Origin of the sequence: Blautia sp. OF03-13 (genome assembly GCF_003460685.1) — a bacterium.
Taxonomy (GTDB): Bacteria; Bacillota; Clostridia; order Lachnospirales; family Lachnospiraceae; genus Fusicatenibacter; species Fusicatenibacter saccharivorans.
Map to the genome: position 1 here is coordinate 57,672 of NZ_QTVR01000002.1, position 215,566 is coordinate 273,237.

General features: G+C 47.4%; 191 protein-coding genes, 1 tRNA gene, 1 other RNA gene, 12 pseudogenes, 1 riboswitch and 2 other annotated features (1 of these 208 running past the window's edge). Of the genes and pseudogenes, 184 read left to right on the plus strand and 21 right to left on the minus strand.

From position 1 onward, the window contains the following. A protein-coding gene (locus DXA55_RS01600) for a ribose-phosphate pyrophosphokinase (RefSeq protein WP_022461516.1) crosses the window boundary here: on the minus strand, window positions 1-885 show its 5' portion. Its footprint begins 279 nt before the window's first position; 885 of the gene's 1,164 nt are visible here — the first part of the coding sequence; it begins with the start codon at window positions 883-885; its stop codon lies beyond the left edge, outside the window. A 211-nt stretch (window positions 886-1,096) separates the two neighbouring features. Between DXA55_RS01600 and DXA55_RS01605 the strand changes: the two are divergent. The 8 genes and pseudogenes from DXA55_RS01605 to DXA55_RS01640 all read left to right on the plus strand — a co-directional run bounded on the left by DXA55_RS01605 (window position 1,097) and on the right by DXA55_RS01640 (window position 9,674). Continuing rightward, a pseudogene (locus tag DXA55_RS01605) lies at window positions 1,097-2,490 on the plus strand (DUF512 domain-containing protein). Beyond that, complete coding sequence (gene der, locus DXA55_RS01610; RefSeq protein WP_117812871.1) at window positions 2,444-3,772, plus strand: ribosome biogenesis GTPase Der; 1,329 nt, start codon at window positions 2,444-2,446, stop codon at window positions 3,770-3,772. Before DXA55_RS01605 ends, der begins: the two are co-directional and overlap by 47 nt. A gap of 6 nt (window positions 3,773-3,778) precedes the next feature. Further along, window positions 3,779-4,425 (plus strand): annotated as a pseudogene (gene plsY, locus DXA55_RS01615) (glycerol-3-phosphate 1-O-acyltransferase PlsY). Between the two features lie 3 nt (window positions 4,426-4,428). After that, window positions 4,429-5,442, plus strand: coding sequence for an NAD(P)H-dependent glycerol-3-phosphate dehydrogenase (locus tag DXA55_RS01620; protein ID WP_117812872.1), 1,014 nt, complete (start codon window positions 4,429-4,431; stop codon window positions 5,440-5,442). 187 nt (window positions 5,443-5,629) lie between these two features. Continuing rightward, a complete protein-coding gene (locus tag DXA55_RS01625; RefSeq protein ID WP_117812873.1) occupies window positions 5,630-7,153 on the plus strand; it encodes a 4Fe-4S dicluster domain-containing protein in 1,524 nt (507 codons plus the stop codon). Window positions 7,154-7,178: 25 nt separating this feature from the next. Beyond that, window positions 7,179-8,261: an ABC transporter substrate-binding protein gene (locus DXA55_RS01630; RefSeq protein WP_242998333.1), complete on the plus strand. Its 1,083-nt coding sequence runs from the start codon at window positions 7,179-7,181 to the stop codon at window positions 8,259-8,261. Continuing rightward, the gene (locus DXA55_RS01635) at window positions 8,239-9,021 is read left to right on the plus strand and encodes an ABC transporter permease (protein WP_117812874.1); all 783 of its coding nucleotides are present in this window, start codon (window positions 8,239-8,241) and stop codon (window positions 9,019-9,021) included. Before DXA55_RS01630 ends, DXA55_RS01635 begins: the two co-directional genes overlap by 23 nt. Beyond that, window positions 9,018-9,674: an ATP-binding cassette domain-containing protein gene (locus DXA55_RS01640; RefSeq protein ID WP_070100780.1), complete on the plus strand. Its 657-nt coding sequence runs from the start codon at window positions 9,018-9,020 to the stop codon at window positions 9,672-9,674. Before DXA55_RS01635 ends, DXA55_RS01640 begins: the two co-directional genes overlap by 4 nt. Before the next feature lie 48 nt (window positions 9,675-9,722). Here DXA55_RS01640 and DXA55_RS01645 read toward each other — a convergent pair whose 3' ends face one another. Continuing rightward, complete coding sequence (locus DXA55_RS01645) at window positions 9,723-10,544, minus strand: aldo/keto reductase (RefSeq protein ID WP_117509050.1); 822 nt, start codon at window positions 10,542-10,544, stop codon at window positions 9,723-9,725. Between the two features lie 363 nt (window positions 10,545-10,907). Here DXA55_RS01645 and DXA55_RS01650 point away from each other — a divergent pair, with 363 nt between their 5' ends. The 31 genes and pseudogenes from DXA55_RS01650 (at window position 10,908) to ilvC (ending at window position 46,433) form a co-directional block, all read left to right on the plus strand. Next, the gene (locus DXA55_RS01650) at window positions 10,908-11,258 is read left to right on the plus strand and encodes a hypothetical protein (RefSeq protein ID WP_055218122.1); all 351 of its coding nucleotides are present in this window, start codon (window positions 10,908-10,910) and stop codon (window positions 11,256-11,258) included. A gap of 14 nt (window positions 11,259-11,272) precedes the next feature. After that, complete coding sequence (locus tag DXA55_RS01655) at window positions 11,273-11,455, plus strand: CooT family nickel-binding protein (protein ID WP_022462432.1); 183 nt, start codon at window positions 11,273-11,275, stop codon at window positions 11,453-11,455. A gap of 135 nt (window positions 11,456-11,590) precedes the next feature. Continuing rightward, entirely contained in the window at window positions 11,591-12,523 is a 933-nt protein-coding gene (locus DXA55_RS01660) for a methylenetetrahydrofolate reductase (RefSeq protein WP_022462431.1), read from the plus strand. 38 nt (window positions 12,524-12,561) lie between these two features. Beyond that, window positions 12,562-13,332 carry an ATP-binding protein gene (locus tag DXA55_RS01665; RefSeq protein ID WP_022462430.1) on the plus strand — a complete coding sequence of 257 codons (771 nt, stop codon included), beginning with the start codon at window positions 12,562-12,564 and terminating at the stop codon, window positions 13,330-13,332. Window positions 13,333-13,458: 126 nt separating this feature from the next. After that, window positions 13,459-15,350: pseudogene (gene cooS, locus DXA55_RS01670) on the plus strand (anaerobic carbon-monoxide dehydrogenase catalytic subunit). A 62-nt stretch (window positions 15,351-15,412) separates the two neighbouring features. Then, window positions 15,413-16,201 carry an ATP-binding protein gene (locus tag DXA55_RS01675; RefSeq protein ID WP_117509047.1) on the plus strand — a complete coding sequence of 263 codons (789 nt, stop codon included), beginning with the start codon at window positions 15,413-15,415 and terminating at the stop codon, window positions 16,199-16,201. Window positions 16,202-16,216: 15 nt separating this feature from the next. Next, window positions 16,217-18,345 (plus strand): annotated as a pseudogene (gene acsB / locus DXA55_RS01680) (acetyl-CoA decarbonylase/synthase complex subunit alpha/beta). Window positions 18,346-18,643: 298 nt separating this feature from the next. Then, window positions 18,644-18,838, plus strand: coding sequence for a hypothetical protein (locus DXA55_RS18320; RefSeq protein WP_330415057.1), 195 nt, complete (start codon window positions 18,644-18,646; stop codon window positions 18,836-18,838). Next, on the plus strand, window positions 18,814-19,584 hold the full coding sequence (locus DXA55_RS01685; RefSeq protein WP_330415058.1) for an acetyl-CoA decarbonylase/synthase complex subunit delta: 771 nt from the start codon (window positions 18,814-18,816) through the stop codon (window positions 19,582-19,584). Before DXA55_RS18320 ends, DXA55_RS01685 begins: the two co-directional genes overlap by 25 nt. A gap of 37 nt (window positions 19,585-19,621) precedes the next feature. Continuing rightward, the gene (gene acsC, locus DXA55_RS01690; protein ID WP_330415059.1) at window positions 19,622-20,857 is read left to right on the plus strand and encodes an acetyl-CoA decarbonylase/synthase complex subunit gamma; all 1,236 of its coding nucleotides are present in this window, start codon (window positions 19,622-19,624) and stop codon (window positions 20,855-20,857) included. Window positions 20,858-21,069: 212 nt separating this feature from the next. Continuing rightward, window positions 21,070-21,855 carry a carbon monoxide dehydrogenase/acetyl-CoA synthase methytransferase subunit gene (gene acsE, locus DXA55_RS01695; RefSeq protein WP_022462424.1) on the plus strand — a complete coding sequence of 262 codons (786 nt, stop codon included), beginning with the start codon at window positions 21,070-21,072 and terminating at the stop codon, window positions 21,853-21,855. A gap of 134 nt (window positions 21,856-21,989) precedes the next feature. Then, entirely contained in the window at window positions 21,990-23,915 is a 1,926-nt protein-coding gene (gene acsV, locus DXA55_RS01700; protein WP_117812875.1) for a corrinoid activation/regeneration protein AcsV, read from the plus strand. Window positions 23,916-23,957: 42 nt separating this feature from the next. Continuing rightward, window positions 23,958-24,629 (plus strand): DUF3786 domain-containing protein, encoded by a 672-nt coding sequence (locus DXA55_RS01705; RefSeq protein ID WP_117760358.1) that lies wholly within the window; start codon window positions 23,958-23,960, stop codon window positions 24,627-24,629. A gap of 61 nt (window positions 24,630-24,690) precedes the next feature. Next, window positions 24,691-25,323, plus strand: a complete 633-nt coding sequence (locus DXA55_RS01710) for a cyclodeaminase/cyclohydrolase family protein (RefSeq protein ID WP_117812876.1) — start codon at window positions 24,691-24,693, stop codon at window positions 25,321-25,323. A gap of 87 nt (window positions 25,324-25,410) precedes the next feature. Next, the gene (locus tag DXA55_RS01715; RefSeq protein ID WP_022461835.1) at window positions 25,411-26,262 is read left to right on the plus strand and encodes a bifunctional 5,10-methylenetetrahydrofolate dehydrogenase/5,10-methenyltetrahydrofolate cyclohydrolase; all 852 of its coding nucleotides are present in this window, start codon (window positions 25,411-25,413) and stop codon (window positions 26,260-26,262) included. Window positions 26,263-26,433: 171 nt separating this feature from the next. Continuing rightward, window positions 26,434-27,902: pseudogene (gene spoIVA, locus DXA55_RS19115) on the plus strand (stage IV sporulation protein A). A gap of 104 nt (window positions 27,903-28,006) precedes the next feature. Next, window positions 28,007-28,201, plus strand: a non-coding RNA gene (gene ssrS, locus DXA55_RS01725) — 6S RNA. A 70-nt stretch (window positions 28,202-28,271) separates the two neighbouring features. Continuing rightward, window positions 28,272-29,315, plus strand: coding sequence for an aldose epimerase family protein (locus DXA55_RS01730; protein ID WP_055226541.1), 1,044 nt, complete (start codon window positions 28,272-28,274; stop codon window positions 29,313-29,315). Window positions 29,316-29,890: 575 nt separating this feature from the next. Then, window positions 29,891-30,091: riboswitch (cobalamin riboswitch) on the minus strand. Window positions 30,092-30,192: 101 nt separating this feature from the next. Continuing rightward, window positions 30,193-31,632: a SpoIID/LytB domain-containing protein gene (locus DXA55_RS01735; RefSeq protein ID WP_117812877.1), complete on the plus strand. Its 1,440-nt coding sequence runs from the start codon at window positions 30,193-30,195 to the stop codon at window positions 31,630-31,632. A gap of 77 nt (window positions 31,633-31,709) precedes the next feature. Then, window positions 31,710-32,687, plus strand: coding sequence for a LacI family DNA-binding transcriptional regulator (locus tag DXA55_RS01740; RefSeq protein ID WP_022461831.1), 978 nt, complete (start codon window positions 31,710-31,712; stop codon window positions 32,685-32,687). Next, window positions 32,684-32,899, plus strand: a complete 216-nt coding sequence (locus DXA55_RS16950; protein ID WP_117800947.1) for a hypothetical protein — start codon at window positions 32,684-32,686, stop codon at window positions 32,897-32,899. Before DXA55_RS01740 ends, DXA55_RS16950 begins: the two co-directional genes overlap by 4 nt. Window positions 32,900-32,939: 40 nt before the next feature. Next, window positions 32,940-34,784, plus strand: coding sequence for an alpha-amylase family protein (locus DXA55_RS01745; protein ID WP_117812878.1), 1,845 nt, complete (start codon window positions 32,940-32,942; stop codon window positions 34,782-34,784). Between the two features lie 114 nt (window positions 34,785-34,898). Further along, window positions 34,899-35,768 (plus strand): YihY/virulence factor BrkB family protein, encoded by an 870-nt coding sequence (locus DXA55_RS01750; RefSeq protein ID WP_117812879.1) that lies wholly within the window; start codon window positions 34,899-34,901, stop codon window positions 35,766-35,768. Between the two features lie 72 nt (window positions 35,769-35,840). Beyond that, window positions 35,841-36,093, plus strand: a binding site (T-box leader). Window positions 36,094-36,257: 164 nt separating this feature from the next. Beyond that, the gene (gene pheS, locus DXA55_RS01755) at window positions 36,258-37,304 is read left to right on the plus strand and encodes a phenylalanine--tRNA ligase subunit alpha (protein ID WP_022461828.1); all 1,047 of its coding nucleotides are present in this window, start codon (window positions 36,258-36,260) and stop codon (window positions 37,302-37,304) included. Window positions 37,305-37,335: 31 nt separating this feature from the next. Beyond that, a complete protein-coding gene (gene pheT, locus DXA55_RS01760) occupies window positions 37,336-39,780 on the plus strand; it encodes a phenylalanine--tRNA ligase subunit beta (RefSeq protein ID WP_117812880.1) in 2,445 nt (814 codons plus the stop codon). A 5-nt stretch (window positions 39,781-39,785) separates the two neighbouring features. Beyond that, the gene (locus DXA55_RS01765; protein ID WP_117509036.1) at window positions 39,786-40,433 is read left to right on the plus strand and encodes a histidine phosphatase family protein; all 648 of its coding nucleotides are present in this window, start codon (window positions 39,786-39,788) and stop codon (window positions 40,431-40,433) included. A 318-nt stretch (window positions 40,434-40,751) separates the two neighbouring features. After that, window positions 40,752-41,776 (plus strand): annotated as a pseudogene (locus DXA55_RS01770) (aldo/keto reductase). Further along, window positions 41,773-42,717, plus strand: coding sequence for an AEC family transporter (locus DXA55_RS01775; protein WP_117812881.1), 945 nt, complete (start codon window positions 41,773-41,775; stop codon window positions 42,715-42,717). The pseudogene DXA55_RS01770 and the gene DXA55_RS01775 overlap by 4 nt, the downstream one beginning before the upstream one ends. A 107-nt stretch (window positions 42,718-42,824) precedes the next feature. Next, window positions 42,825-44,627 carry a glycoside hydrolase family 2 protein gene (locus tag DXA55_RS01780; RefSeq protein ID WP_117812882.1) on the plus strand — a complete coding sequence of 601 codons (1,803 nt, stop codon included), beginning with the start codon at window positions 42,825-42,827 and terminating at the stop codon, window positions 44,625-44,627. Between the two features lie 121 nt (window positions 44,628-44,748). Further along, window positions 44,749-45,255, plus strand: a complete 507-nt coding sequence (ilvN, locus tag DXA55_RS01785) for an acetolactate synthase small subunit (RefSeq protein ID WP_022462281.1) — start codon at window positions 44,749-44,751, stop codon at window positions 45,253-45,255. Between the two features lie 158 nt (window positions 45,256-45,413). Continuing rightward, a complete protein-coding gene (gene ilvC, locus DXA55_RS01790; protein ID WP_022462282.1) occupies window positions 45,414-46,433 on the plus strand; it encodes a ketol-acid reductoisomerase in 1,020 nt (339 codons plus the stop codon). A gap of 157 nt (window positions 46,434-46,590) precedes the next feature. Here ilvC and DXA55_RS01795 read toward each other — a convergent pair whose 3' ends face one another. Further along, complete coding sequence (locus DXA55_RS01795) at window positions 46,591-46,947, minus strand: sporulation initiation factor Spo0A C-terminal domain-containing protein (protein WP_022462283.1); 357 nt, start codon at window positions 46,945-46,947, stop codon at window positions 46,591-46,593. Between the two features lie 265 nt (window positions 46,948-47,212). Here DXA55_RS01795 and DXA55_RS01800 point away from each other — a divergent pair. The 47 genes and pseudogenes from DXA55_RS01800 (at window position 47,213) to DXA55_RS02005 (ending at window position 92,456) form a co-directional block, all read left to right on the plus strand. Continuing rightward, window positions 47,213-47,286 (plus strand) — tRNA-Pro (locus DXA55_RS01800). A gap of 157 nt (window positions 47,287-47,443) precedes the next feature. Then, complete coding sequence (locus DXA55_RS01805) at window positions 47,444-48,409, plus strand: substrate-binding domain-containing protein (protein WP_117812883.1); 966 nt, start codon at window positions 47,444-47,446, stop codon at window positions 48,407-48,409. Window positions 48,410-48,709: 300 nt separating this feature from the next. Then, a complete protein-coding gene (locus DXA55_RS01810; RefSeq protein ID WP_158565007.1) occupies window positions 48,710-49,171 on the plus strand; it encodes an extracellular solute-binding protein in 462 nt (153 codons plus the stop codon). 125 nt (window positions 49,172-49,296) lie between these two features. Next, window positions 49,297-49,560, plus strand: a binding site (T-box leader). A gap of 100 nt (window positions 49,561-49,660) precedes the next feature. After that, window positions 49,661-51,321, plus strand: a pseudogene (locus DXA55_RS01815) (2-isopropylmalate synthase). 15 nt (window positions 51,322-51,336) lie between these two features. Next, window positions 51,337-51,939, plus strand: coding sequence for a hypothetical protein (locus DXA55_RS01820; RefSeq protein ID WP_117509030.1), 603 nt, complete (start codon window positions 51,337-51,339; stop codon window positions 51,937-51,939). A gap of 209 nt (window positions 51,940-52,148) precedes the next feature. Next, window positions 52,149-53,633 (plus strand): threonine synthase, encoded by a 1,485-nt coding sequence (gene thrC / locus DXA55_RS01825; RefSeq protein ID WP_117812885.1) that lies wholly within the window; start codon window positions 52,149-52,151, stop codon window positions 53,631-53,633. A gap of 81 nt (window positions 53,634-53,714) precedes the next feature. Continuing rightward, window positions 53,715-55,946 carry a cell wall hydrolase gene (locus DXA55_RS01830; RefSeq protein ID WP_117812886.1) on the plus strand — a complete coding sequence of 744 codons (2,232 nt, stop codon included), beginning with the start codon at window positions 53,715-53,717 and terminating at the stop codon, window positions 55,944-55,946. Window positions 55,947-55,981: 35 nt separating this feature from the next. After that, window positions 55,982-57,030: pseudogene (gene cobT / locus DXA55_RS01835) on the plus strand (nicotinate-nucleotide--dimethylbenzimidazole phosphoribosyltransferase). Window positions 57,031-57,047: 17 nt separating this feature from the next. Then, on the plus strand, window positions 57,048-57,569 hold the full coding sequence (locus DXA55_RS01840) for a bifunctional adenosylcobinamide kinase/adenosylcobinamide-phosphate guanylyltransferase (RefSeq protein ID WP_022462291.1): 522 nt from the start codon (window positions 57,048-57,050) through the stop codon (window positions 57,567-57,569). Window position 57,570: 1 nt separating this feature from the next. Continuing rightward, a complete protein-coding gene (locus tag DXA55_RS01845) occupies window positions 57,571-58,347 on the plus strand; it encodes an adenosylcobinamide-GDP ribazoletransferase (protein WP_117812887.1) in 777 nt (258 codons plus the stop codon). A 151-nt stretch (window positions 58,348-58,498) separates the two neighbouring features. Beyond that, the gene (locus DXA55_RS17460; protein ID WP_242998335.1) at window positions 58,499-58,750 is read left to right on the plus strand and encodes a bifunctional adenosylcobinamide kinase/adenosylcobinamide-phosphate guanylyltransferase; all 252 of its coding nucleotides are present in this window, start codon (window positions 58,499-58,501) and stop codon (window positions 58,748-58,750) included. Beyond that, window positions 58,743-58,898, plus strand: coding sequence for a hypothetical protein (locus DXA55_RS17465; RefSeq protein ID WP_242998336.1), 156 nt, complete (start codon window positions 58,743-58,745; stop codon window positions 58,896-58,898). The genes DXA55_RS17460 and DXA55_RS17465 overlap by 8 nt, the downstream gene beginning before the upstream one ends. Then, the gene (locus DXA55_RS01855; protein ID WP_242998337.1) at window positions 58,862-59,338 is read left to right on the plus strand and encodes a histidine phosphatase family protein; all 477 of its coding nucleotides are present in this window, start codon (window positions 58,862-58,864) and stop codon (window positions 59,336-59,338) included. Before DXA55_RS17465 ends, DXA55_RS01855 begins: the two co-directional genes overlap by 37 nt. Window positions 59,339-59,344: 6 nt before the next feature. Beyond that, the gene (locus DXA55_RS01860; protein WP_022462295.1) at window positions 59,345-60,214 is read left to right on the plus strand and encodes an amidohydrolase family protein; all 870 of its coding nucleotides are present in this window, start codon (window positions 59,345-59,347) and stop codon (window positions 60,212-60,214) included. A 116-nt stretch (window positions 60,215-60,330) separates the two neighbouring features. Next, window positions 60,331-60,615: a hypothetical protein gene (locus tag DXA55_RS16995; RefSeq protein ID WP_158565008.1), complete on the plus strand. Its 285-nt coding sequence runs from the start codon at window positions 60,331-60,333 to the stop codon at window positions 60,613-60,615. Continuing rightward, window positions 60,576-60,899 (plus strand): signal peptidase I, encoded by a 324-nt coding sequence (locus tag DXA55_RS01865; RefSeq protein WP_158565009.1) that lies wholly within the window; start codon window positions 60,576-60,578, stop codon window positions 60,897-60,899. Before DXA55_RS16995 ends, DXA55_RS01865 begins: the two co-directional genes overlap by 40 nt. A gap of 44 nt (window positions 60,900-60,943) precedes the next feature. Further along, the gene (locus tag DXA55_RS01870) at window positions 60,944-61,648 is read left to right on the plus strand and encodes a SipW-dependent-type signal peptide-containing protein (protein ID WP_055266634.1); all 705 of its coding nucleotides are present in this window, start codon (window positions 60,944-60,946) and stop codon (window positions 61,646-61,648) included. A gap of 22 nt (window positions 61,649-61,670) precedes the next feature. After that, a complete protein-coding gene (locus DXA55_RS01875) occupies window positions 61,671-62,204 on the plus strand; it encodes a hypothetical protein (RefSeq protein ID WP_022462298.1) in 534 nt (177 codons plus the stop codon). After that, window positions 62,201-62,707, plus strand: a complete 507-nt coding sequence (locus DXA55_RS01880) for a SipW-dependent-type signal peptide-containing protein (protein ID WP_117812889.1) — start codon at window positions 62,201-62,203, stop codon at window positions 62,705-62,707. Before DXA55_RS01875 ends, DXA55_RS01880 begins: the two co-directional genes overlap by 4 nt. Next, entirely contained in the window at window positions 62,659-63,372 is a 714-nt protein-coding gene (locus DXA55_RS01885) for a hypothetical protein (protein WP_117812890.1), read from the plus strand. Before DXA55_RS01880 ends, DXA55_RS01885 begins: the two co-directional genes overlap by 49 nt. Continuing rightward, the gene (locus DXA55_RS01890) at window positions 63,369-66,011 is read left to right on the plus strand and encodes a SpaA isopeptide-forming pilin-related protein (protein WP_117812891.1); all 2,643 of its coding nucleotides are present in this window, start codon (window positions 63,369-63,371) and stop codon (window positions 66,009-66,011) included. The genes DXA55_RS01885 and DXA55_RS01890 overlap by 4 nt, the downstream gene beginning before the upstream one ends. A 52-nt stretch (window positions 66,012-66,063) precedes the next feature. After that, complete coding sequence (locus DXA55_RS01895; RefSeq protein WP_158565010.1) at window positions 66,064-66,897, plus strand: class B sortase; 834 nt, start codon at window positions 66,064-66,066, stop codon at window positions 66,895-66,897. A gap of 53 nt (window positions 66,898-66,950) precedes the next feature. Then, window positions 66,951-68,651 (plus strand): MutS-related protein, encoded by a 1,701-nt coding sequence (locus tag DXA55_RS01900; protein WP_117812893.1) that lies wholly within the window; start codon window positions 66,951-66,953, stop codon window positions 68,649-68,651. 134 nt (window positions 68,652-68,785) lie between these two features. Beyond that, window positions 68,786-69,958 carry a cobalt-precorrin-5B (C(1))-methyltransferase CbiD gene (cbiD, locus tag DXA55_RS01905; RefSeq protein WP_055226415.1) on the plus strand — a complete coding sequence of 391 codons (1,173 nt, stop codon included), beginning with the start codon at window positions 68,786-68,788 and terminating at the stop codon, window positions 69,956-69,958. A gap of 7 nt (window positions 69,959-69,965) precedes the next feature. Beyond that, a complete protein-coding gene (gene cobI / locus DXA55_RS01910; RefSeq protein WP_117812894.1) occupies window positions 69,966-70,658 on the plus strand; it encodes a precorrin-2 C(20)-methyltransferase in 693 nt (230 codons plus the stop codon). Continuing rightward, window positions 70,659-71,417: a precorrin-4 C(11)-methyltransferase gene (gene cobM / locus DXA55_RS01915; RefSeq protein ID WP_117800996.1), complete on the plus strand. Its 759-nt coding sequence runs from the start codon at window positions 70,659-70,661 to the stop codon at window positions 71,415-71,417. A 1-nt stretch (window position 71,418) separates the two neighbouring features. After that, window positions 71,419-72,072 (plus strand): cobalamin biosynthesis central domain-containing protein, encoded by a 654-nt coding sequence (locus tag DXA55_RS17470; RefSeq protein WP_242998338.1) that lies wholly within the window; start codon window positions 71,419-71,421, stop codon window positions 72,070-72,072. Continuing rightward, window positions 72,069-72,449 carry a cobalamin biosynthesis protein gene (locus DXA55_RS17475; protein WP_119188470.1) on the plus strand — a complete coding sequence of 127 codons (381 nt, stop codon included), beginning with the start codon at window positions 72,069-72,071 and terminating at the stop codon, window positions 72,447-72,449. Before DXA55_RS17470 ends, DXA55_RS17475 begins: the two co-directional genes overlap by 4 nt. Next, on the plus strand, window positions 72,446-73,177 hold the full coding sequence (gene cobJ, locus DXA55_RS01925) for a precorrin-3B C(17)-methyltransferase (protein ID WP_022462307.1): 732 nt from the start codon (window positions 72,446-72,448) through the stop codon (window positions 73,175-73,177). The genes DXA55_RS17475 and cobJ overlap by 4 nt, the downstream gene beginning before the upstream one ends. Next, window positions 73,170-74,479, plus strand: a pseudogene (gene cobK / locus DXA55_RS01930) (precorrin-6A reductase); the annotation flags it as partial. The gene cobJ and the pseudogene cobK, both read left to right, overlap by 8 nt. A gap of 138 nt (window positions 74,480-74,617) precedes the next feature. Beyond that, complete coding sequence (cbiT, locus tag DXA55_RS17480) at window positions 74,618-75,148, plus strand: precorrin-6Y C5,15-methyltransferase (decarboxylating) subunit CbiT (protein WP_242998342.1); 531 nt, start codon at window positions 74,618-74,620, stop codon at window positions 75,146-75,148. After that, a complete protein-coding gene (locus DXA55_RS01935) occupies window positions 75,145-76,554 on the plus strand; it encodes a cobyrinate a,c-diamide synthase (protein WP_117509017.1) in 1,410 nt (469 codons plus the stop codon). The genes cbiT and DXA55_RS01935 overlap by 4 nt, the downstream gene beginning before the upstream one ends. Next, window positions 76,551-77,516: an adenosylcobinamide-phosphate synthase CbiB gene (gene cbiB / locus DXA55_RS01940; RefSeq protein WP_117801005.1), complete on the plus strand. Its 966-nt coding sequence runs from the start codon at window positions 76,551-76,553 to the stop codon at window positions 77,514-77,516. The genes DXA55_RS01935 and cbiB overlap by 4 nt, the downstream gene beginning before the upstream one ends. Before the next feature lie 48 nt (window positions 77,517-77,564). Continuing rightward, window positions 77,565-78,611 (plus strand): threonine-phosphate decarboxylase CobD, encoded by a 1,047-nt coding sequence (gene cobD, locus DXA55_RS01945; RefSeq protein WP_117812895.1) that lies wholly within the window; start codon window positions 77,565-77,567, stop codon window positions 78,609-78,611. An 11-nt stretch (window positions 78,612-78,622) separates the two neighbouring features. Continuing rightward, entirely contained in the window at window positions 78,623-80,134 is a 1,512-nt protein-coding gene (locus tag DXA55_RS01950; RefSeq protein WP_117760332.1) for a cobyric acid synthase, read from the plus strand. Between the two features lie 2 nt (window positions 80,135-80,136). Next, window positions 80,137-80,781 (plus strand): precorrin-8X methylmutase, encoded by a 645-nt coding sequence (locus DXA55_RS01955; RefSeq protein WP_055218068.1) that lies wholly within the window; start codon window positions 80,137-80,139, stop codon window positions 80,779-80,781. A gap of 453 nt (window positions 80,782-81,234) precedes the next feature. Next, the gene (tyrS, locus tag DXA55_RS01960; protein ID WP_022462314.1) at window positions 81,235-82,458 is read left to right on the plus strand and encodes a tyrosine--tRNA ligase; all 1,224 of its coding nucleotides are present in this window, start codon (window positions 81,235-81,237) and stop codon (window positions 82,456-82,458) included. Between the two features lie 78 nt (window positions 82,459-82,536). After that, window positions 82,537-85,176, plus strand: coding sequence for an alanine--tRNA ligase (gene alaS / locus DXA55_RS01965; RefSeq protein ID WP_117801012.1), 2,640 nt, complete (start codon window positions 82,537-82,539; stop codon window positions 85,174-85,176). Window positions 85,177-85,381: 205 nt separating this feature from the next. Next, window positions 85,382-85,558, plus strand: a complete 177-nt coding sequence (gene rpsU / locus DXA55_RS01970; protein ID WP_004222305.1) for a 30S ribosomal protein S21 — start codon at window positions 85,382-85,384, stop codon at window positions 85,556-85,558. Between the two features lie 94 nt (window positions 85,559-85,652). After that, complete coding sequence (gene cls / locus DXA55_RS01975) at window positions 85,653-87,233, plus strand: cardiolipin synthase (RefSeq protein WP_117812896.1); 1,581 nt, start codon at window positions 85,653-85,655, stop codon at window positions 87,231-87,233. 74 nt (window positions 87,234-87,307) lie between these two features. Continuing rightward, complete coding sequence (locus DXA55_RS18340; RefSeq protein ID WP_330415070.1) at window positions 87,308-87,952, plus strand: D-alanyl-D-alanine carboxypeptidase family protein; 645 nt, start codon at window positions 87,308-87,310, stop codon at window positions 87,950-87,952. Next, window positions 87,937-88,575: a D-alanyl-D-alanine carboxypeptidase family protein gene (locus DXA55_RS18345; RefSeq protein WP_330415081.1), complete on the plus strand. Its 639-nt coding sequence runs from the start codon at window positions 87,937-87,939 to the stop codon at window positions 88,573-88,575. Before DXA55_RS18340 ends, DXA55_RS18345 begins: the two co-directional genes overlap by 16 nt. A gap of 33 nt (window positions 88,576-88,608) precedes the next feature. Further along, complete coding sequence (locus DXA55_RS01985) at window positions 88,609-89,343, plus strand: ribonuclease H1 domain-containing protein (RefSeq protein WP_117812897.1); 735 nt, start codon at window positions 88,609-88,611, stop codon at window positions 89,341-89,343. A gap of 53 nt (window positions 89,344-89,396) precedes the next feature. Beyond that, window positions 89,397-90,089: a metallophosphoesterase gene (locus tag DXA55_RS01990; RefSeq protein ID WP_158565011.1), complete on the plus strand. Its 693-nt coding sequence runs from the start codon at window positions 89,397-89,399 to the stop codon at window positions 90,087-90,089. 122 nt (window positions 90,090-90,211) lie between these two features. Further along, window positions 90,212-91,033 (plus strand): segregation and condensation protein A, encoded by an 822-nt coding sequence (locus DXA55_RS01995; RefSeq protein ID WP_117812899.1) that lies wholly within the window; start codon window positions 90,212-90,214, stop codon window positions 91,031-91,033. Next, window positions 91,011-91,634 (plus strand): SMC-Scp complex subunit ScpB, encoded by a 624-nt coding sequence (scpB, locus tag DXA55_RS02000; protein ID WP_022462321.1) that lies wholly within the window; start codon window positions 91,011-91,013, stop codon window positions 91,632-91,634. The genes DXA55_RS01995 and scpB overlap by 23 nt, the downstream gene beginning before the upstream one ends. 33 nt (window positions 91,635-91,667) lie before the next feature. Next, window positions 91,668-92,456 (plus strand): zinc dependent phospholipase C family protein, encoded by a 789-nt coding sequence (locus DXA55_RS02005; protein ID WP_117812900.1) that lies wholly within the window; start codon window positions 91,668-91,670, stop codon window positions 92,454-92,456. Window positions 92,457-92,554: 98 nt separating this feature from the next. On the opposite strand, the gene DXA55_RS02010 is transcribed toward DXA55_RS02005, so the two are convergent. The 4 genes from DXA55_RS02010 to DXA55_RS02025 all read right to left on the minus strand — a co-directional run bounded on the left by DXA55_RS02010 (window position 92,555) and on the right by DXA55_RS02025 (window position 96,951). After that, window positions 92,555-94,429, minus strand: coding sequence for an extracellular solute-binding protein (locus tag DXA55_RS02010; protein ID WP_191901174.1), 1,875 nt, complete (start codon window positions 94,427-94,429; stop codon window positions 92,555-92,557). 23 nt (window positions 94,430-94,452) lie between these two features. Beyond that, window positions 94,453-95,295: an ABC transporter permease gene (locus tag DXA55_RS02015; protein WP_117812902.1), complete on the minus strand. Its 843-nt coding sequence runs from the start codon at window positions 95,293-95,295 to the stop codon at window positions 94,453-94,455. Next, complete coding sequence (locus DXA55_RS02020; RefSeq protein ID WP_117812903.1) at window positions 95,267-96,340, minus strand: ABC transporter ATP-binding protein; 1,074 nt, start codon at window positions 96,338-96,340, stop codon at window positions 95,267-95,269. The genes DXA55_RS02015 and DXA55_RS02020 overlap by 29 nt, the downstream gene beginning before the upstream one ends. A gap of 71 nt (window positions 96,341-96,411) precedes the next feature. Further along, on the minus strand, window positions 96,412-96,951 hold the full coding sequence (locus DXA55_RS02025; protein ID WP_117812904.1) for a helix-turn-helix domain-containing protein: 540 nt from the start codon (window positions 96,949-96,951) through the stop codon (window positions 96,412-96,414). 288 nt (window positions 96,952-97,239) lie between these two features. On the opposite strand from DXA55_RS02025, the gene DXA55_RS02030 reads away from it, so the two are divergent. Continuing rightward, complete coding sequence (locus DXA55_RS02030; RefSeq protein ID WP_227093425.1) at window positions 97,240-98,475, plus strand: D-alanyl-D-alanine carboxypeptidase family protein; 1,236 nt, start codon at window positions 97,240-97,242, stop codon at window positions 98,473-98,475. On the opposite strand, the gene DXA55_RS02035 is transcribed toward DXA55_RS02030, so the two are convergent. Further along, window positions 98,460-99,842 (minus strand): MATE family efflux transporter, encoded by a 1,383-nt coding sequence (locus tag DXA55_RS02035; RefSeq protein WP_117812905.1) that lies wholly within the window; start codon window positions 99,840-99,842, stop codon window positions 98,460-98,462. The genes DXA55_RS02030 and DXA55_RS02035 overlap by 16 nt on opposite strands. 264 nt (window positions 99,843-100,106) lie before the next feature. Here DXA55_RS02035 and DXA55_RS02045 point away from each other — a divergent pair, with 264 nt between their 5' ends. The 11 genes from DXA55_RS02045 to DXA55_RS02095 all read left to right on the plus strand — a co-directional run bounded on the left by DXA55_RS02045 (window position 100,107) and on the right by DXA55_RS02095 (window position 113,176). Continuing rightward, window positions 100,107-101,330: a 6-phosphofructokinase gene (locus DXA55_RS02045; RefSeq protein ID WP_117812907.1), complete on the plus strand. Its 1,224-nt coding sequence runs from the start codon at window positions 100,107-100,109 to the stop codon at window positions 101,328-101,330. A 270-nt stretch (window positions 101,331-101,600) separates the two neighbouring features. Then, complete coding sequence (locus DXA55_RS02050) at window positions 101,601-103,034, plus strand: acyl-CoA carboxylase subunit beta (protein ID WP_022462330.1); 1,434 nt, start codon at window positions 101,601-101,603, stop codon at window positions 103,032-103,034. 15 nt (window positions 103,035-103,049) lie between these two features. Further along, a complete protein-coding gene (locus DXA55_RS02055; protein ID WP_117812908.1) occupies window positions 103,050-103,823 on the plus strand; it encodes an OadG family protein in 774 nt (257 codons plus the stop codon). Window positions 103,824-103,837: 14 nt separating this feature from the next. After that, the gene (locus DXA55_RS02060) at window positions 103,838-104,215 is read left to right on the plus strand and encodes a biotin/lipoyl-containing protein (RefSeq protein WP_117812909.1); all 378 of its coding nucleotides are present in this window, start codon (window positions 103,838-103,840) and stop codon (window positions 104,213-104,215) included. Window positions 104,216-104,248: 33 nt separating this feature from the next. After that, window positions 104,249-105,400: a sodium ion-translocating decarboxylase subunit beta gene (locus tag DXA55_RS02065; protein ID WP_022462333.1), complete on the plus strand. Its 1,152-nt coding sequence runs from the start codon at window positions 104,249-104,251 to the stop codon at window positions 105,398-105,400. A gap of 49 nt (window positions 105,401-105,449) precedes the next feature. After that, entirely contained in the window at window positions 105,450-106,859 is a 1,410-nt protein-coding gene (locus DXA55_RS02070) for an oxaloacetate decarboxylase subunit alpha (protein WP_022462334.1), read from the plus strand. Between the two features lie 230 nt (window positions 106,860-107,089). Further along, window positions 107,090-108,064, plus strand: a complete 975-nt coding sequence (locus tag DXA55_RS02075; protein WP_022462335.1) for a MurR/RpiR family transcriptional regulator — start codon at window positions 107,090-107,092, stop codon at window positions 108,062-108,064. Beyond that, entirely contained in the window at window positions 108,061-109,308 is a 1,248-nt protein-coding gene (locus tag DXA55_RS02080) for an NAD(P)/FAD-dependent oxidoreductase (protein WP_117804071.1), read from the plus strand. Before DXA55_RS02075 ends, DXA55_RS02080 begins: the two co-directional genes overlap by 4 nt. 44 nt (window positions 109,309-109,352) lie before the next feature. Then, the gene (gene cmk, locus DXA55_RS02085; RefSeq protein WP_022462337.1) at window positions 109,353-110,018 is read left to right on the plus strand and encodes a (d)CMP kinase; all 666 of its coding nucleotides are present in this window, start codon (window positions 109,353-109,355) and stop codon (window positions 110,016-110,018) included. Between the two features lie 32 nt (window positions 110,019-110,050). Next, window positions 110,051-111,952 carry a bifunctional 4-hydroxy-3-methylbut-2-enyl diphosphate reductase/30S ribosomal protein S1 gene (locus DXA55_RS02090; RefSeq protein ID WP_117509002.1) on the plus strand — a complete coding sequence of 634 codons (1,902 nt, stop codon included), beginning with the start codon at window positions 110,051-110,053 and terminating at the stop codon, window positions 111,950-111,952. 147 nt (window positions 111,953-112,099) lie between these two features. Next, entirely contained in the window at window positions 112,100-113,176 is a 1,077-nt protein-coding gene (locus DXA55_RS02095) for a putative ABC transporter permease (protein ID WP_055226378.1), read from the plus strand. Window positions 113,177-113,240: 64 nt separating this feature from the next. Here the strand turns inward: DXA55_RS02095 and DXA55_RS02100 are convergent, their stop codons facing one another. Continuing rightward, window positions 113,241-114,329 (minus strand): ribonuclease H-like domain-containing protein, encoded by a 1,089-nt coding sequence (locus tag DXA55_RS02100; RefSeq protein ID WP_117812910.1) that lies wholly within the window; start codon window positions 114,327-114,329, stop codon window positions 113,241-113,243. A gap of 172 nt (window positions 114,330-114,501) precedes the next feature. Between DXA55_RS02100 and ruvA the strand changes: the two genes are divergently transcribed. The 11 genes from ruvA to DXA55_RS17220 all read left to right on the plus strand — a co-directional run bounded on the left by ruvA (window position 114,502) and on the right by DXA55_RS17220 (window position 124,600). Beyond that, the gene (ruvA, locus tag DXA55_RS02105) at window positions 114,502-115,116 is read left to right on the plus strand and encodes a Holliday junction branch migration protein RuvA (protein WP_022461906.1); all 615 of its coding nucleotides are present in this window, start codon (window positions 114,502-114,504) and stop codon (window positions 115,114-115,116) included. 40 nt (window positions 115,117-115,156) lie between these two features. Then, window positions 115,157-116,167, plus strand: a complete 1,011-nt coding sequence (gene ruvB, locus DXA55_RS02110; RefSeq protein WP_022461905.1) for a Holliday junction branch migration DNA helicase RuvB — start codon at window positions 115,157-115,159, stop codon at window positions 116,165-116,167. A 130-nt stretch (window positions 116,168-116,297) separates the two neighbouring features. Further along, window positions 116,298-116,729 carry a cell division protein ZapA gene (locus tag DXA55_RS02115; RefSeq protein ID WP_022461904.1) on the plus strand — a complete coding sequence of 144 codons (432 nt, stop codon included), beginning with the start codon at window positions 116,298-116,300 and terminating at the stop codon, window positions 116,727-116,729. 57 nt (window positions 116,730-116,786) lie between these two features. Next, entirely contained in the window at window positions 116,787-119,000 is a 2,214-nt protein-coding gene (locus DXA55_RS02120) for a U32 family peptidase (protein ID WP_055265209.1), read from the plus strand. A 27-nt stretch (window positions 119,001-119,027) separates the two neighbouring features. Then, on the plus strand, window positions 119,028-120,542 hold the full coding sequence (locus tag DXA55_RS02125) for an FtsW/RodA/SpoVE family cell cycle protein (RefSeq protein WP_070103672.1): 1,515 nt from the start codon (window positions 119,028-119,030) through the stop codon (window positions 120,540-120,542). Continuing rightward, window positions 120,490-121,956 (plus strand): peptidoglycan D,D-transpeptidase FtsI family protein, encoded by a 1,467-nt coding sequence (locus DXA55_RS02130; protein WP_070103671.1) that lies wholly within the window; start codon window positions 120,490-120,492, stop codon window positions 121,954-121,956. Before DXA55_RS02125 ends, DXA55_RS02130 begins: the two co-directional genes overlap by 53 nt. A gap of 203 nt (window positions 121,957-122,159) precedes the next feature. Further along, entirely contained in the window at window positions 122,160-122,636 is a 477-nt protein-coding gene (locus tag DXA55_RS02135; RefSeq protein ID WP_055265207.1) for an NUDIX hydrolase, read from the plus strand. Beyond that, window positions 122,620-122,904: a hypothetical protein gene (locus DXA55_RS02140; protein ID WP_117812911.1), complete on the plus strand. Its 285-nt coding sequence runs from the start codon at window positions 122,620-122,622 to the stop codon at window positions 122,902-122,904. Before DXA55_RS02135 ends, DXA55_RS02140 begins: the two co-directional genes overlap by 17 nt. Before the next feature lie 40 nt (window positions 122,905-122,944). After that, window positions 122,945-124,039 carry a DUF2953 domain-containing protein gene (locus tag DXA55_RS02145; RefSeq protein ID WP_082426137.1) on the plus strand — a complete coding sequence of 365 codons (1,095 nt, stop codon included), beginning with the start codon at window positions 122,945-122,947 and terminating at the stop codon, window positions 124,037-124,039. Window positions 124,040-124,042: 3 nt separating this feature from the next. Further along, complete coding sequence (locus DXA55_RS02150) at window positions 124,043-124,447, plus strand: GerW family sporulation protein (protein ID WP_022461897.1); 405 nt, start codon at window positions 124,043-124,045, stop codon at window positions 124,445-124,447. A 6-nt stretch (window positions 124,448-124,453) separates the two neighbouring features. Beyond that, a complete protein-coding gene (locus tag DXA55_RS17220) occupies window positions 124,454-124,600 on the plus strand; it encodes a hypothetical protein (protein WP_167622772.1) in 147 nt (48 codons plus the stop codon). A 392-nt stretch (window positions 124,601-124,992) separates the two neighbouring features. On the opposite strand, the gene rpmB is transcribed toward DXA55_RS17220, so the two are convergent. Continuing rightward, window positions 124,993-125,178, minus strand: coding sequence for a 50S ribosomal protein L28 (rpmB, locus tag DXA55_RS02155; RefSeq protein WP_022461896.1), 186 nt, complete (start codon window positions 125,176-125,178; stop codon window positions 124,993-124,995). A gap of 244 nt (window positions 125,179-125,422) precedes the next feature. Between rpmB and DXA55_RS02160 the strand changes: the two genes are divergently transcribed. The 4 genes and pseudogenes from DXA55_RS02160 to DXA55_RS17000 all read left to right on the plus strand — a co-directional run bounded on the left by DXA55_RS02160 (window position 125,423) and on the right by DXA55_RS17000 (window position 130,337). Then, window positions 125,423-125,779 (plus strand): Asp23/Gls24 family envelope stress response protein, encoded by a 357-nt coding sequence (locus DXA55_RS02160; protein ID WP_022461895.1) that lies wholly within the window; start codon window positions 125,423-125,425, stop codon window positions 125,777-125,779. 24 nt (window positions 125,780-125,803) lie between these two features. Continuing rightward, a pseudogene (locus DXA55_RS02165) lies at window positions 125,804-127,482 on the plus strand (DAK2 domain-containing protein). 18 nt (window positions 127,483-127,500) lie between these two features. Further along, window positions 127,501-129,555, plus strand: a complete 2,055-nt coding sequence (recG, locus tag DXA55_RS02170) for an ATP-dependent DNA helicase RecG (protein ID WP_117812912.1) — start codon at window positions 127,501-127,503, stop codon at window positions 129,553-129,555. A gap of 263 nt (window positions 129,556-129,818) precedes the next feature. Then, window positions 129,819-130,337, plus strand: a complete 519-nt coding sequence (locus DXA55_RS17000; RefSeq protein ID WP_022461892.1) for a DUF6465 family protein — start codon at window positions 129,819-129,821, stop codon at window positions 130,335-130,337. A 111-nt stretch (window positions 130,338-130,448) separates the two neighbouring features. Here the strand turns inward: DXA55_RS17000 and DXA55_RS02185 are convergent, their stop codons facing one another. After that, on the minus strand, window positions 130,449-130,670 hold the full coding sequence (locus DXA55_RS02185; RefSeq protein WP_022461891.1) for an alpha/beta-type small acid-soluble spore protein: 222 nt from the start codon (window positions 130,668-130,670) through the stop codon (window positions 130,449-130,451). A 170-nt stretch (window positions 130,671-130,840) separates the two neighbouring features. Between DXA55_RS02185 and DXA55_RS18035 the strand changes: the two genes are divergently transcribed. Genes DXA55_RS18035 through DXA55_RS02210 form a run of 5 tightly spaced genes read left to right on the plus strand, consistent with a single transcriptional unit; the run spans window position 130,841 to window position 133,130 of the window. Further along, window positions 130,841-130,966, plus strand: coding sequence for a hypothetical protein (locus DXA55_RS18035; RefSeq protein ID WP_273693202.1), 126 nt, complete (start codon window positions 130,841-130,843; stop codon window positions 130,964-130,966). Further along, window positions 130,966-131,367: a methylglyoxal synthase gene (locus DXA55_RS02195; protein WP_022461890.1), complete on the plus strand. Its 402-nt coding sequence runs from the start codon at window positions 130,966-130,968 to the stop codon at window positions 131,365-131,367. The genes DXA55_RS18035 and DXA55_RS02195 overlap by 1 nt, the downstream gene beginning before the upstream one ends. 40 nt (window positions 131,368-131,407) lie before the next feature. Continuing rightward, window positions 131,408-131,986, plus strand: a complete 579-nt coding sequence (gene rsmD, locus DXA55_RS02200) for a 16S rRNA (guanine(966)-N(2))-methyltransferase RsmD (protein WP_117812914.1) — start codon at window positions 131,408-131,410, stop codon at window positions 131,984-131,986. Further along, window positions 131,983-132,495 carry a pantetheine-phosphate adenylyltransferase gene (gene coaD, locus DXA55_RS02205; RefSeq protein WP_055265195.1) on the plus strand — a complete coding sequence of 171 codons (513 nt, stop codon included), beginning with the start codon at window positions 131,983-131,985 and terminating at the stop codon, window positions 132,493-132,495. Before rsmD ends, coaD begins: the two co-directional genes overlap by 4 nt. 11 nt (window positions 132,496-132,506) lie before the next feature. Beyond that, complete coding sequence (locus DXA55_RS02210) at window positions 132,507-133,130, plus strand: hypothetical protein (RefSeq protein ID WP_055265193.1); 624 nt, start codon at window positions 132,507-132,509, stop codon at window positions 133,128-133,130. Here DXA55_RS02210 and DXA55_RS02215 read toward each other — a convergent pair. Beyond that, a complete protein-coding gene (locus tag DXA55_RS02215; protein WP_117801039.1) occupies window positions 133,104-134,054 on the minus strand; it encodes a nucleoside recognition domain-containing protein in 951 nt (316 codons plus the stop codon). The genes DXA55_RS02210 and DXA55_RS02215 overlap by 27 nt on opposite strands. A 76-nt stretch (window positions 134,055-134,130) precedes the next feature. Between DXA55_RS02215 and pepD the strand changes: the two genes are divergently transcribed. The 14 genes and pseudogenes from pepD to hisI form a co-directional block, all read left to right on the plus strand. After that, window positions 134,131-135,486: a beta-Ala-His dipeptidase gene (pepD, locus tag DXA55_RS02220; RefSeq protein ID WP_330415074.1), complete on the plus strand. Its 1,356-nt coding sequence runs from the start codon at window positions 134,131-134,133 to the stop codon at window positions 135,484-135,486. Between the two features lie 262 nt (window positions 135,487-135,748). Then, a complete protein-coding gene (locus tag DXA55_RS02225; protein ID WP_055226364.1) occupies window positions 135,749-136,561 on the plus strand; it encodes a GTP pyrophosphokinase in 813 nt (270 codons plus the stop codon). 24 nt (window positions 136,562-136,585) lie between these two features. Next, window positions 136,586-137,959, plus strand: coding sequence for an RsmB/NOP family class I SAM-dependent RNA methyltransferase (locus DXA55_RS02230; protein ID WP_117812958.1), 1,374 nt, complete (start codon window positions 136,586-136,588; stop codon window positions 137,957-137,959). After that, window positions 137,956-138,714 carry a pseudouridine synthase gene (locus DXA55_RS02235; RefSeq protein WP_117801045.1) on the plus strand — a complete coding sequence of 253 codons (759 nt, stop codon included), beginning with the start codon at window positions 137,956-137,958 and terminating at the stop codon, window positions 138,712-138,714. The genes DXA55_RS02230 and DXA55_RS02235 overlap by 4 nt, the downstream gene beginning before the upstream one ends. 3 nt (window positions 138,715-138,717) lie before the next feature. Beyond that, complete coding sequence (locus DXA55_RS02240; RefSeq protein WP_055226360.1) at window positions 138,718-140,661, plus strand: YgiQ family radical SAM protein; 1,944 nt, start codon at window positions 138,718-138,720, stop codon at window positions 140,659-140,661. A 51-nt stretch (window positions 140,662-140,712) separates the two neighbouring features. Continuing rightward, entirely contained in the window at window positions 140,713-141,330 is a 618-nt protein-coding gene (locus DXA55_RS02245; protein WP_022461880.1) for a DUF4191 family protein, read from the plus strand. 12 nt (window positions 141,331-141,342) lie between these two features. Further along, window positions 141,343-142,329: an RluA family pseudouridine synthase gene (locus DXA55_RS02250; RefSeq protein ID WP_055265189.1), complete on the plus strand. Its 987-nt coding sequence runs from the start codon at window positions 141,343-141,345 to the stop codon at window positions 142,327-142,329. Beyond that, a complete protein-coding gene (gene lepB / locus DXA55_RS02255; protein ID WP_117812915.1) occupies window positions 142,326-142,904 on the plus strand; it encodes a signal peptidase I in 579 nt (192 codons plus the stop codon). The genes DXA55_RS02250 and lepB overlap by 4 nt, the downstream gene beginning before the upstream one ends. Window positions 142,905-142,929: 25 nt before the next feature. Further along, window positions 142,930-143,478, plus strand: coding sequence for a Holliday junction resolvase RecU (locus DXA55_RS02260; RefSeq protein WP_117509155.1), 549 nt, complete (start codon window positions 142,930-142,932; stop codon window positions 143,476-143,478). A 107-nt stretch (window positions 143,479-143,585) separates the two neighbouring features. Beyond that, window positions 143,586-144,827 (plus strand): ATP phosphoribosyltransferase regulatory subunit, encoded by a 1,242-nt coding sequence (gene hisZ / locus DXA55_RS02265; RefSeq protein WP_117812916.1) that lies wholly within the window; start codon window positions 143,586-143,588, stop codon window positions 144,825-144,827. A 21-nt stretch (window positions 144,828-144,848) separates the two neighbouring features. After that, window positions 144,849-145,487, plus strand: a complete 639-nt coding sequence (gene hisG, locus DXA55_RS02270) for an ATP phosphoribosyltransferase (protein ID WP_022461875.1) — start codon at window positions 144,849-144,851, stop codon at window positions 145,485-145,487. Beyond that, window positions 145,484-146,782 (plus strand): histidinol dehydrogenase, encoded by a 1,299-nt coding sequence (gene hisD / locus DXA55_RS02275; RefSeq protein WP_117812917.1) that lies wholly within the window; start codon window positions 145,484-145,486, stop codon window positions 146,780-146,782. The genes hisG and hisD overlap by 4 nt, the downstream gene beginning before the upstream one ends. Before the next feature lie 54 nt (window positions 146,783-146,836). Then, window positions 146,837-147,373 carry an imidazoleglycerol-phosphate dehydratase HisB gene (gene hisB / locus DXA55_RS02280; RefSeq protein WP_055218350.1) on the plus strand — a complete coding sequence of 179 codons (537 nt, stop codon included), beginning with the start codon at window positions 146,837-146,839 and terminating at the stop codon, window positions 147,371-147,373. 55 nt (window positions 147,374-147,428) lie between these two features. Continuing rightward, window positions 147,429-147,740, plus strand: a pseudogene (hisI, locus tag DXA55_RS02285) (phosphoribosyl-AMP cyclohydrolase); the annotation flags it as partial. A gap of 101 nt (window positions 147,741-147,841) precedes the next feature. Here the strand turns inward: hisI and DXA55_RS02290 are convergent. Beyond that, window positions 147,842-149,257, minus strand: a complete 1,416-nt coding sequence (locus DXA55_RS02290; RefSeq protein ID WP_117509154.1) for an NCS2 family permease — start codon at window positions 149,255-149,257, stop codon at window positions 147,842-147,844. Window positions 149,258-149,569: 312 nt separating this feature from the next. Between DXA55_RS02290 and DXA55_RS02295 the strand changes: the two genes are divergently transcribed. After that, complete coding sequence (locus DXA55_RS02295; protein ID WP_117508987.1) at window positions 149,570-151,231, plus strand: Na/Pi cotransporter family protein; 1,662 nt, start codon at window positions 149,570-149,572, stop codon at window positions 151,229-151,231. Window positions 151,232-151,349: 118 nt separating this feature from the next. Here DXA55_RS02295 and DXA55_RS02300 read toward each other — a convergent pair whose 3' ends face one another. Then, complete coding sequence (locus DXA55_RS02300) at window positions 151,350-152,828, minus strand: S1C family serine protease (protein WP_117812918.1); 1,479 nt, start codon at window positions 152,826-152,828, stop codon at window positions 151,350-151,352. Between the two features lie 229 nt (window positions 152,829-153,057). Between DXA55_RS02300 and DXA55_RS02305 the strand changes: the two genes are divergently transcribed. Both DXA55_RS02305 and feoB read left to right on the plus strand, forming a co-directional pair. Beyond that, window positions 153,058-154,587, plus strand: a complete 1,530-nt coding sequence (locus DXA55_RS02305) for an ASKHA domain-containing protein (RefSeq protein ID WP_117812919.1) — start codon at window positions 153,058-153,060, stop codon at window positions 154,585-154,587. A gap of 76 nt (window positions 154,588-154,663) precedes the next feature. Beyond that, window positions 154,664-157,009, plus strand: a complete 2,346-nt coding sequence (feoB, locus tag DXA55_RS02310) for a ferrous iron transport protein B (RefSeq protein ID WP_117812920.1) — start codon at window positions 154,664-154,666, stop codon at window positions 157,007-157,009. A 96-nt stretch (window positions 157,010-157,105) separates the two neighbouring features. Here feoB and DXA55_RS02315 read toward each other — a convergent pair whose 3' ends face one another. Continuing rightward, window positions 157,106-157,897, minus strand: coding sequence for a hypothetical protein (locus DXA55_RS02315; RefSeq protein WP_117812921.1), 792 nt, complete (start codon window positions 157,895-157,897; stop codon window positions 157,106-157,108). A gap of 350 nt (window positions 157,898-158,247) precedes the next feature. On the opposite strand from DXA55_RS02315, the gene pfkB reads away from it, so the two are divergent. The 5 genes and pseudogenes from pfkB to DXA55_RS02340 all read left to right on the plus strand — a co-directional run bounded on the left by pfkB (window position 158,248) and on the right by DXA55_RS02340 (window position 164,072). After that, on the plus strand, window positions 158,248-159,156 hold the full coding sequence (gene pfkB / locus DXA55_RS02320; protein ID WP_055226351.1) for a 1-phosphofructokinase: 909 nt from the start codon (window positions 158,248-158,250) through the stop codon (window positions 159,154-159,156). A 15-nt stretch (window positions 159,157-159,171) separates the two neighbouring features. Then, window positions 159,172-161,084 (plus strand): annotated as a pseudogene (locus DXA55_RS02325) (PTS fructose transporter subunit IIABC). 68 nt (window positions 161,085-161,152) lie between these two features. Beyond that, a complete protein-coding gene (locus DXA55_RS02330; RefSeq protein ID WP_022463097.1) occupies window positions 161,153-161,410 on the plus strand; it encodes an HPr family phosphocarrier protein in 258 nt (85 codons plus the stop codon). 263 nt (window positions 161,411-161,673) lie between these two features. Further along, the gene (gene ptsP / locus DXA55_RS02335) at window positions 161,674-163,323 is read left to right on the plus strand and encodes a phosphoenolpyruvate--protein phosphotransferase (protein WP_117812922.1); all 1,650 of its coding nucleotides are present in this window, start codon (window positions 161,674-161,676) and stop codon (window positions 163,321-163,323) included. After that, complete coding sequence (locus DXA55_RS02340; RefSeq protein WP_117812923.1) at window positions 163,317-164,072, plus strand: DeoR/GlpR family DNA-binding transcription regulator; 756 nt, start codon at window positions 163,317-163,319, stop codon at window positions 164,070-164,072. The genes ptsP and DXA55_RS02340 overlap by 7 nt, the downstream gene beginning before the upstream one ends. 88 nt (window positions 164,073-164,160) lie before the next feature. On the opposite strand, the gene DXA55_RS02345 is transcribed toward DXA55_RS02340, so the two are convergent. Together DXA55_RS02345 and DXA55_RS18040 are read right to left on the minus strand one after the other, a co-directional pair. Then, complete coding sequence (locus tag DXA55_RS02345) at window positions 164,161-164,607, minus strand: hypothetical protein (protein ID WP_117760316.1); 447 nt, start codon at window positions 164,605-164,607, stop codon at window positions 164,161-164,163. 59 nt (window positions 164,608-164,666) lie between these two features. Next, window positions 164,667-164,792, minus strand: a complete 126-nt coding sequence (locus DXA55_RS18040; protein ID WP_256359687.1) for a hypothetical protein — start codon at window positions 164,790-164,792, stop codon at window positions 164,667-164,669. A gap of 203 nt (window positions 164,793-164,995) precedes the next feature. On the opposite strand from DXA55_RS18040, the gene DXA55_RS02350 reads away from it, so the two are divergent. From DXA55_RS02350 to DXA55_RS02555, 41 genes are all read left to right on the plus strand, one after another. Next, window positions 164,996-166,285, plus strand: coding sequence for a transposase (locus DXA55_RS02350; protein WP_242998339.1), 1,290 nt, complete (start codon window positions 164,996-164,998; stop codon window positions 166,283-166,285). A gap of 430 nt (window positions 166,286-166,715) precedes the next feature. Beyond that, the gene (locus DXA55_RS02355) at window positions 166,716-167,018 is read left to right on the plus strand and encodes a DUF6017 domain-containing protein (protein WP_330378103.1); all 303 of its coding nucleotides are present in this window, start codon (window positions 166,716-166,718) and stop codon (window positions 167,016-167,018) included. A 113-nt stretch (window positions 167,019-167,131) separates the two neighbouring features. Further along, complete coding sequence (locus DXA55_RS02360) at window positions 167,132-168,385, plus strand: leucine-rich repeat protein (protein ID WP_158565012.1); 1,254 nt, start codon at window positions 167,132-167,134, stop codon at window positions 168,383-168,385. Between the two features lie 114 nt (window positions 168,386-168,499). Then, window positions 168,500-168,829 carry a hypothetical protein gene (locus DXA55_RS02365; protein WP_117812925.1) on the plus strand — a complete coding sequence of 110 codons (330 nt, stop codon included), beginning with the start codon at window positions 168,500-168,502 and terminating at the stop codon, window positions 168,827-168,829. 99 nt (window positions 168,830-168,928) lie between these two features. Further along, complete coding sequence (locus DXA55_RS02370; protein ID WP_158565013.1) at window positions 168,929-171,070, plus strand: Ig-like domain-containing protein; 2,142 nt, start codon at window positions 168,929-168,931, stop codon at window positions 171,068-171,070. Between the two features lie 790 nt (window positions 171,071-171,860). Next, window positions 171,861-172,367: a signal peptidase I gene (locus DXA55_RS02375; protein ID WP_117812927.1), complete on the plus strand. Its 507-nt coding sequence runs from the start codon at window positions 171,861-171,863 to the stop codon at window positions 172,365-172,367. Next, window positions 172,364-173,164, plus strand: coding sequence for a TasA family protein (locus tag DXA55_RS02380; protein WP_022461031.1), 801 nt, complete (start codon window positions 172,364-172,366; stop codon window positions 173,162-173,164). The genes DXA55_RS02375 and DXA55_RS02380 overlap by 4 nt, the downstream gene beginning before the upstream one ends. A gap of 63 nt (window positions 173,165-173,227) precedes the next feature. Beyond that, on the plus strand, window positions 173,228-173,758 hold the full coding sequence (locus tag DXA55_RS02385) for a hypothetical protein (protein ID WP_022461030.1): 531 nt from the start codon (window positions 173,228-173,230) through the stop codon (window positions 173,756-173,758). After that, entirely contained in the window at window positions 173,758-175,158 is a 1,401-nt protein-coding gene (locus DXA55_RS02390; protein WP_117812928.1) for a hypothetical protein, read from the plus strand. Before DXA55_RS02385 ends, DXA55_RS02390 begins: the two co-directional genes overlap by 1 nt. Beyond that, the gene (locus DXA55_RS02395) at window positions 175,155-177,824 is read left to right on the plus strand and encodes a SpaA isopeptide-forming pilin-related protein (protein ID WP_117812929.1); all 2,670 of its coding nucleotides are present in this window, start codon (window positions 175,155-175,157) and stop codon (window positions 177,822-177,824) included. Before DXA55_RS02390 ends, DXA55_RS02395 begins: the two co-directional genes overlap by 4 nt. 73 nt (window positions 177,825-177,897) lie before the next feature. After that, window positions 177,898-178,695 carry a class B sortase gene (gene srtB / locus DXA55_RS02400; RefSeq protein WP_117805203.1) on the plus strand — a complete coding sequence of 266 codons (798 nt, stop codon included), beginning with the start codon at window positions 177,898-177,900 and terminating at the stop codon, window positions 178,693-178,695. A 25-nt stretch (window positions 178,696-178,720) separates the two neighbouring features. Then, a complete protein-coding gene (locus DXA55_RS02405; protein ID WP_147341981.1) occupies window positions 178,721-179,176 on the plus strand; it encodes a hypothetical protein in 456 nt (151 codons plus the stop codon). 39 nt (window positions 179,177-179,215) lie between these two features. Beyond that, window positions 179,216-180,361 carry a hypothetical protein gene (locus DXA55_RS02410; RefSeq protein ID WP_117812931.1) on the plus strand — a complete coding sequence of 382 codons (1,146 nt, stop codon included), beginning with the start codon at window positions 179,216-179,218 and terminating at the stop codon, window positions 180,359-180,361. 12 nt (window positions 180,362-180,373) lie between these two features. Further along, the gene (locus DXA55_RS02415) at window positions 180,374-181,006 is read left to right on the plus strand and encodes a hypothetical protein (RefSeq protein WP_117812932.1); all 633 of its coding nucleotides are present in this window, start codon (window positions 180,374-180,376) and stop codon (window positions 181,004-181,006) included. Between the two features lie 11 nt (window positions 181,007-181,017). Continuing rightward, complete coding sequence (locus DXA55_RS02420) at window positions 181,018-181,407, plus strand: single-stranded DNA-binding protein (protein WP_117805200.1); 390 nt, start codon at window positions 181,018-181,020, stop codon at window positions 181,405-181,407. Window positions 181,408-181,609: 202 nt separating this feature from the next. Next, window positions 181,610-181,945, plus strand: a complete 336-nt coding sequence (locus tag DXA55_RS02425; RefSeq protein WP_117805199.1) for a hypothetical protein — start codon at window positions 181,610-181,612, stop codon at window positions 181,943-181,945. A gap of 42 nt (window positions 181,946-181,987) precedes the next feature. After that, window positions 181,988-182,848, plus strand: a complete 861-nt coding sequence (locus tag DXA55_RS02430; RefSeq protein WP_117805198.1) for a hypothetical protein — start codon at window positions 181,988-181,990, stop codon at window positions 182,846-182,848. Window positions 182,849-182,868: 20 nt separating this feature from the next. After that, window positions 182,869-183,207: a PrgI family mobile element protein gene (locus DXA55_RS02435; RefSeq protein WP_117805197.1), complete on the plus strand. Its 339-nt coding sequence runs from the start codon at window positions 182,869-182,871 to the stop codon at window positions 183,205-183,207. Between the two features lie 51 nt (window positions 183,208-183,258). Then, window positions 183,259-186,006 carry a VirB4-like conjugal transfer ATPase, CD1110 family gene (locus DXA55_RS02440; protein ID WP_117812933.1) on the plus strand — a complete coding sequence of 916 codons (2,748 nt, stop codon included), beginning with the start codon at window positions 183,259-183,261 and terminating at the stop codon, window positions 186,004-186,006. Window positions 186,007-186,020: 14 nt separating this feature from the next. Next, window positions 186,021-188,894 carry a C40 family peptidase gene (locus tag DXA55_RS02445; protein WP_117812934.1) on the plus strand — a complete coding sequence of 958 codons (2,874 nt, stop codon included), beginning with the start codon at window positions 186,021-186,023 and terminating at the stop codon, window positions 188,892-188,894. Window positions 188,895-188,909: 15 nt separating this feature from the next. Continuing rightward, window positions 188,910-189,422 carry a hypothetical protein gene (locus DXA55_RS02450; RefSeq protein ID WP_117812935.1) on the plus strand — a complete coding sequence of 171 codons (513 nt, stop codon included), beginning with the start codon at window positions 188,910-188,912 and terminating at the stop codon, window positions 189,420-189,422. A gap of 381 nt (window positions 189,423-189,803) precedes the next feature. Continuing rightward, the gene (locus tag DXA55_RS02455) at window positions 189,804-190,166 is read left to right on the plus strand and encodes a TnpV protein (protein WP_117805194.1); all 363 of its coding nucleotides are present in this window, start codon (window positions 189,804-189,806) and stop codon (window positions 190,164-190,166) included. Then, the gene (locus DXA55_RS02460; protein WP_147341982.1) at window positions 190,082-192,499 is read left to right on the plus strand and encodes a DUF3849 domain-containing protein; all 2,418 of its coding nucleotides are present in this window, start codon (window positions 190,082-190,084) and stop codon (window positions 192,497-192,499) included. The genes DXA55_RS02455 and DXA55_RS02460 overlap by 85 nt, the downstream gene beginning before the upstream one ends. Window positions 192,500-192,518: 19 nt before the next feature. Then, window positions 192,519-192,782 carry a hypothetical protein gene (locus DXA55_RS02465; RefSeq protein ID WP_117805192.1) on the plus strand — a complete coding sequence of 88 codons (264 nt, stop codon included), beginning with the start codon at window positions 192,519-192,521 and terminating at the stop codon, window positions 192,780-192,782. A gap of 78 nt (window positions 192,783-192,860) precedes the next feature. After that, window positions 192,861-193,844, plus strand: coding sequence for a hypothetical protein (locus DXA55_RS02470; protein WP_117805191.1), 984 nt, complete (start codon window positions 192,861-192,863; stop codon window positions 193,842-193,844). Window positions 193,845-194,220: 376 nt separating this feature from the next. Further along, window positions 194,221-195,174, plus strand: a complete 954-nt coding sequence (locus tag DXA55_RS02480; protein WP_147341983.1) for an LPD25 domain-containing protein — start codon at window positions 194,221-194,223, stop codon at window positions 195,172-195,174. Between the two features lie 91 nt (window positions 195,175-195,265). Then, on the plus strand, window positions 195,266-195,760 hold the full coding sequence (locus DXA55_RS02485) for a hypothetical protein (protein WP_117805188.1): 495 nt from the start codon (window positions 195,266-195,268) through the stop codon (window positions 195,758-195,760). A 113-nt stretch (window positions 195,761-195,873) separates the two neighbouring features. After that, window positions 195,874-196,350: a hypothetical protein gene (locus tag DXA55_RS02490; protein ID WP_117805187.1), complete on the plus strand. Its 477-nt coding sequence runs from the start codon at window positions 195,874-195,876 to the stop codon at window positions 196,348-196,350. 22 nt (window positions 196,351-196,372) lie between these two features. Further along, window positions 196,373-196,618: a hypothetical protein gene (locus DXA55_RS02495; RefSeq protein ID WP_117805186.1), complete on the plus strand. Its 246-nt coding sequence runs from the start codon at window positions 196,373-196,375 to the stop codon at window positions 196,616-196,618. A gap of 18 nt (window positions 196,619-196,636) precedes the next feature. Continuing rightward, window positions 196,637-198,202, plus strand: coding sequence for a DUF6674 family protein (locus DXA55_RS02500; protein WP_117812938.1), 1,566 nt, complete (start codon window positions 196,637-196,639; stop codon window positions 198,200-198,202). Between the two features lie 14 nt (window positions 198,203-198,216). Then, complete coding sequence (locus tag DXA55_RS02505) at window positions 198,217-199,905, plus strand: hypothetical protein (protein WP_117812939.1); 1,689 nt, start codon at window positions 198,217-198,219, stop codon at window positions 199,903-199,905. Between the two features lie 14 nt (window positions 199,906-199,919). Beyond that, window positions 199,920-200,711 carry a type IV secretory system conjugative DNA transfer family protein gene (locus DXA55_RS02510; protein WP_117812940.1) on the plus strand — a complete coding sequence of 264 codons (792 nt, stop codon included), beginning with the start codon at window positions 199,920-199,922 and terminating at the stop codon, window positions 200,709-200,711. Next, the gene (locus tag DXA55_RS02515; protein WP_147341984.1) at window positions 200,657-202,234 is read left to right on the plus strand and encodes a type IV secretory system conjugative DNA transfer family protein; all 1,578 of its coding nucleotides are present in this window, start codon (window positions 200,657-200,659) and stop codon (window positions 202,232-202,234) included. The genes DXA55_RS02510 and DXA55_RS02515 overlap by 55 nt, the downstream gene beginning before the upstream one ends. Window positions 202,235-202,260: 26 nt before the next feature. After that, window positions 202,261-203,316, plus strand: a complete 1,056-nt coding sequence (locus DXA55_RS02520; RefSeq protein WP_117812942.1) for an ArdC family protein — start codon at window positions 202,261-202,263, stop codon at window positions 203,314-203,316. 12 nt (window positions 203,317-203,328) lie between these two features. Beyond that, window positions 203,329-203,904, plus strand: coding sequence for a hypothetical protein (locus tag DXA55_RS02525; RefSeq protein ID WP_117805181.1), 576 nt, complete (start codon window positions 203,329-203,331; stop codon window positions 203,902-203,904). A gap of 94 nt (window positions 203,905-203,998) precedes the next feature. Beyond that, window positions 203,999-204,394: a hypothetical protein gene (locus DXA55_RS02530; RefSeq protein WP_117812943.1), complete on the plus strand. Its 396-nt coding sequence runs from the start codon at window positions 203,999-204,001 to the stop codon at window positions 204,392-204,394. A 64-nt stretch (window positions 204,395-204,458) separates the two neighbouring features. Then, a complete protein-coding gene (locus DXA55_RS02535) occupies window positions 204,459-204,743 on the plus strand; it encodes a hypothetical protein (protein ID WP_117805179.1) in 285 nt (94 codons plus the stop codon). 350 nt (window positions 204,744-205,093) lie between these two features. Next, window positions 205,094-205,489, plus strand: a complete 396-nt coding sequence (locus DXA55_RS02540) for a hypothetical protein (RefSeq protein WP_117805178.1) — start codon at window positions 205,094-205,096, stop codon at window positions 205,487-205,489. Further along, window positions 205,471-206,853, plus strand: coding sequence for a relaxase/mobilization nuclease domain-containing protein (locus tag DXA55_RS02545; protein ID WP_117812944.1), 1,383 nt, complete (start codon window positions 205,471-205,473; stop codon window positions 206,851-206,853). Before DXA55_RS02540 ends, DXA55_RS02545 begins: the two co-directional genes overlap by 19 nt. Window positions 206,854-206,868: 15 nt before the next feature. Next, a complete protein-coding gene (locus DXA55_RS02550; protein WP_117812945.1) occupies window positions 206,869-207,894 on the plus strand; it encodes a hypothetical protein in 1,026 nt (341 codons plus the stop codon). 93 nt (window positions 207,895-207,987) lie between these two features. Further along, complete coding sequence (locus tag DXA55_RS02555; RefSeq protein WP_117812946.1) at window positions 207,988-209,169, plus strand: HipA protein; 1,182 nt, start codon at window positions 207,988-207,990, stop codon at window positions 209,167-209,169. 66 nt (window positions 209,170-209,235) lie between these two features. Here DXA55_RS02555 and DXA55_RS02560 read toward each other — a convergent pair whose 3' ends face one another. From DXA55_RS02560 to DXA55_RS02575, 4 genes are all read right to left on the minus strand, one after another. Then, window positions 209,236-210,855, minus strand: coding sequence for an AAA family ATPase (locus DXA55_RS02560; protein ID WP_055265153.1), 1,620 nt, complete (start codon window positions 210,853-210,855; stop codon window positions 209,236-209,238). Between the two features lie 19 nt (window positions 210,856-210,874). Further along, window positions 210,875-211,447 (minus strand): recombinase family protein, encoded by a 573-nt coding sequence (locus tag DXA55_RS02565; protein ID WP_055265151.1) that lies wholly within the window; start codon window positions 211,445-211,447, stop codon window positions 210,875-210,877. 132 nt (window positions 211,448-211,579) lie between these two features. Further along, on the minus strand, window positions 211,580-211,744 hold the full coding sequence (locus DXA55_RS02570) for a helix-turn-helix domain-containing protein (RefSeq protein WP_117812947.1): 165 nt from the start codon (window positions 211,742-211,744) through the stop codon (window positions 211,580-211,582). Window positions 211,745-211,885: 141 nt separating this feature from the next. Then, the gene (locus DXA55_RS02575; RefSeq protein ID WP_117812948.1) at window positions 211,886-212,200 is read right to left on the minus strand and encodes a hypothetical protein; all 315 of its coding nucleotides are present in this window, start codon (window positions 212,198-212,200) and stop codon (window positions 211,886-211,888) included. Between the two features lie 210 nt (window positions 212,201-212,410). On the opposite strand from DXA55_RS02575, the gene tnpA reads away from it, so the two are divergent. From tnpA to ltrA, 3 genes are all read left to right on the plus strand, one after another. Beyond that, on the plus strand, window positions 212,411-212,848 hold the full coding sequence (tnpA, locus tag DXA55_RS02580; RefSeq protein WP_117812949.1) for an IS200/IS605 family transposase: 438 nt from the start codon (window positions 212,411-212,413) through the stop codon (window positions 212,846-212,848). Next, complete coding sequence (locus tag DXA55_RS02585; protein WP_117812950.1) at window positions 212,829-213,932, plus strand: RNA-guided endonuclease TnpB family protein; 1,104 nt, start codon at window positions 212,829-212,831, stop codon at window positions 213,930-213,932. The genes tnpA and DXA55_RS02585 overlap by 20 nt, the downstream gene beginning before the upstream one ends. Before the next feature lie 627 nt (window positions 213,933-214,559). Beyond that, a complete protein-coding gene (gene ltrA, locus DXA55_RS02590; protein WP_117812951.1) occupies window positions 214,560-215,504 on the plus strand; it encodes a group II intron reverse transcriptase/maturase in 945 nt (314 codons plus the stop codon). Window positions 215,505-215,566: the final 62 nt, after the last annotated feature.

Below are 215,566 nucleotides of genomic sequence, written 5' to 3' on the forward strand. Positions count from 1 at the left end.
CTCTTTGACCTGTTTTGCAACGTCAAGCATACTCTCACCGGAGGAGATCATATCGTCGATGATGACAACATCTTTTCCTGCTACGGAATCGCCGAGGAACTCATGTGCCACGATCGGGTTTTTTCCGTTTACGATGGTGGAGTAATCTCTTCTCTTATAGAACATACCCATATCGACGCCGAGCACGTTGGAGAAGTATACGGCACGCGCCATCGCTCCCTCGTCCGGGCTGATGATCATCAGATGATCGTTGTCGATCGTCAGATCCGGAACGGAACGAAGAAGGGCTTTTAAAAACTGGTAGGTTGGCATGAAGTTGTCAAAGCCGCCGAGCGGAATTGCGTTCATGACACGAGGATCGTGTGCGTCGAAGGTGATAAAGTTGGAAACACCCATGTTCATCAGCTCCTGCAGAGCAAGTGCGCAGTCGAGAGACTCACGTTTGGTGCGCTTATGCTGTCTTCCTTCATAAATGAAAGGCATGATTACGTTGATCCGGTGTGCTTTTCCCGTTGCAGCAGCGATGATACGTTTCAGATCCTGATAATGGTCATCCGGTGACATGTGGTTCTCGTAGCCGCAGACCTTGTAGGTGATGCTGTAGTTGCAGACATCAACCAGGATGTAAAGATCGGCACCGCGGACGGATTCGTTGATCTTTCCTTTTGCTTCGCCGGAACCGAAACGCGGGCACTCGCAGTCAATCAGAAAAGAATCCTCGGAATATCCGGAAAAGGAAACCCCGTTGCGGCGCTCGGCGAGCTCTTTACGGAACTGAACCAGATACGAATCGACTTTTTTTGCCATTTCCATACTGCCCGGCAGAGCTGCGAGCTTTAACGGGGCGACCGGAATGGAATTTTCAAGTAAATCTAAATTAGCCATACAAACCTCCAGTAATCGACATATTTTACAAAGCTTTTTCTTCCTATTTATATCATCGAAACAAAGGGCGCGTCAAGCAAAAAACGAAAGAATCCTTGCTTTTTGTGCAGGTTGTTGTTATTATAATGAATGAATGTCCGCTGGCTATGCAGAGTTCTGCTGCCTTTCGGACAGAAAATGAAGGAAAAGGAAAGGCCATAACGTAATATCTGTGAAAAACAAAACGAAACACATCATAAAGAAAATAGAACCGGGCAGTATTGCCGAAGAGCTTGAACTGGAACCGGGAGACGAACTGCTTCGTGTCAACGGGGAAGAAATCGAGGACGTTTTTGATTACCATTCCAGACCAACGACTCCTATCTGGAACTCACGATCCGGAAGAAAAACGGGGAAGAATGGGATCTGGAGATTGAAAAAGAGTACGACGAGGAAATCGGCATCACATTCGAGAACGAGTTCATGGATCAGTACCGTTCCTGCAGCAACAACTGCATTTTCTGCTTCATCGATCAGATGCCGCCGGGAATGCGTCCCACCTTGTATTTTAAGGATGACGATTCGCGTCTGTCCTTCCTGCAGGGAAACTATATTACACTGACCAACATGAGCGACCACGATATCGACCGGATTATCCGCTACCATCTGGCACCGATCAATATTTCGTTCCAGACAACGAACCCGGAGCTCCGCTGCAAAATGCTGCACAACCGTTTTGCGGGCAATATCTTTCCGAAGGTCCAGCGCCTTTACGAGGCGGGAATCGAGATGAATGGACAGATTGTGCTCTGCAAGGGATACAACGACGGCGCAGAGCTGGAGCGCAGTATTTCAGATCTGTCAAAATATCTGCCGCATCTGAAAAGTGTTTCGGTTGTCCCGGTCGGACTTTCGAAGTACCGCGACGGACTGGCGCCTCTGGAACCGTTTACCAGGGAGGATGCAAAAGAAGTTCTTGCCACGATTCACAAATGGCAGAAAAAGCTGTATGAACAGTGGGGACTTCACTTTATCCATGCTGGTGATGAATGGTATCTGCTGGCGGGAGAGCCGATCCCGGAGGAGGAAAATTACGATGGCTATATCCAGCTGGAAAACGGAGTGGGAATGCTCCGGCTTCTGGAAGACGAGGTTGCGGAAGAACTTTCGAAACGAGAAGGGGACGACCGTCACCGCCATGTAACGATTGCGACCGGAAAAGCTGCGGCGCCGTCGTTGGAAAAACACATGCAGAAAATTCGTGAAAAATATCCGAATGTACAGGCGGAGGTTGTCACGATTATCAACTATTTCTTTGGAGAATCCATTACCGTATCCGGTCTGATTACCGGAAAGGATCTGATGGAGCAGTTAGAGGGAAGAGATCTTGGCGACTGCCTGCTGCTTCCGTGCAACATGCTCCGTTCGGGAAAAAACGTCTTTCTCGACGATGTGACGGTGGAAGAGGTGGAAGAGCGCCTGAAAACACCGGTACAGATTATCGATGAGCCGGGCAGCGACCTGGTGAAAGCCGTTGTGGAGGAAAACCAGGAGACGATACACAGAAGGAGAACAATGTATGAGCAAGCCGATTGTAGCAATTGTGGGCCGGCCGAACGTGGGTAAATCCACCCTGTTTAATGTATTAGCCGGAGACAATATTTCGATTGTAAAAGACACACCGGGTGTAACCCGTGACCGTATTTATGCCGACGTGGAGTGGCTGAACCACAAATTTACGCTGGTAGACACCGGCGGTATTGAGCCGGAATCCAAAGATATCATTCTCTCCCAGATGAGAGACCAGGCGCAGATCGCCATTGATACCGCAAATGTCATCATCTTCATCACTGACGTCCGTCAGGGCCTTGTAGATGCCGATGCAAAAGTAGCTGATATGCTCAGAAGAAGCCGCAAGCCGGTTGTGCTGGTGGTCAACAAAGTCGACAACTTCGACCGTCAGATGATGGATGTTTATGAATTCTATAACCTCGGCATCGGAGAGCCGCACGCCATTTCCGCATCCGGAAAGCTCGGCATCGGCGATATGCTCGATGAGGTGACAGGATACTTTGAACCGGAGATGGAAAACGAGGAGGAGAGCGAGATTCCGCGCATCGCCATTGTTGGAAAACCGAACGTCGGAAAATCCTCCCTGGTCAACAAACTGCTGGGCTCGAACCGTGTCATCGTATCCGACATCGCCGGAACGACGCGCGATGCGATCGATACCACGATCATGCACAATGGAAATGAATATATTTTCATCGATACCGCAGGTCTTCGAAAGAAAAACAAGATCAAAGAGGAGCTGGAGCGGTACAGCATCATCCGTACAGTATCTGCCGTAGAGCGCGCAGATGTCGTCGTTCTTCTGATCGATGCAACCGAGGGTGTCACCGAGCAGGATGCCAAAATTGCCGGTATCGCCCATGAGCGTGGAAAAGGTATGATCATTGCGGTAAATAAATGGGATGCCTTGGAAAAAGATGACAAGACGATCTACCGCTTTACCGAAAAAGTAAGAAATACACTGGCTTACATGCCGTACGCAGAGCTTCTTTTCATCTCTGCGAAGACAGGACAGCGTCTTCCGAAGCTGTTCGAGACGATCGACATGGTTCTGCAGTACCAGAACCTGCGCGTACAGACCGGTGTCCTGAACGAGATTCTGACCGAGGCAATGGCAATGCAGCAGCCGCCGTCAGACCGTGGAAAACGACTGAAAATCTACTACATGACACAGGTTTCGGTCAAACCGCCGACATTTGTTATTTTCGTCAACGACAAAGAACTGATGCATTTCTCCTATGTTCGATATCTGGAGAATAAAATCAGAGAGTCGTTCGGCTTCCGCGGCACACCGCTGAAATTCATCATCAGAGAACGAAAAGAGAAGGAGCAGTAAAGAGTTATGGTACGGATCATATGCCTTTTGATCGGATACGCATTTGGCCTTTTTCAGACCTCATATATTTATGGAAGGACGAAGGGAATTGATATCCGGGAACACGGCAGCGGAAACGCAGGAACGACCAACGCGCTCCGGACTTTAGGGAAAAAGCAGGCGCCATCACGCTTGCCGGCGACTGCATCAAATGCATTCTGGCGGTCCTGACGGTACGCCTGATCTTCGGTGCATCGCACCCGGAACTGCTGAAACTGCTGACGGTGTATGCTGCGGCCGGAACGATTCTCGGCCACAACTTCCCGTTTTACTTAGGCTTCCGCGGCGGAAAAGGAATCGCTGCGACCGCGGGTCTGATTATCTCGTTTGACTGGAGAATCACGCTGGTCTGTGCAGCGCTGTTTTTCCTGAATCTTGCAGTAACACACTATGTTTCCCTCGGTTCCATGATGGTTTACGTTGTCTTTTTTGCAATGGCCGTTATCATGGGACAGGCGGGCTGCTTTGCGCTGGAACCGCCGTATCTCTATGAGATGTACGTGGTGATCGCACTTCTTGCCGTGCTTGCCTTTTGGGAGCACCGTGCAAACATCAAGCGTCTCATCGCGGGAACAGAGCGGAAAACGTATTTATCCAAAAAGTCGGAGAAATAAAATATGGCAAAGATTAGCATCATCGGAGCAGGAAGCTGGGGAACCGCCCTCGGCCTCCTGCTCTGCAACAACGGGCATGACGTGACGATCTGCTCGGAAAATGAAAAGGAAATTAAGAGCTTAAAGGAACACAGAGAGCATCTGACGAAGCTTCCGGGCGTAAAACTGCCGGATGAAATGAAATTCACCTGCGATGTGCGCGGCTCCCTTTCCGGACAGGACATCCTTGTAATGGCAAAAGCATCCCCGTACGTGCGAACCACATGTAAAAAGTATGCGGCGGATATTCCGGACGGCCAGCTCATCGTCAATGTGGCAAAAGGCGTGGAAGCCGATACCCTGATGACGATGTCTCAGATCATCGAGGAGGAAGTGCCGGGAGCGAATGTCGTTGTTCTCTCCGGACCAAGCCACGCAGAGGAAGTCGGCCGCGGCCTGCCGACCACGATCGTTGTCGGCGCGCATGACCGCGAGAGCGCACTGTATGTGCAGAATGTGTTCATGAGTCCGGTCTTCCGCGTTTACACAAGCCCGGACATCACGGGAATTGAACTTGGCGGAGCTCTGAAAAATGTCATCGCACTGGCAGCCGGAACGGCGGATGGTCTTGGCTACGGCGACAATACGAAAGCGGCTCTGATTACCCGCGGGATCGCGGAAATTGCACGGCTCGGCACGGCGATGGGTGCCCATGCGGAAACCTTCTACGGTCTTTCCGGTATCGGCGACCTGATTGTAACGTGTGCTTCCGTTCACAGCCGGAACCGGAAAGCCGGATACCTGATCGGCCAGGGCAGAACGATGCAGCAGGCGATGGATGAGGTTCAGATGATCGTCGAGGGCGTCTATTCCGCAAAAGCGGGTCTTACCCTGTCGAAAAAATTCGGAATCGAAACGCCGATCATTCAGGCCGTCAATCAGGTTCTGTTTGAAAACAAAAACCCGAAACAGGCTGTGGATGAACTGATGCAGCGTATGAAAAAAGACGAACTCGCCCCGGATCTCTGGGAGCGGTAAAAATAAGAAACCTGTCACTTCTGTGAAATGATACAGAGACGGCAGGTTCTTTTTTGTGCAGACCGAAATTTTTCAGCAAAAATACGGGAAAAAGATGACAATACTTTCGAAATCAAGTATAGTAATAGAAAGCGGAATAATTTTAACTGAAAAGATGCGGAGGAAAATACAGCAGGAGGAAGAAAGAATGAGAGGAGTAGAAACAAGAATTCAGGAAATCCGCCATGCCATTTTTACGGAAGTTGCAAAAATGGCGTATGACGTGGACTCTCCGGTGGAAAAGACGATCGAGGAAATTCCTTACCGTGTAATTCCCGGTGAGGTCGGAAATTTTAGAAATGATGTGTTTCTGGAGCGGGCGATTGTAGGAGAGCGGCTTCGCCTTGCAATGGGACTTCCGTGCAGAAGCGCGGCAGAGCACGCCCCGATCTCGGACAATATCAAACTGGCGGACCAGGCGGAGACGTATTATACACCGCCGCTCATTAATGTCATCAAATTTGCATGCAACGCCTGTCATGAAAAACGGGTTCTGATCACGGAGGGATGTCAGGGGTGTCTTGCACATCCGTGCGTGGAAGTCTGTCCGAAAAAGGCCATTACGCTGGACCGCACCAATGGACGATCCTATATTGATCAGGATAAATGCGTCAAATGTGGTCAGTGTGCCAAGGTATGCGGATACCAGGCTATTATTATTCAGGAGCGTCCGTGTGCGAGAGCCTGCGGAATGGATGCCATCGGTTCAGACGAGAACGGAAAAGCGGATATCGATTACGAGAAATGTGTATCCTGCGGCCAGTGTCTCGTCAACTGCCCGTTCGGCGCTATTTCGGACAAATCCCAGATCTTCCAGGTAATCCGTGCGATCCAGTCGGGAGAGCGCGTCTATGCAGCGCTGGCACCGGCGTTTGTCGGCCAGTTCGGACCGAAAGTAACGCCTGGAAAACTGCGTGCGGCGATGAAAAAGCTCGGTTTTGCGGATGTCTTTGAAGTTGCGATCGGAGCGGATCTCTGTGCGGCACAGGAGGCAGAGGATTTTGTGAACGAAGTTCCGGAGAAACTGCCGTTTATGGCGACATCCTGCTGTCCGGCCTGGTCTGTAATGGCGAAGAAACTGTTCCCGGATTACGCAAGCTGTATCTCGATGGCACTGACCCCGATGACGCTGACGGCGCGTCTGATCAAGAAACACAATCCGAATGCGAAGGTTGTCTTTGTCGGACCGTGTGCGGCGAAAAAACTGGAGGCCATGCGCCAGTCTGTCCGCAGTGAGGTGGACTTCGTTCTGACGTTTGAAGAGATGTCGGGCATTTTCGATGCGCGCCAGGTAGATGTGAGTGCACTTGAGGAAGATCCGGACGGCGTCAGCGATGCATCGGTGGACGGAAGAAACTTTGCTGTCTCCGGCGGCGTTGCAAAATCTGTGGAAAATGTAATCCGTGAAAAATACCCGGACCGCGAAATCAAGATGGCAAATGCAGAAGGTCTGAAGGAATGCCGGAAACTGCTGACAATGGCGAAGGCCGGAAAGTACAACGGTTATCTTCTCGAAGGCATGGCCTGTCCGGGCGGATGCGTGGCAGGAGCCGGCACGATGCAGTCGATCAAAAAGTCACAGGCGGCAGTCAACAAATATGCGGCGCAGGCAAAACACAAGATTTCCAGCCAGACAGAATATGTAAAAGAACTGGACAAGCTGGTAGACTAAAAAGAACAGCAAGGTGGAGAAAAAAGTGAAAAAGAAAAGAAAGATGGGCTTTGCGGCAGCGATTCTTGCAATGGTACTTTTGTTTGCAGGATGCGGCCAGACAGAGACAAAGACGGAGAGCAGCGGGACAAAAAGCACAGGATCAGAAAGTACAGTATCAGAAAGTACGCAGACAGAGAGCAGCACAGCGGCATCGGAAACAGAAGATGAGACACTGGTCCATGTGCTTGCATTAAAAGGACCGACCAGCATGGGAATGGTAAAAATGATGAGCGATAACGACAGCAAAGAGTCACCTGCGGACACGTTTGAACTTGCCGCTGCCCCGGATGAGGTCAGCGCAAAACTGGTACAGGGAGAGGTGGATATCGCCGCGGTTCCTGCGAACCTTGCAAGCGTACTCTACAACAAGACAAACGGCGGCGTGCAGGTGCTCGCAGTCAATACGCTCGGTGTCCTTTATATCGTCGAGGACGGCGATACCGTACATTCCATTGCGGATCTGAAAGGCAGAACCATTTATGCGGGCGGCAAAGGTGCAACTCCGGAGTATGCTTTGAATTATATCCTCGAAAAGAACGGCCTCGTACCGGGTGAGGACGTAACGATCGAGTGGAAGAGCGAACACGCCGAGTGCGTGGCAGCACTTGCAGAAGATGCCGATGGAATCGCCATGCTGCCGCAGCCGTTTGTAACGACGGCACAGACGAAAAAAGAAACGCTGCGCACCGCACTTGACCTGACCGAAGAATGGAACAAAATCCAGGAGTCCGAAGGAACGGCGAGCACACTGGTGACAGGTGTTACCGTTGTGCGCACTGCCTTTGCCAAGGAGCATCCGGAAGCAGTTGCAGACTTCATGGAAGCTTACCAGGCATCCGTATCCTACGTAACCGAAAACACTGATGAGGCGGCAAAACTGATCGGGGATTATGACATTGTTCCGGAGGCAGTCGCAAAGAAAGCGCTTCCGGCATGCAACATTGTCTGCATCACCGGTGATGAGATGAAAGAGAAGCTTTCCGGTTATCTCGGTGTACTCAAAGACCAGAACCCGGAGGCAGTCGGAGGAGAACTTCCAGGAGATGACTTCTATTATTCCGAATAAAAACAAAAAAGAGAAACAGAGAAAAACGAAGCTCTGGCCGATCGTGTTCTGGCTTATGATCTGGCAGGCGGTAAGCGTTTTTGTCGGGCAGGAGATCCTTCTGGCATCTCCTGCTGCTGTTTTGAAACGCCTTTTTACGCTTGTAACAGAACAGGTCTTCTGGCAGTCCCTGCTGTTTTCCGGAGCACGCATCGGAGCCGGATTCCTTCTTGGTGCGGCGGCGGGAATTGCAGGAGCTGCACTTGCCGGTCGGTTTTCCATTGCAGAAGAACTCCTGACGCCGCTGGTTGCAGCAGTGAAAGCAGTGCCGGTCGCTTCTTTTGTGATTCTGATCCTGATCTGGGTTTCTTCGAAGAATCTTTCGGTTGTGATTTCGTTTCTGATGGTATTTCCGATCCTGTATACAAACACGCGGAACGGCCTACGGGAACTGGACACAGCGCTTTTGGAGATGACAGACGTTTTTCAGGTTCCGCGGCCGGTGCGGCTGCGCTGGGTGATCCTGCCGCAGCTGTACCCATATATCCGGACGGGATGTTCACTTTCCCTCGGCCTTTGCTGGAAGGCCGGAACGGCAGCAGAAGTAATCGGCATTCCGAACCGATCCATCGGAGAGCATCTGTATCAGGCAAAAATATATCTCGACACACCGGGACTCTTTGCCTGGACGGCAGCGATCGTGTACGTCAGCTTCTGTCTCGAAAAAGCTGTTTTAAAAGGAATGGATCTTGCAGAAAAAAGGATGCTGGTGATGAAATGAGAGAAGATACGATTGAAATCTGCCATCTGAAAAAAGCGTATGGAGAACACGTTATTTTTTCGAATCTTACGATGGAACTGAAAAAAGGAGCAGTGACCTGTCTGATGGCTCCTTCCGGGGCTGGAAAGACAACCCTGCTGCGGATTCTGGCAGGCCTGGAGCAGGCGGACGGCGGAAAAATCGGGGGACTGGAAGCCTTAAGAAAAAGTATGGTTTTTCAGGAACCGCGGCTGGCAGAAGAACTGACAGCTGCAGCCAATATCCAGCTCGCGGTAAGGCGCCGCATGTTTGGAAAAGAAAAAAGAAGCTCCCGTCATCTTGTGGAGGAGATGGAGGAACTCGGCCTTTCGGGCTGTGAAAACCAGGCTGTATCGGAACTGTCGGGCGGCATGCGCCAGCGGGTGGCGGTTCTGCGGGCCATGCGCATGGACGCAGATTTCCTCCTTTTGGATGAGCCGTTCCGGGGACTGGATGCGGGGACGAAAAAGAAAACGATGAACTATATCCGCAGAAAAGGAAAAGAAAAAACGATGCTTCTGGTCACGCATGATTTAGAAGAAGCCGAAGCAATGGGGGACTGGATCTGCACCTGCAGCAGACTGGATGGTATCCTCGAAATAAAGAGAAACAGAAAAAGCAGCACAGAAATCTGAAACGGAAAGAAACAGATTTTCTGTGCTGCTTTTGCTGTGAATCCGCAGTTACAGCAGGTCATCCGGTATGGAAGCAGAGCGGAGCTGTTCGTCCATCGTGTCGATGAGCGCCATGTCGGCTTCAGAAAGTTCGAAGTCGAAGACATCCGCGTTGGCAAAAATGCGGTCCGGCTGTGTCGATTTCGGGATGACACTGATGCCCTGCTGGACGAGGTAGCGGAGGCCGATCTGTGCTTCAGTGCGTACATACTTTTCTGCCAGCTGCTGCATAATCTCACGGTTCAGATAAAGACCTCTTGCGAGCGGCGCATACGCTTGAACGGCGATTCCATGTGAACGGCAGAAAGCGATGAGCGGTTTCCGGTTCCAGAGCGGATGGCATTCGATCTGGTTGACGGCCGGGATGACGCCGGAAAATTCAAAGAGGGCGGTAAGGTGCGGCTCCTCGAAGTTGCTGACGCCGATCGATTTTGCACGCCCGGATTCGCGGATTTTTTCGAGTGCGCGCCACGTCTCCGGGTAGCAGCCCGGCACCGGCCAGTGAATCAGGTAAAGATCAACGTAGTCGAGACGGAGACGGTCGAGGCTGCGGTTGAAGGCACCTTCGATATCACCGACCCGCTGCGCGGTATTCCATACCTTTGTGGTAATAAAAAAATTTTCCCGCGGAATTCCGCTTGCGCGGATCCCGCGGCCGATGCTGTCCTCGTTTTTATAGGAGGAGGCGGTATCGATCAGACGGTAGCCGTATTTTGCCGCGGTGACAATTGCTTTTTCTGCCTCTTTTTCTGTCGATTTGTAAGTGCCAAGCCCCAGAAGCGGCATCGCTCTGCCGTCGTTCAATGTAATGGTTGGAATAGAAAGTGCCATAAAAACCCTCCGTATCTTGAATCAAAAAAAGATTCTGCCGTATTTCTCTCATAATTATGTTTAGTATAACATGAAAATTTAAAGAAATCAGACCAAATATATTAAAAAAGTTTAACACAATCGGGAAATGAAAAAAAATAACAAGCCATGCAAGAAAAAAGAAGGATGCCAGGACGGCCTGTATGGCGAATTGTACAGAAATTTTGTGGAGGCCGTATTGATTTTGTGCATGAAATAGAGTATAATAAATTTGAATTGATATTTATTTATCATTCCCTGTACAATCTGCAGGACGTTTCAGGAAAACAAAAGCGGACGAAACGGACGGCAGAGCAGAAAAACGGGGACAGAGGAGGCCATATTATGCATTTATTATATGACGAGAATGGAAATCCCATTCCGCACGGAGCTCACGACGAGCACCATCATCACCATGACCATCATCACGAGGGAGAAGACTGCGGACATGCCTGCAATGCATGCGGTTCCGAAGAAAAATGCAAGGACGAGAATCTTGCCCTTTTAACCTATATGCTGCAGCACAATGAACATCACGCAGCAGAACTCGACGAGATGGCCGACAAACTGGAAAAAGCCGGAATGGCGGACGCCGCAAAACAGATCAGGGAGGGAGTATCCGATTTCCAGAAAGGCAATATGCGCCTGTCCCTTGCACTGACACTTGTAAAAGAGCATTTGAAAGAAGTTAAGTAGAGGAGGCGTAAGCTATGTGCCTTGCAACGGTATACAAAAATCCGGAAAACACAGTTGTCTGTAAAAATGTGAGCCGCATCGATGTCGATGGAGAATACGTTCTGATCCGTGACATCATGGGTGAGGAGATCAGACTGCAGGGTAAGATCAAAATGGTAGATCTTGCAAACAGCATTGTAGAGCTGGACTGTGAATGATAATTGGTTGACGGAACCAGTTATTCTATAAAAGCGGTTTTAGGCCCCCGGGTTCTGCAAATCGGAACAAACAGAACAAGCGAACCGGGACTTAGAATAGGAATATATCATATTAAAGCGGAGGTAAATTGAATTATGAAACTTTCAGAAGAGATGAAAAACAAGACCCTTCTGTCTTTTGAGCTGTTCCCGCCAAAGACAGAGAAGGGACTGCAGAATCTGCCGGGTACCATCGACCACCTGATGAAATATAACCCGTCTTACATTTCCTGTACATACGGAGCAGGCGGCGGAAACGTCGGAGCAAACCGTGAAGTATGTCAGATGATCAAAAATGCCGGAACCACACCGGTTACTCATTTCACCGTTATCAAAAACACAAAAGAAGGAATTAAAGAACAGCTGGATCAGTATCTGGCTGATGGCGTAGACCATATGCTGGCACTGCGCGGAGATATTCCGCTTGGTGAGACTACAACCTGTGGTGACTTTGACTATGCTACCGATCTTGTAAAATTCGTACGTGATACCTACGGCGATAAATTTGAAATCGCTGTTGCAGGTTCACCGGAAGGCCACATCTCCTGCAGAAGTCTGGAGTCTGATATCGCAGTTCTGAAACAGAAACAGGACAACGGAGCAGACTACATCATGACACAGCTCTGCTGGGATATGGAGCAGTTCAAATACTGGCTCGATGCAATCCGTAAAGCAGGAATCACCATGCCGGTAGACGTTGGAGTTATGCCGATCCTGGATCAGGCAGCTACCATCAACATGGCACTTTCCAGAAACGGCTGTGTTATGGACAGAGAGCTTTCCAGAATGATCTCCAGACACTGGCTGTTCCCGAACCCATTTGCAGCAAAAGATGCAGAGGGCAAACCGTTCGACGTATTCTACGACAAGAAAGTTGCAGAGTTCAAAGAAGAGGGTATCGAATATACCGTAAAACAGATTGATGCATACCGTGCACTTGGTGTCAATGGAATTCATCTGTATGCACTGAATAAATGGAAAGACGTATCTGAAATCATCGACAGATCCGGCCTTTGCACACTGGTTTAATGAATTAATTACTTGAATTTGGGAGGCATCCGATTTTTATGGCACACGTAATAGCTGTCGCCGGAAAAGGCGGCGTTGGAAAAACAACATTATGCGGCTTGCTGATCCAGTATCTCTGCGAGTCAGGAAAAGGTCCTGTTCTTGCAGTTGATGCGGACGCAAACTCAAACCTGAATGAGGTACTCGGTGTAGAAGTAGAAGCTACCCTTGGAGATATCCGGGAGGAGATTGCCCGTGCAGAGATGGCATCCAAAAACCCGATTCCGGCAGGTATGAGCAAGGCAGATTATGCGGAATTTAAATTTGCAGGCGCTCTGACTGAGGAAGATGATTTTGACCTGCTTGTGATGGGAAGAACACAGGGAAAAGGCTGCTACTGCTTCGTCAATGGACTTCTGCAGAATCAGCTTGCAAAGCTGTATCCGAATTACCCCTTCATGGTTGTGGATAACGAGGCAGGCATGGAGCATATCAGCCGTGGTATACTTCCGGGAATGGATACAGCTATTTTGGTCAGTGACTGCTCAAGAAGAGGAGTACAGGCCGCTGCGAGAATCGCGGAGCTGATCAAAGAATGCGATATGAAGCCGAAGCAGGTAGGACTGATCGTAAACCGTGCGCCGAATGGCGTGTTAAATGAGGGAACCCGTGAGGAAATTGAAAAACAGGGATTAACTCTCCTTGGCGTTGTTCCGCACGATGATCAGGTTTATGAATATGACTGTGACGGAAAACCAACCGTACGTCTGCCGGAAGACTCTCCGGTACGCGCGGCATTAAAGAAAATCGTAGAAAACCTTGATTTATAAAAACAGAGAATCTGCCCTCCGCTTTGTACACGCTGCAGACGGAGGGATATTTCAAAAGTAAAATATCCCCCATGGGAGGATGTTTTTACCATAAAAATATTAAAATACAATCTTGAGGAGGACAAGATGAGCGAATTCAAATTAACAAGCGTAGAAGAATTCGAACAGGCCACGAATGAGCTCCTGGAAAATGGTGCAAAGGTTGGCGCTGACGCATGGCAGTTTCGTGTAAAAAACCAGACCCCGCACTGTAAATTCGGTGAGCAGGGAACCTGCTGTCGTATCTGTACGATGGGACCTTGCCGTATTACACCAAAGGCACCGAGAGGAATCTGCGGATGCGATGTACACGGTATTGTAGGACGTAACTTCCTGCGCTTTACAGCAGGCGGTTCCGCAACACATTCCGATCATGGCCGTGAGATCTGCCACACACTGCATGAGGCTGATCCAAACGGAAACTACAAAGTAAAAGATCCGGAGAAACTGATCCGTATCGCAAAAGAGTGGGGCGTAGAGACAGAAGGAAAAGATATTTACGATCTGGCACATGAGATGTCCGAGCTGGCTCTTTTAGAGTATGGTAAACCGTTTGGAACACAGAGATTCCTGAAACGTGCTCCGCAGCACACACAGGAAATCTGGGAGAGAGAAGAAATCGCACCGCGTGCGATTGACCGTGAGGTTGCATGTTCTCTTCATATGACTCATATGGGATGTTCTTCCCTTCCGGAAGCACTCGTTCGCCAGTCCCTTCGTTCCGGACTTTCCGATGGATGGGGCGGCTCCATGATGGGTACCGAGTTCTCTGACGTACTGTTCGGAACTCCAAAGCCGATCGAAACCGAGGCAAACCTTGGTGTTATGAAAGAAGATGAAGTAAATATCATCGTTCATGGCCATGATCCGTCACTTTCCGAGATGATCTGCGAATACGCAGACGATCCGGAGATGATCGCATATGCAAAAGAAATGGGAGCAAAGGGAATCAACGTGGCAGGTGTCTGCTGTACTTCCAATGAAGTAGCAATGCGCCGCGGCGTGCCGATGGCAGGTAACTTCCTGCAGCAGGAAAACGTGGTACTGACCGGTGCCTGCGAGGCCATCGTTGTTGACGTACAGTGTATTTTCCCGGCCCTTGGACCTTTAAGCAAATGTTTCCATACTAAATTCGTTACCACCAGCCCGATTGCGCAGATGCCGGATGCAGAATACATTCGTTTCAACGCAAAAACAGCAGGTGAGAATGCAAAAGCCATCGTAAAAATGGCAATTGAAAACTTTAAAAACCGGAAACCGGAGCTGGTACATATCCCGCATATGAAGCAGAAAGCAACCGTTGGATACTCTTTTGAGTCCATCATCAAGACTCTGGATAAAGTAACCAATTCCCAGGTTGACCAGACCGGAACTCTGATGCCGCTGTGGCAGTGTGTGGCATCCGGCGTTATCCGCGGTGCAGTTGCCATGGTAGGATGCAACAACCCGAAAGTCCGTCCGGACACCGCTCACATCGAGCTGATGAAGAAGCTGATCGCGCACGACGTTATCATCGTTGCTTCCGGATGCTCTGCACAGGCAGCAGCAAGAGCAGGTCTGATGGACAAACGTGCTAAAGATCTCTGCGGTGCAGGTCTGAAACGTGTCTGCGAGCTGGCTGATATCCCGCCGGTACTCCACATGGGATCCTGCGTTGATATCTCCCGTATGATGGTTCTTGTAGCAGAACTTGCTAAAATCGGTAATGTCAATATTTCCCAGCTTCCGGTTGTCGGATGTGCTCCGGAGTGGATGTCTGAGAAAGCAGTTTCCATCGGAAACTATGTTGTAGCAACCGGTATCGATACTTACCTTGGCGTAGAGCGTATGTATCCGGATCCACTGAGGTAACAGGACTTCTGACCAACGGTGTCCGCGACTGGGTTGAGGCAGCTTACACAGTAGAAAAAGACATCGACAAGCTGGGCGATGCAATGCTCGCACGAATCGAAGAGAAACGTGCCGCACTCGGCGTATAAAAAGGACAGGGCGGTCCCTGACGTAAAAAGAGACCGCCCTTTTTGAAGTGAAAAGGTGTAAAATGAAAATAGCAGTAACTGGAAAGGGTGGCGTAGGAAAAACAACCATCGCAGCGACCCTTGCAAGACTTTATGCAGAAGAAGGCCATCCGGTTCTGGCTGCAGATGTCGATCCGGATGCCAATCTGGGCCTTGCGCTTGGATTTCCGGAAGAAATCCTCGATTCGATCATTCCGATTACCAAAATGAGAAAACTGATCGAAGAACGCACCGAGGCAAGTGCAGACAACCGGTTTTACAAGATAAATCCGAGAGTAAGTGATATCCCCGATAAATACAGCAAAGAGTACAATGGAGTCAAACTCCTGACGCTTGGCACCGTGGAGACGGCCGGAAGCGGCTGTGTCTGCCCGGAGCATGTGATGCTGCGGAGAATCATCAACAGCCTGGTCCTTCACAGAGGGGATGTTGTCATCCTCGACATGGAAGCAGGCCTTGAGCATCTGGGAAGAGGAACGACGGAGGGCATGGATATGTTCATCGTAGTCATCGAGCCGGGTGCAAGAAGTATTCAGACCTATAAGAATGTCAAACGTCTGGCCGAAGAGCTTGGCGTTCATCAGGTTCATGTCGTGGCAAACAAAGTACGCGACGAAAAAGATGAGGCATTCATACAGGACCGTATCCCCCCGGAGGATCTTCTGGGCATGGTCCACTACAACCCGGAAATTATGGAAGCGGACAGGGAAGGTTCGTCTCCATATGATTACAGCGCGGCTGCAGTAGAAGAGATACGGAAAATAAAAACAAAAATCGATAAGTCAAACATGCCTGGCATGGAAAAAGTGTGATAGGAGGAAAAACACATGACATTATTCGAGAGAGTATTTGGCGGAAATGATGCAGTATACGGTCTTACCGAAGCTGCCGTTGATGCCGCAATCGCAGCAAACGGAGAGGAAAAAGCAGTCAGCTTCCCGGACACTGCTTACGCACTTCCGTGTTACTATGCTGTAACAGGAGTAAAGGTTACCAACTTAAAAGAGATGAAAGAGGCTCTTGGCGTGGTAAAATCTCTGATGACAAGAGAAAATCAGCTGAATGATGTATTTATGTCCGGTGTTGCAACTGCACTCTGCGCAGAGTTCATCGAGGCAATTAAATACATCGACGGTGCAAAACCATATGATGAGCCGTGCTACGGCCATTTAAGCGATGCCATCATCCGTGAGCTTGGTGTGCCGCTTGTAACAGGCGATATCCCGGGCGTAGCTGTTATCCTTGGAAGCGCTCCGACCGCACAGGAAGGCGTGGATCTGGTTAAGAGCTATCAGGCACAGGGTATTCTTGTAACACTGGTTGGCGGAATCATTGATCAGTGTCAGGAACTGGGATACAAGACCGGCGCAAACGTACGTGTCATCCCGCTTGGAAAAGACGTAACATCTGTTATTCATGCTGTATCCGTAGCAATCCGTGCAGCCCTGATCTTCGGTAACGTAACTGCAGGCGATGCAGACGCACTGATGACCTACACCAAAGACCGTGTACCGGCATTCGTAAATGCTTTTGCTCCTCTGGATGATGTGATCGTTGCATGCGGCGCTGGTGCAATTGCACTTGGCTTTCCGGTTATCACAAACGATGACAAAGACGTTCCGGCTATTCCGAAGAGCCTTATTATCCAGAAGGACGTTTCCAAATTCAACGCAACTTCTCTGGAAGCACGCGACATCAAGATTAAAATTACAAACATCGATATCCCGGTTGCATTCGCATCTGCATTCGAGGGTGAAATCATCCGCCGTGGTGATATGCAGGTTGAGTTTGACGGTTCCCGCGTAGACTGCTGCGAGCTGGTTCAGACAAAAGATGCTTCCGAAGTAGAAGATCACAAGATCGAGCTGATCGGACCGGACATCGACGAGTTCGAGGTAGGTTCCAAGCACAGCATTGCATACGTTGTTGAGGTTGCCGGAAAGAGCATGCAGCCGGATTTCGAGCCTGTATTTGAGCGTAAATTCCACAGCTACCTGAACTGCATCGAAGGTGTGATGCATACCGGACAGCGTGATATGATCCGTATCCGTGTCAGCAAAGAAGCTTTCAACGCAGGATTCCGTGCAAAACACTTCGGAGAAGTTCTGTACGCACAGGTGAAGAACGAGTTCGAGGCTGTTGTTGACAAATGCCAGGTTAAGATCTACACCAATCCGGAAGACTGTACAAAGATCCGTCACGAAATTGCAATCCCGGTATTCGACAAACGTGATGAGCGTCTGTCTACCATGACAGATGAATCCGTACCGGTATACTACAGCTGTATCATGTGCCAGGCATTCTCCCCGAGCCATGTATGTGTTGTTACACCAGAGCGTCTCGGACTTTGCGGTGCTGTTTCATGGCTGGATGCAAAAGCTACCAACGAGCTGGATCCGAACGGACCTTGCCAGGTTATCACAAAAGAAAAAGTAATCGATGAGAGAATCGGTGAGTACGAGGATGTTAACGAGGCTGTTCGTAAACTTTCCCAAGGCGCTCTTGATGATGTATCTCTGTACTCCATCATGGAAAACCAATGACATCCTGCGGATGCTTCGAGTGTATCTGTGGTATCGAGCCGTTCTCCAACGGTGTCTGCATCGCAAACCGTGAGTACGCAGGCATGACTCCTCTGGGAATGACCTTCTCCGAGCTGGCTTCCATGACAGGCGGCGGTGTTCAGACTCCTGGATTCATGGGACACGGCAAACACTTTATCGCTTCCAAGAAGTTTATGAAAGCAGAAGGCGGTGTTGCCCGTATCGTATGGATGCCGAAAGAGCTGAAAGAGCAGGTTGCAGAGAAACTGAATGAAACAGCAAAAGAGCTGTACGGTATCGACAACTTTACCGATATGATCGGTGATGAGACCATCGCAGAAGATCCGGAGACACTGGTTGCATTCCTGACCGAGAAAGGTCATCCGGCACTTGGCATGGATCCAATGATGTAATTCGTATTTTACAGGCTTATCCTGTGAAAGAATAAGCAGACCGGCATGGCTTGGGAGGGGATTCCAAAGCGGAGGAGGAAGCCCTTTCCGGCACATGCCGGCAGCTGTAAAGTGATTTTCTGGGAAAAAACGGCTGACGAAAAGAAAACGGATACTTTTTGTCAGAAAATCTTGGAAAATATCCTGGTAAATCTTGCATTCTCCGGGAAAAAACGTTAAAATAATAACAGGTGTGTCCATGAAGCGGAATCATGGAGATATGCCTGTATGGAATTTTATTTTTAAGGAGGCTTTTTTTATGCCGTTTAATCGCAAACCACAAAAGTTTAATGCAGCAATTAAATCCGTTGTAATCGGCAGCGGAGACAAAACCGTAACTCTTGGCGGAGAAAACGTATTACCATTTTATGCTTTCGACGGTGAAATCAAAAACGGACCGAGGTCGGCGTTGAAATCACAGACCTTGGTATGGAAGGAGAACCGGAAAGCGTAAAAGCATACTATGAAGGTGCAGCTACCATGGGCGAGATTGCAAAAAAAGCAGCAGCTATGGAAGGTGCAGATTTCCTCTGCCTTCGTCTGGCAGGCGGAGACCCGAACGGTCTGAACAAATCGGTAGAAGAACTCATTGAGACAGTCAAAGAGGTTGCTGATGCCGTTGACGTGCCGCTTGTTGTAGAAGGATGTAAAAACGTTGAGAAGGATTCCGAACTGCTCACAAAAGTAGCAGAGGTCCTTCAGGGAAGAAACGTTCTTGTTATGTCCGCAAGAGAAGAAGATTACAAGGCAGTTGGTGCAGCCGCAGGTCTGGCATACAGCCAGAAAGTCGGCGCTGAGTCCGCTGTAGATATCAACCTTGCAAAACAGCTGAATGTTGTTATGACCCAGCTTGGTGTCAGCGCAGACAGCATTGTTATGAACGTAGGTTCTGCAGCAGTCGGATACGGATATGAGTACGTAGTATCTACACTGGACCGTATCAAAGCAGCAGCATTATCCCAGGACGATAAAATGCTGCAGATGCCAATTATTACTCCAATCGCTTCTGAGACATGGAATGTAAAAGAGGCAATGGCAACAGAAGAGGAATCTCCGGAATGGGGAAATCAGGAAGTACGAGGAGTCTCTATGGAGATTCAGACAGCAGCCGCATCTCTGGCTTCTGGTTCTGATGCAGTTATCCTCAAACATCCACAGTCTGTTGCAACCATTTCCAAAATGATTCAGGAACTGATGTAATCAGTACGTAAGGAAGAGATTAGGAGGATAAAGAATTATGGCATTATCAGGTATTCAGATTTTTAAAATGACCCCAAAGAAAAACTGTAAGGAGTGCGGATGTCCGACCTGTATGGCATTCTCCATGAAGGTTGCACAGGGCGCTATGGATATTTCAGCGTGCCCATATATGTCTGACGACGCTATGGCACAGCTTTCCGAAGCTACCGCACCGCCAATGAAGACGATCAAAGTCGGAACCGGCGACAGTGAGTATACTCTTGGCGGAGAGACGGTCCTCTATCGTCATGAGAAAACATTTGTAAGCAAAACCCGTTATGCGGTATCTCTCTGCAGCTGCATGTCTGACGAAGAGATCGATGCAAAACTGGAAGAAGACAAAAAAGTTGATTACGACCGTATCGGTGAGCGTATGTGCGCAGAGATGCTGTATGTAAACTATGCCGGAAATGGCGTAGACAAATACGTATCTCTTGTAACGAAAGCAGCAGCAACCGGAAAAGTTCTGGTACTTGGCTGTGAGGACGCAGACGCTGCAAAAGCTGCTCTGGAAGTATGCAAAGCAGGCAAACCGATCCTGAATGGTGCAAATGCATCCAACTATGAAGAGATGAGCAAACTTGCCACAGAGGCAGGCGTTGTTCTCGGCGTTAGCGGCGCAAACATTGATGAGCTTCACGACACCGTAGAAGCAATCGAGAAACTCGGCAACAAGAACCTTGTTCTTGATACCACAGAAGCGACCATCAAAGAGACCTTCGCTACTACCGTACAGGTAAGACGTGCATCCTTAAAGGATACAGACCGTACCTTCGGTTATCCGTCTATTGTAAATCTGGCAAAAATCGCACAGGGCGACAGATATATGCAGCAGGCACTGCTTTCCCTGTTCACCATGAAATACGGTTCCATCATCGTTCTTGAGGAGATGGGATACGCAGAGGCACTTCCGGTATTCGGACTTCGCCAGAACGTATTTACTGATCCGCAGAAACCGATGAAAGTAGAGCCGGGCATCTACCCGCTGAACGGCGCAGATGAAAATTCGATCTGCCTGACCACAGTAGACTTTGCTCTGACCTATTTCCTGGTATCCGGAGAGCTCGAGAGATCCGGAGTTCCGGTTAACCTTGTAATCAACGATGCCGGCGGACTTTCCGTACTGACTTCCTGGGCAGCAGGTAAATTCTCCGGTAACTCTATCTCCAAATTCTTCAAAGAGAATGTAGAAGATAAAGTAAAATCAGAAAAGTTATCATTCCTGGTAAAGTAGCCGTATTAAAGGGCGACATTGAGTCCAAACTTCCTGGATGGGAAGTAATCGTTGCTCCGCTTGAGGCAGTTCAGCTTGTGAAATTCATGAAAGATCTGCAGGCAAACGGAGAACTGTAATACATAAAAAATCCGGGAGGAACTCCGGTATCCGGAAGTTTCTCCCGTGAAAAAATAATTATGGGGGATTCCCAAAAGAAAAGGAGAAGAGATATGGCAAAATTTGTAACCATCGGCGAAAGACTTTCCGTTACAGCTCCTACTGTAAACAAAGCATTCGCAGCAAGAGATGAAGAGCCAATTTTAAAGAGAGCAAAACAGCAGCTGGATGCTGGTGCCGTTTACCTTGATGTAAACATCGGACCGGCTGAGAATGATGGAGAAGACATCATGAAATGGGCTGTTGAGCTGCTGCAGAGCAATTTTGACAATGTTCCGCTGGCTCTGGATACATCCAACAAAAAAGCAATTGAGGCTGGTATCTCTGTATACAACCGTTCCAAAGGAAAACCGATCGTAAACTCTGCAGATGCTGCAGGAAGAATCGAGTACGTTGACCTTGCGGCTGCAAACGATGCAATCGTTATTGCACTTTGCAACGGTGAAGGAATTGCAAAAGATAACGACGAGCGTATGATGTACTGCCAGACCCTTCTGGAAAGAGGTATGGAGCATGGCATGGAGCCGACAGATCTGTGGTTTGACCCGCTGTTCCTGGTTGTAAAAGGAATGCAGGACAAACAGATGGAAGTTCTTGAGTGCATCAAGATGTTCAGTGATATGGGACTGAATTCTACCGGCGGACTTTCCAACAACTCCAACGGTATGCCGAAAAACATCCGTCCGATCATGGATTCCGCACTTGTAGCTATGGCTATGATGCAGGGTCTGACCAGTGCCATCGTTAACCCGAATGACCTGAGACTGATGGAGACCATTAAATCCTGTGACGTATTCAAAGGCAACACTCTGTATGCAGATTCTTATCTGGAGCTTTAATCTTTAAATCTCGCAGGTTTTCCCCTGATGGTGCCGCAGCGTTTGCGAAAACCTGAGGCACCATCAGGGGTTTTTCTATCTAAAAGCGGAAAAAAAACAGCGGAGAATATATACGACTGGGGGATTTACAGATTATGGCAAAAGTAACCTTTCGATTTGAAGAAGGAGAACCGGTAGTCACCTACGCAACCGAGGGCGAGCGCCTTCTTGAAGTAGCGCAGAAGAGCAATGTGCCGATCGATGCACCGTGTTCCGGAAACGCATCGTGCGGTAAATGCCGCGTTCGTCTTGTGAGCGGTGAGCTGGATTCCAAAATAACCCGCCATATTTCTGAGGAAGAATATCAGAATGGCTGGAGACTGGCGTGCGTCAGCACCATCAGGGGCGATGTTGAAGTGGAAGTGCCGGACATTGCATCCGCTTACCGGAGCCGCATGAAAGTGGCAGACCTTAGTTCACCGAGTGAAATTGCAATTTTTGAAGATACGAAAAAGAAAATTACAGACGCCGGCCTGGAATTGAAAAACAGCATGCAGGTGATTACAATCTCAATGGAAGAGCCTACTCTGGATGATACGATGCCGGATAACGAGAGAGTAACCTGGGCTGTACAGGCAGCGACGGGGCTTGACCGGGTACGGATTCCGTACTCTGTACTGAAAAAAATGCCGGATGTCCTTCGGGAATCCCATTTTCAGGCACAGTGTGTCGTCCGGGTTACGCCAAATGACGTCTTTTTATACGATATGCTTCCAATGGAAGCAAAAGCAGTTGTCGGCGGTCTCGTTGTCGACATTGGAACAACGACAGTTTCTGCACTGATCGTGGATATGCTGAGCGGAGAAATCCTGGCAAAAGCCTCTTCCGGAAACGGACAGATCCGGTATGGTGCGGATGTTATCAACCGTATCATTGAATCCCAGAAACCGGGAGGCCATGAAAGACTGCAGAATGCAATCATCAAAGAAACCTTAAACCCGATGATCTCCAACATGTGCCGTGCAGCGAAAATCAGCAGTCAGCAGATTTACCGTGCGGCGATTGCCGGAAACACTACCATGGAGCATCTGATGATGGGCATCAATGCAGATCCGCTTCGGATGGAGCCGTATATTCCGGCCTTCTTTAAGACAAACTCACTGTTTGCATCGGATGTCAATCTTGCGATTCATCCGGACGCCCATATCATTCTGGCACCGAACATCGGAAGCTATGTGGGCGGAGATATTACTGCCGGCGCGTTGGTCAGCATGATCTGGAACCGGCCGGAGATGAGTCTCTTTATTGACCTTGGTACCAATGGCGAGCTTGCATTTGGAAACTCTGACTTTATGGTAAGCTGTGCCTGCTCGGCCGGACCGGCCTTTGAGGGCGGCGATATCAGCTGTGGCATGCGTGCGACCGACGGTGCGATTGAAAAATGTACGATCGATCCGGAGACGATGGAACCTTCGTACCATGTTATCGGAGATGAGGGTACGAAACCGATCGGCCTTTGCGGTTCCGGTATCATCGATGTGATTGCGGCGCTGTTCCGCGCGAAGATGGTCAATCCGAAGGGTAAATTTATCCGTGAGGGAAAACGGATCCGCCACGATAAATATGGCATGGGAAGCTATGTCATTGCGTTCGAGGAGGAGGCTGGAAGTGTCCGCGATGTTGAGATTACCGAGGTCGATATCGACAACTTTATCCGCGCCAAGGGCGCGATTTTCTCAGCGATCCGTACGATGCTGAACTATCTGGATATGGATGTTTCCATGATCGAGGAGGTTTACGTAGCGGGCGGTATCGGAAGCGGCATCAACATGAAAAATGCCGTTACCATCGGTATGTTCCCGGACATCCCGCTGGAAAAATTCCATTACATCGGCAACTCTTCCCTGACTGGCGCGTATTCGATGCTCTTATCGACAGCGGCAGAGAAGAAGACGTACGAGGTTGCCCGGAACATGACGTATCTGGAGCTCTCGACCGTACCGACGTATATGGATGAATTTGTAGCGGCCTGCTTCCTGCCGCACACGGACACAGCGATGTTCCCGTCTGTAGAAGTATAAAAACGGAAGTGAGAACCTTTTTTTGAGAGGAATTGGATTCACATGGCAGTAGACTTGAATTACGAAAAAGACAGCAAAGAACGGATTCCCTATGAACATTACCTGGAAGTATACCAGAACGCGGATCCGGCGGAGATTTCCAGCCGGTGTAATGTACCATATGACGCCGAAAAACACGAGTTTACGGTATCCCTGATGGGTGTTTCCTACCGGATTTCCTGGCCGGAGTACCGCGTGCAGCATCTTGGAGATGACGGCACAGACGGTCCGGTGATCGGCTGGTATCCGCTCGAGGAGAAGCCGAATGCAAAAATTCTGGTGCTGCGCTATCTGACCGAGGGCGGAGCTGCCCCATCCACCGGAAAATTTCTGACATACCGGGAGATTCCGTGGGGAGAAGTTTATTTTAAACAGTTCCAGGGAAGATGCCTGTTCCGTCTTGCGTTTGGCTTTGGCGGAAAGCTGGATGCATTCCGTGAGATCATGGAACGTGTCGGCGCTCAGGCGATTTCATCCGGTGATGTCGGATATGAGCTGGAGTTTATGAAAGGGCTTTTTGTACGACTGATTTTATGGGCAGGAGATGATGAGTTTCCGCCGTCCGCGCAGATCCTCTTTTCGGACAATTTCCCGGCTGCATTTACGCAGGGAGAGGATATGGCGGTTGTGGGAGATGTCACAATTGATATGCTGAAGGCTCTGGCTGCAAAATAGTTATGGTTTGAGGCCATCAGGATGGCTTCTGGATCGAAAAAAATAAGCGGAGGAAAATAACATGGGATTTTCAACAGTACCTTGCAATGAGTTTGTAGAAGTGCTCGGTTCCAAAGCACCGGTTCCGGGCGGTGGCGGAGCTTCTGCACTGGTTGGCGCTGTCGGCACAGCGCTTGGCAACATGGTTGGTGCGCTGACAGTAGGTAAAAAGAAATATGCGGATGTCGAAGAGGAAATGAAAGAGCTGATGGCAAAAGCAACCACGCTTCAGGACGAACTGCTTCACCTGATCGAGCGCGATGCAGAAGTGTTCGAACCGCTCTCCAAAGCATACGGCATGCCGCGCGAGACAGAGGAGGAGAAGGCAGAAAAAGCAAGAGTCATGGAGATTGTGCTGAAGGATGCCTGCTCTGTTCCAATGGAAATTATGGAAAAATGCTGCGAAGCAATCGACCTGATCGTAGAATTTGCAGCAAAAGGTTCTGCACTTGCGATCAGTGACGCAGGTGTTGGCGCAACATTCTGCAAAGCAGCCTTAGAGGGTGCTTCCCTGAATGTATATATCAACACGAAATCTATGAAAAACCGGGAATATGCAGAAGAACTGAATCGAAAATGCGATGAAATGCTTGCGGTCTATACCGTAAAAGCAGACGAGATTTTCCGGAACGTACTGGGAAGACTGAAAGCCTGAAAACAAACGGCCAGAGAAGCTTCCCGGCAGCAAGCGGGTTGAAAAAGGAGTTCTCTTTGACCGAAAAGAAAAGCGGAGGATAAAAAAATGGCAAAACAGTTATTAGGAAAAGAAGTAACAGCAGCATTAAATGAGAAGATCAAAGCAAATGTAGCAGAGCTGGAAGCAAAAGGAGTAAAACCAACCCTCGGAATCATCCGTGTCGGAGAGAGAGAGGATGATCTTTCCTACGAAAGAGGAGCAACCAAACGCTGCGAGACCTTAGGCGTTGCATACGAGAAATTCCTTCTTCCGGCAGACGTTACCCAGGAAGAGCTGATGGCGACCATCGACAAAGTAAACAAAGATGATTCTATCCATGGCGTTCTGATTTTCCGTCCACTCCCGAAACATCTCGATGAGGCAGCTGTTATTAAAGCACTCTCCCCGGAGAAAGATGTAGACGGTATCACAGACGGTTCCATGGTAGGTGTATTCGCCGGAACAAAACAGGGCTTCCCGCCATGTACTCCGCAGGCCTGCATGGAGATCCTCGACCACTACGGTATCGACTGCACCGGCAAAAAAGCTGTTGTCGTAGGCCGCAGCCTCGTTGTAGGAAAACCGGCAGCCATGATGCTGTTAAAGAAAAACGCAACCGTAACCATCTGCCATACCAGAACGAAAGACATGCCGTCTGTAGTCAAAGAGGCAGATATCGTGATCGTAGCAGCAGGCCGTGCAGGTGTTGTGGATGATACCTACCTGCGTGCAGGCCAGACCGTTATTGATGTCGGAATCAACGTAAACGAAGAAGGAAAACTCTGCGGAGACGTTGCATACGCAAAAGCTGAGCCGATCGTTGAGGCAATCACACCGGTTCCAGGCGGTGTAGGATCTGTTACCACATCTGTTCTGGTCGGCCATGTGGTAGAGGCTGCCATGAGAAAAAACAGCTGATCATAGGCTGAAGATAAGAATGTGACAGAAAAAAGGCACTGTGCGTCCGAAAAAAGGGCGGCGGTGCCTTTTTTGCGTGTGCGGCAGTGCAGTTTTGGTGATAGGAGAGGGGACCGGCTCATAGAATATAACAGTACATAGCAACAAAGATCAAAAGGGGGACAACAGCGCATGAATGCATATTCAGTATACCGCGATATTCAGAAACGAACGAAGGGCCAGTTCCTGATCGGAGTGGTGGGGCCTGTACGGACGGGAAAGTCCACCCTGATCCGCCGTTTCCTGGAGGTGCTGGCACTGCCGTATCTTTCGGAAAAGGAACAGGCGGAGGTACGGGATGCCCTGCCTTTAAGCGGGGAGGGAAAGACGATCACAACGGTGGAGCCGAAATTTGTGCCGAAAGACGCCGTGGAGCTGCAGCTTGGGGAGGGCGATCCGATCCGGCTGCGACTGATCGACTGCGTCGGTTTTCTGGTGCCGGACGCGGCGGGAAATCTGGAAAATGAGAAGGAGCGGATGGTGAAAACACCGTGGTCCGAGCAGGCGATTCCGTTCCGGGAGGCGGCGGAGATCGGTACGAAGAAGGTGATCGCAGAACATTCCACGATCGGTCTTATGGTGACGTGCGACGGATCGTTCGGCGAGCTGCCGCGGGAGAATTTTCTGCAGGCGGAGGAACGAACCGTTGCGGAGCTCAAAAAGCAGGGAAAGCCCTTCCTGATTCTTGTGAATGCGAAAAAACCGTACCGGGAGGAGACACAGCGCAGGTAAAGGAGCTTGAAACAAAATTCGGCGTGGCAGCGATGGCGGTGAACTGCGACCAGCTCCGCAAAGAAGATATTCTGCATATGCTCGAAAAGGTGCTGTATGAGTTTCCGCTTCAGCAGATGGAATTTTATATTCCTAAATGGGTGGAGCTTCTTGCCGATGACCATCCGCTGAAGGCAGAGCTGCTGCAGAAGATCCGTGAGATGTGCAGGGAAAAGACGCGCCTGAAGGATGCAGTGGGCGGAAAAACAGCGATTGCCAGTCAGTATGTCAGCCAGACACTGCTGCAGTCGATGGATCTTGCGAGCGGTACGGTGAAGGTGCGGATTGAGGTGAAAGAGCAGTATTATTATGAAATGCTGAGTGTACTTGCCGGCGTGGAGATCAAAGGCGAGTATGATCTGGTGCAGACGATCCGCGAGCTGTCGGCACAGCGGGAAGAGTACCGCAAGGTAGAGGACGCGATTCATGCGGTGCGCGGATGCGGCTACGGCGTCGTGATTCCGGGGAGGGAGGAGATTCAGCTGGAGGAGCCAGCCGTGATCCATCAGGGAAACAAATACGGCGTGAAAATTAAATCGGTGAGCCCGTCGATTCATATGATCAAGGCCAACATCGAGACGGAGATTGCGCCGATCGTCGGAAGTGAGCAGCAGGCGGAGGATCTGATCGCCTATATCAAAGAGAGCGCAAAGAGCCCGGAGGGAATCTGGAATACCAACATTTTCGGCAAATCCGTCGAGCAGCTCGTTGACGACGGCATCCGCAGCAAAATCGCCCAGATCACCGAGGACGGCCAGGCAAAACTCCAGGATTCCATGCAGAAAATTGTCAACGACAGCCGGGGCGGAATGGTGTGTATTATCATTTAATACAAAAGCTGTTCGAATATTTTTGAGTAATTGTGCAATAATACTTGAAAAGCGAACCAAAATAGCGTATAATCCGAATTGTGAAAAGAAAAGAAGAAAAATGTAACTTCCTGGAATGTTCGATGATCTCATTATTTTGAACCTACATTTACTTTAAACGGGAGGCTTATTATTGTCATGTGGATGTCAGGCCACCCTGGAAACAGACGTCAGTGGAAGGCAGAAATGATGACTGCGGCTACCCACCTAGCTTGCGTTGCTAGGAGTCAAAGTATGGGAAACGGCATTCCGGGGTTACAAAAGAGAAAAAAGAGAATCATGAAAATGGTTCTCTTTTATACGTTACATACAACCAAAAGGAGAAGGAACATGAAAAAACAGGGTTTTGGAACAACAAAAGACGGAAAAGAAGCATTGCTCTACACGCTCTCCAATAAAAACGGAATGGAAATCAGCGTAACCGATTACGGCGCACATCTGGTATCGGTTCTCGTTCCGGATAAGGATGGAAAGAAGAGAGACGTTGTCCTTGGATTTGACTCCGTAACCGGCTATGAGACCGACGGAAGCCATTTTGGAGCCACCATCGGAAGAAACGGAAACCGTATCGCGGGAGCAGCATTTGAACTGCACGGAAAAACATACCAGCTGGCAAAAAATGAGAACAACAACAACCTGCACAGCGGCCCGGACGGATACGATTACCGCCTCTGGAACGTAGAAGAGGCGGATGACAGCGCCGTTACCTTCGTTCTGATGAGCCCGGACGGAGACCAGGGATTCCCGGGAAACTTTGAAGTGTCCGTTACGTATACCCTGACCGATGAGAACGCCGTAGAAATCCACTATGAGGGAAGCTGCGATCAGGATACCGTTGTCAACATGACAAACCACAGCTACTTCAACCTGGCAGGCCACGATGCCGGATCTATTGAGAACCAGACACTTGTCTTAAAAGCGGAGCAGTTCAGCCCGGTGATCGATTCTGCATCCATCCCGACCGGCGAGCATGCACCGGTACAGGGAACCCCGATGGATTTCACCAGAGAGAAAGCAATCGGAGCAGAGATCGAAGCAGATTTCGAACAGCTCAAACTGACCGGCGGCTACGACCACAACTTTATCCTGGACAAGGCTGTCGAGGGAAGCATTGAGCTGATGGCAGTCGCATCCTGCAAAGAGAGCGGCATCACCATGGAAGCCTTCACGGATCTGCCATGCGTTCAGTTCTACGCCGGAAACTTCATTGCTCCGGTTACCGGAAAGAATGGGGTATTCTATGACAAACGCAACGGCTTCTGCCTGGAATCTCAGTATGTGCCGAATGCCATCAACCAGGAGGGTGAGGAGAAACCGATCCTCGAGGCAGGCGATACTTACGACACCACAACCGTATACAAATTCATTTTCTAAGATCCTATTTTATAGCAATCCTCGAAAATAATGCAAAAAATTCAGCACCGCAGAGCGTGAATTACTGCGTCACAGATTTTCGTCGTACCTCGGTACGCCTTCAAATCTGTTCCTTGCAATTCGCGCTCTGCAGCACTGCCTTTTTTGCATTATTTTCGGGTCTTGCTATAGAAACAGCATAAAAAAGCTCCCTTCCTGCAGCGTCCTGTGAAAACAGGAGCGCAGGCGGGGAGCCTTTTTATGGGAAAATATGCAGAAAACGAATTCTGAAAAAACAGAAAAAGAAAAGACCCTGTTTTCGAATCCAACAGAATCTTACCAGTTATGTCATATTCTTTTCAGAGGTGGGTAACCGCTTCGCCATCTGAATCAACCTGCAAGCGGAATAGCAGACACCTTTAAGCGGAGGATGGCGCCTGACTAAGAACAGGCGAAACCAGAATCTGAAACGGTTTACCCGGCCGTTTAATGCAATGCATAAATCTCGCTCGAAGGTTTCTAAAAATCTAATCGAAAATTTTCAGACATTCCATATCCCATAATAGTCTTTGAATGGAAGCTTTCATCGGAAGCATCAACCCTATGCATACAGAGCAGGTTTCCTGACTTACAGATCATCGTTCCACATTCCTTCTCATATGTTGCGGACATACAATGGATTTGTTATGCTTCACTCCCTGATTACAGTGACCGGATCGCCCAGGAATCTCACCTGAATTCCCTCTCTCACCAAAAGACGGATCTTCTTTTGATGCACTCTGGATGTTGATATGAAATTTATACACAACCGTACTATATACCATAGGGCGGTATTTGTCAAGGAAAAATCGCAAAAAGAAAAGGAATCAGACAAAAAGCCGTGTGCATAGAATGAGATATGAAGAGAAAAAATGATAAATTGGAACTGATACTGTTAGGAGTGGGGATTCTCCTGCTGCTGTTATTGTTTGTTGTGAAGCGCCGTCTGGATGCGCCGGAAGAGACAGCGACAGCAGAAAGCAGGACGGAGACGATGGAAGGCAAAAAGCAGGAGGAGACGATACAGAACATGGAACAGGAAAACGCGGCTTTTCTGAACAGTAAAAAGGAAGAACAAAAAGAAACAACGGCAGCCGGACCGGTGCAGATCCGTGTCCTTCTGACAGACTGCGGAAAGCTGGGATACGCACAGAAACAGGTGTCCCTGCGTGGAAACGCAAGCCTTTCCATGAACGACGGCGCATACATAGCTTCCCCGCAGGAGACGATCTGTGTGACGGAACAGGAATGCGGGGAAGTTGTGCATGTGGTGCCGGCCGATGAGACGGCGGGAACGGCGGTTTCCCTTACGGGAAAGCCGGAGGACGAGACGGTTTATCCGGGAAGTTTTGTCATCTATAAAAGCGAAGAGGGACTTCTCGTTGTAAATGAACTTGATCTGGAAATGTATCTTCGGTATGTCGTGCCGAGTGAGATGCCGTCCTCCTATGAAAAGGAGGCATTAAAAGCACAGGCGGTCTGTGCGAGAACGTATGCGTGTGCCAGGATTCGTGAAAAAACGTGGGAGAACTACCACGCGGATGTAGACGACAGCGTGGAAAGCCAGGTCTACCACAATATGGAAGCGCAGCCGGAGACAGACGCTGCGGTGGCGGAGACAGAAGGAAAAATCATCACCTGCGGCGGGGAACCAATTCAGGCGTATTTTTTCTCAACCTCCTGCGGGAAGACGAGTACGGATGAAGTGTGGAATACGGCGGAGACGGCAGAATATCTGAAGAGCGTGACGGTAGGCGGGGAGAAGCAGGAACCGGAGACGGAGGAGGCGTTTGCATCGTTTATCACCAAAAGGGACAGCACAAGTCTGGAAGTGGAGGACGGCTGGTACCGCTGGCAGGTGACGATTCCGGCGGATGTGCTGTCAGAACGGGCAGCGGATCAGAAAATCGGGGAGATCACGGGGATTGAGGTGCGGCGGCGGTCAGAGGGAGGTGCGGCAGAAACCGTCCTTATCGAGGGGGAAAAAGGATCCATGGAAATCGAGGGAGAGTATCAGATCCGAAAGTTCCTCTCGGCGAAAGGCTGGCCGATTCAGAAAAACGACGGAACCGTAAGCTGCGAGATGGATCTGCTTCCGAGCGCCTGCTTTGCCGTGGTTCCGGAAAAAGAAGGGGAAACGGCTGTCTCCTTTACATTTTACGGCGGCGGCTACGGCCACGGCGTCGGCATGTCACAGAACGGTGCGAAACATCTGGCAGAGCAGGGAAAATCGTATGAGGAGATTCTCCGCTATTTTTACCAGAACATCGAAATCGGCGACTGCCGTTCCCTTTTTTAAAAAATCACCGAAAACAGATTTTTTGTGCTATAATGGGCGAAAGCGAAAAACAGTTAGAAAATGACGAGGAGAGAAACATGGCGACAATCAAGGACATAGCGGCACGCGCCGGCGTTACGGCGACGACGGTTTCCCGCGTGATCAACAACCGCGGATACATCAGTGAAGAGACAAGAAAAAAAGTAACGCAGGCGATGCAGGAGATGAATTACCAGCCGAATGAGCTGGCGCGTTCCCTGGCAAAAGCGCATTCCAATACGATCGGGGTTATCGTTCCGCACATCTCGCACCCGTTTTTCAGTAAAATGATCAGTGCACTCGAGAGCGCGGCGGCAAAGCGGGGCTACAAGATTCTGCTCTGCAACTCGAAAGATCAGCCGGAGAAAGAAACCGAATATCTCGATATGTTCATCTCCAACCGTGTAACCGGCGTTGTGATGGCAAGCCGCGATGTGCAGATTGAAAAGTTTCATGATCTGAAAATTCCGATCGTCAATTTCGAGCGAGAGGAAAATACGGAGGCCATTACAATCCAGTGTGACAACGAGCAGGGAGGAGCGCTTGCAGCATCGCATCTTGCGGACTGCGGCTGCTGCCATCTGCTTCATTTCGGCGGAATCGTCGGAAGAGATATGCCGGCGGACCGGCGTGCGGATGGATTCCTGCGCGTCTGCCGGGAGCGGGGGATTGAAGGGGAAGTTCTTTTGAGTGACCGCTTAAGCTACGGCTCCATGCACTATGAATCCTATATTGAAAAGGGCCTTCTGGAGCACCCGGAGACGGACGGCATTTTTGCAAGCAGTGACCTGATTGCCGCACAGGTACTCCAGCGCCTTTACGCCATGGGAAAACGGGTGCCGGAGGATATTAAAGTTGTCGGGTTTGATGACACTGTGATCGCCGGGATTACCACGCCTTCCATCACGACGATCCATCAGCCGATTGAGGAAATGTCGGAGCTTTCCATTGCGTATATCGACCGGAGAAGAAAGGGAGAGATGGTGCCGAATGTGACGACCATGCCGGTGAGCCTTGTGGTGCGCGATTCGGCGTGAAACAAAAACGAAAAGAAAACTCTGCGGAAAAAAGAAACCGCGGAGTTTTTTTCTGCCCTGCGGTAAACGATAGACAGAAAAATAGCAAAAAAGACAAAGAAGAAGCCGGAAATTTGTTGAAAAATATGGTATGTAAACGGTTGACATATAATTCACACAACGGTATACTGCAAGAGAAGAAACGTAACACAGAATTACCGTTACCGGAATGATGTGACAAAATAAAGAATAAGATAAAGGAGAATAAACAACATGACAGTGGAATATCAGAGAAGACTCGAAAAACACTACGACGAGCTGAAATGGCTCTACTGTGAGCTGTATCCAAACGGCCAGGGACGCTTTGAGGAACTCTGTGCAGCCATGGAGCAGTGGTACAAAGAGCGGAATAAAAAATGGAAAGCGCTGGATCGGAAAAGAGAAAAACAGAAAGACTGGTACAAGAGCCAGAAAATGCTCGGTATGATGCTGTACATCGACGCATTCGCAGATAACATCAGCGGCCTTGAGAAAAAACTGGATTATTTAAAAGAGTGCAACGTCAACTACCTGCATCTGATGCCGTTCCTTGCAACGCCGAAGGGAAAAAGCGACGGCGGCTATGCGGTTGCCGATTACCGCACGGTACAGCCGTCCCTTGGAACGATGGAAGATCTGGCTGCCCTCTCTGAAAAATGCCATGACCAGGGCATGAGCCTTTGTATGGATTTCGTTATGAACCACACTTCCGAGGATCATGAATGGGCAAAACGTGCACTTGCCGGTGAAAAAGAGTACCAGGACCGTTACTTTTTCTTCGACAACTACGATATTCCGTCCGAATATGAAAAGACCTGTCCGCAGGTATTCCCGACAACGGCACCGGGCAACTTTACCTGGAGAGAGGACTGCCATAAATTTGTCATGACGACGTTCTATCCATACCAGTGGGATCTGAACTATGCGAACCCGGTTGTCTTTAACGAGATGGTAAACAATATGCTCTATCTCGTCAACCAGGGAATCGATATCGTCCGCATTGATGCCGTTCCATACATCTGGAAACAGCTCGGCACCACCTGCCGTAACCTGCCGCAGGTACATACCATTGTCCGCATGATGCGTATGATCACCGAGATCGTCTGCCCGGGCGTTCTGCTGCTCGGCGAGGTTGTCATGGAGCCGGAAAAGGTTGTTCCGTACTTCGGAACTCTGGAAAAACCGGAGTGCCATATGCTGTACAACGTAACGACGATGGCATCCACCTGGCACACCATTGCAACGGCAGATACCCGCCTGCTGAAACATCAGATGGATATTGTGACGAGACTGCCGAAGGATTATGTCTTCCTGAACTATCTGAGATGCCACGATGATATCGGCTGGGGCCTCGATTACGAATGGCTGAAACAGTTCGGCATCGCCGAGGCACCGCATAAAAAATATCTGAATGATTACTTCCGCGGCTATGTGGAGGGAAGCGATGCAAGAGGAGAGCTCTACAACGACGCTCCTGTTCTGCAGGATGCGCGTCTCTGCGGAACGACGGCTTCTCTCTGCGGTCTTGAGGCGGCAGGCTTTGAGCAGAATGAAGAGAAGACGGCACAGGCCATCCAGAGAATCGAAATGCTGAATGCATACCTCTTCATCCAGTCCGGTATTCCGGTCATCTACAGCGGTGACGAGATCGGTCAGGTCAACGATTACTCCTACAAGGAGAGCGAGGACTACGACCGCAGATCCGACAGCCGTTATATTCACCGCGGCCACTTCCGCTGGGATCTGGAACCGGAGAAGGATAAAAAAGGAACGATACAGAATCGGATTTTTGCTTCGATGAAGAAGATGGAAGAGCTCAAATTCAAATATCGTCCGTTCGATGGGGAGGCGGATGTCTGGACCGAGGAAACGTACGATACCGCACTTCTCTGCGTCTGCAGAAAATCCGGCAATGAGATGGTGACGGGAATCTTCAACTTCAGCAACGAGGACCGTACCGCATGGATCGATATGGGAGAGTTCACCTGGAAGGATCTGTTTACCGGCGAAAAACGCGTTCTGCGCGGTGTTCCGGTTCCAGCCCGCGGTTACGCATGGTATTACCGCAAATGGGATTGAAATCCCTTGCGAAGGAAAGAAAAGTATGATATGCTTTGTAGGCTATCCTGCAATACAAGATGTGTGCAATAATGGGATAGATTCACGAAAACAAAGAAAAGGCGGTTTTGCCAGATGATAAAAACAATCCGCGGTTTTATGAAGCGCCTGAATGAGGACCATGTCGGTGCTTATGCAGCGCAGAGCGCGTATTTCATTCTTCTTTCCTTTATTCCGTTTGTTCTTCTGGTTGTTACGCTTGTAAAATATACGCCGCTGACACGCGACGATGTTTACAGCGTTCTGATCAATATGCTGCCCACGGAGTTCCAGAGCTACGTGGGCGGTATTGTAAATGAGATCTTTTATCAGTCCGTTGCCTATATGCCGATTACGATCATCACAACGCTGTGGTCGGCGGGAAAGGGCATTGCGGCGCTGACAAACGGGCTGAACAGCATTTATCACGTAACAGAGACACGTAATTACATCATCAACCGGCTGCGGGGCATGGCATATACCTTGATATTTGTCGCTGCATTCCTCACCAGTCTGGTGCTTCTGGTCTTCGGAACCCGCATTCAGAATAAGCTGACGGAACATCTGCCGATGGTGGCGCGCGTGACATCCTCTATCATGGGCATGCGTACCCTGATTACGACAGGCGTGCTGGCGGTTCTGTTCCTGGTGCTGTATAAATGCATTCCGAACCGGAAGGCGAGCTTTAAGAGCCAGTGCCCGGGCGCACTGATCTCATCCCTTGCCTGGTCTATTTTTTCCCTTGCATTTTCCATGTACCTCGACATCGCGCTTGCGGCGTCCAATATGTACGGCAGTCTGACGATGATCGTGTTTATCATGATCTGGATGTATTTCTGCATGTGGATCCTTCTGATCGGCGCGGAGATCAACGCGTATTTTGAGGATAAACTGCGGAAACTGCAGAATGCGGCGATCGAGCATTTTATGGAAAATAAAGAGACGAATAAAGAAGCGGGAAAATAATGGCTTGACATCCGGGGGTCAAGACGGTACAATAAATATTGTTTATGAAAGTTTTATAAATAATCTAACAGGAAAAATGCTGTGAAGATGTTCAGAGAAATATTTTTTCCGCCAGAGAGAGGGAGTCATCGGCTGCAAGCTCCTTCAGGTTCAGGAATATTTCAAATTTCGCATTGGAGCAGATGTCCGGAACGTATAGCAGGATACTGGAAATGCAAGTAGGGACAGACGTTTGGTGTACGTTACAGCACCGGTTATGAGTGTCTGCAGGAAGTATCTGCAGAAATCAGGGTGGTACCGCGAAATTTCAGATCTCGTCCCTTTGTGGGGCGGGGTCTTTTTTTGTGAGCAACGAGCCAGACAGCCATGCTTGCATGGATATTTGGCGACTGCCACGAAAATCAGATGCTCCGCTGTTTGCAGCGGGGTATCTGACTGTTTTTCACATTTACCATCAAACAAGCAAGAAAAAGAAAGTAGGAGAGTCAAATGCAGGAAAAAAGTGTATTAACCGGCCATCTGTCTGAATTAAAACAGAAGATTGAAAATGGACTGGAAGAGCTGAAAAGCTCCAAAGAACTGTATGAATTTAAGAGCGAGTATCTGGAAGGAAAGAAAAGTAAGATCAGCGGGCTGATGAAAGAAATGAAAAACATTGCCCCGGAAGAGCGCGCAAACTACGGTAAATCCGTCAATGAGTTAAAAGAGTGGGCGCTTGGCCGCTTCCAGAAAGTGGAAGAGGAGATGAAAGAGCGCGAGCTGCAGAAGAAATATGAGTCCGAGAAAATCGACCTGACCCTTCCGGCAGAAGAGACAGCGATCGGAAACCTTCATCCGGTTACCCTGATCCGCAAACAGCTCATCGACATCTTTGCAGGCATGGGCTTTGAGGTATACGAGGGAAGAGAAATCGAGACCGATTACTACAACTTTACTGCACTGAATACACCACAGGATCACCCGGCAAGAGATATGCAGGATACCTTCTATCTCTCCCCGGAATTCCTGCTTCGTACCCAGACATCGGCAGGCCAGATTCATGTCATGGAAAACAAAAAGCCGCCGATCAAGATCCTTTCCCCGGGACGTGTTTTTCGGTCTGATGACGACGCAACCCATTCTCCGATGTTCCATCAGATGGAGGGACTCGTTGTCGACAAAAACATCACCCTCTGCGACCTGAAAGGAATGCTCGACGTACTCGTACAGAAGATCTACGGCGAGGGAACGACAACACGTCTTCGTCCATCTTACTTCCCGTTCACGGAGCCGTCCGTTGAGGTAGACTGCAGCTGCTTCGCCTGCGGCGGAAAAGGATGCAGCCTCTGCAAGGGAACCGGCTGGATCGAGGTCCTTGGAGCAGGTATCGTAAACAAACGCGTGCTGGAGAACTGCGGCATTGATTCAGAAGAGTACAGCGGCTTCGCTTTTGGCATCGGCCTGGAGCGTATCGCCATGCTGAAATACGGAATCAACAACATCAAACTGTTATTCGGTTCCGATCTGCGGGTTTTAAATCAGATTAACGAGAAATAAAGACGAAACAGTTTGAATTTGGAGGTTTAATATGTTAGTACCGTTAAGTTGGCTGAAAGAATATGTAGATATCGATGTTACCCCGGAAGAACTGGAGAAAAAACTGTTCGACGGCGGTTTTGAAGTAGAAGAGCGTTATCAGGTGGGAAAAGACATCAGCAACGTTGTTGTCGGTCTGGTGGAGGGCTGCGAGCCGATCCCGGAGACCCATCTTCATGTGTGCCAGGTAAATGCAGGAGAACACGGCACCATGCAGATCTGCTGCGGCGCAGACAACGTGCACACCGGCGGAAAATTCCCGGTTGCCCTTCCTGGCGCTTCTGTTTATGCAACAGCAAAAGATCATAAGACCATCGAGGGTGTTATGACCATCAAAAAAGGAAAATTAAGAGGATATGAGTCCTGCGGAATGCTCTGCTCCGGCGTGGAGCTCGGCCTTACCGAGGATCTGTACCCGGGCGCAGGCTACAACGGACTGCTTGTTCTGCCGGAAGATGCCGAGCTTGGCGCAGATGTCAAAGAGCTGACAGGTCTTGACGACTGGATCTTTGATATCTCCCTGACTGCAAACAGACCGGACTGCCAGAGTATCCTCGGTATCGCAAGAGAAGTATCGGCGATGCTGGAAAAACCTTTAAAAATGCCGGCAACCGATTACACCGAGACGGATGTGGAAAAAGAAGGCTTCTCTGTCCGCGTGGAAGCTCCGGAACTCTGCCCGCGTTACAGCGCTCATTACGTATATGACGTAAAAATCGGAGAGTCCCCGGCATGGATGAAACGCCGTCTGGCACTCGTCGGCATGTCCGCGATCTCCAACGTGGTTGATATCACAAACTACGTCTTAAAAGAGATCGGCCAGCCGATGCATGCTTTTGACTGCTCTTATCTGGAAGGCAATGAAATCTGTGTCAGAAGAGCAAAAGAAAATGAAAAGATTGTGACCCTCGATGAGCAGGAATACACAATGAATGAGAACAACCTCGTGATCTGCGACGGTGTAAAACCGGTTGCACTTGCCGGTGTCATGGGAGGCTTAAACTCCGAGATCCGCGACACGACAGAGGCTGTTATGTTTGAGTCCGCAAAATTCGCACGCGACAACGTCAGAAAGACAGCCCGTGCGCTTGGAAAAGCGACGGATGCCAGTGCAAGATATGAGAAAGGCGTGGACGAGTATTCAACCGTACTTGGTATGAAACGTGCGCTGCATCTGATGGAAGAGCTTGGCTGCGGTAAAGTTTCCCGTACCCATTTCGATGTGAACACCGGAAACTCCATCGATCCGACTCCGATGACCGTCAGTGTCAGCAAAGTAAACGGCGTACTCGGTATCGAAGTTCCGGAAGCAGAGATTCTCCGCATTATGAAAAACCTGAACTTTGCACCGGAAATCAACGGCGATGAGCTGACCATTCAGGTACCGGCTTACCGTGAGGATATGCTGCCGGAGGGCGAAAACGATGTAGAGCGTTACCCGGATGTGGCAGAGGAAGTCATCCGTATGTACGGCTACGACCACGTAACAGATACCTTCCTTTCCGCTGCACAGGTAACGATGGGCGGCTACAATGAAGAGCAGAAAGGCGAGCTGGCACTGAAGAATACCTTATGCACCATGGGTATCTACGAGTGCATGCATTACTCCTTCTTCTCCCCTGCAGATCTGGATCTCTTGAAACTGCCGGCAGATGCAAAAGAGAGAAATGCCATCGAGATCATCAACCCGATCAACCAGGATCTGTCCCTGATGCGTACCACACTGGCAGCTTCCATGCTGAATGCCATTTCCAGAAATGAGAAACAGGGCACCCTTGAAGGAAGACTGTTCGAGGTAGCAAGCATCTACATTCCGGAGTCCCTGCCGCTGACATCCTACCCGGATGAGAGAAAAGTTCTCTGCGTCGGAACCTTCGGAAACAACGAGAGCTTCTTCACTATGAAGGGCATCGCCAACACCATCGCCGAGAGCATGGACATTGAGTTCACCTACGAGCCGGTTCAGAAATCCTTCCTGCATCCGTATCAGGCAGTGAAAGTACTCTGCGAGGGTACAGAAATCGGATACTTCGGAAAAGCAGCATATGATATCCAGAACGAGCTGAGCATGCGTGCTTCCGCTTACATCATGGAGCTTGACTTAAAAGAGCTCTCCAGATGGTACGGCAAAAAACGCACCTTCCAGCCGATCTCCAAATTCCAGGAGGAGAAACGTGACCTGGCATTTGTCATGGACAAAAACATCAGCTGCGGCGATGTAGAGAACTGTATCCGCGAGGCAAACAAATACGTAAAAGAGATCCGTCTGTTCGATGTTTACGAGGGCGGCCAGATTCCGGAAGGCAAGAAGAGCATGGCGTTCACCGTCACCTTTGCACCGAAGGAAGAAGCATTTGACTTCGAAAAAGTACAGAAATTTGTCGAGAAGATCTGCAAGAAACTGCAGAATGAGTTCAACATCGAACTGAGAGGCTGATTTTTATGAAACTTTATATCATGCGCCACGGTGAAACCGCGTGGAACGTAGAAGGCAGACTGCAGGGCCAGACGGACACCGAGCTGAATGAGAACGGTGTCCGTCTGGCGAAAGTGACGGCGGAAGGACTGAAAAATATCCCGTTTGACCTTGGAATTTCCAGTCCACTGCGCCGCGCAAAGCACACGGCAGAGCTCGTCCTTGCGGGCAGAAATGTGCCGCTTACGACCGACGACCGCCTGATGGAGCTTTCCTTTGGCTCCTGGGAAGGGCTTGGATGCCGGGCAAACAATTTTGAGATTCCGTCTGAACACTTCGACGATTTTTACAGAGATCCGTTCCACTTCCGCCCGGCGGGAGACGGAGAGACGATCCAGGAGGTCTGCGACCGGGCAGAAGCGTTCTATCATGAGCTGACTGCGAAACCGGAGTTCCAGGACAAGACGATCCTGATCGCCACCCACGGCTGCTGCATGCGTGCGCTGCTACGCAATGTCTATGAAGACAAGAACGACTTCTGGCACGGCGGCGTGCCGTACAACTGTGCGGTCAGCATCATCGAAGTACAGAACGGTGTTTCCACGCTGCTTGCGGATAATAAAATCTATTATGATCCGTCGGACTGCGTAAACTTTTATAAAGAAGTAAAATAAAAAATGATATTCAGAGGCAGACATAAAAGGAAAGTATTTCCCTTTGTGCCTGCCTCTTTAAATCGCGTTTGCCGTCTGACAGAAAGTGTGATACTATAGAAATAACGGATTTTAACACCAGTAGACAAGAAGTCCCCCGTTTCTGAAGCGGTGGGATGAATTGCTAAAAGAAACATAACGGCAGTGGCGGGCGGAGAGAAATCGGTATTCTCCACTGACATGAGGCAAGTCACAGTCGAACTATTTTCGACATGTCAGACTCCGTGAAATACCGACTATGAGTTGAAACAATGAAAGCGAAAAAGGAGGAACACAAGTATGTCCATGGTAACACTGGGAAGTACAGGAATCTGTGTAAACAAGAACGGCTTCGGCGCGCTGCCGGTACAGCGTGTCACGAAAGAAGACGCTGTTTATCTGCTGCGCAAAGCGTATGACGGAGGCATCCGCTTTTTTGATACCGCGCGTGCCTACAGCGACAGCGAGGAAAAATTAGGCGCAGCGTTTGAGGGAATGCGTGAGAAGGTCTTTATCTCTACGAAGACGATGGCAAAGGATGTGGAGGGCTTCTGGAAGGATCTGGAGACAAGCCTTTCCCTTTTGAAGACGGATTACATCGATATCTATCAGTTCCACAATCCGTCCTTCTGTCCTAAGCCGGGAGATGGAACCGGCCTGTATGAGGCGATGCTGGAAGCAAAAGCACAGGGAAAAATCCGCCACATCGGTATCACGAACCACCGCATGAGCGTGGCAGAGGAGATCATCGAGTCCGGTCTTTACGAGACGCTGCAGTTCCCGTTCTGCTATCTGGCAACGGACCGTGAGAAAGCACTGGTACAGGGATGCAAAGAGAAAAATATCGGCTTTATCGCAATGAAAGCGCTTTCGGGCGGGCTGATCACAAACTCCGCGGCTGCATATGCTTTTGAAGACCAGTACGACAACGTGCTTCCGATCTGGGGCGTCCAGAGAGAAAAAGAGCTGGACGAGTTCTTAAGCTACATTGCCTGTCCGCCTGCCATGACGGATGAAATCAAGACGATGATCGAGAAAGACCAGAAAGAGCTCTCCGGCAACTTCTGCCGCGGCTGCGGTTACTGTATGCCATGTCCGGCAGGCATTGAGATTAACACCTGCGCGCGCATGAGCCTGCTTCTGCGCCGTTCCCCGTCCGCCAACCAGCTCACCGAGCGCGGCCAGGCGATGATGAAGAAAATCGAGGTTGTCTCCACTGCGGCGCCTGCATGAAGAAATGTCCCTACGGTCTGAATACGCCGAAGCTTCTCGAAGAGAACTACGAAGATTATAAAAATGTACTGGCAGGAAAAACACTGGTATGAGTAATCTGATCTTCAGCCTGAACGCGACGATGCCGATCTTCCTGACAATGATTTTGGGACTTTTCTTTCGAAAGGTTGGTATTCTGGACGAATCGTTCACAAGCAAAATGAACAAATTTGTGTTTAAAATCGCACTCCCGGTGCTGCTGTTCCAGGACCTGTCGGATTCTGATTTCTCCGCTGTGTGGGATATCAAATTCGTTCTGTTCTGCTTCTTTGCAACACTGCTCTCAATTCTTGCGGTATGGGGACTTTCCCATCTCTTAAAAGAGAGAAGTGCAAGAGGCGAATTTATCCAGGCGGCGTACCGGAGCAGTGCGGCGATCCTTGGTATTGCCTTTATCCAGAATATCTACGGAAATTCCGGCATGGCGCCGCTGATGATCATCAGCAGTGTGCCGCTGTATAATATCATGGCGGTTGTCGTTCTTGCGGTATTCGGTCCGGAACGGGAGGAGATCACGGCAGATTTTGTGAAAAAGACGGCGAAAAATATCGTGACAAACCCGATTATCCTCGGGATCGCTGCAGGACTTCTCTGGTCGGTGCTTCGCATTCCAAAGCCGGTGATTCTGCAGAAAACGGTGCAGAATATTGCGGTACTTGCAACGCCGCTCGGCCTGATTGCGATGGGTGCGTCGTTTGAGGCAAAGAGCGCGGCAAAGAATATCCGGCCGTCGATTGCTGCAGCTGCGATTAAGCTGGTCGGTCTTGCAGCTGTCTTTCTGCCGATCGCCGTGATACTTGGCTTCCGTCAGGAAAAATTGGTGGCAATCCTTGTGATGCTGGGTTCCGCAACGACGGTGAGCAGTTTTATCATGGCGAAAAATATGGGTCATGAGGGAAGTCTGACGGCAAACACCGTTATGCTCACAACGTGCGGCAGTGCCTTTACGCTGACGTTCTGGCTGTATCTGATGAAAACGCTGGCGTTTATCTAACCGGATTGCGAATATCCGCTTTGATTTTCAGTACACCAAAAGCGTGTCCGGGATTTTGTCCGGGCACGCTTTTATCAATCATAAAAATCAGAAAAAGAGGGAAAAGAATGGACTTCAAAAATGCGGTCAAAGCATTACAGATTGGAAAAAAGGAAGGAAAAGAATTCCGCCTTTCTACGGAATTTGGGAAAAATCCGGAAGAAGAGCTCCCGTTTCCGGAATATCCGCGTCCGCAGATGCGCCGGGAAAACTGGACAAATCTGAACGGATGGTGGGAGTATGCGTTCACGGAAACGCAGAAAATGCCAAAACAGCGGGACGGAAAAATTCTCGTTCCGTTTTCCCCGGAGTGCGATGCGTCCGGCGTGAAGCGGCAGCTGCTTCCAAAAGAATATCTGTGGTACTTCCGCACGATTCAGCTTCCCAAAATTCCTGCCGGAAAACGGCTGCTGCTGCAGTTCGGCGCCGTGGATCAGGATGCGGTAATTTACTGCAACGGAAAGCGTGCCGGAGGCCATCTCGGCGGGTATCTTTCTTTTTCAGTGGATCTTACGCCGTATCTCAAAACGGGAGAGAACGAGCTTGCCGTCAAGGTGCGCGATGAGACGGACACGGACTGGAAGGGCCGCGGAAAGCAGAGCCTTACCCCGGGCGGCATGTTTTACACCGCGCAGAGCGGCATCTGGCAGAGCGTCTGGATGGAATGGGTGCCGGAGACGTATCTGGAACGCATCGTGATCACGCCGGAATATGATACGGCGAGCGTAAAAGTACGGGTTTTCCTCAACGGACCGGATGCGGGACTGACGAAAAAAATTACGGTGCGGGAGAGCGAAGCGCCGGATGCGAAGGTGATCTGCGTCCGGGAGACGAGAGAAAACGAGGCGGAGCTGATTCTCGGTAATTTTGCAGGCTGGAGCCCGGAACATCCGCATCTCTATGGGGTTTCCATTGAAGCGGGAGAAGACCGCATCGAGAGTTATTTCGGCATGCGCAAATTCGGCATTGGAAAAGATGAGAAAGGAATCACGCGTCTTCTCTTAAACGGAAAGCCGTATTTCCAGAACGGTGTCCTCGACCAGGGTTATTGGCCGGAAAGCTTCTACACGCCGCCGTCCGATGAGGCGATGGTTTATGACATTAAGACGGCCAAACGCCTCGGTTTCAATATGATCCGGAAACACCTGAAAGTTGAGTGCGCAAGATGGTATTCCCACTGCGACCATATCGGTATGCTGGTGTGGCAGGATATGATCAACGGCGGCGGCCGGTCGATTCAGACGTTCCTTTTGTACCTTCCGACCGTACTGCCGTTTGTGACAACGGAATTCAGGGATAACTGTTATCCGCTCTTTTCGCGGACCTCAAAAACGGGAAGAGAGTGGTGGAAGCGGGAGTGCCGCGAGACGGTTCATCAGCTTTACAATGCACCGTGCGTGTCGCTCTGGGTTCTGTTCAACGAGGGATGGGGACAGTTTGATGCCAGGGAGATGACAGAAATGGTGCGCGCTCTCGATCCGACGCGGCAGATCGACCACGCGAGCGGCTGGTACGATCAGGGAGCGGGGGACATCAAGAGCCTTCACAATTACTTTCGTCCGTTAAAAGTAAAACCGGAGGAGCGCGCGTTTGCTTTTTCTGAATACGGCGGCTATACGTATCCGGTACAGGAGCATCTCTACTCCGAAAAATCGTTCGGCTACCGCACGTACCAGAACCAGACACAGTACCAGAAAGCGATGAATGCACTGGCAGAAAAGATAAGAGAACTCACAGAACAGGGACTTGCCGCAGCAGTCTACACACAGCTTACCGATGTCGAGGAGGAGTCGAACGGCATCCTTACGTATGACCGGAAGGTATGCAAATGGGAACCACAGGAGGCAAAAGATTTTTGCTCAAAAGAATAATTTGGTAAAATTTTTGTTGACAAAGTGAGGATAAGTTGCTAATATATTGGATAAGGCGTTGGAAGTTGTAAGAAATTGCTGAAAATCCGCGGCGCCTGCGGATGGAGGAAAGTTGGTGTTTATGGAACAGAAAAGAACATTATCCCTGCTGGTGGATAATACGCCGGGACTTTTAAGCAGAGTAGCTGGTCTTTTCAGCCGACGCGGATACAATATCGAGACGATCACCGCCGGTGTGACAGCAGACCCGCGATACACAAGAATGACTGTTGTTCTGTACTGCAGTGATGAAATGATTCTGGAGCAGATCAAAAAACAGCTGGCAAAACTTGTCGATGTGCGGGATATCAAAGAGCTGAAGCCGGACGAGAGTGTCAGACGAGAGCTGATGCTGGTCAAAATCCGTGTGAATGAAAATGAACGCCGCAATGTCATCGCCATCTCCGATGTCTTCCGTGGAAGAATCGTGGATGTGGGACAGGAAAGCCTGATTGTAGAGCTGACCGGAAACCAGTCAAAGCTCGAAGGGTTCCTGAATCTGGTACAGGGATACGAAATCCTGGAACTGGCCAGAACAGGAGTGACAGGACTCTCCAGAGGAGCCCACGATGTGCGTTACCTCGATTAACGCAGATCACATTACATACGTTTGCTAGAGGAATGAAATTTTTGTATAGAAAAGTTCATTTCCCTGACAAACAGCAAAAGGCAGAAATGCTTTTCGCTGTATAAATTGACCGACCTGCCGCCGGTCAAGACATTCTATATATTATGGAGGAAAATAAAATGGCAGCAAGACTTTTTTATCAGGAAGATTGTAATCTCTCTTTACTGGAAGGCAAAAAAATCGCAATTATCGGCTACGGAAGCCAGGGACATGCTCATGCACTGAACCTGAAAGATTCCGGCTGTGATGTTATTATTGGACTTTATGAAGGCAGCAAATCCTGGGCAAAAGCAGAGGCACAGGGATTCAAAGTATACACCGCTGCTGAGGCTGCAAAACAGGCTGATATCATCATGATCCTGATCAACGATGAAAAACAGGCTGCAATGTACAAAAAAGATATCGAGCCAAACCTGGAAGAGGGCAACATGCTGATGTTCGCTCATGGTTTCGCTATCCACTTCGGACAGATCGTACCTCCGAAGAACGTAGATGTAGCTATGATCGCTCCGAAAGCACCTGGCCACACAGTAAGAAGCGAGTATCAGGCTGGCAAAGGAACTCCTTGCCTGGTTGCTGTTGAGCAGGATTACACCGGAAAAGCTCTGGACAGAGCACTGGCTTACGGCCTTGGAATCGGCGGAGCAAGAGCTGGTCTTCTGGAGACAACCTTCAGAACTGAGACCGAAACAGACCTGTTCGGTGAGCAGGCAGTTCTCTGCGGCGGTGTATGCGCCCTGATGCAGGCTGGATTTGAGACTCTGTGCGAGGCTGGATACGACCCAAGAAACGCATACTTCGAGTGCATCCATGAGATGAAACTGATCGTAGACCTGATCTATCAGTCGGGATTCTCCGGAATGAGATACTCCATCTCCAACACAGCCGAGTACGGCGATTACATCACCGGACCGAAGATCATCACAGAAGAAACCAAGAAGACCATGAAGAAGATCCTTTCCGATATCCAGGATGGTACTTTCGCAAAAGACTTCCTTCTGGATATGTCCCCAGCAGGCGGACAGGCTCACTTCCGTGCAATGAGAAGAAAAGCTGCAGAGCATCCGTCAGAGAAAGTCGGAGAAGAAGTCAGAAAACTGTACAGCTGGAGCAACGAGGACAAACTGATCAACAACTAATCGGTTTGCTGTCAAATGATCCATATCGGGAGGCTGCCTTTGCGGGCAGTCTCCTTTTTTCGTTCTATCGTTTTATCATAGAAAAAACACTTCCGCGCCATGCATATCCCCCAATATGATAGGGCGCGGAAGTGTTATCTTTTCTGTATTCGTTTTTTTATGCCTCCTGACGACAGGCAGGAAAAGCACGGTAGTATTTGATATAAGAACTTAAAATATCAAAAAATTCGGAATTGGTCGGTTTTGTCAGAACCGGATGCACAGAAAGCGAAAAGAGCAGATCACGGTTTCCGCGGGTCCAGCAGACGGAAATAGCGGTGCGGATGTCTCGTTCGACGCAGGAGGACGATACCTGAAACGTTTGCGCGATCTTTGGGTACAGCGTTTTGCTGACCCGAAGGAGATAATCTTCGTCTTCCATGCATAAAGCGATACCATAGGCGAGATAGCGAAATCCGCGGTATTTTGCACCAATTCCTAAAGAGTGTAGTAGAAAGTAAATTTCAGTTTCCATTACGATGTCTCCTTTTATTCAGTTTTTACATAGTCTTTGCAGACGGGCATGCCAGAGGTGAAAGTTTGTATGGCATACGATTTTCCCCTTTCACTTATGATACGTGGAAAACGTCGAAAAATTACATATTCAGAAAGAAAAAGTGACAATATAGTAAAATAAAAGAGAATATGACACGAAATAAAGAAATAAATGTAATGAAACGGGAGAGGGAAAAATAACATTGATTTTTCAGAAGTTCGCTGGTATAATGAAAACATGATTACGGGGTATGGCGTAGCTTGGTAGCGCGCACGGCTGGGGGCCGTGAGGTCGCAGGTTCAAATCCTGTTGCCCCGATCGGTAAGAGTGTCGTTTTACGGCACTTTTTTTCTTACGGACAAAGACGTGTGCGGAAGAAAAATGAATTGCGCAGAAAAAACAGGGAGGAAGTTATGGGGAAAGTAACGATACAGAGTATGGCAAAGGAGCTGGGACTGTCCCGGAATACGGTTGCATGGCATTAAAGGATGATCCGAAGGTAGCTCCGGTGACGCGGGAGAGAGTTCTTCGGATGGCGAAAAGAAATGGCTATCTGGGCGAAAATGTATATGTGGAAGAAGTTCGGGCACCGCAGGAGAAGCATTACAATATTATGGTTCTGCGTACGCGGGATGCCGCTGTTTATTGGGACCGTGTCGTGAGCGGCATCTCCGAGGAGGCGAGCCTCAATAACTGTCAGACGCGCGTTGCGGTCGTGACGGAGCGGGAGGAGGAGAACGGCATTCTGCCGCTCGGCCTGAATGAAAATATCGATGCGATCTTCTGCATTAAAATGCTGCCGCCGGAATATATGCAGAAACTGGTAAATCTGGGTTACCGCATCTTTCAGCTCGACCATTACTGCGGCATCGAACAGCGGCCGATGGGCGATATCGTGCGTGTGGACGGTGTGCAGCCGGTGAGTCTTCTGACGTCCCATCTGATCGGGCAGGGCATGACGCGGATCGGTTTCCTAAGTGAGCACAGCAGCACGTATGAGTCGATGCATGACCGGTATGTCGGTTTCCTTGCAGCGATGGAACAGGCGGGCATTCCGCTCGATGAGGAGCTTGTGCGCCCCAATATGGAGAGCGATCATTTTTATTACCCGGAAAATTTTGACAAGATTGTGGCGAGCTACGATACACTGCCGGAAGCGATTGTCTGCGGCAACGATATGATCGCCAAAAGATTGACAGAATCCTTCCGGAAAATCGGCGTGCGCGTGCCGGAGGATGTGGCACTGACCGGATTTGATGATGATGAGGACCGGATGCTGTATCCGTTCTTCTCAACCGTTCATGTCGATACGAAGTGGCTTGGCCGCCGTATGGTGCATGAATTTTTATGGCGGGAGGAGCACCCGGAAGCGCCGAAAGAACGGATTCTCGTTTCGGGGGAGGTTGTGGTGCGCCGTTCCTCGTGCAAGCGCCAGGGATAGAAAGAAATAGAAAAAACAGGAAAAAGTGAACAAAGAAAGAAAGCCAGGGACGCCCCGGCGGACGAGAAGAAAAACCGTCTGCCGGGGCGTTTCCGGCTCCCTTTTTGCGATGATTCAAATTCGTGCATAAATGCCATGTAGAAAAACACTAATTAATAATGCAAAATGGTGCATTTAAGGAAAGCTAAACTGAACAAAAATGACAAAAACGCAAGAATAAAAACCTCGTTAATATCACACATTAAAAAATAATAGTGCAAAATAATGCATTATATCGCCGGAAGGAAGGGAGAGAGCGAAATGCAGGAATGGACGGAGGACCGCTGCAACCTGGATATCGATATCATCGCACTGCCGGGCTGGTCGGATGCAACATCCAAAATTTCCCTTCTGATGGGCGATGAGACACAGCGACCGGACATCATCTGGTGGTGGAACATGGAAGCTGACTATACGAAATGGGTAGACGCAGGCCTTCTGGTGGATGTTTCTCAGTATATGAAGAAATACACCAACATGGTTGACTACTACAACAGCGTAGATCCTGGCGTTATGTTCTATGCATCCGGAGACAACGGAATTTACCGTATCCCGGGCGACGTTGCAGAGCCGGCATGTGAGACTCTGTGGATCCGGAAAGACTGGCTGGACAACTTAGGACTGGCTGTTCCGACTACACTGGATGAGCTGGATGAGCTCAAGGAAATCCACGGAAAACAGGTAGAGGATTACCAGAAATACCTGGAAGAGTACAACAAATAAAACAACGAAATCATGCGTTAGAGTACCCGCCGGAGCCTCCTTTCCGGCGGGTGTATTTTTACGGAATCCTGCGTTTTGCGCTTGACAGAGATGGAGAAAAATGGTAACATAAGAGCCAAGTTAGGAAAAAGGCAAAGAAGAGGAATACTACATGGAGCTTCCGAATCCAGAAAGCTGTTGGGTGATGCGAAACAGCAGACGAATTCCGTGGAACTGACCTCAGAGCCGCTGCTCCCAAATTTAGAATAAAAAGAGTAGGTGCAGACGGAAACCCACCGTTAGAAGGGCAGGATATGCAGATGTTTCATCCGTATCCGCAGAGTGTACAGAGAAAATCTCTGTAAAACAGGAGTGGTACCGCGTAAGATAGCAAGTCTTTCGTCTCTTGTGTCAGAAGCCGACACAGAAGATGAGAGATTTTTTTATGCTTTCATCCCGAATTTATGTCGGCAGAATAAATTATATTTCACTTTCTGGGAGGAAAAAATCATGATGAATGCAAAGAAGTATCAGAAACAGTATTATATGCCGCCGGTTCCGTGCATGGACTGGGCAGAAAAAGACAGCATTGACAAAGCACCGGTATGGTGCAGCGTTGACCTTCGTGACGGAAACCAGCACTTGTAATTCCGATGAGCCTGGAGCAGAAGGTAGAATTCTTCAAACTCCTCGTTGAGGTTGGTTTCAAAGAGATCGAGGTCGGCTTCCCGGCAGCATCTGAGACCGAGTACGAATTCCTTCGCACCCTGATCGAGCAGGATCTGATCCCGGATGACGTAACCGTTCAGGTTCTGACCCAGGCGAGAGAGCATATCATCCGCAAGACCTTCGAGGCATTAAAGGGCTGCAAGAATGCCATCGTTCACGTTTACAATTCCACTTCCTATGCACAGCGTCAGCAGGTCTTCAAAAAATCGAAAGAAGACATCCTGAAAATCGCCGTTGAGGGAGCAAAGCTCTTAAAAGAGCTGACAGAAGAGGCCGGCGAGAAATACCGCTTCGAGTACAGCCCGGAGAGCTTTACCGGAACCGAGCCGGAATATGCGCTTGAGGTGTGCAACGCCGTTCTCGACGTATGGCAGCCGACTGCAGACCGCAAAGCCATCATCAACCTGCCGAGCACCGTGGAGCTTTCCATGCCGCACGTTTATGCAAGCCAGGTGGAATACATGAGCAAAAACCTGAAATACCGCGATAATGTCGTTCTTTCCCTTCATCCGCACAATGACCGCGGCTGCGGCGTTTCCGATGCAGAGATGGGTATCCTTGCCGGAGCAGACCGTATCGAGGGAACGCTGTTCGGAAACGGCGAGAGAACCGGAAACGTGGATATTATCACGGTCGGCATGAACATGTACATGCAGGGCGTCGATCCGGAGCTTGACTTCTCCGATATGCCGAAACTCTGCCATGCATTTGAATCCTTCACCGGTATGAGCATCAACCCGAGAAGCCCGTACTGCGGATCTCTCGTATTTGCAGCCTTCTCCGGTTCCCATCAGGATGCGATCGCAAAAGGCATGCACTGGATCGAGGAGAAAGCACCGGATACCTGGACCGTTCCGTATCTGCCGATCGATCCGACCGATATCGGAAGAAACTACGATGCAGACGTCATCCGCATCAACAGCCAGTCTGGAAAGGGCGGTGTCGGCTATATTCTGGAGACGAAATACGGCCTGAATCTGCCGGCGAAGATGCGCGAGGCTATGAGCTATACCGCAAAATCCGTTTCCGATCATCTGCATAAAGAGCTGCGTCCGGATGAAATCTTTGAACTCTTCAAGGACAGCTTCGAGAACGTAACCACACCGTATAACATCAACGGCGTTCACTTTAAACAGCTTGATGCGGGCAAAATTGAAGCACAGGTTACTTCCAACTATGAGGGCGGCGAGTATACAACCGTATTTGCAGAAGGAAACGGCCGTCTGAACGCAGTCAGCAACGCGCTGAAACAGCAGTACAATCTGCAGTATGATCTGGTCAGCTATACGGAGCATGCTTTAGAGCAGAGTTCCAAATCCCGTGCGATCGCCTATGTCGGCATCAAGAAGCCGGACGGAACACTTTCCTGGGGTGCAGGCGTAGACCCGGATATCATCCGTGCTTCCATCGATGCGCTGGTAACTGCAATCAACAACCGATAAGAAAAGAGAGAGAATATGCTGTTTAAAAACAAAATCGAATATACCAAAGAGCTGTTTGTGGAGATTTACCGCACCGAAATGAAAAAAGTGCTGCTCGTGCTGCGGATCATCACCGGTCTTGCTGTTGCGGCTGCCATTCTCTTCATGATCTACGGTGCAGTGACCCGCGGATCCGTTCTGCCGGGCGATTTCTTCAATCTGGGAATTTCTGTCCTGATGGCACTGCTGTGTACGTTTCTGCCGAATCTGATGGCCCGTTCGCAGATGAAAAAATGCAAAAAGAAAGGCCTTCTCGGAGAACGTACCCTTCGTTTTACGGAGCATGTGCTCACGATGACATACGAAAAAGAGGGCAGAAGCACCGATATTCCGCTGGAGCAGCTGGCAAAGGTCACGGAGTTTGACAACTATATCCGTATCACCATCGGCGGCAGAAGTACTTTTCTTGACAAGAAACGCTTTGAGATCGGAGAAGCAGCAGCGTTTGTGACCTGGGCGGAAGACAAAATCGCAGAAAATGCGGAAAAAGAGGAAGAGGCGCTTGCCCTGGAAGAAGCAGCAGAATCCCCGGCCCTGGAAGAAGGCGAAGCAAAAACGGAGGAGTCCGACGAAAATTAAATCATACATTCTGACAAAAAATATTTTGGCAGAATGGTGGAAAATGGCTGTGCATTTTTGTGCACAGTCATTTTTTGTATATTTTTGTTGTTTTTTCATACTTCATCCATTATAATAAAAGGAAGCGTACAGGTAAAACTAATCTGAAACGTATCCGGCCGGGAGTCAGAGAGGCTCTGCCGGGAGTCAAAGTGAAGGAGAGAAAGAGCATGGAAGTATTATACAAAAGTACCAGAGGCAATGGAGAAACCGTAACTGCATCCCGGGCAATCTTAAAGGGTCTGTCCGACGACGGCGGATTATTTGTACCGACCTCCATTCCAGCACTGGATGTTCCCATGGAAAAACTTGCGGCTATGAGCTATCAGGAAGTAGCATACGAGGTAATGAGCCGTTTTCTTACCGACTTTACAGAAGATGAACTGAAAAACTGTATTGCAAACGCATACGATGCGAAATTTGACACAGAGGAAATTGCACCGCTGACAAAAGCAGACGGTGTTTACTATCTGGAGCTGTTCCACGGCGCAACGATCGCGTTCAAGGACATGGCACTTTCCATTCTGCCGCATCTGATGACGACCGCCGCAAAGAAAAACGGCGTGAAAAATGAGATCGTCATCTTAACTGCTACATCGGGAGATACCGGAAAAGCAGCAATGGCAGGCTTTGCAGATGTGCCGGGCACCAGAATTATTGTATTTTACCCGAAGAACGGCGTAAGCCCGATTCAGGAAAAACAGATGGTAACACAGAAGGGCAAGAACACCCACGTTGTAGCCATCCACGGAAACTTCGACGACGCACAGACCGGCGTGAAGAAAATGTTTAACGATAAAGAGCTTGGAAAAGAGCTGGCAGATAAAGGTTTCCAGTTCAGCTCTGCAAACTCGATCAACATCGGAAGACTCGTTCCGCAGGTCGTCTACTACGTATATGCTTACGCAAACCTGGTGAAAAACGGAGAGATTGCAGACGGAGAAAAGATCAATGTAACCGTTCCGACCGGAAACTTCGGAAATATTCTCGCTGCATTCTATGCAAAACAGATGGGACTGCCGATCGCAAAACTGATCTGCGCTTCCAATGAGAACAAAGTTCTGTTTGACTTCTTCCGCACCGGCGTTTACGACAGAAACAGAGACTTTATTCTGACAACATCACCGTCCATGGATATCCTGATCTCGAGCAATCTGGAGCGTCTGATCTACCGCATCGCCGGAAACAGCGAAGCAGCAGACCGCGAGCTGATGCAGGATCTTGCAAAGGACGGAAAATATGAGATCACCGATGCGATGAAAAAAGAGCTGGCAGACTTCTACGGCAATTATGCATCCGAACAGGAGACAGCAGACGCGATTGCAAAACTGTACAGCGATACCGGATATGTGATTGATACCCATACCGCGGTTGCAGCGGCTGTATACGGAAAATACCGCGAGGAAACCTATGACGAAACCAAGACCGTCATTGCATCTACCGCAAGCCCGTATAAATTTACAAGCAGCGTTCTTGCAGCGATTGCACCGGAGTATGACACCCTTCCAGTACTGGAGCAGGTAGACAAGCTGTCTGCACTTGCCAATACCGAGATTCCGCGTGCGATCGAAGAAATCCGTACTGCACCGGTGCTTCATACGACAGAGTGTGATGTAGATCAGATGCTGGAGACTGTTCGGGCGTTTTTGAAATAAGATAAAGCAGGAGCAGAATTTTAAAACAGGCAGAGCACACAGCAGGCTTTGCCTGTTTTTGCAGGGAGAGAAGAATAAATAATGAAAAATAAAGTAATCAGGGGAGTACTGGCGGCAGCCTGCGTGACAACCGCTGTCAGTGCTGCGAACGTATTTGGAGCAGGCACAGAGCAGAGTCTGGTAAATGAGGCTTCTGCTGTTACACAGGAAGAAACAGAAGAAACATCGGAGGCGGAAACCACAGACGAAAATACGCCGGAGATGACAGAAACGGAGACGCCGGATTCGACAGCGGAAAATGCCGCCTCGGATCTTCCGGCGGCAGAAGTACAGAGCGGAAAGCCCGAAGAGACGGCGGTATCCGTGCAGGCTGGAAGCTATTACCCATGGGTGAATGAGAACGGGATCTGGTATTTTAAGGATCCGGATGGTACCATTGTCAAAGGAGCCTGGAGAGAGTACGACAAGAACCGTTACTACCTGAATAATGACGGAAAAATGGCGGTCGGCTGGAAAAAACTTGATGGAGCCTGGTATTATTTCCAAAGCTGGGGCGGTGTTTACCGGGATGCCTTTTACACCGTGAAAAATGTACCGTATTATTCTGATGCGGACGGAAAAATGGCGACCGGATGGAAACTGATCGATGATGTGTATTATTATTTTGATGATCAGGGCGCGATGTACCGGAATCGTTTTTTTGAGTATGACAAGAATACGTATTATGTTGATGCGGATGGAAAAATGGCATCCGGGTTCGAACAGATTGACGGGATCTGGTATTACTTCCGAAGCTGGGGCGGCATGGCACGAAATACCTTTCTGACGCATAAAAATAATATTTATCATGTTGATACGGATGGAAAGATGACGACCGGCTGGCTGCTGCAGGATGGAACCTGGTATTATTTCCGAAGCTGGGGCGGCATGTACCGCAGCACCTTTTTCAAAGCACCGACAGGAAGTGCACTTTACTATGCCGATGAGAACGGAAAGATGGCTGTCGGAAAAAAACAGATCGACGGTGACTGGTACTATTTCAAGGACTGGGGCGGCATGTATCAGAATGCATTCATCAAAAACGGAACGAGTGTCTGCCATGCGGCTGCAGATGGAAAACTGACCGTCGGCTGGCTGCAGCAGGGCAGTACATATTACTATTTTGATGAAACCGGAGAGCAGTATTTTGACCGCTTTTTTGAATATGACAACAATACATATCGTGTGAATGCAGATGGAAAGATGGTAACCGGCTGGCAGAAAATCAATGGTACGTATTATTATTTCCGGGGCTGGGGCGGCATGTACCGTAGTACCTTTTTCCAGCTTGGCGGTGAAACGTATTATGCCGATGCGGATGGAAAGATGGTGACGGGCTGGCTTTCGAAAGAGAACCAGTGGTATTACTTCCGGGAAAATGGTGCGATGTACCGCAATACCTTCTTTACGCATTTAAACAACAGTTACTATGCCGATGCCAACGGCGTGATGGTGACGGGAGAGCGGACTATTAACGGCGCTTCCTATTACTTTAAAGACTGGGGAGGCATGGCAAAGAACCAGTGGCTCAATGCACAGAAACGGATGGTAAGCGGTGATCCGCAGACGGGCTGGTATTACTTTGGAAGCGACGGAAAGATGGTAAAATCGTATTACGCTCTGCTGAAAAAGAACAGCAGCAACTGGTACTACAGCTTTGACGAAAACGGAGTGTGCATTCTCGGCTCGAGCCAGTATGTGCGTGCAAAGGACAGCGTAAGCGGAAAATATTATACGATGGAGCATCAGTATTACACGGATCCGCCTGTGAGTGACCGTGATTTCTTTGCGGCTATCTGCAGTGCGGAGGCGGGTGTCCAGAGAAAAACAGGTATGACGGCAGTTGCGATGGTCATCCGGAACCGGATGGCGGCACAGAATATTTCGCTCCGCACCGCGATTTATAAACAGCAGCAGTTTGAACCGGCGCGGAACGGAAGTCTGACAAACTATCTGACGGGAATTGCGGAGCAGAGCAGTTCGATTATCAATCAGCTGAAAAATAATGGAGCCTACGGTGCAGTGGATGAATCCCAGTCGATCATGGATGCATATCTGAAGAACGGCACAAAGCGTGTGATCCCGGGCTTTGGCGATACGAGAGATGATTTTGATTATCTATATTTCATGACTCCGAAAGCATTTAAAAATCTGAATATGGATAAAGAAAAATGTGTGACATATACATACACCTATAAATGGACAACTTCCAGCGGAACAGCGCGGGAAGATTCCCATATTTTCTTTGTGAACTGGGTGAAAAAACAGAGCTGATCGGACGTCATATCGAAAGAAGGGGCGAACAAAAGATGACATTACAGGAAACAATCGAACAGATCCATCCGCTTTCGAAAGAGGCGATGGATCGTGCCAAGGCTCACTGGGACGGCATTGCAAAGCCGCTCCACAGCCTCGGAAAGCTGGAGGACGTGCTCATCCAGATTGCCGGAATCACCGGAAAAGAGGAGATTTCGATTGAAAAAAGAGCACTTCTGACGTTCTGTGCGGACAATGGCGTTGTGGAAGAAAACGTGACGCAGAGCGGTCAGGAAGTGACAGCGACAGTTGCGGAAATTTTCTGCAGGAGAAGGCGACAGCAGCCATTCTCTGCCGCGGCGCGCATGCGGATCTGTTTCCGATTGATATCGGAATGGCGCGCGATACGAAGGTTCCGCGGTATAAAGTTGCGTATGGAACAAAAAATATGGCAAAAGGTCCGGCGATGACAAGGGAAGAGGCCGTTCGTGCGCTTGAAACAGGAATCGCCGTGGCGGAAGAAAAAATTGCGGCGGGCTATCAGCTGATGGCAACCGGTGAGATGGGCATTGGAAATACGACGACGAGCAGTGCAATGGCAGCCGTTTTCCTGAATCAGCCGGTTCCGGAACTGACGGGACGGGGCGCCGGGCTTTCGAGTGAAGGTCTTGCGCGGAAAATTGCAGCGATTGAAAAAGCAATTGCCATCAATCAGCCGGATCCGTCCGATCCCATCGATGTGCTGGCAAAGGTCGGCGGTTTTGACATTGCCGGCATGGCGGGTGTCTTTCTTGCAGGGGCTGCACATGGCGTTCCGGTTGTGATGGACGGCTTTATTTCCTGTGTGGCAGCGCTTCTTGCTGCACGGATTGCACCGTTTGCAAAGGACTATATGATCGCTTCGCACGTATCGAAGGAGCCGGCGGCGCATCTGCTGCTTGCAGAGCTTGGAAAAGAAGCCTTCCTGCACTGCGATATGTGTCTGGGCGAGGGAACGGGCGCCATCATGCTTTTCCCGATTCTGGATCAGGCAAATGCCGTATACCGCGGCATGGCGACATTTGACGAGGCACAGATCGAAACGTATGTGCCGCTGACTTAAAAAAGGCAGGTGAAACGATGATACATCTGGTTACAGGCGGCAGCGGCAGCGGAAAATCGGCGTATGCGGAGCAGTGTATTCTGGATTTTGGCGGAACACGGAGGGTTTATATCGCAACGATGCAGCCATTCGGTGCGGAAGGGCAGGCGCGTATTGCACGCCACCGGAAGATGCGCGCGGCAAAGAAGTTTTCGACGATTGAGTGTTATACGAATTTAAAAGAAGTGGAGCTGGAACCGGGAAGCGATGTGCTGCTCGAATGTATGTCGAATCTCACGGCAAATGAAATATTTGATCCATCCGGGGCGGGAAAAGCGCGGGCGGAGGAGGAAATTCTTGCGGGCGTTTCCCGTCTGGCCCATCAGGCGCGGAATCTGGTTCTGGTGACGAATGAAATTTTTTCGGACGGATACCGATATGAGGAGGAGACGATGGAATACCAGCGGATCCTGGGAAACATTAATGTACGTCTGGCAGAGATGGCGGACTGTGTGACCGAGGTTGTGTATGGGATTCCCGTCAGAATAAAAAAAGAATAAGATGAAAACGATATGGAATAACTTTAAAGTGGCGTTTGCCATGTACTCGAAAATCCCGATGCCGCCGGCAGACTGGGAAAAAGAGAACATGAAATATGCGTTGTGTTTCTTTCCGGGGGTCGGACTGGCTGTCGGTGCAGTTTCGGCGGTGCTTTTCTGGCTGCTGCAGCAGATTGGCGCGGGAAGCATGCTGCGGGCTGCAGTGCTGACGGCAGTTCCGGTTCTGGTGACGGGCGGCATTCACCTCGACGGCTATCTGGATACGATGGATGCGTTAAGTTCCTGGAGAGAAAAACAGCGCCGACTGGAAATCTTAAAAGACCCGCACGCCGGAGCATTTGCGATTATTATGGGATGTCTGTATTTTGTACTGTACGCGGGCGCAGCCGGAGAACTTGTCTGGAAGATTTTTCCGGCGTATGCATTTGGCTTCGCAGTTTCGAGATCGTTCAGCGGTCTTTCGATCGCGTTTTTTCCAAATGCCAATCCGAAAGGAACAGCGGCAGCGTTTGGCATGAGCGCAGAGAAAAAAAGAACGGCGGCGGTGCTTGTTGTGACGATTTTTGCCGTGACGGTGCTCTCAGCTTCATTCTGCGTCTGGGCGGCACTGGATGTACTGGTTGTATCGGCACTGGTATTCTGTTATTATAAATGGAAAAGCAGTAAGTATTTTGGAGGAATTACAGGAGATCTCGCAGGCTATTTCCTTTCGCTCTGTGAGCTGGCACAGCTCCTGTCTCTTGTGGTACTTTCTCTTGGAATGGAGAACTGGAAATGAAATTAGTAATTGGAGGGGCTTTTCAGGGAAAGCTTGACTTTGCAAAAAAGATGACCGGAAAAGAAACAGGATGGGCCGATGGGGCAGCAGTTTCGAAAGAGGAGCTGTCGGCATGTTCCGGCGTATATGATTTTCAGGAACTGGTCCGCAGATGGCTCCTTCTGGAAGAAGAGACCGGGACTGCACCGGAAGCGGAACTGGAAGACTGCTGCAGAAAAATCCGGAAATCTGCATTGTTACGAATGAACTCGGTTACGGAGTGGTTCCGATCGAACCCTTCGACCGGAAATGGCGGGAAAAGACGGGGCGCATCTGTACGGAGCTGGCAGCAAAGGCTGATTCGGTAACCCGTGTGGTGTGCGGAATCGGAATCCTGCTGAAAGGTGAGGAAAAACATGATTAAAATTGCAATGATCCGCCATGGAAAAACCTATGGCAATACATTAGGACGGTATATCGGCGTGACGGATGAACACTGTGTGAGGAAGGGAAAAAAGAGCTGGAACAGCGGACGATGGATACTGTTGAGCTTCTGTTCGTCAGCCCGCTGAAACGGTGTCTGGAAACGGCAGACATTCTGTATCCGTACGCCAAACAGGTCAAAATCCCGGAATTTGCAGAGTGCAATTTTGGTGAGTTTGAGAACAAAAATTATCAGGAATTAAAAGATAATCCGAAATACCAGGAGTGGATTGATTCCATGGCGACGCTTGCCTTTCCGGGCGGTGAGAGCCCGCAGCAGTTCAAGGACCGCTGCATCGCCGGCTTTAACAAGATGGTGGATACGTGTATCCGCCGCCATTACCGCAACGTGGCGATGGTGGTACACGGAGGCACGATCATGAGTATCCTTGAGCAGTACGGCGTGCCACAGAAGAGTTACTATGACTGGCGAGTAGAAAACGGCTGTGGATATCATCTGTATCTCTCGGAGCAGAACTGGAAAATGGGCCGTAGAGAAGCTGTGGTGGAATCGGAGATAAGGCGGTAAACAAAAATGGTGACAGCAGAATGCCATGCCCATATTTTTATGGACGGTGTGGATTACAAAAAGGCGGCGGCAGCGCATGAAAACGGCCCGCGGGAGGATCTGATCCGGGAACATCTGGCGGCGTATCAGAAGGCAGGGATTTCCTATGTGCGTGACGGCGGGGATCCGTACGGGGCGGGTGTTCTTGCACGGAGCCTTGCGCCGGAGTACGGGATCACATACCGCACACCGGTTTTTGCGATTCACAGGGCGGGCCGTTATGGAAAAATTGTCGGACGCGCATTTTCAGACTGGAAAGAGTATTGTGCGCTTGTGCGTGAAGTACGCCGTGCGGGCGGAGATTTTATCAAGATCATGACGACGGGAATCCTGGATTTCGCGACAAAGGGGCATGTGACCAGTGAGCCGCTTTCCAGGGAGGAGGTTTTTGCAATGACGGCTGCGGCACATGATGCGGGGCTTTCTGTGATGGCGCATGTGAACGGCGCACAGGCTGTGATGGATGCGGCAGAGGCAGGCGTGGACTCGGTTGAACACGGGAACTTTCAGAATGAAGAGAGCATCTGCTGTATGGCAGAGCATGCAACAATCTGGGTGCCGACAATTGTGACGGTTTCGAATCTTCTGGAGAACGGCAGATATCCGGCTGAAACGCTGGCGTGGATTTTTGAGACGCAGAAAAAAGGTCTGCAGCTCGCATTTGAAAAGGACGTTGTGCTTGCGGCGGGAAGTGATGCCGGCGCATACGGCGTACTTCACGGAAAAGGAATCCGGGAAGAAGAGAGTGTAATGCGAAAAATCCTTGGGGCAGAAAATGGGCAGGAGCTGGAAAAGCGGCTTGCGTTTGGAGAAAAAAAGATCCGGGAAAAGTTCTGAAAATTTTCTGCGTTTCAGGCTTTAGAAAAAATTTAGAATTAAACGGGCAGACAATGCTTGCGCTTTCGCCCGGACTATGGTAAGTTTAAATCACTTTTACAAGAACTTTAGAGAAAATGAAACAGGGATATTCTGAGACAGAGGGTAAATGCTATCCTCTGTTTTTTGCGTGCAAAAATGACAGTCTGGATATCCGCATCGACGGAAGGGAGCAAATGAAAGCAAAAGGAAAACTGGGGCTGCAGGGCTTTCTTTCCTTCCTTTTTCTGGCGGCGGGATGGTATCTGATGCAGTATTTCTGCGCCTATGTCGTACTGTCCGGTTCCATGGACCGGAGATCCCGACGGGATCTGTTGTGGTTGTGGATGGACGGAAGAAGGAATGGAATCCGGGGGATGTGATTACCTACCGGAGAGGAAATATGGTGGTGACACACCGGATCGTGGAAAAGAGCGAGGAAGGATACTGTACTAAGGGGGATGCCAACGCGGAGGAAGATGCAGGCATCGTTTTGGAAAAACAGGTGATCGGGAATGTGATCGTAGCTCTTCCCTGGCTTGGCTTTGGTATCGTCTGGCTCCGGCAGAGAGGAACACTCTTTTTTCTGGCCGTGGGAGCGGTGATGCTTTTTACAATCCGGCAGCTTTGGCACGGTAGAAAAATCATGCAGGAAAACAAGTTATAAAAAGAATTAGCAAAATTATTTAGGAAAACAGGAGGAATTGATCTATGAAAAAACAGCGGAAAATCGTATTCTGGGCAGCATCACTGCTTCTGACAGGAGCCCTGGCAGCGGGCGGAACACTGGCGTATCTGACGGATAAGGATTCTGTGACGAACCAGTTTGTTGTGGGAAAAGTAGATATCGAAGGAAATGAACCATCGTACGCACCGGATCCGGACGGAAAGACCAATCATATTGTGCCGACCCAGGTGATTCCGAAGGACCCGCGTATCAAAAATAAAGGTAAAAATGATTCTTACGTCTATATGGATGTTTCCATACCAATCGCAAAAGTGATCGTTGCAGATACATCCGGAAACCGTTTAAACGGCGGGGCAGCCGTCGATACGGAACTGTTTTCGATGAATCAGCTTTCGAAAAAATGGGTGCTGATGTACAAGAAAAAACAGAACAATTCGATGGTATATACATATCTCTACAATGAAGTGCTTGCAGCTGGCAAAACGACGGATCCTTTATTTACGAGCGTGACAGCAGCTAATATCGTGGAAGGGCAGCTGGATGAAAAAGAGGTCGATATTCCGATCAATTATTATGCAATCCAGGCGCTGAATACCGGTGAGGGAAGTACGGCTGCCGAGCGGGCAGCAAAGGCCTGGGAGAAGTATGTAAATCAGAATAATGGGCAGAAGGGGCAGGTAACGGCACCGCAGTCGGAGCCGGAACAGACAGAAGCACCTGGAATTTAAGCAGTTTTCTGGGGGACAAAAGATGAAGAAAAAGACGAAACGGCTGTTTTTCCTTGCGGGTGCGGCCGGGTGTACGATGGCGGCAGCCATTTGGCTGCTGCCGGGAACTTCGGCGTATTTTACAGATCACGAGAGTGTCTGGAATCGTATGGTGTTCGGACATAATACAAGTACGATCGATGAAGAATTTCCGACACCGACGCCCGTACCGCCAGGGAAAAGTGTGGTAAAGAGAGTAAAAATCAGAAATGAAGGTTCCGTTGCCTGCTATATTCGTGCGGCACTTATATTCAGTGAACCAATTGAAGCGATTGAGGGACTTGATACGGAAAACTGGGTAAAAGGAGAAGATGACTACTATTATTACAAAAAACCGGTTTCAGAAGGCGAAAGCACGACGGAATTGTTTACCGGAATCCGCGTTGCAAAAGAAATGGAACAGAAAGAACTTGAGGTTTCGGTCTATGAGGAATCGGTGCAGATCCAGAAGGGGAATATGGTATTTCACGGCTATCGGGAGGCATGGGATGCTTATGAGAGAGGTGGTCAGACATGAAAGGAAAACGCGTCAGGATCGGATGTGCGGCGGCGAGTCTTCTGATGGGAATCAGCGGAACGTATGCATATTACCGGAGCAGTGTTGAGACCATTAACAAAATAGCTGTCGGAGATGTAAATATTGGAATCTGGGAATATGAGGAAGACGGGGATGGAGAAAAGAAGTATGAGGGACCGGAAAACGGCATTGTACTGCCTTCCCAGGTGATTTCAAAAATTCCGCGGATCACCAATTATGCCGAACCATGCTATGTCCGCGTAAAGCCTGTGTTTGATGCGGAAGAAACGCAGGATTACCGTCTGGGGGAAGAGGATCTTGGGGGAATCGAGGACGTCTGGCTGAAAGCAGGAGAGTATTATTATTATCCCAAAGTGCTGGGAAAGCAGGATCTGTCGATTTTTTCCGTACAATCACCATTCCATCTGCGTGGACCAGTGAGGCGGAGGGACAGGTGCTGTCCGTTGAAATCCAGGCGGAGGCCGTACAGGCAGCGAATGTGACGCCGGATTTTACGGCAGAAGCTCCGTGGGGAGAAGAACTGGAAATTGAACAGTGTGTCCACGAGGCGGATAATACCGTTTCGGAGGTTTCGCAGCAGAGCTTCCTCACCGTTTCGTACGAAGGAGCAGCGCGGAATCTGATCTTGGCACCCGACAATTTCTTTCGGAACTTTCCAGTGCTGATGCCGGGAGATGAATGGGAAGATACGTTCACACTGGTGAACACGACAGCAAGCCGTGCAGAATTTTTTCTGCGGACGGAACTTCCGGAAGAACTCAGTGAAACAGAAAAAGAACTGCTTTCCAAGGTGAAACTGGAAATACGAGAGGGAAACAGCGTGATTTATGAAGGTGATTTAGAGAGTGAGGGACTATGGGCAGCAAAAAGTCTTGGAATATGCAGTCCAGATGAACGGAAAGAAATCTGTTTTTCAATCCGTGTGCCGTCAGAACTTGGAAATGAATGGGCACTTCGGAAAAGCGGGGTAAAATGGATTTTTTCTGTCGAAGGAGAAGATCTGCCGCAGGAAGAAGGCCCCTCTATCTGGCACAGCGCGCCAAAAACAGGTCTGCGCGATCCGTCAGCAGCGGTCCCCATTGGAATTGCCGTGACAGGAGCCTTCCTGTTTCTTACCGCGGGCCGGTCTGAAAGGAGGAAAGAATGAAAAGAGCAAAGAAAAGCTTCTGGTTTCTCGCAGGAATTCTGCTGTTGTTGGGATTTTGTTTTCGGGAAGATGTTCTGGCTTCGAGTCTTACGAGTCTTCCTTCTCTTTCGAAAGCCGGAATCGGAGAAGTTGTATCATCGGACTCTGTTATTGACGGCCGATATGATTTTACCCCGCTGATCGGAAGTGAGACAAAAATCCGTTTTGGAAGTACAGATGGAAGTACCTGGGACAATCTGTTCTGCAAAAACGGAGAGAGCCATTCGAAATGCTGTTCCACATGGTGGCCGGCGGCCGATGTGAAGGGATGGAGTAATCTCCGTTCCTTCACGCCGCTGGAGTCGAAAAAAGGAAAAATGTATGCGGAATATACGAATGTTGGAGAGTGCCACGGGGAAAATGTAACGATGCGGATCTGGCTGGAAGACTGGCAGAACACGGTTGTACCATCAGGGTATGAGGACGTGGATGCGGTAGTCGTGGCGATTGACCACAATAAGCCGGTCATTGATATTAAAGGTCTGCTCTGGATCAAGGTACGGTTTGCTTATTACGACAGTAAAGGAAATCCGCTGAATGTGAAAGGGTATTTTACACTTTCAGATCTGGACTTTAAGCAGGGCTTTTATCTGGCTGATGAGACAGAACATATCTATCTGACGAAGGAGGCAGATGCCAGAATCGTCTACGATGCCAGAACAGAAGCGATCTGGTCGGCAAGACGCGGCTCTGAGCCGGACGGTGGAACAACTCCGGAAAATTCGGAAGGCTGGGTTACAGTTACCTTTGAAGGAAATTCCCAGACGATGATTTTCTATGATGGAGGCACTAACGACGCGGTAACTGGTCCTGGCGGCGGAGTAAAAGCACCGAAAAAATGGCCGGATAATTTTGTAAACGATACTTCCAGTACGTACAACAACTGGCATGGAGCATCCCGGGAAACGGGAATAACTGTTGTGCCGTGGAATACTTCGGAATTTGGTTACACAGCGAACGTTCCCTGTCATCTGTCGAAAGTAGGAGATCTTGTAGTGAAAAAAATGGATGCAGAGACAAAAGAAGCTCTTTCGGGTGCAGAATTTACCGTGTACCGCTGGAAAAACAACACCTGGAGTGAATTCAAAAAGATGAACTGGGTGAAAAAAACGGGTTCTTATCTGCTGGAGGGAATTCTGGATACAGACAGTGAAAATGGAAAATTCCGTGTTGTGGAGACAAAGAATCCAGCTGGTTATGCAGGAAGCTGGGAGCAGGAATTTTCCATTGACAAGGAAGGCATGCAGACGATCCATCTGGAGGCAGAAAACACAAGAAAAACAGGCTCACTGAAGATAAAAAAGACGGAAGAAAACTCAGGGAAAGCACTTTCTGGTGCAACATATCAGGTGATTGCGAGCGGAGCAATTACAACGGTAAACGGAACAGTGCTGTTTCCGGATCAGGCGGTAGCAGCTGTGCTGAAAACGGATGAAAATGGAGAGGCGTTCAAAGACGGGCTGGAGTACGGAACGTATCTTGTGCGGGAAACGGCGGCTCCAAATGGATATGTGCTGGATCCGACGGAAAAGAAAATAACGATCGGGGAACAAAACGCACAGATCACACTGACGTTTACAAACTGGAAGAACCGTTTTATTCTGCAGAAAGTAAGTCAGGGAGACGGAAAAGTGCTTCAGGGAGCAGCCTTTCATATCTGGACGAAAGATGGAAGTTTTGATGAGACAAAAAAGACGGATGCAAATGGAAAAATTGAGCTGACGGGACTTTTGGACGGTGTCTGGTACTATCAGGAGACAGCATCTCCGGAGGGCTATCTGCTGGACAGCACATGCCGGGAATTTGTGGTAGAAAACGGAAAAATTGACGGTAAATCGGAACTGTCGGTGACGGTCGAAAATGATGGAACACATCTGACAATTGAAAAAATAGATGCAGAGAGCGGAAAACGAATTTCCGGCGCAAAGCTGGTATTAAAAGATATGGATGGAAACCGTGTGGACAGCTGGATTTCAGGAGGAAGCGGCCCGCATGAACTGGAAAAATTAAAGCCGGGTTCTTATGTCATTGTGGAGGAGGCCGCGCCGGATGGATACCTTGCGGCAGAACCGGTTTCGTTTGTGCTGGAGGCAAAACAGGAAGTGCAGACCGTGACGATGAAGGATCTTGCATGTGAAACCTTGACGATTACAAAGAAGATTAAGGCGGATGAGATTACATGGGCGCATGGAAATCCAACGTTTCTGTTTTCCGTGAAGGGAAAGGATCTGTATGGAAAAGAACATACATACCAATGCTATCTTACGTTTACAAAAACACAGGTGGAGAAAACGACAGATCAGGACGGCTACACGGAACAGTCGGTACAGATCCGGGGAATTCCGGCAGGAAACGATTACCGGGTACAGGAGAAGAAGGTGCTGCGGTATTCGCTTATGCAGGTGACAGGTACGAAGAATGTTACCGTGAAAAAACTAGAAGAGCCGGCATATGGAAAAGATCCTGCGCGCGTCTTTTCGGTATCGGTAAATCTTTGCGGACATCCCAAAGAAAGTGAGGTTGTATTTGAAAATCAGAAATACCGCTGGGATGATTATGGACACAACAGTATTGTAAAAAACCGGATTCCGGTTGAATAACAAAATGGAAAAAACATTCCACCATCGGTTCGGGTGGTGGAATGAAAACAAAATGGAGAGAGAAAAAATCGGCAGAAAAAGAAGAGGGATTGCAGTTCTGACATTGGCGGCGCTTTTTTTCTGGTATCTGCCGCAGATTCAGGTAAGCCGGCAGATTCGAAAAGAACAGGAAGAAGCGGTGGAGATGTATGTCAGAGAAGAAAAAGAAGAGAACAAAGAGGAAAACGAAAAAAGCGAAGAAGTGCAGGAGCAGGAACCGGGCAGTACAGACAAAAATCTGTTTCGGACAATTGATTTTGCAGGACTTCGATCAAAAAATAGAGAAATCTGCGCGTGGCTCTGGATTCCGGGCTGCGCCTTAGATGTTCCGGTTGCGCACGGGCAGGATAACGCATATTATCTGACACACGATGCGTTTTGCAGGGAGCGGATTTACGGCAGTATTTTTGCACCGTGTGATACACCGGAGGATTTTTCTGAACGTCACACGATTTTATATGGGCATAATATGCGGGATGGAACGATGTTCGGAGGATTGAAAAAGTATCGTGAAGCGTCGTGGAAACAGGAATTTCCGTATCTGTACCTGTATTTGCCGGGTGAAGCATGGCAGTGCCGTATTTGGAGTGTGGAGGAGACGGATGCCAAAAGTGATGTTTACCGGCTGGGAGCATGGAGCGATGCGGACTGGAATGCATGGGTACAGGAAAGAAAAGAAAACAGCATGATCTTTGGCAGCGGTGAGGAAAAGGAAGTTCAAAAGATACTTACCCTTTCCACCTGCATTGGTGACGGCAGCAGTTCACAGAGACTGGCTGTACATGCGGCGGTGGAGATGATTTTTGCAACAAAATCTGGAAGGGAAGAGGGTTCTGTGCTAGAATAAGACAGAATCAAAAGACTTATGATACAGAGCAGGAAAAAGGATGGCGATAAGACATGAAAGAACTGTATACGGCAGCAGGAATTTTTGTGGTTCTGATACTGCTGGGAGTTTGGATGGTACAGAATAACAGAAATGAACAGGAAAAGAAGCTGGTACAACTGCGGAAGAAATGGGGAAAAAAGCAGGAGAAACGGACGGCACGGGAAAAGAAAGAAAAACTGGAAGCGTGTCTGAGACGAAAAGCAGGGGAAAACTTCTGCGTGGACGCGATTACCTGGAATGACCTGGATCTCGATGCGGTTTTTGACACAGTCGACCACACAGTGTCGGTGTGCGGGGAAGAATATCTGTACACGGCGCTTCGGATGCCGGTCACAACAACAGAAATCAGGGAAGAGCGGGAACGGCTGATGAAGCTTTTTGCAGAGAACCAAAAAGCCAGAGAAGCAGTGCAGAAAGCACTTCTTTTGATGGGAAAAGAAAAGATGAATCCGCCGACAGAAGAAATAGCCGTACTGATGGAGGCGGAGCCGGGAGAGAAGGGGAAATATCTTCTGATGGCCGGTATTGCTGTGCTTGGAATTGGACTGCTGTTTGTACTGCCTCCGCTGGGTGTGTCTGTTCTGTTTGCTTCTATGGTCGGCAACGGACTGATGCATGGAAGGGAGAGCAAAAAGCTGGAGAGTGCATTAAAAGCGTTTGGCTGTATCCTGCGGCTGCAGCGGACAGCCAGGGAACTTGGAAAAGAAAAAATTTCCGGACTGGAAATGTATCAGAAGCGTCTGGAAGAACAGGAAAAACAACTCCGTCCGATTACAAGAAAATGCAGAACACTTGTGAATACGAAAGAATCGCAGGGCGGTGCAGCAAACATGATTTTTGCATACTTTCGCACGTTCTTTCTGCTGGATCTGATCGAGTATTCTTCGGTTGTTTCCGGAGTGAAATCGTATGAAAAAGCGATTCTGCAGATGGCAGAGGATCTTGGACTCCTGGACTTTGCACTGTCTGCAGCATCGTACCGGGAGAGCCTTTCGTATTACTGCCGGCCGGAATTCCTGGATGAGAAAAAGGCGGGCTGTCGGATCGATGTGGAGGAGCTTTATCATCCGCTTCTGACACATCCGGTGGCAAACAGTCTGTATGCGGAGGGCGGAATTCTGCTGACCGGCTCGAATGCGTCGGGAAAATCCACATTTATGAAAAACATGGCAGTGAATGCGATTCTGGCACAGGCACTGAACACGAGTCTTTCGAAGCGGTACCGCGGTGTTGTGTGCCGGATCATGACATCCATGGCACTCCGCGATAATCTGGCACAGGGAGAGAGTTACTTTGTTGTGGAAGTAAAATCTTTAAAACGGATTCTGGAGGCAAGCCGTGAAAAAACACCGCTTCTGTGCGTCATTGATGAGGTGCTGCGGGGAACAAACACGACGGAGCGGATTGCAGCGTCAGAGAGTGTGCTTGCTGCCCTGCGCCGTGCAAATGTGCTCTGTCTTGCAGCAACACATGATACTGAACTGACGTATCTGCTGGAAGATCTCTACACCAATTATCATTTTGAAGAGCAGATTACCGCGCAGAGTATTTCCTTCCCGTATCGCCTGGAACAGGGGCCGGCAAGAGGAAAGAATGCGATTGCGCTGCTTGGAAATATGGGAATTGATGAAAAAATTGTGAAACAGGCAGAAAGAAGAGCTGCGGAGTTTGAAACAACAGGAAGCTGGGAAAAGAATAAGTTTCTGAGATAGAAAAACAGCCGGGAAAAATTGATCTTTTTTGAAAAAATATGCGAAAATGGTTCAGCATTTTTTCATTGTGTGTTATGATAAAATAGATCGCGTGATCCGGCAGAAAAACCGCCGGATCTGTTAAGGAGAAAAACATGAGCAGGACAGGCTTGGAAGATGCATATATTATGCGCGGCAGCAAGAAACTCCGCATGGGATATACGACGGGTTCCTGCGCTGCAGCGGCAGCGCGGGGAGCGGCGTTTATGCTGCTTTCCGGGAAAGAAATACAGGAAGTGAAAATCCATACGCCAAAGGGCATTGTTCTGAATCTGGAATTGCTGGATATCCGGAGAAGTGCCGAAAAAGTAAGCTGTGCCGTCCGAAAAGACGGCGGGGATGATCCGGATGTGACAGATAAAGCATTGATTTACGCGGAAGTGACGTTTGGAACAGAAGAGGGAATTGTAATCGATGGAGGATTCGGCGTCGGGCGTGTGACAAAGCCGGGGCTGGATCAGCCGGTCGGAAACGCGGCGATCAACCATGTACCGCGCCAGATGATCCGCGAGAATGTGGAGGAGATTCAGAAAAAACTCGATGATTTCCGCGCACTGCAGGTTATCATCTCCGTACCGGAAGGGGAAGAACTGGCAAAGCATACATTCAATCCGAGACTTGGCATCACCGGCGGCATTTCAATCCTTGGAACGAGCGGGATTGTAGTGCCGATGAGCGAGGAGGCGCTGATTTCCACGATCCGCGTCGAGATGGAAATGCGGAAAGCACAGGGTGACCGCGTCCTTCTGGTGACACCGGGAAATTACGGACAGGACTTCTTAAAAACGTATCCGTGGGTCCGTGCAGACCATTCCGTTAAGTGCAGTAATTACGTCGGAAAAACACTGGAATTTGCAGCTGAGCTCGGCTTTGACGCCATCCTTTTTGTGGCCCATCTTGGAAAATTTGTCAAGGTGTCCGGCGGAATTATGAATACCCATTCCCACGAGGCAGACTGCCGTGCGGAGCTTCTTACGGCGCAGGCGGTGCGTGCAGGGGCGGATCTTGCACTGGCAAAAAAACTGCTGGAGACTGGAACGACGGAAGAAGCGGTGCAGATTTTAAAGGAAGCAGGATGCCTGAAAGAGACCATGGAAAAAGTGACAGAAAAAATTGCTTTTTACATGAATTACCATATTGAGGGCAGAGTGCAGACGGAGGCGATTGTTTTTTCAAGCAATGAGGGCCTGCTCGGGGAAACCCCGGGAGCGGGAGAACTTCTGGAGCGCCTGCGGGAGCAGGAAGAAAAAGAAAACAGAAAAGAGTAAAAACAAAATGACAGGAATTTTATTTGGAACAGGAATCGGACCGGGAGACCCGGAGCTTATGACGTTAAAGGCCGTCCGTCTGATCCGGGAAAATGATACGATTGCAGTACCAGGAGAGAAACCGGAAGAGAGCATTGCCTACCAGATTGCTGTTCAGGCAGTGCCGGAACTGGCAGAAAAAGAGCTTGTTGCTATTCCAATGCCGATGACAAAGAATGCCAAAGAACTGAAGGAAAATCACCGGCGCGGTGCAGAAAAAATAGAGGAGCTGCTGGATGCAGGAAAAAACGTAGTATTTCTGACACTCGGAGATCCAACCGTGTATTCTACCTACCTTTATGTACACAGACGGGTACTGGAAGACGGTTACGATGCGAGAATTGTAAGCGGTGTTACATCGTTCTGCGCGGCAGCAGCATCTCTTTCCGAGGGACTGGTGGAAAATTCCGAAGAACTGCATGTGATTCCGGCGTCTTATCAGATTGAAGATGCACTGGAACTTTCAGGAACAAAGGTTCTGATGAAAGCGGGTAAAAAGATGCCGGCTGTGAAACAGTTCCTGAAGGAAAAGAACTGCCGGGCGGTGATGGTAGAAAACTGCGGCATGGATACGGAACAGAAGTATTTCAGCGCGGAAGAAATCCCGGACCAGGCAAGTTACTATTCACTGATTATTGTAAAAGAAAAGAGGAAAAAATAGATGGTACATTTTATTGGAGCGGGCCCTGGAGCCCCGGATCTGATTACGGTAAGAGGACAGAAGCTGCTTGGTGAGGCGGACATTATCATTTATGCAGGTTCTCTTGTCAATCCGGCACTGCTGGATCTGAAAAAAGAGGGCTGTGTGGTATATAACAGTGCAACCATGACGCTGGAGCAGGTGATTGATGTTATGAAAGAGGCCGAAAGCAAAGGCCAGACTGTGGCAAGACTCCACACGGGAGATCCGTGCCTGTACGGTGCAATCCGCGAACAGATTGATGCGCTCGATGCCCTTGGAATCGCTCACGATGACTGTCCGGGTGTCAGCTCTTTCTGCGGAGCGGCTGCTGCCCTTGAAATGGAATATACGCTGCCGGATATCTCCCAGAGTGTTGTCATCACCAGAATGGCCGGAAGAACACCGGTTCCGGAGCGGGAGAGCATTGCGTCTTTTGCGGCACATCAGGCAACGATGGTTGTATTCTTAAGCACGGGACTCTTAGAGGAACTTTCCCGTGAGCTGATTGCAGGCGGCTATACGGCAGATACTCCGGCAGCGATCGTTTACAAAGCAACCTGGCCGGAGGAGAAGACGTTCGTCTGCACCGTTGGAACACTTGCCGAGACGGCGAAAAAGAACCAGATCACCAAGACAGCGCTGATGATCATCGGAAATGCCGTTTCCCAGGGAAATTACCGCAGAAGTGATCTGTACAATCCGACGTTTACCACCGAATTCCGAGAGGCAGAAAAATAAGATGAAAATAGCCATAGCAAGTTTTACAAGAAACGGATGCGTCTGGAATCAAAAACTCTGTGCGGCACTGAAAAAACACAGCTGTGAAGGATATGCACTGGAAAAGTACGGGAAAGAAGCGGGAATTCCTGCGATTGCACCGTCGCTTCCTGCATGGACAGAGCGTATGTTTCAGAAAATGGATGCGATTTTGTTTATCGGGGCGTGCGGGATTGCGGTGCGCAGTATTGCACCGTACGTGAAAAGTAAAAAGACAGATCCGGCGGTTCTGTGTATGGATGAACAGGGAAAGTTTGTGATTTCATTACTTTCCGGCCATATCGGCGGAGCAAACGAGCTGACGGAAGAAGTTGCAGCTGTAACGGGTGCGGTTCCGGTCATTACAACGGCAACGGATGTCAATCACAAGTTTGCGGTCGATGTCTTTGCTGTAAAAAATCATTGTGAAATTTGTGAGATGGAGCTGGCAAAAGAGGCAGCGGCGCTTCTGGTGGACGGAAAAACGGTTGGATTCTGCAGCCGTTTTCCGGTGGAGGGAACAAAACCGGAGGAACTGATCCCGGAAGAGGCGGCAAAACCGTCGATGGGAATCTGCATTACCACATCGGAAGAGGATTCGCCATATGAGAGAACACTTCACCTGATCCCGAGGTGATCACCGTCGGCATCGGCTGTAAGAAGAATACACCGGCCGGCCGGATTGAAGAAAAGGTTCTTGCGGCACTTGCGGCGGCCGGGATTTCTCCAAAAGCAGTTCGACAGGCGGCAAGTATTGATCTGAAAGCGCAGGAGCCGGGAATTCTGCAGCTGGTGGAAAAGTATGGCTGGCAGTACCGGACCTTTTCTGCAGAAGAACTGGAAACGGCGGAGGGGGAATTTACGCCGTCTCCGTTTGTGAGGAAGATTACAGGAATTGACAATGTCTGTGAGCGCAGCGCAGTTCTTGCCGGCGGCAGACTGATAAAGAAAAAAAAGGCAGCGGACGGTGTAACAGTTGCACTGGCTGCGGCGGACTGGAGGGCAGTATTTTGAGTACAATTTTTGTCGTGGGCATCGGCCCCGGAGCATATGAAAAAATGACGATCGAGGCGGCGGATGCGCTGCGGAACTGCGATGTGATCATCGGCTATACCGTCTATGTGGATCTGGTAAAAGAACATTTTGCAGGAAAAGAATTTCTGACGACGCCGATGCGGAAAGAGGTGGAGCGCTGCCGTCTGGCATTTGAAACTGCGGCAGAGGGAAAACAGGTTGCTATGATCTGCAGCGGAGATGCCGGCGTTTACGGTATGGCAGGTCTGATGTATGAGCTTTCGGAAGAATGGCCTGATATTGAAATTAAGGTAATTCCAGGCGTGACCGCCGCAACGGGAGGCGCTGCCGTTCTTGGTGCACCGTTGATCCACGACTTCGCCCTGATCAGCCTGAGCGATCTTCTGACACCGTGGGAGAAAATTGAAAAACGTCTTCTGCTGGCATCGGAAGCGGATTTTGTCATCTGTCTTTATAACCCGGGAAGCCATAAGAGAGCGGATTACCTGGAAAAAGCGTGTGATCTGATGCTTCGTTACAAAGCGCCGGAAACCGTCTGCGGAATCGTAAGCCAGATCGGAAGAGACGGGGAGACGAGCCGGACCATGACGCTTGCAGAACTTCGCAATACAAAAGTGGATATGTTTACGACGGTATTTATCGGAAACAGTCAGACAAAGGAAATCCGGGATCACATGGTAACGCCGAGGGGATATCGCTATGAATAAAGTAATTGTCTTTGCCGGAACGACGGAAGGCCGGGAGATCTGCAGTTTTCTGAAGAAATATGAGATTGCATCCCTTGCCTGTACGGCGACAGAATACGGCAAGTGCCGGATCGAGGAGGGCGGTGCCCTGACGGTTCGAAGCGGAAGACTGACAGAAGAAGAGATGGAACAGCTTTTTGGCGAAGAACAGCCGGAAATGGTTATTGATGCAACCCATCCGTATGCCGATCTTGTGTCGGAAAATATCCGGTCTGCATGTGAAAAAGCAGGAAAACGTATCTTCGGCTGCTGCGGCCGTCGCTTGCGGCAGATCCATCCTGCGTCATGGTCGATACGACAGAAGAAGCGGTATCGTATCTGGCGGGCACAGAGGGAAAGATTTTGGTGACAACAGGAAGCAAGGAACTCGCAAAATTTGCAGAGCTTCCGGATTATAAAAACCGTGTGTATGCCCGGGTGCTGCCGTTGCCAGGCGTAATTGCATCCTGCGCGGAACTTGGATTTGATGCCGCACATACCATAGGCATGCAGGGACCGTTTTCTATGGACATGAACGTTGCAATGCTGCAGTCGTTCCATGCCGAATGGATGGTAACGAAGGAATCCGGAAGAAACGGCGGCTTTGAAGAAAAAATTGAGGCAGCAAAAAAGGCCGGTGTCCGTGTCGTTCTGATCGGCCGTCCGAAAGAGGAAGAAGGACTCTCGGAGGACGAGGTCAAGCGGTATCTCGTTGAAAAATTTGATCTGTCCGTGAAACGGGACGTCGTGATCGCCGGAATCGGACCTGGTGCAGAAGCACAGATGACGCTGGCGCTCGTAGACGCGTGTGAGCAGGCGGATGTGCTGATCGGTGCGGGACGCATGACAAAAGCAGTAGAAAAATATCAGAAGCCAATGCTTGCAGAATACAGCCCGGAAAAGATTTACGAGTATCTGAAGGCGCACCCGGAATATGAAAAGATTGTTCTTCTGCAGTCGGGTGATGTCGGCTTTTACAGCGGAGCAAAGAAACTTCAGGCCGTCCTTGCGGAAGATGCGGATTTTTCTGTCCGTGTAGAGCCGGGAATTTCTTCGCTGGTTTATTTCTGTGCCAAAATCGGAGTGTCCTGGGAGGATGCAGCATTTGTGAGCCTGCACGGACAGCACTGCAACTTTCTGGAGACGGTCCGCCGAAACCGGAAAACTCTGGCGATCGCCGGCGGAAAGGGCAGTGTCAGGGAAATCTGCCAGACGTTAAGTTCGTACGGCTGGGAGCAGATTGTGCTGCATGTGGGAACGGATCTGTCGTATCCGGAAGAACAGATTGTGACAGGAACCCCATTCGAACTTGCTAAAATGGAGTTTGCTCCGCTTGCGGTTCTTCTGTTTGAAAACCCGAATCCGGAACCAGAGTTTACAGCCGGCATGGCAGATGAAGTGTTTCTGCGTGACAAAGTACCGATGACCAAGCGGGAAGTGCGCAATGCGTCTCTTTCTCATCTGCAGCTTTCTTCGAATTCTGTTGTCTATGATATTGGATCGGGCACAGGTTCTGTTTCGATTGAGATGGCGCTTCGTGCAGCACAGGGAAAGGTATATGCGATAGAAAAAAATCCGGCAGCCGTTGCACTTCTGCAGGAAAATAAAAAGAAATTTGCAGTGGATCATCTGGAAATTATTGAGGGAACTGCACCGGAAGCACTCGAAGCACTTCCGGTTCCGACGCATGCATTTATCGGCGGGTCTGCCGGAAACTTAAAAGAGATTCTGGAACTGCTCCTGCGGAAGAATCCGAACATCCGCGTGGTATTAAATACAGTAACCGTGGAAACATTAGCGGAGGCAGCATCGTGTTTCAAAAAACTTGCGTTTGAAGAGCCGGAAATCGTCTGCCTGCAGGCTTCCAATGCGAAAAAGGCCGGAAGAAGCCATCTGATGATTGCCCAGAATCCGGTTTATATCTTTACAGCCCAGGGAGGTGCCAAAGAATGAAAGCACCAAGAATCATGCTGGCAGCAGGAAGGAGCGGAAGCGGGAAAACGATGATCACCTGCGGACTGCTCCGTGCACTGCAGCAGATGGGAAAGCAGCCCGCAGCGTTTAAATGCGGCCCGGATTATATCGATCCGATGTTTCACGAACAGGTAATCGGCGCCCCGTCGTGTAATCTGGATCCATTTTTCACAGAGGAAGAAACAACACAGTATCTGTTCTGCAAACATGCAGCGGGTCATGACATTTCCGTATTGGAAGGCGTTATGGGGTATTACGACGGTCTTGGCGGAATTTCTACCAAAGGCAGCGCCTACGATCTCGCCGGTATGACAAAAACGCCGGTTCTTCTGGTTGTCGATGCCAAAGGCATGAGCGTTTCAGCGCTTGCCTTTATCAAGGGATACCTGCAGTACAAAGAGGACAGCCGGATCGCCGGTGTAATCTTTAACCGGATGTCAGAGATGCTGTACCGGGAGATCGCGCCGATGGCGGAAAAAGAACTTGGCATTTCCTGTGTCGGCTTTGTGCCGGAACTGAAGGAATGCCACTTAGAAAGCCGCCACCTCGGCCTTGTAATGCCGGATGAGGTGGAAAATCTGCAGGAGCAGGTCAATCTGCTTGCAGAAACACTGCAGAAGACACTGGATTTTGAAAAAATTCTTGCGATTGCAGAAGGGGCAGAAGAGCTCTCGGGAAAAATGCCGGAAGTCCTGCGTAAGGTGACAGAAAGCGAAGCAGCCGCCAAGGTGCGTGCTGCGAAGCCGATTCTTGCCGTTGCAAAGGATGAAGCATTCTGTTTCTTTTATCGGGATAATCTGGAGCTTCTCGCGTCACTTGGAGCCAAAATCGAATATTTTTCGCCGCTTTCCGATGCGGAGCCGCCAAAGAATACAGACGGATTTCTGTTCTGCGGCGGCTACCCGGAGCTGCACGCAGAAGAGCTTTCGGAAAACCAGACCATGAGAACGAAGATCCGCGATAACATCCGTCAGGGAATGCCGGTTCTTGCAGAATGCGGCGGTTATATGTACCTGTCAGAATCCATGGAGGATATGGATGGAAATGTGTATCCTATGGTACAGGCTGTTCCGGGAAATGTTTACCGGACAAAAAAGCTGGGAAGATTCGGCTATATCACCCTCACGCCAAACACGAAGGATACCTTTCGGAACGGCGGAAATCCGGTGCGCGGCCATGAGTTCCATTACTTTGACAGCACAGACTGCGGAAGTGCATGGCATGCGGCAAAACCGCTGCGGAAGCGGAACTGGGAATGCATTCATGCGACAAAACGGATGATGGCGGGATTCCCGCATCTTTACTATATGGCAAGTCCGCACCTCGCACTGGAATTTCTGGAGCAGTGTGTCTCTTACCGGAAAGAACAGGAGAAAACAAGATGAAAACAGCATTAGCAGCCCTGATTGTGGGCTATGGATTGGACCTGCTGCTTGGAGATCCCTCCTTTTTGTACCATCCGATCCGTGTGATCGGAAATCTCATTGCCCTGCTGGAAAAATGGCTGCGGAAGGTATTTCCGAAAACGCCAAAGGGAGAGCTTGCCGGAGGAGTTTTTCTCGTGATCCTCGTCTGTCTGGCGGGATACGGTGTTCCGGCACTGCTGCTCTTTGCGGCATTTAAAATTCATCCGGTCATCGGCTTCCTTCTGGAGGTTCTCTGGTGCTGGCAGATTCCGGCAACGAAATGCCTGAAGGATGAGAGCATGAAGGTCTATCAGAAATTAAAAGAAAACGATCTTCCGGGGGCGCGCTATGCGGTTTCCATGATCGTAGGACGTGATACGGAAAATCTTTCGGAAACAGGAGTGACGAAAGCTGCCGTGGAAACGATCGCGGAGAATACGTCGGACGGTGTCATTGCACCGCTCCTCTTTCTTGCCATCGGCGGACCGGCATTAGGCTTTCTGTATAAGTCCATCAATACCATGGATTCCATGGTGGGATACAAAAATGACAAATATCTGTATTTTGGACGGTGTGCGGCAAAGCTGGACGATGTCGTCAATTACATACCGGCGAGAATCAGCGCATGGCTGATGATTCTTGCGTCTGCATGCGAGCGCATGAACTGGAAAAATGCAGAAAAAATTTACAAACGCGACCGTTACTGCCACGCCAGCCCAAATTCTGCGCAGACAGAAGCAGTTATGGCAGGGGCGCTGGAAGTACAGCTTGCCGGAGATGCCGTGTATTTCGGCAAAGTCGTAAAGAAACCAACGATCGGCGATGACATCCGCCCGGTCGAGGCGGAAGATATCAAAAGAGCAAATCATTTGATGTATCTGACCTCGTTCCTCGGACTGGTGTTCTTTGCGGGAATCCGCGCGCTCTTTTTATTTCTGTAAAAAGAGAAGATAGAAACACAACGGAAAAGAGAAAGGAAGGCATATGGTATGAGACAAAATCCACATGGAGGAGACATTTACACGAAAAAATGCAGAGTCGATTTTTCCGTGAATGTCAATCCTCTTGGAGCTCCGGAAAGTGTGAAAGAGGCGGTGAGAAAGAGCGCGGAATCGGTGGAACAGTATCCTGACGCACTGTGCCGGGACCTGACCCGGGCACTGTCGGAAAAGGAGCAGCTTCCAGAAGAAAATATCCTGTTTGCAAACGGCGCCGCAGAGCTTATTTTTGCCCTGACACAGGCTCTCCGCCCGAAAAAAGCGCTGATTGCAGCGCCGGGATTTGCAGAGTATGAAGCAGCACTTTCAGCGGCAGGGTGTTTTATCCGTATGTATCCGCTGCAAAAGGAAAAAGGCTTTCTTTTACAGGACGATTTCTGCGATGATCTGACCGACGATCTGGATCTTGTTTTTTTATGTAATCCAAATAATCCAACCGGCCTTACGATTCCGCAGGAGCTTCTTTTAAAGATCCTGGATAACTGCCGGGAGCGTAACATCTATCTGGTGCTGGATGAGTGTTTCATAGAATTTCTGCCGGAGCCGGAAAAAGTGACGATGCAGGGAAAACTGGACGAATATCCGAATCTGCTGATTCTGCGTGCGTTCACAAAGATTTACGCAATGCCGGGTCTGCGTCTTGGCTATCTGCTCTGCAGCGACGAGGATCTGCTGGATCGGATCAGCCGCAGCATGCAGTCGTGGAATGTTTCGATTCCAGCGCAGATGGCAGGCCTTGCCGCCCTGAACGAGGATGCTTACGTCAAAGAAGCACGGGAACTGATCGGAAAAGAACGTGCCTGGATGAAAGCAGAACTGGAAAAAGCAGGTCTTACCGTATGGGATTCCTGTGCAAATTATCTGTTCTTTGAGGGACCGAAAGGACTTGCCGCACGGCTGGAAAAAGGCGGCATTCTGATCCGCGACTGTTCCAACTACCCGGGCCTTGCCGACGGATATTACCGTGCAGCCGTACGCACACATGAAGAAAACCAGATTCTGACAGAAGCCGTTTCACAGATTCTGCAGTGGTTTTAGGAGGAAAAACGATGGCGAAAGTAATTATGATACAGGGAACGATGTCAAATGCGGGAAAGAGTCTGCTTGCGGCGGGCTTATGCCGGATTTTCCATCAGGACGGATACCGTGTGGCGCCGTTCAAATCACAGAATATGGCGCTGAATTCGTTTATTACGAGAGAAGGCCTTGAGATGGGACGTGCACAGGTCATGCAGGCGGAAGCGGCCGGGATCGAACCGTCCGTTTTGATGAACCCGATTCTGTTAAAGCCGACGAATGACACCGGTTCGCAGGTGATTGTAAACGGTGAGGTACTGGGAAACATGAGTGCGCGGGAATATTTTTCCCACAAAAAAGAGCTGATCCCGGACATCATGAAAGCGTACCATGCACTGGAAGAACAGTATGATATCATTGTGATCGAGGGAGCCGGAAGTCCGGCGGAGATCAACCTGAAAGCCGATGATATCGTCAATATGGGAATGGCAAAGCTTGTGGATGCACCGGTGCTCCTCGTCGGAGATATTGACCGCGGCGGCGTTTTTGCTCAGCTTTACGGTACCGTAGAGCTTTTAGAGCCGGATGAGCGCGACCGCATCAAGGGTCTGATTATCAACAAATTCCGCGGGGACAAAACCATCCTGGACCCGGGCGTTGTGATGCTGGAAGAAAAAACACACATCCCGGTGGTCGGCGTGGCGCCGTATCTCCACATCGAAGTGGAAGACGAGGACAGTCTGACCGAGCGATTCACCAGAAAAGAGGAGATCGGTCTCATTGACCTTGCGGTCATCCGTCTCCCGCGTATTTCAAACTTCACCGATTTCAACCCGTTCGAGCGGATCGAAGGCGTATCACTCCGCTACGTAAGCTCTGTCTCCGAACTGAAAAATCCGGATATGATTCTGCTTCCGGGAACGAAAAACACGATGGAGGATCTGCTCTGGATGCGTCAGAATGGTCTGGAAGCGGCCGTACTGAAGGCGGCTGCGGCCGGAAAAGTAATTTTCGGTGTCTGCGGCGGCTTCCAGATGCTCGGAGATACGCTGAGCGATCCGCTGCATGTCGAAGCCGGCGGAACGATCAAAGGAATGGGACTCCTGCCGATGGATACTGTATTTGCCGGTGAGAAGACGAGAACCCGCGCGGAGGGCGCTTTTGGAAAAACAGAAGGCGTTCTTGCCGGGATCGAGGGAACCCGGATTGAGGGCTATGAAATCCATATGGGAGAAACGGTGCGGAAAGAAGAAACAGAAGCATTCACGTTCATCGATGATCAGAACCGTGCTGATTCGGATAAGCTGGACGGTGCACAGAAAGGAAATGTGTACGGTACGTATGTGCACGGCATTTTCGACAAAGAAGAAGTTGCCGAGCGGATCGTGGAAGCACTTGCAAAGAATAAGGGAATTGCCATGGAGCAGATTCACGGTGTCGATTACCAGACATTCAAAGAGACACAGTACGATATTCTCGCAGATGCGCTGCGCGAGCATCTCGACATGAAGAAGATTTATCAAATTCTGGAAGAAGGGGCATAAAGATGAAGATAGAACTGGAGCAGGTAAGCCCGCACGAGATTGAAAAGAGAAGCTTTGAAATTATCACGGAAGAATTAAACGGAAGAACGTTTCCAGAGGATCAGGAACTGGTTGTAAAGCGGTGTATCCACACAAGTGCGGATTTTGATTATGCGGATAATCTCTGCTTTTCGGAGCATGCGGTGGCAAAAGGCATCGAGGCGATCCGGGAGGGAGCCTGCATTGTGACGGATACGCAGATGGCAAGATCCGGCATCAACAAAAAGGTGCTTGCGCGCCACGGCGGTGAAGCGCTCTGCTTTATGTCAGACGAAGATGTTGCGGCAAGAGCAAAAGAAACCGGAAGCACCCGCGCGGCAGCCTGCATGGAAAAAGCGGCGGAGCTGGATAAAAAGCTGATTATTGCGGTTGGAAATGCGCCGACGGCACTGGTCCGCCTCTATGAACTGATCGGGGAAGGAAAAATAAAACCGGCGCTGATCATCGGAGTTCCGGTCGGCTTTGTCAATGTGGTACAGTCCAAAGAACTGATTATGCAGACCAATATCCCGTATATCGTGGCACGCGGACGAAAAGGCGGCAGCAATATCGCGGCGTGCATCTGCAACGCACTCCTGTATATGATGGATCAGGACCGCGGATATTAAAAATAGATGAAAAAACGGAAAGCAGAAGTCTTGACAGATTTCGAATCACCGTTTATACTATGGAACATGGAAAAAGGCTTGGAAGGGAACAAGTAGACGTACAAAAACGCGGACAGAAAGCAGCCGGCAGATGAGAGGCGCATGCAGGTTCTGTACGATTCGAATACATCCCGGAGTTGCGCACCGAATAAAACGGGCGGCAGAAGAACTATGATGCACGTTTTTAGTAGGCTGCGACGTAAGAGACGAACGTTACAGCGTCAGGGTATTCAGAGGTTTTGGATACCGACAAAGGCAGCTGCCGTGAGACAGCTGTGAAGTAAGGTGGTAACACGGGAGATACGGGCTCTCGTCCTTTGAATCGGAAAGGACGGGAGTCTTTTTGTATAAAAAACTTTGGTCCCAGACGGTAACACATACCCGAAAGTCAACCGAAAAAAGGAGAAAAACAAAATGCAGATTTATGACGAACTGATCGCCAGAGGCCTTCTGGCACAGGTAACCGACGAAGATGAAATCAGAGACCTAGTAAACAATGGAAAAGCAACGTTCTATATCGGATTCGACTGCACCGCAGACAGTCTGACCGCAGGTCACTTCATGGCACTGACCCTGATGAAACGGATGCAGATGGCAGGAAACAAACCGATCGCCCTGATCGGCGGCGGCACCACCATGATCGGTGACCCGTCCGGAAGAACCGATATGAGAAAAATGCTGACCCGCGAGGAGATCGACCACAACGCAGAGTGCTTCAAGCGTCAGATGGAGCGTTTCATCGAGTTCGGCGAGGGAAAAGCTATGATGCTCAACAACGCAGACTGGCTGCTGAACCTGAACTATGTAGAACTGCTCCGTGAGGTAGGTGCATGCTTCAGCGTCAACAACATGCTCCGTGCAGAGTGCTACAAACAGCGTATGGAAAAAGGTCTTTCCTTCCTGGAGTTCAACTACATGATTATGCAGAGCTACGACTTCTATCACATGTTCCAGAAATACGGCTGCAATATGCAGTTCGGCGGCGATGACCAGTGGTCCAACATGCTGGGAGGAACCGAACTGATCCGCCGTAAACTTGGAAAAGATGCCTATGCAATGACCATCACCCTTCTGACCGACTCTCAGGGCAAGAAGATGGGTAAAACCGCAGGAAACGCTGTATGGCTTGACCCGAACAAGACCAGCCCGTTCGATTTCTACCAGTACTGGAGAAACGTGGACGATGCCGATGTCTTAAAATGTATCCGTATGCTGACCTTCCTGCCGCTGGAGCAGATCGACGAGATGGATTCCTGGGAAGGAAGCAAGCTGAACGAGGCAAAAGAGATCCTGGCCTATGAGCTGACCTCCATGGTACACGGCGAGGAAGAAGCAAAGAAAGCGCAGGAAGGCGCACGTGCCGTATTCTCTACCGGAAGCTCCGAGCATATGCCGACCAGTGAACTTTCTGCAGAGGATTTCACGGACGATAAAATCGATATCGTAACCCTTCTTGTCAAAGCAGAGCTTGCAAAGACCAGAAACGAAGGACGCCGTGCCGTAGAGCAGGGCGGTGTATCCGTAGACGGTGAGAAAATCACAGATCCGAAATATGCCGTAGAAAAAGCAGCCTTCGGCGAGGACGGTATCGTTCTGAAAAAAGGAAAGAAGAATTTCAAAAAAATTTGCGTTAAATAATTAAGTGTGCTATTATAAAAGAATGGATTCCCGGAAGAAATTCCGGGACACACTGAATTATTTGGAGGACAAACAGTCATGGAAAAATATGGCGTAAACGAATTACGAAAGATGTTTCTTGAGTTCTTCGAGAGCAAAGGACATCTTGCTATGAAGAGTTTTTCGTTGATTCCACACAACGATAAAAGTCTTTTACTGATCAACTCCGGTATGGCTCCGCTGAAACCTTACTTCACAGGCGCAGAGATTCCGCCGAGAAGAAGAGTAACAACATGCCAGAAATGTATCCGTACCGGCGATATTGAAAATGTAGGAAAAACAGCCCGTCACGGCACCTTCTTTGAGATGCTCGGAAACTTTTCCTTCGGTGATTATTTCAAACACGAAGCAATCGCATGGTCCTGGGAGTTTTTAACACAGGTAGTAGGGCTCGATCCGAATCGTCTGTACCCATCCATCTATCAGGACGATGATGAAGCATTTGATATCTGGAACAAAGAGATCGGCATCCCGGCAGACCGTATTTTCCGTTTTGGAAAAGAGGACAACTTCTGGGAGCATGGCGCAGGTCCGTGCGGTCCGTGTTCTGAGATTTATTATGACCGCGGAGAAAAATACGGCTGCGGCAAACCGGGATGTACCGTTGGCTGCGAGTGTGACCGTTACATGGAAGTATGGAACAACGTATTCAGCCAGTTCAACAACGACGGCGAGGGCCACTACACCGACCTGATCCAGAAGAACATTGATACCGGTATGGGACTTGAGCGTCTGGCCGTTGTCGTACAGGATGTAGATTCCATTTTCGATGTCGACACCATTCAGGCACTCCGCAACAAAGTATGCGAAATCTCCGGAAAAGAGTATGATAAAGATCATGAGACCGATGTTTCCATCCGCCTTATCACAGACCATATCCGTTCCGCAACATTCATGATTTCCGATGGAATCATGCCGACCAACGAAGGAAGAGGCTACGTACTGCGCCGTCTGATCCGCCGTGCAGCACGTCATGGCCGTCTGCTTGGCATTGACGGACTGTTCCTTGCCCGCCTTTCCGCAAGCGTAATCGAAGGCTCCAAAGACGGATATCCGGAACTTGAAGAGAAAAAAGATTTCATCTTCAACGTTCTGAACAACGAGGAGACCCAGTTCAACAAAACCATCGACCAGGGACTTCATATCCTCTCCGAGCTCGAAGAAAAAATGCAGAGCGAAGGCAAAAAAGTTCTGGACGGACAGGATGCATTCAAACTGTACGATACCTACGGATTCCCGCTGGATCTGACCAAAGAGATCCTCGAGGAGAAGGGCTACGGCATCGACGAGGACGGTTTCCATGCAGCAATGGAAGAGCAGAGAGAGCGTGCAAGATCGAGCCGTGAAGTAACAAACTACATGGGTGCTGATGCAACCGTTTACGATGAGATCGACCCGTCCGTAACAACTGAGTTTACCGGATACGATCATCTGGAGGATACCTCCAAAGTAACCGTTCTGACGACAGAGACTGAGATTGCAGAATCTCTGATGGAAGGCCAGAAGGGAACCATTTTCGTAGAGAAAACTCCGTTCTACGCTACCATGGGCGGTCAGGAAGGCGACTGCGGTATCATCAAAGGAGCAAATGGTGTATTCGAAGTAGAAGATACCATCAAACTCCGCGGCGGAAAATACGGCCACGTCGGTGTCATGAAATCCGGTATGATTTCAAACGGCGAGGAAGTTACACTTCAGGTCAACGAAGAGGCAAGAAAAAATATCGAGAAGAACCACAGCGCAACACACCTTCTGCAGAAGGCATTAAAGACTGTTCTCGGTGCACACGTAGAGCAGAAAGGTTCTCTCGTAACCCCGACCAGACTCCGTTTCGACTTTGCCCACTTCCAGGCTATGACACCGGAAGAACTGGAAAAAGTTGAGAATCTGGTAAATGAAAAGATTCAGGAGCAGATCCCGGTTGTAACCGACATCATGGATACTGAGGAAGCAAAGAAATCCGGCGCGATGGCTCTGTTCGGTGAGAAATACGGCGACAAAGTACGTGTCGTTTCCATGGGAGACTTCTCCAAAGAGCTCTGCGGTGGTACCCATGTAAAGAATACCGCTGAAATCGGACTGTTCAAACTTGTTTCTGAGGCAGGCGTTGCAGCAGGTGTCCGCAGAATCGAAGCTCTGACCGGACCGTCTGTTACTGCATACTATAAAGCACAGGAAGAGAAAATACATGAGGCAGCAGCTCTCTTAAAGACAACACCGGCGGATCTCCTCGAGAAGATCGCTCATCTGCAGGCAGAGGCAAAAGCACTCCAGGCAGAGAATGAGTCCTTAAAGAGCAAACTGGCAAAAGAAGCGCTCGGCGATGTTATGGATAAAGTAACCGAAGTCAAAGGTGTAAAACTTCTCGCTGCATCCGTACCGGATGTCGATATGAACGGACTGCGTGACCTTGGCGACCAGCTGAAAGAAAAACTGGGAAGCGGCGTTGTTGTTCTGGCATCTGCAAAGGACGGCAAAGTAAGCCTTCTTGCCATGGTAACCGATGATGCGATGAAGAAAGGTGCACATGCCGGAAAACTGATCAAAGAAGTGGCAGCCGTTGTCGGCGGCGGCGGCGGTGGACGTCCGAACATGGCACAGGCCGGCGGAAAGAATCCGGAGAAGATCGACGAAGCAGTTGCAAAAGCTGCTGAGGTACTGGAAGGCCAGATCGCATAACAATAAGCAGGAAAAACAGCACAAAATCCTGCCACCTGCAGAGCAGAAAAAGGAGCCAGGCAGGCGGCAGGGAAAAATTTTGCAAAAAAATGAAAAAACTTGTTGACGTACGAGATTTTTCTGGTATAATAAGAACAGTGCAAAAAATACCCATACAGTTGTATTATGCACAATCTACAACTGGAGGGAGGTTAGGTGTGAGACTATGTCAAATGTAATCGTTAAAGAAAACGAAACGTTGGACAGCGCTTTACGCAGATTTAAGCGTAGCTGTGCAAAAGCTGGCATTCAGCAGGAGATTCGTAAAAGAGAGCATTACGAGAAACCAAGTGTTCGTCGTAAAAAGAAATCTGAAGCTGCCAGAAAACGTAAGTATAATTAATGTGCAAAAAATCCCCGGCGATCTGTTTTGCCGGGGATTTTTATACTTGTAACTTAAAGTCGCAGGTTTTGACAAAACAGCAAGGCGGTGACAAATGAGAATTTTGTACAAAATAGCAAACAAGCTGTTTCGTATCGTGAAAAAGATTCTGAAGCTGCTTACCAGCCGTATGGTCATTATCGGTGTTGCACTTCTTCTGGAATTTTGCTGGCTGGCCGGAATTGTGATGCAGCTCAATGAAAAATCTGTCTACATCAACTATGCGGTCACGATCCTTTCCCTGATTGCAGTGCTTTCGATTATCAATAATCCGAAAATGAATCCCGGCTACAAACTGATGTGGGCAGTCTGTATCCTGGCGCTTCCGGTAACCGGAATCTGCCTGTACGGCATTCTCGGCCATTCCAGTGTGGCAAGAAAATTCCGTACACATTACGATACAGTTCTGCTTTCGCAGGGAGGCGTTCTTGGAGAGGAAGAAGAGACGCGTAAAAAGCTCGAGGAAGAAAATATCCTGGCAGCGGGGCAGTCTTCCTATCTGACCAATTATGCGCATTATCCTGTTTATGAAAACACAGAAACAGAGTATTACCCGCTGGGAGATGTATGGTTTGAGCACTTTATTGAGGAACTCAAAAAGGCAGAACACTACATTTTTATGGAATATTTCATCATCAGCGAGGGGTATCTGTGGGATACGGTGCTGGAGATTCTGAAGGAAAAAGCGGCCGCCGGTGTGGATGTGCGGCTGATTTACGATGATTTCGGCTGCGTGACGACGCTGCCGTATCAGTATTATAAATCGCTGCAGCAGATGGGCATCAAGTGTGCGGCGTTCAATCAGTTCCGACCGGTGCTGAATGTCATTTTAAATAACCGTGACCACCGGAAAATTGCCGTGATCGACGGTCATACGGCTTTCACGGGCGGCATTAATCTTGCGGACGAATACATTAACCGCAAGGAGCGGTTCGGCCACTGGAAGGATTCCGGAATCTGTCTGCATGGTGAGGCGGTATGGAGTTTTACGGTGATGTTTCTGCAGATGTGGAGCACAATCACCGGTATGGAATGCAATTTCGAATCATACCGGCCGGAGATCTATCACGAGGAAGCGTTTAAAAAAGACGGTTTTGTGCAGCCGTACGGCGATTCCCCGCTGGATGGAGAGACAGTAGGCGAGCATGTTTATCTGAACATTATTTCACAGGCGAAAAAATATCTTTATATTTTTACTCCGTATCTGATTCCGGACAACGAGACGCTGACCGCTCTCTGCATGGCGGCAAAGCGCGGAGTCGATGTGCGGATTGTAACGCCGGGCATCCCGGATAAGAAGATTGTCTATATTCTGACGCAGGCCAATTACGAGATCCTGCTGGAATCCGGCGTTCAGATGTACCAGTATACGCCGGGCTTTATCCATTCCAAGAGCTTTGTCTGTGATGATGAAGTTGCGACGGTCGGAACGATCAACATGGATTACCGGAGCATGTACCTGCATTTTGAGTGCGGTGTCTGGATGTACGGCAGCAGTGCGGTTGCCCAGGTAAAAGAGGATGCGCTGATCACGTTTGAACAGTGTGAGCAGATCAATATGGACTACTGCCGAAAGAAAAATTTTGCAGTCCGTGCACTCCGCGGTGCGCTGAAGTTTCTGGCACCGCTGCTGTAAACGGAACAGACAGCATAGTTCTGCGGTCGTCTGCATAGCCTGTAGGGAAGAAAGAGCAGATGTTTCGGGGGAATATGAAGAGAAGAACACGAAATATCGTCTGGAGCCTGCTGATGATCCTGGCGCTTCTTGCAGCGCCCTTGAAAGTGACTGCGGCAGAGCAGAATGGAGAATCTTCCGACAAGCAGCAGAACGAAACAACGGAACAGAAAACAGAAGAGACGGAGGAGACAGCACCGGAGATGACACCGGACCTTGGGCTGACTTCGCCGTCTGTTCTTTTGATGGAGGCACAGACCGGAACTGTTCTGTACGAGAAAAATGCGTCGGAACAGCGAAGCCCGGCGAGCATCACAAAAATCATGACGCTGCTGCTGATTTTTGAAGAGCTCGAAAAAGGGACGCTCCAGCTGACCGACGAAGTGACGACGAGTGCGCACGCCAGAAGTATGGGCGGGTCCCAGGTTTTTCTGGAAGAGGGCGAAAAGCAGACCGTTGAGACGATGATCAAGTGTATTGTCGTTGCTTCGGGAAACGATGCATCTGTAGCGATGGCAGAGCATATTGCGGGGACAGAAAGCGAGTTTGTCAGCCGGATGAACCAGAAAGCAAAAGAACTCGGCATGAACGACACGAAGTTTGAGGACTGCTGCGGCCTCACGGATTCCGACGGCCATTACACGACAGCGCAGATGTGGCGAAAATGTCTCGGGAGCTGATCGAGCGCTTTCCGCAGATCCTGAACTATTCCTCTATCTGGATGGAAGAGATTACGCATGTCACACAGAAGGGAAGCAAACCATTCACCCTCACCAATACAAATAAGCTGATCCGCGGCTATGAGGGCTGTGTGGGACTGAAAACAGGAAGCACCTCGAAGGCGAAGTACTGCGTCTCGGCAGTGGCGAAGAAAAATGATCTGACGATGCTGGCAGTCGTGATGGGAGCACCGGACTACAAGGTGCGGTTTGCAGATGCAGCGTCACTGTTCCAGTATGGGTTTTCGTCCTGCAGCATCTACATAGACCGGGAACGCGATCCCCTGCCGGAACTTTCGGTTGTTTACGGAAAGCAGGATACGGCAGAACTGGAATATGCGGAAGAATTCCGCTATCTTACGACGGGCGGGACGGTGATTGGTGAAGTGGAAAAAACGATGGAACTGCCGGAAGAGGTGCAGGCCCCTATCCAGAAAGGCGAGTGTGCCGGAAGAGTTGTTTACAAAGCAGACGGTGAGGAACTTGGTTCCGTTGCGATTTTATATGGAGCAGACGTGGCAAGAGCCGGCATGTGGGACCTGTTCGGATGTACGATGAAACAATATTTTCTTGGGACGGCATAAAGCCGGAGTATCATGCGCGAAAAGGAGAAAAACATGGCAAAGAAAAATTACTATGCGGTAAAACAGGGAAAGGTTCCGGGCATCTACCGGACATGGGATGCGTGCAAAGCGCAGGTACACGGTTATCCTGGCGCAATTTACAAGGGATTTGAGCGTCTGGAGGAGGCAGAGGCCTTTCTGAGCGGCGGTAAAATGCCGGAACCATTGCTGCGGGAAACAATCGGAACGTATTTCGCTGCCCCGGAACGAAAGGCAGTACAGAGCACGGCAGCACCCGATCCTTCTTCTTGGGACTGGGAACACCTGATTCTGGCGGAAAAACCATGCGAAGACCCGGAATACGCCGGTGTCGGCAGGAGCGCCGTCGCATACGTGGATGGAAGCTATCAGCATGCGCTCGGAAAGTTCTCCTGCGGTGTGGTCCTCTTCCTGGACGGAAAAGAGCTGAATCTTGCAGAAGAATACAGCGACCCGGATCTCGTCTCCATGCGGAATGTAGCAGGCGAGATCAAGGGCGCAGAGCTGGCCATGGCTTACTGCCTGACACATGATATTCCGGAGCTGGCCATCTATCACGATTACCAGGGAATCGCAAGCTGGTGTACGAGAGAATGGCAGGCGAAAAAACAGGGAACCATCGATTACCGGAATTTTTACGATCTGGCATCGGCCAAAGTTGCGATCCGCTTCTGCAAAGTAAAGGGCCACACCGGCGTCACCTACAACGAAAAAGCCGATCAGCTGGCAAAACAGGCATTGGGCTTATAAACAGCAGGGAAAACGGGTTGTCATACACCGAAAAATCAAGTATAATGAACGGTATGAGAAAATTTACAACGACCTATTACAAACTTTCGTCAAACGGAAAATTTCCGGAAGGAAACGGTTTTCGTCTGGCGTTTATCAGTGATCTTCACAATATGGAGTTTGGCCCGGACAACACGGTGTTAAAGGCAGTCATCGATGAGGCGGCTCCGGATCTTGTCATCATCGGCGGGGACCAGATTGTGGCAAAGCCGGGGGAGAACCTCGACCCGGGTCTGAGTTTCGCGGAACGTCTTGCGGAGGAATACCAGGTAATCTATGGCTGCGGAAACCACGAATACCGTCTGAAGCTGTATCCGGAACAGTACAGTGATCTGTATGAAAAGCTCCGGGAGCGCCTGAAAAAGGCAGGAATCTGCTATCTGGAAAATGAGACGGCGGATCTTACCATCAGCGGCTGTCCGGTCCGGATCTACGGCTATGCCATGGACCGCACCTATTACAACCGCTTTTACCGCGGACCGCTGCCGGTTTCGGAACTGACGGACCACCTTGGAAAACCGGATCCGGCGCGCTACGGCATTCTGCTGGCGCATCACCCTGCCTACCGCAGCTCCTATGCATCATATGGAGCCGATCTGACGCTTTCCGGCCATTATCACGGCGGCGTGGTGGGCCTTGGCGCGCACCGGGGGCTTGTGACGCCGGATTTCCGCCTTTTTCGAAAAACTGCCGCGGGCTGTTCCTGACGGGCGGCACCTGCCAGATCATCAGCGCAGGAACGGGCGAACACACCATTCCGGTCCGCATCTGGAACAGAAGAGAATTGATTATTACAGATATCGGGAAACCGTAAGGGAGAACAGAGCACATGGCGATACCAGTAAAGCTTCCGGTGTTTGAAGGACCGCTGGACCTTCTTCTTCACCTGATCGATAAAAACAAAATAGATATTTACGATATCCCCATTGTAGAGATTACGGACCAGTATCTGGAATACATTCATCAGATGGAGCGGGAAGACCTCGACATCATGAGCGAGTTCATGGTCATGGCGGCGACGCTTCTGGATATCAAATGCCGCATGCTGCTTCCAAAAGAAGTGAATGAGGAAGGCGAGGAAGAGGACCCGAGAGCCGAGCTGGTGCAGCAGCTTTTAGAGTACAAAATGTATAAGTACATGTCGTACGAGCTGCGTGACCGCATGAACGAGGCGAGCCGTTCCGTGTACAAGGAACCGACGCTTCCAAGAGAAGTGCTGGAGTACAGGACGCCGGTCGACACCTCCGAGCTCCTCTCGCAGATTTCTCTCGCGAAGCTCAATACGATCTATAAAATGATTTTAAAGCGCCAGGAGGACAAGATCGACCCGATCCGAAGCAAGTTCGGAAAGATCGAAAAAGAAGAGGTCAGCCTGCCGGACAAGATGACGTATGTCGAGCAGTTTGCTGTTAAAAAACGCCGCTTCAGCTTCCGCGACCTTTTGGAATCCCAGCCGGGCAAGGTGCATGTGATTGTCACCTTCCTTGCAATCTTGGAGCTGATGAAAACCGGCAAAATCCGGATCAGCCAGGAGGAGCTTTTCGGGGATATCCTGATTGAATCCCTGGAGGATGAAGACACCGTAGTTGTGCCGTATACAGACGAGACAGACAGTGAGGACAAGACAGATGGAAGAACAGAACAGGAATAAAGAAACTGCCCCGGGTGAGGCAAGACGCCCCTCTTCGGTCGAGGAGGCGGAAGCAGCCATCGAGGCAGTCCTTTTTGCGATGGGAGATTCCGTGGAGCTGGGAAGGATTGCAAAAGCGATCGGCCATGACACGGAGACGACCCGCAGGATTCTGAACCATATGATGGAAAAATATAATACGAAAGACCGCGGCATCCACATCGTGGAGCTTGAAAATGCGTATCAGATGTGCACGAAACAGGAATATTATGATTATCTTGTCAACATCGCCATGCAGCCGAAGAAGGCGGTTCTGACCGACGTCATGATGGAGACTCTCTCGATCATTGCCTACAAGCAGCCGGTCACGAAGCAGGAAATCGACAAGATCCGCGGCGTCAAGAGCGATCACGCGGTCAACAAACTGGTGGAGTACAATCTGGTGCAGGAGCTTGGCCGCCTCGACGCGCCGGGCCGCCCGATTGTGTTCGGCACGACCGAAGAATTCCTGCGGAACTTCGGCGTCGATTCCACCGACAATCTGCCGGAGATCAGTCCGGTCAAGATGGAGGACTTCCGCGCAGAAGTGGAAGAGGAAATGCAGATCAAGCTGGATGTCTGATCCGGCAGGAGAAAAAAGAAGGGAGATACCGATATGCCTACTACGTACGCACACGACAGGTTCGGAAGAGAAGTTTATGAACAGCTTCCGGCAAATTTGAAAAAGATCATTCGAGAAAACAAAAAACTGTATCTGATCGGACTGCACGGGCCGGATATCTTCTTTTATTACCATCCGTTCTCGAAAAACCGTGTGTCTGATTACGGAACGTTTCTGCATGAGCAGACGGCTTCCGTTCTGTTCGAGGATGAGGTGAAAAAGTATCAGCAGAGTCCGTCAGAGGCGATGGAAGCGTATCTGTTAGGCTTTGCCTGCCATTACCTTCTCGATTCGACGTGTCATCCGTATATCGGGAAATTTGTGGATCACACTGGAATTTCCCATGCAAAGATTGAGACGAGCCTTGACCAGTACTTCATGCTGGAGGACGGCCTCGATCCGCTCGTATACCGTCCGGCATCGCCGATCTGCCCGCACACCGACGGCAACAAGGTCATCCACCGCTGTTTTCCGGAAATCGGGGAAACAGAAATTGTCGAATGCCTGAAGGGCATGAAGCTCTGGACGAGAATCACGATCTGCCGCAGCAGTGCGGTAAGAAGCCTTCTTCTTGGAGTGATGAAACTGGTCGGCTGCTACGATTCGATGGGCGGCCGTGTGATGCCTGGAAGGCCGCAGAAGGAATGCGAAGCGGGCACACGGAATCTTGTCCACCTGTACGAAAGAGCACTTGCAGAGGCGCCGCAGGAGCTTGTAAAGCTGGATGAAGTGCTCCATGGAAACGGAACGCTTTCCCCGCGCTTTGACCACAATTTTGATTAAAACAGACTTTTGAGAGCAACAGTAAGAACAGAAAAATCCCGGCAGGAATCTTTCCTAAGAATTCCTGACCGGGATCTTTTGTGCCCGAAAGCAGATCTTTAATTTGATTTTACTTCACGCCACAGCTGGTTGTAAACCTCATCGGCATCATCGCCAAGATACGTAAAGGTTTCGCACCGTGCAAGCGTTTCCTCATCCGGGAAGGCGATTTTACTGTTTCGGATATCGTCATCCTCAATCAGTTCACGCGCCGCATCATTCGGCGTAGAGTAGGTAATATACTCAAAGTTTTTCAGTGCGATGTCCGGCCGGCAGAGGAAATTCAGGAATTTCTCTGCGTTCTCGACATGCTGCGCATCTTTTGGAATGCACCAGGAATCGATCCAGACGTTGGAGCCTTCTTTTGGAACAACGTATTCCAGATCCGGGTTTTCACGCTTCGTGTAGATAGCTTCACCGGAGTAAATAACGCCGATAGCCGCCTCATTTCCGATCATCTTGTCACGCACCTGATCCACAACGTACGCCTGCACGAGCGGTTTCTGTGTCACAAGCAGATCCTTCGCCTCCGTCAGTTCCTTGATATTGGTGGAGTTTAAGGAGTATCCCAGATCCTTTAAAGCAACAGCAAACGCATCGCGCACGCTGTCCTGCATCAGAATGCTGTCGCGGTAATTGGTATCCCACAGAACAGACCAGGAGTCGATCGGCTCGGTTACCATTTTTTTGTTGTACAGAATACCAATTGTTCCCCAGCAGTACGGGATCGAGTAGAGATTGCCCGGGTCGAACTGCTCGGAAGTCTCGTAGTACATATCTCCAATGTTGGAAGCGTTCGGAATATGGTCAAAGTTGATCGGTTGCAGCAGATCGTTCTGGATCATCTTCTGAATCATATAGTCGGACGGGCAGACAAGATCGTAGGAAATCGCACCGGATTTGATCTTCGGATACATGATTTCGTTCGTCTCATACTCCTCGTAAACAACGTGGATACCGGTTTCTTCCTCAAAGATATCGATGACATCAGAATCCATATATTCGCCCCAGTTGTACACAATCAGCTGCTGGGAGCCGCCGGCTGAAGCATTCTGGCTTCCGTAGTAAATACCGCCGCCGCCGATGACAAGCACCATGGCGATCGGAAGAATCCGGCGGAAGACCACACGTTTTGTGATGCGGAAACGGATGCCCTTCTTCGCCATAGCCTCGCGCTCTTTTGCCTCCTCTTTTTCTTCCTTCGGAGAAGGATTCACATTCACAAGGAGCAGCAGAAGCAGTACGGTGACAAAAAGAATCGTGGAGAGCGAGTACATCTCCGGCTTGATTCCCTTGCGGACTTCGGCATAAATCTTTGTGGAGAGCGTATCAACGCCCGGTCCCTTGGTGAAGTAGGTGATAACGAAATCATCGAGGGACATCGTAAAGGAGAGCAGAAAGCCCGAAACAACGCCCGGCATGATGTCCGGGAAGATAACTTTCCAGAATGCATACAGCGGAGAGGCACCAAGATCGAGGGCTGCCTCGTACGTTGATTTGTTCGTCTGCTTTAATTTCGGCATAACGCTCAAAATAACATAAGGAACATTGAACGTGATATGCGCCATCAGAATCGTGCCGAATCCAAGCTGAATGCGGCAGATGATAAAGAGCAGCATCAGCGAGATTCCCATAACGATCTCACCGTTCAGCATCGGGATGTTCGTAATACCCATGAAAAGCGTCCGGCTTTTTTTTGACATGCTGTTGATGCCGATGCACGCAAGCGTTCCAAGGATGGTTGCAATCGCAGAGGCAAGAAGCGCAATGATTAACGTTGTATACAGCGCGTTCATGATCTCTGTATTGGCAAACAGTGAACGGTACCAGTGCAGCGTAAAGCCGCCCCATTTGGCACGCGTTTTTGATGCATTAAAGGAGAGCACCACAAGGGTGACAATCGGCGCATACAGAAGAATAAAGATGAGCGCCATGTAAATTTTTTCCAGTTTCTTTCTCAAAATGCCGTTCCCTCCCCGTCTTTATCGTATTTGTTCATCAGAACCATCGACAGGATGATGAAAATCATCAGGACTGTGGAAAGTGCGCTTCCGGCATTCCAGTTGTTGGTCTGTTTGAACTCCTGCTCGATGACGTTTCCGATCAGAAGGATCTTGCTTCCGCCGAGCAGGTCGGAAATAACAAAGGTTGTAAGCGCCGGGATAAATACCATGGTAATACCGCTTACGATACCCGGCGTGGTGAGCGGCAGCGTTACTTTCAGGAAAGTCTGTACGCTGTTCGCTCCGAGGTCTCTTGCTGCGTTGATGACGTCACGGTCGATCTTAATCAGGACATTGTAGATCGGCAGAACCATAAACGGCAGGAAGTTGTAAACCATACCGAGAATGATCGCTCCCGGTGTGTTGATGATGGAAATGCCGGGCAGATGGAAAAACGAGAGAATGCTGTTGATGACGCCGTTTTTCTCAAGCAGTGTCTGCCATGCAAGCGTACGGAGCAGAAAGTTCATCCACATCGGGAGAATGAAGATCAGCACAATAAAGCTGGTCTGGTTGACATTCCGGTTTGCCGGAATCATGGCAAGCGGATAGGCAAGGACAAGACAGAGTACTGTGCTAAGGAGTGAGAGCCACAGAGCCAGGCCAAGTGCCTTGATGTTTTCCTTCGTTGCAACGTAGGCAAAATTCGAAAGGGTAAAGCCGCCTTCTTCCCCGGTGAACGCATAGTAGAGAATCAGGATCAGCGGGATGATGATGAAACCAACAGCCCAGACGGCATAAGGTGCTGCCAGCCATTTCTTTAATTTATTACTCTTCAATGGCTGCCGCCTCCTCATCTTCGGATTCCGGTTTGTTCATGATCTGGATATCAAATGGATCGACATGGATGCCGACTTCCTGTCCAACCGGGAACAGATCGGTAGAGTGAACGAGAAGCTCAAAACCGTTCACCGTAACCTCCATCTCATAGTGAACACCTTTGAAAATCAGATGGGTGACACGTCCGCGGATGGTACCTTCCTCCGGTTTCACAAGATCAATATCCTCCGGGCGGATCACAACGTCGACCGGTTTGTTTTTGCCGAATCCGACATCAACGCACTCGAACTTCGCACCGAGAATCTCGACGAGACGGTCCTCAATCATGATGCCGTCGAGAATGTTGCTGTCACCGATGAAGTCTGCAACGAATGCGTTCTGCGGTTCATTGTAGATGTCTTCCGGTGTGCCGATCTGCTGGATATAACCCTGGTTCATGACAACGATCGTGTCCGACATGGTAAGCGCCTCTTCCTGATCGTGGGTGACATAGACAAAGGTGATACCAAGCTCGTTTTTCAGACGGATCAACTCGTACTGCATATCCTGACGGAGCTTTAAGTCAAGTGCGCCGAGCGGCTCATCCAGAAGGAGAACTTTCGGTTCGTTGACAATCGCGCGCGCAATGGCGATTCGCTGCTGCTGGCCGCCGGAGAGAAGCGCCGGGGAGCGGTTTTCGTAACCCTCAAGGTTAACAAGTTTTAATGCGTATTTGATTTTGTCATTGATATATGCTTTGGATTTTCCCTTGATTTTCAGCCCGAAAGCGATGTTTTCCGCAATCGTCATATGCGTGAAAAGAGCATATTTCTGGAACACCGTATTTAACTGGCGTTTGTTCGGCGGAAGCTGGGTGATATCCTGTCCGTTAAATAAAACCTTTCCGGCATCCGGCGTCTCAAAACCGCCGAGAATACGTAATGTGGTTGTTTTTCCGCAGCCGCTCGGGCCAAGGAGGGTAAGAAATTCGTTTTCACGGATATAAAGATTCAGATCATCCAGAATGGTAACTCCGTCGTACGATTTTGTGATGTTGACGAGATCAAGTAATTTGGTACTCATGTGTAAAATGCTCCTTTCGGGTCGTTTATTTTGGAGCACCGTTTTTCGTGAAAATCACGCGGTGCGGAAATCTAAAAATAAGGCGGTGAACTGATCCAGAGAATGACAGCGGGCGTTTTGCCCGGGTTTTCCAGATAGTGGTCACAGGAGGCGGGGTAGTAAAAGCTCTCGCCTTTTTTCGCCTTATGGCACTCGTCCCCGAGATGAATGAGGACACGGCCGGAAAGTACGTAGCCGAATTCCTCGCCTTCATGCGGCGAATCTACTTCGGTACAGGCGCCGCTCTGCAGTGTCAGCCGGATCGGCTCCATTCGGTTTTTCTGTGCGTTCGGAACGATCCATGCGATCTCGTTGCCCTGCGCTTCGTCGGTTTTTACAAAGTAATCTTCCTCACAGAAGACGATCTGGTTATCCTGCTCTTCGCCGAAAAACGTTTTCAGATCCGTTCCAAGGCAGGTAAGAACATCCACCAGCGTGGCGATCGAGGGAGAAGTCACATCGTTTTCGAGCTGGGAGATAAATCCCTTTGACAGCTCGCTGCGATTCGCCAGTTCTTCCTGTGTCAGGCCCTTGCGCATGCGCAGTTCCCTGATTTTCTTTCCGATTTCCATAAAAAATCCTTTCTGTATCCAAAGTCTTACCGGGATCTCTTTTTGAAACAAGGATTCTCAGAAAATCTCAGTAAAAATAAACAAAAAGTTTAGTAATTCTATACAACCACGGGAAATTATACAGGATATGAACCGTGCTGTCAATAACTTTGTGAAATTTTACCATGATTTTACAGGGAACCTCATATAATGAAGAAGAAGCAGACAAAAACCGGCCCCAAAAGCGTGACCGGCTTTTCCATTTTAAAGATTTATCTGCAGGAAAAACAACAAAAGGAGGATTGGATTTTGAACAGAAAAAGAAGAAACAGGGCGGGATTTTTTCTGGGAATCCTGCTTCTGCTTTTTGGAAGTATGCCTGCAGCCGCCGCCAGGCAGGAGAGTGAGCCGAATCAGCTGTTTGCAACTGCGGCATGCCTGATGGATGGCGATACCGGCCGTGTGCTCTTTGGAAAACGCGAAACGGATCCGATGGCGATGGCGAGCACGACCAAAATTATGACGTGTATTCTGGCGCTGGAAAACGGCGGAGAGCAGGCAGTTGCGACAGCATCCGCCCAGGCGGCAGCGGCACCGAAAGTCCATCTCGGTGTGTACGAGGGCGAGCAGTTTCTGCTTGGCGATCTATTATATTCCCTGATGCTGGAATCACACAACGATGCGGCGGTGATGATCGCAGAGACCATCGGAGGAAGCATAGAGGGTTTTGCCGCGCTTATGAATGAAAAAGCCGCTGCAATCGGCTGTACGGATACACATTTTGTGACCCCAAACGGTCTTGATGCTTCCGATGCAGGCGGGGATCACCATACGACTGCGGCTGATCTGGCGCGGATCATGCGCTACTGTATTAAAACTTCACCGAAAGCCACCGAATTTCTTGCCGTGACGCAGACGAGATCCTATACGTTCTGGGATCTCGAAAAGAAAAATATGTTCAACTGCTGCAACCATAATGCCCTGCTGGACCAGATGGAGGGAGCCATTTCCGGAAAAACCGGTTTTACGGCAAAAGCGGGATATTGCTACACGGGAGCACTGGAACGGGACGGGAAGTGCCTGATTGTAACACTGCTTGCATGCGGCTGGCCCAATCACAAAAATTACAAATGGGCGGATGCCGCAAAACTTTTAAATTACGGGCTGGAATCGTATACGTACCGGGATGTGCTGGACCACAGCTGGAAGCCGGGACGGATAGAAGTAACAGACGGTGTTTATGACGGCCTGCTGCAAACAAAAAGCAGCGCCAGTCTTACCCTTGTAAGCCCGGCGCTTGATCCGGCGCGGTCGCTTCCTGTTCTCTTAAAAGAGACAGAAATACCGAAAAAAGACATTTTTTTACCGGAGCTCATCGAAGCCCCGGTAAAGAAAGGAGAAAAGGTCGGTTCGATGACGTACTCGATTGATGGAATACTTCTCGCGGAATATCCCGTCTACGCCGCCGAAACGATCGAAAAAATTGATTATGGATGGTGCATGGAACAGGTCGCGGAGCGCCTTTTCTGTCACGCCTCTGTGTGAGTCACCTTTGCGAGAGTTTCCTTCGAAAGAATTTTCCAGATATTGCAGAGAAACAGCGTAACGGCAGTGACAACGGAGCAGACATCTGCGATCGGTTCCGCATAGTAAACGCCCATAACGCCGAAGAAATGCGGCAGAATGAGTGCAAGCGGGATCAGAAGAATGACTTTCCGGAGCAGTGCGATAAAAAGAGAAATCTTCGCCTGGCCAAGACCGAGAAAGGAACTCTGTACGCCGCTCTGCAAGCCGAAAATTGCCATGCCGGCAATGTAGACCGGAAGCACTTTTGCCACAATAGCAATCAGCTCCGGATCCGTGGTGAAAAGACCGGCGAAAAGAGCCGGGCGGAGCATTGCAAACACAACGTAGACGAAAGTGGCGGTAAACGTGATAGCGATCATGCGCCGGATCGTCTGGCGGACGCGGTCAAACTGACCGGCACCAAAATTGTAGCTGATGATCGGCTGCACACCGTTTGTGAAGCCGTTGACCGGCACAAAAATGAGCTGCAGCACCGACTGGAGAATGGTCATCGAGCCGACGTAGAGGTCGCCGCCGTACGTCTGCAGTCCGTGGTTCATGACGATGGTAATGGCGCTTTCTGTTGCCGACATAATAAACGGCGAGATGCCGAGCGCCATGACAGAGCCTAAAATAGTAAAATCCGGCTTCATCGTGCGCAGGGAAAGGCGGATGCCTGATTTTTTCGAGGTAAGGAACCGCAGAACCCATGCGGCACTCAATGCCTGGGAGAGAACGGTAGCGAGTGCGGCACCGGAAACACCCATATGAAGAACAAAGATGAAAACCGGGTCAAGGCCGATGTTGACAACCGCGCCGATGAGGACAGAGCACATCGCTGTGCGGGCATGTCCCTGGCAGCTGATAAAGGTATTCAGCCCGACAGCCAGTTCAACAAATACCGTTCCGACAAGATAAATCGAAATATACGTGGAAGCATATCCAATCGTGTTGTCACTTGCGCCGAAGAGATACAGAAGCGGTGTCTGAAAGACAAAGAAAAATGCCATCAGAAGCACGGAAAAAAAGAGCAGCAGGGAAGTAGAACTTCCGAGGATCTTTTCTGCACGTTCCCGGTTTTTCTGTCCGAGTGCGATTGCAGCAAGGGGGGCACCGCCTCCGCTTGCAAATCCGGCGAATGCGGAGATGATGGTGATAATCGGAAATGTGACGCCGACACCGGTAAGCGCTAAAGAACCGACATCGGGAATCCGGCCGATATAGATGCGGTCTACAATGTTATAAAGTACATTTACAATCTGTGCGAGGACAGAGGGAAGGGCCAGCTCGAGCATCAGTTTCCCAATTTTTTCGGTGCCGAGACGGCCGTCTTGCTTGGTCTGCATGGAAAAACCTCCTGTTTTTTTGATGATGAATCGCATATTTTTCTGCGTCCTTTTCGTGGACATTGCTTCTATTATAACTTTTCAAGAGCAATCCTGCAAGAAAAAAACGGAAAACTTGAGGATCCATTGTGAAAGTCTACAGGCTTTTCCCGGAAACGGGAAACAGGGTGTACGAAAGGAAAAAAATATGGTACGCTATAGAGCGGCACGAAAGTGGTTTCGTGAAAAAATAGAAAACAGTGTAAATAGATGGAGGAAAATCATATGCGAAATCTGTTAGTAGCGCAGTCCGGCGGCCCGACCGCGGCAATCAATGCAACGGTGGCAGGAGTTGTCTCCTGCGCAGTGCTGTCTGGAAAAGTAGATCATATTTATGGTGCAGTAAATGGAATTGAAGGCGTGCTCGCAGAAAAATTTCTTGACCTTGGGAAAAAACTGGATTCAGCAGAAAAAATCTCACTTCTAATGCAGACACCGGCGGCAGCGCTTGGTTCCTGCCGTTACAAACTGGGGGACCCGAAAGAGAATACAGAGGATTTTGAAGAGATTCTCCGGATTTTTCGCAGACATGAAATCCGTTATTTTATCTATATCGGCGGAAATGATTCGATGGATACCGTAAACAAGCTGTCAAAATACTGCAAAGAGAACGGTGTGGAGGATGTGTTTGTTGTCGGCGCACCAAAGACGATCGACAACGACCTCGTCGGAACGGATCACTGCCCGGGCTTTGGCTCCGCGGCAAAATATCTGGCAGCAACCTTTGCCGAGCTGGAAAGAGACTGCCACGTCTATGAGAAAAAGGCAGTTACGATCGTGGAGGTTATGGGAAGAAATGCCGGATGGCTGACTGCAGCGTCTGCTCTGTCCCGCGTCAACGGCGGAGAGGGACCGAATTTGATTTATCTCTGCGAGCCGGCGTTTGACACCGAGCAGTTTTTAAAAGATGTGCAGGAAAAACTGGAACAGAAGGACAGCGTTCTGGTTGCAATCAGCGAGGGCATTCACGACAGCGAGGGTCGCTACGTGTCCGAGCAGGTGCAGAGTGATGCACAGGATCAGTTCGGCCACAGCTACATCGCAGGCTCCGCCAAGGTGCTCGAGGAGCTGGTGCGTGACCGCATCGGCTGTAAGGTAAGATCCATTGAGCTGAACCTGATGCAGCGGTGCGCGGCCCATCTTGCGAGTGCGACCGATCTTGAAGAGTCCCGTATGCTCGGCATGAAAGCCTGCCAGTGCGCACTCGAAAAGCAGGGAGGACAGATGGCATCGATCCGGAGAATCTCTGCCGATCCTTACCGCGTGGAGTATACCTCCGTTCCGGTATCGGAAGTGGCAAATAAAGAAAAGAAAGTGCCGCTTTCCTGGATTACAGAAGATGGTCATGATGTGACCGAGGAGATGATGGCGTATCTTCGTCCGCTGATTCTTGGCGAACCGGCGATGCAGTATGAGAATGGAATTCCGGTTCACATTGAACTATATTAAACCGAAGGAAAAACGTGTAAGAAAAGCCGCCGCCGGGCGGCTTTTTTGTACGATGCGGAAAGAAAACAGGACTTTTTGAAAAAGGAAAGGCCGGGAAAAATCAAGTTTGACCTTCCATTTATAATAGGAAAAATCTGAAATTTTTCTGTCTATTTTCTGTCAAAAAGGTGAGAAAAAGTATTGAAAAAAAACGAAAAAACAGATATGATAGACTTGTATAAAATTTGTTTAAAATTTTATAATGAAAATAGAAAGATGGAGGTTTGAAGAATGAGTAACACAGCACAAAGTTTAGCGAGCACAAGAATCGCCTCTTTGCTGGATGAAAACAGCTTTGTGGAAATCGGCGGACAGGTTACTGCCAGAAGCACAGATTTCAACATGGCCGGCATGGAGACACCATCCGATGGTGTAATTACTGGTTACGGTGTGATCAACGGCAGCCTGGTATACGTATACAGCCAGGATGCGTCTGTGATGGGCGGTACCATCGGCGAAATGCATGCAAAAAAAATCGCGAGACTGTATGAGTTTGCACAGAAAACAGGTGCTCCGGTCATCGGACTGGTAGACTGTGCCGGTATGCGTCTGCAGGAGGCAACTGATGCTCTGAACGGTTTCGGCGAAATCTATATGGCGCAGGCAATGGCATCCGGCGTGATTCCACAGATCACGGCAGTATTTGGCACATGCGGCGGCGGTATGGCACTCATCCCGGCTATGACAGACTTCACGTTCATGGAGTCTAAAAACGGAAAACTTTTCGTAAACTCCCCGAACGCACTGGACGGAAACCACGTATCCAAATGTGATACCGCATCCGCAGATTTCCAGGGCGAAGAAGCAGGTCTTGTTGACTTTGCTGGAACCGAGGAAGAAATCCTCGGACAGATCAGAAACCTGGTATCTATGCTTCCGGCAAACAATGAGGACGAAGCATACACCGAGTGCGAGGATGATCTGAACCGTGCATGTGCAGACCTTGCAAACTGCGCAGGCGATACCGGAATCCTTCTTTCCCAGCTCAGCGACAACGGCATCTATTTTGAGACCAAAGCCGCTTACGGAAAAGATGTTGTAACCGCATTCATCCAGTTAAACGGAGCAACCGTAGGAGCAGTTGCAAACCGCTCTGAAATCTACGGCGAGGACGGAACTGTAAAAGAGAAAATGGATGGAACCTTAAGCGCAAGAGGAGCCAAAAAAGCAGCAGATTTCGTAAACTTCTGCGATGCTTTCTGCATCCCGGTACTTACCATCACAAACGTAACCGGATTCAAGGCAACCAAATGCTCTGAGAGAACCATGGCTAAGAACGCAGCAGCCCTGACCGCAGCTTTCGCAAACGCAACCGTTCCGAAAGTAAACGTTGTTGTCGGCAAAGCATACGGAAGCGCATACGTTGTCATGAACAGCAAATCCATCGGAGCGGACATGGTATTTGCATGGCCGAACGCAGAAATCGGAATGATGGATGCAAAATCTGCAGCAAAGATCATGTACGAAGGATCTGACGCTGCTACCATCAACGAGAAAGCAGCTGAATATGCAACCCTTCAGAACAATGTAACTTCCGCAGCCAGAAGAGGCTATGTGGACACCATCATCGAGCCGGAAGACACCAGAAAATATGTTATCGGCGCATTCGAGATGCTGTATACCAAGAGAGAAGACAGACCGGACAGAAAACACGGAACAGTCTAAGGAAGGTGGCATACGATGAGAAAGAACTGGAAAAAATTAGTAAGTCTCGTCCTTACCGCAGCCTGCACCATGGTTGTGACCGTAGCTCCTGTTTTTGCGGATGCGGCATCTACACCGGCTTATTCACCGGTTGAGGCATCTACGGTAGATTCTCTGCTCTCCTCCAGTGTTCAGTGGGTAGGACAGAGCCTGATGACCTACAGCGATGACGATCTTGTCAATATGGAAGCTTCCGACCAGCAGTTCTATGCAAGAGCAGCTGAGGCATGGGAAGAGGCAAAGGCTGACCTCGGAGAGGTAAAAAGCCTGGAAGACGGTACTCTCGAAGTAGACGGAGATTTTGTAACCTGCACAATTCCGGGTGAATTTGAAAAAAATCCTGGTATTGTCCGCGTATTCTGGAACATCAGCACCGGAACACCAGTTCCGACCGACCTCACCATCACCGTTGAGGAGTCAAAGGGCGTTCTGATCGGCCAGGCCGGCATGAACACCATCATCGGAATCGGTACCGTATTTGTTATGCTGATTTTCCTGATTTTCGTTATTTCTTCGTTTGATTACATTTTTGGAGACAAGAAGAAGAAAAAAGCACCGGCAGCACCTGTACAGGAAGCACCGAAGGCTGTCGCAGCACCGGTTGTTGAAGAGACAGCACCGGAAGCAGACGATATGGAGCTGCAGGCTGTTATTACAGCTGCAATCGCCATGTATGAAGAAGATATGGCTTCTGCATCCGGAGATGCTTATGTTGCACGTCCGATCCGCAGAAAAGGCAAAAGAGCTTAAGGAGGAAATTTTCAATGAAAAACTACACCATTACCGTAAACGGAAATGTATATAACGTAACTGTAGAAGAAGGAACCACAGCAGGCGCAGCTCCAACAGTCAGCGCAGCAAAAGCAGCTCCGGCACCAAAAGCAGCACCGGCAGCACCGAAAGCAGCAGCTCCGGCAGGCGCAGCAGGCAGCGTAGAGGTTACTGCTTCTGTACCTGGTAAAATCTGCAAAATCGAAGCAAACGTAGGCGCAGCTGTAAAAGCAGGCGATACGGTTCTTGTACTGGAAGCCATGAAGATGGAAATCCCGGTTGTAGCACCGCAGGATGGCACAGTAGCAACCATCAATGTAGCAGTAGGCGATGCAGTAGAATCCGGTGACGTTCTTGCAACCATGAACTAATGCCCGTTGTAAGAAAAAACCGGAGGTGAAAAAATGATTACTGAAACTTTAAACAACCTGCTTCACCAGACGGCGTTTTTTAATCTGGACTGGGGCAATTACGTTATGATCGCAGTGGCTTGCTTCTTCCTGTATCTTGCGATTAAGCATGAATTTGAGCCGCTGCTTCTTGTACCGATCGCATTCGGTATGCTGCTTGTAAACATTTACCCGGACATCATGGCTGAGCCTTATACCGACGTACAGGGTCTTGAGCATGCGGGTGGTCTGTTCTACTATTTCTTTACTCTGGACGAGTGGAGTATCCTTCCGTCCCTGATCTTCATGGGCGTAGGTGCGATGACAGACTTCGGTCCGCTGATTGCAAACCCGATCAGCTTTATCATGGGTGCAGCAGCACAGCTTGGTATCTATCTGGCATATTTCTTCGCTATTTTCATGGGATTCAACGGAAGAGAGGCAGCAGCTATCTCCATCATCGGCGGTGCCGACGGCCCGACTTCTATCTTCCTTCTGAATAAGCTCGGACAGCAGCACCTGATGGGACCGATTGCCGTAGCAGCATATTCCTATATGTCACTGGTGCCGATCATCCAGCCGCCGGTCATGAAGCTTCTGACTACAGAGAAAGAGCGTAAAATCAAAATGGAGCAGCTTCGTTCCGTATCCAAACTCGAGAAGATCCTGTTCCCGATTGTTATCACCATCGTTGTCTGCATGATCCTTCCATCTACCGCTCCGCTGGTAGGTATGCTGATGCTTGGTAACCTGTTCCGTGAGTGCGGCGTTGTAAAACAGCTCCAGGAGACAGCTTCCAATGCCATGATGTACATCGTAGTTATCCTTCTTGGTACTTCCGTTGGTGCATCCACAAGTGCTGAGGCATTCTTAAATGTCAGCACCTTAAAGATCGTTGCCCTGGGTCTGATCGCATTCGTATTCGGCACCGCAGGCGGTGTCCTGTTAGGAAAGGTACTGTGCAAGGCAACCCACGGAAGAATCAACCCGCTGATCGGTTCTGCAGGTGTATCTGCGGTACCTATGGCAGCCCGTGTATCCCAGAAAGTCGGTGCGGAGGCAGATCCGACGAACTTCCTGCTGATGCATGCAATGGGACCGAATGTAGCCGGTGTTATCGGTACAGCCGTAGCGGCCGGTACCTTCATGGCGATCTTCGGTGTATAACTTCTTAAGACAAACAAAAGTGAGAAACACTTAATTTAGGAGGATAGAAATGGCAGTAGAAAAGAAACCTGTCAAGATTATGGAAACTGTTCTGCGTGATGCACATCAGTCCCTGATCGCGACGAGAATGACAACAGAACAGATGCTTCCGATCATCGATAAAATGGATAAAGTCGGATATCACGCAGTAGAGTGCTGGGGAGGTGCAACTTTCGATGCTTCCTTACGTTTTCTGCATGAAGATCCATGGATGAGACTGAGAAAACTCCGTGACGGATTCAAAAATACAAAACTGCAGATGCTGTTCCGCGGACAGAATATCCTGGGATATCGTCCGTACGCAGACGACGTAGTAGAGTATTTCGTACAGAAATCCATTGCAAACGGAATCGACATCATCCGTATTTTTGACTGTATGAACGATCTGCGCAACCTGCAGACCGCTGTCAGCGCAGCAAACAAAGAAAAAGGCCACGCACAGGTAGCACTTTCCTATACTTTAGGAGATGCTTATACCCTGGATTACTGGACCACCATGGCAAAGAGAATCGAAGAGATGGGTGCAGATTCCATCTGTATTAAAGATATGGCAGGCCTGCTCGTTCCGTACAAGGCAACTGAGCTGGTAACCGCGCTGAAAGAAGCAACCGATCTTCCGATTCAGCTGCACACCCACTATACTTCCGGTGTTGCATCCATGACGTACCTGAAAGCAGTAGAGGCTGGTGTTGATATCATCGATACCGCAATGTCTCCCTTCGCTATGGGTACTTCACAGCCGGCAACTGAGGTTATGGTTGAAACCTTCAAAGGCACTCCATACGATACTGGTCTGGATCAGAACAAACTGGCTGAGATCGCAGATTACTTCCGTCCGATGAGAGACGAAGCGCTCGATACAGGCCTCTTAAATCCGAAGAACCTTGGCGTAAATATCAAGACTCTTCTGTATCAGGTACCGGGCGGTATGCTCTCCAACCTGACAAGCCAGTTAAAAGAGCAGCACGCAGAGGACAAATACTACGATGTACTCGAAGAAGTACCGCGCGTAAGAAAAGACCTCGGCGAGTGCCCGCTGGTTACTCCGTCTTCCCAGATCGTTGGTACCCAGGCTGTATTCAATGTCCTGATGGGCGAGCGTTACAAGATGGTAACGAAAGAGACAAAAGACGTTCTTGCCGGAAAATACGGTGCAACTGTAAAACCGTTCAATCCGGAAGTACAGAAGAAATGCATCGGCGATACCGAGCCGATCACCTGCCGCTACGCAGACCTGCTTGAGCCGGAGCTTCCAAAACTGGAGAAAGAGATCGAGCAGTGGAAACAGCAGGATGAGGATGTATTAACCTATGCTCTGTTCCCGCAGGTAGCTGTAGACTTCTTCAAATATCGTGAAGCACAGCAGACAAAAGTAGATCCGGCAGCCGCTGACAAAAAAGACGGCGCATATCCGGTCTAAATAAAATCTGAGTAAAAAAATCAGCCGGTGTTCTGTGTTCCCCGTAAAAAGGGAATGCAGAACACCGGCTTTCCTTTTCAGCTTTTCAGCCATTGCGCCAGTAATTTATTCGTGTTATAATTCAAAAGATTGAGGTGTGTCCGAAAAAGAATCAGGATGCCCCCAAAAGAAGAAATGTGGATGCCGAACGGCATTTGCAGATCGGAAAAACAAATCAGGAAGAAAATAACATGAAAAAAGAAAAAGAACAGTCTTCTTCAGAAGAGCAGAAGGCAGCGAACGAGAATCTCCTCATTCGTCTGAATCAAAATTACGGAAAGTTGAGCAAAGGACAGAAGAGGCTGGCAGATTTTATTACGGCACATTATGACCAGGCCGTATCGATGACGGCAGCGCGCCTGGGACAGCAGGTCGGCGTCAGCGAATCGACAACGGTTCGCTTTGCGATGCAGCTTGGCTACGCGGGATATCCGGAGTTCCAGCGCGCACTGGAGGAGATGGTGATGAACCGTCTGAATTCGGTGCAGCGGATGCAGTTTACGTATGGCCGCGTGCCGCAGGGAGAAATTCTGGAGACCGTCCTGCAGTCGGACATTGAAAAAATCAAGATGACGCTGGAAGAAGTGGACCGGAGCGCCTTTGAGCGCGCTGCGGATACGATTCTTTCTGCGCGGACAATCTACATTGTCGGCATTCGGAGCTGCGCGCCGCTTGCGAGCTTTCTGGCGTTCTATCTCCATATGATTTTCCCGGATGTGCGCCAGGTACAGACAAACAGTTCCAGCGAGATTTTCGAGCAGATGATCCGCATCACGGAGGATGATGTGGTGATCGGCATCAGCTTCCCGCGGTATTCGATGCGTACGATGAAGGCACTGGAATTTGCGAACAGCCGCAAAGCGAAGGTAATTACGATCACAGACAGTGTGCATTCACCGATGAATGTTTATGCAGCCTGTACGCTGATTGCCAAGAGCGATATGGCATCGATCGTCGATTCTCTGGTGGCCCCTTTGAGTGTAATCAATGCGCTTGTCGTGGCGCTCTGCATGAAACGCCAGGCGGATGTGAAAAAGACACTTGAGAGCATGGAAAAACTGTGGGATGAGTACCAGGTTTACAGCAACGATGAAATCAACGGGCTGGACGATGCACGTCCCATGGGCGGAAAAAAGGCAGCTCTGCCGGTAAAGGAGAAAGCATGAGAAAAGCAGCAGTAATCGGCGGAGGCGCCGCCGGAATGATGACCGCCGTGCTTGCCGCCGGCGAAAAGACAGAGATTCATCTCTATGAAAAAAATGAAAAGCTGGGAAAGAAGCTGTTTATCACAGGAAAGGGCCGCTGCAATGTGACAAACGACTGCCCGACAGAAGAGTTCTTCACGAATGTGGTGACAAACCCGAAATTTCTGTACAGCTCCGCCTACAGCTTTGACAGCGCCCAGGTGCAGGAGTTTTTCGAAGCGGCAGGTGTCCGCTTAAAAGTGGAGCGCGGAAACCGTGTATTCCCGGAGTCAGATCACTCCTCGGATATTATCCGCGCGCTGGAGACGGAACTGAAACGGAAAAATGTGCAGGTGCATAAGAATACAAAAGTAAAAGAGCTTCTTTTCGAAGGAGACCGCGTGAAAGGAATCCGCCTGGAAAACGGGAAAGAGCTTTTTTACGATGATGTCGTTGTCGCAACCGGCGGTATGTCGTACCAGACGACGGGGTCGGATGGAGACGGCTACCGTTTCGCAGAAGAGGCAGGACTTGCCGTCACTCCGCTCCGCCCGGCGCTGGTGCCGCTGGAAACAGAGGAAGCGTACATCCGTGAGCTGCAGGGACTCTCCCTGAAAAATGTGACGATGACGATTAAAAACGGCAAAAAGACGCTGTTCGATGGATTCGGCGAGATGCTGTTTACACATTTCGGAATTTCCGGCCCGCTGGGGCTTTCTGCGAGCTCCTACATCGGAAAAGCACTGGAACAGCAGCCGCTGAAAGGATATCTGAACCTGAAGCCGGCACTCACGGAAGAACAGCTGGATGCGCGGATCCTGCGTGAATTTGAGGAAAACCGGAACAAACAGTTCCGCAACGTGATCAACAGTCTGTTCCCGGCGAAACTGCTTCCGGTGATGCTCTCTCTTGGCGGGATCGACCCGTACAAACAGGTCAATGCCGTATCGAAAGCGGAGCGTCAGCACTTTGAAGAGCTGATCACGCATTTCCCGTTTACAGTAACCGGAACACGGGGTTTCCGTGAAGCAATTATCACACAGGGTGGTGTTTCCGTGAAAGAGATCCGTCCGGGCACGATGGAGGCAAAGAAAAAAGAAGGTCTGTACTTCGTAGGAGAAGTGCTCGATCTCGATGCACTGACCGGCGGCTTCAATCTGCAGATTGCCTGGGTAAGTGCCCATGCTGCAGCCGAAGAGATCCGGGCAAAGGAAGAACAGGAATAAAATATGGATCACAGATTTTAGAATTTTCAGGAGGAAGAGAGAAGATGAGATTTAATCTTGCAATTGACGGACCGGCAGGCGCTGGCAAAAGTACAATCGCAAAACGTGTGGCAAAGGAGCTTTCGTTTGTCTACGTTGATACAGGAGCAATGTACCGTGCCATGGGCATCTATTTTTCAGATCTTGGCATTGCACCGGAAGAGCAGGAAAAAATTGAGGCAGCCTGCAAAGATGTGAAAATTTCCATTTCCTACGAAAACGGAGAGCAGCAGGTTTATTTAAACGGCGTCAATGTCACCGGAAGACTGCGCACCGAGGAGGCTGGAAAGATGGCATCCGCGACAAGCGCCTATCTGGAAGTACGGAAAAAACTCGTGGAGCTGCAGCAGGAGATGGCGGAGAATACGGATCTTGTGATGGACGGCCGCGATATCGGAACTGCCGTTCTGCCGAACGCACCGTTGAAAGTCTATCTGACAGCAAGTGCCCATGTCCGCGCACTGCGCCGCTGGAAAGAGCTGACCGAAAAGGGACAGACAGCCGATCTTGCGAAAATCGAGGAAGATATCAATGAGCGTGATTATCAGGACATGCACAGAGAGCATTCCCCGCTGGTACAGGCAGAAGACGCCGTACTCGTTGACAGCTCTGAAATGACGATCGATGAGGTTGTGGAAAAGATCTTAAGCCTTGCCCGCGAGCGCATGTAAACGCGGCAGAGAAAAGAGGAGAAGAAAAACAGATGGAAGTAACTGTTGCAAAAAGTGCAGGCTTCTGCTTCGGCGTCAAACGGGCGGTCGATACGGTATACCGTGAAATTGAGAGCGGTGAAAAGCCGGTCTACACCTTCGGGCCGATTATTCACAACGAACAGGTTGTGGAGGATCTCGAAAACCGCGGCGTGCAGGTGATCCATTCGGAAGATGAACTAGAGGGGCTTTCCGGCGGAACCGTTGTGATCAGGTCGCATGGCGTGTCGCGGGATGTCTGTGAAAAGATCGAAGCGCGCGGCATGAAGATTGTAGATGCGACGTGCCCGTTTGTCAAGAAGATCCACCGGATTGTGGACGAGGAGGGCAGAAAAGGCCGCCACGTCGTCATCATCGGAAGCGCGGATCATCCGGAGGTACAGGGCATCATGGGATGGGCGAGCGGCCCGGTTACCGTGATGCATACCGCCGAAGAAGCGGAAAGTTTTGTGCCCGAAAATGGAAAACCAATATCTATTGTGGCACAGACGACATTTAATTACAACAAATTTAAAGATTTAGTTGAAATTTTTTTGAAAAAGAGTTATGATAGTACTGTTTTAAAGACTATCTGCAACGCTACCGAGGAAAGACAGACGGAAGCGAGAGCAATTGCCAGGAAGGTTGATGCCATGTTTGTCGTGGGAGGCAGACATAGTTCAAACACGCAAAAGCTGTATGAGATATGTAAAGAAGAATGTAAAAATACTTACTTTATAGAGACACTCGTTGATTTGGAATCTAAGCCTTTTCAATCATTTGGTCGCGTAGGTATTACAGCTGGGGCATCCACCCCGAATAAAATAATTGAGGAGGTTCAAAAAATGTCAGAAATGAGTTTTGAACAAATGCTGGATGAATCATTTAAAACAATCAGAAACGGAGAAGTCGTTGAGGGTACTGTAATCGATGTCAAAGACGATCAGATTATCCTGAATATCGGATACAAAGCCGATGGTATTCTTACCAAAAACGAATATTCCAACGATTCTTCCATCGATCTTCACACCGTTGCACAGCCAGGTGACAAAATGGAAGTCAAAGTTCTGAAAGTAAATGATGGAGAGGGACAGGTCCTTCTTACTTACAAGAGACTTGCTGCTGAAAAAGGCAACAAGAGACTCGAGGAAGCATTCGAGAATCATGAAGTTCTGAAAGCAAAAGTAACACAGGTACTGAACGGAGGATTATCCGTAGTTGTTGAGGAGACCAGAGTATTCATTCCGGCCAGCCTTGTATCTGATGTATATGAAAAAGATCTGTCTAAATATGCAGATCAGGAAATTGAATTCGTTATTACCGAGTTCAACCCGAGAAGAAGACGCATCATCGGTGACCGCAAACAGCTCATCGTTGCTGAGAAGAAGAAACTGCAGGAAGAACTGTTCGCACGCATCGCAGTTGGCGATGTTGTAGAGGGAACTGTTAAGAATGTTACCGATTTCGGCGCATTCATCGATCTGGGCGGAGCTGACGGACTGCTTCACATCTCTGAGATGTCCTGGGGCCGCGTAGAGAACCCGAAAAAAGTATTCAAAGTTGGTGAGACTGTAAAAGTTCTGATCAAAGACATCAACGGCGACAAGATTGCTCTTTCCTTAAAATTCCCGGAAGAGAATCCGTGGCTGAACGCTGCTGACAAATACGCTGTAGGCAACGTAGTAGAAGGCTGTGTTGCCCGTATGACTGACTTTGGTGCATTCGTTGAGCTTGAGCCGGGCGTAGATGCTCTGCTTCATGTTTCCCAGATTTCCAGAGAGCATGTTGAGAAACCGTCTGATGCACTGAAAATCGGACAGGAAATCACTGCAAAAGTAGTTGATTTCAACGAGGAAGACAAAAAAATCTCTCTGAGCATGAAAGCTCTGGAAAACGAAGAGCCAGTAGAAGAGTAAGAATAATTTAACTTGCAGGTGCTGCAGTTGGATGATTAGAATGCCGTAGACAACCGGGTTTCCTGAACAGACAGGAAACCTGTTGCCTGCGGTATTTTCTTATCATCCTGTTTTTGGCACCAGAAAAGAAAAAGGGGATGAAAGTTTATGTGGGAGACGAAGATTCTGGGTGTGGATCTGTACCACGTTCTAGCATGGTTCTGGCTGTACAGCTTCTGCGGATGGATCTGGGAGAGTTCCTATGTATCGATCCGGCAGAAAAAACTGGTCAACCGCGGTTTTGTCAATGGTCCGCTGCTGACACTGTACGGCACCGGCGCTGTTATGGTATACTTGATCCTGCGCCCGTTTGAAGCGAACGTCTGGGCACTGTATTTCGGAGGTGTCATTGTAGCGACGGTTCTGGAATATGTAACCGGCGTGCTGATGGAGACCATTTTTCATGCGCACTGGTGGGACTACAGCAATCAGAAGTTTAATTTTCAGGGAAAGATCTGCCTCAGCAGTTCGATTGCCTGGGGATTCTTTACACTGGGGCTGTTCTATATTCTGCAGCCGATTGCCGTGAAAGTAGTGAATCTTGTTTCGGATACTACAGGAGAGATCATTGTTTCCGTTGTTACCGTCTGCTATCTGGTAGATTTTGGATTTTCCGCAGCCGCAGCATTCCAGCTGGGACAGAAGATGCGCAGTCTGGAGAAAACGTGGGGAGAATTTCTGAAATATCTGCAGAAATCCCGCTTTAACCAGCTTGCCGAGGAGATGAATGCGAAAGTACAGCAGTATCGTGCAGAGTATTCCAGAGATAAGATGAAAGAATATCTGGCCGAGAAGCGCCAGACACTGTCTGAGGCAATGGAGCAGATGCAGAAGCTGGAGAAGGAGCGGAAAGAAGCCGAGGGAAGAAGAAATCCGCTTTTCGAGTCGAAGAACCGCCTGATGGAGTTCGGAGCAGAGCAGAAGGAACGCCTGACCGAGTTCGGAGCAGAGCAGAAAGAACGGTTTGCGGCACTTGGATTTGATGTGCGCAGTGATAAGATGCCGGATCTTAAAGAGCTGCTGGAGCGCTTTGACCAGATGACAAAACCGCAGCTTCCGACCAACTGGCTGATGCGCCTGACAACGAAACGTTATCTGCGCGCCTATCCGCATCTGCAGGGAACGCATCATGCTTCTCTGAAAAAGGAAGAAAAAAAGGTAGAAGAGAAAGAAGAGAAAAAATAAAGGACTGCTTGGAAAGGACAGTCCCGGAAAAACGGCCGTGCATGCAAAAACGTGTACGGCTGTTTTATTTTCTGGTTTTGCTATCGTCTTTGAAAAAGAGCTGAAGCTCGGAACAGAGATACTCTTTCAGGAGATCTTCCTGCGAAAGAAAGGCATCGGACCACTCAAAATAGTAAGGGCGGCTTTTGAAATCCTCGCGGAAGGCCGGGGTGAAAAACTCTTTCTGCTGCGGAAGAAATGTACCGGTCCGCCGCTGATAGCAGTTGGCAGCCTTTGCTTTCTGACGGTGTTCCGGATCGACAAACGCGCCAACGCTCTTGTGAACAGCCTGATCCTCCAGCGGAAGATAATAGTAATTCTTATAGTCCGGGAAGAAATATTTCAGCTCCGCCGTATGCGTCTGCAGGGAGAGAGAAACCCGTGAACCAAAGGCTGTAAGAGAACCATCCGCGCAGACACGGGAGAGGAAAACCGGAACTTCCCGCTCGGGCTGCAGTGAAACTTCCAGTGTCTGTCCGGTAAAACGACACGACTGGACAGAAAAATCGCCGTGAAACAGAGCAGGAAGCGCGAGCAGTTCCAGAACAGAACCCATGCCGAGGACATCCTCATAATTGTGAAGGAAAAGCAGTTCCAGTTTCTTTTCATCCAGTGTCTGAAGATAGTCGTGGTAAACAGAAATCAACTGTTTTCCGTTAAGTTGATCCTTCCGTGGGAATGAGAGATACTGTTCCACATTTTTCTGTTTCATTGAAGAAAGTCCCAGGATTGACTGAAACGGGCGGAGTGCCTGATAAAGATCCAGGGATGCGATTGACGAAAGCGGATCTTCCATCTGATAAAACAGTGCTTTGTGTATGAGGTAAGGAAGATCAAATGTCGTTCCATTAAAATGCACCAGCTGCTTCACGTCGGAAAGAAACGTGAAAAAAGAGACAAGCATCTCTTTTTCTTCGGTCGGTCGATCAAGAAACCACTGGCGCAGTGTGAAAGTATCCGCGGCCGGGTCAAAGAACAGCGCACCAATCAGATAGAGATGCGAGGTACGCCAGGAAAGGCCGGTCGTCTCAATATCGAAAAAGACATCGCCGTTTCTCAGATACATCTGAAGATCGGCAGAGAGAGCAGCGGGGGTAGAATCTATGATCTGCATAAGGTTTTTTGTCTCCTTTGAAAAACTTTTTTGAATCTAAAGATATTATAAGACGAAAAAATCTGACATGCAAGAAAGACAGCGACTAATCGTTGCGTGATGAGAAAAGTTCTGCTATAATAGAATATGCGTTCGCTTTCGAAAAAAGAAAACGGCGCTTTGGAGGAAAAACATGATTGCATTTATCAAAGGAACTGTAGATTCTCTTTCGGAAGGAAAAATGATTCTCGAAAGCCATGGAATCGGCTATGAGCTGAATATTCCAGCGAGTATGTTCGACGCAGGCATCCGGGAGGGAGAAGAGTTAAAGATATATACCCATATGAGTGTGCGGGAAGACGGAATTTCCCTATTCGGCTTTCTGTCCCGTGAAGATCTTGAAATATACCGTATGTTGATCGGCGTAAGCGGCATCGGACCAAAAGCGGCGCTTGCGGTGCTGTCCACGCTTACTGCAGACAATCTGCGCTTTGCCGTCCTCTCGGAAGATGTCCAGGCGATTGCCAAAACACCGGGCATCGGAAAGAAGACCGCGCAGAAGCTGATTCTGGAATTAAAAGACAAATTCGACCTGCAGGAAGCGTTCGAGCAGAAGCTGGCAGGAAATCAGGCGGCTGCGGCGGTACGGCAGGCAGGCGAACCGGATGCCTTCCAGGATGCGGTACAGGCGCTGACTGCGCTTGGCTACTCCGGAACGGAAGCACTGCAGGCAGTAAAGAAAGTCGAAATCACCGAAGGCATGGACAGCGAGGCTGTGCTGAAAGCGGCATTGAAGCATATGTTTTAGCAGATGGTCCTAAATTGTGGAAGAAGGAAACCTTATAACGATGGAAAGAAGAATTATCACAACTGACGTTCTCGAGGAGGACGTGAAAATCGAAGGTTCGCTCCGTCCCCAGCACCTGGACGACTACATCGGACAGGAAAAGACGAAAAAGAACCTGAAAGTATATATTGAAGCAGCAAAACAGCGAAGTGATGTTCTCGATCATGTGCTGTTTTACGGCCCTCCGGGACTTGGAAAAACAACGCTGGCGGGCATCATTGCAAATGAGATGGGAACCCATATGAAGGTAACGAGCGGCCCGGCGATCGAAAAACCGGGTGAGATGGCAGCGATCCTCAACAATCTGCAGGAGGGCGACGTCCTGTTTGTTGATGAGATCCACCGCCTGAACCGCCAGGTCGAGGAGGTTCTTTACCCAGCGATGGAGGATTTTGCGATTGATATCATGATCGGAAAAGGCTCTTCGGCGCGCTCGATCCGCCTGGATCTGCCGAAGTTTACGCTGGTCGGCGCAACAACGCGTGCAGGTCTTTTGACTGCTCCGCTCCGCGATCGGTTCGGTGTCATCCACCATCTGGAATTTTACACGGAGGAAGAATTGGCCAACATTATCCTGCACTCCTCAAAAGTACTGAATGTGGAGGTGGACCCGCAGGGAGCGCTTGAGATGGCGCGCCGTTCCAGGGGAACACCGCGTCTGGCAAACCGGATTTTAAAGCGTGTCCGCGACTTTGCCCAGGTGAAATACGATGGAAGAATCACAAAAGAGGTCGCATCGTTTGCCCTCGATCTGCTGGAAGTAGACCGTTACGGACTGGATCAGACTGACCGGCTGCTTCTTACCACCATTATGGAAAAGTTCCAGGGCGGTCCGGTGGGACTCGATACCCTGGCAGCATCGATTGGAGAAGATGCCGGCACCATCGAGGATGTCTACGAGCCGTTCCTGATCAAATCCGGATTTATCAACCGCACTCCGCGCGGAAGAGTGGCAACGGAATTTGCCTGGCACCACCTGGGGCTGGAGGCACCGCGTAAGATCGAAGAGTAAAAGCCCTGAATCTTTCATTTTCTGTTGCTTTTTGCAGAAAAAGGTTGTTTTTCTTCCATTTTCGGTATATGATAGGTTATATTAGCCGGGAGTTTGGTCCGGTTAAATTCAGTGGAGGAAAAGCAAAAGAATGGCTGTAAAAAATACAACACAGGTTTTAATAGATGGAAAAATTATCACACTGGGAGGTTATGAGAGCCCGGAATATCTGCAGAAAGTAGCTGCTTATCTGAATCAGAAGATCAGCGAACTTTCCCAGTCAGCCGGATACAACCGCCTGTCGGTGGATACGAAGCACACACTGCTTGCACTGAACATTGCAGACGACTATTTCAAAGCAAAAAGCCAGGTCGATACCCTCGAAGAGGATATGGAAGCCAAAGACCGGGAAACCTATGATATGAAGCACGATCTGATCGCAGCGGAAATCCAGGCCGGCGATCTGAAAAAAGAACTGGAAGAGAAACGAATCGAGCTGGAACATGTGCGCGGCGAGAGGGAAGAACTGCAGCGGCAGCTTGATAAGGCAAATAAGGATCTGGAAGATTTATTAAAAGCGTAAAAGAAGGAAAAACGGGGGATTGCGGAACAGGTAATCGCCCGTTTTTAGGAGATAAAGATGAAGACAGAATTATTAGCACCAGCCGGTTCGATGGAAGCGTTAAAAGCAGCAGTTTCCGCCGGTGCGGATGCCGTCTATCTCGGCGGAGCCGCATTCGGCGCAAGAGCGTATGCAAAAAATCTGGATGAGCAGGAGATTCTCTCAGCCATCGATTACGTCCATCTGCGGAACCGGAAACTGTATCTGACGGTCAACACCCTCTTAAAAGAGGAGGAACTGGAAGAGAAACTGTATCCGTATCTGCGTCCGTACTATGAGCAGGGACTGGATGCCGTGATTGTCCAGGATATGGGCGTTTTAAAGGCGGTCCGCTCCTGGTTCCCGGATCTCGACATTCATGCGAGCACACAGATGACAGTGACAGGATCTGCGGGAGCGCGTTTCCTGGAGAGCCTTGGCGCGACGCGTGTGGTACCGGCCCGTGAGCTTTCGTTTGCGGAGATCCAGAAAATCCACCGGACGACCAACCTTGAAATTGAATGCTTCGTCCACGGGGCGCTCTGCTACTGCTATTCGGGACAGTGCCTTTTTTCCAGCTTGATCGGCGGAAGAAGCGGAAACCGCGGAAGATGCGCGCAGCCGTGCCGTCTGCCGTATGAAGCGTACGATAAAGACAACCACCGCATGGGGGAGCCGGGCGACCGCTATCCGTTAAGCCCGAAGGATATGTGTACGGTAGAACTGCTGCCGGAGATTGTAAAATCCGGGATTATGTCCCTCAAAATCGAAGGCAGAATGAAAAAGCCGGAGTATACAGCGGGCGTTGTCAGCATTTACCGCAAATACCTCGATCTGTACGAAAAAAAGCCGTCCCGTTTCCACGTTCTGCCGGAGGACATGAAAAAGCTGTATGAGCTGTATAACCGTGACGGTTTCAACAAAAGCTATTATACCGTAAGAAACGGACGCGATATGATGGCGCTGAAGAACGAAAAAGAGCAGGAAAATAAAAAGAAACAGCGCAGAAATGAGCAGCTCTTTTATGAGATCCAGAGAGATTATATCGAGACTGAGGCAAAAGAGCCGATTTCCGGCTTTCTGACCCTGTATCCGGGCCAGCCGGCGTTCTTAAGTGCAGAAAGCGGAAAATACAGCGTAACAGCAGAGGCGGGCATGGTAGAACCGGCAAAGAAGCAGCCGCTGACCGAGGAACGCGTAAAAACACAGCTGGAAAAGACAGGCGAGACACCATTCTATTTCAAAGAACTCGATGTCTGTATGGATGACAACTGTTTCGTGCCGATGCAGACGTTAAACGAGCTGCGGAGAGGCGTTTCGGACCAGCTGGTGAAAGAGATGACAGAGCCATACCGCAGAAAAGCAGCGGAAAAGCCGGAACAGGAAGCAAAAGCATCTGGAAAACCGGACCAGGAGAGCAGGGCAGAAAAGAAAATGGAGCTGACCGCATCTGCCGAGACGAGAGCCCAGTGGAATGCGCTGCTCGAGATTCCGGAGATCACGACGATCTACGCCGGCATGGGATGCTTCAAACGGGAAATCTTCGAAGAGCAGGCGGAAAAAGGCATCCTGCAGGCGAAAGAACTGGGAAAACAGGTTTATCTGATGCTGCCGCACGTTGTACGTGAAGGCGATCTGAAGGAATACCACGACACGTTCCGCTGTCTGAAGGAGATCGGTCTTGGCGGTTTCCTGATCCGCAATCTCGAAAGCTTTTCGTTTTTGAAAGAGATGGGAATGGAAAAGGATATCCGGCTCGATTACAGCATTTACACGTACAACAGCCGTGCGCAGGCATTCTGGCAGGAGCAGGGCGTGCAGCGTGATACCGTTCCGTATGAGCTGAACGAGCGGGAAATCGGAAAACGTGACAATACGAACAGCGAAATGGTGGTCTACGGCTACCTTCCGATGATGGTTTCCGCCCAGTGTGTCCAGAAGAACCTGAACGGCTGCAATCACAGTTATTCTCTGGTACGCTTAAAAGACCGGATGGGAAAATACTTCCCGGTGAAGAGTTACTGCACCTCGTGCTACAGTGTGATCTACAACAGCCTTCCGCTCGGCCTGGTAAAAGAAGCCGATGAGATCCGGTCCATGCATCCGGCTGCGGTGCGGCTGAATTTTACCATCGAGACACTGGAGGAGACAAAAGAAATCGCCGCTGCGTTTGCTGGAACGTACTGTAAAGGAATCGCAGTTCCGGCCGAACAGGAATATACCAAAGGCCATTTCCGCCGGAAAGTAGAGTAAACGGTGAGAAAAAAATAAGGGGAATTTATGGAAAATACCATTGTTCAGTTATCAAAATATGTGATTACCTTCCTCATGATCTGTTTTACCGTGCAGTCGTTTGCTGCACTCAAAGAGCGGGATGAGGATGAGCGCCATTACATTCTGATGCGGCAGATCATCATGATCATTCTGATGAATTTCATCTGTTTCTTCGTGATGTTCCTGCAGGAGGGCGAAGTATCAACGATTCAGATGTTTCTGCTCACGATGGCGTATATCCTGGGCGTACAGATCCTGTACCGCCTGATTTACCGGAAGGCATCGATGATCCTGTTAAACAACATGTGTATGCTGCTCTCGATCAGCATGATTATTCTGACGAGACTGAGCGTGTCAAAGGCGATGTCCCAGTACAAAATTCTGGCGGCATCCACACTGCTCTGCTTCATCATTCCGGTCATTGTCCGAAAGGGCAAGTTCCTGAAAAATCTGACCTGGATTTACGCTGTGCTCGGAATTGCCATGCTTTCCGTCGTTATGGTGCTTGGCTTTACTTCCGGCGGTGCAAAGCTGTCGATCGAAATCCACGGCATTACGTTCCAGCTCTCCGAAATTGCCAAGATCACACTCGTGTTCTTTATGGCAGGCATGCTGCGCGAGGATAATTCCTTTGGAAACGTTGTAAAAGCAACGGTCATTGCGGCAGTTCATGTGCTGATCCTTGTTGCATCCACCGACCTTGGAACTGCGTTCGTCTTCTTTATGGCGTACGTGGTTGTAATCTATGTGGCAACGAGAAAAGCCAGATATCCGCTTTTGGGACTTGCGGGAATGAGTGCCGCCTGCGTTGTGGCGTATTTCCTGTTTTCCCATGTACGGAACCGTGTGGCACTCTGGCAGGATCCGATCGGAAACTGGGATATCAGCAGCCAGTTAGCACAGGGCCTCTTCGGCATGTGCTCCGGCGGATGGTTCGGAACCGGCCTTTTCGAGGGACGGCCTGACATTATCCCGGTTGCAACGAAAGACTTTATTTTCTGTGCGATCTGTGAGGAGATGGGCATTATCTTCGGAATCTGCCTGATTCTGCTGTGCATGTCCACATTCCTTCTGATTATCAATATTTCCATGAAGATGAGCAAACGGTTCTACAAACTGATTGCCATGGGTCTTGGAACGGAATATGCGACACAGGTGTTCCTCACCATCGGAGGAACCATTAAATTTATTCCTATGACAGGTATCACGCTGCCGCTGGTCAGCTATGGAGGAAGCTCCATGTTCTCCACGGTGCTGATGCTGTCGATCATTCAGGGATTGTACATCTTAAGGGAAGACGAAGGTGAGGAGCTTGAGAAAAGACGAAATAAGAAGAAACGAAACCAGCAGAAAAACGACCCAGGCGCCAAGAAAAAACGACGCCCGGACGAAGAGACCGAAAGACGAAAGAAGAGCGGCAGCCGGAACGACGGACAGGGAACCCGCCAGAAGTACCGCGAGCAGCCGGATGAATTCGAACGGCGGATCGAAGAGCAGACCGAGAACAGCCTCCACTGGTAAGGCGGCAAACAACGGCGCAGGGCCGTATCTGATCGTTTCGTTCCTGTTCGTGGCCATGTTTCTTGGGCTGATCGCGTATCTCGTTTACTTTAATGTCGTGCGGAAAGAAGAATTTCTGAATAGTTCTTACAATACGAGACAGAATAACTATGCAGAGCGCGTGATCCGCGGAACAATCTATTCTGCGGACGGCCAGGAACTGGCAAAGACGACGACAGATGAAAACGGGGATGAGGTAAGAACGTATCCGTTCGGCAGCCTGTTTGCGCAGGTGGTTGGCTACACGGGAAAAGGAAACAGCGGCCTCGAATCTTCCTACAACTATATGCTGATGGAGTCCCATACAAGTAAGTTAAAGCAGGTAAAGAATGAATTCAGCGATGCGAAGAACCCGGGAGACAGTCTCTATACAACGCTGAATACAACACTCCAGCAGGCCGCGGCCGATGCACTGGACGGGTACCGCGGTGCAGTTGTCGTGCTGGAGGCAAAAACGGGCCGTGTACTTGCCAATGTGAGCAATCCGGTTTTTAATCCCAATACGATTGATGAGGACTGGGAGGCACTGAATGCAGACGATGAGAGCGGCGTGTTTCTGAACCGCGGTCTGCAGGGAAGATATCCGCCGGGATCTACGTTCAAGATTGTTACTTCGCTTGCGTATCTCCGTCAGAACGGCACACTGGACGGTTTTTCGTTCGACTGTGACGGTGAGCTGACAGCAGGAAACTATACGATTCACTGCTCCGGCGGTGAAGTGCATGGACCGGAAGATTTTGCGGGTGCGTTTGCACATTCGTGCAACTCTGCCTTTGCACAGATTGGCCTTGGGCTGGATAAAGATGCCTTCCGCTCGCTGGCGGATTCCCTGTATCTGAACAGCCGTCTGGATCTGGAGCTTCCGACCAGCAAAAGTTCTTTCGACCTTGATTCGACAACGGCGGATGCTCTTGTGATGCAGACTTCCATTGGCCAGGGCGATACGCTGGTAACACCGATGGAGATGGCGCTGATCGCCTCCGCGGTTGCAAATGACGGAGAAATGATCAAACCGCGTTATGTGGACAACATTGTGTCTGCGGACGGACAGGCAGTCAAAACCTTTTCCAAAGAGTCTCTTGGCACGGTAATGTCCGAGAGCGAAGCCAATACGCTGACGGAGCTGATGAAAGGCGTTGTCCAGAGCGGAACTGCAGTTTCACTTTCGGATCTGCCGTACAACATCGCCGGTAAAACAGGAACCGCAGAACACGGAAGCGACGGAGAGACACCGCATTCCTGGTTTGTCGGATTCTCCAATGCGGATGATCCTGATATTGTCATTGCTGTTGTGGCAGAAAACGGCGGATATTCGAGTGAAGTCGCTGTACCGATTGCAAGACAGGTAATTGAAGCATATTATGCACAGCAGTAAACGATGAAAAAACGCGTTCGAACCGGAAAGGATGGGTTCGGGCGCGTTTTCTGAATTTTTAGAAAAATGTTAGAAAAAGGATGCGGTTTTAAGGTTGCGCGGGGGCGGGAAAAGAGGTATACTTTTTAACAGAAGATCTGGCGGCAAGCGGGAAGAAAAGAGCTGTCAGAGAATGGAAAAAAGCCAGAAGGAGCTTAAAACGTATGATCGAAGCAGTAAGCTGCGGAGGTATCGTAATCTACCGTGGAAAAATATTGACGCTTTACAAAAGCTACCGCAACAAATATGAAGGCTGGGTTCTGCCGAAAGGAACCGTTGAGCCGGGAGAAAACCATGAACAGACTGCTGTCCGCGAGGTGTATGAGGAGTCCGGCGTGCACGGAACCATCATCAAGTACGTGGGAAAAAGCCAGTACAGCTTCAGCATTCCGGAGGACACCGTGGAAAAAGAGGTACACTGGTATCTGATGGCCTCATCCGGCTACTACAGCCGTCCACAGAGAGAAGAATACTTTGTGGATTCGGGCTATTACAAGTATCACGAAGCATATCATCTGCTGAAGTTTTCCAATGAACGGCAGATTCTGGAAAAGGCCTATCAGGAGTATCTGGAACTGAAGAGAGCAAATTTATGGAAGGTTCAGCCACAGGCTCAGGGAAAATATGGTAAACTGGTATAAAAATCTGTACGTCGGGGATACTGCAAAAAAGAAACAGAAAAAATGGATGCGCCGGATTGAGAACAAAAAAGCAGTTCTGGGAGTCTGGCTCCTCACACTGCCTTCCAATCAGCAGAACAATCTGGATGTAATTCCGGCGGATCTGCTTTTGCAGCCGGCCGTGCGGAGAAACTGTCCGATGATTGTCGGACTTGCCGTGTCGCGCGAGGAAGCTTTTGAGCTTGTGGAGCGATCGCATTGGAAACTTATCGGGAAACCGGAGAAGTAAAAATCCGGGAATGGCTGCTGAACCGGATTGAGGGATGTGAATGATACATATACTATTCATGATTTTGAAGGCACTGGGGATTTTACTCCTTGTTTTACTGTTTCTCGTGCTTCTTATCGTCTGCACCGTCCTGTTTCTTCCTTTTTGCTACCGGGCGCAGGTTCTGAAAGAAGAAGAGGGATTTGCCTGCGTAAAAGCGAGCGGAAGAGTATCGTGGCTTTTCGGAGCTGTCGCGCTGACGGCCTCGTATGAGGAACAGAAGCCGGAGGCGCAGATTCTGCTTTTCGGGGCATCACTGGAAACATGGAAACGGCGGCTGAAAAAGATCCGCCGGGGAGAAGCGTCCGTGTCCCGGACGGAGGAAAATGAGACAGAAAATGCGCCGGAAGCAGAAAAAACAGCAGAGCAGAAAGCGGAAGCGAAAAAAGAGCAGACATCGGCGGAACAACCGGCAGAACAAAAAACAGATACTGTAAAAAAACAAATGCCGCAAAGAGACGCAGAAAAGACACAGAAAGCACCGGACCAGACAGAAAAACAGCAGAAGGTGACAGCACAGAAGGAGCAGCCAGAGCAAGAGCAAGAGCAGGAACCGGATGCGCCGAAAAAAAGCATTCTGGAACGGTTTTTCGGAAGGATCGAATATCTTCCGGAAAAACTGCTGAATCTTGTCAGCCGTCTGCTGCAGACAGCTTTCCGGCTGTTGGAACTTCCGTTCCGTCTGCTTGAAAAACTGGAGCAGAAAATCCAGGCAGGCAGACGGTTAAAAAGAAAGTGGGAGAGTGTGAAAAAATTCTTCCGTTCGAAGATGTTCCGTGAGGCACTGCTCCATGCAAAGAAAGAAGTGCTTTATTTCCTGAAGAAAGCAGCACCGAAAAAAGTAACCGGCACAGTCCGGTTCGGATTTGACGATCCGGCACTGACCGGAGAGACACTCGGCATTCTGGGTATGATTTATGGAAAACTGCCGAAAGACCTTTCCGTCCAGCCGGATTTCGAACAGGAAATTCTCCGGGGCGATGTCCGGATGAAAGGAAGTTTTCAGGCTGTGACAGCAGCCGGCATTGCACTTCGATTATTCCGGGATCAGAATCTTCGGAAAACCATACGACATTTCAAACACAAGGAGGCCTAAAAGATGGCAGAAAAGGACAACACATTTCAGAATACTGTAGAAGCACTGTTCCGCGGAATGGACAGCTTTATCACAACAAAGACGGTCGTAGGTGAGGCGATCCACATTGATGATACGATTCTTCTGCCGCTGGTAGACGTTTCCTTCGGCGTGGGAGCGGGTGCATTCGCAGAAAATGCAAAGAACAATGCAGGAGGCGGTATGGGCGGAAAAATTTCTCCGAGCGCCGTTCTTGTCATCAGCAAAAACGGAACGCGTCTGGTCAACATCAAAAACCAGGATGCTGTCACCAAAATCATTGACATGGCTCCGGATCTGATCAGCCGCTTTACCGGCAAAAAGGAAGAGGACGGGTATACCGCAGAGAAAGTAGAGCATATAATAAACCAAGAGGCGGATAAGGAGTAAGCTCGTTTGTGCAGAATTTTAGGTTTTCTGCTGTTCTGGATGGGGGTCGGGCTTCTCATCAGCCTGATGATCCGCAGCTCGTTTCTTACGGTTCTTGCGGCCGCTCTGCTGCTGTGCGTGGGATATCATCTGTTCTGCAATACAGGGGAATAGTGAAAGATGCACAAAAAGATCGGAAATGAACTGGCTGATTTGTACAGAGAAATACTTGCAAAATGAAGAAGCTGCGCTATAATAAGTCCATCTTAAATGAATCAGCCAACTATACTAATATCATAGATCAAGACGAGGGCGTCTTACCAGAACGAAAGTTTCGGTAGGATGCTCTTTTTCTTTTGCTAAGCATATGGATCGTTGGCAGGTTCAGCTTAAGAGACCACGCTATTTTTTTCTCCCTTTTAAAATATAAAAAATAGAGCACAACAGGGTATAAGCGAAAACTTATGTCCTGTTTGCTCTTCCCAGAACTTTTTTTAAAATCTTAATTCTATTTTTGAACAGCAAAAAAGCCTTCCCGGACTGGAAAGGCCTTTTAACCATTCAACTTATGCACGCTCTACTTTTCCGGATCTTAAGCAGGAAGTACATACGTACATTTTCTGCGGTACACCGTCAACTTTAACTTTGACAGATTTTACGTTAGATTTCCACATTTTATTGCTTCTTCTATGTGAATGACTTACGTTGTTTCCGAAATGAGCACCCTTCTCACAAATTGCACACTTTGCCATGATTGCACCTCCTTGACATACGTACTTGAGTCAAAACGCATTTTAGACTCACAACATAAGTCATTCTAACAGATCTATACCGGTTTTGCAAGTAAAAAATGAAAAAATTATATGAATTTTGAAGGTTTTTCATTTTAAACTTTCTTTTTTGCGGAAAAGCGGTTATAATGTATCGTAGAGTGGAGTCAGTTATTCCTGTCTCCATGTGTTTTGAATAGTATGATGGAATTGGAGGATACAAGGCATGAAAGGTCGTATGAATACAGGCTTGGGAGAAATCGTAATCAATCCGGATGTAATCGCCCTGTATGCGGGCAGCGTTGCTGTGGAGTGCTTCGGCATTGTCGGAATGGCAGCGGTAAACATGAAAGATGGACTGGTCAAACTTCTGAAAAAAGAGAGTCTGACACACGGAATTAATGTATCGATTTCGGAAAATAAAATTTCCCTGGATTTCCACGTGATTGTTTCTTACGGAGTCAGTATTTCTGCCGTAACAGATAACCTGATCAATAATGTGAAATACAAGGTGGAAGAGTTCACCGGAATGGAAATTGAAAAAATCAACATCCTGGTTGAAGGCGTTCGCGTCATCGACTGATGGTAATAGGAGGAAATGAAGAAAGTGGCTACAAATACAATTGATGCCGGCTTACTGGCAAAAATGTTTCTGGCTGGTGCAAAAAATCTGGAAGTAAAGAAAGAGTGGATCAATGAGCTGAACGTGTTCCCGGTACCGGACGGCGACACAGGTACCAACATGACGCTGACGATCATGTCCGCAGTCAAGGAAGTAAACTCGCTCACAGAAGTGAACATGTACAACCTTTCCAAGGCAATCTCTTCCGGTTCTCTGCGCGGTGCCAGAGGTAACTCCGGCGTTATTCTTTCCCAGCTCCTTCGTGGCTTTACCAAGAAGATCCGCGACTATGAAGAGCTGAATGCAGAGATTCTTGCAGAGGCAATGGAAAAAGCAGTCGAGACTGCATACAAAGCCGTTATGAAGCCAAAAGAAGGTACCATCCTGACCGTGGCAAAGGGAGCAGCAGAGAAAGCAGCAGAGCTTGCACCGGAAAGCGAAGATCTGAACGCATTCATCGAGGACGTTCTCGCGCATGCAGAGTACGTGCTCTCCCAGACACCAGAGATGCTGCCGGTATTAAAAGAGGCAGGCGTTGTGGATTCCGGCGGACAGGGTCTCTTAACCGTACTGCAGGGCGCATATGACGCGTTCCTTGGGAAAGAGATTGATCTGAATTTCGAGATGCCGGAAGCAAAGACAGAATTTGTCAGACCGTCCAAAGAGACAGAAAAAGAAATCAAATTCGGCTACTGCACCGAGTTTATCATTATGCTGGAAAACCCGCTTCCGGATGAAGAGGTTTATGCATTCAAAGATTTCCTGAACGGAATCGGAGATTCGATCGTTCTCGTTGCAGACGACGAGCTGGTTAAGGTACACGTACATACCAACGATCCTGGAAAAGCAATTTCCAAGGCGCTGACGTACGGACAGCTGACCAGAATGAAGATCGACAACATGCGTGAGGAGCATCAGGAGCGCCTGATCAAGAACGCAGAAAAAATCGCAGCACAGCAGGCAGAGGAAGATAAGAAGAGAAAAGAAGCAGCAAAACAGCCGCCGAAGGAGAACGGATTCATCGCCGTGTCCATCGGAGAGGGAATCAAAGAGATCTTCCAGGGACTCGGTGTTGATTACCTGATCGAGGGCGGTCAGACCATGAACCCGAGCACCGAGGATATGCTGACTGCAATTGAGAAGGTCAATGCAAAGAATATCTTTATTCTGCCGAACAACAAAAATATCATCCTCGCAGCAAATCAGGCAAAAGCCATGACTGAGGACAAAAATATCATCGTTGTTCCGACCAAAACCGTTCCGCAGGGCATCACAGCCATGATCAGCTATGTGCCGGAGAAATCTGCAGAAGAGAACGAGGAGGCCATGACAGAGGGCATCCAGATGGTGAAAACCGGTCAGGTAACGTACGCGGTACGTGATACCCACATCGATGAGAAAGAGATCCATCAGGGCGACATCATGGGACTTGGCGATCACGGACTTCTCGCTGTCGGACAGGATATTCTTACCGTTGCAGAAGAAACCATCCGCGCCATGGTCGATGAGGACAGCGAGCTGATCAGCATCTACTACGGTGAAGATATGAGTGAGGAAGATGCCGAAAGCCTTGGCGAAAAAATCGAGCAGGCATATCCGGACTGCGATGTGGAAGTAAACTATGGCGGACAGCGATTTACTACTGTGTCGTTTCGGTTGAATAAGAGTAAGGAAAGAAAAACATGAATACGGAACCCCTGACAACACTGAAGGGGATCGGTGAAAAAACGGAGAAGCTGTTTGCAAAAGTAGGAATCTACAATTTGCAGCAGCTTCTGCATTATTATCCAAGAGATTATGACTGCTATGCAGAGCCGGTTCCCTTTCGCGAATGCAGACAAGAGGAAAAGAATGCGGTATACGGAAGAATTGTCCACAGTCCGTCGGTAAAAGGAAACCAGAGAAAGAGCGTCGTTGTCCTGGAACTCTACGAGGAGCCGGTGCGGCTGCAGCTTACCTGGTTTAATATGCCGTTTCTGCGGAGCACGCTGAAGAAAGGCAGTGTTTTTATCTTCCGCGGAAAGATACAGGAAAAATCAGGCCGTCTCGTGATGGAGCAGCCGGAAATCTTCACTCCTGCCGCATACCATGAGCTTCTGGCAAGTCTTCAGCCGGTTTATGGGCTGACAGCCGGTCTCACGAACAAGATGGTGAGCAAGGCCGTCGCACAGGTGCTGGAGCGATGCGCACCTGCGCAGGACTATCTGCCGGAGAAAATCCGTGCCCGGTATGAACTCTGTGAAATCAATTATGCCCTCCATGAGGTTCATTTTCCAAAAGACCAGGAGCATCTGGCAACGGCGCGGCGCAGAATTGTGTTCGAAGAGTTTTTTCTCTTCATCCTGTCCCTGCGGCAGTTAAAAGAGCAGACGGAGGGAATTACCAATGCGTTCCCGATCCGCGCCGTCTGGAAGACGGAGGAAGTCATCGAAAATATGCCGTACCGTCTCACGAATGCACAGATGCGCGTGTGGGGCGAACTGGAGCGGGACTTAAAAGGCCATACCCGCATGGCGCGGCTGGTACAGGGAGATGTCGGAAGCGGAAAGACAATTCTGGCGTTCCTTGCAATGATTATGACAGCTGAGAACGGCTACCAGTCGGCGCTGATGGTTCCGACGGAGGTCCTGGCGCGGCAGCATTATGAATCGCTCTGCACTCTGTTGAAAGAAAACAATCTGACGGAATACAATCCCCGCCTTCTGACTGGATCCACGAAAGCAAAAGAACGCCGGGAAATCTATGCCAGTCTGGAAGACGGAAGCTGCAAAATGGTGATCGGCACACATGCACTGATTCAGGAAAAGGTACAGTACAAAAATCTGGCGCTTGTCATCACAGACGAACAGCACCGCTTCGGTGTCCGGCAGAGAACGGCACTTGCTGAAAAAGGGGAACCGCCGAATGTTCTCGTTATGAGTGCAACGCCGATTCCAAGAACCCTGGCTATCATTCTGTACGGAGATCTTTCGATTTCTGTGATTGATGAACTTCCGGCGAAGCGTCTGCCGATCAAAAACTGTGTGGTGGATACGTCTTACCGTCCAAAAGCTTACCGCTTTATCACGCGTCAGGTCGAACTGGGCCGTCAGGCGTATGTGATCTGCCCGATGGTGGAGGAGAGCGAGGGTCTGGAAGCGGAAAACGTCACCGACTATACACAGCTCCTGAAAAAAGAGCTGCCGGGCATCACAGTAGAGATGCTGCACGGACAGATGAGGGCGGCGCAGAAAAACGAGATCATGGAGCGGTTCGCCAGCGGAGAAATCCAGGTACTCGTCTCGACGACAGTCGTGGAGGTCGGTGTCAACGTGCCGAATGCAACGGTGATGATGGTGGAAAATGCCGAACGGTTCGGCCTTGCACAGCTCCATCAGCTCCGCGGACGTGTCGGAAGAGGAGAGCATCAGTCCTACTGTATTTTCATCCGCGGAAACAAAGATCAGGAGACCGCCAAACGTCTGGAAATCCTGAACCATTCGAACGACGGGTTTTATATTGCCTCGGAAGATTTGAAACTGCGCGGCAGCGGCGATCTGCTGGGAACGCGCCAGAGCGGGGATATGGAATTCCAGATGGCAGATATTTTCCGGGATGCCGATATCCTGCAGAAAGCGAGTGAGGCGGCTTCAGAACTGCTTGCCGACGATCCTTATTTTGAAAAACCGGAGCATGAACTGCTGAAAAAGGTAATGAAATCGTATCTTGATCTGGAAAACCACGACATTGGATTGTGAAAAATTACAAAAAAATCCGGCTTTAAAATGCAAAATCGGATAAAAATAACAGCCTGATTGGATAGTATGGAAAATGACTGTACAATTTCGTGGAAAATTCGTGCGAAATCAGATATTACTTGAAATGACAAAAAAATTCATGTATCATAAACAAGGAATCAAAAAATGTGCGGACCGTGAGTGTCAAGCGTTCGCCTGAATGATAGTTCGCAGGACGGCTCTTCCAAAATATACAGGGCCGGTCTAAATGGGAGGAAACAGATATGGTAAAGAAAAAACCAGCTGCCCAGGCTAAGACAGCAGAGAACGAGACAGTAAAAGTAGAGACCAAAGCAGCAGAAAAAACAACCGCAGCAGAGAAAGAAGCTGTAAAAGAAGTTGCAAAAGAAGTTGTAAAGGAAACTGCAGCAGCAGAGGAAGCACCTGCAAAAGCAGAAGAAAAACCGGCAGCAAAAGCTGCAAAAACAACCCGCACAACAGCAAAGAAAACAACGACAAAGAAAGCGGCTGCACCGAAAAAACCAGCAGCAGCGAAAAAGCCGGCAGAGAAAAAAGCACCTGCAAAAGCAGCAAAGAAAGAAGCGGAGCAGGAGATGATTCTGCAGTTCGGCGGAAGAGAAATCAAGGAGAAAGATCTGTACGAGAGAATCCAGCAGATCTGGATCGAAGGATATGGCAAGAAAGCAGAGGAATTAAAGAGCCTGAAGGTTTATGTAAAACCGGAGGAATTTACTGCTTACTACGTAATCAATGATGATGTAACCGGAAGCATTGATCTGTAAGTATTATGTACAGCTCTGCAGGAGCAAGAAAAAAGCGTGAGCTTTTCCGAAAAGAAAAGAGCTCACGCTTTTTGATGCCTGTTCCGGCATCAGGATGTTATACCGGGATGATTAGTACTGGCCAGAAGAACCGCCGGACATCTGGCGTTCCTGCTGCTCAATCATCTTTTTGACCATATAACCTCCGACAGAACCATTCTGTTTGGAAGTCAGGTTACCGTTGTAGCCATCACTGAGCGGCACGCCGAGTTCGCTTGCCACCTCAAATTTGAATTTGTCCAGAGCGCCTTTTGCTTCTGGTACTGCTGCGGTATTCGATGAACGATTCGCCATGTTCATTCCCTCCTTTATCTTTGTGCTTGTTAAAAGCTGCTGTGAAGCAGATCCGGATGTGTTTTTCATCTGTTCTGCTACGGTCATAGTATGTGGAAAGAAAACAAAAATAAACTTCCAGATTCTGTATTTTTTCCGGAAAAGCGGAGAAAGTAAAAGAAGAAGGAAAAATGGAACGGCAGAAAAAATATAAAAACTGTGTAAAAAATTCACAAAAAGAATTGCGTTTTGAAAATAAATTTGTTATAATTGCTGTACATGGTAGTAAAAACAGGAGAAGGGGCGGTTTGCAGTAATGAATATTGGAATCATAGCACACAACAGCAAGAAGAGTCTGATCGAGGATTTCTGTATTGCATACAAGGGAATCCTCATGAAACATGAGGTGTACGCCACCGGAACCACCGGACGGCGGATTGAAGAGGTGACGAACCTTCATGTACACAAATTTCTGCCTGGAAGCGTAGGCGGAGACAAACAGTTTACCGAGATGATTGAACGCGGCGATATGGATATGGTAATTTTCTTTTACAATCCGACGATGATCAATCCGAAAGAGCCGGATGTCTACAAAATTATCCGTACCTGCGACCAGTACAATATCCCGATTGCAACAAATATCGGAACTGCGGAGTCTCTGATTTTGGGACTTGCAAGAGGAGATTTGGACTGGAGAGAGCAGTTGAAAGCCGACTGATCCATCAAACAAAAACAGTAAGGACGAAAATAAGACCAACATGAGAGTAATAGCAGGAAAATGCCGGAGTCTTCCATTAAAGACGGTTCCCGGCAGACAGACCCGGCCGACGACGGACCGGATCAAAGAAACCTTATTTAATATGCTTCAGCCGTATCTGCCGGATGCGCGTTTTCTCGATCTGTTCGCCGGAAGCGGGGCGATCGGAATCGAGGCGTTGAGCCGCGGCGCCGAGCGCGCGTGGTTTGTAGAGCAGAACAAAGCTGCAGCAGACTGTATCCGGCAGAATTTAAAATTTACGAAGCTGGAACAGCAGGCAGTGCTCCTGCCCATGGAAGCGCATGCAGCTCTGCAGTCGCTTCAGGGACAGGAGCCTTTTGGCTGCATTTTTATGGACCCGCCATACGATAAGGGACTGGAAAAGGACGTGCTGTATGCGTTCCGCGACGCCTCTTTTATCGGTGAGGATACCTTAATTATTGTAGAAGCATCGCTGAATACTGATTTCGACTGGGCGGAGGATGCCGGATACGAAATTCTGAAGAAAAAAATCTATAAGACAAATGTCCATGTATTCCTTACCCCGAAAAGCAAACACGAAGGAGTAAAAGAATCATGAAGACAGCCGTATACCCGGGAACTTTTGACCCTGTAACGTATGGTCATCTGGATGTCATTCTGCGTGCATCCAAGCTTTTTGACCGCGTAATCGTGGGAGTTTTACATAATTCCTCAAAATCTCCGTTGTTTTCTGTGGAAGAACGTGTTAATATACTAAAGAAAGCGACCCAGGACATTCCAAATGTCGAAGTCCGTTCTTTCAGCGGGCTCGCTGTTGATTTTGCGAAGGAATGCCAGGCGCATACGATCGTCCGCGGACTCCGCGCGATCACAGACTTTGAATATGAACTGCAGATGGCACAGACGAACCGCGTTCTGGAACCGGAAGTAGATACCACGTTTCTGATTACCTCGCTGGAGTATGCGTACCTCAGCTCCACGGTAGTAAAAGAAGTAGCTGCTTTTGGCGGCGACATTCACAAATTTGTTCCGGATTTTGTGGAAAAAGAAATCCGCGCAAAGTATGCCGCCCGAAATTCAGAAGGAATGCCGCAGGATAAAAGATAAGGAGAATTAAAATGAGCAGCAGAATTGAACAGATCATCGAAGAAATTGAGGAGTATGTAGAGAGCTGTAAATATCAGCCGCTGTCTACCACCAAAATCGTTGTAAATAAAGAAGAATTAGAAGAGCTTCTCCGTGAGCTCCGTCTGAAAACACCGGACGAGATCAAACGGTACCAGAAGATCATCAGCAACAAAGATGCAATTCTGGCAGATGCACAGAACAAGGCAGATGCCATCATTGCAGAGGCACAGGCAAAGGCAAGAGAGATGGTAGAGCAGAGTGAAGTGATGCAGTCAGCATACGCACAGGCAAATGAGACCGTCAACAATGCAAACCAGCAGGCACAGGAAATCCTGGATGCTGCAACCAACGATGCCAACAGCATCCGTCTCGGTGCCATCGGATATACCGATGATATGCTTGCCAACTTAAGCAATATTATGACGACTGCATTAAACGATGCAGGAGAGAAATACAACAGCTTTGTAGAATCCCTGACAAGCTGCTACAATACCGTTGTTCAGAACAGAAGTGAGCTCTCCCCGCAGGGTGCTCCGGAAGAAGAGCAGCCAGAGGAAGAAGTTGTCGTACCGGAATATGATCCGGCATCAGAAGAGGAAAGCGAAGAGGAATAAACCAAGCGTTCCTGCGAAAGCAGCACAGCAGAGCTTCCCGGCAAGATAAGGCCAGAGGGGCAGACCGCTGTTATGGATCATACAGTTTGTCTGGGCAGCGACAGAGAGACCGCCGAAGGCGGCACAGGTAAGGACAGCAGAGACTTTTCCGGCGTAAGGAAGAGAGGACGCGGCAAGCTGTGCGATTCCCGTCGTGATTTCCAGCACGCCGCAGAGCAGGGGCGATGCGGAACCAAACGGATGCAGATCCATCAGAAGTCCGGACAGAATGGAAAACAGGATGATGTATCCGCCAAGCTGTGTAATGATTTCAAATCCGTTCATGATAGAGGTGTCCAGCAGGTTTCCTTTGGAAGTCTGTTTTGACATCTCTTTTTTTTCCACGGAATGTGTCCGATGGGCGGTGTGCCGGTGCAGGCGGAAGCGGCGGAAAACAAGCCGGAACAGAAAACCAGTTAGAAAATTGGAACCGTAGAGCACGCCGAAGACGAACCCGGGATGGATCTGTCCGGAAAATGCAGTTAAGATAACATAGGAAGACAGAAAAGCAGGACTCGGACTACTGCAGAAGGTTAAAAGATAGCACGCTTCGTTCCGGTCAATTTCTTCTGCCTCATAGAGCTGGGCAGTGATGCGCGCTCCCATGGGAAAACCGCAGAAAAGACCGAGAAAAAGTGCATAAAACCCAGCCGGGGAAAGACCGAAAACCGTTTGAAAAAAAACTTCTGCACGGGCAGAGATCCGCCGCGCGGCTCCTGTTTCCAGAAGAAGAGATGTCAGAATCAGAAACGGCAGAAGTGACGGAAGAATGGTATGAAACCAGAGATTGACACCCTCGCAGGCATAGAAAAAAGTCCGCGCGGGAAAGATAAGAAGACAGAAAAAAAGAAGCAGGGAAGAGAGAAATAAAAGTGATTTTTTCATGACGTTCGAACCTCCTCCCGCTTTCTAAAATAGAGTATGACGAAGCTTTGAAAAAAAGAAGATGGGAGAAGAAAAAATGAGCGTATTAGCAGGATTAAAACCGGAACGTGTATTTTATTATTTTGAAGAGCTCTGCCGCATTCCGCACGGCTCCGGAAACACAAAAGAAGTGAGCGACTATCTGGTTCAGTTTGCAAGGGACCATGAATTATCCTGGTATCAGGATGCGTCCAACAACGTGATCATCCGCCGCCCGGCATCGAAGGGATGTGAATTGGCTCCGACCGTGATTCTGCAGGGCCACTGCGATATGGTCTGCGAGAAGAAGCCGGGCAGCAGCCACGATTTTACGAAGGACGGCCTTGAGCTTCACATCGACGGCGATGAGATTTATGCCAGGGACACGACGCTTGGCGGAGACGACGGAATTGCCGTTGCCTATATGCTGGCTGTGCTGGAATCGGATGATCTGCAGCTTCCGGCCATCGAGGCACTGATTACGACGGATGAAGAGATCGGACTGCTCGGCGCAGCAGCATTAAACGGGAATGAATTAAAGGGAAGAACACTGTTAAATATGGATTCTGAAGAGGAAGGCATTCTCACCGTATCGTGCGCAGGCGGTATGACAGCCATGATGGATCTGCCGGTGCGCAGAAGCGAAGTGATGGGTGAGCAGATGGAAGTGACGATTTCCGGTCTTGCCGGTGGCCATTCCGGTACGGAAATCCACAAAAACCGTGCCAACTCCAACATTCTGGCGGGCCGTTTCCTGTACGAACTGGCAGGAAAGATGGATTATGCCCTGATCGAGCTGGAGGGCGGTTTAAAAGACAACGCCATTCCGCGGACAACCCGCATGCTTCTTGCCATCGACGGCGGAGAGAAAGAGATCTTAAAAGAGGAAGCATCACGCTTCACCGAAAATCTTTGCAGAGAGTACAGCGGAACAGATGACGGTATTACCGTTACGGTAGAGAAAACAGGCGAGGGCGCTGCACCGGCGCTTCATCCGGTCAGCCTGCAGAAAACCGTCTTTTTCCTGATGAATCTTCCGAACGGGGTACAGAAGATGAGCGGCCAGATCCCGGGACTGGTGGAAACATCCCTGAACCTCGGTATTCTGAAATTAGAGCCGGATCACCTGCATGCGTGTGCAAGTGTGCGGAGCTCCGTGGGAAGTGCAAAAGAAGCCCTTTCCGACAAGCTGGAGTATCTGATCGGTTTCCTGGGCGGTGAGTTCCACGTAGAGGGCGCGTACCCGGCATGGGAGTATAAAGAGGATTCTGCCCTCCGCGATCTGATGGTGGCGGAATATGAAGCATGTATGGACAGAAACCGGCAGTGGAAGCGATTCATGCCGGACTGGAATGCGGTCTGTTCTATGAAAAGCTTTCCGGTCTTGACTGTGTATCTTTCGGTCCGAACATGAAAGCAATCCACACGACCGAGGAGCGGCTTTCGATTTCCTCCGTGGAGAGAACGTATCAGTACCTGTGCCGCGTTCTGGAGCAGCTTTCGAAACGGCAGGCATAAAAAACTGCCCGTGTCTATTTCAAAAAAGTTTCTGAAAAACAGTCATAAAACAGAAAAGACAGGCATAAAGTAACAGGGTGGGGATTGAATTTCCAAAACGTTTACCATCCGATAAGAAAAATGGCTGAAAGCAGGAGCAAAAAAGGAGATTAGGGGACATGGATATACTGTTATGGCATGAGATTCTGGAACCATACGAGCTGGCTGTCAAGGAATTACAGGTGAAATTCCGGCATCTGATCAAGGAGCACCACGGAAAAGGGCTGTACTCACCGATCGAGAGCGTGAGCGGCCGTGTGAAGAGTGTTTCCAGTATTCTGGAAAAAATGCAGAGAAAGGGCATTGTGCCCGAAGAGATGGAGGAGCAGGTGGAGGATATCGCGGGCATCCGCATCATCTGCCAGTTCGTTGAAGATATCGAAAAGGTTGCCGACCTGATCCAGAAGCGGTCGGATATTGAGATTAAGAGCGAGAAAGACTACATCCGCCACATGAAGGACAGCGGTTACCGGAGCTATCACCTCATTGTTTACTATACCGTGGAGACGATGAACGGCCCGAAGCGCATCCAGGTGGAAATCCAGATCCGCACGATGGCGATGGATTTCTGGGCGACGATTGAGCACTCGCTGCAGTACAAATATAAGGCAAACATTCCGGATCACATCCGGGAGCGCTTAAGCGCAGCTGCAAAGGCGATTATTGTGCTGGATAATGAGATGTCCTCTGTGCGGAGTGAGATTATGGATGCACAGAATTCCTCCCAGATGCAGCGGAATCTGATCACGGATATCCTGAATAATATCGAGAATCTTTACAAGGTGACGAACAAACGCGAAGTAGAAAAAATTCAGGATGAGTTTTATCACATCTATGCGCAGAACGATCTGCAGGAGTTAAAACGGTTCCACAAAGAACTGGATCTGATTGCAGAGGGATACCGCGCACAGGCAATTACAGACGAACTTTAGAACAAAAGGGGATAAACGGATATGATCACACTGCCGGAAGCCTTTGAGCAGGAGATGAAACAGCTGCTCGGTGAGGAAGAATATGAGGCATACCGCAAGACATTTGACGAGGCGGTACATAGAGGACTGCGGGTAAACAACGGAAAAATTTCGACAGAAGAGTTTCTTAGGCGGACCGATATTCCGCTTAAGAAGGTTCCGTGGATCCCAAATGGATTTTATTACGATGAAGAGAGCTGCAATCCGGCAAAGGATGCCGATTACTATGCGGGCCTGTATTATCTGCAGGAGCCGAGTGCGATGACACCGGCATCCCGCCTTCCAATTGAGCCGGATGACCGTGTGCTCGATCTCTGTGCGGCACCGGGCGGAAAGGCAACGGAGCTGGGAAGCCGGATCGGTGAGGGCGGCATGCTGCTGGCAAACGATATCAGCAATTCGCGGGCGAAGGCGCTGCTGCGCAACCTGGAAATCCAGGGAGTGGGACGTCTTCTCGTGACGAGCGAGGATCCGGAAAAATTAGTAACCTTGTATCCGGCCTTTTTTGACAAGATCCTTCTTGACGCGCCGTGCTCTGGGGAGGGCATGTTCCGAAAAGAGAGCTCAATGCTGCGCTACTACAGTGAAAATGGGCCGGAGCATTATGTGCCGATCCAGAAAAAACTGATCGAGCAGGCGTATCAGATGCTTGCAGAGGGCGGAGAGCTGCTGTACTCTACCTGTACGTTTTCTGTAAAGGAGAACGAAGAGGTCATCGCAGGGCTGCTGGATGCGCATCCGGATATGGAAGTGCAGGAAATTACCCCGGGTTACGAAGGGTTTGCGCCGGGAGTATCCGTGAATGGCCGCGATCTTTCCCGGTGCGTTCATATTTTCCCGCAGCGGATGGAGGGAGAAGGCCATTTCGTGGCGCTCCTGAAAAAGCAGGGAGAGAGCCGGAAACGGCAGCCGTCCCGCCTTTTGGAAACGACAAAGAAGCTGCCGAAAGAGGCGGAAGAGTTTCTTGCTGGCGTGCGCGTGGACTGGAAGAATGGTTCGTTTGCCCTTGTGAAAGACCAGCTCTATTTTCTGCCGGAAGGTGTCTGTGCGGCAAAGGGTCTGCGCTATCTGCGGACCGGACTTTCGCTTGGAACCGTAAAGAAAAACCGCTTCGAGCCGTCCCAGGCGCTGGCGGCGTATCTGAAAAAAGAAGAATACGTTTCGTGTTTGACCATTCTCAAGGGAGATGACCGTGTCATGCGCTACTTAAAGGGTGAGACACTCTCGTTTTCCGAAGAAGAGTGTCAGGGGAAAAAGGGCTGGGTGCTTGTGTGCCTGGATGATTTCCCACTTGGCTGGGGAAAAATAAACAACGGAACGTTAAAGAATAAATATTATGCAGGATGGCGGATGGTATGAGTAAATTACGACTCGATAAATATCTGGCGGACATGGGTGTGGGAACACGCCAGGAAGTAAAGGCCCTGGTCCGGAAGGGACGGGTGGCCGTAGACGGAATTACGGCAAAAGCCCCGGAACTGAAAGTCGACCCGGATGAAGCGCAGGTGACTGTGGACGGAAACAGCATTTCCTATGTGAAAATGGAATACTGGATGCTCCACAAACCGGCGGGTGTCGTCTCTGCGACGGAGGACCGCCGTGACCGGACCGTACTCGATCTTTTAAGTGGTGCGGCAAGAAAAGACCTCTTTCCGGTCGGACGGCTCGACAAGGACACCGAAGGGCTGCTGCTGATTACGAACGACGGAGCCCTTTCCCACCGGCTGCTCTCTCCGAAATCGCATGTCTCGAAAGTGTATGAGGCCGTGATTGACGGAAAAGTGACAGAAGAAGATCGGCAGGCATTTGCCGAAGGGCTCGACATTGGGGACGACAAACCGACACTTCCGGCCGAGCTTACCATTCTGGAAACGACAGAAAAAGAGCCTGGCATTTTTGAAAGCCGGATCCGCATTACCATCTGTGAGGGCCGCTTCCACCAGATCAAGCGCATGTTTGAGAAGGTCGGAAAAACGGTCGTCTATTTGAAACGGCTGTCGATGGGGAGCCTGGAACTTGATCCGGCGCTGCCAAAGGGCAGTGCCCGTCTCCTGACGCAGAAAGAAAAAGCGGCGCTTGGCATAGCGGACGCCGAAACACAGAAAGGAAAGTAAAGCATGCCTTTTTTACCAATTACAAGAGAAGAGATGAAGGAACGGGGAATCGAACAGTTTGACTTTGTCTATGTCATCGGAGATGCCTACGTGGACCATTCCTCGTTCGGACCGGCAATCATCAGCCGTGTGCTCGAGGCGAACGGCTATTCCGTCGGCATCATCTCACAGCCGGACTGGAAGGACGAGAACAGCATTTCGATTTTCGGTGAACCGCGTCTTGGCTTTCTTGTCTCTTCCGGAAATATGGATTCCATGGTCAACCATTATACCGTGGCGAAAAAGCACCGAAAAACAGATGCCTTTACGCCGGGCGGTGTCATGGGAAAACGGCCGGACCGCGCGGTTACCGTGTACGGCAATCTGATTCGGAGAACGTATAAACATACACCGATGATCCTCGGCGGCATCGAGGCATCGCTCCGGCGCCTTTCGCATTACGATTACTGGTCTGACCAGGTGCGCCGCTCCGTCCTTCTCGATTCCGGTGCGGATCTGATTTCGTACGGAATGGGAGAACTTTCGATCGTAGCGATTGCAGATGCACTTGCGGCTGGCATTGACGTTCATGATGTCACCTTTATTCCGGGAACCGTTTATCGGAGCAAAACGCTGGATCACCTGATTGACCCGGTGGTGCTGCCGTCATTCGAGGAGGTGCGGGAGAGCAAGCGGACGTATGCGGAGAGCTTTGCGATTCAGTATAAAAATACCGATGCCATCAATGCGAAGCCGATGGCAGAGCCGTATGAGGGCCAGGGCTACATTGTACAGAATCCGCCTTCCCGTCCTTTGACAGAGCAGGAGATGGATGATGTCTATGCGCTTCCATACATGCGCGCCTATCACCCAAGCTATGAAAAAGACGGCGGTGTGCCGGCGCTTGGGGAAATCAAATACAGTCTGACGAGCAACCGCGGCTGCTTTGGGTCCTGCAGTTTCTGCGCGCTGACGTTCCACGAGGGACGCGTTGTGCAGACAAGAAGCCACGAATCCATTCTGGCGGAAGCGCGGCAGATGGTTCAGGAAAAAGAATTTAAAGGCTATATTCACGATGTCGGCGGCCCGACGGCGGATTTCCGCGGTCCGGCATGCAAAAAGCAGCTCACCAAAGGCGCCTGCCCGAACCGGAACTGTCTCTTCCCGGAGCCGTGTAAAAATATGGTGGCAGATCACAGAGATTATGTGAAGCTGCTGCGGGAATTAAAAGACATTCCGGGCGTGAAGAAAGTCTTTATCCGCTCCGGCATCCGTTTTGACTATGTCCTGGCCGATAAAGACCAGACGTTCCTTTCCGAGCTGGTAAAGGATCACGTCAGCGGTCAGCTCCGCGTTGCGCCGGAGCACGTTTCGAACCGTGTGCTTTCCTATATGGGAAAACCGCGCCACGAAGTATATCAGGAATTTATCCGCCGCTTCGATGCGTGCAACAAAAAGACGGGGAAGCAGCAGTACGCACTTCCGTATTTTATGTCGTCCCATCCGGGGTGTGACTTGGAGGATGCGGTGGAGCTTGCCGAGTACATCCGCGATATGGGATTTATCCCGGAGCAGGCACAGGACTTCTATCCGACGCCTTCCACACTTTCCACCTGTATGTACTATACCGGTCTTGACCCGCGGACGATGGATCCGGTTTACGTGCCGAAATCGCCGCATGAGAAGGCGATGCAGCGTGCGCTGATTCAGTACCGGAATCCGGAGAACTATGAGCTCGTCTGCGAGGCACTGCGCCGGACACACCGGGAGGATCTGATCGGATTCGGACCGAAATGTCTCGTACGGCCGAGAAAGATGGCCGGGGAGGCAGGAAAACCGTCAAGAGGAAAAGGGTCCAACGGAAAAGGCTTTGGCCAGAAGACGGCGAATGACCGTTCCGGACAGGGAAAAGCCAAAACAGGCGGACGGCCGAAAAAGACGCTCCGCAACGTGCACAAAAAGAAATAAACACGCAGAAGATGAGCGGGGATCTTATCGAAGAAGGGAAATGACAGAAGAATGAAGATCAGAAAAGGGGATTACGGCTATATCCGCCGGGAAAAGAAAAAAAGACTGCTTGTGACACTGGGACTGTTCGTCCTTCCGGCCATCGTTTTTATTGTCGGGCTTGTGCTTGCAGACGGAAACAAGAGCAACATTTTTACGGTTGTCGCCGTAGTAGGCTGTCTGCCGGGCTGCCGCGCCGCCGTCGGTTTTATCATGATGGTTATGCAAAAGCCAGTGGACAAAGCAGTGTACGATGCCATTGAGGCAAAAAAAGGAAAACTGCTGATGGGATATGAAATGTATATCACACAGGAAAAATCGAGTCTGATGATCGAAGCAGCGGCGTTCTGCGGTGAGGAGATCGCCTGCTACACCACGCGCGCCAAAGACCAGAAACAGATCGAGGACTGCACTACGTATCTGAACAAGATCATCCGTGCCAACGGCTACAAATGCCATGTGAAGATTTTTGATCGGGAAAAAGCATTTCTGGAGCGCCTCGATTCCCTGAACCGCAACTACGATGAGCTGGAAAAGAGCGCCAGTGAAAACTTCAAACCGGATGAGCGGTACCCGGATCTGTCCCGCACGGAACTGGTGAAACACACGATGCTGGCGCTGGCACTGTAGGAGACCATTGCTATGAGAGAACTGACCGTGACAGAAAAAGACTGCGCGCAGCAGCTCATCAAATATCTGTCCAAATATATGGAGGAGGCGCCAAAGAGTTTCTTCTATAAAATGCTGCGAAAGAAAAACATTGTGCTGAACCAGAAAAAGGCGGACGGCAGTGAAAAGCTGAAAACAGGCGATACGATCCGGATGTATCTGGCGGAAGAGACCATCGAAAAATTTCGGAAAACACCGGAAAAACCGGCGGCTGGAAAACAGGTAAAGTATCCGAAGCTGGATATCGTCTATGAAGACGAAAAAGTAATTTTCCTGAACAAGCCGGCAGGTGTCCTCTCACAGAAGGCGAAAGAGACGGATGTGAGCCTTACCGAAGCGCTCGGCGCCTATCTTTCGGAAAAAAATGCCGGGGAGGAGACCATGTTCCGCGCCGGACTCTGCAATCGTCTGGACCGGAATACCAGCGGTCTGATTCTTGCCGGAAAAACCGTTGCGGCGACGCAGCAGCTTTCAGAACTGATCGCAGAGCGGGCTGTTGGAAAATACTATCTGACGGTTGTAAAAGGAACCGTGACAGAGACAGAGCGGATCCGCGGATACCTCACAAAAAATGAGAGGACAAACCGTGTTTCGATTCAGAGAGAGCAGCAGGGAGATGCTGTTTACATAGAAACCGCATACCGGCCGCTCTGTGCCGGAAGAGGCTGTACGCTGCTGGAGGTTGAGCTGGTGACCGGAAAGAGCCATCAGATCCGCAGCCATCTCGCGAGCATCGGTCATCCGCTTGCGGGAGATACGAAATACGGGGATGCGGAGTTTAACCGCCGCTTCCGGGAAAAATACGGACTGAAATACCAACTTCTCCATTCGTGGAAGGCGGTATTTCCAGAGCTTACGGGCACCTTATCGGATCTGTCCGGAAAAACCTTTACAGCGCCCCTGCCATCATCCGTGCGCCGGATTTTACAGGGAGAACATTTGACGGGAGAAGGATTATGAGCCGAAAAGACAACGAAAAGAAAGAAACAAAACCAAGAAAAACGGAGGAGACGAGCATCGGACGGGAAATCTGGGAATATGTAAAAATGATCGCCATTGTCGTGGCAGTCGTTGTTTTTGTGGAGCAGGTCATTGTCATCAACGCAAGAATCCCGTCTCCTTCCATGGAAAACACGATTATGACCGGAGACCAGATCTTCGGTAACCGCCTTGCTTATGTAAAGAGCGATCCGCAGCGGTATGACATCGTTATTTTCTATTATCCGGACGACGAGAAGCAGAAGTTTATCAAGCGCGTCATCGGACTGCCGGGAGAGACGGTTACGATCCGCGACGGAAAGGTGTATATCAACGATTCCACCGAGCCGCTGTGCGATGATTTCTGCCCGGAAACACCGGTCGGCGATTTCGGACCGTATGAGGTGCCGGAGGGCTGCTACTTTATGCTCGGCGACAACCGGAACGTATCAAAGGATTCCCGCTACTGGCTGAATCCGTACGTAGAGAAAGACAAGATCATCGGCAAGGCCTTTCTGCGCTACTGGCCGCTGAACAAAATTTCTCTGATTGAATAAGAACAGAACGAAGACGAGGACAGGAATTATGGCATGGACATCGAGGGGACTCCGCGGATCAACGTTGGAGGAAATGATCAACCGCACAAACGAGCAGTACCGTGACAAGCATCTGGCACTGATCCAGAAGGTGCCGACGCCGATCACCCCGATCAAAATAGATAAGGAGAGCAGACACATCACGCTGGCTTATTTTGAAAAGAAGAGTACCGTTGATTACATCGGCGCTGTACAGGGCATTCCCGTCTGCTTCGATGCCAAAGAGTGCAAAACGGATTCCTTTCCGCTCGCAAACATCCACGAGCACCAGGTCACGTTTATGAAAGATTTCGAGCAGCAGGGGGGGATTTCCTTCCTGCTGCTGTATTTTACGGCGCGGGACGAATATTATTACCTGCGGTATGAGACGATGAAAACCTTCTGGGACCGCGGACAGAACGGCGGAAAGAAGCATTTTTCCTACACCGAGCTTGAAACGTCATTCTTCCTTCCCAGAACGGGAAGCAGCGTTCTCGTCCCGTACCTGAACGGAATCCAGAAGGATCTGGAGATACGGGATTCGAAAGCGGATTAAAATTTTGGGTTGACAGGGAAAATGTTTTCCGATATACTAACCATAGTTTTGAATTCAATATGGTAATATGGTAGCGAACTAAAGCGAAAAAGTGAGGACAACAAAACATGGATCGATTAATTCATACCCCGGAAGGCGTCCGGGATGTCTACAATCAGGAATGTACGAAAAAATTATACCTGGAGAATCAGATTGAGCAGGTATTTCATGCGTTTGGATATCAGGATATTGAAACACCGACGTTCGAGTTTTTTGATGTATTCGGAAGAGAAGTGGGAACAACACCGTCCCGCGAGCTCTACAAATTCTTTGACCGCGACGGCAACACCCTTGTGCTCCGTCCGGACTTTACCCCGTCGATTGCACGCGCAGCCTCCATGTATTTCATGGAAGAGACGATGCCGATCCGCCTTTGCTACAGAGGAAGCAGCTTCGTCAACAGCAGCAGCTATCAGGGCCGCTTAAAAGAGTCCACCCAGATGGGCGTCGAGCTCTTAAACGATGATTCCGCAATGGCAGACGCAGAGATCATTGCGATGACCGTAAAAGTTATGCTGGATGCCGGTCTTACCGATTTCCAGATCAGCATCGGCCACGTAGGTTTCTTCCAGGCGCTCGCCGAGGAAGCTGCTCTCTCCGAGGATGTTCTGAACGAATTAAAAGAACTGATTTCCATTAAAAATCATTTTGGCGCCGAGGAGCTGCTGGCAAAACAGAACCTTCGAAGTGATCTGTTTGAAGCACTCCGTGATGTTCCGCAGCTGTTCGGAAATGCAGAGATTCTCGAAAAGGCAAAAGGCCTTACAAGAAATCCGGCGGCAAGAGAGGCGCTTGATCGTCTGGCTACGATCTATGAGATCGTTAAAGATTACGGCTATGAAAAATACGTCTTCTTCGATCTCGGCCTTTTAAGCAAATTCCATTACTACACCGGTATTATTTTCCAGGCCTACACCTACGGCACCGGCGAGCCGATCGTAAAAGGCGGCCGCTACGATGCACTGCTGCAGCACTTCGGAAAGAAAGCGCCGGCGATCGGATTCTGTACTGTCATGGAATCTCTGATGAATGCACTGGAGCGCCAGAAAATTTCTCTTCCGATTGCCAATACGAAAACGATGCTGCTCTACCCGGATTTCCTTCAGCCGCTGGCCGTAAAACTTGCTAACGAGCACAGAAGCAAGGGCATGGATGTCGCGCTGGTCTGCTTTGCAAGGGACAAGGTTCTTGCAGATTATGAAGAATACGGCAGAAAGAACCAGTTCGGCGGCATTGTCTATATTCAGAAGAACGATTCGGTGCTTGCTATCGATTTGTCGACAGGAGAAGTACAGCCGGTGGAGCTGTAGGAGAGGAAGGGTACGAAAAAGATGAGATATTTGACCATTGCACTGACAAAAGGACGCCTGGCGTACCAGACGCTGGAGCTGCTGGAAAAAGTCGGCATCACCTGCGATGAAATGAAAAATAAAGATACGAGAAAGCTGATTTTCACGGACGAAGAGCATAAGCTCCGTTTCTTCCTCGCCAAAGGTCCGGATGTGCCGACCTATGTGGAGTACGGCGCAGCGGATATCGGAATCGTCGGAAAGGACACGATTCTGGAGGAAGGAAGACGCCTCTACGAGGTATTGGACCTTGGCTACGGCAAGTGCCGCATGTGTGTCTGCGGACCGGAATCCGCGCGTGAGCTGCTGCAGCACAACCAGCAGATCCGTGTGGCAACGAAGTACCCAAACATTGCCAAGGATTACTTCTACAACCGCAAGCACCAGACCGTTGAGATGATCAAGCTGAACGGCTCGATCGAGCTGGCACCGATTGTCGGACTTTCCGAAGTGATTGTGGATATTGTAGAGACAGGAAGCACTTTACGGGAAAACGGCCTGACCGTTCTCGAGGAGGTCTGCCCGCTGTCTGCGCGCATGGTTGTCAACCAGGTGAGCATGCGGATGGAAAATGAGAGAATTACCAAATTAATTCAGGATCTGAAAGGAGCACTGGTATGAGAATCGTAAAACTGACAAAAGAGACCACAGAAAATGTTCTGGAGAATATGCTGAAACGAAGCCCGACACAGTACGGAACGTACGAGGCTTCCGTGCAGGAGATCATTGAGAATGTAAAAACAAGAAAAGACGCAGCCGTTTTCGAATATACCGAGAAATTCGACCACGCGGCACTCGATGCTTCTACCGTAGAAGTAACACAGGAAGAGATTGATGAAGCGTACAACATCGTAGATCCAGAGCTGATCGGTGTCATCCGCAGATCCATGAAAAATATCCGTGAATTCCACGAAAAACAGAAACAGAACAGCTGGTTCACCTCTACCGAGAACGGAACGATGCTTGGCCAGAAGCTGACCGCCCTGAACCGTGTCGGCGTATACGTTCCGGGAGGAAAGGCAGCGTATCCGTCCTCCGTTCTGATGAACATTCTTCCGGCAAAAGTGGCAGGAGTCAAAGAAATCTGCATGACAACGCCGTGCGGCAGAGACGGAAAAGTCAACCCGGTTGTCCTTGCGGCAGCAAAAGAAGCCGGTGCGGACCGCGTCTTTAAAATCGGCGGTGCACAGGCAATTGCAGCCCTTGCTTACGGAACCGAGAGCATTCCGAAAGTCGATAAAATCGTAGGACCTGGAAACATCTACGTTGCCCTTGCAAAGAAAGCCGTATACGGAAATGTCAGCATCGACTCCATCGCAGGCCCAAGTGAGATTCTTGTCCTTGCTGATGAGACTGCAAATCCGCGGTTCGTGGCAGCCGATCTCTTAAGCCAGGCTGAGCATGATGAGCTTGCAAGTGCGATCCTCATTACCACCTCCCAGGAACTGGCAGAGAAGGTAAGTGAAGAGGTAGACGGTTTCTTAAAAGTCCTCTCCAGAAGCGACATCATCTCCAAATCACTGGACAACTTCGGCTACATCCTTGTCACCGATTCGCATCAGGAAGCGATCGACACCGTAGATGCCATCGCACCGGAGCACCTCGAGATCGTGACGAAGAACCCGTTTGAGGATATGATGAAGGTACATAACGCCGGTGCTATTTTCCTCGGCGAGAACTCCAGCGAGCCTCTCGGTGACTATTTTGCCGGCCCGAACCATATCCTGCCGACGAACGGAACCGCAAAATTCTTCTCACCGCTGTCCGTAGACGATTTCGTGAAGAAATCCAGCATCATCTATTATTCCAGAGAAGCCCTTTCCGAGATCCACGAGGATATCGAGAGCTTTGCAAAATCAGAGAGCTTGACGGCACACGCCAATTCGATTGCCGTCCGTTTTGAGGGGGAAGAGTAAGTGGAGAACAGAACAGCCAGCGTAGAACGCGTGACAAAAGAAACAAAGATCCGCATGACATTAAATCTGGATGGAACGGGAAAGAGCGACATCCACACCGGCATCGGCTTTTTTGACCATATGCTCGACGGCTTTGCCCGCCACGGTCTTTTCGACCTTTCCGTTTCTGTAGACGGAGATCTTGATGTAGACGGCCACCACACGATCGAGGACACCGGTATCGTGCTCGGAACTGCAATCCGCGAGGCAGTCGGCGACAAACAGGGCATCCGCCGCTACGGTGACAGAATCCTTCCGATGGACGAGACACTGGTGCTCTCGGCCGTTGACCTCTGCGGCAGACCGTATCTCTCTTTCCAGGCAGAATTTACACGGGAGAAAGTAGGAGAGATGGAGACCGAGATGGTAAAAGAATTCTTCTACGCCGTTTCCTATGCGGCGCAGATGAATCTGCATATCAAAGTGCTTGACGGCGGAAATAACCACCATATCATCGAGGCGATGTTCAAAGCATTTGCGAAGGCACTCGATGAGGCAACTTCCTTCGATCCGAGAATTGCCGGCGTGCTCTCGACCAAGGGCAGCCTGTAAGAGCAGAAAAAGAGGAGAACAAGACATGAAACAAGCATTAAAATGTGATTTTACCTGGGCGGATTTTAAGACAAACAGCGACGGCATGGTTCCGGTTGTTGTACAGGATGCGGAAAATGACGAAGTGCTGATGCTCGCCTACATGAATGAAGAAGCGTTTGAGACGACACTGCGCCTTGGAAAAATGACGTACTGGAGCAGAAGCCGCAATGAGCTCTGGACGAAGGGACTGAGCTCCGGCCATGTGCAGTATGTAAAACAGCTTCTGATCGACTGCGACAACGATACAATCCTTGCCAAAGTAGAACAGGTCGGCGCAGCGTGCCACACCGGAAACCGCACCTGCTTTTACCGGACCCTGGCAGAATAAAAATTTTTGATTCAGAGCATAAAAAGAGCTCCTGTTTCACAGAATAAAATCTGTGGGACAGGAGCCTTTTTATGCGGTTCTGTATCGTTAAAAAGCCATTACAGAAGAAGGTATTTTAAGATAAACAGAACAGCCAGGATGTACATGATCACGCTGATCTTTTTTTCTTTTGCTTTTCCGCTCAGGATCTGGATTGCAACGTAGGAGATAACTCCCATGGCAATACCTTCGGAAATGCTGTAGAAGAACGGCATAGCTCCGATGCAGATGTAGCACGGAATCGCCTCGGAAAGATCACTGAAATCAATGTTGACTACGTTGGTCAGCATGTAGAAGCCTACCACGATCAGTGCCGGAGCCGTTGCAAAGGACGGGATGGCAAGGAAGATCGGGGAGAGGAACAGAGCGAGGCCGAAGAGGATTGCAGTGGTAACAGCGGTAAGACCGGTACGGCCGCCTTCGGAAACGCCGGAAGCACTCTCAACGAAAGTTGTTGTGGTAGAAGTACCAAGAACAGCACCTGCGCAGGTAGCAACAGCATCTGCCATCAGCGCGCCCTTGATGCGCGGAAGTTTTCCGTTTTTGTCGAGCATGTTTGCCTTGGAAGATACACCGATCAGAGTTCCGATGGTATCAAACATATCGACAAACAGGAATGCAAACATGATCACGAAGAACTCGCCTGTTTTCAGAATGGAGAAATCCAGTTTTCCGAAAATCGGGGCAAGGCTTGGAATGGAAAGTCCGTTGGAAAAATCCGGGAACAGGCTGTAGAAGCCGTTTGCCGGGTTCGGAACGTAGAGACCGCATGCCTGGCAGATCATGCCGAGGATCCAGGTTGCAAGAATTCCCCAGAGGATGTTTCCCTTTACATTGCGTACGACAAGAACGGCGGTGAGGATAACACCGATGACTGCGAGCAGAACGGTGATTCCGACATCGTTAAACGTTCCTGCCACATACTCTGTTCCGTTTAATGTGGCTGCAGACTGCAGGTTGGCATTGTAGGAAGACAGGGAATAGAGGCCTGCCACGGTTGAAGAGTTCGGCAGTACAATTTTTGCATTCTGAAGTCCGATGAATGCGATGAACAGACCGATGCCGACGCTGACTGCAGATTTCAGGCTGACCGGAATGGAGTTGAAGATCGCCTCACGGACGTTGGTCAGAGAAAGTACAATAAAGATGATACCTTCTGCAAAAACGGCGGTCAGGGCTGCCTGCCAGCTATATCCGTAGCCGAGAACAACGGTGTAGGCAAAATAGGCGTTGAGGCCCATTCCTGGTGCCAGAGCGAATGGATAATTGGCGAAAAGTGCCATGAGCAGGGTGCCAAGGAAGGCTGCCAGAGCCGTTGCGGTAAAGACAGCGCCGTGGTCCATGCCGGTGGAGGAAAGGATGTTCGGGTTGACGGCAAGAATGTACGCCATCGTCATGAACGTGGTGACACCGGCGATGATCTCGGTTTTGACCGTTGTTCCATTTTCCCGCAGCTTGAATGTGTTTTCCATCAGCTTGCTAAACTTTTCCATAGTTTTCTCTCCTTTTGAATTTTGTAGGCGGAAATGTCGCCTCATAATATGGAAACATCCTAAATGTTACAATATTATCAAGTAGAATGCAAGAAAGAAACGAAAAGAATCTGAAAATTTCTTGTCGAAATTTTTAATTTTTCTATAGACAAATGTCATGATTTCTTTTATGATAAAAAAGGTGTCTTGTAAAATCTGCGTTAAGTAAATGTAAAATATTGAGACCAAAACACGAAAATACTTTGACAGGGATTTTGAAAAGACATCAGAAAAAGACAAGGAAGAAAAAAGAATATGAGTGTAATAGTGTCTTTGATGGGCGGTCTGGGCTTCTTCTTATATGGAATGAAGCTGATGAGTGAAGGACTGCAGAAGGTTGCCGGATCCAAGATGAGAAGCATTTTGGAGGTATTTACGAAGAACCGTGTGATCGGTCTTCTGGTCGGTATTTTCTTTACCGCACTGATTCAGTCCTCCAACGCTACAACCGTTATGGTGGTCAGCTTCGTAAACTCCGGTCTGATGAAACTGGCACAGGCTCCTGGAATTATCCTCGGAGCAAACATCGGTACGACAGTTACCGGACAGCTGATTGCGTTTGACCTTGCGGATATCGCGCCGCTGTTTGTCATCATCGGTGTTCTGATGGTTATGTTCGTAAAGAACAATCTGACGATCAGCCGTCTCGGCGAGGTTATCTTGGGATTTGGTATTCTGTTTATGGGTATCTCCGGTATCTCAGGAGCCCTGAACGAAGCAAAAGAGATCCCGGCAGTCGTCAACGCCCTCGGATCCCTGACGAATCCGTTTCTTGCGTTCTTAGTCGGCTGGGTGGCTACCGCGATTCTGCAGAGTAACTCTGCAACGGTCGGAATCATCATGCTTCTTGCAAGAGAGGGCTTGATGGGACTTCCGATCTGTCTGTTTATGATGCTTGGATGCAACATCGGATGTACGATGTCTGCTATTCTTGCCAGCTTCGGCTGCAAAAAAGATGCAAAACGTGCGGCATGTGTCCACCTGCTGTTCAACATCTCCGGAACGATTGTCTGCTCCATTATTTTCCTGCTGTTTGGAAATCAGGTAGTTGACTTCTTTATGGGTATTTCCGGAAACGAAGCAGGCCGTATGATCGCAAATGCAAACTCGATCATCAAAGTATGCCAGGTACTCCTGATGCTGCCGTTTACCCCGCTTCTGGTGAAGGCAACGTACTTTATCATCCGCGGAAATGACGAGGAAGACAAAAAGTTCGAGCTTGCCTACATCAGCTCGAAACATGCGATGTCCCCGACGACTGCAGTTCTGCAGGCTGTCCGTGAGATGGAGCGTATGGCACAGATGGCAGAGACCAACCTGATTCGCGCGATGAATACGCTGGTGACCCGCGATCAGAAAGAAATCGACGAGGTCTACCGTGTCGAGGAAAATATTAATTTCCTGAACAAAGAGATTACGAACTATCTGGTTCACTTAAATCAGGCATCGCTGCCGACATCAGACGTTATGCGCATCGGTGCGCTGTTCCATGTGGTCAATGATATCGAGCGGATTGGTGATCATGCCGAAAATGTCGCAGATTCTGCTGTGCAGATGACGAATGACAATGTGACCTTCAGCAAACAGGGCGAACTGGATCTTTCCGAGATGCTGGATATGGTATTAAAAATTCTCGATGAGTCGATCGAAATGTTTGCAAAGAATGATCTGCAGCACCTGCAGGAGATCATTGATATTGAAAATTCCATTGATCAGGAGGAGCGGGATCTGCAGCAGAAGCATGTAGAGCGTCTGACCCGCAACGAATGTACGCCGGAAGCCGGCATGATCTTCTCCGATCTTGTATCCGGACTCGAGCGTGTCGCGGACCATGCAACCAATATTGCATTCTCCATTCTGGATGAAGATCCGGAAGAGAAAGCAGCCCGCGAGGCAGTTGCAGGAGCAGAAAAATAAGAAATGGATTAAGAGAATAGGAGAAAGGCCCCGAAACATTGGAGTTATGTTTCGGGGCCTTTCTTTCATGCTTATGATGTTTTTTATTTATGGATTTCTTTCACGGGAGAGCGGGCAGTCAGATCGAAGGAGTAGCGGAGGTCAGGGTATTTCCTCCCTCTGCAGAGCGGGATGAACCCGCATTCTGCTGGGAATCGCTCTGCTGATCATCTGAAGAGCTGATGCTCGTTCCGAGGGTCAGGGAGAAGGTCTTTGTCTCATAGGATCCGTTGTCTGGAACCTGTACTTCCACCTCGACGGTTTCGCCGGCAGAGTAATACTGCAGCAGGGATTTCAGCTCGCTGGTGGAGGTGATGGAATGTCCGTCAAAGCTGGTCAGAACGTATCCGGATTTCAGACCTGCATTTTCAGCGGCACCGCCGGAGGTTACTTCGGAGATATAGATGCCGGCCGGCATATTGTATGCCTGCTGGATCTGGCTGCTGACATCGAGGCATTTGATGCCGATCGTTCCCTGATCTTCTGCGGCAACCTTTGTTCTGGTCTGCTCATTCATCAGATTTTCAATGATATCGGAAACACGGGAGACCGGGATTGCATAGCCCATGCCCTCTACCTCTGTAGAAGCAAGTTTTGCGGAGTTGATACCGATGACCTCTCCGTTCATGTTCAGAAGAGCGCCGCCGCTGTTGCCAGGGTTGATGGCTGCATCGGTCTGTAAGTAGGTCTTTCCGGTTGTATCGGTGGAAGAAGTATCTGCCGTTGTTCCATCGGAGCTTCCGTCAGAAGAGGAGTCGCTGTCGATCACACGGTTTGCAGCACTGATGATACCGGTCGTAACGGACTGGCCATAGCCGAGTGCGTTGCCGATCGCAACGACCTGCTCGCCGACCTCAACGGAATCAGAATCGCCCATCGTGGCAACAGCGATGCTGCTCATCGTGTCATCCGGGATCTCGGAGAGCGGAACGGCGATGACGGCAAGATCGTTATCGGCATCGGTACCTTTGATATTTGCCTTGCAGACCTGATTGTTTACAAAACTGACAGAAAGAGTATCGGCATCTTTTACTACATGGTTATTGGTGACGATCAGAAGCTCGGTGTCATTCTTTCCGATGATGATACCGGAACCGCAGCTTGTGGTCTCCTCGGTCTGCGGAGTCTGGGCACCGTAACCGAACATGCTGAAGTAGTTCTGTACTTCCTGTACGGACTGGTTTGTGATGGAGACGATCGAAGGCATTGCGTTTTTCACAATCGTGGAAACATCCATCGTTCCGGTGGAAGTGGAGCTTGAGGATGTGGCAGCGGCTTTTAAGAGGCTGCTGTTGGAAGTCGTCTGCTGTGCAGTGGTTGTTGTTGCAGTGGCTGTCGTGCTTCCGGCAAAGTGGTTGACTGCCTGGAAGGTACCGCCGGCAACACCGCCGAACAGAACTGCGCTTAAGGCGATGGCTCCGATTTTCTTTGCAAGCTTAGCAGCTTTTTTATTTTTGGAAGAAGGTTTCTTTCCGTTGAAGCTGTTCTGCTCTGCTGCCATCATGTTCTCATTATTGGTTTCGTTTTCGTTATTGTAGTTGTTTCTGTAGTCCATCATAATAAATACTTCCTTTCTGGTATCTGTATTTTAAACTGTGTTCCGGAATCGGCTTCCGGTTTTGTTTGCTTCCTTTTTTGTTTGCTTCCTTTTTTGTTTCTATGCTTTGCAGTATAATGGGAATCTGTGATGGAAATGTAGTAAAAATGTGAAAAAAATAAGTTCTCTGGAAAAGAGAAAAGTGCTACAATAAGAAACAGAAAAATGATCAGGAAATGAGGAAGTAATAATGAATAGAGGAGTAACACAGAAACAGTATCTGGAGTTGGTTCCGCCGACGGAGGAGGACGCCCGCTCCAGCCAGATGCGGATACTGGATGCATTAAAAGAGAAAGGAATCACCGCATCATTTACCCTTTCAGCGCTGCAGAAACTGTATCCCATCTGCGATGAGGCAGACTATAACATAACGGTTTCCCTCGCATGGAATGGAAGCATCTGGCAGGCGGTTGATCTGGAAGCGGGCGATACAGCAGCAGAGCATTACGGCTATGCCGCTGATCTTGGAAGTACGACCGTCGTTGTGCGCCTGGTAAACTGCAGCGACGGTACCGTGCTTGCCGAGGAGAGCGAATACAACCGCCAGACTGCCTATGGAACCGATATTCTGACGAGAATCTTTGCCTGTAAGGATAAACCGGAGGTACTGCAGGACATCCGTGCGTGTACGATGGAGACATTTACACTGCTCTTTGAAAAACTTCGCCAAAAGACAGGAATTGCGCCGTCGGATGTTCTCTCAATGGTCGTATCCGGCAACACAACGATGATCCATTTCCTGCTGGGACTGGATCCGTTCTGCGTCTTTTCATCCCCGTACGCCGTGCGCGCGGACCGCGTCGGATTCCTTCCGGCGAAAGAGATGGGATTTCCCATGAAGGGATGTGTCTACTGCGTGCCGGGAAAATCCAATTACCTGGGCGGTGATATATTAAGCGGTATGATCGCAACGGAACTCTATAAAAAAGAAACGATCAGCGTCTTTTTTGATATCGGAACGAACGGCGAGCTTGTCGTCGGAAACCGGGAATTTCTGCTCTGCGGCGCAGGCGCTGCCGGTCCGGCGCTCGAGGGCGGCGTGGTCAAAACCGGCATGCGAGCTGCAGAAGGCGCTGTTGATACGGTAAAAATAGAAGACGGGAAAATCCAGTGCCATGTAATCGGAGAGGGTAAGCCAAAGGGCATCTGCGGTTCCGGCATTATCGATCTGCTCGCGGAATTATTCCTAAATGGATGGATCAACCTGTTCGGCACCCTGCAGCCGGAGCGGTCCGAAAAGATCAAGGAAGACCCGGAGACGGGAGAGTGGTGCGTTGAATATAGTGAAGGGCTGTGCTTCTATCAGAGTGATATCGCCGAATTCCTTCGTACAAAGTCAGCGGCCTACACGATGGTTGAGTACATGATGCGTGAATCCGGCATTTCCATGGAAGAAATTGACCGGTTTTACGCGGCTGGTGCATTTGGAAAGCACGTTTCAAAGGAATCCGCCATCACGATCGGCATGTACCCGGATATGGACCGCAGCCGCCTGATCTGCGCCGGAAATACGTCGCTTGCGGGAGCAGAAAAAATCCTGCTGGATCGGACCTGCATCGACGATATTGACCGCATTCTGGACGAGATGGTCTACATCCAGTTCGGCCAGGTCGCCGCTTTCATCTCTATGATGAAAGCGGCCCAGGCAATCCCACACACGGATCTGGAGCTGTTTCCGAGTGTACAGAAGAAACTCGAAGAAAAACAAAAAGAGAAATAATGGCAATTGCTTGACCGCAGTCGAATTGTGTCATATACTTACTATTGATAATGAGAATCAATAAGGAGTGAAATATATGACACTGAAAGAACTGCCGATCGGCAAAACAGCGACCGTCCGCACGGTAGGAGGAGAGGGCGCGCTGCGGCAGCACTTCCTCGATATGGGAATCATTCCGGGGGCGGAAGTGACGATGGTAAAGTATGCACCGATGGGAGACCCTGTGGAAGTGCGGATTCACAGCTATGAACTGACACTCCGCCTCGCCGATGCCGGACGGATTGTCATTGATGAGATGCGGGACGCTGTAAAAGAAAAAGAGCAGCCGGATGCGAAAGCAATTCCGCATCCCGGCTTTGGAGAGGGCGGAAAGTACCACAATAAGGCAGAGGAGCATCCGCTGCCGGAAGGAGAGCTGTTGTCCTTTGCGCTGGCCGGAAACCAGAACTGCGGCAAGACCACCCTGTTCAACCAATTAACGGGATCCAACCAGCACGTCGGAAACTTCCCCGGCGTGACCGTAGACCGGAAGGACGGTGAAATCCGCGGCCAGAAAAACACGCTGGTCACCGATCTTCCCGGCATTTATTCGATGTCGCCGTATTCAAGCGAAGAGATCGTCACCCGGAATTTCGTTCTGAACGAGCATCCGCGCGGCATCATCAATATTGTAGATGCGACAAATATCGAACGAAACCTGTATCTGACGATGCAGCTGATGGAACTCGACGTTCCGATGGTACTGGCCCTCAACATGATGGATGAGGTACGCGAAAACGGCGGTTCTGTGCTCGTGAACCAGATGGAAGAGAGACTTGGCATCCCGGTTATCCCGATTTCCGCTGCAAAAAACGAGGGAATCGATGAACTGGTTGCCCATGCTGTTCATGTGGCCAAATACCAGGAAAAACCGGGCAGAAAGGACTTCTGTGAGGCGAATGACCACGGCGGTGCCGTCCACCGTGCGTTGCATGCGATCATGCATCTGATCGAGGATCACGCCGCAAGGGCGGATATTCCGGTGCGGTTTGCGGCGAGCAAGCTGGCAGAGGGCGATGCGCTGATCCTGGAGCAGCTGGCCCTCGATGAAAACGAGAAAGAGATGCTCGAGCATATCGTCTGTCAGATGGAGACGGAGCGCGGCCTGGACCGCGCGGCGGCGATTGCGGATATGCGTTTTAATTTTATTGAAAAAGTCTGCCGTGAGACCGTGGTAAAACCAAAAGAGAGCCGCGAGCATGTGCGGAGCACAGAAATTGACCGTGTGCTGACCGGAAAATATACGGCTCTGCCATGTTTTGCCGGGATTATGGCGGCTGTCTTTTTCCTGACCTTCCATGTGATCGGAGCATCGCTGCAGAGTGTGCTGGAGATTCTGATCGGAAAACTGACCGAGCTCGTGGACAGCGCCATGACAGCATGGGGCGTCAATCCGGTGCTTCATTCCCTTGTGATTGACGGTATTTTTAACGGCGTCGGAAGTGTCTTAAGCTTCCTTCCGATCATCGTCACCCTGTTTTTCTTCCTGTCCATTCTGGAAGACAGCGGCTATATGGCGCGCGTGGCATTTGTGATGGATAAGCTGCTCCGGAAAATCGGCCTCTCCGGCCGCAGTATCGTGCCGATGCTGGTCGGTTTTGGCTGTACCGTGCCGGGCGTCATGGCGAGCCGCACCCTGCCTTCCGAGCGTGACCGGAAAATGACGATCCTATTAACTCCGTTTATGAGCTGTTCGGCAAAACTTCCGATTTACGCGTTCTTTACCGCCGCATTCTTCCCGAAATACAGTGCCCTTGTGATGGTTCTTCTGTATTTCGGTGGTATCTTCATGGCTGTCCTGATGGCGATGCTGATGCAGGGAACTTTATTCCAGGGGGAAGCCGTTCCGTTTGTCATGGAGCTTCCAAACTACCGCATGCCGGGGGCAAAAAATGTCGGACAGCTTTTGTGGGATAAGGCAAAAGACTTCCTGCAGCGGGCATTCACCGTCATTTTTGTTGCCACGATTGTGATCTGGTTTTTACAGACCTTTGGAACGCATCTCAATGTCGTGGAGGACTCCAAGGACAGCATTCTCGCCGTTGTCTCCGGCCGTCTCGCCCCGGTTTTTCGGCCGCTTGGATTTGGAGACTGGAGAGTATCGACCGCCCTTCTAACCGGATTTATGGCAAAGGAGAGTGTCGTCTCGACACTTTCCGTACTGTTCGGCACGACCGCGCAGCTGACCGAAATCCTGACACCGGTTTCCGCATTAAGCCTTCTGGTTTTCTGCCTCCTCTATACGCCGTGTGTGGCGGCAGTCGCTTCCATCAAGCGGGAGCTTGGCGGCAGATGGGCAGCCGGTGTTGTCGTTTCACAGTGTGTGATCGCCTGGCTGGCAGCTTTTGTCGTACATGGCTTTGCACTGCTGTTTGGCATGTAAAAAAGAACGTTAAATAAGAAAAGCTCTGCAGAACAGAAAATGCAAAATTCTGATCTGCAGAGCTTTTGATATATGGCTGGTAAAAAAATGCCGGTTTTAAATTTTTCGTATCACATGCTTTAAAATTCCTGTCTTGTGGAGCAGAAAGATCGAGCAGTCCATAAACAGATGGGCAAGAAAGGTGCTCAAAATGACACCATTTGATTTCAGCAGAAAGCCGACATGGAACCCATACCAGCACACGAAACCGGAGTAGGCGCTCATGATGACAAGAAGCGGTAGATTTTCCAACACGCCCCGCATCGTTTCAAGAAAACTCTTGACCGTAAAGTCGAAATACAGGAAGCGGCCGACCGTCAGTGTCAGGAAATAGAGAATCAGGCCGTCATAATTCGTGTCCTCGTAGATAAAGCGGATGTACAGAAGAATCAGTACAATATAGAAGACCGAAATCAGCCGCACCGACGCCTTCTGCTCCGGGTCAAGGTGCGTGAGCTTTACCAGAACCACATCGAGCCAGCTCGTCAGAAAGACGGAGAGCACGATAAAGACAAGAAGCACCACATCCTGATATTTCTCCCAGTACATCGAAATCTGCGGCAGACGCTCATCGATAATGTAATAGAGGGAGAGGAAGAGAAGAATCGAAGTGCCGGAGAAAACCAGCTCATAAAAGCTTTCCACAATCTGATACTGCCTGCGCTGGTGTTTCTTCCGGCGTATTTTTTTCGCTTTTTCCTCTGTCTCCTCTTTTAGCTGCCGCTGAATCTGCAATTTTGCAATCAGAAGCACAAGGGTAAGCACCAGAATCAGGCCGAGCAGTGAGACAAGCAGAAAACTGCCCACATTGGCGGGATCAAAATAGTGAAGAATATAGTATCGTTTCAAATAAAATCACCTCTTCTGGAAATTCTTTTTTTGATTTTTCTTCACTTTAGTACCAAATCCGGAAAAAGTAAAGTACAAAAATGAGAACAGAAAGTGTCTGATAAAAAATGACCGAAATGGAGAGAATAAAGTGATCGATGCGTGACAAGGAAGAAAAGATGACGATCAGTCAAACTCGGTCAAAACAGGGCGATAAAACGGGGGAATCCGTCATAAAACTCTAAACTTATGCAAATGCGACAAAAAGAGAAGGTAAAATTCATGAAATATTAATGATTGATTTTGAATGAATATGACGATATAATAAGCTCATCAAAGCAAACACGATCAAAATAAAGCAGGAGGGAAATATGATTTACACAGTGACATTCAATCCATCTCTGGACTACATTGTATCGGTGGAAGACTTCAAGCTCGGCCTTACCAACCGCACAAGCTCCGAGCTGATGCTTCCGGGCGGAAAAGGAATCAACGTATCGACCGTACTTGGAAACCTTGGAATTGAGAGCACAGCGCTCGGATTTCTGGCAGGCTTTACCGGAAAAGAAATCGCGGGACGGCTCGACCAGATGGGAATTAAAAACGGCTGCATCTGGCTGGAAGAAGGATATTCCCGCATCAACGTCAAATTAAAGAGCATTGACGGAACTGAGATCAACGGACAGGGACCCGAAATCCCGGAGAAAAAAGTGGAAGAGCTGATGAAACAGCTTTCCGCACTCGGCGAGGGCGACGTTCTCTTCCTCGCAGGCAGCATCCCGTCATCCATGGCAGATGATGCCTATCAGAAAATTATGGAAATGCTCGACGGCAAGGGCATCCGCATCGTCGTAGACGCGACCCGTGATCTGCTGATGAAGGTTCTGCCGTACCACCCGTTCCTCATCAAACCGAACAATCACGAACTCGGCGAGATTTTCGGTGTGGAATTAAAGACAAGAGAGTCGGTTGTTCCGTATGCAAAACAGCTGCAGAAAAAGGGCGCACAGAACGTTCTGGTTTCCATGGCAGGCGAAGGAGCCGTTCTCGTTGCCGCATCCGGTGAGGTCTTTGAAGCTCCGGCCCCGAAAGGAAAGCTTATCAACGGCGTCGGCGCAGGAGACTCGATGGTAGCCGGATTCATGGCAGGCTACATGGAAAAAGAAGATTACCTCCATGCGTTCCATATGGGAATCGCAGCGGGAAGTGCAAGTGCTTTTTCTGAAAACCTTGCAACCCGGGAGGAAATTGCATCTGTCTACGAACAGATTACAAAATAAAAGGGAGGACGTCTCATGAGAATCACAGAGTTGTTGGACATCCGCAGTATTGCGCTGGATGCCGCACCGAAAAGCAAACAGGAAACGCTTGATGCAGCCGTAGCGCTGATGGTCAAAAGCGGAAAGATCACAGACGAAGATGCGTACCGCGCACAGGTTTACGCAAGAGAAGAAGAGAGCACCACAGGAATCGGAGAGGGAATTGCGATTCCGCACGGAAAATGTGATGCAGTAAACAAACCGGGCCTTGCAGCCATGGTGATCCCGAACGGCGTTGATTTTGATTCTCTCGATGGAGAGCCGGTCACCCTGCTGTTCCTCATCGCAGCGCCGAACACAAAAGACAACGTTCACCTCGATGTCTTAAGTAAACTTTCCATGATGCTGATGGATGAAGAGTTCACCAAGAGCCTTCGAAACGCAAGGACACCGGAAGAGTTCCTTGCCATTATCGACCGCGCCGATGAAGAGAAAAAGAGCGTAGATGAGCGTCTTGCAGAGCCGGTGGAAGCAAAAGAAAATCAGGTGAAGATTCTCGCCGTTACTTCCTGCCCGACCGGTATTGCCCACACTTACATGGCAGCCGAGGGAATCGAGAAAGCAGCGAAAGCAAAAGGATGCTTCGTAAAAGTCGAGACACGAGCTCCGGCGGAGCGAAAAACGTGCTGACTGCACAGGAAATCGCCGATGCGGACTGCATCATCGTTGCAGCCGACGCACAGGTTCCGATGGATCGTTTCGACGGAAAGAAAGTCATCCAGCGCCAGGTATCCGACGGTATCAGCAAAGCAGATGAGCTGATCGAGCTTGCGATGTCCGGAAACGCACCGGTTTACAAGAGCGGCAATGCGCAGACAGCCGCAGCAAGCACGAAGAAGAACAGCGGCGGTATCGGCCACCAGCTGTACACCCAGCTGATGAATGGTGTTTCCCATATGCTTCCGTTCGTTGTCGGCGGCGGTATTCTGATCGCAATTGCATTCCTGATCGACGGACTTCTTGTTGATATGAACTCCCTTGATGCCGCAGCCAGATCAAACTTCGGTACGATTACCCCGGCTGCAGCGATGTTCAAACAGATCGGCGGCGTGGCATTCGGCTTCATGCTCCCGGTTCTTGCAGGCTACATCGCCATGGCAATCGGCGACCGGCCGGCACTTGCCCTTGGTTTTGTCGGCGGTATGATGGCATCGAGCGGAACCTCCGGTTTCCTTGGAGCACTTGTTGCCGGTTTTGCAGCAGGCTACATTATCCTTGTCCTCCGCAAAGCATGTGAGAAACTTCCGGAAGCACTCGAAAAGATTGCGCCGGTTCTGATTTACCCGGTAGTCGGCATCCTTGCGATGGGACTTCTGATGCTCTTCATTGTAGAGCCGATCATGGGAACCGTCAACACGGTACTGAACAATGGTCTTGCTTCCATGGGCGGATCCAGCAAGCTGATCCTTGGCATGATCCTCGGCGGCATGATGGCCATCGACATGGGCGGCCCGTTCAACAAAGCAGCTTACGTATTCGGAACAGCAGCCATCGCAGCAGGAAACTACGACATTATGGCATCCGTTATGATCGGCGGTATGGTTCCTCCGTGTGCGATTGCACTTGCAACCCTGCTGTTCAAAGATAAATTTACAAAAGAAGAAAGAGAATCCGGTCCGACCAACTTCATCATGGGACTCGCCTTCATCACCGAGGGTGCGATTCCATTCGCAGCAGCAGACCCGATCCACGTTCTTCCGGCCTGCATCATCGGCTCCGGCCTCGCAGGTGCGCTCTCCATGGCATTTGGCTGTACCTTAATGGCACCGCACGGCGGCATCTTCGTTGTACCGGTTATGGGAAATGCGCTGCTTTATCTGGTGGCAGTTGTCATCGGAACAGTGGTATCCGCAGTTCTGCTTGGAGTTTTAAAGAAAAAAGTTGCATAAAAGAGTAGAAAAAAGACAGAAAACAAAGTAAAATAAAAATATCAAAGATCCTATGGGAGGAAAAAATCATGAAAGAATTTAAGTATGTTGTAACAGATCCAGAAGGAATCCACGCTCGTCCGGCAGGAATGCTGGTAAAAGCAGTCAAAGAATTTTCCTGTGATATCAAGATCGCAAAAGACGGAAAAGCCATGAACTGCAAAGCCATCTTCGGCATCATGGGACTGGCTGTAAAACAGGGCGAAGAAGTTACCCTGACCTTCGATGGAGCAGATGAAGATGCTGCATACGAAGCAATCAGCAATTTCATGAAAGAGAACTTGTAATTCTACAGAGCCATGCGGAATGGAAGAAAAAAGTGCGAATCATGCTTGCATGAATGAGTGCTTTTTTCTGGAATTCCATATGGCGAGAAGCCACATCGAAATGGAGCGTAAGCGGAATTGAGATGGGGCTCTGGAGAATTACAATATAGTAATCGGCAGGAGCGTGTTTGAAAAACTTTCTGAAACTAAGAAATCCTTTTTGAACACGCTCCGGCTGTCTGGACAGAAAATTCGGATATCGAGAACAAAGGTGGAGAAAACTTATGCAGATTTATCAGGGAAAAAGCGTATTTTCCGGCATTGCGATCGGAAAGATCCGCGTATACAAAAAGAATGAGCGTCAGGTAAAACGTGTGAAAGTGGAAAATCCGGATGCGGAGATGGCACGGTTTGAGGAAGCAAAGGCAAAAGGAATCGCACAGCTTGGCGTTCTGTATGAAAAAGCATGCAAAGAGGTCGGCGAGGCAAATGCAGCGATCTTCGAAGTGCATCAGATGATGATGGAGGATGACGGTTACAATGAGTCCGTCGAGAACATCATCAAGAGCCAGGGCGTCAACGCTGAGTATGCCGTTGCAACGACAGGCGACAACTTTGCGCAGATGTTTTCTGCCATGGACGATGATTACATGAGAGAGCGCGCGGCAGACGTAAAGGATATTTCCGAGCGTCTGATCTCCATCTTAAACGGAGACAACACTGACGCATCCTTAAACGACGAACCGGCAATCATCGTGGCAGATGACCTTGCGCCGTCTGAGACGGTACAGATGGATAAAGATAAAGTTCTTTCTTTTGTTACCGTACACGGTTCTTTAAATTCCCACACCGCTATCCTTGCAAGAACCATGGCGATTCCGGCACTGGTCGGAACACCGCTTCCGCTGGATGAGAGCGTAGACGGAAAGCTCGGCATCGTAGACGGATCCGACGGAACCATCTATGTGGATCCGGACGAGGAGACTCTTGCTGCCATGCAGAAGCGCCGCACCGAGGATGAGGAAAAGAAAAAACTGCTCCTCACCTTAAAGGGAAAAGAAAATATTACACTGGACGGACAGAAAATTCTGCTGTATGCTAATATCGGAAACATCAAAGACCTTGCAACTGTCATGCAGAACGACGCGGGCGGCATCGGCCTGTTCCGAAGTGAGTTTATCTATCTGGAGCAGGATCACTATCCAACAGAGGAAGAGCAGTTCCGCATCTACAAACAGGCAGCAGAGACGATGGCGGGGAAACGCGTCATCATCCGTACCCTCGATATCGGTGCCGATAAACAGTGCGATTATTTCGAGATGGAAAAAGAGGAGAATCCGGCACTTGGCTGCCGTGCGATCCGCATCTGCTTGACGCGGCCGGAGATCTTCAAGACACAGCTTCGCGCGCTGTTCCGCGCAAGCGCATATGGAAAAATTGCCATTATGTATCCAATGATCACAAGTGTCGGCGAGGTTCGCCAGATCAAAGCGATTGTGGAGGAAGTAAAAGCTTCTCTCGCTGAGCAGGGCATTGAGTACGGAAATCCAGAGCAGGGTATCATGATCGAGACCCCGGCGGCTGCCATCATCAGCGATGAGCTGGCAAAAGAGGTTGATTTCTTCAGTATCGGAACGAACGACCTCAGTCAGTACACCCTCGCGATCGACCGCCAGAACACAAAGCTGGATCCGTTCTTTGATCCGCATCACCCGGCGATCCTGCGCATGATTCAGATGGTTGTGGAGAATGCACACAAAGCCGGCATCTGGGCCGGTATCTGCGGCGAGCTCGGCGCTGACCAGGAACTGACAAAAGAGTTCCTTGCGATGGGCGTAGATGAACTTTCCGTTTCTCCGGGAAGCATCCTTCCGCTCCGCCAGATCATTCTGGAAACAAATGTGGCAGAATATAAGGCAGGAAAGAAATGTTAACACAGCAGAGACATGAGATAATTTTGAAACTGTTAAAAGAAAAGGGAAGCATCACCGTGACGGAAGTCCGGGATCTTCTCGATACATCGGAGTCCACGGTACGCCGCGATATCACAGCGCTCGACAAGGAGGGCAAGCTGGAAAAGGTATTCGGCGGCGCCGTGGAAGCCGGCCAGAAGGTGACGGCACATGAGTACACCGTTGCGCAGAAAAATGAGCTGAACTGCGATGCCAAACAGAAAATCGCAGAATATGCGGCATCCCTCATCGAGCCGGACGATTTCGTCTTTCTCGACGCGGGAACGACAACGGCGCATATGATCGATTTCATCCGGGCAACCTCCGCCGTTTTCGTGACAAACGCCGTTGCCCACGCACAGCGGCTGGCGTCACGCGGGTTTAAGGTCATTCTGGTAGGCGGCGAGCTCAAAAGCTCCACAGAAGCCGTCGTCGGAAACCAGGCAATCCGCACGATCCAGGAGTATCATTTCACCAAAGGCTTTTTCGGCACCAACGGTGTCACAAGAAGAAGCGGCTGCACAACGCCGGATGTCAATGAAGCAGTAATCAAAAAGACCGCCATGGAGCAGTGCCGCCAGTGCTACGTCCTCTGTGACGCAAGCAAATTTAACAGCATCAGTTCCGTTACCTTCGCAGACTTTGAAAAACCGATTTTTATCACGGACCGGAAAGTTCCCGGGTATGAGAAGAGCAAACATATCATCGTATGCGAGACGGAGCGAAAATAAAAAGCCAACATCTTACACGCACATAAATTGCAAAGCGCCCCGGCCCTGCAGATCATTTGGATGCAGGACCGGGGCGCCGTTTACAGACTTATTCTTTGATTTCCGCCAGCGTTACATCTGGATGATGATACTGCGGACGATGTTTCAAAAATGGAACTTTAAGCAGGGTAGCATTCTTGGGACACCAGTGAAGACAGGCATAACAGGCTGCACAGGAATGTCCTCCATAAAAATACGATGCAGTAACAAAATCTTCTTTTGGCAGACTTCCGTCAGATGTAAAGTTTGTTTTTTGTTCTTTTATAAAAGATATGATAGATTTTAACCGTTCCGGTGCTTTTTTCAGTCGTTCCAGATTTTCCTGCTCTGAGCTGATTAAACAGTTGCCTGGCATCTGCAGATCAAAGACAGCCGACAGGTTTGCACCGCTGCGGGAAAGTGCCTGACTTAGGCTGACAAAAGAATTTCCGCTTTTTCCATTGTTAGAAGTCATGACGACAAAAGTATAGCAGTCAGGATTGACCGTTAACTTCAATAAAAATTCTTTTACAATCCATGGCAGATCGCTCATGTAGGTAGGAAAGACAAAACCGATTATATCGTTTTTGCAGAAAAAATTGCTTTCTGTTTTATAATATTCTCAACAGGCTGATTCAGCTCTTTTCCAATTTCTTTTGCAGCCCAAAGCGAATTACCAGTTCCGGTAAAATAAAAAATCATAAGTTTTTCCCTCTCTTTTTGAAGTTTATGACGGAGAAAATATTTTTATCCGTTTGCTTTATATTATTTTAAAACTATGATGTTGGGGTCAAAAGCCCCTCTATAGTACCTTGAAAAGTTCATATATTTTGTAGTAAATACAAGCCTAAATGGTTTACTTGCTGTATAATAGAGATATCTTAGTAGGAAAGAAGGCAATCTCTATGTCATTCAAAGAAAATACTTACCAGCAAATGTCATTTACAGATAGTTTTTCTGGATTAACTGCCAGAGAACAAAAAGCATTGGAAAAATCCTGGGCAAAAGTCTTTGCCGATGAAATATTTCCTGCCATTGATGAAAAGCGTTTTTCTGTCTTATACAGCGATAAGGCATCCAGACCGAATACTCCGGTCAACGTGATTGTTGGTGCGCTCATTATCAAAGAGCTTTTTGATTATTCCGATGACGAGATGGTCGAAAATCTTATGCTGGATTTTCGAATTCAGTACGCACTGCACACAACAAGTTTTGAAGAACAGTCTTTGAGTGACAAGACCTTAAGCCGTTTCCCCAAGAGATGCTATGATTATGAAACACTTCACAACAAGGATCTTTATCATGATTGTGTGAAAGATTTAAGTGCTTCCATTGCAAAACTGGTGGGAATCAGCGGTAAAGTCAGGCGTATGGATTCCATGATGATCGAATCCAACGTCCGCAGGCTCAGCCGAATGGAACTGATATACACCTGCATTGCAAAGCTGGTGATGTATGTGAATAAAATCAATGGTTCCGCTCTGTCTGACGATTTAAAACATTATATCGATCCTAACGATTTTAACAGAGTGATTTATCATCAGCGCAGTACCGATGCAGATGAGCGCATGAAGCAGCTCTTAACGGATGCGGATAAACTTCTTGCCCTGTGTGAGTCTGATTACAATGATTCAACAGAGTATGATCTGTTTGTCAGATGCCTGTCAGAACAGACCATTGTTGAAAATGAAAACCGAAGACTCCGCACGAAAGAAGACGGCGGCATGAAATCAACCATGCTGCAGAATCCTTCTGACCCTGAAGCGACATTCCGGAATAAAGCAGGAAAAGAGCATCGAGGATATGCTGCTAATCTTGAAGAATCCGTTGGAGCCAATGGTTCTGTTGTAACAGAGTACCAGTATGAGCAAAACAACCATAGTGACAGTCAGTTTATCCAGGAGCACCTTGCGCAGATGGATAACCAGGAAGAACGGACTGTTATAGTCACGGATGGAGCATATAGTGGAACAGAAAACACACAACTTGCAGCTCATAAAAACGTAGAACTGATTACCACAAGTCTGACGGGGAAACCGGCTCCGGATATCCTTGCTGATTTTGAATTCAACGAAGAGGGAACAAAAGTCCTCCGATGTCCAGCCGGCCATGCACCGAAAAGCTGTTCTTATATGAAACCAAGCAATCAGTGTGCCGTTTCCTCTCTGCATGAGCAGTGTGCCAACTGTCCGTAGCAGGATCAATGCAAGCCGAAGATCTTTAAGAAGGTTGCAAAAATAGTAACATCCAAAGCAGCGCATGAACGTGCGAAAATCCAACGGAATAGCAAAGAATTCAAAAATTATGCAAGGCTGCGTAATGGAGTGGAAACTGTTCCATCGAATATACGCAAGAATTACCACTTGGAAAAGATACCTCGTGGGAAACAGCGGGGCAAGTTCTTTTTCGGTTCCAAGATAGCAGCATTGAATTTCAGAAAACTCTTCAACTATGTGAAGGGTTTAGGACATTACGCTCAAAATCCGGTACTTGTATAAAATCAAGGAAGGGAATACCAGCGTATATCCGAAGAAATCCGGTATTACACTACAAAATATGAATTTTTCAAGGTGCTATAGAAATAGAGGACAAAGTTATTTATGGTTTTGACCCTAACATCATAATATAAAGCGGGGAACAAAAAGAGATGGGATGGATATGATGGATCGGATATCTGCCTACCGGGAACTGATTCGGAAAAATATTGATTACGAGAACTACCCGCCGATCTATAACAAGCAGGAAGTGGATGAACTGATCGATCTGATTGTAGAAACCCTAATGCTGCCGCCGGATGCAGGAACAATTCGGATTGGAGGAAAGGAACGTCCTGTTTCGATTGTAAAAAGCATGTTCCTGAAGCTGGATAAAGATCACATCTGTTATATCCTGAAGTGCCTGCACAATACGGAAAAGAAAAAAGAGTAAAAATGGCCGTATCAAAAAAACAGCCAGCGAAAAAAAGGCAGAAAAAGAAAAGCATCTTGTGGATCATAGCGTTGATTGCTGTTATTTTGCTGATTCTTGTTGGAGTCGTATTTTTGGTACTGCCAAAATTTCGAAAAGAAGCTGCACCGGAAAAACCGGAAACGATCAAGGTGGAAGCTGCAGAGAAAAGCTATGCTGCCGGAAGTAGGATTTCAGAAAAAAATTTCCGCGTATACGGAATATCCGGGAAAAAGAAACAGCTTCTGGATGCAGATACATACAGCGTGTCACCGGCTAAAGTGCCGGCACATGGCCACAGTGTTACCGTAGAGGTTTCCTCCAAGGCATATCCGGATATCAAGGCAGAGATAACAGTGCTTATTGACCGTGATGAAAGTGTTAGGTATAAAATCGGCAGAGAAAATCCAGATGATGTGGAGGCTATCCTGTATTCCAACGGGGATCTAGAAATATCCGGAAAAGGAAGCGTCCGGAATTTCAAATCAGATTCTGCGCCATGGAAGAAATATTCTGTTAAACGGCTGACCTGGATTGATCCGGAGGCAGAAGTGGAAAGCATGGACTACTGGTTTACAGGAAATGACGAATACCTGGAAACATTGTGCCGCATCCCGGATACAGTGAGAAGCATGGTGGAAACATTCAAGAATGCTACGGCGATGACCAGTATGCCGGATATGTCTGGTGCGGTCCGGCTGGAAGATATTACATCCTGCGCAGAAGGGTGTATCGCACTGGAAAAGGCCATGGAACTTCCAGGAAATATAAAACAGGCAAAAAAAGCATTTTACGGTGATACGGCACTGATCGAGGGAGCCGATACAACAGCCTGTATGCAGCTGGAGAACATGGATTCCATGTATTACGGCTGTATGGCTCTGGCATCTGTCCAGATTCCGGACAGTGCGAAAGAACTTTCGAATATCTGCAATGGCTGCGTCAACCTGAAAGAAGTACATATCCCATCGTCTGCACAGAAAATGAACAGCAGTTTTTTCGGATGTACCGCACTGGAATCCATAACCGGTGAAATCCCATCTTCCTGTACGGATAGCGGGAACCTGTTTTCCGGCTGTAAGTTCCTGAGTGGAACACTTACCGTTTCCTGTACATCCAAGACAACCCTTTCAAGCTCGTTTTCGGACGCTGCAACGGCTGGAACAGGACTTACGATCATTTTACGGTACGATGCAGAAAAATCGCAGGAAACGGCCAATACGGGCTTTTACGGGGGAACAAAAAGTGCAGATGAAATCCTGAACGCATTAAAGGCATCTATGGAAGCCGCATTCAGCAGCGGAAGCCATATTACAATAACAACAAATGCAAATAAAACAGAGGGGTGATTAGAATGTAATAAAAATGCAATATGAAAAATAGCAAAAGACTCTTGTAATTACGGAATTGGAAAGGTAATATGATAATATGATCCAAAGAAATAAAAAAGGGGGAGAAACCATATGGACATGAAAGAGCTTCGAAAAAATGCAGAAAAAGTAATAGCAGAACGTTTTCCGAATTTCAATTTTTCCACACTGGACTGGGGAGAGCTTGATCCATTCTATCTGGAGCATCCGGAAGAAATACCGATTGAGCATGAGTTTATTGGCTACCGGCAGGATGGTGATGTAGCGGAAGATTACCAGGGAAATCTGTATCTGGTTCTTTGTGATCCAGGAATCCACCCGATCGGAAGTGTATGCATGGAACAGTCCGAACTGGACGATGCCGTAAAACTTGGAAAACGGGAAGATTATACCGGGGAACTTCTGGAAGAAATTCCGGAGTAAAAAGTGAAATAACAAAACAAGGAATCCCGTGTCAAACGTTGACATGGAATTCAAACAGAAAAATCGGTGTCAATGTTTGACACGGACGGAGGAAAAAGTATGAGAAAAAGAATCGCAATGGTACTTCTTGGCCTGAGCCTGGCAGTAGGTACACCGGCCGCAACAAATATGTTCCCAACAGTTTCTGCCCAGACAGTACAGGCAGCTGGAAAAACCGGATGGACGCAGGAGTCCGGAACCTGGTATTTTTATAAAGACGGTGTAAAACAGACCGGCTGGCAGACCTGGGACGGAAAAAAATATTATCTGAATGCAGACGGAACCATGAAAGCAAATGAGTGGATGATTGATACGGATGGATCGGTTTACTACTTCCGCAGCTGGGGTGGAGCTTACCTGAACTGCAAGGCAAGAATCAACGGCAGAAGTTATACATTCGGTGCAGACAGTAAGGTACAGGGTTCCCAGTGGGTTGTAAAAGGTGGAAAATGGTATCTGGTGAAAGACGGAAAAATTGCAACGGGCTGGCAGACCTGGGATGGAAATAAATACTACATGAATAGTGATGGAAGTATGCGCTCCAATGAGTGGAGACTGGATGATACAGGGAAAATCCGCTATCTGTGCAGCTGGGGCGGCGCATATAAGAACAGATCTGCCAAAATCAACGGACGCTCCTACACTTTTGATGGTAATGCTAATGTAACCAACATGCAGTGGATCGTGATGGATGGACAGTGGAAACTGGCAAAAGATGGAAAAATTGCAACGGGCTGGCAGACCTGGGACAATAACCGTTACTATCTGAACGCAGACGGAACCATGAAAGCAAATGAATCTTTCACGGACGGGGGAAAAACCTATTTCTTCTGCAGCTGGGGCGGAGCTTATAAAAACTGCTGGCAGACCTGGAACGGAAAAAAATATTACCTGCATGATAACGGTGCAGCCTATCAGAATGAGTGGCTGAAAACCGGAGGAAAATGGTACTGGTTCCAGGCAGACAGCACCATGGCAGTGAACACAAGCTTTACATACAAAGATAACCTGTATTTTGTGGACGGAAACGGAGTTATGCTTTCCGGATGCTGGAAAGAAGAAAACGGAGCAAAATACTATATCCGGAGCTGGGGCGGAGCCTGCAAGGATATGCAGATGAAAATTTCCGGAAAGACATATTATTTCCGATCAGACTGTAAGATGGTAACGGATCAGACGGTAAACGGAAATTACTACGGAAAAGACGGTGCGCTTACAACAAAACCAGCAGCAAAACCGACAGAAACACCGAAACCAACGGAGACACCAAAACCAACGGAGACACCAAAACCGACGGAAACGCCAAAACCAACGGAAACGCCGAAACCAACAGAGACACCGAAGCCAACAGAGACACCAGCAGAAACCGTTTATGCAACAAGCGTAACAATTACACCGAACAGTAATCTGGAATTAACTGAAGTTGGACAGACACTGCAGCTGGCCGCAACCGTATATCCGGAAAATGCAACCAACAAAGCGGTAAAATGGACTTCGGATGATCCAGAAGTAGCAAGCGTAGATGAAAATGGACTTGTAACGGTTCATAAAAAAAATGGTATGCAAAAAGTTACAATTTATGCATCTGCAGAAGGTGTAGAACCGAATCAAGGATCTGTAAGTAGATATGTTGAAGTAAAAATTAATATCCCATATACCAACGAAGAGGCTCTTGGAATGACCGTTTACGATCAGGAAGTTTCCAGAAAGATTTTCGACCTGGTAAATGAAGAACGTGTCAAAGAAGGACATGCAGCTATGATTTGGGATGAAAAACATTGTTATCCGAGAAGCGTTGCCGCTGCCGGATACCATATCATGAGATCAATCACACAGCCAGGATATGGAACTTCCGATAATCTGGCCCTGCATGGTGGCAGACAGAACGGCTGCGGCGGTGGTCTGTCATATACAGATTCCGATGATCTTGCCCGCCAGATCTTCAACCTTTGGATGTCCTCTCCAGGCCATAAAGCAAACCAGATGGATGATTATAATGCATATGGAGCAATCGCTGTAATGTATGGACAACCGCAGGAGTATAACGGAAGAAAGATTGTGAATTTCTCAGCTGTATTTTCCTTCTCAGATCAAGATTATGATTATGCAACAACCTGGGAACATATGGACGATGGTATGAGTGATGTACTCGGCATGACAGAAAACGATTATTATCAGATTACAAACTACTTTATCCGATAAAAAAGAATCCCCTCTCGTAGACGAATTGCGAGAGGGGATTTGTATGTCGAAGAGGTAGTAAAATAGTCGATGATATGCTATACTGAATCTAATCAGATCAGAACGTGATAGGGATAGTCTGGTGGTTGTCCTTTCTGAAAACAGAAAGGGGGTAATGCCAATGAATACAATGGAAGTGTTGACGCTTTTACTTGTTGTTTTTGCGGCGTTATCTTACATAAACTTCCACCGCAAGTAGAAAGAAGGCTATTCCCTACCGCAAATAGGGGATAGCCTATGTCTCTTGTTGCTCTTTGTAATAATTTAGATTATTTCAGAAAGGCAACCACCGACACTGGTATATCCTTGATTGCTTCTGATTTGATTATAAGCTGCCGGACGAAAAAAGTCAAGCAGTACGGGGGATGCGCAGAACTTTGTGCATCCCTTTTTTAGAAAAAAGGCAGTTATAAAAATGTCATCTTTTTTGAAAAAATGTCATATCTTTTGAAAAAATGTCATGTTTTTTGAGAAAATGTCATGTTTTTCAAAAAAATGTCATATTGCACGTCACAGAAAGGTATGCTATGTTATACTTGCAAAAGAAGGAAAACAGAAGGGACAGCAGGTAGGACAAAAAAATCTTTCAATTGCTCGTGTCAATGATTGACACGGAAAAAAGAAAAATGGGCTTTCATGCATCAGAACATGGTTTTCATGGGCTGGTGTATTTTTTATGCCCATTTTTAGGGGGTGACGCCGTTGCACGGAAAAAGTGGCAACAAAAAGTAAAAAAGGAGAGAGAGGAAAAATGAAAACAAAAGTAATACACGCATTCCTATGGATTCTGGTTTGTATGGTGCTTGGTATTACCTGTTATCAGTGCCGTGATTTAAGGGGTTATGTGATTCTGTCAGGTTCTATGGAACCTGTGATTCCCACAGGATCAGTGGCAGTTGTGGATTCATCGAAGAGGGATGTACGTCCAGGAAATATTGCTACGTTTGAGAGGCACGGGGATCTGGTGACTCACCGGATTTTGTCAAAAACAGAAGAGGGATACCAGACAAAAGGGGATGCAAACACAGATCCGGATTCCGGAACCATTCCGGCAGAAAACATTCGCGGAACATATCTGTTCTGCATTCCATATTTGGGCTACGGATTCATGTGGGCTAAAAACCACATGTTTTTAACCGTAGGTTTTCTGGCGCTGTTTATGCTTCTGGTTTTCTATTTTCCGGAGAAAAGACCTGAACCAAAGGAACGGGAACAGGTAAAAAAAACAAAAAGAAAAAAAGGAGAATTACGATTATGACAAAGAAAAAAGTAGCAGCATTTTTTACAGCAGCAGCACTATGCGGCGCACTGGCCGTTGGATCATCCATGGCATATCTGACAGATCATGATTCTGTAACCAACAAATTTTCTGTAGGTAAAGTAGACATCGTTGGCCATGAGCCGAACTACACACCGGATAATGATGGAAAAACCAACAATATCGTTCCGACCCAGGTAATCAAAAAAGACCCGCAGATCGAAAATGTTGGAAAAAATGATGCTTATGTATATCTGGATGTTTCTATCCCGATTGCAAAGGTGATTACTGTTAATGCTGCAGGTAACCGTTTGAATGGAGGCGTTGCAAAAGATACAGAGCTGTTCTCCATGAACAATGTTTCTAAGAAATGGACTCTGATGTACAACAAGCGTGTAGGAGATAATATGGTTTACACCTACAGCTATAACGAAATACTTGCACCGGGAAAAACAACAGATCCGATCTTTACAAGCCTGACAGCTGCCAATATTGTAGAGGGACAGCTGGATGGAAAAGATCTGAATGTGCCGGTACATTACTATGCAATCCAGGAACTCAACACCGGAGAAGGAACCACGATTCCACAGAAAGCAGCTTCCGCATGGAAAAAATATGAACTGCAGAACCAGGGCCAGGCAGGACAGATCACGACTCCGCAGTCTGACGAAAGCGGAAATAATGGGGTTACAACCGTTGATGGAAACGGAAATGCAGCATCGGATGAAAACAAAACAAATACCCCAGATGATGTTCAGGTTGAGCCGGAACAGGATGGAAACAACACTTTATCATAAGAATACTTTTCAGAACAGTCCGGAAAGCCATCCGGACTGTTCTGAAAAAGAAGGGAAAACAGCATGAAAAAAAAGAAAAAACGAATGCTGTCAATTGCCGGAATGTGCTGCTGCGGTTTTCTTGCAGCAGCCACCGCAATATCGGGATCTTCTGCTTACCAGACGGACCATGATGAAGTAGTAAACATTATCAGGACTGGAAATAACACCATTATTCCGGATGAGGATTTTCCGACACCGACACCGGTTCCATCCAGCGGATCAGTAGTAAAAAAAGTCAGGGCAAAAAATACAGGAGATGTACCTTGCTATGTCCGGGCATATATTACATGCAGTGAACCTGTAAAAGAGTTCACGGGACTTGATACCACAAACTGGGTCAAGGGAAATGATGGCTATTACTATTACAAAAAAGCTGTTCCGGTTGGAGGAACAACAACTTATCTGTTTACGGGGGTTACTGTTGCAGATGAATATGAGCAGGATAACCTGGAAGTAACAGTTTACGAGGAATCCGTTCAGACAACAGATGGTCAGAAGGAATACACTTCTTATCAGGACGCATGGAAACGGTTTGGAGGAGGTGGCCAGTAATGAAAAGGAAAATTGCAATAGCAGCCGGAATTCTGGTCACGGCAGTAAGTACCATCAGTGGATCATATGCTTACTATCAGGACAGCGTTACCGTTACAAACCACATCAGTACCGGTGATGTAAACATTGGAATCCAGGAATACGAAAAAGATGGTGATACGGAAAAAGTTTATGCAGGACCGGCAGAGGGAATTGTTCTTCCTTCCCAGACCATTTCGAAAATTCCGAGAATCACAAATTACGCAGAAACCTGCTATATCCGGGTGAAAACCACTTATTCCGGAGAGGCAGCGGACTCCGTGTCAAACATTGACACGGGAACGGAAAATTCAGAAATGGTGTCAAACATTGACACGAAAAGGCAGGATGAAAATCCAGAAACCACGGAAACGCCGAACGCAACAGAAGAAACAACACCAGCACAGGTAGAACCAGAGGAACCGGAGACAACGCCGGAACCTACGGAAACACCTTCTGATGACCAGAACGGCGAAACATCTGTGGAGTATGTCTTAAGTGATGAAGAGCTGGATGGAATTTCCGATGCCTGGGTAAAACAGGGAGAGTATTATTACTATACGAAGCCACTGAAAAACGGAGAATCCGCAGACTTTTTCCAAAACGTAACGATTCCTGCAGCGTGGACATCAAAAGCACAGGACAGGGTTCTTGGACTTACCGTTACAGCAGAAGCGGTGCAGGCGGCAAACTTTACACCGGATTTTAATTCGGAAGTCCCATGGGGCGATACGGAAATTGAACAGTGCGTACATGAGAAGGATAACAGCATCACAGAAGTGACAAAACAGTATACCGCTATGTCCGTCACTTATGAAGGGGCTGCTAGAAATCTGGTGGCTGCGCCGGAAGATTTCTTTAAGAATTTACAGACGGCAATGCCTGGCGATACGATCAGTGATAGTTTTCAGCTTTCCAATACAACAGCAACCAGTGCCGAATTTTTCTTTCATACGGAAACGCCTGGAAATTTAACGGATGAAGAACTGGATCTTTTGAAACAGTTTAAATTGACGATCACACAAAATGGAAAAACTCTGTATGATGGTGATTTGCAGGCGGCATCCCTGAATCAGGAAATCAGCCTAGGAACACTGGAAACAGGGAAAAATTCGCGGGTACAGTTTACGCTGCAGTTACCGGCAGAACTGAAAAATGCATATGCAAAACGGGAAAGCATGGTAAACTGGATTTTCCGTGTACAGGGTGCTGAAGAACCGGGCAAAAACGAACCGTCTCCTGCCATTTCGCAGACTACGGCACCAAAAACCGGTCTTGCAGATCCATACGTTTTTGTTCCTCTTGGAATTGCGGCGGTAACGGCTCTTGGAACCGTGAAACTGTCCCGTAAAGAAAAGAAAGAGAGGAGGAAGAAACTGTGAAACGATGGAAAAAGGCACTGTCAGGGCTGCTTATGGCAGCCTTGATGGTAACTGGAATTTCTTTCCCGGAAAATGTTTTTGCTGTCAGCGCAGGCATGGATGGGTTACCATCTGTAGTTAATTCTGGTATTGGAAAAATGGTAGATAAAAGCAGCACGATTGACGGAACCTACAATTTTACGCCGGTCATCGGAGCAAATACAAAGATTAGATTTGGATGTAGCGATGGAAGTGGATCATGGGATAACAAATTTTGCTTAAATGCAGAACAACATGCTCATGCGTGTTCACAATGGTGGCCATTATCCAATATTAACGATGGTGGAAATACAAGATCTTTTATTCCGTATGAAAGATTAAAAGGAAAGATGTATGCAGAGTATACCAATGTAGGTAATGCGAATGGTTTACCTGTTACCATGCGGATCTGGTTTTTGGACTGGCAGAATACTGATATCAGCGGGTATCCGGGATATGAAGATGTAGACAATGTTGTTGTTTCTGTAGACAATACAAAAGGCGGTGCAACTCCTGTCATTGATATTAAAGGCTTAAAATGGATTAAGGTAAGATTTTCATATTACGATGAAAATGGAAATCCACTTAAGGTTAAGGGACATTTCACTTTATCTGATCTGGACTATTCCCAGGGATTTTATATTGATGGAAAAGTCGATGGCATTTATGTCACGAAGGAAGCTGATGATCGTCTAATCTATGATGCAAGAACGGATGCAATCTGGTCAGCAAAAAAGGGTTCAAATGCAGATGATGGTACTTCACCGGATAACCCGGAAGGATGGGTTACTTACACATATGAAGGCGATTCTCAGACTATGGTCTTTTATAATGGAGGAACCATACAAAATGTGGACGGTCCAGGTAAGGGACTTACCACAGTGCAATCATATCCAAAAGACTTTACATTTACTGGTGGGGATGCCATATTTAATGGATGGAAAGGATCAAGCCGGACCGAAGCAACAGATTGGCACGTATGGAATACTTCTGAGTTTGGTTATACATCAGAAATGGTTATGCATCAGACCAAAAATGTTGACCTTGTCATCAAAAAGGCAGATGAAACAACAGGAGAAGCCCTAAAAGGCGCAGAATTCACTGTTTACAAGATGCAAGGCGGCCAGTGGGTAACGTATACCAAGGCCGAATGGAAAGATGAGTATAAAGCTTATCGAGCATTAAATCTCCATGCAGAAGATTCAGAAGGTGGAAAATTCAAAGTAGTAGAAACCAAAAATCCGACAGGATATACCGGAACCTGGGAACATGAGTTTACAGCAGAAAAAGAAGGTGTTGTTACTTTAACACTGGATGCGACAAATGCCAGAAAAACCGGTCAGATCACAATCACAAAAACCGGTGAGAATAATAAAAAACTTTCCGGTGCGGTATTTGAAATCAAAGCTGCAAAGGATATTAAGACAGCCGGAGGCACAACCCTGGTTGCTGCCAATACGGTAGTTGATACCGTAACTACAGATGGCAATGGATCGGCAGCCAGCAAACAACTGGAACTTGGTCAGTACATTGTCAAAGAAAAAACAGCTCCGGATGGATATGTCCTGGATACTACAGAACATGCAGTTACCCTGGATGATAGCCATACCAGCGTCAATGTAGCCATACAGAACCAGAAAAATGCGATCGTTCTGCAGAAAGTAAGCAAAAACGATGGCACAGTCATGGAAGGTGTTACGTTCCATATCTGGAATGATGACAAGAGCTATGATAAAACGCAGAAAACAGATAGCAATGGACGGATCACGATTGATGGTGTGAAGGATGGAACCTGGCATTACCAGGAAACGGCAACCAAAGATGGATACGTACTGGATAATGCAGTGAAAGATTTCACAGTATCCGATGGAAAAGTCAATGGGCAGTCAAACCTGACAATCACGGTGGAAAATGATTATACAAAACTGGATCTTGCAAAAGTAGATTCCGGTACCGGAGAAAATATTTCCGGAGCGAAACTTTCTCTTCTGGATAGCAATGGCCGTCTGGTAGAAAGCTGGACATCCGGAAGCACACCGCACCGAATCGAAAAACTGAAACCGGGCCAGTATACTTTACGTGAGGATCAGGCCCCGGATCATTATAAACTTGCTGATCCAATTACCTTTACGCTGGAAAGCAAAGCAGATACGCAGACCATCACCATGAAGGATATGCGCTATGCAGACCTTACCATAGTAAAGAAAATTAAAGCAAGCGATATTACCTGGGCGCATGGAAACCCAACCTTTATCTTCACCGTAAAAGGAAAAGATATTAATGGAAAAGACCGTACCTTCCAGAATTATGTAGAGTTCACGGAAAATTACGTAAATTCACATACCGATGGACAGGGATATGTAGAACTTTCTGTCACCTGGAACAAAATCCCGGTAGGAGAGGACTACACAGTAACAGAACAGGATGTGCTGCGGTATCATCTGGTGAACGTTACCGGAACAGAGAATGTAACGATTTCAAAATTACAGGAACCGACGAAGGGCGTTGCTCCGGATAAAATTTTCTCCGTACATGCAAACTTAAAGGCAAAACCAACCGGTACATCCATCACATTTGAAAACCAGAAAGATGACTGGGGAACTACAACGCATGATACTTCTGTTAAGAATATCATTCCGTTAAAGTAGCCAGCAAAACCGGATTTATACCCGTGTCAATGTTTGACACGGGTATTTCATTAAAGAACAGGGAGGCGTGAAAATGCGAAAAGCTGCTGGGTGTGTCCTGCTGGCAATTTTATGTCTGCTGGGTGCGTCTTATCTTCCACGGATTTTGCAGGAAGCACAAACCGACCGGGAACAGCAGAACCTTATCAGTGGCTATATCCAAAACCCGGATACAACAGATGAAGAAAACACAGAATCAACTACAGATGAACCGGAAGAGGAAACAGATCCGAATATGGAAAGAATAGTTGATTTTCAGAATTTACAGCAGATCAATCCTGAGATTTTGGCATGGATCACAGTTCCCGGAACACCCATTGATTATCCGGTTGCTTTAGGAGAGGACAACAGTTATTACCTGAACCATACCGTAACAGGAGAAAGCAATATTCTTGGTTCCATTTTTGCAACTGCCGGAACAGATTTCGAAGAAAGCCACATTATTTTATATGGGCATAACATGGCATCCGGGAAAATGTTTGGAAGCCTGAAAAAGTACCATGATAAGGACTTCCGGAACACTTATCCTTATGTATATGTTTATACACCGGAAACTACTTATACCTGTGCGATATACAGCGTATACAGCACCCGGTATGACAGTGATGTTTTTACACTGGGATATAAAGGTGACAGCGAGGAATGGAAACAATGGATTGCAGAAACCGTACAGAATGCGGAATATGACTGTAATATTGCCCCGACCGGAAAGGAGAAAGTTTTTACTTTATCCACCTGCGTAGGTGATGGCTCCAGTCCTTACAGATTGGTTATACACGCCGTTACGGTTGCACAGAAAGAGGTCGCGAATGCGGAAAAGGAAGCGTCTTAAAGCAAAAGTAAGAGCCAGAATTTGTATGATTTTGGCTTGCCTGCTGCTCTGCGGAACCGGAGTTTCCTTATGGAATGGAAAACGGGCTGAAAAATCCGTGTCAAACATTGACACGGGACAGAAAAGCAGCAAAACGGTGTCAAACATTGACACGGGTACGGAAAACCACCAGGCGGTGTCAAACGTTGACACGGATACGGAAAATCCCAAAGCGGTGTCAAACGTTGACACGAGTACGGAAAAGCCACAAGCGGTGTCAAACGTTGACACGAGTACGGAAAAGCCACAAGCGGTGTCAAACGTTGACACCGATATGGAAACCACAAAACAGGTGTCAAACATTGACACAGATACAGAAGGTATGATTTTAAAGGCTGATCCGGTGGATACGCAGATAGGAATCATATCTGTTTTTTGCCGTTTTTTTTATCGGCAGTTGGAGTGTATTGATGTTTCTTACTGCAATACGAAAAAAGAGTAAGAAAGATATTGGGCTAAGCGCCCGAAGAAAGGATACGTCATGGATGAAAATACATTAAGTATGGCCCAAAAAATGAATCAGCTGTATCAGGAACGAGAAGAGCAATATAAAAAACGTGAAAAGCTGTTCGATGACCGTTCCAAGCAGCTGCAGTCTCTTGCAAATGCATTGGAAAAGCAGAAAAATAGCCAGGAACAGAAAGCAACAGATCTGGATAACCGGGAAAAAGAACTGGACCAGATCCAGGATGCTCTTGCAGCTAAAGTAGAGGACATGGAAAAACAGGAAACTGCTTTAAAAACCTGGGAACAGGAAACAAAAGAATCCCTGGCGAAAGCAAAGCAGGAACAGGAAAATGAGCTGCTTAAGAAACAGCAGGAACTGCAAATGGAAAAGCTGCAGGCACAGAACTTAAGTATTGAGCTGCAGGCAGAGAGGGATAACCTCAAGATGATGCAGGAAAATTTAAAACTGTATCCGGATATGTCACTTCCAACGGATAAGGAAACAGAACTGCAGGCGAAAATTGAAACATTGCAGAGCCGTCTTTCCATGGCAGAGAAAGAACGTGATTCCAAAACGGAACAGATGGAAAAATTACAGAAAGATTTTGATGCAAAGGAAGCTGAACTTGCGAACCTGCAGTTAAAAGCAGAGGATAGCAGCACTGATCCGGAAGTAGAAGAAAAGTTGCGAAAACGGAATGGAGAACTCCAAGGAAAAGTCATTGAACTAAATAAGCAGGTAAAATCTTTGCAGAGAGATCTGGATGATCAGGCAAAAGACAAGGAAGAATTACAGAGACAGCTGGAAGAAAACAGTAATCAGCCGGAAAGCCACGATTTAAGTGCAGAAGAACTGCAGAATTACTTGCTGACACTGCCAGAGTTCGAAAATGTGACAACCCGCCATAATACGGATGGAATTATTGTAGATGCGGTATGTGGCGAAAAGAATTATCATTTCCGCTTTGATTCCCTTCCATGCTATGAAATCAGTGTTCCACGCCGCGAAACCAAGAACTTAAAAGAAGTCATCTACCAGATGAACGCAGAAATGCCGGAATATAAGGCATCTTATGATGAATACGAAAAAGCGGCAGTTCTGACCGGATGGTATGACAGAAGAATTTCGGCAGAGGAGCTGGTAGAACTTGCGGTAGATGCATCACGGAATTTCAAGTAAAGGAGATCGGCCATGGAAAGTATAAAGTCATTTTTGGGAAATCCATATTACTTGATGACCGCGGTGCTTGCGATCGCAGCGTTTGGTTTTGCAGCAACAGCTGTAATCAGTTTAATACAAGAGCGAAAACAGAAAAAGGAAGAAACTCAAGAAGAGCCGTTGGAAAAAAAGCTTGGGGTTGATACCAAAAAGCTGAAAAATGTTTTAAATGTTCCAGATTTAAAACGAAAAAAGAATATACCTGTCATAGAAGAGGAAAAAACGGAAAATGCGCCGGAAGAACTTCCGAATGATAAAGAAGAAGTTCCCGTGTCAAACATTGACACGGAACCGGAAGTGTTAAACCCGGCTGATGTGGCAGAATTTAAAAGCCGGATGATAGAACATTTCCGGCGAAAAGACACACTGCAGCAATCCCTTTTAGAATTGCAGGAACTTTATGAAAATGGTCCGATTCTGGAAAGGATTGAAAAGGCACTTATGTACAGCCAGCGCAGTCGTTACCGGGATTTTGAGACAACCCTTGACATTTTATTTGAGGGCATGGATGCAGAAACCCTGCGGGATGATTTACTGCGGATGGAAGTTCTGCGATACCGGAGGCTGCCTTACCGTCAAGAAAATACAACTGGTAATCTGGTATAAGGAGGGCAAACATGAATCAGATTAAAATCCAGGGTGTTTGCACCTGCGTCCCACAATTTTCCTATGAAAAAGACAGGAGAGGGAGATCAGTTCCAACATGCCGGTACATCCTGGCCGTGCAGCGACCGAAAAGTTCTTACTCCGATTACATGTACTGTGTTGCCTTTGGAGAACGGGCAATGATAGCATTTCAGAAAATAAAAAAAGGAACGACAGTGTTTGTCCAGGGACATCTTCATACAGAGGAAGGCCGGGATGCCAACAATCAAAAAGTATATTTCGTTACTGTGACGGTAGATTATCAGCAGATAATTGAAAAACAAGAATTTAATGGACTGGAATTGTGTACTGGATTGCCCCAGTTTCCGGTTCTGAAACAGGAAGAAAAAGGAGGAAAATAGAGAATGCCGATTCAGTATATTATCCCGATTATAGCGGTGGTAGGATGTGTTATTGCATTTTTAATTGGAAGATTTCACAAACATGATGATGATGACGATTAAAAAATGTCGTGTGAAGGATTGACACGAAAGAACAAACGAAAATAAGACCTGCACCAAAATTTGGTGCAGGCTATTTTTAGATCAAAAAGAGGTAAAAGATATGAAAAAGCCAATCGAAGTAAAAAAGAAACTGAAAAAAGTCACGGAATATACGGCTTGCTTTGCGTTTTTGATGTTCCTGCAGGGAGTAGGTGCGCCAATGGTTTTTGCAGATGCAACGGCCGCAATAAATGCGAAATTTGAAATTTTATGGAATCTGATCAGCGCTGTGGTACAATCTGTGGGTGGTGTTATTTTATTATGGCACGCATTTGAATTTGGAGCTTCCATGCAGGCACAGGAAGGCGGAGGTGCTATTACAAGATCTTTAAAAGGGGTTGGCGGTGCGTTAGTTATGCTGGTTGCTCCGGTAATTACAACTGCTCTGAAGGGATAATGAAAAGGGAGGGAATATCCTCCTTTTTCTTATGGAGAAAATATGATAAATGAGATATTAGATTTTTTCAAAACGGTTTTTTCGGGAAGTGGTTTCTTTTCCCTTGGGTGCAATGTTTGGAATTCATTAATTGCATATGCGTTTGATATGCTGCAAACGAATCCAAAAAGTTTGGCAGATGGTGAACTTTGGGATGAAGCATACCGGATTTTCCTGGCACTACAGATTCTAGGTGCGACACTTGTAAGTGTTTTCTTTATGATTAATTTTTTCAAAGAAACAACGGATATTAAACACGGAATGACCATGGAAGCAAGCATCCAGTTTTTTATCAAGCTGGCACTTGTGGATGCTGTTTTTTTAAATCTCACGAATATACTCGTTTTTTTGATTGAAATTGAACAAGCATTTTTTGGGATTATTGTTCCGGAAGATGCCGCTTCACTGGTTATAAGAGTAGGGGATGACTGGGAAATGAGTGGATCCGGACTTATTTTTGGAAATCTGTTTGGCCTTGTGTTTTTGTTTATCTGCCTGGGTGGCGCAGTTATTACATTATGGACGGTTTATAGGGTTTTCCTTAAATTGTTTTTTTATATGGCTGTTGCACCACTTGCACTTTCCACTTATGCAGGCCCACATGAAATTGGACATACCGGATCAAGCTGGGTCCGTACATTTCTTTGTGCATTGTTTGAAATGACAGGAATCATGCTAATGATGCGACTTGGAACAATTTTAATAAATGCTGGTGGGCTGTTCCCTACTGCATCAGAAGATATATTGGGCGGAATGTTGGGATCACAAGGATGGGAAGGACTTCAAGCTATTCTTGGTATCCTTATTATAACGGGATCAGTATCTGGTACGGATGCGATGGTTCGAAGAGCATTTGGATTTTAATAGTAGGAAGGACATAGCTTATGGTAAACATGAATGAAGATTTTGGTGCATATAAGGATAGCATCTGGAAAGGACTTACAGCAAGAGAGTTAGGTGTGATGGCCGTTTCTGCTGTCTCCTGTGGTATTATCATTATCTTGTTGTATTTTATACTTGGATGGAACTTATATATATCATTTTTGATTGGAACTGCTGTTGCTGCAGCTATCATTTTCAGTCAGGTATGGAAGTCACGTAGCGGGCTTTCTGCAATAGAGTTTTACCGGGCAAGAAAATACAGAAAGTCCACAGCCAAACTTGTTTGGAAAAGTGACGAATATAACCAGGCAAGAAAAAATTATTTGAAAAAAGAAAAATAATGATCGGGAAAAATCCCGACTTTTTTATATACTTGGAAAGGATGGAACAGAATGGGATTTTTTTCGAATGAGGAATTTATCCGATATAAAAAATGTACACAGCCAGTTTACCAGACACCGGCCAGTATTCAACAAATGCTGGATATTGCAGGTGTACACGAAAATGGAATATTTGAAATAGAACCGAATAACGGGGCAGGGAAAAAGCGGAGAAAATTTGATCGTGTGTATTCTTTTTCAGACTTAAACTATGTGGATCAGGACAAGCAGCAAAAAGACGGCATCCTGTTTCAACTACGGAAATTTCTAAATTCCATGGACACAGATTTCAAGATCACAATACAGTGTGAACCACGGGACGTAACAAATTTCCAGAAATCTCTGTTGCAGGATGAAAATAAAAGTGAGTATCCAGAGCTGGCCCGCTACAATAACGAAATGATTAAAAAATCTCTTGAAAAGGGACAGGAAAACGTTCGAAAACAGCGTTATTTGACTGTGAGTGCAAATTGCCGGTCAATAGAAGAAGCGGAAGGATGGTTTGATACATTCGAGCATACAGCACTTCCAATCTTTTATGCAATGGGTTCGGAATTGGTTCCTTTAAACGCTGTGCAGCGGTTTCAGAAAATCAGAAATTACTTTTTCACAGATGATGGAGAGGAAAGTTTTATTCTCCCGTTTCAGGATATGGTACAGGCCGGAAGAGATTTTCGCAATTCAATCCTTCCACATTCTGTGCGGAATCACAAAAGCTACATGGAATTTGATGAAGAGTGTATGCGGATTCTTTTTGCTGCGGTTCTGCCAACCAGATTGAATGAAGAAAAGTTGATTTTTGAACTGACAGATTTTCCGTTTTATACCTGCCTTACCATAGATACGGCATATATCCCACGGGAAGTGTTACGTGGAAAAATCAGCAACACGAATTTCTACAATGAAAATGCGATCGGGCAGGAAGTACAGGCCAATGCAAGTATGGGTAACTTCTATAGTGAGCCGTCCTATGCAAAGAAAAAGAAGCAGGCCAATCTGAAAAAATATATGGATCAGATCGAGGAAGATGATGAAAATGGCTTCTATGTAGGAATCCTGTTGGCAGTGCGTGGAGCAAATAAAGAGGAACTGGATGCAAACACGGCAGAAGTCAGACGCCGCTGCCGGAAACATTCTATACAGATTGTTCCTTACTACGATCAGCAAATTCAGGCACTGAATACGTTGCTTCCGATCGGAGCGAGGCGTGTAAATAATATGCGTTCCGTCCTGACAAGTTCTTATCTGGCATTCCAGCCATTCTATTCCTGGGATCTGATCCAGCCTGGCGGAACATGGTATGGTATAAATAAAAAAACCAGAAATCCGATCATTGGAAACCGAAAGACATTGAAAAACAGTAATGGTGTTATTTTTGGCCACACTGGTTCTGGAAAGTCCATGCTGCTGAAAATTACGGAAATCGGACAAACATTGATTAACAGTACAGATGATATTTTCCTGATTGATCCGCAGAATGAGATGAAGGGAATCACCCAGAGATTCCGCGGTCAGTATTTTGATCTTTCTGATCCGGATCTGCGCCTGAACCCTCTTGAGATTCCGGAATCTTTGCTGCAAAAGAATGCAAAGGGCCGTGAAGAATATATCCTTTCCCAGCTGCAGTATATGGAAGCATTTCTGTACAGTATCATGACCGGTATACGTCCAAACGGTATCCATAAATCGTTGATTTACCGGTGCGTTGAGGAATTATATCAGAATACGTTTTCAAAAAAGAAACCGATATCCCCGGTGCTTTCTGATTTGGAAGCAATTTTCCAGAAACAGCGGGAACCGGAAGCGCGTGATTTGTATGGATCACTGGAGGCTTATACAAAGCATAGCTTTTTGACATTGGAAGGACAAAGTACACTGTCTACCAGCAGCCGGTTTGTTGCATTTGGAATGAAAAATATCCCTGAATTGATGTGGGAACCGCTGATGATAACAATCATGCATGTTTTAACGCAGCGTTTTTCCTACAACGTTGAACAGCAAAGGGCAACGCATTTTATCGTTGACGAGGCTCAATATGTCTGCCGCCATGAGACAAGTTGTAATGAGCTGGAAAAGGCGTATCTGACGTACCGTAAACTTGGTGGTATCTGTACGATCTGTCTGCAGAACGTTTCAGCAGCAACGGCCAACCGGAAAATTATGGAGATTGTATCAAACTCCGACTTCAAGGTGCTGCTTGACCAAGCCGGTGATGATCGGAACGAATTGCTGCAGATTATGGAGTTATCACAGAAAGAGTTTGAAGCGCTTTCTGATCCGACACCGGGCCAGAGTTTGATTGTCTGGGGCGGGCATATTTTGCAGTGTGATTCGACGATTAGCCGGGACAATCCGCTGTATCATTTCTACAGTACAAACTTCCATGAAGCCGCTGCCGAAAATCGGAACGTATTTTACAGCCAGGAAGCGGATCAAGATGAACATGAAGATGATCTGGAATCCGTGTCAAAGATTGACACGGATGAAAACAGAGACTCGGTGTCAACATTTGACACTGATCCAGACAAAGAGTCTGTTGAGCTTTCAAATGGCGAAGTAGAAGAGCCAATCAGTGAAGAAGAGCTGTTCATGTACCATAAAGTACAAGAAGCTGACGAATGTGATGAATGGCTGGATTGCTATGGTGCCGGAATTTTATGCGGTGTTTCCAATAAACAGGCAGAAGAGATACTGGAATCTCTTGTGAAAAAAGGATATATCGAAAAGATCCAAGGTTGTTACCGTATGCCGGAAAACTAAAGGAAGGATAACGCATGACACCAAAAGACAAGCACACGGAAGTTGCATGGCAGGCAAAACAGCGGGAAGTTAAAACAGGATCTGTGGAAAAGACGGTACACAGTGCTACTTCTGCAATCTATACTGCGTCAGAGATACGATCTGTTATGAGCCACTCTGAAACGCAGGAAATAACAGGAAACCATATTACGCGGGAACAACAGCTGCAAAATATGCGTCTGGCGACGCAGAAATATTTGCAGCCGGAAAATCAAGTAAATACACAAAGTATCTTGCCGGAAAACACTGGACATACGGAACAGGCTGCTGTACAACCGGAAATCCTGTGGCATAAGAATGAATCAAATTATGTACCGGAACAGCCTGTATATAATGGCTCCAGTGAAAAATATGAGGCGAAAGCTGCACAGTTCCATGCACCTGTTTCAGAGACGTATAAAATACCAGAAAAACCGGACAGACAAGTTGCCCGGGAACAGCAGTTGAAAAGTATACGACTGGCAACACAGAAATATGTGCAAACAGAAGCGGGACGTTCCCATGCAGAAGAGAAGCAACAAACAACCCATTTTATTTTAAAAAGTACAGGTTCAGAACGGGAAGATAATATTGAGGCTGCATCAGAGAATCGGATTCAGGAAAATCACGGTAAAAAATATGCTGCAGCCAAGATGAGAGCTTCCATCCCGAATACTGAACAGCTGGAAATGTCGGAAAATAATGACATAAAAGAAGAAAAACGACAAAGTATGCGTCTGGCCATGTGGAAATATCTGCGGCGGCAAGATACAGAAAACACACAGGGCATTGGAATAGAGGAGAAGCGAAACGGAAATCCGTTGTCTGGAAAACCGACACTTTTTCAACAAGAAGAGGAAGAAAGTAATACGGATGAGAGAGAAAAAAAGAAGGATTTCAGCCGAAAATATACGATTGGCAGGATACAATCATCCACAGTACAAGATTCTAAAGGGGAAGAATTATCATCCAACCAGAGTAAAACTTTCAGACAGCAGCATCAAAGTTTGAATACTGCATCCATGCTGCATGGTATGACAGCAGCGAATGTAGAAAAAGAGGTTGAAGATGATGAGCCGGATTCCCAGAATGATTTAAAAAAATCAAAAACACTTATATATCTGGCAAAATTAAAAAAGAATCGAAAAAAAGAAAAAATCACGAGTAAAAATACTTCGGAAGATAGTGAAATTTCAGAAGAATCTTCAACAGAAGAGGAAAAGGAAACTCTTGGTGAAGATGAGGAGAAAACGTCCAATCAGAAGAAGGAAATAAAAAATAAGGAACATACAGAAGAAACATCTGAAAAGAATCCGGCAGAAGATAAAAATAGGCAGGAAATAAAACCGTCCCAGGCGGCAGAGGAATGGAATAAAGAAATGGATCATGCTGAGGAAGAGGACTCAGAGGATGATTCCGGAAGTGAAAAACGGAAAGCCAAAAAGAAAAATCGGAAAGAAAGTGATACAGAAAAGTCAGGAAAGAATGAAAAAGATTCTAATGACCGCAGAGGAAAAAAGGATGAAAAAAGTTCTCGTAAAGAGGGAAAAATTAGAACATCCTTAAAATGGTTTCGGAGAACAAAGAACTTCCATACAACCGTTCAATCCCTCCGGTTATCCGGGAACGAAGAAGAGATAAAAAAAAGGGCTGATTATCAACAGCGGATGCTACTTCGGCATGGAGTCATTAATACGGCGAAAATATCCGCAGGCATCATTAAAATTATAGCATCCAATGTTTTATTGCTGCTTCCGATTATTTCGCTTTTTCTTCTTTTGAGTCTTCTGTTTCTTGGGGTAAAGGCTGAACGTCAAAGTGCTTCTTCCGCTTATGATGGAGCCTGTTATCTGGCGGCAAAATATGAATCCGGCGGAAACCCGGATCAGGTTGGTGGCGATGGCGGAAATGCATGTGGTGAATTTCAGTTCGATAATCGTTATGAGCTTGGGCCGTTTGTTCGGTGGTGCTATGAAAAAGATCCAACTACATATGGTCCGTTTGAACCATATCTTGGCATGACCACAGAACTAAAAAATAACGCCGGATTTTACGGGGCATGGCATTCGATCTGCATAGAACATAAGATTGCATTTGAGGCAGCCCAGTGCGAATACGTCTATACACAAACACTGCAGCCACTTCTTACATCACTGACAGAATATTATGGTTTTGATTTTACAAACGCGTCTGATGCTTTGAAAGGCTGCGTTCTTTCTTTTGGCAACAGAGATGGAAAATATGTTGTAAGCCTGAAAAGATATTTTGATGGAACAACATCTGCATCAACGGACCGGGAAATTATTGAAAGGGCATATGATGCCATGATCGCCCGCAGACCGAACGTATCCAGGTGGAGCTATGAGAAAGCGGATTGCCTGGCGCAGCTTGATGGGACGCTTGACATTTATGCACCATCCGAAAATGGTGCCGGTGGGATTGACTGGTCCTGGAAAAAAAGCATAGGTGCCGGAGAGTCCGGAAATGCTGCCGTGCAGGCAGCTCTGAATGCTGTAGGAAGTGGTTATTCCCAAAGCAGAAGAGATGATCCGGGATGGTATGATTGTTCTTCCCTGGTTTACCGGAGTTATGCTGCAGCTGGTATTACTTATCTGAATGGAATGGATGCAGCAAGCGAAGCAGAATGCCTGGTAAACAAAGGAATGACTGTCAGCTATAGTGAACTGCAGCCGGGAGACTTGATCTTTTATTCTTATTCGGCCAACGGAAAATACAGGAATATATCCCATGTTGCCATATATCTTGGAAATGGTGAAATGGTTCATGCTGCAGATGAATCCAGAGGGGTATGTAAACAGGCAATGTCACAATCAAATCTTTCGCCGCAATTATATTGTCGGCCACAATAGTAGAAGGAAAATAAGATGGATAAATATGAATACATAGTGAATCTTGCAGAAAAAACAGCTAAAAGGGTTTCACAGAACCGGGAATCCTGGATGAAGTTCCTGACCTCCGCTGCACGGATTTATAAATATCCGTTTAAAGAACAGCTTCTGATTTATGCACAGAATCCGGATGCAACAGCGTGTGCTTCCATCGAGATATGGAATAAACGTATGAACTGCTGGGTAAATAAAGGATCTTCAGGAATTGCACTTCCGGATGATACTGCAACATACGGTCATAAGCTTAAATATGTATTTGATGTTTCGAATGTTCATGCTGTAAAGCCAAATGGACGTTATCCGAAGGCGTGGAAACTGCGGGAAGAGCATAAAAGTGATGTACTGCATAGGCTCGAACAAATATATGGCAGTACAGACAGCACAAAACCCTTTGAAGAAAGAATTATTGAAATTTCAGATCAGCTCGCGGCGGATGCCTATACAGAACTTCAAATTGATTATCCGGATTTACAGGATAGGATAGGATAGGATTTGATAAACTGAGCGAACAGGACTTTGCTCTTTGCTTAAAAAAACTTATATCGGAAAGTGTTTCTTTTACAATTTTATCGGCCTGTGGAATAGAAATTTCCGATCATGAATTTTCATTTGATTATATCAATCAGTTTGTTTCTATTAAAACATTGTCCGTATTAGGAACAAAAATTAATGATTCTTCCAGAGGTGTTCTTGCAGAAATCGGAAAAACAGTACGCATTTATGATAAACTTCGCGAGAAAGAACAGGAAAAAGAAATCTCCAAAAAAGAACTTGCAAATGCACCACAACCGCGATATAATGCTTTAAAGCGTGAAAGTTTGCAAGAGGGTAATTCCAAAGATAAAGATAATATTGAAGGAGGAAAACAAAATGGACCTGGAATACGAACAGATGGGAGATTATCTGATTCCGAAACTGAAAGCAAATCCGGAACCGGAGGGAATGGTAACGAAATACGGACTTCTGAGGGACAAATTTCTGAGGGAGAGATACGATGGGGCGAGAACAGCAATGTTTCTGGAAGGAACGCTGAAAGCACATCTTCTCGAGATTCAGGAACAGGCAAGAGAGAGGATGGAAGTCCTGACATCCCAGATGGCGGAGAAAGAAGGAGTAAACGAACAGCTCAAAGCACAGGATCAGATGCTTTGGGTGAAGAAGATGAACAGCATCCAGAGCCGGGCGGAGGAAGTCGTACTGAAAGAACTGATTTACAGCCGACCAATTTTGTAAAACCAGAGGAATCATACACACAATTAAGTCTGTTTCCATCAGCAGAGGAACAGAGAGGATCAATTACAGCAGCGGAAGCAAGTAAAAAATATACTATGCCCGCTGCTTTCTATTTGTCGGAAACCGATCTTGAAGTAATCATCCGAAGTGGTGGCGGGCAAAAAGATAGCCGGAAACGGATTTACGCCAAATATACCGAAGGAAAAAGTACCGATGAAATAATTGCTTTCCTGAAAAAAGAATATGGTCAGGTCGGCAAAGGTTTTGAATTACACGGTCATCCAATATCTGTATGGTTTGATGAAAACGGAATGACTGCCGGTTATGGTATGCAGGCAGCGGAATCTGTAGTTACAACATTAAGCTGGGATCAAATCGAAAAGTACATTCACGCCATGATTACGTATGGCTTGTATATGGATGCGAACGAGGCAGCACTCGTAGACAAAACAGAGATGGAGAGGGTATCTTATCAGATCGGCTATTTTCTCCGTGATTGGATAGATGATGTACCGGAAGAACTTAACAGTATAGAAAAAATAGAAACTCTTCTTTCTACGCATGAAGGAAGAGAACAGCTGGAAAGCTTTTTGGAAGATGTCGATGCACGGATTTCCTATGGAGAATTAAAGCCGAAAACTGTGAAATCTCCAGGATATCTATTATCCGAAATCGCGGATCTTGACAGGGAGAGAATTCATTTTCCACTTCATGATACGGTAGATGTCAGACAGGAAGATTTCATCACACAGGACGAAATCGACTATGCCCTTTGCATTGGAAGTGGTTTTGCAGATGGAAAATTTCGAATCTACGAATATTTCATGGACCTGCATAACCAGAAAGAAAATGCAGACTTTCTGAAAAAAGAATATGGGATTGGTGGCCAATCCGGTGCGTTACCTGGCAATAGTAGTTCCAACAGTGAACATGATGCGAAAGGTATTCTCCTGGAGAAAGGAAGCCTTTTAAATCCATATACAAAAGTCCTTTTAAATTGGAATGTCGTAGAAGAAAGAATCTGCGAGCTGATTTATGCAGACAAATACTTTTCACCACAGGAAAAAGAAGAGTATAAGAATTATAAAAAAGAACAGGAAAAAAAGGCAAAAGAAGCCGAAATTACCCGGCTGAATAACGGAATCCGGTTAGAGTGCAAACAGGAGATCGAAAAACAGATTGCCGAAAAATACAATGGATTTTCCGTTCCACAAAATACGGTATCTGAAATTGTAGAAAAATACGGCATAGACTGTGTGAAATTTGTTTTGGCCAATACCATTGTGCAGGCATGGAAGGAAGGTCGGTTTTCGCTAAGAAACAAAGAATGGGCAAGTTCCATCCTTACAGAAGGGGAATGGAGCAATACACTGATCTTAAACACCCACCCAACTATTTTGGATGGATTTACAAACCAAGTCAGAAACCTGCAGCATGAAAAAAAACAGGTAGTACAGGAACAGCTTACACTGGATGGCAATCTCTGTATTCTGGTTGACCAGTGGGAATCCGGAAACGTTAAATATCTGATCGGAAATTGTGTTGATGATCCGGACTTTTATTATGTTCAGTGTGAAAATCGAGTCTTTGAATTTGACCATAAGCCAGATAAAGTTGAAGTAGAGGACTATTATATCGACATTCTTGCTGAAGAAGACATTGATCGACATGAAGCGGAAGTTGGTGCCAAACTTGATGGGGAAGAACTGCAACGGTTATCCTGGCAGGTGGTACATGAGGCAGATGATGCGTTTGGAAATCCAACAAAATGGAGCGCAAGGCTTTTTTCGGATGTCTTTTTGTGGATCAACAAAGGAAATGCCGTATATTCCATTTATGATGCAGAAGGTTATCCGCCATTGGAAACTTTTGAATCTTTGGAAGATGCCATGGCATGGGCCGATGAACTTGCTGCAGATGGAAGAGACATTGAAAATTCTATTCCAGACGAAACGACGCCAGATACCGAAGAAAAACAAGAAATTGGTCCTGATCCAGTTGAAAATATTATTCGATTGGACAATGTTTTGAAAACCATGCCGGATAAGCTTGCCGAAGCCAAAGACAGACTTGAAACCTTAACTAATCAATTAGAATCAGCGAAAATAGAAGTAACGAAACCATTCCAACAGGAAGAAGAACTCGCTGAAAAGCTAAAGCGACTGGCAGAACTGAATGCGCTCCTGAACATGGATGAGAAAGGAACAGATGCTCTTATACTGGAAGATGATGAACAACCTGCAATAGTAAACTCCGACATGGCAGTTACGCCAATCACATCCGTGAAAACAAAACCAATGCTAAAGAAAAAAGTGGTTGGACTATGCTTATAAGAAAATGGGGAGGATTTCAATGGAAATAACAGAAATAGAATGCAAAATCCTACGGATAAAAGCCGGAGCTATTTTAATTCTTGGGATGCAGCTAGGAAGTGAGCTGCAGCTTGATACGGAAGAAAAACGAGAGGATGTTCTGATGCAACTGGTGGCTATGCAGCGGCTTGTCGAAAAAGCCGAATATTCCCCAGATCTTGCATTTGAATATTTCGGTTATTCGGAACAAAAACGGCAGCTTTACAAGAAGGTTGTTGACTACATGATTGATGTTTCGAAATAAAAAAGGTGTTAAAAAGAAAAAAAGGTCGCTAAGGGAAATTTCATCTTTCTCTTACGACCTTTTTTGTTGGAGGCATTTATGAGTAAAAGAAAATTTTCAAAAAAAGAGGTTGCCATAAGCATAGCGGCGGCCGCTCTTGCAATAGCAACGGTTGGAGGCGCGGTCGCTATCCATAAAGATTCCAGCAACTCAAATACTGGACATTCTATTACCGTGGAGCAATCAGACTACAGTAAAAAAAAGGAAGAGGCAATCCAGCAGATTCAGGATGCCGTAAAAGACTTATCGGATGACCAGCAATCCGAAATTGACTCTTATATCAAACAGAATATTGAAAACATCCAAAAAGCTGAGTCTGAACGTACCATAGAAAGCACGCTGCAGGAAACACTCGATTACATCGACCAAAGAAGTTTGAGTGAAAAAGAAGAGCAACGAAAAGAAACACAGACAACGGAAACATCTTCTTCCAGTGAAAGGGAGGTTACTTCTTCCTCTGTATCAGAAGAAGATAAATACCATATCCTTGGGGAAGATTATATTTATGAAAATAACGACTATCTTCCAGTTATCAATCAAAGTAACTGGATCTATATGTCTGATGAAGAGAAAGACGATTGGCTGAAGAAATGCACACCGGTAAAAGAAGATTCCGCCCACTCTATCACAGCCATATGTACAGACGCTTATGGTTACAATAAAAGCTGGTTTCTTCCCTGCAGACTGCATAAATGGATCACGGAAAACAATATCACAGCAACGGAAGGTGAATATCTGGCCTATGGAACCTATAAACCAAGTAAGGAAACATTCTATCTCGTACTGAATGACAGTAACCGAACCGTAACTCTGGTTACATACAACAAAAATTCCCAGGACTTTTCCTTTGAATTTGCCGGCATGACAGAGAGTGAGGTACTGGAAATGAAGAAAATGGATGCAAATACATCAGACACCACAGGGCACCAGGATGATTCCAATAATACTTCTGATGCCGGTGATGCACCACTTTCTGAATCTGCCTTAAATGAAATGGAGAAAAATGCAGAACAAAATCAATAAAATCAAACATACCGGCGTATATGTTCTGGTTGTAGATGATTACTTATACAAAACCGGAGACATATTTGGCGAGTGGGTTTTTCTTCCCATGGATTCACCGGCAATCTCAAAATATGATGATACTTACGTTATTATTAAGTATGATTTAAGTGACATTACAAATCAGACACAGAAAAACTGGATTCAAAAGCAAATCGAGCAAAATAAACATAATATTTCGCGCCTCAATAACATCTTAATAGCGTATATGGAGAACGAAAACTGGAATTCATAGTCTCCAAGGAAAACTGATACTTATAAATTTTCCGAAAAAGGTAGCCTAATTTTGAGGCTGCCTTTTTTGAACCACAAATCAAAAAAAAGAAGAAGTAAAAACATGAAAATACAACGAGATGGGAAAGAATATACCTTGACGGCCGAAGAAGTTATGGAAGCCCACGAAGAATTTGTTACCAGTTTTATGGCTGCCGAATTGGAAAATTCATATGATGTACCACATAAATATTCGAAAGATCTCGCAAAAGAGGCATATGATATGTATGCTGACAGCGGTAATTATTCCGAATATGATTGCATCGAACGTGTTGCAAAGGACTATCAGGATCGCTGTAAAGAACCTACTGTTACAATAACTTGGTCAGAGTGTAACGATTTTGAAGATGGCGAGGTTATTCCGCTCGCAGAAGCAAATAAAAGGTTTGAATTAATTGATGCCGATATTCGAGAACAATATGGCGGCCACTATTATGAAAAGACAAAATTCCTGTTGAATTATAATATGGGGAAAGAAAATTTTTCCTATGAAGGCCGCCAGGATTTCGGTGATTATGAGGGTTCCTTGATCGATCACCTTCATAATATGGCACTTATGTATGCATATGATTCTGAGTATTATGATTCGGTGGCATCCAGTAATACACCGGAACTTGCAGAGAAAATCCGTACCAATGGACTGTTTCTTTTAAATAAGCTGGTGCCGTATTTGAGAGCACATGAAGAAATTTCCGATAAATCAGTAACAGTGCATGTTCTGTTTGACAAGCCATCTGTAGAGATAGAATCATGGAAGGAAAAATACTTGATAGATTTCGATAACTATGTATCCGACTGCAGATACTGCCTTAATTCTGGTTTGAATTTACCCGATGAACCGATGTTAAAAGATTACGATCCAGCTTTAATTGCAGAAAGGCAAAAAATAGAGGAAGAACTTAAGCAGGAAGCTGCTGCTGCGGGAATGACGGTAGAGGAATATGCTGCAAATGATTTTATTTCTCCAAAGCAGCAAACAACGAATAAGAAAGCCACAAAAAAACAGCCAACCCTTTAACCTATGTTCAGCAATCTATCCCCGGCTTCTTGCATATACCTAATTTTCTGTTATTATAAAAGTGAGAAAAAATGAAAGAGGCGAAAGAAATATGAAATTTGATATTAATGCATTAATTCAAAAACAAAAAAGACCAATCAAAGATAAAAAACAGCTTTCTGCTGAACTGAAAAAAACTATTGAGCAAGAAGAAGATCCTCGGATTCAAAAACATAAAATTAATGCCTTGAAAAAGGGTTATACTCCAGAAGAAGCGGAGAAAATTGCTAGTATTTGCCGATCATACTATAAGTCTATTGACAAAATGCAAGCGGAACTTTCTGAGAAATCCATGAAAATTCACGAGATTTTTAACGAGCAATCTGTAAAGAAAGGATCATGGCAGCAAAAATACTTGACAGATTTTGATAAATATGTATCCAAATGTAGATACTGCCTTAATTCTGGTTTAGATTTGCCTGATGAGCCGCTATTTACAGATTATGTTCCGGATTTAATTCCTGTAGAGGAAGAACTTAATCAGGAATCTGCTGCCGCAGGAATGACGTTAGAAGAATATATCAAAAAAGAATATCTTTTCAAATAATATTTTCAAAAGGCAAAAAACAGTAAACAAGCATACAAAATGTTCCCAAAAACGCCCAATCATTTAAGACTGCTAAGCAGTCTTTTTTATTACAAAAAAAGGAGAAAGAAACTATGGATATAGATACATTAATTGAGCGACAAGAAGTACTGGTTGAAAATCAAAAACAGCTTTTATCTGCGATGGTGTCTACACTTGACCTAATGAAAGCAGAAAAATTACGTCAAGAAATAGATCAGGAAATAGCATTTGATGAACCAAATAAGACTGTTGAGCAAGAAGAAGATCCTCGGGTCCAAAAGCATAAAATTATTGCCTTGAAAAATGGTTATACCCCGGAAGACGTGGAAGAAGTTGCGAGTATTTACCGATCATACTATGAATCTCTTGATGAAATCGAGGCAGATCTCGCTGCAGAAGGTAAGCCAAGTAATGGATCTGACTATGAATTACGAGCTGAAAATGTACGTGCGCTTCGCGATCAGGACTTATCATATATTGACCACAAATATGAAGAGCAGCGCAAACAGAAGTCACGTCCTACGCAGCATCCACTGAAACGTCCCAAAAAAACGATGAGTAAAATTTGACTTGTAGAAAAGAGGAAACCATATGTCAGAGTCACTGGGCCCCCGGAAAAAGGATTGGGATTTTTCATCCACATTAAAAACTCTTCTGGATCGTCATACTCTCGAACTTTCCAACGAAGAATTAGAGGAAATCAATCTATACCTTTTAAATCAAAGAGAACACGCGATCGCTTTATACTCTCAGCAATTATATGGAATGAAACGTACAGCCAATCGTTTATCCAACACTTCAACATCCTTTCAGGATCAGTTACAACACATGAACTAAAAAGAAAGAAGGGTTCTTATGTCACAAGAAATTGAAAATAATTTTGAAGAACGAAAGAAAGACTGGGACTTGACCGGGCTTTTGGGCGATGTTATTCGAAGGTACATATATCAACTGACTAATGATGAGCTTAATGAAATCAACTTGGAAAAAGCTTCTGGAATGCCAGATGAAGAGATTAAAAATGGAATCAAACTCCCTTTGGCTACTATGCAGCAACGCCGTGAAACATGGGGTTCTCAAAGTAAATTAGATGTACAAGAGCCTATGATTTTTATATTGCAAAGTACAGTAGAAAAGTTGTCCGTCGGAGACAAAATCCCATTATCAGACGCAGATAGCTTTTTGATTCACCAAGAATCCGGTGTTCTTAATTATGAACTTCATTATTTGATGAATGGTACGCCGCAGGAGTATAATGCATTCCTTGATCTTTCTAAAGTTAAAGTGGCCGACACGTTAATGGATGGCGTTACGCACAGCGTTCCACCTGCTTTATCGGATTACCTTGAGCGGCATCAACAATTAAACGATACAGAACTTGGAGCCAAACGATTGCAGAAGTTAAATTGTGATTCAAAAAATGTATCTTATGCAAATGCTCTACTTTCCTATGTAAGAGAAGCAAGGGAATGTTTAAATTCTGGAAAACAACTTCCACAGCGGCCAACCAGAAGTTCTATTACTCTTGAAAAACCAAACGAAGAAGTTGCAGTTCCGCTTTCCGAACAAACTCCAGAAGAAACTGCTGTCCCTGATCTTAATTCTGCACCTGAAATTAGTATCCCTTCATCCAACAATGAAGAAGTTATGCAGCATCAAAACACCACTCCGGAAAGTCCGGAGGCAGAACATCAACAAGCAAAAATGGAAAATCTTATGGATATATCTCTTCCATTGGTTGATCAGGAACCATTTCAAGAGATACTACAGGCTCTTCTGAAAAATGATATGTCTCAAGCAGCTAATCTGTTGCAATATCTCGGAAGTCATCTGGATAAATTACAAGAAGAGCATCAGAAAATGCAAGTAGAATTCAGGGAACTCAAAGAACAGGTAAATTCTATTGACGAAAGATTTTTTAATGATTCTGACAGTGTTGATACCGTACAGAATAATCTTGATCAGAGTGAAAAACTCATAACACTTAACAAGTCCCGCCTTGCCAATGTTGTTCTGCAGACTAAGAGTAACTTAAAAACTGCTGGAAAAAATGCGCTTTTATCGTTTGCTGAAAAAATTCATGTTCCAAAAGCTTTGGCTTCGTTGCAAAAGGGAATGCAGCATACGCAGGATTCTCTCGATGTACTATTCCAGCGGCTGAACGATGCAAAGCAGGCCGTACAAGATGTTTCCAATAGTGTAAAAAACGTTGGCCGGGCATTGACCGGAAAAGAACTTCTTGAATATGTCCCGTGGGACCCAGAAAAGGGTAAGATTGCTTCTGTCCAGCGTAAGATTTACGCTATGGAGCGTACATTGGGTAATTTGCAGGAAAGAACAAATACATTACTTTCTAAAATGCAACGTCCTGAGCAGAAACCCGAGAAGCAGGTAAAAAAGACAACTAAAAAGGTTATTTAAAGGAGGTATTAAAAATGGCAGCTGAAGATGCAGGTGGAAGTGGTGACCTTGCTATCTTGGTCAACACAGAAATGATTATTCTTAAAGGGGCTGTTAAAGCAGCAGCTTCCGCAGGTAGTGTAACCGGAAAGGTAGTAAATAAAGCTCTGCTTTCTCCCTTCCGACTGATTCAATTTTGTATGAAACTACATAAGCAACATATAATCTCCACGTCAGACTTCAAAAGTTTTACACAATTCATGAAAGCCTGTGATGGAGATTATATTATCGCAAATCTCCCCACACGCGATCCGGAACAGTTGGATAAACTCATGGATTCCATGACAGAGGTTGGAATTACCTACTGTCTCCTTCCTGATCTGGATATTCAGGATTCCTGCCAGCAAATTGCCATACGTGGAAAAGACGTTGCAAAATGGCAGGCATTATACGAATCTTATGTAACAAACCAGCTCGATCTTGGTGGTCCACTGGATTTTGAAGAGTTGAAAGCTCTTACTTCCGGAAATTATAAAATCAAAAGTCTTGCACTCGGAGATGCTTCGGAAGATAATGAGCAACTAGAGCAATTCCTGGATATATTGGACGAACGTGGCGTGAACTATTCTGTTCTTCCGGATCTTAAATATGGAGATAATCACATCCAGATTGCCGTTGCGAATCAATCTCTGCAACAATTCGCAGCAGCTATTAAAGCATATTTAGAAGAATTTCCGGATGCAGCTAAAAATTTGGTAGAAGATATAACTGAACAAGAATATTTTGATTCTGGCCGTATGTCAGAGGAAGATTATATGAAAACAGCTTCGCCGGAAATAAAGGAAAAAACCGATCCAAAAAATTGGCAGAAAGGAAAAAATCTGAATGCACAGTCTTTTGAGCAAGCCCTGGCTGGGAAAGAAGTCGATCGTTATGAAACCTTAAAGAACCGACCAGGGTTAATCGAACGATATATTCCTTCTCAAAGAGTAGCTGCCAGAAGAGAAGATGAAATTGCGCTGCAGACAGGTGACCGAGAATATGTTCGTATTCAGGAAGCTCTTTCCGTTGACAATGGTAAGGGCTTTATTATTTTTCTTGATCCGGAAAAAAATTATAATGTCTATCGTCCGGATGAAAAAGGGATTCTTCAGACTCCTTCCGGCAGTCTGTCTGGAAAAGAATTTTCCAAGTATACAGAACAATCTGACAAAACACATCGTTTAGATTATATTCCGTATGCAGAAACTGAAACTCCGTCCGAAGCTCCTCAAAAGCAATCATCAAAAGCAAAATCTATGGAAAAAACTGTTTCACAAAGCTCTCCAGATGTTTCTACTCAAGAAGCAGCTTTTCCCGTTACCATTAATTGTAGTCTTGTTGATGATATTATGGATGACAAGACTTTTATTTCTCGTATTCCTGGTTCTAAATTGCATATCAAACTTCCTCTTTTTTCCATTGCTGATGACGGAAAAACTCTTGTTTCAGCAATTGATCCACAAAAGGAATATGAAATTTTTAAAAATGATTCACCAACATCGAATCCTTTATTGAATATGAAAGGAGCGCAAATACTACCTTATTATGATCCAGTTCGACGCAAAAACATAACAAAACAGTTAGGCCAGAATCAAAATAAGATTTTAAAGTTTTCTCAAAATCCTGCTTCTAAACACAAGCCTAAATCTTCCCCTATAAGGAAAAAAGACTTAAAGCTTTAATATAAGGAGAAAAAATGATAAAGAAAAAAAAGATTCCAATTAAAAGTCTTGTGCTTATTCTTATTTTGGTCGAATTAATCTGCCTTGTATTTGCAGGTATTTTGGGTGAACCTGGTAATGATATAAATCTTAAAACAGCGTCATGGATGAATCATCCATGGCGCTGTTTTAATCAGTACACATTGATTAGTCTTGGATGTGGTCTGACCGGATGGGTATTTTTTCTTGCGTTTTATTTGGATACGCATCGCAACACACATTCAGACATCGAACATGGTTCTGCAGAATGGGATGATCCGGACACTGCAAATAAACGCATGGCCGATCTTAAGCATCCGGAAAATAACCGCATTCTTTCCAAACACGTAAATCAGGCTTTATCCGGTTCGAAATCCTTTCCAAATAATAATATGATTGTTGTCGGTGCTCCTGGTACCGGTAAATCATTATTTGTGATTGCTCCAAATATTTTAAAATGTATTTCTTCCTATTTATTCATGGACCCTAAAGGTGAACTTGTGGAAAAATATGGAAACTATTTGCAAAAGAACGGTTATCAGATCCGTGTTTTGAACTTAAAAAACATGGAATCTTCTGATCGATACAATCCTTTTGTTTATATCCGAACAGAAGATGATATTCCACGATTGATTATGAATATTTTCAAGTCTGTGGAACCCCCGGATGCCCAAAAAGGCGACCCTTTCTGGATGATGGTTGCGCTCTTTATCTGCAGTCTCTCTTTTATTTCGTGTGGGCTGTATCTGTACCAGATAAAAAAAAGATTTTTGCAGAAGCCGGTTTAAAATGGGAACCTGTATATGCTACGCAAACTTTAAATCAAGTAACAAAGCTCATGCAGCTGGAAAGTAAAAAAGTACCACCTCGCTCTGAGGATGAAGAAGAGTCCACAGAATTATCTTTATTAATGGATGCATTAGCAGATATGTATCCAGATCATCCAGCTGTCAGAGATTATCGTAAATTAAAAGAAGGTGCGCCCGAAACAGTTGCTTCCGTTCTTTTAATTTTAAATGGAAAATTCAAGTTCTTTTATTCGAAATCTATTCAGCGCATCTTTGAAGCAGATGATATGAACTTATGGGAACTTGGAACCGGTTGGCACAGGGATGGAAAAAGTAAAGTAGCATTATTTCTAGTCCTAAAAGAAAACGATAGCAGCTACAATTTTGTGGGAAATATGCTTTATCAACAGCTGTTCGATGAACTTTTGGTAGAAGCAGATCAGAATTACCATGGTGTTCTTCCTATTCGTGTTGAGTGTTGGATGGACGAGTTTGGCAACGGGTTACGGCCGGAAGGTTTTGAACATTTAATCACAACCCTTCGATCTCGTAACATTGCTGTCATGCTGTTCCTGCAATCAATTAGTCAGCTGCAAACCATGTACAAGGGTGACGGATGGAAAGTATTCATGGATTCCTGTGCTGTATTTTTATTTCTTGGTTCCGGCCGTGGTGCGTATGACACCCAGGAAACTATCAGTAAAATGTTGGGTGCTGCCACAATCGAAAAGGCATCCGGTAGTGTTTCATACGGTCAAAACGGAAGCAGCAGCACAAGCTACGATCGCCTGCAGCGTTCGCTTATGGATGCAAATGAAGTTGCACAAATGGATAAAGACAGTTGCATCATTCTTCCATTTGCAAGTAAACCAATCATCGACAAAAAATATAAGCCATTCCATGATCCCTCTTATTTGAAGGCAAAAAAATATGGACCTTATACCCATCCAGTTGAAATTTTCCGTGATAAAAACGGAAACCTGCATACAGTAAATCACCAGGAGAAATTTTATTTTCCGGATGAAGGTCTTCAAGCAAAAATACGCGATGATCTAAAAGAAGGGAAATCTTCCGGCATGTTATTCGAACTCAGCGAAGATGAATTTTGTTCTCTGGATCTGGATGATCCGAAACTGAATGGCCCGCAAGGAAATCTTTTTTTGCTTCAACAGTTAAAGAAATTGGAAGATGATAGTGCCACTTTAAAATTACAGAATGCTGTCAACGAAAAAATGAATTCTGTAATTTATGATACGTCAGACAACACATCCTCCTTGGAGGCAGATGAAGAATCTGCCGCAGAAACCATTTCTGTTTATGATGTGCGTCAATCTTGGGATCTTTCCGGGAATCTGGAAGATGTTATCCGAAGATATATACTCGAACTTTCCGAAGATGAAGTATCAAACATCACAGAAGCTATGAATCGGCATATCCCGGAAAAGAAGATCAAAGATTGTTTAACTCTTCCACCGGAAAAATTATGTCTTATGCTGCAGTTTTATATGAAACAAGCAAACTAAAGTAACTTAGAGAGGAAGTATACCTTATGGCCGAAGAGAAAAAAAACAGATCAGAGGAACTAGAAAGTCTGGATAAGAAAATCAATGAGATTATTAATGGATGGAATCAAAATCCGGAAGAGATTGTTGAATTTTTACAGTTCTCCAGCAAATTTTCTTACGCTTATTCACCACGCAACATGATGCTCATTGCTCAACAGCAAAGAGGAGCTTTACTCTGTAAATCCTTTAAAGCCTGGAAAGAACTTGGTTACTCTGTAAAAAAAGGTGAGCATGGAATGGAAGTGTACGTCCATACACCGATCACTATTTTAAAAACAGATGATGGAGATATTCCTTATAGTAAAGCATCCAAAGAACAGCAGGCCGCTTATGATGTCGGAGAAATAGAAGGAGAGAAACTTTCGTATTTCAAAAAAGGATATACATTTGATATTACGCAGACAAACTTTCCTCCGGAAAAATATCCAAAGCTTCTTGACCGTGGAATTCCATCTGAATTTCACAGAAGCTGCACAAATATATTAAAAGAATACTGTGAAGAGAATCTTGGGCTTAAAGTTTTTCTGCAAGACCAGGAACAAAATATTAAAGGAGTTTCCCTTTATGGCTATCACAGTCCGTCAGAACACGAAATTCATATTGCTTCAACTTTACAGGATACCGCTGCTTTCTCAACATTAACACATGAATTCGGACACGCTCTTGCACATGGATCTGTCGAAGAATCTCTGAATACAAATTTGCATCAAAAAGAATTTGAAGCTGATGTTATGAGTATTATGTTTTGTCAACACTATGGGCTTGAAATAACCGACGAAAGAAAGAGTCATCTTTCTGGTCATTACAAAGATTGGAAAAAATCCGATCCGAACAATTTTCATCCGGATAAAAGTATGCGGAAAATGTTTGACTTATTTAGGGAACACTCAACTGTCCTGGATCAAAAAATAGTTAAAGCTTTTCCAGAGCTTGCAACAAAATTACTTCCGCAAGAACTAGAAGTGAATTCAGAAAAAAAGAAAGTTGTAAATAAAACTGCTAAGAGAAAACCAAAGAAAAAGAAAACACCAAGACTGTAAATACGATTTTTTATGAAGAAGAAAAATAGATGCGCAGACGAATTTCCATCCAGCAGTATCAGAAAATACATCGGCTATCCAGATAGTGCGTATATACATTTTGATGAAGTTGGTGCAGTGCTTTTTATTTTTCGAGCAAATCCTTCTTTGAAAGAATTGGATGGATTCGAAAAAAAATTTGAAATTCGAATTACAGAATTTTCAAAAATCATGTTTATCTCTTTTCGCTTTGGATCTTCTGACTGGTGCAGCATCTCATATTCTCCATACTTAGACACATGGCAGAGCAAACAATTTATTTTTCCGAATTGTAAGTACGGAATAAATTTATTCATAGCACTTTTCGATACATCAACCGGAAAAATATTAAGGGCCAGGATGCTCGATCTTCCGTGCCTCTTTTCAAAAAAAATACGCTCTGCCATTGTACTGCAGGCACTGCAGCCATTCAATAAAGAGAAATATATTAAAGTTATTAAGCAGTTTACTTTTTTTCATTCGCAAGAAGAAATTGCAGTGCAAAGCAAATTATCATCACGCTGCACAGTCCACTATCGTGCATCACAGACTGTCCCTATACAAAAATAATGAATTATTTTCACACCACACATTTCAAAATAATCAGAAAAATGCAGAATCACTATTCTGTGTTTCATAAAAAATTAAAAGTGAGGTAACTAAAATGGAAAGAAAAAAAACTCAGGCAACAACAGCAAAGTTAAAAAAGGTTCAGACCGAAATCAAAAAGACAAAGGATAAACTCAATAAACTTATGGCAGAAGAGGAACGTTTGACTGTTCAGTATCAGACAGAAAGTTACGAAGAGACTTTAGCTTATTTGAAGTCTGCAAGCAAAAATGGAAAGCCAGATCTTGAAGAGATGTGGAAGTTTTTGCAGAGCACTTATTCTCCTGAGTTGAAAAATTCAGTTTCACAATCGACCGGAAATTCTGCACCTTCAGAAGAATCAACTGATGACGTAGAAGAAAATTCTGAAACAGAAGAAACATCCAGCACTGTTCCGGAACAAAAAATTTCTCATTATGATTCAAATGATCTTGAGTTTTTAGCTGACTAATTTTTTGCGGGACATCCTTTTGGGGTGAGGACGTCCCGTTTTTCAAATAGAATCGAGGTAGCAAATGGAAAGCAAAAATTATCATTTCAATGTGAGCAATCCCGAATTGATTTCAAAAATTGAACGCTTCAATGAATATGGATTTGCAAACCGAACTGATTTTTTTCTTGAAGCAATAAAAGCATATGACACAATTTTCACTCCAGAAAATTCTTTGAAAAAACTCATCACAGACGCAGTGATGGATGGAATTGTTGGAGCATTGAACATAGAAACAAACACAACTGATGATGGTGATAAAACAAATTTTGAAGACAGTGATGAAGATTATCTCATCTACATTAAGTAAGAATTGTAAAAATTTACATTACCTTATACCTACGCTCGATATAAAATCGAGCAAAAGGGGTCTTAGGGGACTCCCTAACAAGATGCAAATTGTTTACAATTTGCGTATCTTGCTAATTAAGAAATAGGAATGTGTTTCTTATGGTCGTAAAACGTCCATGAGCCTGCAGCCCCAGTGTTTATGCGGCTTTCCGGGATTTTCATAAAAAACGCATTTTTCTCCACAAAAAGCCCATGGTCATAAAACGTCCATGGATATTTTTGTCATGGTCGTAAAACGTCCATGGGCTTTTTTTAATTGATTTGTCTCGAAAATTTTTATCACCGAGTACAGAAAAGAGGAAAGTATTGATGGAAAAAGAAAATAAAAAAGCAACTGCCTCTGAGAAACTGACGAAGGTAGTTGCCATTCGAATTTCTCAAACTGATTATGATATTTTTTTAGAAAAAGCAAAAATGGAAAATCCGGAATCCACAAAAATAAATATTTCAAAATACTTATGCAGCGTTTTACACGATTCCACAATTTCAAATTTTCATTTTTTAAAAAAGAATTTTCGTCAAGTCGAACAGGCCTTACTCAATATTGACAGCAAACTTTTGCAGATCGAAAAAAATTCGGCAGGATCTTTTTATCCGGAAGAAATGTTGGAAAAAATCTCTGAATGTAAACGGCAGCTTGAAAAATTAGAGTTTGATTTTCAAAAATTGGAAGAGGAGATTTCAAAATGGCAATCACCAAACTGAGTCATGTCAAAGAACGGAAATCCGGAAATCCTAACGCAGGACTCTATAATTGCATTGATTATATTTTGAATCCTGACAAAACAGAAGAGCGTTATATCGGAGGAAACGCGGGTTCCACTACACAGGAAGTATATAACCGGATGATGGCAACAAAACAAGAATTTCGCAAATTGGATGGCCGACAATGTTATCACTTCATTATTAGTTTCGCACCAGGCGAAACGGATGCTATCACCTGCTTCAATATTGCTCAGGATTTTTGTGAAAAATATCTCGCCGGAAAATATGAATACGTTTTTTCTGTCCATACAGATCACGCGCATATGCACGCTCACATAGTTTTTAATTCTGTCAGTTTAGTAGACGGAGTAAAGTATCATTATTCAGATGGACAGTGGAAGAGTAACATTCAACCGATAACGGATCAGCTTTGCGAAAAATATGGACTGAAAAAATTGACTTACGTTCCAGGAAAAAGAAAAGGCGTTGATTATGGAACATGGAGGGAAAAGAAAGATCCATCCGGAAGTCAACGATTACGTGAAGCTATTGACATGGCAATAGCGCAATCTGATTCCTACGATGATTTTCTTTCTATAATGAGGAAGTCATATCAAGTAAAAATTGGGTTTTCACAAAAATGGAATTCTGAATATCTTTCATTTAAAGATTTTAAAACTCCGGCCGGACGATACCGTAGAAATTACGTTCTTGGAAAATCATACACTGTCGCAAGTATTCAAAAGCGCATTTCATTAAATAAGATGGAAATTCCAGAATCATTAAAACGACTGCCACCACATATTCGAGGTTTTGAATCTTCCATCGGCTCTGGTTTTCGTTCAGCAAATGGTTTATACCTTACGCAGCATCAAAAACGTTATATGATTCCATACTGGAGGTTAAAAAATTCCGAACGCACAGTTACTAGTGGCACAGGGAACATTCGAGAATATTCAAAAGAGGCTGATAGAAATTTGCGTGACCTGCAAACCGTGCAAGATAATAAAATTCGAACCGTTCAGGATTTGTCCTCCCGCTTGGATGAATTGAATCAAATGACCGATTCCATTCGAAGAGAACTTCGTGCAATACAGTCTAGCCGTGAAGATTCAGAAACAGAGAATGTCATTTCCGAATATCTTTCCATTCAAAGTGCATTTGCGAATGCCGCTGTTCCTATTGAAATGGAAGGGAAATTTGAAAACCGATTGGATGAGATCGAAGAAAACTATCCGATCGAAGAATTGATACACCAAAAAGAATCTAATAGTAAAAAAGAAAAACAACTACAGAAAGAAATCAAAAATTTGCAACAGGCATCCAGACGTTTATCAAAATTAAAAAAGATCCAAAAGAGATAAAGAGGAGTAGTGAAAATGGCTTTCCAAAAATATTCTGAAGAAAAACGTAATGAAATTTTAGATTCTCAACAGGAAAAAAATGCGCGTGGAAAAATAAGTTTATTACTGAATTTGGGATTTCCCAAAGATTGGATTGAAAAAATGCTTCCTTATATAAATGAGGATACTACATCATGGCAATTACGCATGATCAGTCTTTTCGATCAAGATCCGGAAGATCTCGTAGCCATGTTGGAAGATTCCGTAAAAAATTCTTCTGTAGAAATTTTTCAGTCTATTCGGAAGAAATATTATATTGAAAAAAAAAGCAGTGCAGATATTGAACAGATTCAAAAATCAATGGAGCAATACGTTCCATTGATTCATAACCAACTAGACGCTTACAACGAAATGTCCGCTTTGTTGCAGCAGCAATTTGCCGTCCAGCAAGAGAAAGATGATCTACATAAATCTAAAGGTGACCTGCAAGAAAGAATAAATGCTATGCAGAAGGAGCATGAAAAAATTTCCATTGAGAAGGAAGATATTTTTCATCAGCTGCAGGATTCAGAGAAAGAAAAAATTTCCATTCAGCAACAACTCGTTGATGCGACTGAATCGCTGCAGAAATCTCAGGGAACTGCAGCTTCTTATGAAAAACAAATTGCTATTCTGAATAATAGAATTGATGAACTTGAAAAGCAGTTGGAAGTATATCAAGCTAAAGAAAATGAAATTACCCAGGAAGAAGAGAAGCAGCTTGAACACATTCCCGTTAAACGTCGAATAATCTGGTCATCTTTTTTTCATGACTCTAAAATAAAACGCAAAGAAGAACTAGACATTCAAGAACAGGCTGAACGCGAGAGACTTGCAAAGGAATACATTTATGATCCATCCCATTCTGAAGAACAGGCTGCGCTTTTTCTCGATGCAGCAGGAACGGAAGAGTGGACCTTAGAAGATCTTCGAACACTTGCTGCACAATCAGATATTGACAGCATGAAAATATTACAGCGTAAAATAGAACAGCTGCATAAAGCTTCACAGAAAAAAAAATAATAAATAGCTTTCTTCCACATTTACAGTTGTTGTTTTATTTTGAGGAAAATGATAAAATTAATATAGTTCCATTACTACGGAGGTGATTTAAAAATGTCAGTATCATATTTTAATACAAACGAATATGAATTAATGAATAAAGATAATATTGTTGCAACTGTAAGCTGTACAAGAGATGAATTTAATGACTTATATTTTGAAATTCATCATATATTTTCACAATTACCAATTGGTTTCAAAACATTTAAAGACTGGATCGAAAATCGTAGAGCACCTAGCAATCGCCAGCACATTGAAAAATTGCTTAAGCGTTGCAACTGTTATGATTTAGAAGGCTTCCTTCAAGTTACACATGCTGCAACTTTAAATGATACGTTTTGGGTTCGTCCAGCAAAGAGTCATCTTTCCTGGAATAATGTTTCGTTATTCCAAAATCCTTTCGATGACGTTGTTGCTCGGATAGCCTTTGAAGGTGGTTTATATGGTGAACATTTTTCAACAGCTTCCCCTGAATTTTCTACTGATGGAACTTTTGCAAAGTGTTGGACTCGTTTAGACAATCAAATTTTCCTCATGAAAAGAGGGTCTGAAGGTGGTGCGAATGCTGGGCTTGAGCCATACAGTGAGATGTATGCTTCACAACTAGCCGCTGTATTTTGTCCAGACTCCGTTCCATACGATGTTGTAAATTACCATGAAAAAAAAGCCTCTAAATGTCCGCTTTTTACAAATGAGCAATATGGTTTCGCTCCAACTTATAAATGCATCGGAGTAGAAGCCGGTATTGCCCAAACCCTGCAATACTTTTCTTCTATTGGTAGCGAAAACGCTTTTCGTAGAATGCTAGTTTTAGATGCCCTTATAGTCAACACTGACCGTCACAAAGGAAATTATGGAATATTATTTCAAACTGATACTCTTCAACCGATAAAAATGGCACCTGTATTCGATCACAATCAAAGTTTATTACCATACGCAATGGAAGATGATTTTCGTGATCTCGATTCCTATTTGAGCGAAAAAATTCCACGAATCGGTACAGACTTTTCAGAAACTGCAGCCATGGTAATGACTCCAGATATAAGATCAGATCTAAGAAATTTACAGGACTTTGAATTTTCTGATTCATCAAACGGTTTACCAAAATGGAGAGTAACTGAATTAAACAAATTAATAGTCCATCAATCAAGATCTATCCTTAAATCAAAAAAAATATATATGTCTCCCGATCAACCTAAAAAGAAAAATATTAAAAAATCAACTCCTCGTCTATGAAAAAAATCCGTGTCAATAATTGACACGGATTTTAAAGTTAATGTGATTATGATAGCTCTCTATTCATTATAGTTTACGTGGTTTCTTTCTTGATGTAGTCTTGAGATTTGGTTTGGAAGTATTGCAGTTTTCATTAAGTAATTGTTTTATCTCTGGCCGTGGAGTATTGGAAACTATCGAAAGTCGTTTTAAATACGTTGCTGCATTCAAATAAAGTACATCATTTTGTTTTGAAGAAGCTCCCGTATAAAGTACCAAACGGCTTTTCACCTTTCCAAAATTTTCATCTATATATTCCAAAAAATCAGTGTTTCTTAAATGCTTTGTTTGATCTATTACGATCTGATTAGAGTATTTTACTTCAAACAGATAGCTTTCTCCTTTTTGCTTATCAACCAGTATCATATCAGCTTCAACATGCTGGTTGTTGTTTCTCAAGGTGATGCTTAATTGTGATACGTAATAACGATCCAGATCAATCTTTTGGAATGTTTTATATGTTTCCGCAAGAATTATATTTTCAAGTAAAATTCCTTTTACGAAATGATCTGCTCTTAAAATAAATAAATTTCTGTCAGCTATACCACAAGTATCCTTCCACATAGAATCATCCGCCAAATTTTTGATCAAAGCAGTTGAATGGGCATATATCATACCTGGTTGCATAAAAATTTCTAAATCTTCAGAACGTTCCCCACTATTCAATGAAATATATGATGGAATTTCGAGAAATAGTTCGAGTTCCAACAAGTAATTCTTTAGTTCATCCAGATGTCGCTTACTTAAAGACGTTTGCATTTCATCCAAATCCTTAATTCCCAAAGCATTCTTGGTTGCCTGATTGGCTTCTTCCGTGTTAATTAGTGACACATAAGATGGTTCTTGAATATTATGGATCGTAGAATACAGCGGGGCACTTTTAAAACACTTGTTAACTGCTTTGACCGTAGTGTAATAGCTGAACTTATTAATCATTTTATTCAAAACAGATTTCAATTCATTCTGTTCGTACAACTCAGTTATTGCAGCTCCATACCTTCTTGCATCTTCGCTTTTCTCCAATGAATGTAAAATATTTCCAACAATAGCGGTATTTTGATATTCTTCGCTGGCCTGCAATGTTTTATATGGACTTTTTGTTAATGTTCCTCCGTATTCAATATATTCATCTACGGAATCATTTTCGATAAGTTTTGAAAACTCCGCAAAAGGAATATAGGATGTATGTATCATTTGAATCCTATCATATAAAATATCGGATTGCGCAAGCATAATTCCCAATGAGTCCGTTCCAGCGATAACGATTTTAGCTCCTTTTGCTGCAAAATAATCTGAAAAAGTATTTCCATATTTTTGAAAGTCTGTAACTTCCGTTATTTCATCTAGGAAAAAGTTGCGAACGCCTTTATCGTATAAATCTTCCATTGCCTGCCGCAATTCAAGCATATCACATTCCCGTAGGCAAAGAATATATACTGTTTTTTCTTTGTCTTTATCCGATAGTTCTGATATATACTGATACATCATTACTGTTTTTCCGGTTCTTCGTAGGCCATATAAAGCACAAATCTTTCCAGGATATTCATGCTGCATGAAACCTTTCAATTGATTATAACAATCCCTTTTCCGAACATATGAAGTGGCGATTTGGTTTCCCATAATAATATTAATATTTTTTTCATACATAAATTGCGCCTCCATTTCTTCATTGACTTATTTTATATTCTCGGAACAAGCGGTCAAGCGTACATCTACTTATTTTCAATTCTTTTGCAATCTGCGTTTTCGTTGCCTGTCGGGTCATATAACGATTATAGTATTCTTCGATTCCAGGAACAACGATTTTGTTTCTTCCTTTGTAGCGTCCTTCTTTTTTGGCAATGGCTATTCCTTCCCGCTGCCGTTCCAGAATCATTTCTCGCTCAAACTCTGCAATGGCTGCCATCATGGTGAGCTGCAAACGTCCTGTCGGTGTCGATGTATCAAAGTTTTCTTTGAGACTTACGAACTTTGCTCCAGTATTCTCGATTCTTTTCACGATACTTAAGAGATCATATGCAGTCCGGCCGAGTCTGGAAAATTCTTCCACATATACGACATCATCTTCACGAATGAACCCCAGCATTTCCTGAAGTTTAGGTCTTTTCATCGTTTTACCGGATGCCTTCTCAATAAACCACTTATCAATATTATATTTTCCCAGTGCCTCTCGTTGCCTGGCTTCATTTTGTTCAACCGTTGATACTCTTACATAAGCAATATTCTTACCTTTACTCATTTTTTCCTCTTTGTACAAATAACTTCTTAGATATGGTCTACATTTTGTTCAATAATTGAATCTCTGACTTTATTTTAACATTTTATTGTCCATTTGACAATGTATAAAAACGTACACCCTATTTAGATATTTTTATTGTGACATCACATCTTCCCTTACAGCTTTTTCAAGAAGCTGACGAACATATTCAGGACAGCTGCTCTTACCGGATTCCCAGTTTTCCAAAGTTCGCACAGGAATATTATACTGCCTGGAGAATTCAGCTCTTGATTCAGAAAGCATCTCTCTTATTTCCATTTTTTCTTCCTCATTTGATATTACATATACTTTGCCATTGTGCTCCGCCAAAAGAATCCGTCATACAACCACTCAAGATCGTTTTTAAAAGTTGGCACATCGTGATGGTCTAATTCGGCAACGAATTTTACGTATTCATAGCTATAACCGTTTTTTTTGTAATACGTCAGCAGCGAGTTTATAGCTGTACAAAAAGTCTGCTTTATCAGCAACAGGATCTTCATCATCCCAACTCCACTCATCTTTTTCTTTCTCTTCATCTGTCATGGTGTCGTTTGCCTTTTTGTAAAAGAGAGAGAAAGCATATTTTTCTTCAGCCGGCAGATCTTCCATTTGCATCAAATGAGCCTTTCCCCAGGCATCATCAAAAATTTTTTTAAACTTTGACTTGAGTGGCATAGGAGTTTTATGCTTATATTGATTTATCGTGTCATCAATAATGAGCGCTAAATCCATATCAATGGGAAGTTGTTCTGTAACCAGATATACGCTTTTTTCATCGCAAACAATATAGAAGGTATCATTTTCAGTTTTTAACTATGCTCAGCAAGAAGTCCCCGACTTCTAAAGTGGGGGATGAATTGCGTCCGTCATAAAATATTGAAATACAGGATAAGAAGCGTTATAATAAAATCAGTCGAAGAAAAAAAGAAAGGCTGAACATATATGGAATTAGACAATAATGCACATTCGGTATTTTTGCTGTATTACCATCTTGTCCTTGTTGTCAAATACCGCAGGCAGGTCTTTGATGAAACGGTTTCCGAACGTTCAAAGGAAATCTTTGTGTATATTGCACCGAAGTATAACATTATGTTGCAGGAATGGAATTATGATAAAGATCATGTCCAGATTTTATTTCGGGCGCACCCAAATTCAGAAATCAGCAAATTCATAAATGCATATAAAAGTGCAAGCAGCAGACTCCTGAAAAAAGAATTTCCGCAGATACGGCAGAAACTGTGGAAAGAATGTTTCTGGAGCCAGAGTTTCTGCCTGCTTACAACAGGCGGCGCACCAATAGAAGTCATCAGAAAATATATTGAGTCACAGGGAGAAAAAAGCCGCAAAAGGGGCAGGTCTTATGGCAAACAAAGCATATAAATTCAGGATATATCCGAACAGGGAACAAAAAACACTGTTTGCCAAAACGTTTGGCTGTGTACGGTTCATCTATAATAAAATGCTGGATGATAAAATCAAATATTACGAGAAAACGAAAAAGAAACGGAACAATACCCCGGCGCAGTACAAAAAAGAATTTCCGTGGCTGAAAGAGGTTGACAGTCTAGCCCTTGCAAATGCACAGATGAATCTGCAAAAGGCATATAATAACTTCTTCCGGGATCCGAAAGTTGGATTTCCGAAATTCAAATCCAGACATAAAACCCGCGCTTCTTATACAACGAATAACCAGAAGGGCACGGTAGCCCTTGAAAATGGGCACCTGAAGCTTCCAAAAGCAGGGTTTGTGAAGGTCAAACAGCACAGAGCGATACCGGAAGATTACCGGATCAAATCGGTCACCATCAGTCAAAATCCGGGCGGGGACTATTATGCAAGCGTTCTGTTCGAGTACGAAAACCAAGTACAAAAACAGCCCATGCATCAATTTCTTGGTTTGGATTTTTCCATGCAGGAACTGTACAGGGACAGCGAAGGCAGAGAACCGGAATATCCGGGATATTACAGAAAAGCGGAACAGAAATTAAAGAGAGAACAACGAAAGCTCTCAAAAATGCAGAAAGGTTCCAAAAACCGTGGAAAGCAGCGGATCCGGGTTGCCAGAATGCATGAGAAAGTAGCGGCCCAGCGCAGAGATTTTTTACACAAACAATCGCGAAAGATTGCAGATGCGTATGATTGCGTCTGTATAGAAGATCTCGATATGAAAGCAATGTCACAGGCGCTGCACTTTGGCAAATCCGTTTTGGATAACGGCTGGGGGATATTTGTGAATTTCCTGAAGTACAAAATGGAAGAACAGGGAAAACAGCTGGTGAAAGTAGGCCGTTTCTTTGCAAGCAGCCAGCTGTGCAGTGTATGCGGGTATAAGAATACCGAAACGAAGGATCTGCGAATCCGTGCATGGATCTGTCCGAAATGCGGTACACACCATGACAGGGATGTCAATGCTGCAGTCAATATCCGGAATGAGGGTATGCGTCTTATGTACAGCCTGCAGTGACAGGAATATAGAAAAAACCGTGGGGCACACGGGGATAGCTCGCTTATGCTTGACACAGTGGTGTCATCGAACGAGAACCGACGGTTCGCTTTTTGCGAAAGGAAGCCCCCGCCTCTGTAGGCGGGGGAGGATGTCAGTTCGCCCGGCGCGAACGTTATTCTTAAAGGTGAAAGTCCTAAGTGCGCCTGTTAGCGGGAAGCACATAGCCAACAAGGCAAGGGTGTCCATTGTGAGATGGAATCTGAAGGAAGCCTGAGGCAAACCATTGGTCCGACGGACAGAAATCATGTATAAGGCTTACAGTTCGGATAAGACTGCTGAACAAGTTGAAGTCCAATAGCTAACAGAGGACTGGTAGTAGACATGGCGGATAGGTGATGAGAAAGATAGCGTATTTTAACCGGGGAGATCCTATGAGTGGTTTCATCAGCCATAGTAACAACGAATCATAGGAAGTCAGCAGATGTCATAGTAGCGAAGAAGTCCGGGAAACCGGATGGAGCAAAGGACAGAACAGTTAATCATCTGGAGTACGTCCTAATTGAGAGTTTTAGACGAAACACATGCCGAGAGGAGTACCACAAGTACTAAGTGGTCGGAACTCACGAAAAGGAAAGGAAACAGTGCATGGAGGAACAAGGAATATTTATAGAACGCATTCTGTCAAATGAAAACATGAATCGTGCCTACAAACAGGTGAAAAAGAATAAAGGTGCGGCAGGAATAGACGGAATGGAATGTGCCGATTTGCTTTCTCATTTGAAAGTAAATGGCCAGCAACTCAGAGAGAGTATAAGAAATCAGTCATACAAACCAATGCCAGTAAAGAGAGTGGAAATCCCTAAAGCAGACGGAAGCAAACGAAAACTTGGTATTCCAACTGTCACAGATCGCATGGTACAACAAGCAGCTGCACAGGTATTAACACCTATATATGAAAGAAAATTTCATGAGAACAGCTATGGATTCAGACCCGGAAAAAGTGCACAGAAGGCAGTATTAAAAGCAGTTGAATACATGAATGAAGGATATAACTGGGTCGTGGATATTGACTTGGAAAAGTTTTTTGATACGGTAGAACACGACAAGTTAATATCTGTTTTGAACAAAGAGATTAAGGATGGAAAAATACTTTCGCTAATCCGAAAATTTCTAGTAAGTGGAGTTATGGTTGGAGAACAGATAGAAGAAACAGAAATCGGAACCCCACAAGGGGGAAATATTTCACCACTTCTCGCTAACATACTGCTCAATGAATTGGATTGGGAACTTGAAAGCCGAGGACTTAAATTTGCACGATATGCAGATGACTGTATTATTTTTGTCAAAAGCGAAAAAGCTGCGGCAAGGGTAATGGAATCGGTCACGAAGTATGTTGAAAATGTTCTGCGGCTGAAAGTGAACAGGGACAAGAGTAAAATAGGGAGACCCACAGAAATACAATATCTGGGATTTGCCTTCTATTATCAGTTTCAAGAAAAGAAATATAAGATAAAAGTCCCTAAAAAGTCATTGGATAAGGTAATGAATGAAAAGTCTAATCCCCCAGCTATGCTGGGGAGAATAGAGTAGTCGGAAGTGGTGAGGATAACAAAATAAAGCCTCCTGTGATAGAATGAGAATGGTGTCGCAAG

Coding starts and splice junctions, on each gene's coding strand:
- der (WP_117812871.1), top strand. CDS start 2,444: ATGAGCAAGCCGATTGTAGCAATTGTGGGCCGGCCGAACGTGGGTAAA.
- DXA55_RS01620 (WP_117812872.1), top strand. CDS start 4,429: ATGGCAAAGATTAGCATCATCGGAGCAGGAAGCTGGGGAACCGCCCTC.
- DXA55_RS01625 (WP_117812873.1), top strand. CDS start 5,630: ATGAGAGGAGTAGAAACAAGAATTCAGGAAATCCGCCATGCCATTTTT.
- DXA55_RS01635 (WP_117812874.1), top strand. CDS start 8,239: ATGACTTCTATTATTCCGAATAAAAACAAAAAAGAGAAACAGAGAAAA.
- DXA55_RS01640 (WP_070100780.1), top strand. CDS start 9,018: ATGAGAGAAGATACGATTGAAATCTGCCATCTGAAAAAAGCGTATGGA.
- DXA55_RS01645 (WP_117509050.1), bottom strand. CDS start 10,544: ATGGCACTTTCTATTCCAACCATTACATTGAACGACGGCAGAGCGATG.
- DXA55_RS01650 (WP_055218122.1), top strand. CDS start 10,908: ATGCATTTATTATATGACGAGAATGGAAATCCCATTCCGCACGGAGCT.
- DXA55_RS01655 (WP_022462432.1), top strand. CDS start 11,273: ATGTGCCTTGCAACGGTATACAAAAATCCGGAAAACACAGTTGTCTGT.
- DXA55_RS01660 (WP_022462431.1), top strand. CDS start 11,591: ATGAAACTTTCAGAAGAGATGAAAAACAAGACCCTTCTGTCTTTTGAG.
- DXA55_RS01665 (WP_022462430.1), top strand. CDS start 12,562: ATGGCACACGTAATAGCTGTCGCCGGAAAAGGCGGCGTTGGAAAAACA.
- DXA55_RS01675 (WP_117509047.1), top strand. CDS start 15,413: ATGAAAATAGCAGTAACTGGAAAGGGTGGCGTAGGAAAAACAACCATC.
- DXA55_RS18320 (WP_330415057.1), top strand. CDS start 18,644: ATGCCGTTTAATCGCAAACCACAAAAGTTTAATGCAGCAATTAAATCC.
- DXA55_RS01685 (WP_330415058.1), top strand. CDS start 18,814: ATGGAAGGAGAACCGGAAAGCGTAAAAGCATACTATGAAGGTGCAGCT.
- acsC (WP_330415059.1), top strand. CDS start 19,622: ATGGCATTATCAGGTATTCAGATTTTTAAAATGACCCCAAAGAAAAAC.
- acsE (WP_022462424.1), top strand. CDS start 21,070: ATGGCAAAATTTGTAACCATCGGCGAAAGACTTTCCGTTACAGCTCCT.
- acsV (WP_117812875.1), top strand. CDS start 21,990: ATGGCAAAAGTAACCTTTCGATTTGAAGAAGGAGAACCGGTAGTCACC.
- DXA55_RS01705 (WP_117760358.1), top strand. CDS start 23,958: ATGGCAGTAGACTTGAATTACGAAAAAGACAGCAAAGAACGGATTCCC.
- DXA55_RS01710 (WP_117812876.1), top strand. CDS start 24,691: ATGGGATTTTCAACAGTACCTTGCAATGAGTTTGTAGAAGTGCTCGGT.
- DXA55_RS01715 (WP_022461835.1), top strand. CDS start 25,411: ATGGCAAAACAGTTATTAGGAAAAGAAGTAACAGCAGCATTAAATGAG.
- DXA55_RS01730 (WP_055226541.1), top strand. CDS start 28,272: ATGAAAAAACAGGGTTTTGGAACAACAAAAGACGGAAAAGAAGCATTG.
- DXA55_RS01735 (WP_117812877.1), top strand. CDS start 30,193: ATGAAGAGAAAAAATGATAAATTGGAACTGATACTGTTAGGAGTGGGG.
- DXA55_RS01740 (WP_022461831.1), top strand. CDS start 31,710: ATGGCGACAATCAAGGACATAGCGGCACGCGCCGGCGTTACGGCGACG.
- DXA55_RS01745 (WP_117812878.1), top strand. CDS start 32,940: ATGACAGTGGAATATCAGAGAAGACTCGAAAAACACTACGACGAGCTG.
- DXA55_RS01750 (WP_117812879.1), top strand. CDS start 34,899: ATGATAAAAACAATCCGCGGTTTTATGAAGCGCCTGAATGAGGACCAT.
- pheS (WP_022461828.1), top strand. CDS start 36,258: ATGCAGGAAAAAAGTGTATTAACCGGCCATCTGTCTGAATTAAAACAG.
- pheT (WP_117812880.1), top strand. CDS start 37,336: ATGTTAGTACCGTTAAGTTGGCTGAAAGAATATGTAGATATCGATGTT.
- DXA55_RS01765 (WP_117509036.1), top strand. CDS start 39,786: ATGAAACTTTATATCATGCGCCACGGTGAAACCGCGTGGAACGTAGAA.
- DXA55_RS01775 (WP_117812881.1), top strand. CDS start 41,773: ATGAGTAATCTGATCTTCAGCCTGAACGCGACGATGCCGATCTTCCTG.
- DXA55_RS01780 (WP_117812882.1), top strand. CDS start 42,825: ATGGACTTCAAAAATGCGGTCAAAGCATTACAGATTGGAAAAAAGGAA.
- ilvN (WP_022462281.1), top strand. CDS start 44,749: ATGGAACAGAAAAGAACATTATCCCTGCTGGTGGATAATACGCCGGGA.
- ilvC (WP_022462282.1), top strand. CDS start 45,414: ATGGCAGCAAGACTTTTTTATCAGGAAGATTGTAATCTCTCTTTACTG.
- DXA55_RS01795 (WP_022462283.1), bottom strand. CDS start 46,947: ATGGAAACTGAAATTTACTTTCTACTACACTCTTTAGGAATTGGTGCA.
- DXA55_RS01805 (WP_117812883.1), top strand. CDS start 47,444: ATGGCATTAAAGGATGATCCGAAGGTAGCTCCGGTGACGCGGGAGAGA.
- DXA55_RS01810 (WP_158565007.1), top strand. CDS start 48,710: ATGCAGGAATGGACGGAGGACCGCTGCAACCTGGATATCGATATCATC.
- DXA55_RS01820 (WP_117509030.1), top strand. CDS start 51,337: ATGCTGTTTAAAAACAAAATCGAATATACCAAAGAGCTGTTTGTGGAG.
- thrC (WP_117812885.1), top strand. CDS start 52,149: ATGGAAGTATTATACAAAAGTACCAGAGGCAATGGAGAAACCGTAACT.
- DXA55_RS01830 (WP_117812886.1), top strand. CDS start 53,715: ATGAAAAATAAAGTAATCAGGGGAGTACTGGCGGCAGCCTGCGTGACA.
- DXA55_RS01840 (WP_022462291.1), top strand. CDS start 57,048: ATGATACATCTGGTTACAGGCGGCAGCGGCAGCGGAAAATCGGCGTAT.
- DXA55_RS01845 (WP_117812887.1), top strand. CDS start 57,571: ATGAAAACGATATGGAATAACTTTAAAGTGGCGTTTGCCATGTACTCG.
- DXA55_RS17460 (WP_242998335.1), top strand. CDS start 58,499: ATGGCTCCTTCTGGAAGAAGAGACCGGGACTGCACCGGAAGCGGAACT.
- DXA55_RS17465 (WP_242998336.1), top strand. CDS start 58,743: ATGATTAAAATTGCAATGATCCGCCATGGAAAAACCTATGGCAATACA.
- DXA55_RS01855 (WP_242998337.1), top strand. CDS start 58,862: ATGGATACTGTTGAGCTTCTGTTCGTCAGCCCGCTGAAACGGTGTCTG.
- DXA55_RS01860 (WP_022462295.1), top strand. CDS start 59,345: ATGGTGACAGCAGAATGCCATGCCCATATTTTTATGGACGGTGTGGAT.
- DXA55_RS16995 (WP_158565008.1), top strand. CDS start 60,331: ATGAAACAGGGATATTCTGAGACAGAGGGTAAATGCTATCCTCTGTTT.
- DXA55_RS01870 (WP_055266634.1), top strand. CDS start 60,944: ATGAAAAAACAGCGGAAAATCGTATTCTGGGCAGCATCACTGCTTCTG.
- DXA55_RS01875 (WP_022462298.1), top strand. CDS start 61,671: ATGAAGAAAAAGACGAAACGGCTGTTTTTCCTTGCGGGTGCGGCCGGG.
- DXA55_RS01880 (WP_117812889.1), top strand. CDS start 62,201: ATGAAAGGAAAACGCGTCAGGATCGGATGTGCGGCGGCGAGTCTTCTG.
- DXA55_RS01890 (WP_117812891.1), top strand. CDS start 63,369: ATGAAAAGAGCAAAGAAAAGCTTCTGGTTTCTCGCAGGAATTCTGCTG.
- DXA55_RS01895 (WP_158565010.1), top strand. CDS start 66,064: ATGGAGAGAGAAAAAATCGGCAGAAAAAGAAGAGGGATTGCAGTTCTG.
- DXA55_RS01900 (WP_117812893.1), top strand. CDS start 66,951: ATGAAAGAACTGTATACGGCAGCAGGAATTTTTGTGGTTCTGATACTG.
- cbiD (WP_055226415.1), top strand. CDS start 68,786: ATGAGCAGGACAGGCTTGGAAGATGCATATATTATGCGCGGCAGCAAG.
- cobI (WP_117812894.1), top strand. CDS start 69,966: ATGACAGGAATTTTATTTGGAACAGGAATCGGACCGGGAGACCCGGAG.
- cobM (WP_117800996.1), top strand. CDS start 70,659: ATGGTACATTTTATTGGAGCGGGCCCTGGAGCCCCGGATCTGATTACG.
- DXA55_RS17470 (WP_242998338.1), top strand. CDS start 71,419: ATGAAAATAGCCATAGCAAGTTTTACAAGAAACGGATGCGTCTGGAAT.
- cbiT (WP_242998342.1), top strand. CDS start 74,618: ATGACCAAGCGGGAAGTGCGCAATGCGTCTCTTTCTCATCTGCAGCTT.
- DXA55_RS01935 (WP_117509017.1), top strand. CDS start 75,145: ATGAAAGCACCAAGAATCATGCTGGCAGCAGGAAGGAGCGGAAGCGGG.
- cbiB (WP_117801005.1), top strand. CDS start 76,551: ATGAAAACAGCATTAGCAGCCCTGATTGTGGGCTATGGATTGGACCTG.
- cobD (WP_117812895.1), top strand. CDS start 77,565: ATGAGACAAAATCCACATGGAGGAGACATTTACACGAAAAAATGCAGA.
- DXA55_RS01950 (WP_117760332.1), top strand. CDS start 78,623: ATGGCGAAAGTAATTATGATACAGGGAACGATGTCAAATGCGGGAAAG.
- DXA55_RS01955 (WP_055218068.1), top strand. CDS start 80,137: ATGAAGATAGAACTGGAGCAGGTAAGCCCGCACGAGATTGAAAAGAGA.
- tyrS (WP_022462314.1), top strand. CDS start 81,235: ATGCAGATTTATGACGAACTGATCGCCAGAGGCCTTCTGGCACAGGTA.
- alaS (WP_117801012.1), top strand. CDS start 82,537: ATGGAAAAATATGGCGTAAACGAATTACGAAAGATGTTTCTTGAGTTC.
- rpsU (WP_004222305.1), top strand. CDS start 85,382: ATGTCAAATGTAATCGTTAAAGAAAACGAAACGTTGGACAGCGCTTTA.
- cls (WP_117812896.1), top strand. CDS start 85,653: ATGAGAATTTTGTACAAAATAGCAAACAAGCTGTTTCGTATCGTGAAA.
- DXA55_RS18340 (WP_330415070.1), top strand. CDS start 87,308: ATGAAGAGAAGAACACGAAATATCGTCTGGAGCCTGCTGATGATCCTG.
- DXA55_RS18345 (WP_330415081.1), top strand. CDS start 87,937: ATGTCTCGGGAGCTGATCGAGCGCTTTCCGCAGATCCTGAACTATTCC.
- DXA55_RS01985 (WP_117812897.1), top strand. CDS start 88,609: ATGGCAAAGAAAAATTACTATGCGGTAAAACAGGGAAAGGTTCCGGGC.
- DXA55_RS01990 (WP_158565011.1), top strand. CDS start 89,397: ATGAGAAAATTTACAACGACCTATTACAAACTTTCGTCAAACGGAAAA.
- DXA55_RS01995 (WP_117812899.1), top strand. CDS start 90,212: ATGGCGATACCAGTAAAGCTTCCGGTGTTTGAAGGACCGCTGGACCTT.
- scpB (WP_022462321.1), top strand. CDS start 91,011: ATGGAAGAACAGAACAGGAATAAAGAAACTGCCCCGGGTGAGGCAAGA.
- DXA55_RS02005 (WP_117812900.1), top strand. CDS start 91,668: ATGCCTACTACGTACGCACACGACAGGTTCGGAAGAGAAGTTTATGAA.
- DXA55_RS02010 (WP_191901174.1), bottom strand. CDS start 94,429: ATGGCGCTCATCTTTATTCTTCTGTATGCGCCGATTGTCACCCTTGTG.
- DXA55_RS02015 (WP_117812902.1), bottom strand. CDS start 95,295: ATGAGGAGGCGGCAGCCATTGAAGAGTAATAAATTAAAGAAATGGCTG.
- DXA55_RS02020 (WP_117812903.1), bottom strand. CDS start 96,340: ATGAGTACCAAATTACTTGATCTCGTCAACATCACAAAATCGTACGAC.
- DXA55_RS02025 (WP_117812904.1), bottom strand. CDS start 96,951: ATGGAAATCGGAAAGAAAATCAGGGAACTGCGCATGCGCAAGGGCCTG.
- DXA55_RS02035 (WP_117812905.1), bottom strand. CDS start 99,842: ATGCAGACCAAGCAAGACGGCCGTCTCGGCACCGAAAAAATTGGGAAA.
- DXA55_RS02045 (WP_117812907.1), top strand. CDS start 100,107: ATGCGAAATCTGTTAGTAGCGCAGTCCGGCGGCCCGACCGCGGCAATC.
- DXA55_RS02050 (WP_022462330.1), top strand. CDS start 101,601: ATGAGTAACACAGCACAAAGTTTAGCGAGCACAAGAATCGCCTCTTTG.
- DXA55_RS02055 (WP_117812908.1), top strand. CDS start 103,050: ATGAGAAAGAACTGGAAAAAATTAGTAAGTCTCGTCCTTACCGCAGCC.
- DXA55_RS02060 (WP_117812909.1), top strand. CDS start 103,838: ATGAAAAACTACACCATTACCGTAAACGGAAATGTATATAACGTAACT.
- DXA55_RS02065 (WP_022462333.1), top strand. CDS start 104,249: ATGATTACTGAAACTTTAAACAACCTGCTTCACCAGACGGCGTTTTTT.
- DXA55_RS02070 (WP_022462334.1), top strand. CDS start 105,450: ATGGCAGTAGAAAAGAAACCTGTCAAGATTATGGAAACTGTTCTGCGT.
- DXA55_RS02075 (WP_022462335.1), top strand. CDS start 107,090: ATGAAAAAAGAAAAAGAACAGTCTTCTTCAGAAGAGCAGAAGGCAGCG.
- DXA55_RS02080 (WP_117804071.1), top strand. CDS start 108,061: ATGAGAAAAGCAGCAGTAATCGGCGGAGGCGCCGCCGGAATGATGACC.
- cmk (WP_022462337.1), top strand. CDS start 109,353: ATGAGATTTAATCTTGCAATTGACGGACCGGCAGGCGCTGGCAAAAGT.
- DXA55_RS02090 (WP_117509002.1), top strand. CDS start 110,051: ATGGAAGTAACTGTTGCAAAAAGTGCAGGCTTCTGCTTCGGCGTCAAA.
- DXA55_RS02095 (WP_055226378.1), top strand. CDS start 112,100: ATGTGGGAGACGAAGATTCTGGGTGTGGATCTGTACCACGTTCTAGCA.
- DXA55_RS02100 (WP_117812910.1), bottom strand. CDS start 114,329: ATGCAGATCATAGATTCTACCCCCGCTGCTCTCTCTGCCGATCTTCAG.
- ruvA (WP_022461906.1), top strand. CDS start 114,502: ATGATTGCATTTATCAAAGGAACTGTAGATTCTCTTTCGGAAGGAAAA.
- ruvB (WP_022461905.1), top strand. CDS start 115,157: ATGGAAAGAAGAATTATCACAACTGACGTTCTCGAGGAGGACGTGAAA.
- DXA55_RS02115 (WP_022461904.1), top strand. CDS start 116,298: ATGGCTGTAAAAAATACAACACAGGTTTTAATAGATGGAAAAATTATC.
- DXA55_RS02120 (WP_055265209.1), top strand. CDS start 116,787: ATGAAGACAGAATTATTAGCACCAGCCGGTTCGATGGAAGCGTTAAAA.
- DXA55_RS02125 (WP_070103672.1), top strand. CDS start 119,028: ATGGAAAATACCATTGTTCAGTTATCAAAATATGTGATTACCTTCCTC.
- DXA55_RS02130 (WP_070103671.1), top strand. CDS start 120,490: ATGAATTCGAACGGCGGATCGAAGAGCAGACCGAGAACAGCCTCCACT.
- DXA55_RS02135 (WP_055265207.1), top strand. CDS start 122,160: ATGATCGAAGCAGTAAGCTGCGGAGGTATCGTAATCTACCGTGGAAAA.
- DXA55_RS02140 (WP_117812911.1), top strand. CDS start 122,620: ATGGTAAACTGGTATAAAAATCTGTACGTCGGGGATACTGCAAAAAAG.
- DXA55_RS02145 (WP_082426137.1), top strand. CDS start 122,945: ATGATACATATACTATTCATGATTTTGAAGGCACTGGGGATTTTACTC.
- DXA55_RS02150 (WP_022461897.1), top strand. CDS start 124,043: ATGGCAGAAAAGGACAACACATTTCAGAATACTGTAGAAGCACTGTTC.
- rpmB (WP_022461896.1), bottom strand. CDS start 125,178: ATGGCAAAGTGTGCAATTTGTGAGAAGGGTGCTCATTTCGGAAACAAC.
- DXA55_RS02160 (WP_022461895.1), top strand. CDS start 125,423: ATGAAAGGTCGTATGAATACAGGCTTGGGAGAAATCGTAATCAATCCG.
- recG (WP_117812912.1), top strand. CDS start 127,501: ATGAATACGGAACCCCTGACAACACTGAAGGGGATCGGTGAAAAAACG.
- DXA55_RS17000 (WP_022461892.1), top strand. CDS start 129,819: ATGGTAAAGAAAAAACCAGCTGCCCAGGCTAAGACAGCAGAGAACGAG.
- DXA55_RS02185 (WP_022461891.1), bottom strand. CDS start 130,670: ATGGCGAATCGTTCATCGAATACCGCAGCAGTACCAGAAGCAAAAGGC.
- DXA55_RS18035 (WP_273693202.1), top strand. CDS start 130,841: ATGGAACGGCAGAAAAAATATAAAAACTGTGTAAAAAATTCACAAAAA.
- DXA55_RS02195 (WP_022461890.1), top strand. CDS start 130,966: ATGAATATTGGAATCATAGCACACAACAGCAAGAAGAGTCTGATCGAG.
- rsmD (WP_117812914.1), top strand. CDS start 131,408: ATGAGAGTAATAGCAGGAAAATGCCGGAGTCTTCCATTAAAGACGGTT.
- coaD (WP_055265195.1), top strand. CDS start 131,983: ATGAAGACAGCCGTATACCCGGGAACTTTTGACCCTGTAACGTATGGT.
- DXA55_RS02210 (WP_055265193.1), top strand. CDS start 132,507: ATGAGCAGCAGAATTGAACAGATCATCGAAGAAATTGAGGAGTATGTA.
- DXA55_RS02215 (WP_117801039.1), bottom strand. CDS start 134,054: ATGAAAAAATCACTTTTATTTCTCTCTTCCCTGCTTCTTTTTTTCTGT.
- pepD (WP_330415074.1), top strand. CDS start 134,131: ATGAGCGTATTAGCAGGATTAAAACCGGAACGTGTATTTTATTATTTT.
- DXA55_RS02225 (WP_055226364.1), top strand. CDS start 135,749: ATGGATATACTGTTATGGCATGAGATTCTGGAACCATACGAGCTGGCT.
- DXA55_RS02235 (WP_117801045.1), top strand. CDS start 137,956: ATGAGTAAATTACGACTCGATAAATATCTGGCGGACATGGGTGTGGGA.
- DXA55_RS02240 (WP_055226360.1), top strand. CDS start 138,718: ATGCCTTTTTTACCAATTACAAGAGAAGAGATGAAGGAACGGGGAATC.
- DXA55_RS02245 (WP_022461880.1), top strand. CDS start 140,713: ATGAAGATCAGAAAAGGGGATTACGGCTATATCCGCCGGGAAAAGAAA.
- DXA55_RS02250 (WP_055265189.1), top strand. CDS start 141,343: ATGAGAGAACTGACCGTGACAGAAAAAGACTGCGCGCAGCAGCTCATC.
- lepB (WP_117812915.1), top strand. CDS start 142,326: ATGAGCCGAAAAGACAACGAAAAGAAAGAAACAAAACCAAGAAAAACG.
- hisZ (WP_117812916.1), top strand. CDS start 143,586: ATGGATCGATTAATTCATACCCCGGAAGGCGTCCGGGATGTCTACAAT.
- hisG (WP_022461875.1), top strand. CDS start 144,849: ATGAGATATTTGACCATTGCACTGACAAAAGGACGCCTGGCGTACCAG.
- hisD (WP_117812917.1), top strand. CDS start 145,484: ATGAGAATCGTAAAACTGACAAAAGAGACCACAGAAAATGTTCTGGAG.
- hisB (WP_055218350.1), top strand. CDS start 146,837: ATGACATTAAATCTGGATGGAACGGGAAAGAGCGACATCCACACCGGC.
- DXA55_RS02295 (WP_117508987.1), top strand. CDS start 149,570: ATGAGTGTAATAGTGTCTTTGATGGGCGGTCTGGGCTTCTTCTTATAT.
- DXA55_RS02300 (WP_117812918.1), bottom strand. CDS start 152,828: ATGATGGACTACAGAAACAACTACAATAACGAAAACGAAACCAATAAT.
- DXA55_RS02305 (WP_117812919.1), top strand. CDS start 153,058: ATGAATAGAGGAGTAACACAGAAACAGTATCTGGAGTTGGTTCCGCCG.
- feoB (WP_117812920.1), top strand. CDS start 154,664: ATGACACTGAAAGAACTGCCGATCGGCAAAACAGCGACCGTCCGCACG.
- pfkB (WP_055226351.1), top strand. CDS start 158,248: ATGATTTACACAGTGACATTCAATCCATCTCTGGACTACATTGTATCG.
- DXA55_RS02330 (WP_022463097.1), top strand. CDS start 161,153: ATGAAAGAATTTAAGTATGTTGTAACAGATCCAGAAGGAATCCACGCT.
- ptsP (WP_117812922.1), top strand. CDS start 161,674: ATGCAGATTTATCAGGGAAAAAGCGTATTTTCCGGCATTGCGATCGGA.
- DXA55_RS02340 (WP_117812923.1), top strand. CDS start 163,317: ATGTTAACACAGCAGAGACATGAGATAATTTTGAAACTGTTAAAAGAA.
- DXA55_RS18040 (WP_256359687.1), bottom strand. CDS start 164,792: ATGATTTTTTATTTTACCGGAACTGGTAATTCGCTTTGGGCTGCAAAA.
- DXA55_RS02350 (WP_242998339.1), top strand. CDS start 164,996: ATGTCATTCAAAGAAAATACTTACCAGCAAATGTCATTTACAGATAGT.
- DXA55_RS02365 (WP_117812925.1), top strand. CDS start 168,500: ATGGACATGAAAGAGCTTCGAAAAAATGCAGAAAAAGTAATAGCAGAA.
- DXA55_RS02370 (WP_158565013.1), top strand. CDS start 168,929: ATGAGAAAAAGAATCGCAATGGTACTTCTTGGCCTGAGCCTGGCAGTA.
- DXA55_RS02375 (WP_117812927.1), top strand. CDS start 171,861: ATGAAAACAAAAGTAATACACGCATTCCTATGGATTCTGGTTTGTATG.
- DXA55_RS02380 (WP_022461031.1), top strand. CDS start 172,364: ATGACAAAGAAAAAAGTAGCAGCATTTTTTACAGCAGCAGCACTATGC.
- DXA55_RS02385 (WP_022461030.1), top strand. CDS start 173,228: ATGAAAAAAAAGAAAAAACGAATGCTGTCAATTGCCGGAATGTGCTGC.
- DXA55_RS02390 (WP_117812928.1), top strand. CDS start 173,758: ATGAAAAGGAAAATTGCAATAGCAGCCGGAATTCTGGTCACGGCAGTA.
- srtB (WP_117805203.1), top strand. CDS start 177,898: ATGCGAAAAGCTGCTGGGTGTGTCCTGCTGGCAATTTTATGTCTGCTG.
- DXA55_RS02405 (WP_147341981.1), top strand. CDS start 178,721: ATGATTTTGGCTTGCCTGCTGCTCTGCGGAACCGGAGTTTCCTTATGG.
- DXA55_RS02410 (WP_117812931.1), top strand. CDS start 179,216: ATGGATGAAAATACATTAAGTATGGCCCAAAAAATGAATCAGCTGTAT.
- DXA55_RS02415 (WP_117812932.1), top strand. CDS start 180,374: ATGGAAAGTATAAAGTCATTTTTGGGAAATCCATATTACTTGATGACC.
- DXA55_RS02420 (WP_117805200.1), top strand. CDS start 181,018: ATGAATCAGATTAAAATCCAGGGTGTTTGCACCTGCGTCCCACAATTT.
- DXA55_RS02425 (WP_117805199.1), top strand. CDS start 181,610: ATGAAAAAGCCAATCGAAGTAAAAAAGAAACTGAAAAAAGTCACGGAA.
- DXA55_RS02430 (WP_117805198.1), top strand. CDS start 181,988: ATGATAAATGAGATATTAGATTTTTTCAAAACGGTTTTTTCGGGAAGT.
- DXA55_RS02435 (WP_117805197.1), top strand. CDS start 182,869: ATGGTAAACATGAATGAAGATTTTGGTGCATATAAGGATAGCATCTGG.
- DXA55_RS02440 (WP_117812933.1), top strand. CDS start 183,259: ATGGGATTTTTTTCGAATGAGGAATTTATCCGATATAAAAAATGTACA.
- DXA55_RS02445 (WP_117812934.1), top strand. CDS start 186,021: ATGACACCAAAAGACAAGCACACGGAAGTTGCATGGCAGGCAAAACAG.
- DXA55_RS02450 (WP_117812935.1), top strand. CDS start 188,910: ATGGATAAATATGAATACATAGTGAATCTTGCAGAAAAAACAGCTAAA.
- DXA55_RS02455 (WP_117805194.1), top strand. CDS start 189,804: ATGGACCTGGAATACGAACAGATGGGAGATTATCTGATTCCGAAACTG.
- DXA55_RS02465 (WP_117805192.1), top strand. CDS start 192,519: ATGGAAATAACAGAAATAGAATGCAAAATCCTACGGATAAAAGCCGGA.
- DXA55_RS02470 (WP_117805191.1), top strand. CDS start 192,861: ATGAGTAAAAGAAAATTTTCAAAAAAAGAGGTTGCCATAAGCATAGCG.
- DXA55_RS02480 (WP_147341983.1), top strand. CDS start 194,221: ATGAAAATACAACGAGATGGGAAAGAATATACCTTGACGGCCGAAGAA.
- DXA55_RS02485 (WP_117805188.1), top strand. CDS start 195,266: ATGAAATTTGATATTAATGCATTAATTCAAAAACAAAAAAGACCAATC.
- DXA55_RS02490 (WP_117805187.1), top strand. CDS start 195,874: ATGGATATAGATACATTAATTGAGCGACAAGAAGTACTGGTTGAAAAT.
- DXA55_RS02495 (WP_117805186.1), top strand. CDS start 196,373: ATGTCAGAGTCACTGGGCCCCCGGAAAAAGGATTGGGATTTTTCATCC.
- DXA55_RS02500 (WP_117812938.1), top strand. CDS start 196,637: ATGTCACAAGAAATTGAAAATAATTTTGAAGAACGAAAGAAAGACTGG.
- DXA55_RS02505 (WP_117812939.1), top strand. CDS start 198,217: ATGGCAGCTGAAGATGCAGGTGGAAGTGGTGACCTTGCTATCTTGGTC.
- DXA55_RS02510 (WP_117812940.1), top strand. CDS start 199,920: ATGATAAAGAAAAAAAAGATTCCAATTAAAAGTCTTGTGCTTATTCTT.
- DXA55_RS02520 (WP_117812942.1), top strand. CDS start 202,261: ATGGCCGAAGAGAAAAAAAACAGATCAGAGGAACTAGAAAGTCTGGAT.
- DXA55_RS02525 (WP_117805181.1), top strand. CDS start 203,329: ATGAAGAAGAAAAATAGATGCGCAGACGAATTTCCATCCAGCAGTATC.
- DXA55_RS02530 (WP_117812943.1), top strand. CDS start 203,999: ATGGAAAGAAAAAAAACTCAGGCAACAACAGCAAAGTTAAAAAAGGTT.
- DXA55_RS02535 (WP_117805179.1), top strand. CDS start 204,459: ATGGAAAGCAAAAATTATCATTTCAATGTGAGCAATCCCGAATTGATT.
- DXA55_RS02540 (WP_117805178.1), top strand. CDS start 205,094: ATGGAAAAAGAAAATAAAAAAGCAACTGCCTCTGAGAAACTGACGAAG.
- DXA55_RS02545 (WP_117812944.1), top strand. CDS start 205,471: ATGGCAATCACCAAACTGAGTCATGTCAAAGAACGGAAATCCGGAAAT.
- DXA55_RS02550 (WP_117812945.1), top strand. CDS start 206,869: ATGGCTTTCCAAAAATATTCTGAAGAAAAACGTAATGAAATTTTAGAT.
- DXA55_RS02555 (WP_117812946.1), top strand. CDS start 207,988: ATGTCAGTATCATATTTTAATACAAACGAATATGAATTAATGAATAAA.
- DXA55_RS02560 (WP_055265153.1), bottom strand. CDS start 210,855: ATGTATGAAAAAAATATTAATATTATTATGGGAAACCAAATCGCCACT.
- DXA55_RS02565 (WP_055265151.1), bottom strand. CDS start 211,447: ATGAGTAAAGGTAAGAATATTGCTTATGTAAGAGTATCAACGGTTGAA.
- DXA55_RS02570 (WP_117812947.1), bottom strand. CDS start 211,744: ATGGAAATAAGAGAGATGCTTTCTGAATCAAGAGCTGAATTCTCCAGG.
- DXA55_RS02575 (WP_117812948.1), bottom strand. CDS start 212,200: ATGGATTTAGCGCTCATTATTGATGACACGATAAATCAATATAAGCAT.
- tnpA (WP_117812949.1), top strand. CDS start 212,411: ATGGAATTAGACAATAATGCACATTCGGTATTTTTGCTGTATTACCAT.
- DXA55_RS02585 (WP_117812950.1), top strand. CDS start 212,829: ATGGCAAACAAAGCATATAAATTCAGGATATATCCGAACAGGGAACAA.
- ltrA (WP_117812951.1), top strand. CDS start 214,560: ATGGAGGAACAAGGAATATTTATAGAACGCATTCTGTCAAATGAAAAC.